Consider the following 226435-nt stretch of genomic DNA (forward strand, 5'->3'; position numbering starts at 1 on the left):
CCGCGGCCCCGAGCAGCAGTCCAAGGGCACCGACACCGTCGGCGCCTGGATCAATCTGTGCCTGGCCACCGGCCGGGCCGGCCGGCCGCTGTCCGGCTACGGCTGCCTGACCGGGCAGGGCAACGGCCAGGGCGGCCGCGAGCACGGCCAGAAGGCCGACCAGCTCCCCGGCTACCGCAAGCTCGACGACCCCGCCGCCCGCGCCCATGTCGCCCAGGTCTGGGGCGTGCCGCCCGAGTCGCTGCCCGGGCCGGGACGCAGTGCGTACGAACTCCTCGACGCGCTCGGCGGCGACATCAAGGCGCTGCTGCTGATGGGCTCCAACCCGGTCGTCTCCGCGCCGCGCGCCGCGCACGTGGAGGAGCGGCTGCGCGCCCTGGACTTCCTCGCCGTCGCCGACGTCGTCCTCTCCGAGACCGCCGCGCTCGCCGACGTCGTGCTGCCGGTGACGCAGTGGGCGGAAGAGACGGGGACGACGACCAACCTGGAGGGGCGGGTGCTGCTGCGGCGGCGGGCGATCACCCCGCCCGAGGGGGTCCGCAGCGACCTGGAGGTGATGCACGCCCTCGCCGCGCTCCTCGGCTGGGAGAAGGGGTTCCCCACCGACCCGGAGGAGGTCTTCGACGAGCTGCGCCGCGCCTCCGCGGGCGGCCCCGCCGACTACTCCGGCATCAGCTACCGCAGGATCGCCGAGGAGGACGGGGTGTTCTGGCCCTGCCCCGAGCCGGACCACCCCGGCACGCCCCGGCTGTTCCTGGACCGGTTCGCGACGCCCGACGGGCGGGCCCGGTTCGTGCCGGTCGTGCACCGGGACGCCGCCGAGGAGACCGACGAGGCGTATCCGATCGTGCTCACCACCGGCCGGGTCGTCGCGCAGTACCAGTCCGGCGCCCAGACCCGGCGCGTCGAGGCGCTCAACGCCGCCGCGCCCGGCCCGTTCGTGGAGCTGCACCCGCGGCTCGCGGCGCGCCTCGGCGTCACCGACGGGCAGGACGTGACCGTGGTGTCGCGGCGCGGCCGGGCCGTGGCGCCGGCCCGGGTCACCACCGCCATCCGGGCCGACACGGTCTTCATGCCGTTCCATTGGCCGGGCGAGGGCCGCGCCAACACGCTCACCAACCCGGCGCTCGACCCGACGTCGAAGATGCCCGAGTTCAAGGTGTGCGCGGTGCGCCTGGAGGCCGGTGACTCGGCTGTGGACGCGCCGGGGACCCAGGCCGGGTGAGCCAGTCGCCGCCGGTGATCCGGGGGCCGAGGGCCGTCCCAGGCGCCGCGAAGTAGACCCAGGCGCGGACGGTCGCCCCGTCCCGTTCCCGTACGACGTCCCGGGCCTCGCGGTCGTACAGATTGAGCGGATGGCCGGACCCGGCGTACTCCTCCAGGTCGTCCAGTACGGACAGCAGCTGCCCGTACCCGCCGGGCGCGGCCGTCACCAGCGCGCCCCGCACCTCCCCCTCGCCGGGCACGGCGTACGGGAAGCCGGGGCCGTCGTGGAGCACGGCCCCGGGCAGCCGGGCCGGTTCCTCGGCGGCGGTGCGGCCGCGCAGGAACCGGTCGTGGTTGTGCTCGCCGGGCCGCAGCGTGCCGTAGACGAAGAACGGCAGGCTCACCGCGCCGACGTCTCCGCCTGGATCCAGGCCACGTACGCCGCGCTGCCGCGCACGACGGGCGTGGCGATGATCTCGGGGGTGTCGTAGGTGTGGGCGGCGAGGAGGTGGGCCTCCAGGGCGTCGTAACAGGCCTCCGTCGTCTTGAAGACGACCTGCCACTCCTCCGCGGTCTCGATCGCCTTCTGCCAGTGGTAGACCGAGGTGACGGGCCCGGAGATCTGGGCGCAGGCCGCGAGCCGCGCCTCCACCGCGCCGCGCGCCAGCTCCTCGGCCCTGGCGGCGCTGTCGGTGGTGGTGAGGACGGTCAGGGCGAGGGTCACGGGCACGCACTCCTTCACAGGTCTTCGGGTTCACCCTTCACAGGTGTTCGGGTTCACAGGTCACCGCTCACGCGGCCGCCGCGAACTGGGAGGCGTACAGCCTGGCGTACGCGCCGCCCGCCGCGAGGAGGTCCTCGTGGCTGCCCTGTTCGGCGATCGAACCGTTCTCCATCACCAGGATCACATCCGCGTCCCGGATCGTGGAAAGCCGGTGCGCGATCACGAAGGAGGTGCGGCCCTGGCGGAGGGAGGACATGGCCCGTTGGATGAGGACCTCGGTGCGGGTGTCGACGGAGCTCGTCGCCTCGTCGAGGACGAGGATGGAGGGCTCGGTGAGGAACGCCCGGGCGATCGTGATCAGCTGCTTCTCGCCCGCGCTGAGGCCGCCACCCTCCTCGTCGATGACGGTGTCGTAGCCGTCCGGCAGGGTGCGGATGAACCGGTCCGCGTGCGTGGCCATGGCCGCCCGCTCGATCTCCTCGCGCGAAACCTCCCGCGATGTGCCGTACGCGATGTTCTCGGCGATGGTGCCGCCGAAGAGCCAGGTGTCCTGGAGGACCATGCCGATCCCGGCCCGTAGGTCCTCGCGCGACATCCGTGACACGTCGACGCCGTCGAGCGTGATCCGCCCGCCGGTGACCTCGTAGAACCGCATCAGCAGATTGACCAGCGTCGTCTTGCCCGCGCCCGTCGGTCCGACGATCGCGACCGTCTGCCCCGGCTCCACCGCCAGCGACAGATCCTCGATCAGCGGCTTGTCCGGCTCGTAGCGGAACGACACCTTCTCGAAGGAGACGCGGCCGGTGACGTGCTCGGGGCGGTCGGGCTCGGCCGGGTCGGGGGTCTCCTCCTCGGCGTCGAGGAGGTCGAAGACGCGCTCGGCGGAGGCGACGCCGGACTGGAGGAGGTTGGCCATCGCGGCGACCTGCGTGATGGGGCCGTTGAACTCGTACGAGTACTGCACGAAGGCCTGGACGTCGCCGACGGAGAGCGTGCCGGTGGCCACGCGCAGCCCGCCGACCACGGCGATGAGGACGTAGTTGAGGTTGCCGACGAAGCTCAGAGCGGGCTGGATGAAGCCGGACATGACCTGGGCGCGCAGCCCGGCGGCGTACAGCTCCTCGCTGAGCCGGTCGAAGGTCTCGGCGGCCTCGGCGCGGTGGCCGAAGGCGCGGACCTCGGCGTGGCCGGTGAACATCTCCTCGACGTGGCCGTTGAGCTTGCCGGTGACCGCCCACTGCCGGACGAACTGCGGCTGGGCGCGCCGGCCGATCCGGGCGGCGACCAGCACGGACAGGGGCACGGTCGCCAGCGCGACGAGGGCGAGCAGCGGCGAGATCACGAACATCATCGCCAGCACGCCGACGATCATGAACAGGGAGCGGACCATCTGTCCGAAGGCCTGCTGGAGGGTCTGGACGATGTTGTCGATGTCGTTGGTGGTGCGGCTGAGGAGTTCGCCGCGGGGCTGCCGGTCGACGTGGCGCAGCGGCAGCCGGGAGAGCTTGGTCTCGGCGCGTTCGCGCAGCCGGTGTCCCAGGCGCTGGACGACGACCATGGTGAGCCGGGTCTGGATCCAGGTGAACGCGGACGCGGCGGTGGTCACGCCGAGGACGAGGAGCAGGATCCGGGCGACGGCGGTGAAGTCGACGCCGCCGGGGGTGCCGGCGCCCCGGACGATGAGGTCGGTGGCGTGGCCGAGGATGAGCGGGCCGGTGACCGAGAAGGCGACGGCGGCGACGGAGGCGGTGAGGACGGCGAGGAGCAGGGGGCGTTCGGGGGCGGTGAGGCGCAGCAGACGCAGCCCGGAGGTGCGGAAGTCGAGCGAGCGCTCCAGCGGCGGGGTGCCGATGCCGCCCGGACCGCGCTGCTGGACGCCGGGCCCGCGGCGCTCTGGGGTGGCTCCCATGCCGCTGCCCCGGCGCTGAACTCCGGGCCCGCGGCGCTCCGGTGTCGCGCTCATGCCGCTTCCTCCTCGGTGAGCTGGGAGAGGACGATCTCCTGGTAGGTGGTGTTGTCCCGCATGAGCGTGTCGTGGGTGCCGGTCCCGACGACGCGGCCCTGGTCGAGGACGACGATCCGGTCGGCGCCGCGGATGGTGGAGACGCGCTGGGCGACGATGACGACCGTGGCGTCCTGGGTCTCTTCGGCGAGGGCCCGGCGCAGGGCGGCGTCGGTGGCGTTGTCGAGGGCGGAGAAGGAGTCGTCGAAGAGGTAGATGGCGGGGCGGGCGGCGAGGACCCGGGCGATGGCGAGACGCTGGCGCTGTCCGCCGGAGAAGTTGGTGCCGCCCTGGGCGACGGTGGCGTCGAGGCCGCCGTCCAGGGCGCGGACGAAGTCGGCCGCCTGGGCGGTCTCCAGGGCGTGCCAGAGGTCGTCGTCGGTGGCGTCCGGATTGCCGTAGCGCAGGTTGGAGGCGATCGTGCCGGAGAAGAGGTACGGCTTCTGGGGGACGATGCCGACGGTTCTGGCGAGCAGCGCCGGGTCGAGGTCGCGGACGTCCACGCCGCCGACGCGGACCTCTCCGGCGGTCGCGTCGAACAGCCGCGGCACCAGACCCAGCAGGGTGGACTTGCCGCTGCCGGTGGAGCCGACGACGGCGGTGGTGCGGCCGGCCCGGGCGGTGAGGTCGACCCCGCGCAGGACGGGTTCCTCGGCGCCGGGGTAGCTGAAGTCGATGCCGCGCAGCTCCAGCCGGCCGGGGCCGTGCAGCTGGTGGACGGGGGCGGCGGGCGGGGTGAGGCCGGGTTCGGTGGCGAGGACCTCGTGCAGGCGTTCGGCGCTGACCTCGGCGCGGGGCAGCTGCATGGCGAGGAAGAGGGTCATCATCACGGCCATGAGGATCTGCATCAGATAGCCGAGGAAGGCGATGAGTGTGCCGGGCTGGAGGGAGCCGGAGTCGATGCGGTGACCGCCGACCCAGATGATGGCGACGGTGGCGAGCTCCCAGACGATGAAGACGGTGGGCAGCATCAGGGCCTGGAGGCGGCCGGCGCGCAGTCCGGCGGCGAGGAGCTCGTCGTTGGCGTCGGCGAAGCGGCGCTGTTCATGCCGGTCGCGGACGAAGGCGCGGATGACGCGGATGCCGGTGATCTGTTCCCGCAGGACGCGGTTGATCAGGTCGACGCGGCCCTGCATGCCCCGGAAGACCGGGGGCAGGCGGCGCACGATCAGGCCGACGGCGAGGCCCATCAGCGGGGCGAAGACCAGCAGGAGCAGGGCGAGCGGGACGTCCTGGCCGAGCGCCATCACGATCCCGCCGAGCGCCATCAGCGGCGCGGCGACGACGAGGGTGAGGGCGAGCAGGGCGAGGGTCTGCACCTGCTGGACGTCGTTGGTGGTGCGGGTGATCAGGGAGGCGGCGCCGAAGCGGCCCATCTCCCGTACGGAGAAGTCCTGGACGTGGCGGAAGACGGTGGCGCGCAGGTCGCGGCCGATCCCCATGGCGATCTTGGCGCTGAAGAGGACGGCGGCGCCGGCGGCGGCCATCTGGAGGACGGTGACGGCGATCATCAGGCCGCCGGTGGTGAGGACATGGCCGGTGTCGCCGCGCAGGACACCGTGGTCGATGAGGTCGGCGTTGAGGGTGGGGAGCAGGAGGGTGGCCAGGGACTGGATCAGCTGGAGGCCCACGACCAGGGCGAAGGTCCCCCGGTAGGGCCGCAGATGGCGTAGGAGGAGTCTTGTCAGCATGGCGGGCGGCCCTCAACCCGCGTACGGGTGAAGGGACTTGGCGGACCTGAGCGCCTCGCCCCACCAGGCGAGCTGGTCGAGCATCGTCTTGGCGGCGCCCTCGGGGCCGGAGGGGTCCTTGAGCTGTCCGTCCGCGTCGAACAGGCCGTGGACGAAGGCGAAGGAGACGGTGTCGCGGACGGTGACGGCGTGCAGTTCGGCGAAGACCTGGCGCAGGTGCTCGACCGCGCGCAGGCCGCCGGAGATTCCGCCGTAGGAGAGGAAGCCGACGGGCTTGGCCTGCCATTCGACGTAGTGCCAGTCGATGAGGTTCTTGAGGGCGGCGGGGAAGGAGTGGTTGTACTCGGGGGTGAGGACGACGAAGGCGTCGGCGGCGGCGAGCGTGGGGCTGACCTTGGCCAGTTCGGCGGTGGCGGCGGGGCCGGGGTGGTGGGAGAGGGCGGTGGGCAGGTCGATCGTGTCGAGGTCGATGACGGTGACCTCGAAGCCGGGGTGTTCCCCGGCCCGGGCAAGGAACCAGTCGGCGACGACGGGGGCGAAGCGGCCCTCGCGGTTGCTGGCGACGACGACGGCGAGCTTGAGCGGTGTCTGCGTGGTCATGGAGAAGAGCCTCGTACCTCAACTTTGGTTGAGGTCAAGCGGATCTTTCCGGCGGCCTCGAACGGATCTTTTCCGGCGTCCCCACCGGCCCCCGTACGGTGGGCAGATGAGCAACGCACCCGTGTACATCGAGATCGACGGCAGGCCCGCGGCGGACCCCGAGCTGATCGCCACCCTCCAGAGCGCCTACGGGCATTTCACCGCCATGCAGGTGCGCGACGGCGGGGTGCGCGGACTCGGCCTCCATCTGGACCGGCTCGACGGGGCTTCCCGTGAACTCTTCGGCCCCGGCGTGGACAAGGACCAGGTCCGGGCGCTGCTGCGGCAGGCCCTGCGGGCGGCGGGGCGTACGGACGCGGCGGCGCGGGTGTACATGTACGAGGGCACGGCGATGGTGACCGTACGGGAGCCGTTCGCCTTCGCCGGCACCCCGCAGGCGCTCAAGTCCGTCTCCTACCAGCGCCCGGCGGCCCATCTGAAGCATCTGGGCGGCTTCGGCCAGACGTACCACCGCGAGGCCGTCCAGCGCGAGGGTTTCGACGAGGCGCTGCTGACGGCCCCGGACGGCAGGGTCAGCGAGGGCGCCGTCACCAACATCGCCTTCTGGGACGGCACCTCGGTCATCTGGCCGGACGCGCCCGCCCTCCACGGCGTCACGATGGCCCTGCTCGAACCGCTCCTCGGGTCCGTACGGCGGCCGGTGACCCTGGCGGACGTGCCGTCCTTCCGGGCCGCGTTCGTGACGAACTCCCGCGGGATCGCGCCGGTGAGCCGGATCGACGAGGTCGCGCTCCCCGGCGACGAGCGGCTGATGGCACGGGTACGGGAGGCGTACGCGTCGGTGGAGTGGGAGACGATCTGAGGCCGGAGCCCGCTCCTGAGGGCCCCGGTCGCGGTGGAAGCGCCTTGTCCGGTCACCCGTTCGGAGCGGGCTCTCCGACGGGGCCGGACAACCGGCTCTGACCTGCGGTGACGGCCTCGGTCCAGGGCCGTGGCCCGTACCGAACGGCCCAATTCTGACCCCCCATCAGCAGGCGGGGGCGGGCGGCAGCCCCTTACCTCGGAGACAGGACAACTGCCCCGAAAGCGCGCTCCGGAGGATCCCATGCGCACCACTGCCCGCCTGCTCACCGGTACCGCGCTGACGGTCCTGACGCTCGGCGCGCTCGCCGCACCGGCGGCGCTCGCCGACGAACACGAGCGGGCCGACCCCCACGAGCGGGCCGACACGAAAGAGTGGGGCGACACGAAAGAGCGGGGCGACACCAAAGAGCGGGGAGACGGCAAGGAGCGGCTGGAGATCTTCCCGACGACCGCCGCGCCGGGTGAGCGGATCACCGTCAACACCACCGCCTGCGGGCCCGACGGACACGGCGTGGGCGACGCCAAGACCCTGGGCGCGGGTGACTTCCAGCTGTCGCCGGGCGCCCACAAGGAGGTCGTGGTCGGCCAGTTCATGGTCCCGCACCACGCCCAGCCCGGCACCTACAGCATCGCCGTGGCCTGCGACAACGGCCGCACCGCCAAGGGCGACCTGGAGGTCGGCCACCACCAGGGCCCCAGCGGACATGTGCGCACCGGCATCGGCGGCAGCGTCGGGCCCGACAGCACCCAGATCGCGGCGGGTGTGGCCCTTCTGGCCGCGGCCGCCGTCGGCGGGACCTGGCTCCTGCGCCGCCGGGCGAGCGGCGCGCAGGGCCGGTAGCGGGACTCCTCCCGTCGAACCGCCGCCCCGCCCCCGCCGTGCCCCGAGCCGGCGCGGGCGGGGTCACTCCGTCAAGCCCGGTTACCCGCGGACCGCACCCGAAGGACCCCGACAGTGAGCACCAAGAGCAAGGGCTGGGGCATAGCGGCCGCCGCCTGCCTCGGCATCTGGCTGGTCCAGAACGGCTCCGAACCGGTCACTCCGCCCGTCCCGCCCGCCGCCGAGGCGTTCGCCGCGGGCCCCGAGCAGCACACCGACGCGGCCGCCGATCCGCTGCCGCCGTCCGCCCCGGTCCGGCTGCGCATCCCGAAGATCGGCGTGGACACGCCCGTGATGCGGCTCGGTCTCGCCGCCGACCGCAGCCTCCAGGTGCCGCCGGCCGGCGACAGCAATCTGGCCGGCTGGTACAAGGACGGCACCCCGCCGGGCGCCAAGGGCACGGCGATCGTCGCCGGTCATGTCGACAACGCCAAGGGACCGGCCGTCTTCTACGCGCTCGGCACGCTCAAGAAGGGCCAGCGCATCGAGGTCGACCGCACCGACGGGCGTACGGCCGTGTTCACGATCGACGCGGTCGAGGTGTACGAAAACGACGCCTTCCCGGACCGGAAGGTCTACGGGCAGGCGGACCGGGCCGAGCTACGGGTGATCACCTGCGGCGGCGGGTTCACGAAGAAGTCCGGCTACCAGGGCAACGTGGTCGCCTTCGCCCACCTCATCGGGGTCCGCTGACCCGGCCCGGGCCCGGGTCTGGCGGCCGTGTCAGCTGTCATCGGGCATTGGTCATCTGTCGTCTGTCATCAGGCATCTGTCATCGGGTATCGGTCATCTGTCAGCTGTCATCGGTCAGCTCCACTGGTCGAAGGCGAGCTTCGCGACCAGCGAGAAGACCACGAACAGCAGCACCCCGCGGACGAACTCGCTGCCCTTGCGCAGCGCCATCCGCGCGCCGACCGTCCCGCCGAGCAGGTTGAACGCCGCCATCACCACGGCCAGCTGCCACAGCACGGCCCCCTGGTAGGCGAACATCGCCAGCGCCCCGGCGTTGGTGCAGACATTCACGATCTTGGCGGTGGCGGAGGCGGTCACCAGGTCGAGGTGGAGGACGGCGGTGAGCGCGAGGACCAGGAACGTGCCCGTGCCGGGCCCGAAGAGGCCGTCGTAGAAGCCGATGCCACCGCCGACCAGGACGATCGCGGCGATCACCCGCGCCCGGGTCGCCGGACCCTTGTCCTCGGCACGGGTCCCGAAGGAGGGCCTCAGCAGCACGAACGCGGCCACTCCCAGCAGCACCACCATGATCACGGGGCGCAGGACGTCACTGCTGATCCCGGCGGCGAAGAACGCGCCGGCCATCGACCCGACGAGCGCGGCGAGCCCGATCCGTACGGCCGTGCCCACCTTCACCGGCACCTTGCGTACGTACGTCACGGCGGCGCCGGACGTGCCCACGATCGCGACCGCCTTGTTGGTGCCGAGGATGTGGGCGGCCGGGACGTTCGGCATGCCGAGCAGCAGGGCGGGGATCAGCAGCAGCCCGCCACCGCCCACCACCGCGTCGATCCAGCCCGCCACGAGCGCGGCGACACAGAGCAGGACAAGGGTGGTGAGTGATATGTCAGGCATGATCGCGAGCCTAGGACAGGAGATGGGTGTACTGCCCCGCGATCCCCTGAGTCTTGAGGCACGTCTGAGGTTCCGTACCCCGCGTGGCACCGAGTGCCGTCTCCCTCACACCCGAGGTGGACGGCGGCTGAGGTCAGCGTTCCGTACGGGAAACAGACGGGATGCCGTCGGGTAACACCGACCGCGCACGCTGCGGACATGAGTACACGGATCGTGGTGGTCGGCGGCGGGACGGCGGGCGCCCGGCTCGCCCAGCGGCTGCCGGTCACCCTCCTCGGCGAAGAGCCGCACGCCCCCTACAACAGGGTGCTGCTCGCCGACGTCCTCGCCGGACGGTACGCGCCCGAGGTGATCGCCCTGCCCGCCCCGGGAGAGCCGGTGCGGCGCGGGGTGCGGGCCGAGCGTATCGACCGTGAGGCCCGCCTGGTGCACTGCGCCGACGGCTCCACGGTCGGCTACGACCGGCTGGTCCTGGCCACCGGCTCCAACCCCGTGCTGCCGCCGCTGCGCGGACTGCGCGGCAGCCGGCTGCCCGAGGGCGTCCACCCCTTCCGCACCCTCGACGACTGCCTGACGCTGCGGAGCCTTGTCGGGCCCGGCGTCCGCGTGGTCGTCGTCGGCGGCGGACTGCTCGGGGTGTCGGCGGCGCGGGCGCTCGCGGCGCGCGGCGCGGAGGTCGTGCTGACCCAGCAGGGTGAGCGGCTGATGGAACGGCAGCTGGACGTACGGGCCTCGGCGCTGCTGCGCGCCCATGTCGAATCCCTCGGGGTCGAGGTGCACACCGAGTGCCGGGTGAGCGGTCTGCGGCAGCGTGACGACGCCGTGACCGCGGTCGAGCTCGCCGACGGTTTCGTCCTCGACGCCCAGGTCGTGGTCCTCGCCTGCGGGGTGCGGCCCCGGGTGGGTCTGGCGCGCGACGCCGGGCTCGACGTCCAGCGCGGCATCGTCGTCGACGACGAGCTGCGCACCTCCGACCCGTACATCCACGCCGTGGGCGACTGTGCCGAGCACCGCGGCCGGGTCTACGGTCTGGCCGGCCCCGCCCTGGAGCAGGCCGACGTGCTCGCCGGGATCCTGCTCGGCGGCACCGGCCGCTACGGCGGCACCCGGGCCCTGACCCGGCTCACCCTCGGCGGCCCCGAGGCCCTGGACCTGGCGGCGTTCGGCGAGGCCACGGCCCAGCCCGGCGACGACGTGGTCCAGCTGACGGACGCCACCCGCCGGGCCTACCGCAAGGTCGTCGTCCGCGGCGACCGGCTGGTCGGCGGTGTCCTGCTCGGCGATCTCGCCGCGGTCGGCGCGCTCGCCCGCGCCTGGGAGGGCGACGAGGCCCTGCCCGACGCTCCCCTGCTCCACCTGCTCACCCAAGACGGAGGCTCCTGAGATGTCGACCACGCCCGTGAACACCCCCACCATCGTCCTGGTCGGCCACGGCATGGTCGGCCAGCGGTTCCTGGAGGCCCTCGCGGACCAGGGCGTCACCGCGACCTCCCGGGTCGTGGTCCTCTGCGAGGAGCCGCGCCCCGCCTACGACCGGGTCAAGCTGACCTCGTACTTCGACGGGAAGACCCCGGACGACCTCTCCATGGTCGAGGACGGCTTCATGGAGCGGCACGGCATCGAGCTGTATGTCGACGACCCGGCCGTGAGCGTCGACCGGGCCGGCCGGCAGGTCACCTCCCGTTCGGGACGGACCTTCGGCTACGACACGCTGGTCCTGGCCACCGGCTCGTACCCGTTCGTGCCGCCCGTGCCCGGCAAGGACGCCCGCGGCTGCTTCGTCTACCGCACGATCGAGGACCTGCTCGCCATCGAGGAGTTCGCGAAGACGTCCCGCACCGGCGCGGTGGTCGGCGGCGGTCTGCTCGGCCTGGAGGCGGCCGGCGCCCTCAAGGGCCTGGGCCTGGAGACCCACATCGTGGAGTTCGCGCCGCGCCTGATGCCGGTGCAGGTCGACGACGGCGGCGGCGCGGCGCTGCTGCGCACCATCGAGGAGATGGGGCTCGTCGTCCACACCGGCACGGGCACCCAGGAGGTCGTCACGGCCGACGGGTCGGTCAGCGCGATGCGCCTGTCGGACGGCACCGAGCTGGCCACCGACATGGTGGTCTTCTCGGCGGGTGTCCGCCCCCGCGACCAGCTGGCCCGCGACTGCGGCCTCACGGTCGGCGAGCGCGGCGGCATCGCCGTGGACGAGCTGTGCCGTACGTCCGACCCGGCGGTGTACGCGATCGGCGAATGCGCGCTGGCGGCGGACGGCCGGGTGTACGGCCTGGTGGCGCCCGGCTACGAGATGGCGCAGACGGCGGCCGCCGCCATCGCGGAGCAGGAGGCGAAGGAGTTCACCGGCGCCGACCTGTCGACCAAGCTGAAGCTGCTCGGCGTGGACGTGGCCTCCTTCGGCGACGCGCACGGCGCCGCCGAGGGCAGCCTCGACGTCGTCTATTCGGACTCCCGCTCCGGCATCTACAAGAAGCTCGTCGTCGACGCGGAGGGCGTGCTGCTCGGCGGTGTCCTGGTCGGTGACGCCGATGCGTACGGCATGCTGCGCCCGCTCACCGGCACCGTCCCGCCCGTCTCGCCGGAGCAGCTGGTCCTGCCGGCCGGCGCGGGCGCGCCGGTCGCGCTCGGGCCCTCCGCCCTCCCCGACGACGCGGTGATCTGCTCCTGCCACAACGTCACCAAGCACGCGATCAGCCAGTGCACCTCCCTGCCGGAGGTGAAGAAGTGCACGAAGGCGGGGACGGGCTGCGGCAGCTGTGTGAAGCTCATCGGCCAGCTGCTGCCCGCGCCCGCCGACAGCGGCCTGTGCGCCTGCTTCTCGTACACCCGCAGTGAGCTGTACGAGATCATCCGGACCCTGCGGCTGACGTCGTTCGCCGAGCTGCTGGACTCGCACGGCCGGGAGGGCGCGCGCGGCGGGGATGGCTGCGAGATCTGCAAGCCGACGGTCGCCTCGATCCTGGCCAGCCTCCAGAGCGGCTACATCCTCGACGGCGAGCAGGCCGCCCTGCAGGACACCAACGACCATTTCCTCGCCAACATGCAGCGCAACGGCTCGTATTCGGTGGTGCCGCGGATCCCCGGCGGTGAGGTCACCCCGGAGAAGTTGATCGTGATCGGTGAGGTGGCCCGGGACTTCGGCCTCTACACCAAGATCACGGGCGGTCAGCGGATCGACCTGTTCGGCGCCCGCGTGGACCAGCTTCCGGCGATCTGGACCCGTCTGGTGGACGCCGGCTTCGAGTCGGGGCACGCGTACGGAAAGTCGCTGCGCACGGTCAAGTCCTGTGTGGGGCAGACCTGGTGCCGCTACGGCGTGCAGGACTCGGTGAAGATGGCGATCCATCTGGAGCTGCGCTACCGGGGCCTGCGCTCCCCGCACAAGCTGAAGTCGGCGGTCTCCGGCTGCGCCCGCGAGTGCGCCGAGGCCCAGTCGAAGGACTTCGGCGTGATCGCCACGGCGAGCGGCTGGAACCTGTATGTCGGCGGCAACGGCGGCGCGACCCCGCGCCACGCCGATCTGCTCGCCCAGGACCTCTCGGACGCCGAACTGGTCCGGCTGATCGACCGGTTCCTGATGTTCTACATCCGCACGGCCGACCGGCTGGAGCGCACGTCGGTGTGGCTGGAGCGGCTGGAGGGCGGCCTGGACCATCTGCGGGACGTCGTCGTCCATGACTCGCTCGGGCTCTGCGACGAGCTGGAGGCGATGATGGCCGCGCACGTCGAGGCCTACGAGGACGAGTGGGCGGCGACCCTGGACGACCCGGACCGGCTGCGCCGCTTCGTCTCCTTCGTGAACGCCCCGGACACCCCGGACCCGTCGGTCCGCTTCGTCCCGGAGCGCGACCAGATCAAGCCGGACCTCTCCTCCCTCACCCCCGCTCTCGAAGGGACGCTCGCCCGATGACGCCTCAGACGACACTTCAGTCGACGCTTCAGCTGGCCCACGCCGAGGACGCGTGGCTCACGGTCTGCGAGGAGTCCCGGCTGACGCCGGGGCGCGGTATGGCGGCGCTGCTGCCGGACGGCCGGCAGGCGGCGCTCTTCCTCGACCGCAAGGGACGCGCGTACGCGATCGACAACCGCGATCCGTTCACCGGCGCGCAGGTGCTGGCCCGGGGGCTGCTCGGTACGGCCGACGGCCGTCCGTTCGTGGCCTCGCCCCTGCTCAAGCAGCGCTTCGACCTGGAGACGGGCCGCTGCCTGGACGACGAGGAGGTCGCGGTGGCGGTGTACCCGGTGCGTACGGTCCAGGACGCCTGACGGTCGTGGCGGCATACGCTGTGCGGAGCTCTTCCTACTCTGCGGTAAGAACGAGGAGGTCCGCATGGCCACGACCGGCTGGAACGCGCACCACATCCCCGACCAGAGCGGACGGACCGCCGTCGTCACCGGAGCCAACAGCGGCATCGGGCTGGTCACGGCACGCGAACTGGCCCGGCGCGGCGCCACGGTGGTCCTCGCCTGCCGCAGCGAGGCGCGGGGCAGCGAGGCAGCCGGCCTGATCCGGCGCCAGATACCGGGGGCGAAGGTGCGGCTCGCCGCCCTGGACCTCGCCGACCTGGGCTCCGTACGCCGCTTCGCCGAGACGTTCCCGTACGAGCGGCTGGATCTGCTCATCAACAACGCGGGGGTGATGGCGCTGCCGTACGGCCGGACCGCCGACGGCTTCGAGACGCAGTTCGGCGTGAACCACCTGGGCCACTTCGCCCTCACCGGGCTGCTGGCACCCCGGCTCCTGGCGACCCCCGGGGCCCGGGTGATCACCGTCTCCAGCGGGCTGCACGCCCTCGCCAACCTCGACATGGGCGACCTCAACAGCGAGCGCCGCTACCGGCGCTGGATCGCCTACGGCCGGTCCAAAACGGCCAATCTGCTCTTCACCCACGAGCTGGCCCGCCGCCTTGGGGCCGCCGGCTCGGACGTCGTCGCCGCGGCCGCGCACCCGGGCTACGCGGCGACGAACCTGCAGTCCGCGGGCGTACGGATGGAAGGACGCCGCGGCGCCGAGCGGATCGTGGCCCTCGGCAACCGGATCATCGCCCAGCCCGCGGAGGCGGGCGCGCTGCCGACGCTGTACGCGGCAACCGCGCGCGGGGTCCGCCCGGACTCCTTCACGGGCCCGAAGTACCTGCTGTGGCGGGGCGCCCCGGCGCCGTCGTGGCGGGCGAAATGGACCCTGGACGACGTCGCCGGCGAACGGCTCTGGATCGCCTCCGAGCAGCTCACCGGCGTCACGTACGAGGGTCTCAAGGACCGCTGACCGGCCGGGTTCCGCCTGATCAGCCTTCGATGGCGGCCGGGTCCATCCAGACGAGCTCCCAGTGGTGGCCGTCGGGGTCGGTGAAGGAGCGGCCGTACATCGTGCCGTAGTCCAGCGGCTCCTTCGCCGGCGTGCCCCCGGCGTTCAGGGCGGCGTCGGCGAGCTCGTCGACCTTCGCCCGGCTCTCCGCGCTCAGCGCCACCATGACCTCGGTGGTCCGCGTCGCGTCGGCGATCTCCTTGCCGGGCTTGGTGAACTCCTTGAACTTGGCCTCGGTCAGCAGCATCGCGAAGATCGTGTCGCTGATGACCAGGCAGGCGGCGGTGTCGTCGCTGAACTGCGGGTTGAAGGAGTAGCCGAGCTTGCCCCAGAAGGCCTTCGAGGCCTCGAGGTCCTTCACCGGCAGGTTCACGAAGATCATCTGGGACATGGTGGCGGTCTCTTCCCTGTGTCGGTCTCGCACTGTGGCGGTCGGTGTTTCGTGCTTACGGGAAGGTAGACAGCGGCGCCGAGCGAAACTCATCGCTGCGGCGAAGATCCGCGAAGTTTTTCTGGAGTGCCGTCTCCGCCGGCGTCGGCTCCGCTGTTGCAGCGCCCCCGCTCCCGGCCTACCGTCGGCGCCATGAGCGCCTCCGGGAAGAAGATCGTCGAGAAGCTGTCGGACGACGCGCTGACCGCGGCCACCGGCCGGGGCTGGGCGGACTGGTTCGCCGAGCTGGACGCCTGGGGTGCCACGGACCGGGGCCACAGGGAGATCGCCCAGCATCTCGTGAACGCCCACGGTGTCAGCGGCTGGCACGCCCAGTCGATCACCGTCGGATACGAGCAGGAACGCGGGATGCGTGAGGTCGGCCAGTCCAGCCAGGGCGACTGGCAGGTCAGCGCGAGCAAGACGGTGAACGCGCCGCCGAACCGGGTCATCGACGCCTTCGTCCGCGAGGACCTGCGCCGCCGCTGGCTCCCCGACGGCGACCTGGGCGTACGCACCCACCGACCCGGCAAGTCGCTGACCGCCGACTGGGACGGCGGCACGAGCCGGATCTCGGTCTATCTGACCCCGATGGGCCACACGAAGACGCAGCTCGGCCTCGGTCACACCAAGCTCCCGGACGCGGACGCGGTCGCCGCGTACAAGACCTTCTGGCGCGAGCGCCTCACGGACCTGAAGACGCTGCTGGAATCCTCCGGCTGAGCTTCCCGGCCGAGCCGCCGGTCCGGCGCCCCGGGCACCCGACCCGCTCCAGACGCTTCCCCTTCACCGCTCGTTGCTGCACCGTCAACTCGGTACTCCTAGGTTCCGGAAGCGCGCGACCCCGCCGCGGCCGTGCGGCGGGGCGGTCATCACCACCCTTTCAGGAGTGAGACGTGGAGCGACGCAGTTTCCTGCGCGGAGCGGTCATCGGCACCTCTGCCGCCGCCTTCGGCGGCACGCTGATGCGGGGCGCGGCCTACGCCGCCCCGGCCCAGCCCGGCCCCGGCCCCTACGGGCCCCTCGGCGCGGCGAACGCCAACGGCATCCAGCTGCCGAGCGGGTTCACCAGCCGGATCATCGCCCGGTCCGGCCAGACGGTCAGCGGCACCTCGTACACCTGGCACAACGCGCCCGACGGCGGTGCCTGCTTCGCCGACGGCACCGGCTGGATCTATGTGTCGAACTCGGAGATCTCCAGCACCGGCGGCGCGAGCGCCATCAAGTTCAATTCCTCGGGCACCGTCACCTCGGCGTACCGCATCCTGTCCAACACCAACCGCAACTGCGCCGGTGGCGCGACCCCGTGGAACACCTGGCTCTCCTGCGAGGAGGTCGACACCGGGTACGTGTACGAGACCGACCCGTGGGGTGTGAACCCGGCGGTCCGCCGCGCCGCGATGGGCCGGTTCAACCACGAGGCCGCCGCCGCCGACCCGGTCCGCAGGGTGATCTACCTGACCGAGGACAAGTCCGACGGCTGCTTCTACCGCTTCGTCCCGTCCACCTGGGGCAACCTCTCCTCCGGCACCCTCCAGGTGCTGGTGGCCGGCACCGCCACCTCCGGCTCCTTCACCTGGCAGAACGTGCCCGACCCGGACGGCTCCCCCACCACGACCCGCACCCAGGTCTCCGGCGCCAAGAAGTTCAACGGCGGCGAGGGCTGCCACTACGCCGACGACAAGGTCTGGTTCACCACCAAGGGCGACAACCGCCTGTGGCAGCTGAACCTCACGAACAGCACCTATGAACTCGCCTACGACGACTCGCTCGTGGTCGGCACCGCCCCGCTCACCGGCGTGGACAACGTCACCGGCTCGTCCTCCGGCGACCTGTTCGTCGCCGAGGACGGCGGCAACATGGAGATCTGTGTCATCACGCCGGACGACGTGGTCGCGCCGTTCCTGCGGATCAACGGCCAGTCGAGCTCCGAGATCTGCGGCCCGGCCTTCTCGCCCGACGGCAGGCGGCTGTACTTCTCCAGCCAGCGCGGCACCACCGGCAGCTCCTCGGGCGGTATCACCTACGAGGTGACCGGACCGTTCCGGGCGTAACACAGGACCTGCTGGGCGCCCGCCCCGAGGAGGGCGGCGCCCAGCGGCGTCAGGGTGTGCAGCACCGAATTGCCGTGCCGCAGGGTCACCACCAGGCCGGCGTCGCGGAGCACGCCCGCGTGCTGGCTCGCCGAGGCCAGGGAGACCCCCGCCCGGCGGGCCAGTTCGCTTGTCGTGCTGCCGTCGCCGATGGCGTGCAGCACCGCCGAGCGGGTGTGGCCGACCAGCTTGCCCAGCGACGTACCGCCCGGCTCGCTGCACACCGGCGCGTCCGTGTGCGTGATCGGATAGACCAGGACCGGCTGGAGGTCCTGGTTGCGGTACATCACCGGCGTACCGCGGCAGAAGTACGACGGCTGGAGCAGCAGGCCCCGCCCGTCGAGCCGCACCTCGCGGTCGACGGGGTAGTCGGCCTCCAGGACGGGCGCCCGCCAGCGCAGCATCGGCGGGAGGGTGGCGAGGAGTTCGTCGGCGCCGCCGTCGAGGACGGCCCGGCCGCGCACGGCCCGGTCGGCCTCCACCCGCGCCTGGATGTAGGGCCACTGCGGTTCGATGGCGGCCCGGTGGTAGCTGCGCAGGGTGCCCACGAGGCGGCTGAGCTGCTCCTCGCAGCCCTCGGCGAGGGCGGCGAGCGGGGCGGGCAACACCCGGCCGCCGGAGCGGTCGCAGGCGAGCAGGGCCAGCTCGGTGTGGAGCCGGGCCGGCGGCGTCGCGCGGATCGCCTCAAGGCCCTCGTCGAGACCGAGGATGCCCTGCGGCGGGGTCAGAAAGTCCGGGAAATAGCCCCGGCTCGGCACGAGCGCACCGAGGAGTCGTGTTTCACCGTTCAACCTGGCACGTGTTTCGGAGCGCCATTCCCCGAAGACCATCGGACCGCGTCGGTCTCTCAATCGGTGAAAGCTGAGAATCGTTTCCCACAACACATCCGGCCGGGCGGCCATCCGCACCCCGGCAAGGTCGTCACCGGTGAAATGAATCCGCAGCATGAAACCCCCACTGTTGCACCCGCAATCACCCCCGTCGAAGAGTATGCACAGCATCACAGGACGTTACCAGGGTGTTTCAGCCACAGTTGAAACGCATCGCGGAGACCCGGGGCAAACCGAAAAGCTGTGCGTGTCGGGCAGGAAACCTTCAGGACCGAGGTGACGTTGCGAAGACCGTGGGGGGCTTTGCGCGTCCGGCGGCGGTCGGCGAAGGTTGCGGCTCACTTGCCCGACAGCGGTAATGGGCGCGGCCGCCGGGTGGGGATCCGGCGGCCGCGCCCCCACCATTATTTGCCAACCGAATGGCGGAAATTCGCCGCCGGGCTCCGGGTCAAGCCGGAGTCAATAGTCTGTCAAATTGTCCGGTGTTCAACAGGCCAGAATTCAACCGGCCGGGATTGAACAACCCGCACAGGACGACTGCACAAGAACTCACATTTCCTTACCGGGACGAATGCCAACGGGGCGGGACACCTCCGCACAAGGTGCCCCGCCCCGTCTCTTTCTCACCCCGCGTCCGCCGCCCGTCGGTGAGGGTCGCGATGACCGACGGCGGCCGCGGTGGCCTGTGGCCCTGAGGTCAGCGGCTGTCCGAACCGGTTGCCGTGGCGGCCGCCCGGCCCGCCTCCAGACGCGCCACCGGGATCCGGAACGGCGAGCAGGAGACGTAGTCCAGCCCCACCTCGTGGAAGAAGTGGACCGACTCCGGGTCGCCGCCGTGCTCACCGCAGACGCCCAGCTTCAGGTCGGGCCGGGTGGCCCGGCCGGCCTCCACCGCGCTGCGTACGAGCGAGCCGACGCCGTCCTTGTCGATGGTCTCGAACGGCGAGACACCGAAGATGCCCTTCTCCAGGTACGCGGTGAAGAACGAGGCCTCCACGTCGTCCCGGGAGAAGCCCCACACCGTCTGGGTGAGGTCGTTGGTGCCGAAGGAGAAGAACTGCGCGGCCTCGGCGATCTGACCGGCCGTGAGCGCGGCCCGCGGCAGCTCGATCATCGTGCCGATGGTCAGCTTGAGGTCGAATCCGGTGGCGGCCTCGACCTCGGCGATGACCTGGTCGGCCTCGTCGCGGACGATCTCCAGCTCCTGGACGGTGCCCACGAGCGGGATCATGATCTCGGCGCGCGGGTCGCCCTTGGCGTTCATGCGCTCGGCCGCAGCCTCGGCGATCGCCCGGACCTGCATGGCGAACAGGCCGGGGATGACCAGACCGAGCCGCACACCGCGCAGACCCAGCATCGGGTTCTGCTCGTGCAGCCGGTGCACGGCCTGGAGCAACCGCAGGTCGTTCTCGTTGTGGTCCTTGCGGGACTCGGCGAGCGCGACGCGCACCGACAGCTCGGTGATGTCGGGCAGGAACTCGTGCAGCGGCGGGTCGAGCAGCCGGACCGTGACGGGCAGCCCGTCCATCGCCTCGAAGAGCTCGACGAAGTCCTTCTTCTGCAGCGGCAGCAGCTGCTCCAGGGCGGCCGAGCGCTCCTCGTCGGTGTCGGCGAGGATCAGCCGCTCGACCATCTCGCGGCGCTCACCGAGGAACATGTGCTCGGTGCGGCACAGGCCGATGCCCTGGGCACCGAAGCGGCGGGCGCGCAGCGCGTCCTCGGCGTTGTCGGCGTTGGCCCGTACGCGCAGCCGGCGTACCCGGTCCGCGTAGGCCATGATCCGGTGGACGGCCTGGACCAGCTCGTCGGCGTCGTCGGCGCCGGCGTGCATCCGGCCCTCGAAGTACTCGACGACCGGCGACGGCACGACGGGCACCTCACCGAGGTACACCTTGCCGGTGGAGCCGTCGATGGAGACGACGTCGCCCTCCTCGATGACCGTGCCGTTGACGGTCATCCGGCGGCGCTTGGTGTCGACCTCGAGCTCCTCGGCCCCGCAGACACAGGTCTTGCCCATGCCGCGGGCGACGACGGCGGCGTGCGAGGTCTTGCCGCCGCGCGAGGTCAGGATGCCCTCGGCGGCGATCATGCCGTCGAGGTCGTCGGGGTTGGTCTCGCGGCGGATCAGGATGACCTTCTCGCCCGAACGCGACCACTTGACGGCGGTGTACGAGTCGAAGACGGCCTTGCCGACGGCGGCACCCGGCGAGGCGGCGATGCCCCGGCCGAGCAGCTCGGTCTTCGCGTTCTCGTCGAAGCGCGGGAACATCAGCTGCGCGAGCTGGGCGCCGTTGACCCGCTGGAGGGCCTCGGCCTCGTCGATCAGGCCCTGGTCCACGAGCTGGGTGGCGATCCGGAAGGCGGCACCGGCGGTGCGCTTGCCGACCCGGGTCTGGAGCATCCAGAGCTGGCCGCGCTCGATGGTGAACTCGATGTCGCAGAGATCCTTGTAGTGGGTCTCCAGCGTCTCCATGATCGTCATGAGCTGGTCGTACGACTTCTTGTCGATCGACTCGAGGTCGGCCAGCGGCACGGTGTTGCGGATACCGGCGACGACGTCCTCGCCCTGCGCGTTCTGCAGGTAGTCGCCGTAGACGCCCTGGTGGCCGGAGGCGGGGTCGCGGGTGAAGGCGACACCGGTGCCGGAGTCGGGGCCGAGGTTGCCGAAGACCATGGAGCACACGTTGACCGCGGTGCCGAGGTCGCCGGGGATGCGCTCCTGGCGGCGGTAGAGCTTGGCGCGGTCGGTGTTCCAGGAGTCGAACACGGCCTTGATGGCGAGGTCCATCTGCTCACGCGGGTCCTGCGGGAAGTCCCGGCCGGCCTCGCGGGCGACGATCTTCTTGAAGTGCTTGACGATCTTCTTGAGGTCGCCGGCCTCCAGGTCGGTGTCGACCGTGACGCCCTTGGCCTGCTTGGCCTCCTCCAGGGCGTCCTCGAAGAGCTCGCCGTCGACGCCGAGGACCGTCTTGCCGAACATCTGGATGAGGCGACGGTACGAGTCCCACGCGAAACGCTCGTCGCCGGCCTGGGTGGCGAGTCCGGTGACCGACTCGTCGGAGAGGCCGATGTTGAGGACGGTGTCCATCATGCCCGGCATGGAGAACTTGGCACCGGAGCGGACCGAGACGAGGAGCGGGTTGTCGGCCTGGCCGAGCTTCTTGCCCATCTGCTGCTCGAGGGCGTCCAGATGGGCGCTGACCTCGTCGCGCAGTGCGGCGGGCTCGGAGCCGCTCTCCAGGTAGACCTTGCAGGCCTCGGTGGTGATGGTGAAGCCGGGGGGAACCGGCAGACCGAGGTTGGTCATCTCGGCGAGGTTCGCGCCCTTGCCACCGAGCAGGTCCTTCAGGTCCTTGTTGCCCTCGGTGAAGTCGTACACGAACTTCTGATCTTTGTTTTCCGACACGGGTCTCGACTCCTCGAGGACTCGGTGGCTGCCCTGACGGCGAGGAACATACCCAGATCGAAGGCGCCTGGGTATGTACGCCTACCCGTCATACGGCCTTAACCACCCGTCCGCCAGCAGATCGAAAGTGACTAGGGGGTAGGGAACGGGTGGTCAACTCCTTCATCCCTCGAAGTCCGCTTGACTCAAACCAGAGACTGGGCGCTCGGATGAGCGGATGATCGAGCACTTGCGTTCAAGTCTTGAACGCAGAAAGGGTGGCACTCCGTGCCACCCTTTGAGAAATGCAACCGCGTCCAGAACGCTCATCTGAGCGCCTCCCCTATCAGGGGTGGCGAGAATCACGCTCTTCCGAAGCCGAAAATCCAGCATCCGGACCCCGCCGAGGACCGGTCCTGAGCCCCTGGACTGGCCTTCGGACTCGCCCGGATCAGCCGCCAGAGGTGTCCAGTTCCGCGTCCGCGCTCACCTGAGCACAGTCGTACGGGTCCTTCAGCCAGCCATCCGGCAGGACAACCCGGTTGTTCCCGGACGTACGCCCCCGCGGACCGTCGGCGCCCACCGGCCACGGCTGGTCCAGATCCAGCTCGTCCAGCAGGCCGCGCAGCTCGTCCAGCGACGAGGTGACCGCGAGCCGCTTACGCATCTCCGAACCGACCGAGAAGCCCTTCAGGTACCAGGCCACGTGCTTACGGAAGTCGATGACGCCCCGCGCCTCGTCGCCGATCCACTCACCGAGCAGCTGGGCGTGGCGGACCATCACCTCCGCGACCTCCCGCAGCCCCGGCTGCGCGTACTCCCCCGTGCCCTCGAACCCCGCCACCAGGTCCCCGAACAGCCACGGCCGCCCCAGGCACCCGCGCCCCACGACCACACCGTCGCAGCCGGTCTCCCGCATCATCCGCAGCGCGTCGTCCGCGGACCAGATGTCGCCGTTGCCGAGGACGGGGATCTCCGGCACATGCTCCCTGAGCCGCGCGATCGCGTCCCAGTCCGCCGTACCGCCGTAGTGCTGCGCCGCAGTCCGGCCGTGCAGGGCGATGGCGGTGACGCCCTCCTCGACGGCGATCCGTCCGGCGTCGAGGTAGGTGATGTGGTCGTCGTCGATGCCCTTGCGCATCTTCATGGTGACCGGCAGATCCCCGGCCCCGGTGACCGCCTCCCGCAGGATCGCCCGCAGCAGATGCCGCTTGTACGGCAGCGCGGACCCGCCGCCCTTGCGGGTCACCTTCGGCACGGGGCAGCCGAAGTTCAGGTCGATGTGATCGGCGAGATCCTCCTCGACGATCATCCGCACGGCCTTGCCGACGGTGACCGGGTCGACGCCGTACAGCTGGATCGACCGAGGCTTCTCCGTCTCGTCGAAGTGGATCAGCTGCATGGTCTTCTCGTTGCGCTCGACCAACGCCCGCGTCGTGATCATCTCGCTGACGAACAGCCCCTTGCCGCCGCTGAACTCACGGCAGAGGGTGCGGAAGGGAGCGTTGGTGATACCGGCCATCGGCGCGAGCACGACCGGCGGCTGCACGACGTGCGGCCCGATGGCGAGAGGAGAGAACGCGGTCATCCACTCATTGTCGCGCACAACAGAGATCGTTAGTTCCGCGCACTATCGAGCGGGGGCGGTTGTCAGTGGGGGTCGCTACGCTGCGTGCGCGCGTGATGACGCGTGGCCTTCTGGCCCGTGAACCGAGGAGGGAGCGGCATGACGCCGACGCCTGGGCGACCGCAGAGAGTAGATGTTCCGGCCGGCTCGGCGCGCTTCGAGGCACTGTGCCGGACTCTGTTGACCATGGAGGTGCCCGACGGCTACCGGGCGGAAATCGTCGGGGGGAACATCGTCATGTCGCCGTGGCCGAGTGGCTTCTACCGGCCCGTCATGCGTTCCGTGGTCAGCCAGCTGGAGCGCCATCGGCCGGCAGATCACACCATGTCCGTCGCCCCGTTCCTCTTCACGTTCCCGCAGGAGGAACGGGCGTACGGCCCGGACGTCTACGCCGCGGCAGCATCCGCCTTCCGCACCGAAGCCCACTACATCGACGGGGAGGCGCTCTCCTTCGTCTGTGAGCTGACCTCGACGTCCACCCGGGACGCGGACTGGGGCGACAAGGCGCCCGTCTACGGCCGGGCGGGAGTGCCCGTGTACCTCCTGATCGACATGCAGAGGGAGGACACGACCGTCTTCTGGGACCCGTCCGAGATGGGCTACGCATCGCGACTCACGCCGCCCTTCGGCGCCAAGCTGCACATTCCGGCGCCGTTCGACTGCAAGCTCGACACGGCCGCGTTCGAGCCGCCTCCCGCGCAGGACGACTGAGCAGACGAAACAGATGTGGCCCCGGGGGCATATCCCCGGGGCCACATCGTCGTCTCAGGTGTCAGTCCTCGGCGCCCTGGGCGTCGGCCGTCGGCTGCGGCTCGGACTGGGCGCGTTCGCGCATCTTGCGGAGGAGTTCCTGCTTCTGGTCGGCGGCCGCCTTGCGGTCGGCGTTGCGCGACGGGTCATTGGCCTGCTGGTCCGCGCGGGACAGCTTGCGGCGCTGGCCGCCTACGCCCAGCAGGTTGTTACGGCTCTTGGCCATGGGGTTCTCCCATTCGGGGTGAGATGTGATCCGGGAATCGTCGGTGGGGGGCGGGACGCTCGGCCCGCCGCACTCTCACTCGTAGATCTGGAAGAACGCATACATGCCGGTGACGCTACACCGGAAAACGTGCCCGAGGCACCCGGTTTTTACGGGCGCGGTGGAACCGGGTCACGGTAGCCGCGGCGCCGGGCCGCGGCGGGGCGGCAGCGCAGCAGCCGGGCCAGGATCAGGCCGCCGCCTCGGAGCGCGCCGTGCCGGTGGAGCGCCTTCACGGCGTAGGTGGAGCAGGTCGGGGTGTACGGGCAGCATGCGGGGCGGGTCGGGCTGATCGCGACGCGGTAGCGGCGTACGGACCGGTACATCGCGGAGGCCAGCCGGCCGGAGGGGCGCGGCGCGGCGGGATCGTCTCCCGCGACGAGCGGGGCCGACGACCGGAGCAGGGGGAGCAGCAGGGCCGACTGCGCCCATACACCGCCGCAGCAGCAGGGGTGCATCGTCAGGTCGCACGCGTTCTCGCAGAAACCTTCCTTCTGCTCGGGTGGCCCGTCCGGGCGGCTCTTGTGCCTGTTGTGCCTGTTGTTCCCGCCGCTGTTCCCGCCGCTCTTCGCCACCGTGCACTCCCCCTTCGGATCGAGTGGATCATACGGCGTGACAGATGACAGCTGACAGATATTGAAATCTGTCAGCTGTCATGCCACTCTCGAAGACATGAACACTCACGCCATCCGCCCCCGCCCCCTCGGCGCCACCGGCCCCGCCGTCTTCCCCCTCGGCCTCGGCTGCATGGGCATGTCCGCTCTCTACGGGGCCAGCGATCGCACCGAGTCGATCGCCACCCTCCACGCGGCTCTCGACGCGGGCGTCACGCTCCTCGACACCGGCGACTTCTACGGCATGGGCCACAACGAGCTGCTGATCAACGAAGCTCTGCGCACCGCCCCCGCCGCGCTCCGCGCCCAGGCGCTGACCAGCGTGAAGTTCGGCGCGTTGCGCACGGTCGAGGGCGGGTTCACCGGCTACGACGGCCGGCCGGAAGCGGTCAAGAACTTCGCCGCGTACTCCCTCCAGCGCCTCGGCACCGACCACATCGACGTCTACCGGATCGCCCGCGTGGACCCGGATGTACCGATCGAGGAGACGGTCGGGGCCATCGCCGAGCTGGTCGAGGCCGGGCACGTCCGGCACATCGGTCTTTCGGAGGTGGGCGCGGCGACCCTGCGCCGGGCGGCCGCGGTGGCGCCGATCGCGGATCTTCAGATCGAGTACTCGCTGATCTCCCGCGGCATCGAGGACGAGATCCTGCCGGCCGCCCGTGAGCTCGGCATCGGCGTCACGGCGTACGGGGTCCTGTCCCGGGGTCTCATCAGCGGCCACTTCACCCGCGACCGGGAGCTGGCACCGGGTGACTTCCGGGGCATGAGCCCGCGGTTCCAGGGCGACAACCTCCACCACAATCTGAATCTGGTCGAGCAGCTGCGCGAGATCGCCGAGGCGAAGGGCGCCTCGGTGGCGCAGATCGCGATCGCCTGGGTGCTGTCCCGGGGCGAGGACATCGTGCCGCTGGTGGGCGCACGGCGGCGGGACCGGCTGGCGGAGGCGCTCGGTGCGCTGGACGTCTCGCTCGACGCGGCTGACCTGGTCGCCATCGAGGCCGCGGTGCCGGTGGGTGCGGCCGCCGGGGAACGTTATCCACAGGCTCAGATGGCTCACCTCGACAGTGAGCGGTGAGCCGGTACGGTCTATCGCATGTCGCCGTCGCCAGAGATCTTGACCCCCGAGCGCATCCTCGAAGCCACTGAGGACGTGTTGCGCCGCTATGGCCCGTCCAAGGCGACCGTCGTCGATGTGGCGCGGGCGCTGGGCGTCAGCCATGGCAGCGTGTACCGGCACTTCCGTACGAAGGCGGCGCTGCGCGAGGCGGTCACGGCGCGTTGGCTGGGCAGGACCGAGGAGTTGCTCGGGGAGCTCAGTGAGGAGCCGGCCAAGTCCGCCGAGGAGAAGCTGCGGCAGTGGCTGGCGGTGCTCTTCGAGGCGAAGCGGCACAAGGCGGGGGACGATCCCGAGCTGTTCGCGACGTACGGGGTGCTGATCCAGGAGGCGAGCGGGGTGGTGGACGAGCATCTGCTCGTCCTGATCGGCCAGCTCGCCGCGATCGTCGGGGAGGGTGTGCGGTCGGGTCAGTTCGCGCCGCAGGATCCGTTGGTGGCTGCGCGGGCGGTGTTCGACGCGACGGCCCGTTTCCATGATCCGGTGTATGCGCCGCAGTGGGAGCGGCCGGAGATCGACGACGAGTTCCGGGCGGTGTGTGAGCTGTTGCTGCGCGGTCTGCGCGCCCGCTGAGAAAAGGCCGAGGCCCCTGGTTCCCGCTGTGCGGGGGCCAGGGGCCTCGGTCGTGTCCGTCGCCCGGGGCGCTCGGGGTCAGCAGCCGAGGAGGCGGCCGCCGAGGTAGGACTGGATCTGGTCGAGGGAGACGCGCTCCTGCTTCATCGTGTCGCGCTCGCGCACGGTCACGGCGTCGTCGTCGAGGGTGTCGAAGTCGACGGTGACGCAGAAGGGGGTGCCGATCTCGTCCTGGCGGCGGTAGCGGCGGCCGATGGCGCCGGCGTCGTCGAACTCGATGTTCCAGTGCTTGCGCAGGTCCGCGGCGAGGCCCTTGGCCTTCGGGGAGAGCTGCGGGTTGCGGGACAGCGGCAGGACGGCGACCTTGACGGGGGCGAGGCGGGGGTCGAGGCGCATGACGGTGCGCTTCTCCATGACGCCCTTGGCGTTGGGGGCCTCGTCCTCGGTGTACGCGTCGAGCATGAAGGCGAGCATGGCGCGGTTGACGCCGGCCGCGGGCTCGATGACGTACGGGGTGTAGCGCTCGCCGGCCTCCTGGTCGTAGTACGCCAGGTCCTGGCCGGAGGCCTCGGAGTGGGCCTTGAGGTCGAAGTCGGTGCGGTTGGCCACGCCCTCGAGCTCGGAGAACTCATTGCCGCCGAAGTTGAAGCGGTACTCGATGTCGGCGGTGCGCTTGGAGTAGTGGGAGAGCTTCTCCTTGGGGTGCTCGTACCAGCGGATGTTCTCCTCGCGGATGCCGAGGTCGCGGTACCAGCTCCAGCGCTGCTCCATCCAGTACTCGTGCCACTGCTCGTCCTCGCCGGGCTTGACGAAGAACTCCATCTCCATCTGCTCGAACTCGCGGGTGCGGAAGATGAAGTTGCCGGGCGTGATCTCGTTACGGAAGGACTTGCCCATCTGGGCGATGCCGAAGGGCGGCTTCTTCCGGGAGGTCTGCTGGACCTGGGCGAAGTTGGTGAAGATGCCCTGGGCGGTCTCGGGGCGCAGGAAGGCCTTGGAGCCGGTGTCCTGGGTGGGGCCGAGGTGGGTCTCGAGCATGCCGGAGAACTGCTTGGGCTCGGTGAACTGGCCCTTGACGCCGCAGTTGGGGCAGTTGATGTCGGCGAGGCCGTTCGCCGGGAGGCGGCTGTGCTTGGCCTCGTACGCCTCTTCGAGGTGGTCGGCGCGGTGGCGCTTGTGGCAGGCGGTGCACTCGGTCAGCGGGTCGGAGAAGGTGGCGACGTGGCCGGAGGCGACCCAGACCTCGGGAGCGAGGATCACGGAGGAGTCGATACCGACGACGTCCTCGCGCGAGGTGACCATCGCGCGCCACCACTGGCGCTTGATGTTCTCCTTGAGTTCGACACCCAGCGGTCCGTAGTCCCAGGCGGCGCGCTGGCCACCGTAGATCTCGCTGCACGGGTAGACGAAGCCACGGCGCTTGCTCAGGCTGACGATGGTGTCGATCTTGTCGGCGGCCACGGTGCTCTCTTCATTACGACGACGAAGTGCGAATGCTTCAGATTACCGGCGGCCGCACCCCCCGGATCAAATCGATGGGTGACGGAGGGCACTAAGACGCTTTGTTGACAATCGTTTCCAGGTTTGTTGAAAATGACTGTCATGAACGTACGCCGTCTGATACCCACCACCGCCGTCGCCGGGGCCGTCGCGCTCGGGCTGTTCTCCCTGTCCGCCTGCTCCGGTTCGTCGGGGTCCGCCGACAAGAAGAGCGACGGCAAGCTGGACGTCGTGGCGTCGTTCTATCCCATGCAGTACCTCGCCGAGCAGATCGGTGGCGAGCACGTCTCCGTCCGTACGCTCACCGAGCCGGGCGTCGAGCCGCACGACCTGGATCTGAAGCCGAAGGAGCGGGGCAGCCTCGAAGAGGCGGACTTCATCCTCTACCTCAAGGGTGTCCAGCCCGCCGTCGACGAGGCGGTCAAGGACGCCGGGGTGAAGAACACCGTGGACGCGGCGACCCTCACCAAGCTGGAGAACCACGGCGCCGAGGACGGCCACGACCACGGGGCGCACGCCGAAGAGGGCCACGCGGAAGAAGGCCACAAGGAAGAGGCCGGCGGCGACCCGCACATCTGGCTGGACCCGGTGAAGTACGCCGAGGTCGCCAAGGGCGTGGGCGCGGCGCTGGAGAAGGCGGACCCGGACCACGCGGCCGCGTACCGGAAGAACACCACCGCGCTCGTCAAGAAGCTCAGCACGCTCAACGTCTCCTTCGACCAGGAGCTGAAGAAGACGGAGACCCGGACCTTCATCACCACCCACGCCGCCTTCGGCTACCTCGCCGAGCGCTACGGCCTGGACCAGGAGGGCATCGCCGGTCTGGACCCGGAGTCCGAGCCGAGCCCCAAGCGGATCCAGGAGCTCCAGGCGGTGGCGAAGAAGGAGAAGGTCACGACCGTCTTCTTCGAGACGCTCGCCAGTGACAAGACCGCGAAGACCCTCGCGAAGGACACCGGTCTGAAGACGGACGTCCTGGACCCGCTGGAGGGAATCACGGACAGGTCCAAGGGCGATGACTACATCGAGGTCATGCAGTCCAACCTCGCCGCGCTGCAGAAGGCTCTCGGCGCGAAGTGACACAGAAGTGACGCAGGCAGGCAGGAACGCAGTGGAGGCGCCCACCATGGACCCCGTCATATCCGTCCGCGGTGCCACCGCGGCGCTCGGCTCGCGCCCCGTCCTGCGCGGGATCGACCTCACCGTGAACCACGGTGAGGTCGTCGCGTTGCTCGGCGCCAACGGCTCGGGCAAGTCGACCGCCGTACGGTCGGTGATCGGGCAGGTCCCGCTCACCGGCGGCAGCGTCTCCCTCTTCGGCACCGAGTTGCGGCGTTTCCGGGACTGGGCGCGGGTGGGGTACGTACCCCAGCGGACGACGGCCGCCAGCGGGGTTCCGGCGACCGTACGTGAGGTGGTGACCTCCGGGCGGCTGTCGCGCAAGCGGATCGGGTGGTTGTCGCGGGCGGACCGGGCGGCTGTCGAGCGCTCGATCGAGCTGGTCGGTCTGGCCGACCGGGCCAAGGACTCGGTGGCCGCGCTCTCGGGCGGGCAGCATCAGCGGGTGCTGATCGCGCGTGCGCTGGCGGCCGACCCCGAGCTGCTGATCATGGACGAGCCGATGGCCGGGGTGGACCTGGCCAGCCAGGAGATCCTCGCCTCGACGCTGCGGGAGCAGGTCGCGGGTGGGGTGTCGGTGCTGCTGGTGCTGCATGAGCTGGGGCCGCTGGAGCCGCTGATCGACCGGGCGGTCGTGCTGCGGGACGGGTGTGTGGTGCATGACGGGCCGCCTCCGAAGGCCGTCGGCCAGCACGCGCTGCCCGGGCACGACCACGTACATCCGCACGCGGCCGATGAGCCGCTTCGCACGGGACTGCTGACCTGATCATGGATTTCCTGGAACCTGCCTTCATGCAGCGGGCGCTGATCGCGGCCGTGCTCGTCGGGATCACGGCGCCCGCCGTCGGCATTTTTCTCGTGCAGCGCCGGCAGGCGCTGATGGGCGACGGCATCGGCCATGTCGCGATGACCGGTGTCGGGCTCGGCTTCCTGATGTCGACGAACCCGGTATGGATGGCGACGCTCGTCTCGGTCGTGGGCGCGGTCGCCATGGAGCTGATCCGGGCGTACGGGCGTACGCGCGGTGACATCGCGCTCGCGCTGCTCTTCTACGGCGGTATGGCGGGCGGTGTGCTGCTGATGAACATGGCGGGCGGCTCGAACGCCAATCTTCTGTCGTATCTCTTCGGGTCGCTGTCGACGGTCTCCGAGGAGGATGTGACGGCGATCGTGCTGCTGGCGGCGTTCGTGGTGGCCGTGACGGTGGGGCTGCGGCGTCAGCTGTTCGCAGTGAGTCAGGACGAGGAGTTCGCGCGGGTCACGGGGCTTCCGGTGCGGGCGCTGAATCTGCTGATCGCGGTGACGGCGGCGGTGACGGTGACGGTGGCGATGCGGGTGGTCGGTCTGCTGCTGGTGAGTGCGCTGATGGTGGTGCCGGTGGCGGCGGCGCAGCAGCTGACCCGGTCGTTCCGGGTGACGTTCGTGCTGGCGGTGGTGATCGGTACGGGTGTGACATTGTCCGGGACGATCATCACGTACTACCAGGATGTGCCGCCGGGCGCGACGATCGTGCTGCTCGCGATCGGTGTGTTCGTGGTGCTGACGGCGCTTGCGGCGCCGCTGGCCAGGCGCCGCGCCCGGGTGGCGGCGGTGGCCGGTGGGGGTTCCGGGGGGCCTGGTGAGGGCGGGGACGGCTGTGATGTGGCGGTTCCCGGCACGCGCCGTTCGGGCGACGACGTGACGCTCTGATCAGGCCGGGGTCGCGGCCTGGCAGAATGGCGGCCAAAGGCATCCATCTGGTGAGGAGGCACCTGTGGCGACGGCAGGACCCCCCGTACGCGGCCGGTCTACCCGGCAGCGGGCCGCCGTGTCGGCGGCGCTGAACGAGGTGGACGAGTTCCGCAGCGCGCAGGAGCTGCACGACATGCTCAAGCACCGCGGTGACTCGGTCGGCCTGACCACGGTCTATCGCACGCTGCAGTCGCTCGCGGACGCGGGCGAGGTCGATGTGCTGCGCACCAGCGACGGCGAGGCGGTCTACCGCCGCTGTTCGACGGGCGACCACCACCACCATCTGGTGTGCCGTATGTGCGGCAAGGCGGTCGAGGTCGAGGGCCCGGCGGTGGAGCAGTGGGCGGAGACGATCGCGGCTCAGCACGGTTTCGTGAATGTGGCGCACACGGTGGAGATCTTCGGCACGTGCGCGGAGTGCGCGGCGAAGTGATCCGTCCGTGATGACATGACGAAGGGCCCGTACCGGTCGAACGGTACGGGCCCTTCGCGTCACTCGGCGCCGGAGCGGCCGGTGGTCACTTGGCGAGGTCGCTTTCCATCTTCAGGAGTTCCTCGTTGGGGACCGCGCCGCCGAAGCGGCGGTCGCGCTGGGCGTATTCGAGGCAGGCGCGCCACAGGTCGCGGCGGTCGAAGTCGGGCCACAGGACGTCCTGGAAGACCATCTCGGCGTAGGCGCTCTGCCAGATCAGGTAGTTGGACGTGCGCTGCTCACCGCTGGGCCGCAGGAACATGTCGACGTCCGGCATGTCCGGGTAGTACAGATACTTCTGGATCGTCTTCTCGCCGACCTTCGACGGGTCGAGCTTGCCCGCCTTCACGTCCTCGGCGATGGCCTGCATCGCGTCCGCGAGCTCCGCGCGGCCGCCGTAGTTCATGCAGAAGTAGAGGGTGAGCCGGTCGTTGTCCTTGGTCTGCTCCTGGGCGATCTGGAGCTCCTTGGCCACCGACTTCCACAGCTTGGGCATCCGCCCCGCCCAGCGCACACGGATGCCGAGCTCGTCGAGCTGGTCGCGGGTCTTGCGGATGAAGTCGCGGTTGAAGTTCATGAGGAAGCGCACCTCGTCCGGCGAGCGCTTCCAGTTCTCGGTGGAGAAGGCGTACAGGGAGATGCTGCCGACGCCCATCTCGACCGCGCCCTGGAGGACGTCGAGCACGCGCTCGGCGCCGACCTTGTGCCCCTCGGTGCGCGGCAGGCCGCGGTCCTTGGCCCAGCGGCCGTTGCCGTCCATGACGATCGCCACGTGTTTCGGCACGAGCTCGCCCGGGATCTTCGGGGGGAGCGCGCCCGAGGGGTGCGGCTCGGGGACCTTGTACTCACGGCGGGACCGCCCGAGGATTCCACGTCGTGCCATGGGGTCACACTCTCCTAGCTCTTCTCTACGTACCGCAGCGAGCGCAGGCCGCGCTCCAGGTGCCAGTGCAGATAGGCGGACACCAGTCCGCTCCCCTCCCTGACGTGACGTGGCTCGCACGCGTCCGCCGTGTCCCAGTCGCCGCTGAGCAGCGCGCTGAGCAGGCCGATGGCCTCCGCAGAGGGTACGACGCTGCCGGGGACGCGGCAGTCGGCGCATACGACCCCGCCCTGTCCGACCGAGAAGAACCGGTTGGGTCCGTGGATGCCGCAGCGGGCGCAGTCCTCGAAGCTGGGCGCGTAGCCGTTGACGGCGAGGGAGCGCAGGAGGAAGGCGTCGAGGACGAGGTTCGGGGCGTGTTCGCCGCGGGCGAGGGTGCGCAGGGCGCCGACGAGCAGGAGGTACTGCTGGACGGAGGGCTCGCCTTCGTTCTCGGTGAAGCGTTCCGCGGTCTCCAGCATGGCGGTGCCGGCGGTGTAGCGGGCGTAGTCGGTGACGATTGCGCCGCCGTACGCCGCGATGGTCTCGCTCTGGGTGCACAGGGGCAGGCCGCGTCCGACGAGGTCGCTGCCGCGGGCGAAGAACTGCACGTCGACGTGGGAGAAGGGTTCGAGTCGTGCGCCGAACTTCGACTTCGTGCGGCGGACCCCGCGCGCCACGGCCCGTACGCGGCCGTGACCGCGGGTGAGGAGCGTGATGATGCGGTCCGCCTCGCCCAGCTTCTGGGTGCGCAGCACGATGCCGTCGTCGCGGAACAGACTCATGGGGTCATTGTCCCGTACGGCCGGGGGGCGGCGGTCCCCCGGGCGGGGTTTGCCCGGCCCGGGGGGCCGCCGACCGGTACGGTACGAGAATCCGTCCCATCCGCACCGGAGGCCTCTGCGAGTGCGCAGCCGGACGGCCCGTACGGGCCGCTGATCCCGATGCCCGAGCTCACCCCGGATGCCTTGCGGGCGGCGGTGGTCAGGATCGCGCCGAGCCGTGTCCCGGCGCTCACCCAGCATCTGTTCGAGGCGACGACCAACGCGCAGCAGACGCAGAGCCTGGCACCGCTGCGGGCCTTCGTGCATTCGTGGGCGGTGTTCGTGGCGATCGAGCGGCATCCACAGCGGGCGGCGCGTCTGCGGGAGCTGGAGCGGCTCGTGGACGAAGGCAGGGACGACCCGGCGGAGGCGATCGCCGAGATCCTGCGTATCCGGAAGGCCGCGGAATCCGAGGCCGGCCTGTGACCGAGTGGTCCTGGGACTACAACCCGACGGAGGAGTACATCACGGCGGGCCTGCCTCCCGGCGTCGTGGCCGAGGTGGAACGGCTTGCCACCGAGCTCGCCGCTCTGGGCACCGAGACGGCACGCGTGCGTCCACGTATGCAACGTCACCTGGTACGGCTGACCGCCCGGCGGTCAGCCCACGGCCAGTGCGTGCGGTCGCCGCGTGCGGTCCGTGGGGCGTGCCGTCCGTGCTCTTCGGACGGCACGCACACATCCTTCGACCTCAAGGGGACTTGAGGTCAACCCCCTTTTCGATCAAGGAACCTCGCCCCGGCTCCGTGCGTTCGCATACGCCGTCGCCGCGCTCAGCCGCTCGGCCGCCGTCGCCATCCGTACGCCCTCGGGCTCGCAGTCCCATTCCCGACCGCCTCCGAACGGTCTCAGCTGTACGTACGGCCCCACATGTCCCATCACACGCCCCACGCGTCCGGTGCGGATCTCGACGACGTACGACCCGACGGGCAGTACGGCCATCACGGTCACTCCTCCCCCGGTAGTGCAGCGGCCAGCCGGCGGGCGGTCTCGACCGTGCAGCGTCCCAATTCGACGAGCGGCCGGGGTGTTTCGTACGCAGAGGAGACGGGATCGAGCCCCAGGGAGGGAAGCGTGACACCGGCCTTCTCGAGGGCCGAACGCAATTCCGCCACCGCCTCTCGCGCGTCCTCGACGCTCCCGGCCGGAGCGTCCTTCGATGCTTTCTTCATCGCCATGGCTGCCCTTTCCCAATCAATTTCCCGCTTACCCACACCACTGTGACCCCGGCTGCTTAGAATCGTCCGTTGCACACGCGCTACAACTGCGGAGCAGCACAGGGGAGTTAACCCATGGCCAACAGGTCCAAGCAGTCTGCCTGGGAGTTCTTCGGGGAGGAGCTCAAGCGGATCAGGGAGGCGGCGCCTTTGACGCAGGACCAGCTGGGGCGGCGGGTGTTCGTTTCCGGCGGTTACATCGGCCAATTCGAACAGGCGATTAGGAAGCCGCAGCTGGACGTGGCGATGCGGATCGACGAGGTTTTACAAACCGGAGGTATTTTCGAGCGGATGTGGCGGAAGCTCATCGCGGACGCGCCGTATGCCTCGTATTTCGCGCCGGTCGCGGAGCTCGAACGGCTGGCCACGAAGATCTGCGAGTTCGCGCCGTCGGTCGTGCCGGGGCTGCTCCAGACCGCCGCGTACGCCCGGGCGATCACGATCGCGGCGAATCCGTTCGCGGCGGACGCGTACGTGGAGGAGACGGTCGACGGCCGACTGGAGCGGTCGGAGATCCTCACCCGCACTACAACCCCCGAGTATTGGGTCACATTGCACGAGAACGTGCTACGGATCCCTGTGGGCGGCCCGGCCGTGATGGCGGAGGCGCTGGAGCACATCGCCATGATGATGCGGCGGCGGACGGCTCTGGTGACGGTCCTCCCGTACGCGGCAGGGGCGCATGCGTCCATGACCGGGACGCTGAAGCTCATGGAGTTCGCGGAGGAACCGCCAACCGCCTATACAGAGACCGCCTTTTCGGGGACTTTGCTGGACGATCCGGCGGTGGTGAAGCGGGTGCAGCGCGCCTACGATCTGCTCAGGGTCGCCGCACTGTCGCCGGAGGCGTCCCTGGCCCTGATCGAGTCGGCGGCTGAGGACTACAGACGATGCGCGATTACGACCTGACGAACGCCCGCTGGTTCAAGAGTTCCTACAGCAACGGCGAGGGCGGCGACTGCGTCGAAGTGGCGTACGACTTCCCGGGCTCCGCCCCCTGGCGCAAGAGCTCCTACAGCAACGGGCAGGGCGGCGACTGCGTCGAGGTCCTTGACGACGTCCCCGGAGTCGTCCCCGTCCGGGACTCCAAGAACCCCGGCGGCCCCGCCCTCGTCGTCGGCGCGGCCGCCTGGGGCGCCTTCGTCAGCTACGTCGGCGGGCGTTGAGGCGGGCGGCCTGGCGGGTCAGGTGGTCGCGTTCGGCGAGGTTGGGGGCCTTCTGGGCCGCCTCGGCGTACAGCCGTGCCGCCGTCGTCAGGTCGCCGTCGCGCTCGTGGAGGTACGCAGCCACCGCCGTGTAGCGAGGCAGTGAACCGTCCAGCGTCGCGAGCGCCGCGAGGCCCGCGCGTGGTCCGTCGGCCTCGCCGACGGCCACCGCGCGGTTGAGGCGGACGACCGGGCTGTCGGTCAGGCGGGCGAGTTCGTCGTACCACTCGACGATCTGCACCCAGTCGGTCTCGTCGGCGGTGGGCGCGTCGGCGTGGAGGGCCGCGATGGCGGCCTGGGCCTGGAACTCGCCGAGCCGGTCGCGGGCGAGGGCCGCCTGAAGGATCTCGACGCCCTCGGCGATCAACGTGGTGTCCCACCGGCCGCGGTCCTGCTCGGCGAGCGGTACGAGGCTGCCGTCGGGCGCGGTCCGGGCGGCGCGGCGGGCGTGGTGGAGCAGCATGAGGGCGAGGAGCCCCGCCACCTCGGGGTGGTCGACCTGGGCCGCGAGCCGGCGGGTCAGCCGGATGGCCTCGGCGGCGAGGTCGATGTCGCCGGAGTAGCCCTCGTTGAAGACCAGGTACAGGACGCGCAGCACGGTGTCGACGTCGCCGGGCTGGTCGAACCGTATGCCGGAGACGGTGCGCTTGGCCCGGCTGATGCGCTGGGCCATGGTCGCCTCGGGGACCAGGTAGGCCTGGGCGATCTGGCGGGTGGTCAGTCCGCCGACGGCGCGCAGTGTGAGCGCGATCGCGGACGACGGTGTGAGCGACGGGTGGGCGCACAGGAAGTAGAGCTGGAGCGTGTCGTCCACGGCGGGCGTGGGCCCGGGTGGCGGCTCCTCGTCGACGAGGTCCTCGCGGCGGCGGCGGGCGGTGTCCGCGCGGGTCGCGTCGAGGAACTTGCGCCAGGCGACGGTGACCAGCCAGCCCTTGGGGTCGCGGGGCTGGTCGGCAGGCCAGACGCGGAGTGCCTCGACGAGGGCGTCCTGTACGGCGTCCTCGGCCGCCGCGAAGTCGGCTCCGCGGCGGACGAGGATGGCGAGGACGCTGGGGGTGAGGCTCCGGAGCAGGGCCTCGTCCATCTGAGACACCGGGGGCGTCACTCCGTGATGGTGGGCGGCGCGGCGAGGAACGGGCGTACCTCCAGCCACTCATGGATGGGCTTCCCGCCCGCGCCGGGGGCGGCCGACAGTTCTCCGGCGAGCTCGACGGCACGGTCGTAGCTGTCGACGTCGATCACCATCCAGCCGGCGATGAGGTCCTTGGTCTCGGCGAACGGGCCGTCGGTGACCGGCGGGCGGCCTTCGCCGTCGTACCGGACCCATGCCCCCTCGGGGGCGAGCGCCTGACCGTCGACGAACTCGCCGGTGCCCTCCAGGCGGGTGGCGAAGTCGCGCATGTACTGGATGTGGGCCGAGATCTCCTCCGGCGTCCACTGGTCCATGGGGACGTCGTTGACCGGGGTCGGGGCGCCGCGGTAGTGCTTGAGCAGCAGGTACTTGGCCATGATTGCTTCTCCTCGGTGCTGTGCGACCCATTGTGGTCGCGTTCACCCCTGGGACGGAGCCGGCCACGGGTTCTCGACATCCTCGTCGGACTTTTTCCGGGACTTTTTTCCGCGTGGGATGACGCCCCTCCTCACCCCCAAGGCCAGCCTATAGACCTCATAAGTCCGCCTTATGAGGTCATAGGTGGGGGGTGGGTACCACGCCCTGAACTGCGTTTGAAAGGGTGACCTAAGTTGCGGCGGCTTCCCGCCGCCACGTCGCTTGCGAAGGGAACCCTGACATGCCCCGCCCTCTCCGGGTCGCGATCGTCGGCGCCGGCCCTGCCGGGATCTACGCCGCTGACGCGCTGCTGAAGTCCGAGGCCGCCACCGAGCCGGGCGTGTCCATCGACCTCTTCGAGCGGATGCCCGCCCCCTTCGGGCTCATCCGCTACGGCGTGGCGCCCGACCACCCCCGGATCAAGGGCATCATCACCGCCCTGCACCAGGTGCTCGACAAGCCGCAGATACGTCTCTTCGGCAATGTCGACTACGGCACCGACCTCAGCCTCGACGATCTGCGCGCGTTCTACGACGCCGTGATCTTCTCGACCGGCGCGATGGCCGACCGCGAGCTCCGGATCCCCGGGATCGACCTGGACGGTTCCTACGGCGCGGCCGACTTCGTGTCCTGGTACGACGGTCACCCGGACGTGCCGCGTACGTGGCCGCTGGAGGCGGAGAAGGTCGCCGTCCTCGGTGTCGGCAACGTGGCGCTCGACGTGGCGCGGATCCTCGCGAAGACCGCCGACGAGCTGCTGCCGACCGAGATCCCGCCGAACGTCTACGACGGTCTGAAGGCCAACAAGGCGCTGGAGATCCATGTCTTCGGCCGCCGCGGCCCGGCGCAGGCGAAGTTCAGCCCGATGGAGCTGCGGGAGCTGGACCACTCCCCCACCATCGAGGTGATCGTCAACCCCGAGGACATCGATTACGACGACGGCTCCATCGCCGACCGCCGCTCCAACAAGCAGGTGGACATGGTGGCGAAGACGCTGGAGAACTGGGCGATCCGGGACGTCGGCGAGCGGCCGCACAAGCTGTTCCTGCACTTCTTCGAGTCGCCGACCGAGATCCTCGGCGAGGACGGCAAGGTCGTCGGTCTGCGCACCGAGCGCACCGAGCTCGACGGCACGGGCAACGTCAAGGGCACGGGCACGACGACGGACTGGGACGTGCAGGCCGTGTACCGCGCGGTCGGCTACCTCTCCGACGAGCTGCCGAAGCTTCCGTTCGACGTCGCGTCCGGCACGGTGCCGGACGAGGGCGGCCGGGTCATCGAGAACGGCGAGCACCTGACGTCGACGTACGTCACCGGATGGATCCGGCGTGGGCCGGTCGGTCTGATCGGGCACACCAAGGGTGACGCCAACGAGACGGTGAAGAACCTCCTGGAGGACCACGCGGCGGGGCGTCTGCAGACGCCGGAGTCGCCCACCGAGGAGGCGGTCGTGGACTTCCTGGAGGGCAAGGGTGTCGCGTACACGACGTGGGAGGGCTGGTACGCCCTGGACGCGGCGGAGAGGAAGCTCGGTGAGGCCGAGGGCCGTGAGCGTGTGAAGATCGTCGAGCGGGACGAGATGCTGCGGGCGAGCGGTGTGACGCCCGCCTGAACTGAGTGAGCCCGGTCGGGACGGTACGTACCGTCCCGACCGGGCTCACTTGTCTCTAGCCCTCGGCCTCGTCGTCGCCGGGTTCCCAGCGGAGCAGGTCTCCGGGCTGGCAGTCGAGTACGAGGCAGAGCGCGGCGAGGGTCGTGAAGCGCACCGCCTTGGCGCGGCCGTTCTTGAGCACGGCCAGGTTGGCGGGGGTGATGCCGACGCGGTCGGCGAGTTCGCCGACGGACATCTTGCGTTTGGCGAGCATCACGTCGATGTCGACGACGATCGGCATCAGATGACCTCGTCCAGTTCGGCCTGCATCCGGGTCGCTTCGACGTCGCGGGCGACGGCCTGGGCGAGCAGCATCCGCATGACGAGCACGATGAGCGCGACCCCGAGCAGGGCCAGGCCGGCGCCGCCCACCAGGAGGACGACGCCGGGGGCCACGGCTTCGCCGGGCGCCAGGACGACGCCGAGGGCGAAGACCAGGAGGGCGGCGGCGACGATCGCGCCGATGACGATGTGGACGTAACCAAAGGCGCCGTGGGAGAAGACGGTTCCGCGCCGCACCATGGTCACCAGCCGCCAGACGCAGACCAGGATGGTCTGAAAGGTCAGGGTGCCCAGGACCACGATCACGAGGACCGGGGTCCGCAGGTGGGCGAGGTCGGGGTCGAGCCCGTTCAGGTCGGTGGCGAGCAGCGGCACCATGACCGCCTGGACGAACAGCGTGCCGGCGAGCAGCACGACGAGTACGGCGCGCAGTGCGATCACGGTCAGCTGTCCCATCGCGTCCCCATACCTCTACTCCATTTACCTCTACGCCATCGATTCACGATGGGAATCTATCGAAATTCGATAGGGATCGGCAAGGGGCGCCTACTCTTGGGGGAGGGAAGGGAGCGGCCATGGCCGTCCAGGAGGCCCCCTCGGTGGAGCGGGCGCGTGATGCGGTGGCCCGGGATTCCTGGGTCGAGGCGTATGTAGCGCTGCACGCCCTGGACGGGGGTGCGCCGCGGCGGCTGGAGCCGGAGGACCTCGATCTGCTGGCGGACGCGGCGTGGTGGTCCGGTCATGTGGACGAGTCGGTGGCGGCGCGGCTGCGCGCCCATGCGGGGTTCTCGGCCGCGGGCGACCACCGGCGGGCCGGCGGCGCGGCGTGGTGGCTGGCGTTCGAGTACCGCAGTCTGGGGCGCCCGGCGGCCGCGGCGGGCTGGCTGCACCGGGCGCGGCACCATCTGGAGCAGGTGCCGGAGTGTCCGGAGCAGTGCTTCGTGGCCTGGTCGGACCTGGAGGAGGCGCGGGCGGGCCATGACCCGGAGGCGGCGCTCGCGGCGGCCCGCCGGATGGAGCGGATCGCCCGGCACTGCGACAGCCCCGATCTGGTCGCACTGAGCCGGTCGGCGCATGCGTCGCTGCTGCTGGCCGAGGGCCGTACGACCGAGGGGCTCGCGCTGCTGGACGATGCGATGTGCGCGGTGACGGCGGGCGAACTGAGCGGCATGTTCACGGGGATGCTCTTCTGCCTGGCTCTGACGGAGTGCATGGGGGCGGCGGACTTCGGGCGGGCGGTGGAGTGGACGGACGCGGCGATGGCGTGGTGTTCGGTGCCGTGGTCGTGGCATGCGCGGGGTGCGGGCGGCGGGGACGGGTCGCTGCCGCCGGGGGTGGTGACGGACAACCCGTTCCGTGGGCTGTGCCGGATCCACCATGTCGAGGTGCTCGATCTGCTCGGCGCCTGGCCTGTGGCCGCCCGGGAGGCGGAACGGGTGTGCCAGGAGGTGATGCCGGACTGCCTGGAGGCCGCGGCGGGCGCTCACTACGTGGCCGGGGAGATCCGGCGGCGGCGCGGTCATCTGGAGGCGGCGGCGGTCTCGTACGCGCACGCGCATGAGCTGGGGCGGATCCCGCAGCCGGGTCTTGCGCTGCTGCGGCTGGCGCAGGGGAAGACGGCGGCGGCGGTGGCGGGGCTGCGGCTGGCGCTGGCCTGCCAGAGCGAGCCGGGCCATGACCGGCTGGGCCGGGCGCGGCTGTTGGCGGCGAAGGTGGAGGTGGACCTGGCCGTCGGGGACGAGGCAGGGGCGGCGGATGCGGTGGCGGAGCTGGAGACGCTGGCGTCGGGCGGCCCGCTGCTTGGGGCGCTGACCGACACGGCGCGCGGCGCGCTGGCGCTGGCCCGCCACGAAGAGGCGTTGGTGCCGCTGCGGCGGGCGCTGGCGGCCTGGCTGGAGCTGCGGATCCCGTACGAGGCGGCGCAGGTACGGATGTTGCTGGCGGCGGAGGACCGGGCGGCCGGGGACGACGAGGCGGCGCTGCTGGAGCTGCGGGCGGCCCGGGCGGCCTTCATGGAGCTGGGCGCGGTGCCGGACGCGCGGCGGGCGGCGGCGCTGCTGGGCGAGGGCCGCAGGGCCCTGCCGGGCGGGCTGACGGAGCGGGAGGTGGAGGTGCTGCGGCTGGTCGCGGCGGGCGGGACGAACCGGGAGATCGCCCAGCAGTTGGTGATCAGCGAGCACACCGTGGCCCGGCATCTGAACCACATCTTCGCGAAGCTGGAGGTGACGTCGCGGGCGGCGGCGACGGCGTTCGCGTACTCGCACGGCCTGGCGTCATGACCCGGCGCGTCGTGACCGGCCCATGGGCTGTTTCGCCCATGCCTCGGTGAGGTGGGGACTTGGGTGGTTCGGGCGATGCCGGGCGGTGGCGGGCGCGCGTAGACCGGAGGCATGAACACGACGCTCAGCACACTCATCCGCGGTGACGTCATCGAGCCCGGGCACCCGGCCTACGAGGAAGCCCGGCGGGTCTACAACGCGATGCAAGAAGGTCCGGGCGCGGCTGGGCGATCTGGGGCCGGTGCTGGGCCAGGCCGTCGACCGCATCCCGTATCCGGTGATCAACACGCTGTTCGACGAGGATCTGCCGCCGGGGCTGTACCACTACTGGAAGGGGCACTTCAGCCGCGGGCTGTCCGACGGGGCGATCGAGGCGCACATGGCGTTCGGGGCGACGATGCCGTCGATGGAGACCGACACGGCGATCTTCCCGATCGACGGGGCGGTGCAGGAGGTGGGGGCCGAGGAGACGGCGTTCGCGTACCGGGAGGCGTCGTTCTCGCATGCGATCGGGGCGAGTTACGCGGATCCGGCCGACACGGAGCGGAACGTGGCCTGGACGCGGGAGTACGACGCGGCGCTACGGCCACACACCCAGGAGGCCGGGTACGTGAACTTCATGGACAGCGACGACCAGGAGCGGGTCCGGGCGAACTACGGCCGGAACTACGACCGTCTGCGCACGGTCAAGCGCCGCTACGACCCCGGCAACCTCTTCCGGATCAACCACAACATCGCGCCGTGATCTCTAGAAGAGGGGCGCGCGGGCGGCGGCCAGCAGGCGGGCCGTGTCGTCGGCGCCGAGTTGGAGGGCGTTGCCGACCGTCGTGAGGACGTCTCGTTCGGCGGGGGTGTACGCCCCGTCGGCGAGGGCGATCCTCGCGCCTTGGACGAGGATCGATTCGCGGCCGGAGGCGGCGAGGTGGGGGGCGAGGGGTTCGAGGGCCTCGTGGAGTTCGATGGCGAGGGCGGCGCCGCACGGGCCCGCGTCGGGGATGAAGCGGCCGGTGTCGGCGGCGAGGGCCTCGACGAGGGAGACGAGCTGTTCGCCCGTACATTCCTCGAATCCGGCGGCGCGGACGCCGGCGACCGCGGTCCGTACGGCGGTCGCGGAGGCGGTGCCGCCGGCGGCGAGGACGGCGAGGGCGACGGTGTGCACACCGTCGCGGAGCATCGCGGAGAAGCGGCTGGTGGTGGGGTGGTCGAGGACGTCGGTGCCGTAGTGGGTGTGGCAGGCGGCGCATTCGACGACGGGTCCGGCGAAGCCGCGGGGCAGCACGGGCACGCCGAGGACGGCGATGCGGCGGCGGCCGGTGCGGCGGCGGTAGTTGCGGTCGCCTCCGCAGCCGGGGCAGAAGAACTCGCCGTCTCCGATGGTGTTCCAGGAGGTTCGAATGGAGCAGACACCCATTTTCCGACCGTTGGATCCCCGGGCTGACCGCACGACGCACCTCCGTCACCACCCCCGTGGCCTTCCGGCACGGGAGGTCCCCCGCGGCCACTTCGCCGCGTTGGCGTGATGTTAGCCACATCGATGATGCCGCGTCAGCACCTCGTCGCCAGATCGCCGACACATGGCCGAAGCCCGCCTGCCGTAAGGGGCGGGCGGGCTCCGGGGAATCCGTCGATTCGGGCGCGGCCGGGGCCGTGGACCCGTACGGCTGACTAGCGGGCGGCGCGGTTGACCGCGGAGATGACCGCCTTCAGGGACGCGCGGGTCGTGTTGGCGTCGATGCCGATGCCCCACAGGACCTTTCCGTCGATGGCGCATTCGATGTACGAGGCTGCCTGCGCGGATGCGCCCTCGCTCATCGTGTGCTCCTGGTAGTCCAGCAGTCGGGCGTCCACGCCGATGGCGTTGAGCGCGGCGAAGAAGGCGGAGATGGGTCCGTTGCCGGAGCCGGTCAGGACGGTGTCGGTGCCGTCGACGACGGCTTCGACGGTCAGCGTGTCGGTGCCGTCCTTGTCCGTGGTGGTCTGGCCGGATCGCAGCTGGATGCGGCCCCACGGGTTGGCCGGGTTGGGCAGGTACTCGTCCTGGAAGACGGACCAGATCTGGGCTGGGGTGACCTCGCCGCCCTCGGCGTCGGTCTTGGCCTGGATGAGCCGGGAGAACTCGATCTGCATCCGGCGCGGCAGGTCCAGCTTGTGGTCGTTCTTCAGGACGTAGGCGATGCCGCCCTTGCCGGACTGGGAGTTGACGCGGATGACGGCTTCGTAGGACCGGCCGACGTCCTTGGGGTCGATGGGCAGGTACGGCACGGCCCACTCGATCTCGTCGACGGTCTTGCCCTGCTCCTTGGCGGACGCCTCCATGGCGTCGAAGCCCTTCTTGATGGCGTCCTGGTGGGAGCCGGAGAAGGCGGTGTAGACGAGGTCGCCCGCGTAGGGGTGGCGGGGGTGGACCTCCATCTGGTTGCAGTACTCGGAGGTGCGGCGGATCTCGTCGATCTGCGAGAAGTCGATCTGCGGGTCGACGCCCTGGGAGAACAGGTTCATGCCCAGCGTCACCAGGTCGACGTTGCCGGTGCGCTCGCCCTGGCCGAACAGACACCCCTCGATCCGGTCCGCACCGGCCATGATGGCCAGCTCGGCGGCGGCGACGGCGGTGCCTCGGTCGTTGTGCGGGTGCACGGACAGGCAGATGTGCTCGCGGCGGGTCAGGTGGCGGGACATCCACTCGAAGCGGTCCGCGTGGGTGGAGGGGGTGGAACGCTCCACGGTGGCGGGCAGGTTGAGGATGATCTCGCGGCCGGCCTCGGGCTGCCAGACGTCGCAGACGGCCTCGCAGACCTCCAGGGCGAAGTCCAGCTCGGTGTCGGTGAAGATCTCGGGGCTGTACTGGTAGCCGAAGACGGTCTCGTCGCCCAGGATCTTCTCGGCGTACTCCATGACCAGGCGGGTGCCGTCGACGGCGATCTGCTTGATCTGCTCCTTGGAGCCGCGGAAGACGACCCGGCGGAAGGTCGGCGCGGTGGCGTTGTACAGGTGGACGGTGGCGCGCTTGGCGCCGCGCAGGGATTCGACGGTCCGCTCGATCAGGTCCTCGCGGGCCTGGGTCAGGACGGAGATGGTGACGTCGTCCGGGATCGCGCCCTCTTCGATGATGGAGCGGACGAAGTTGAAGTCGGTCTCGCCGGAGGACGGGAAGCCGACCTCGATCTCCTTGTAGCCCATGCGCACCAGCAGGTCGAACATCTCGCGCTTGCGGGCGGGGCTCATCGGGTCGATCAGGGCCTGGTTGCCGTCGCGCAGGTCGGTGGAGAGCCAGCGGGGGGCCTTGGTGATGCGCCGGTCGGGCCAGGTGCGGTCCGCGATGTCCACCTGCTCGTACACGCCGTACTTGTGGATCGGCATGCCGGAGGGCTGCTGGGTGTGCGTGGCGTTGGTGATCGGGGTGGGACGTCCGATCCACTGCGACTGAGTCATGGCGTAGGGCTCCTCGGGGTCCTGCGGTGGGGACGGCCGACTGTCGAACGCAACGCCAAGATCCCGCGGGGAGGGGGTCGGCCTACGACTACAGGCCCTCGCCGCGGCAGCTAAGGAGAAGCAGCCCGAAACGCATGATGTGCCGCAGCCTAGCCGAGCCGGGCGGAGAGCGCCGTGCCCGTATCAGTATGCGGGACGGGTGAGACGTCAAGAAGAAAGAGTGACCTATCACTCCATTTCGGCAATCATGGTCGCACCTAGTGACATCGTCGTGACCCGGTGCCACAGTCCGGTCATGGATGCCTACGCCCGCCGGGTCGCCCCGGTCTTCTGCACGATCGTCCCTCCGCACGTCCTCGACCGGATCGCCCGGGGCGAGGACCCCGTCCGCGCCGAGGCTGCGGCCCGCACCCTCGAACACGACGCCCTGCAGCGCACCCGGCGCCGGATCACGACGGTGCGGGCGCTGGCCGCCCCTGCCGGGGAGCCGTCGGACAAGCCGAACCGGACCATCTACGACGCCGAGCGCAAGGAGGTCCTGCCGGGCCGCAAGGTCCACGCGGAGGGCGACGAGCCGTCCCAGGACGCGACCGTCAACCGCGCCCACGCGGGTCTCGGCGCGACGTTCGAGCTGTTCCTGAAGGAGTTCGGCCGCCACTCCATCGACGACGCCGGGCTGGCGCTGGACGCGACCGTGCACTACGGCGAGAACTACGGCAACGCCTTCTGGGACGGCCGTCAGATGGTGTTCGGGGACGGTGACAACGACATCTTCCTCGACTTCACCCTGCCGGTGGACGTGATCGGTCACGAGCTGACGCACGGTGTCACGCAGTACACCGCGAACCTGGAGTACTTCGGCCAGTCCGGGGCGCTCAACGAGTCCGTCTCGGATGTCTTCGGCTCACTGATCAAGCAGTACGTGCTGGGGCAGACCGCCGACCAGGCGGACTGGCTGATCGGCGAGGGGCTGCTGCACCCGAACGTGCAGGGGGTCGCGCTGCGCTCGATGAAGGCCCCGGGCACGGCGTACGACGACGACGTCCTGGGCAAGGACCCGCAGCCGGCGAAGATGGAGGACTACGTCCGTACGGGGCGGGACAACGGCGGAGTGCACATCAACTCCGGCATCCCCAACCACGCCTTCTATCTGCTGGCGACGGCGCTTGGCGGCCACGCCTGGGAGCGGGCGGGCAAGATCTGGTACGCCACGCTGACCTCAGGCGACCTCGCCACGGACGCGCAGTTCACCGACTTCGCGAAGGTGACGCTGGCGCAGACGAAGGCGCTGTTCGGCGAGGGCGACGAACTGGAGGCCGTGGTGAAGGCATGGTCGCAGGTGGGAGTGGGGACGAAGTAGCCGATGCGTATCCAGGTCCGGCGCACGGGCGGTTTCGCGGGCATCGAGCGGTCGGCCGAGGTGGACACCTCGGGGCGGCTCGATGCCGCGCGGTGGCACGCGCTGGCCGCGTCGGCCCTGGCGGCGGGCCAGGGCGCGCCGCCGGCCGGGGTGCCGGACGGCTTCTGCTACGAGATCACGGTCGACGGGCGGACGGTGTTCTGCGTCGATCCGCGGCTGACCGAGGAGCAGCGGGAGCTGGTCTCCTGGGTGCTGAAGGAGGGCGCGTGAGGCCGGCGGCCGTCGAGGCCGTCCGGGCCGTCGGGGGCTAGAAGCCGAGGCGGCGCAGCTGCTTGGGGTCCCGCTGCCAGTCCTTGGCGACCTTGACGTGGAGGTCGAGGAAGACCGGCGTCCCGAGCAGAGCCTCGATGTGCTTGCGGGACTTGGTGCCGACCTCCTTCAGGCGCTTGCCCTTGGGGCCGATGATGATGCCCTTCTGGCTGGGGCGCTCGATGTAGACGTTGGCGTGGATGTCCAGGAGCGGCTTGTCCGCGGGGCGGTCCTCGCGGGGCAGCATCTCCTCGACGACGACCGCGATGGAGTGCGGCAGCTCGTCCCGTACGCCCTCCAGCGCCGCCTCGCGGATCAGCTCGGCGACCATGACCTGCTCGGGCTCGTCGGTGAGGTCGCCCTCGGGGTAGAGCGGCGGGGACTCGGGGAGCATCGGGATCAGCAGGTCGGCGACGAGCTGGACCTGCTTGTCGCCGACGGCGGAGACGGGCACGATGTGCGCCCATTCGATGCCGAGCTCCTTGCCGAGCTGGTCGATGGCGATGAGCTGCTCGGCGAGGGTCTTGGAGTCGACCAGGTCGGTCTTGGTGACGATGGCGACCTTGGGCGTCTTCTTGATCCCGGCGAGCTCCTTGGCGATGTAGCGGTCGCCGGGGCCGAGCTTCTGGTCGGCGGGCAGGCAGAAGCCGATGACGTCGACCTCGGCCCAGGTGGTGCGGACGACGTCGTTGAGGCGCTCGCCGAGGAGGGTGCGCGGCTTGTGGAGGCCGGGGGTGTCCACCAGGATCAGCTGGGCGTCGGGGCGGTGCACGATGCCGCGGACGGTGTGCCGGGTGGTCTGGGGGCGGTTGGAGGTGATGGCCACCTTCTGACCGACCAGAGCGTTCGTCAGGGTGGACTTGCCCGCGTTGGGGCGGCCGACGAAGCAGGCGAAGCCGGCCCGGTGCGGGGCGTTGTTCTCATCAGTACGAGCGCTCATGGGGGCCATTGTCCCCGATGCGGGCGCCGGTCACGTACCGCCCACCGCTCGGGGTGCGCGGTGGCGTCGTAGCCGCAGCCCGATCAGTGTGCCGGCGGCCGCGGCGGCGATCACCGCGCCGACGGCCCAAGGCAGCGCGAGGAAGCCGGTGGCGGCGCTCTCGCGGACGTCCTTGGCGGTGGCGGTCAGGGTCACCTCGCCCCAGTCGAACTGGGGTGCGCCGCGCCAGCGCTCGGTGAGCCGGATCTTCTGCCGGGGCAGCAGTTCGGCGGGGAGAGCGGCGAGGTCGCGGGCGAGCAACGTACGGCCGAAGACCCCCTGCGCCTTCAGTGCCACCTTCGGGTTGAGTGTGACATTGCCCCGGTTGTGGAGCGTGTACGAGATGAGGGCGCTGCTCTCGCGGGTGCCGGGGAGCAGGGGCCGGTCCTGGGTGAGGGTGACGTCCTCGACGGCGAGGGCGGGGACGGTGGGGCCGCCGACGCGGAGGTAGACACGGGCGCCGACGGCGCGCTGGATGCCGACGGCGACGGGGCCGCCGGGGGCGCGGTCGATCCGTTCGTCGAGGGCGACGAGGGCGCCGACGTGGTCGCCGGGTTCGGCGCCGGGCGGGACGGTGAGGGTGATCAGGACGCTGGCCTTGCCGCGGGCGGGGACGGTGATCCTTGGGCGGTCCGGCTTCAGCCAGGCGCCGATGGAGAGATGGGGTTCCTTCTCGGTGCGGACGGCGAAGCCGCCGTCGCGTGCGGTGTTGTAGGCGTCGGCGCCGTAGAGCCGGAAGGTGAGCGGGGCGGCGGTCTTGTTGCTGAGGGTGACGGTGTCGGTGAGGGTGTCGCCGGGGTCGGCGGCGAGGTAGAAGTAGGGCCGCGAGCCGAGCTGGGAGGCGGCGGGGTAGACGGCCCATTCGCCGTTCTCGGCGGCGGTGGCGGTGGTGGGCGCGCCGAGGAGCTGGAGCAGGAGCAGCAGGGCGGCCGCGGTGGTGGCGTACAGCGTGCGCACGGTGCTCAACCCCCGGGGGTCGGGGCGGGCCGACCGGGTGCGCGCCCGGCCCGCCGTGCTGGGGTGGGTCTTTCGGTCAGGTGAGGGTGAGGGTCAGGACGCCGGCGTATATGCCGGGGGCGGTGAACGCCGGGACGTCCAGGGAGACCTTGGCGTCGACGGTGAACTCGCCGCCGGTGAGGGTGGCGTTGGGGGTGGAGGCCAGGGTGGCTCCGCCACTGCCGACGGTCCCGGCGGAGCCGGGGACGCAGACGCTGGGGCTGCCCTGTTTGGTGGTGCAGGCGGGGGTCCAGCTGAGTCTGTCGGCGCCGAGGGTGCCGGCGGTGCCGGTGAAGTCGGTGACCTTGCCGGTGAGGGACCAGCCGGCGGGGCCGCCGCGGAAGTCCTTGACGGTGACGGTGCGCAGGTCGCCGGTGGAGGCGCCGCCCTGGCCGAAGTCGACGGCGGACATCTGGACGGTGTCCCCGGCCTGGGACATGGACAGTTCGCCGGCGGTGACGGAGGCGGTGAGTTTCTGGCTGCCCGGCGGCTGCGGGGTGTCGTCGACGACGGTGTACGCGGCCGGTCCGGCGCCCTTGTCGGGGCTCCAGGAGGCGCCTTCGTAGGCCACGATGCCGGTGGTCGCCTTGTCGGCGACCTTGAGGCGGGCGGTGAAGCCGCCGGTGTCGTCGGTGGTGACGGTCATGGTGTCGGCGGTCTGGGCGGCCCCGGCCCGGCCGGCGACGGTCACCTCGGTGAGCGGGGTGAACTTGCTGCCGGTGACGGTGACCCGGGCGCCGGGTGCGCCGGAGGAGGTGGCGAGCTGGAGGGCCCGTTCGTTGGCTCCAGGCTGGTCGGCGGCGACGACCGTCTCGGAGACGGGTGCGGGCGGGTTCTTGACCGTGCAGGGGGTGTCCAGCTCCATGATGTAGCTGGTGTGGATGTTGTAGTCGCCCGGGGAGAGGGTGATCGAGCCGGGTGCGGTGACCGTGAACGTACCGGTCATGGAGAACGGCGGGAAGGCTCCCTTGCCGGGGACGGGCGGGTTCTTCTTGGGGCCGGTGACGGTGAGCCGGCCGGACTGGGCGCCGCCGAGGGTGACCTTTCCGGTGGGAGTCATGATGTCGGCCGGCAGGGAGAGGTCGACGGGGTTGCTGGCGGCGGGTTTGGTGACCGTGTAGGTGACGGTGACCGTGTCGCCGACCTTCGGTGTCGCTTTGTCGACGGTGATCTCGGCGGTGGTGGTGCCCTCGATGGGCGGGATGCCGGCGATCGGCGGTGGTACGCAGCGGGTGGCGAAGTCGACCGGGGTGGATGCGGCGGTCAGTGCCCCGGCGGGGGCGGCGAGTGCACCGGCCGTACCGGCGATGAGGGCGGTCGCGCCGAGGACGGCGGTCCAGCGGTGTCTTCGGCCGCGGCCGCGCGCGGATGTGGGGGTGAGCGGGGATGCCATGAGTGCCCCTCCTGAGAGATGAGAGGGCGCCATTGACGGCCGCGGGGGAAGAGAAGTCAATGGAATCGAAATCCACCGACTGATGACCCATCAGATACTGTCAAGATCCGCGTTTTCGCAGGTCAGACGGACAGGCGGAGCTTCCGGGAGGTGCGCAGGCCGAGGGCCGGTGCCGCCCGCAGCGGCACCGGCCCCTGGGAGGCGGTCAGCTGAAGACGAACGGGCCGGGCGACTGTGACGTCACGGCGTCACAGTTCACCGTCACACCGAAGATCGTCATGGTCAGCGCGGTGCCCGCGAAGTACGAGTCGAGGCTGTCCCCGGAGGCGACGGTCCCACTGAGCGGGCCCATGGTCACGGCCGTGTTGGCCGCCAGCGCCGGGTTCTTCTTGCCGCTGAAGACCCGGGTGCCGCCGCCCGCCTTGGCGAGCGTGAGCTTGGCGCTGATCTGGTCCTTGCCCACCGCGACCGGTGTCTTCACCGCCGAGGTGAGGGTGATCGTGGCGGCCGTGCCGCTCTGGGTCGCGGTGAGCGTGGCCCCGCCGCCGCCCCACGTACCGCAGTCGTACGACGCGGTGGCCGTGCCGGGAGTGACGGCGGCGGCGCTCGGCGCGAAGACGAGACCGGCGGCGGCGAGCGCCCCCGCGAGCACCGCGCCGATGCCTAAGCTGCTGTTCCTGCTGGCTCTCATGTGGTGGTTCCCCTTTTCCCGTGTCGGGTGGAAGGCGCACTCGTACACACGGCGCTACAAGGGGTGCGGGGGCTGCGTGAAGGGTGCGTTCACCGCATTGACGCGCAAGGAGCCAGAGGTCGCAAGAGAAACTCCGGCTGATTCTTCGGCGGGAAGGCCGGCCGGTCCCCCGGGGGCTCAGCCCGCGGTCACCGCGGCGCGCAGGGTGCCGTCGGGGCCCGCGAGGAGGACCGGGGTGTGCGGCCCGCCGAGGTCCCGTACGGCCGCCCGGTCCGCGTCGGACGCGCTCTCGGCGTCCGAGACGACCGCTGCGGCCTCCAGCGACTGGGCGCCGCTGGCCACGGCCATGGCGACGGCGGTCTGGAGCGCGCTCAGCTTGAGCGACTCCAGAGCCACGGTGCCCGCGACATACGTACGGCCGGTCTCGTCACGGACCGCCGCGCCCTCGGGCACGCCGTTACGGGCGCGGGCGCTGCGCGCCAGGGTGATGATCTTGAGGTCCTCGGCACCGAGGTCGCTGCTCTGCGTCATGGACCGAGCATAGGACGGCGCCCTGGGCCGACCCTGGGCGAGGGTGCGCGGGCGGCGCCGGGCCGCCCGGCCGGGGGATGGTCAGCCGGCGACCGGGTACATCGCGCCGCGCCGCCCCTGCGGGGAGACCAGCCACTCCAGCTTCGCCGCCGTGTCGGCCTCCGGCAGCGGGGTGTGCATCACGATGGTCAGATCGGGCCGGGCGGGGACCCGCAGCTGGGTCGACTCGACCACCAGCGTGCCGACCAGCGGGTGTTCCATCTCCTTGCGGATCTGCCCGCCGGGCGCGATGTCCCGGCGCTCCCACAGGGCGGCGAACTCCTCGGAGGCCTCCTTGGCCTCCTCGACCACCGCGCGGAACCCCTCGTCGTCCGGGCACTCCGAGCAGGCGGCCCGGAACTGCGCGACGACGTGCGGCGCGAGCCGCTCCCAGCTCTTGGTCCGGGCGCGGTAGAGGGGGTCGGTGAAGAAGGCGATCAGGCAGTTCTGGGAGATCTCCGGCCGCATGCCGAGCACGATCGCCGCCGAGTCGTTGTACATGACCGTGTTCCAGTACGCGTCCAGGATGTGCGCCGGGAACGGCATCCAGGTGTCGATCAGTCGGCGCAGCCCCTGGCACATGTCCTGGGCGGCCGGATCCACCTCCGGAGCGGGCGGGTTGAGCCCCGCCAGGACGTAGAGGTGGCGGCGCTCGACGGCGCTCAGCCGCAGCACCCGCGCCACCGCGTCGAGGACCTGCGGGGAGACGGTGATGTCGCGGCCCTGCTCCAGCCACTGGTACCAGGAGACGCCGACCCCGGCGAGCACGGCGACCTCCTCGCGGCGCAGTCCGGGCGTACGGCGCCGGGCGCCGCCGTCGGGGAGTCCGGCCTCGGCCGGGGTGACCCTGGCCCGACGGCTCATCAGGAACTCGCGGAGCTCGCCCAGTCGGTGGGCCTTCGCGGATGCGCTCTCCACGACTGCGACCACGTGTTCATCCCCCTGTCGGCTGCCTGGTGGTGCGACCAACAGGATAAGTTCCCGCTCCCCACGGTTGTTCCCGGCGCCGGAGGGTGAGGCCATGGCACTTGACACCTCCACCACCCCCTCGTCCGCGGTCTCCGCCACGGGCACGCCCGCGCCGGGCAAGATCACCGGCCGTGCCCGGCTCATCCTCTTCGTGCTGTGCGCGGCGCAGTTCATGGTCTCGCTGGACTTCTCCGTACTGAACGTGGCGCTGCCCGTCCTCGGGGCCGACCTCGGGCTCAGCCATTCCGCGTTGCAGTGGGCGGTGACCGCGTTCGCGCTGCCGTCCGGCGGTTTCCTGCTGCTGTTCGGCCGGATCGGCGATCTGTTCGGGCGTAAGAAGCTGTTCCTCGTCGGGCTCGTGGTCTTCGGGGCGGCGTCGCTGCTGGCCACGTTCGCCTGGGATCCGGCGTCGTTCCTGGCCGGGCGGGCGTTGCAGGGTGTCGGGGCGGCGGCGATCGTGCCGACCGGGATGTCCCTGCTGACCACCACGTTCCCCGAGGGGCCGCTGCGGGACCGGGCGCTCGGTATCTCCGGCACGCTGCTCTCGCTCGGTTTCACCGTCGGCATGCTGCTGGGCGGGGTCATGACCGACACGCTCGGCTGGCGCTCCACGATGGGGCTGCTCGCGCTGTTCACGCTGGTCGTGCTGCCGCTGGCGCCGGGGCTGCTGCCCGAGTCCCGTACGCCGGAGCGGCCTCGCCTTGACGTGCCCGGCGCGGTGACCGTCACCGGTGGTCTGCTGGCGCTGATCTACGCCCTGTCCACGGCCGCCGAGCGCGGCTTCGGCGGCGCGGACGTGCTGGTGACGCTGGCTGTGGGGCTGGTGCTGCTGGCGGTGTTCGTGGTCGTGGAGTCCCGGCACGCGGCGCCGCTGGTCTCGCTGCCGATGCTGCGGCGGGGCACGGTGGCCTTCGGCAACCTGGGCGGGCTCGTCACCTTCTCGATGATGTCGACGGTCATCTTCGTGCTGACGCTCCACCTCCAGGAGACGCTTGGTCTTTCCCCCTTCGGCACGGGTCTGATCTTCGGTATCCAGGGCGTGCTGTCGGTGGTGGCGGGCACGCTCGCGCCGAGGGTGATCGGCCGGTTCGGCGCGCGGCGGACGCTGGTCGGATCGCTGCTGGGCCAGGGCGTGCTGACGGGTGCGCTGCTGGGGCTCGGCAGCGGGTTCGACGTGGTGCTGGCGACCGTGGCCGTCTCCCTGGCGAGCATGTGCCATCTGGGCGCGATCATCAGCTACGGCCTGACGGTGACCTCGGGCGTCCCGGACGAGGAGCAGGGTCTGGCGACGGGTCTGGTGACCACGACCCAGCAGGTCGGCCTCACCGTCGGCATTCCGCTGCTGGGTGTCCTGGCCACGACCCAGAGCGATCTGTTCACCGGTGTACGGACGGTGCTGGTCCTGGACACGGCGATCGTGCTGGGTGCGGCGCTGCTGGTGGCGCTGGGGCTGCGGCGGGCGCGGGGGTGAGGCCGTCAGGGCCGGTCGAGGCGGAGCCGCTCCGCCTTGGGGAGGCCCGCGACGACGAGGTCGTACGAGTCCTCGATGAGCTCCCGGACCAGCCGGTCCGGGAGCTCTCCCACGGCCACGGTGTTCCAGTGGCGCTTGTTCATGTGGTAGCCGGGGGTGATCGCGGGGTACTCCTCGCGCAGCCGTACGGCGTTGTCCGGCTCGCACTTGAGGTTGGCGGTCAGCGGGCGGGCGTCCAGGGCGGCGAGGGCGAACATCTTTCCGGCGACCTTGAAGACCGAGGTCTCGGGGCCGAACGGAAACTCCTCGGTCGCGCCGTTGAAGTCCAGGCAGAACGCCCGCAGCTGCTGCGCCTTCATGACGGTTCACCCTCCGGTTCGAGGTTTTCCGGTTCCACGAGCACGGTGACGATCTTGTTGCGGCGGCCGGCGGGGGACTCGGCGGTCAGCCGCAGCCGGCGCCCGTCGGGGAGTTCGACGCGGGCGGTGGCGCCCGCGATGGGGACACGGCCCAGTGCCTTGGCGAGGAGGCCGCCGACGGTCTCCACGTCCTCGTCGTCGTACTCGTCAAAGCCGAAGAGCTCGCCGAGGTCGCCGATGTCGAGGCGGGCGGTGACCCGGAAGCGGTCGTCGCCGAGCTCCTGGATCGGCGGGAGTTCCCGGTCGTACTCGTCGGTGATCTCGCCGACGATCTCCTCAAGGATGTCCTCGATGGTGACGATGCCGGCGGTGCCGCCGTACTCGTCGATGACGACGGCCACGTGATTGCGCTGCTGCTGCATCTCGCGCAGCAGGTCACCGGCGTTCTTGGTGTCCGGGACGAAGGCGGCCGGGCGCATCGCCGTGGAGACGAGGTCGGACTCGGCCTCGCGGTTGACGTGGGTCCTGCGGGCCAGGTCCTTGAGGTAGACGACGCCGACGATGTCGTCCTCGTTCTCGCCGGTGACGGGGATCCGGGAGAAGCCGGAGCGCAGGGCGAGGGTGAGGGCCTGGCGGATGGTCTTGTACCGCTCGATGCAGACGAGGTCCGTGCGCGGGACCATCACCTCGCGTACGAGGGTGTCGCCGAGCTCGAAGACGGAGTGGACCATGCGCCGCTCGTCGTCCTCGATCAGCGATTCCTGCTCGGCCAGGTCGACCATGGCGCGCAGCTCGGCCTCGGAGGCGAAGGGGCCCTTGCGGAAGCCCTTGCCGGGGGTGAGGGCGTTGCCGATGAGGATCAGCAGCTGCGGGACGGGGCCCATGACGCGGGCGAGCGGCAGCAGGACGTACGCGGCGGCGGTGGCGGTGTTCAGCGGGTGCTGGCGGCCGATGGTGCGCGGTGAGACGCCGACGGCGACGTAGCTGACGAGGACCATCACGGCGATGGCGACGGTCAGGGCGTGCCAGGTGCGGGAGAACTCCTGGAGGCAGGCGTAGGTGACGAGGACCCCGGCGGCCATCTCGCAGGCGACCCGCACGAGCAGGGCGACGTTGAGGTAGCGGGTGGGGTCGGCGGCGATCTGGGAGAGCTTGTCGGCGCCGCGCCGGCCGTGCCGTACGGCCTCGGCGGCGCGGAAGCTGGAGACGCGGGCGAGCCCGGCCTCGGCGCAGGCGGCCAGCCAGGCCACGACGACGAGGGCGACGGCTCCGGCGATCAGCTGGACGCTCATGCCGGGCTCAGGAGACGGTCGGCGCCGGGGAGGGGCCCGTGAGGCCCTTCTCCGCCCGCCAGCCGTCCACGATGGCCGCCTGGAGGCCGAACATCTCGGCCTTCTCGTCGGGCTCCTCGTGGTCGTAGCCGAGCAGGTGCAGCACTCCGTGGACGGTGAGGAGCTGGAGCTCCTCGTCCATGGAGTGCTGCGTCGGCGCGTCCTCGCCCTGCTTCTTGGCGACCTCGGGGCAGAGCACGATGTCGCCGAGGAGGCCCTGCGGGGGCTCCTCGTCGTCCTTCGACGGCGGGCGCAGCTCGTCCATCGGGAAGGACATGACGTCGGTGGGGCCCGGCAGGTCCATCCACTGGATGTGCAGCTGCTCCATGGCGTCGGCGTCCACGACGATCACCGAGAGCTCGGAGAGCGGGTGGATGCGCATCCGGGTGAGCGCGTAGCGGGCGATGTCGAGGATCGCCTGCTCGTCGACCTCGGTTCCGGACTCGTTGTTGACGTCGATCGACATGGTGCTGTTGGACTACTTCCCGTTGGAGCCGTTGCGGCTGTCGTACTGCTCGTACGCGTCGACGATACGGCCGACGAGCTTGTGCCGGACGACATCCTGCGACGTGAGCATCGAGAAGTGGACGTCGGGGACCCCGTCGAGGATGTCCCGGACCTGGCGCAGACCGCTCTTCGTGCCGCCGGGCAGGTCGACCTGGGTGACGTCACCGGTGATGACGATCTTCGAGTCGAAGCCGAGGCGGGTGAGGAACATCTTCATCTGCTCGGGGTTCGTGTTCTGCGCCTCGTCGAGGATGATGAACGCGTCGTTGAGCGTGTTGTGTGTCAGCAGGAAGTCCTGCGTGACGTACAGCGAGTCCTCGGCCGCGACCTGGATGCAGACGGTCTCCTCGCGCCCTGCGGGCTCGATGGAGTCGATGAAGCGCATGGGGCGTCCCCCGCCGCCGGTCGCGTGGTACTTCTCGCGCTTGCGGGCGAGGCGGAAGGGCTCGATGCCTTCGGGGAGGCGGATGTCGACCACGTGGGCGTCGTAGCGGTGATCGACGGCACGGCCCTTCGCGTTGCCAGGGCGCCTGCCGCCTGCCTGCCGCCTACGGGTGTACGCGACACCACCCAGCGACTGGACGAGGGCGATCACGTCGTCACGGAGCACGATCGAGGTGGTCGTGTACTGGATCCGGCAGGTGCGGTCGGTCTGGGTGACCGGACCGCCGTCGGAGTCGAGAAGACCCTGAAGGACGGCGAGCCGGACGTCTGCCGAGTTGTACAGGTAGTCGTCCGGGACGAACTTGGAGTGCGACCGGGTGCCGAGGAGATCGAGCTGCCGGAGCATGCCCGTGACCGGGTTCTCCAGCGTGATGACGTCTCCGGGGGCCGCCACGCGGTTCAGGACGTGGTCCGGTCCGCTCTTCGCGCGGACCGACACTCCCGGCAGCGCCGCTTCCAGCGCCTCCGCGAGCTCGGGGTCCTCACTGGAGAAGGAAGGAGTCGTGGAGCCCGTCAGACAGCCGTCCCCGAGCAGCAGGCCCAGCGCGTACGGGTCCATGGGGACCTCCCGCTCGGGGAAGCACACGGGCGCGGTGAGCAGCGGCAGCTCGTAGCGGCGGGCATGGGCCGCACGCAGGTTGCCGATCATCTCCTGCGTCTCCAGGACCCGCCACGGCTTGTCTCGGCGTGCGTCATCACGCGTCCTGACCGTCCACAGATGCTCGCCGCAGCACAGGGTCCAGGAGCCATCCTGGGCGGAGACCCGGTAGACGTCCTTCTCGCCCTGCGGATAGACGCCGAGGACCGGTGTGGGCTCGCCGTTGGAACCGATGACGAGGTCACCGACTTGGAGGTCGCCGATCGGACGCCAGCCGTCCGGCGTCAGGACGTTCGTGAAGACAGGTTGCGCCCTGCCCCTCATGTAGGCCAGGGGCGCGACCTCGATCGTCCCGCTCGCCATCAGTTTGGGGATGGAGTCGGGGTCGAGCATGTCGTGCAGCGCGTCGTACAGCGGCCGCAGGTAGGGGTCGATCTTCTCGTAGAGCGTGCCGGGCAGGAAGCCGAGCCGCTCGCCCGCCTCGACGGCGGGCCGGGTCAGGATGATCCGGGTGACCTGCTTGGACTGCAGGGCCTGGACCGCCTTGGCCATGGCGAGATAGGTCTTGCCGGTGCCCGCGGGGCCGATGCCGAAGACGATCGTGTGCTTGTCGATCGCGTCGACGTACCGCTTCTGGTTGAGGGTCTTGGGGCGGATCGTGCGGCCACGGCTGGAGAGGATGTTCTGCGTGAGCACCTCGGCCGGGGTCTCCGGGCCGTCCCCGATTCCGGTCTCGCTCGCCCTGAGCATGGCGATCGAGCGTTCCACTGCGTCCTCCGTCATCGGCTGTCCGGTGCGGAGCACCAGCATCATCTCGTCGAACAGGCGTTGGATGAGCGCGACTTCGCCCGGATCGCCGACCGCGCTGACCTGATTGCCGCGGACATGGATGTCGGCGCCTGGGAACGCCTTCTCGATCACGCGCAGCAGGGCGTCGCCGGAGCCGAGCACCGTCACCATGGGGTGCTTGGCGGGGACGGTGAAGTGGGCTCGCGCCTCTCCCGGCGCCGGGGTCTGGGCTGTGGGTGTCTGAGTCATGGGCCGGCACTGTGGCCTGCACATACCTCCTGTTGCAGGGTTCTCGCCGCTCGACAACCTCTGGAATACCAGCGTACGACGTGGCACTGACAAGGCCGAGGGCTTTTACGGGGCCGGAAGTCGGGCGGGGTTTCACAGGGTCCGGGCGGCGGTCAGGCCGAGCGGCGGAAGCCGATGGTCGGGACGGCCCTGCGCAGCGGCACCGGCCCGGCCAGGGGCGGCAGCAGGCCCTCCAGGAAGGCGTAGCGGCTCAGGGCCGCGGCGTCCTGGCGGGGCTCGGCGTGGACCTGGTGCCACCAGGCGGCGACCTCGTTCCAGCCGGGCGCGGAGAGTGACCCGCCGAATTCCTGTACGGACAGGGCGGCGATCAGCCCGCCGAAGGCGAGCCGGTCGGCGAGCGGCCACTTCGCGAGGGTGCCGGTGACGAATCCGGCGACGAAGACGTCGCCCGCGCCGGTCGGGTCGAGCGCCGCCACCTCGATGGCGGGGACCTCGGCGGTCTCGCCGGTGGCGCCGTCGACGGCGTAGGCGCCTTCGGCGCCGAGGGTGACGACCGCGTAGCGCACCTTGTCGGCGAGGGCCCGGGCGGCGGCCCTGGGGCAGTCGGTGCGGGTGTAGCGCATCGCCTCCTGGGCGTTGGGCAGGAACGCCTCGCAGTGCTCCAGGTCGGACAGGCCCCTCAGGTCCCAGCGGCCGGTCTCGTCCCAGCCGACGTCGGCGAAGATCCGGGCCCCGGCGCGGGCGGCCTCGGCGACCCACTCCTCGCTGCGGCCGGGCACGAGGGAGGCGACGGCGGCACGCGCGCGTGGCGGGTATTCGGGCAGGGCGCCGTCCAGGGGCGGGGCGTCCTGCGGCGGGGCGTCGTGACCGTGGGAGACCATCGTGCGCTCGCCCTCGTACGCCATGGAGACGGTGACCGGGGAGTGCCAGCCGGGCACGGTGCGCGACAGGGACAGGTCGATGCCCTCGCCCTGCTCCAGTGCGTCCCAGCAGTACTCGCCGTAGTGGTCGTCGCCGAAGGCGGCGGCGAGGGAGGTGCGCAGCCCCATCCGGGCGAGCGCGGTGGCCATGTTGGCGACGCCGCCGGGGCTGGATCCCATGCCGCGGGCCCAGGATTCGGTGCCGCGCACGGGCGCGCTGTCGAGGCCGGTGAAGATGATGTCGAGGAAGACCGTGCCGGTGAGGAAGACGTCGCAGGCGGGGTCGGCCGGGGTGCGCAAGGCGTGCAACGGGTCGACTCCGGTGGCGCGTTGTGGTTTCTCTCCTCTGACTGTGGTCACGGCAGGCTCCCCGGTCGTGGTTCGGATCTTGCCAGTGTGCCCGATGGGAGCCGGGGTCAACGGGGCATCGCCACGCGACGAATGGCGGCGTTTACCCGGCAGCACGGGTGACAAAACCGATTGTGACTCAGATCACATTGATCCGCCTTCTCCGGCGCCTCGGAGACTTGATACAAATTGGCCGCGATCCCGTGCGACACCGGGCGCTCCCCCTCCCGTTCCGCCCCAAGGGCGTGGCGGCACCGCTCATTTCAGCTCCGTCATTTCAGCTTCTGCCGCACTGGAACGCCCATGCCGTCGCGCCGTCGCGCCCCGTGGCCCCTCGTCGCCCTCTTCACCGCCGGCTACCTCGCCGCGTATCTCCTGCCCACCGTCGTCGGCCGGCTCTCCGCCGGCCTCGGGCTGGCCCCCGCGCAGGCCGGTCTGGTGGGCTCGGCCCTGCTGCTCGCCTCCTCCGCCGCCGGATTCACGCTCGCCGCGCGCGTGGAGCGGTACGGGCCGCGCCGGCTGGCACGGCTCGGCCTCGGGCTGGCCGTCGGCGGCTACGGCTGCGCCGCGCTGGTCTCGTACGTACCGCTCGTCGTCGCCGGCGCGACCGTGGGCGGGTTCGGCTCCGGTACGGCCACGGCGGTCGCCGCGGCCGGGATCGCCGCCCAGCGCGATCCGCACCGGGCCTCGGCGCTCGGGCTGCTGTCGCTGTCGGCGACGGCGGGCGCGCTCTATCTGACCATTCCGCGCCTGGGCGGCGGCCACGCGCTGCCGTTCGCCTCGATCGCGCTGGTCGCCGCGGTGGTGTGGACGGTGACCGGCCGGCTGCCCGGTCCGTCCCGGACCGTGGCCGCGACGGCCCCCACGGGCCGCGTGCCGCACCTGCGGTCCGGAACCGTGCTCGCCGCCGCGATCCTGGTGTGGTCCCTGGCGCAGAACGCCCTGTGGGGGGTCAGCGGCCGGATCGGGCTGACCCAGGCCGGTCTTTCGGAGGTGACGGTCGGCGCGGTCTTCGCGGTGGCGCTGGGCGCCGGGCTGGCCGGGGCGACGGCGGCCGGGGCGCTGGGCGCGCGCCTTGGCCGGGCCGTGCCGATCGGGGCGGGCACGGTCGTCATCGCCGCCTGTGTGGCGTTGAGTTCCCGCGCCGGGAACCTGCCCGCCTTCGCCACCGGAGAGATCCTCTGGAACACCTTCTACCCGGTGGTCCTGTCGTATCTGATCGGCCTCGCGGCCTCCCTGGATCCGCGCGGCCGCTGGGCGGTCTGGGTGGGCTCGGCGTCCTCGCTGGGGGTGGCGTGCGGCCCGGTCACCGGCAGTGTCCTGTCGGAGGCGGCCGGCTACCCCGGCATGGGTACGGTCCTGGCCGCGCTGCTGCTGCTCGTCGCGGCCCCGATGACGGTGGTCGCCCTGCACACCTCGGGCCGCCCGCTGGTGCCCGGCTCGGTCCGCCGCCGCGGTGGCGCCCCGGCGGCGGTGCTGGCCGGGACGGCCGGCACGGCGGCCGCGGCGGGCGGACTCCTCCCGCAGATGGGCGCCCCCGAGCAGGAGGTCGCCGAGATCGACGTACCGGTCCCGGCCCGCCGCGCCTTCCGTCTCTCGTCGGGGGCGCGCCGGACGGGCTCCCGTCAGTCGAAGGCGTACGCCTCCACCTCGGCGAGGTAGCGCGCCCTGCGCTCCACGTCGTCGTCGAGGAAGGACGCCTCGAAGGAGTTGCGGGCGAGCTCCCGCAGCCGCTCCGGGCCGAGGCCCAGCACGTCCCGTACGGCGTCGAAGGTGTCCCCGACGTAGCCGCCGAAGTAGGCGGGGTCGTCGGAGTTGACGGTGACCAGCAGGCCGGCCGCCATCATGGCCGGCAGGGGGTGGTCGGCCAGGGTGTCCACGGCCCGCAGCCGTACGTTCGACAGCGGGCACACCGTCAGCGGCACCCGCTCCCGTGCCAGCCGGGCCACCAGCTCCGGGTCCTCCATGGCCCGCAGGCCGTGGTCGATGCGCTCGACCCCGAGGACGTCGAGGGCCTCGCGGATGTAGGCCGGCGGGCCCTCCTCCCCCGCGTGGGCGACCTTGCGCAGCCCGAGCGCCTCGGCCGCCGCGTACACCTCGCGGAAGTCCGACGGCGGGTGCCCGGCCTCGGCCGAGTCGAGGCCGACGGCGGAGATCCGGTGCAGATACGGCTTCGCGTCCTCAAGGGTGGCCAGCGCGGAGGCGGCGGGCAGGTCGCGCAGGAAGCACATGATGAGCCGGGTGGAGATGCCGTGCCGCTCCTCGCTGTGGTCCAGCGCGCGGGCCAGGCCCTCGACGACCGTGCCGAGGGAGACACCGCGGGCGGTGTGCGCCTGCGGGTCGAAGAAGATCTCGGCGTGGCGTACGCCCTGCTCGGCGGCGCGGGCCAGATAGGCCTCGGCGAGCTCGGCGAAGTCGTCGACCGTGTGCAGGGCGTTCATCAGTGCGTAGTACAGGTCCAGAAAGGACTGCAGATCGCTGAAGTCGTACGCCCGGCGCAGCTCGTCGGTGTCGGCGTACGGCAGCCGGACGCCGTTGCGGGAGGCGAGGGCGAAGGCGAGCTCGGGTTCGAGGGTGCCTTCGATGTGGACGTGCAGTTCGGCCTTGGGCAGGGGCATGGTGACTTTCTCACGCTCGGGGTTCTTCGGCCTGGGGTTCTACCGCTCTTGGTCTACCGCTTGGGTAGAGGGACTCGGATCAGGTCCTGGGCGATGGTGAGTTCGCCGTCGAACCCGGCGTCGCGGGCCTGCCGCTCGAACAGGTCGGGGTCGCTGTAGCGCTGCGAGAAGTGGGTCAGCACGAGGTGGCGTACCCCCGCGTCACGGGCGGCGGCCGCGGCCTGGCCGGCGGTCAGATGGCCGTGGTCGGTGGCGAGCCGGACGTCCTCGTCGAGGAAGGTCGACTCGATGACCAGCATGTCGGCGCCGTCGGCGAGGGTGTGCACGCCGTCGCAGAGCCGGGTGTCCATGACGAACGCGAAGCGCTGTCCGCGGCGGACCTCGCTGACCTGGTCGAGGCCGACTCCGTCGAGCGTCCCCTCGCGCTGGATCCGGCCGACGTCCGGGCCGGTGATGCCGTACTCGGCGAGCTTCTCCGGCAGCATGCGGCGCCGGTCGGGCTCGGTCAGCCGGTAGCCGTACGACTCGACGGGGTGCGACAGCTTGTGGGCGTCGAGGGTGTACGCCTCGGTGACCGCGAGGGGGCCGTCGGCGGCGACCGGGGCCTGGATCAGGTCGACGGTCTCGCGGTAGGCGGTGGCGTACCGCAGCCGATCGAAGAACCGCTGCCCGCTGGCCGGGTAGTGGGCGGTGACGGGGTGCGGGACCTGGTCGAGGTTGATGCGCTGGACGACCCCGGCGAGACCGAGGGAGTGGTCGCCGTGGAAGTGCGTGACGCAGATCCGGTCGATGTCGTGGGCGGCGACCCCGGCACGCAGCATCTGCCGCTGCGTGCCCTCCCCGGGGTCGAAGAGGATGCCCTGACCGTCCCAGCGCAGCAGATAGCCGTTGTGGTTGCGGTGGCGGGTGGGGACCTGGCTGGCGGTGCCGAGGACGACGAGTTCGCGTACGGACATTATCCGGGCGGCCAGTTGAGACCACGGCCGCCGAGGACGTGGGCGTGCGCGTGGAAGACGGTCTGCCCGGCGCCGGTGCCGGTGTTGAAGACGACGCGGTAGCCGGTGCCGTCGGTCTTCTCCTGCGCGGCGACCTCCCCGGCCTCCCGCAGTATGTCCGCGGCGATCTGCGGCTCGGCGGCGGCGAGCGAGGCCCCGTCCGGGTAGTGGACCCGGGGGATGACGAGGACGTGGCTGGGCGCCTGCGGGTTGATGTCGCGGAAGGCGACGGTGGTCGCGGTCTCCCGGACGACGGTCGCGGGTACGTCCCCCGCCACGATCTTGCAGAACAGGCAGTCGCTCTGCGGCTCTCCGGCCATGGCCTGGCCCTCCTCGTCTCCGAGTCTCCGACGATCAGTCAGTTACGGGTGCATGCTAGCCGCCCGGGGCGGTGGCGGCCGGTGGGGGCGGGGGTGGCGGCGGGCGGGCGCCGCGCGGGCCGGCCACGGAGGTCGCGGCGGGCGCGGGCCTCTCAGGGCTTCCGGGCCCGGCGGTTCAGGGCCGCGCGGCTGGCCCAGTACGTGATCACGACCGCCCAGAACAGCAGCGCGCCCAGGGGGCCGATCACGCTCGCGCTCAGCGTCGGCAGCGCGACGGCCAGGAGCGAGTGCAGGCCCAGCAGGGCGACCGCCACGGCCATGGCGAGGGCCGGGCGGCAGCGGCGCGCCACCAGCAGCATCGGGCGGCGCAGCCGGGGCGGCACCCGGCGCAGCATCCACAGCGCCCAGGCCGCCCACAGGCCGGCCAGGACCACCGCGCCCACCGCCTCGGTGATCAGCGCCGCCGACCCGTCGGAGCCCCTCCGCAGCGGTGCCGAGCCCACGATCGCCGTGACGAAGCCGGCCAGAGCCACCCAGCGGGCGCCCGCCGCCGTCCCCCAGGCCATGGTCTCCAGGTTGTAGCGGGCCTTGCGGTCCTCCAGGTCGAGCGCCGCGGACTCGACGAACCCCTCGGCGGCCCGGGTCCACGACCCGGGCCGCCAGCGCCGCCGCATGTGGATCAGGGAGAGGTTGTTGTGGGCCTCGCTGCTGTCCGGGTTGAGCCGCAGCGCGGTCTCGTAGGCGCGCTGCGCGGTCTTGAGGTCACCCATCCGCTGGGCGGTGATCCCGACGAGGAAGTGCGCCGCGTCCTCCTCCGGCGCCAGGGTGACCGCCGTGCGGGCCGCCTCGTACGCCTGCGGGCGCCGCGCCCGTACCCCGCCGCGGTCGATGGCGGTGCCGAGCGCGAGATGGCTGCCCCAGTGGTGCGGGGCGAGCTGGACGGCACGGTACGCGGTCTGCTCGGCCTGCCCGTGGGCGCGCAGGGCGAGCAGGACGTCCGTACGGACCAGCCAGGCCGACACCCGCTCGGGGTCGGCGTGCAGGGCCTGGTCGACGGTGGTCAGCGCGCCGGGCGCGTCCTTCAGCCGGAGGCGGCAGCGGGCGAGGAGGACCAGCGCGGCCGCGTCGTCCGGTTCGGTGGCCAGATGGTCGGCGAGCAGCGCGGCGGCCTGTTCGGGGCGGCCGACGTCGTAGAGGGCGTCGGCGCGTTCCAGGGCCGCGCTCACAGCACCTTGTCGCGGTCGTGGGTGATGCTGAGCAGGTTTGGTGCGAGTCCCAGCCAGAAGAGCCACTGCGGCACGCCGCGTTCGGTCCACGGCACGAGGATGATCAGCAGCGCGCACAGGGCGGCCCAGGCCGCCTGGCCGAGGACGACCCGCGCCCAGAACTTCCGTCGGACCAGGGAGCGCACGGTCAGCCGGGCGCCGGCGCGCATCTTGCGGTAGCGGCGCCAGGCCCCGAAGCCCCAGACGGCGGCCATCAGGCACATCGCCCACAGCCGGGTCCCCCAGGGCACGGGGAGCTCCTTCGCCTCGTCGCCGGTCGGGAAGACGTCGACGGTGACGGCGGCCATGAGGAGGCAGAGCAGGGCCAGCCAGCGGGTGCCACGCAGCATCCGGTAGACGGCCCCGTCGAGGTGCGAGCGCAGGCCGGGCTGGTCGGGCGCGACGGAGAGCGCATCGGCGTAGGTCGTGGCGGCCTGGGCGGCGCTGGTGCCGGGCTGGGCGACCACCTTCTCCGCGGTGAGGAGGACGCCGAACCCATCCGTCGGGTCGATGCGGAGCATCTGGCGGCGCGCCTCGTCACACAGGTCCCGCCGCTGGTTGAAGGCGGCGACCTTCCACAGCGCGTGCCAGGCCTTGGTCTCGTCGGGCGCGATCCGGACGGCTTCCAGGCCCTCCTGGAGGGCCTCCTCGATCCGCCCGACGGTGGCCAGCATCTCGCCGCGGTCGGCGTGGGCCGCCCAGTGGTCCGGGTTGAGACGCAGGGTGTCGCGCATCCCCGCTTCCGCGGCGGGATAGTTTCCGGAGCTGCGCAGCGCGCAGGCGCGTATGTAGTGCGCGTGGGACCGTTCGGGGGTCAGGCTGATGACCGCCTCGGCGGTGCGCAGGGCCTCCTCGTGCCGCTTGCTGAACTGCTGGCACTGGGCGAGCAGAAGCAGCGCCTCGGCGTCGTCGGGGTCGCTCGCGACCTGCCGGGCGAGCAGTTCCATCGCCTGCTCGTACCGCTCGGCGTAGTAGAGCACGCGGGCCTGTTCGGTCAGAGGGGATGCGGTGCTCACAGTTTGCGCTTCTTCTTCAGGTAGGCGAGGAGGTCGTCGTACATGCCGCCGTCGTTGGCGAACATGGCGACGTTGCGGGCGGAGGCGAACCACGGCTCGGTGGAAGGCCGGATCTGCTTGGCCGCGCCGAGCAGGTCCTTCATGCCGATCATCCGTACGGTGCCGGTGCGGGCGGAGTCGAGGAGCGCGGACTCGGCGGCGCTCTCGCAGAGATGGGCGAGGTCGGCGCCGGAGAAGTCCTCGGTGGCCTTGACGAGTTTGCCCAGGTCGACGGCTTCGATGGGGCGTTCGCGCAGGTGGTAGCGGAGGATCGCCTCGCGGGCGGCGGCGTCCGGGGGCAGCACGAGCAGAGTGCGATCGAGCCGGCCGGGGCGGCGCAGCGCGATGTCCACGTCCCAGGGGACGTTGGTGGCGGCGAGGACGAACACGCCTTCGTTGGCGGTGCTGTTGATGCCGTCGAGCTCGGTGAGGAGCTGGTTGACGACATTGCGCAGCCCGCTGTGGTGGGTGCGGCTGCGCTTGGCGCCGAGGGCGTCGAGCTCGTCGAGGAAGACGACGCATGGGGCTTGGCGGCGGGCGGTCTCGAAGATGTCGTGGATGTTCTTCTCGGAGTTGCCGATCCACATGTCGAGGATGTCGGAGAGCGAGATCGACATGAAGTTCGCGCCGAGTTCGCCGGCGACGGCACGCGCGATGAAGGTCTTGCCGCAGCCGGGCGGGCCGTAGAGGAGGAGGCCGCCGCGCAGTGACTTGCCGTACAGCTTGCGCAGTTCGGGGTTGCGCATGGGCGCGAGGAAGGCGGCCTCCAGGCGTTCCTTGACCTCGTACATGCCGCCGACGTCGGCGAGGCGTACGGCGCCGGGGGCGTCGACGTCCCAGGCGTTCGCGTCGCCCGGGTCGCCGCTTCCGTCGGCGGCCAGCGGCGGTTCGACGAACCGCGGTCCGACGACGTCGCCGACCTCCTGCTCGGCGGCGTTCCAGTCGAAGCCGGGTGCCGTGGCGGGGGGTTCGGCGGCTGCGGTGGCCGGCGCGTCGGCGGGGCGCTCGGGCGCAGGGGGCTCAAGCGCGGGGCGCTCAAGCGCGGGGCGCTCAAGCGCGGGGGGCTCGGGCGCGGGGGCGGGGGGCGGCTGGGGAGCCGGAGGGGCCGGGGGCTGCGGCAGGCCCATCGCCCGTGCCATCAGCGCCCGCGCCGCCTCGTCGCCCGGCGCGTGCTGGAGCGTGACGGCCGCCTCGGTGACGGCCTCGTCGTTCCTGCCCTCGGCGAGCAGGAGTTCGGCGAAGTGCAGCCGCAGGGGTACGTCGTCGGGCGCGGCGGCCACCGCCGCGCGCAGGCTCCGGATCAGGGGGGACTCGTCGGACATGCGGACACCCTATGGAGGGCCGCCGAAAATCATGTCATCGGGTCGCGAACGGGCGCCTAGGGTGGGGCCGATGAGACGTGAACGCGTACCGCGCAGGCTGGTCGTGGGCGAGACGGTCTGGCTGTGGTCGGTCGGCCATATGCACACGGTCCCCGACACCCCGGGCCGCCCCCGCTACCCCGACTGCCGCGAAGTGCTGACCCTGCGCCGCGCTGACGCGCGCCACGCCCAGCTGCGGCTGGTGTTCCGGGGCGGTGCCGGCCGGCTCGTACCCGACGGCATCGGCCCGAGTGGCGTGATCCAGGATGCCACCGGCCACGAGCTGAACCTCCACGAACCGGGCGTGGTCCGCCGCCTCGTGGACGCGGCGACGGACCATGGCGTGCTGCCCACCGCCCACGGCGTGACCGAGACGGACGGCTGGGCGCTCCTGGCCACGGACGCGACCGCGGCCGCGACTGCGGCCCCGACCGTGTCCTAGACCTGGTCGTCAGCTCCAGCGGCCCGTGCGGCCGAGGAGGAGCGCCGTCGCCGCCGTGCCGGCCGTGGAGGTACGCAGGACGCTGGGGCCCAAGCGGTACGGCCGCGCGCCCGCCTCGCCGAAGGCGGCCAGCTCCTCCGGGGACACGCCCCCCTCCGGGCCGACGACGAGCACGATGTCGCCCTCGGTGGGGAGTTCGGCGGTGGCCAGCGCGTCGCTCTTGTGGTTCCGGTCCTCGTGCAGCACCGCCGCGAAGTCCGCCGTGGCGAGGAGCGCGGCGACCTGCTTGGTCGTCATCGCGTCCGCGACCTCGGGGAAGCGGGTCCGGCGCGACTGCTTGCCCGCCTCGCGCGCGGTGGCCCGCCATTTCGCGAGGGACTTGGCGCCCCGGTCGCCCTTCCACTGCGTGATGCAGCGGGCGGCGGCCCACGGCACAATCGCGTCGACGCCGGTCTCCGTCATGATCTCGACGGCCAGTTCGCCGCGGTCGCCCTTGGGCAGGGCCTGGACGACGGTGATACGGGGCGTGGGCTCCGGGTCCTCGTACGCCGCCGTGACCTCGACGGTCAGCTGGTCCTTCCCCTCGGCGGAGAGGACCGCGCACGGCGCCCAGTGCCCCCGCCCGTCGGTCAGGACGAGCTCCTCGCCCGCGCGCAGGCGCTTCACGGAGACGGCGTGGCGGCCCTCGGGACCGTCCAGGAGGAACGTGCCTCCCGGCGCGGGGACGGTGTCGACGACGAAGACGGGGGCGGTCATGACGCGTTCCTCGGGGTCAGCGCGGCGCGGGCGGCGTGGAGTTCGGCCACCAGGACGTCGACGAGCTGGGCGGCGGGCAGTTCGCGGGCCATCCGGTGGCCCTGGCCGGCCCACAGGGCCATGCCCTGGGGATCGCCCGCGGTCGCGGCGGCCTTGCGCAGGGGGGAGGTGAGGTGGTGCACCTCGGGGTAGGCGGCGGGGGCGTACGGTCCGTGCTCGCGCATGAACCGGTTGACCAGGCCGCGCGCCGGGCGCCCGGAGAACGCGCGGGTCAGCTCCGTGCGGGTGAACAGCGGGTTGGTCATGGCCTGCTTGTGCAGGGCGTGCGCGCCGGACTCGGGGCACACCAGGAACGCGGTGCCGAGCTGGGCAGCGTCCGCCCCTGCGGCGAGGATCCCGGCGATCTGCCCGCCGCGCATGAGGCCGCCGGCCGCGATGACCGGCATGGAGACGGTCTCGCGGACCTGCGCGACCAGAGACAGCAGGCCGACGCCCGCGCGGTCGCTGGCGGGGTCGTCGCGGTGGGTGCCCTGGTGGCCGCCGGCCTCCACGCCCTGCACGCAGACGGCGTCCGCCCCGGCCCAGTGGGCCGCCTGGGCCTCCTCGGGGCTGGTGACGGTGACGACGGTGTACGTGCCCACGCGAGCGAGGGCGTCGAGGGTCTCCCGGGTCGGGCAGCCGAAGGTGAACGACACGACGGGGACAGGGTCCTCGACGAGGATGGCCAGCTTGGCGTCGTACCCGTCGTCGCGGCCGGAGTCGGGGTCGCCGAGCGGCGTCTCGTACCAGGAGGCCTCGCCCGCGAGCTGATGCCGGTACACGTCGACGGCGGAGGCGTCGGCCTGGCCGGCCTGCGGCATGAAGAGGTTGACCCCGAACGGCTGACCGGTCAGCCCGCGGACCTGCTTGATCTCCTGGTACATGCCGTCGGCGGTCTTGTACCCGGCGGCGAGAAAACCGAGCCCGCCGGCCTCGGAGACGGCGGCCGCGAGCTGCGGACCGGAAGCGCCACCCGCCATGGGGGCCTGCACGATCGGATGACGACAGAGATCGTTCAGTGCGGAGGACATGCAGGCATGGTGTCACGCCGGACCGACAGCCCCCGCATCACCCGGCACGACGAACCCCGCCGCCCGGGCGGACCGGACGGCGGGGCCGTAGGAGGAGCGGGTAGGGCTACCGCCCGTTGAACGCATCCTTCAAGCGCGAGAACAGGCCCTGCCGCCCCGGCTGACCGTGCTGACCCGGGGGACGACCCCCGGACCCCCGGCCGGGCGCGCTACCGCCCGTTGAACGCATCCTTCAAGCGCGAGAACAGGCCCTGCTGGCCCGGCTGGAACTGGCCCATCGGCCGTTCCTCGCCGCGCAGCTTCGCCAGCTCCCGCAGCAGCCGCTCCTGCTCGGGGTCGAGCTTCGACGGCGTCATGACCTCGACGTGGACGATGAGGTCGCCGCGCCCGTTGCCGCGTAGGTGCGTGACGCCGCGGCCGTGCAGCGGGATCGACTGGCCCGACTGCGTACCGGGCCGGATGTCGACCTCCTCGACGCCGTCCAGGGTCTCCAGCGGCACCTTCGTGCCGAGCGCGCCCGCCGTCATCGGGATCGTGACCGTGCAGTGGAGATCGTCGCCGCGCCGCTGGAAGACCGAGTGCGGCAGCTCGTGGATCTCGACGTACAGGTCGCCGGCGGGGCCGCCGCCCGGGCCGACCTCGCCCTCGCCTGCGAGCTGGATACGGGTGCCGTTGTCGACACCGGCCGGGATCTTGACCGTGAGGGTCCGGCGGGAGCGCACGCGCCCGTCGCCCGCGCACTCGGGGCACGGGGTCGGCACGACCGTGCCGAAGCCCTGGCACTGGGGGCAGGGGCGGGAGGTCATGACCTGGCCCAGGAAGGACCGGGTGACCTGGGACACCTCGCCGCGGCCGCGGCACATGTCACACGTCTGCGCCGACGTACCGGGCGCCGCGCCCTCGCCGGAGCAGGTCGTACAGACGACGGCCGTGTCGACCTGGATGTCCTTCGTCGTGCCGAAGGCCGCCTCGTTGAGCTCGATCTCCAGGCGGATCATGGCGTCCTGGCCGCGGCGCGTACGCGAGCGCGGCCCGCGCTGCGACGCCGTGCCGAAGAAGGCGTCCATGATGTCGGAGAAGTTGCCGAAGCCACCGGCCCCGAAGCCGCCCGCGGCGCCACCGGCACCGCCGGACGCGGAGAGCGGGTCCCCGCCGAGGTCGTAGACCTGCTTCTTCTGCGGGTCCGAGAGGACCTCGTACGCGGCGTTGATCTCCTTGAACCGCTCCTGCGTCTTCGGGTCCGGATTCACGTCCGGGTGAAGCTCGCGGGCGAGGCGCCGGAACGCCTTCTTGATCTCGTCCTGCGATGCGTCGCGGCGTACGCCGAGTACGGCGTAGTAGTCCGTGGCCACTTACGACTCCGCCAGGATCTGTCCGACGTAACGTGCCACTGCGCGTACCGCTCCCATCGTTCCGGGGTAGTCCATGCGGGTCGGTCCGACCACGCCGAGTTTGGCGACTGCCTCGTCGCCCGAACCGTAGCCGACCGCGACGACGGACGTGGACGTGAGGCCCTCATGGGCGTTCTCGTGCCCGATCCGTACGGTCATGCCCGAGTCCTTGGCCTCGCCGAGCAGCTTCAGCAGGACGACCTGCTCCTCCAACGCCTCCAGCACGGGCCGGATCGTCAGCGGGAAGTCGTGTCCGAAGCGGGTGAGATTGGCGGTGCCGCCGATCATCAGCCGCTCCTCGTGCTCCTCGACGAGGGTTTCCAGCAGGGTGGCCAGCACGGCCGAGACCGTACCGCGGTCCTCCGTCTCGAAGGACTCGGGCAGGTCCTGCACCAGCTGCGGCACGTCCGCGAAGCGGCGGCCGACGACCCTGCTGTTGAGCCGGGCCCGCAGATCGGCGAGAGAGGTCTCGCCGAACGGGGCCGGGCAGTCGATCATGCGCTGCTCGACCCGTCCCGTGTCGGTGATCAGGACGAGCATCAGCCGGGCGGGGGCGAGCGAGAGGAGTTCCACGTGCCGCACGGTCGAGCGGGTCAGCGAGGGGTACTGCACCACCGCGACCTGCCGGGTCAGCTGCGCGAGCAGCCGGACCGTGCGTCCGACGACGTCGTCGAGGTCGACGGCGCCGTCGAGGAAGTTGTGGATCGCCCGGCGCTCGGGCGTCGACAGCGGCTTGACGCCCGCGAGCCTGTCGACGAAGAGGCGGTAGCCCTTGTCGGTGGGGATCCGCCCGGCGCTGGTGTGCGGCTGGGCGATGTATCCCTCGTCCTCCAGGACGGCCATGTCGTTGCGGACCGTGGCCGGGGAGACGCCCAGGGCGTGGCGCTCGGTGAGCGCCTTGGAGCCGACGGGCTCCTCGGTACCGACATAGTCCTGGACGATGGCGCGGAGCACTTCGAGTCTGCGTTCGCTGAGCATCGCGCTCACCTCCAGCTGCGGTTTCCGGTCGTTCCAGTCGTTCGCCTGGCACTCACCCTGTCCGAGTGCCAGCATCCCCCGGTCAGTGTACGGCGGGGGGCGGCGCTCCTGGCAAGGAGACCGGCGGCACGTCCGACCGGTCAGGGTGGCGCGCGGAAATCACGCGACGGTGCTGGTCGTTGCCGATAGCGTCTCGGTATGGACGTCAGTTGGGAAGAGTTCGGGTGGGAGCGGATCGCCCACGGGGTGGGCCGCAGGCGCCTCCCGGTCTGGGACGCGACGGTCGGACTGGTCGTCGGCGACGCCGCGGTGCTGCTGTACGACACGGGCTCGTCCCTCAGGGAGGGCGCCGAGCTGCGCGCGCAGGTGCAGGCGATGACCGGCCGGAAAGTGACGCACATCGCACTGGGGCACCCCCACTTCGATCATGTCCTGGGGACGGCCGCGTTCTCGGGGGTGGAGGTGTACGGCGCGGTCGGCATGGACACGCTGCTGCGGGGCCGGGAGCGGGACGCGCTGCGCCTGGACGCGGTACGCCAGGGTCTCGACGCCGCAGAGGCGGCGGAGGCGACGGGCGTCCTGGTGGCGCCGCACCACGTGGTGTCGGGCGAGTGGACGCTGGACCTGGGCGGCCGCCAGGTCCTGCTGGCGAACGTCGGCCCCGGACACACGGGCCACGATCTGGCGCTGCTGGTCCCCGGCTCCCCTGAGGTCGTCTTCTGCGGTGACCTGGTGGAGGAGTCGGGCGAGCCCCAGGCGGGCCCGGACGCGATCCCGTCGCGCTGGCCGGCCGCCCTGGACCGCCTGCTCTCCCTGGGCGGCGAGGAGGCGGTGTACGTCCCCGGGCACGGCGCGGTCGTCGACGCGGCGTTCGTACGGGCGCAGCGCGATGAGCTGGCGAGGCGCTTCGCGGTGTCGTAGCGTCGGCGAAATGCGCAGCTACAGCCCTGATCTGACGCCCCCTTGGAAGAGGCCGTCGGCCGTTCCCGAAGTGTCCGCCGAGGTCGATCTGGTGGTGGAGGAGGTGGGGACGGGCTTCTGCGGCGCGGTCATCCGTACGGAGAAGACGGCGCAGGGTCCGACGGTGACCCTGGAGGACCGGTTCGGCAAGCAGCGGGTGTTCCCGATGGAACCGCGCGGATTCCTGCTGGAGGGCAAGGTCGTCACGCTGGTCCGCCCGACGGGGGCGGCGGCGCCGGCGCGCCCGGCCCGTACGGCCTCCGGTTCGATCGCGGTCCCGGGGGCACGCGCGCGTGTCGCCCGTGCGGGCCGCATCTATGTGGAGGGCCGGCACGACGCGGAGCTGGTGGAGAAGGTCTGGGGCGACGACCTGCGGATCGAGGGCGTGGTCGTCGAGTACCTGGAGGGCATCGACGACCTCCCGTCGATCGTCGCCGACTTCGCCCCCGGCCCGGACGCGCGCCTGGGGGTCCTGGTGGACCACCTGGTGCCGGGCTCGAAGGAGTCCCGCATCGCGGCCCAGGTCTCCGGCGACGACGTCCTGATCGTCGGCCATCCGTACATCGACGTCTGGGAGGCCGTGAAGCCCTCGTCCCTGGGCATCCCGTCCTGGCCCCGGGTGCCGCACGGCCAGGACTGGAAGACGGGCGTGTGCGAGGCCCTGGGGTGGCCGGGGAACACGGGGGCGGCGTGGCGGGGGATTCTCTCGCGGGTGCGGAGCTACAAGGACCTGGAGCCGGAGCTGTTGGGGCGGGTGGAGGAGCTGATCGACTTCGTCACGGCGCCGGGGGGCTGAGGGCGGGGTTTCTCCCCCACCCCGCCCCTTCCCGAAACCCTGCCGGGGGCTGGTGGGGGGGGTGACTGTCCGGGGGCGAGGCCCCCGGACCCCTGCGAGGCGGCAGCTTCGCGCCGCAGGCCCAGACGCCGGGCCGTCGGCCTCGTTGTGGCGCCGGGCGCCACAGGCCCCGTTGTGGCGGGGGGCGGTGCCACAGGCCCGGGCCCGGATCGGCGGCCCCGTTGTGGGCATACGTTCCGCAGGGCTGGGGGTCCCCCCGGACGAAGTCTGGGGGAGGGTGGGCACAACGCCCACGACGGGCGGCGCCCCTCGCTCTGGCGGTGCACACGACCGGCCGGTGCGCCAGGACCAGGCGGCGCCCAACGCTCGGGCGGTGCGCCACGACGGGCGGCGACCCTCGCTCTCGCGGTGCACACGACCGGCCGGTGCGCCAGGACCAGCCGGCGCCCTCCGGTTGGCGGCGGCGCGCGGCGGCTCGGTCAGTCCACCAGGTCCCGGACCACCGCGTCCGCCAGCAGCCGCCCCCGCAGGGTGAGGACGGCCCGCCCCGCCTCGTACGGCTCCGGAGCGAGGAGACCGTCCGCGAGGGCCTTGCGGGATGCGGCCAGGCCCGCCGGGCGCAGGAGGGCGAGCTCCACGCCCTCGCGGAGCCGGAGCTCCAGCAGGACCCGCTCCACCCGGCGGTCCTCGGCCGTCAGGAGCTCGCGGCCCGCGCCGGGCGACTTCCCCGCCGCCAGCGCCGCCGCGTACGCGCCGGGGTGCTTGACGTTCCACCAGCGCACGCCGCCGACGTGGCTGTGCGCCCCGGGGCCCGCGCCCCACCAGTCCGCGCCGCGCCAGTAGAGCTCGTTGTGCAGGCAGCGGCCGGCCTCCGAGGTGGCCCAGTTCGAGACCTCGTACCACGCGTAGCCCGCCTCGGCGAGGACCGAGTCGGCGATCAGGTACCGGTCCGCGTGTACGTCGTCGTCGGTCATCGGCACCTCCCCGCGCCGGATCCGCCGCGCGAGCTGCGTGCCTTCCTCGACGATCAGGGCGTACGCGCTGACGTGGTCCGGGCCCGCGCCGATCGCCGCGTCCAGGGACGCCCGCCAGTCGTCGTCGGACTCCCCCGGCGTGCCGTAGATGAGGTCCAGGTTGACGTGGTCGAAGCCGGCCGCGCGCGCCTCGGCGACGCAGGCCTCTGGCCGACCGGGGGTGTGCGTCCGGTCGAGGATCTTCAGGACGTGCTGCTTCGCGCTCTGCATCCCGAAGGAGATCCGGTTGAAGCCGCCCGCCCGCAGCTCCGCCAGATACGCGGGGTTCACGGACTCCGGGTTCGCCTCCGTGGTCACCTCGGCGTCGTCGGCGAGCCCGAACTCGTCGCGGACGGCGTCCAGCATCCGTACGAGATCGCCGGCGGCGAGCAGCGTCGGCGTGCCCCCGCCGACGAAGACGGTCCGCACGGGCCGGGGGTCGTCGCCGAGGGTCTTGCGGGCGAGCCGGATCTCCTCGACGACCTGGCCCGCGTAGTTGTCGCGGGAGGCGAGCACCCCTCCGCTGCCGCGCAGCTCGCTCGCGGTGTAGGTGTTGAAGTCGCAGTAGCCGCAGCGCGTCGCGCAGTACGGCACGTGCAGATAGAACCCGAGGGGACGCGACGCCGCACCCTCCAGGGCGGACGCGGGCAGCGCCCCGTCCTCGGGCATGGGCTCACCATCGGGCAGTACGGAAGGCATACCGCCCATTGTCCGTCACCGGCGACGCTCTCCGGTTCAGGCCGCCCAGGAGGCGCCCGTCGCCGGACCCTTACCCGTCGCCCGGTCGCCGCGCCTGGAGCACCAGCAGCGCCAGGTCGTCGCCGACGGGCGCGTCCCCGAAGGCGTGCACGGCCTGCCGGATCCGGTCCGCGGTCCGCTCCGCCGTCAGTCCGGCGCAGTCGGCGAGCGCCCGCTCCAGGCCGTCGCCGTCGTCGAACATCCGGCCGCCGGAGCGCCGCTCGGTCACCCCGTCGGTGACGCAGAGCAGGGTGTCGCCCGGCTCCAGGTCGAAGGTGTGGCTCTCGTAGGCGACGTCCCCGACGACGCCGAGGAGGATCTGCGGCTCGGCGACCTGCCGCACGGTCCCGTCGGGCCGGAGCAGCAGGGGCAGCGGGTGCCCGGCGCAGGCGACGGTGCAGTGTGCGCCGCCGTACGCGCCCAGCGGGGTGATCTCGCCGTACAGCAGGGACAGGAAGCGGGGCTGGGGCCGGTCGGGGACGTCCTGGCCGCCGGCCGCGGCGGCCATCAGGGCGGCGGCCTCGGCGGCCTCCGTGGCGTCGTCGAGGAGGAGGCCGTTGAGGCGGTCGAGCACCTCGCCGACCTGGTGTTCCTCGCGGGCGAGGAGCCGCAGCCAGGGGCGGGCGAGGCCGGTGACGACGGCGGCTTCGGGGCCGCTGCCCTGGACGTCGCCGAGCATGAAGCCCCAGCGGTCGCCGGTGCCGCCCGCGGGAAAGATGTCGTAGAAGTCGCCGCCGGCCACGGAGTCGTCGCTCGGTTCGTAGACGACGTGGCTGTCCACGCCGGGGATCCTGGCGACCTGGCTGGGCAGCAGGCCGCGCTGGAGGACCCGGCTGATGGTGGCCTGCCGGGCGTAGCGGCGGGCGGCGCCGATGGCGAGGGCGACGCGGCGGGCGAAGTCCTCGACGAGGGTGGTGACGCCGGCGGGGACGGGGTGCGGTCCGCGCCGTCCGATCAGGAGGGTGCCGAGTCCGCGGCCGCCCGCGACGAGCGGGTAGGCGAGGGCGCTGCCGGTCTCGGTGTCGGCGTCGTACGGCCAGGGGACGGGGACGGCCCCGGTCCTGGTGGGGTCGGGGACCCGGGGCGCTTCCTTGCTGAGGGCCGTACGCAGCCGTTCGGTGGCGGCCTCGTCGATGTGCCAGACGCCGCCGGGGCGGGGGCCCGTACCGGCGCCCGGTCCGGTGCCTTCGGGGTCCAGCCATAACGCGGACCAGTGGGCGACGCGTGGGACGAGGAGCTGCCCGGCGAGCGCGGCGACCATGTCCTCGTCGAGCTGGCCGGCGAGCAGTTCGGACGACTCGGCGAGGAAGGACAGGGCGCTGCGGCCGTCCCAGTCGCGGTCGGTGTCGTCCTCGTCGTACGGGCGGTCGGCGGCGGGGTCCGGGGCGAAGGGGACGACAGGCCGCCGGGCGGGCTGGCCGGGCTGGTGGTGGGGGCCCGGTCCGCGGCCGTCCAGGGGGACCCGGGCCCAGACCGTCTTCAGGCCGGGGCGGTAGGTGACGCCCCAGCATTCGCAGACCGCGGCGACGAGGTGCAGGCCGCCGCCGTGGGCGGTGCCGGCCGGGTCGCGTCCGGCGACGGTACGGGTCGGGTGGTGGTCGGAGACCTCGACGACCACGGCCGCGGGCACGTCCTCGGCGGCCTCGGCGAGCCGTACGACGAGCTCGACGGCGGTGCCGGCGTGGACGACGGCGTTGGTGACGAGTTCGCTGACGACCAGCACGGCGTCGTCGGTGACGGTCGCGTCGAGGGGCACGGCGTCGGCCCACTCGTCGAGCGCGGCCCGGGCGAAGCGCCGGGCGGCGGCCGGGGTGAACGGATCGCCGGGCAGCCCGGTACGGACCACCGAGGACACGGCGGGGCGAGCGGTCTCCCGGTGCATCAGCCGCGACGGTTGCGCGGACTGCGAGGGAATGGACCTCACTGTGCTGCTCCTGGTCGGCTGTGGCGTTGCGCCGCGTGGACACCGACAGAGTGACAGACAGAGCCCGCCCATAAGCGCCGAGTCATCGAACTCGGCGAAGACAGGTCACGGGGACGGGCGCGCCCGCCCGTCCCCGTTCCCGGTGCCGCTACGACTCGCGCGACCCGGCGTACATCTCGTCGATCAGGTCCTTGTACGTGCGCTCGACCACCGGGCGCTTCAGCTTGAGGCTGGGCGTCAGCTCGCCGTGCTCGATGTCGAGGTCGCGCGGCAGGAGCCGGAACTTCTTGATGGTCTGCCAGCGCTGCAGGCCTTCGTTGAGCCGGTCGACGTACCCCTGGATGAGCCGCTGGGTCTGCGGGGAGGCGACCACTTCGGCGTAGGACTTGCCGCCGAGGCCGTGGTCGGTGGCCCAGCCGAGGATGGCGGGCTCGTCGAGGGCGATCAGGGCGGTGCAGAAGTTCCGGTCGGCGCCGTGGACCAGGATGTTGGAGACGAACGGGCAGACGGCCTTGAACTGGCCCTCGACCTCGGCGGGGGCGATGTACTTGCCGCCGGACGTCTTGATCAGGTCCTTCTTGCGGTCGGTGATCCGCAGGTAGCCGTCGGGCGAGAGCTCGCCGATGTCGCCGGTGTGGAACCAGCCGTCGGCCTCCAGGACCTCGGTCGTCTTCTCGGGCAGGCCGTGGTAGCCCTCCATGATGCCGGGGCCGCGCAGCAGGATCTCGCCGTCGTCGGCGATGCGGACCTCGGTGCCGGGCAGCGGCTTGCCGACGGTGCCGGTGCGGTAGGCCTCGCCGGGGTTGACGAAGGAGGCGGCGCTGGACTCGGTGAGGCCGTAGCCCTCCAGGATGTGGATGCCGGCGCCGGAGAAGAAGTAGCCGATCTCGGGGGCGAGCGCGGCGGAGCCGGAGACGGCGGCGCGCAGGTGGCCGCCGAAGGCCTCGCGGAGCTTCTTGTAGACGAGCGCGTCGGCGACCTTGTGCTTGGCGCTGAGGCCGAAGGGGGCGGAGGCGGTGCCCGTGCGGCGGAAGTTGTCCTGGGTGACCTTGGCGTACTCGCGGGCGACGCCCGCGGCCCACTGGAAGATCTTGTACTTGGCGGCGCCGCCGGCCCGGGCCTTGGCGGCGACTCCGTTGTAGACCTTCTCGAAGATGCGGGGCACGGCCGCCATGTAGGTGGGCTGGACGACCGGCAGGTTCTCGATGATCTTGTCGACGCGGCCGTCGACGGCGGTGACGTGCCCGACCTCGATCTGTCCGGAGGTCAGGACCTTGCCGAAGACGTGGGCGAGGGGCAGCCAGAGGTACTGGACGTCGTCGCCGGTGACCAGCCCGGTGGCGGCGATCGCCTTGGCCATGTACGACCAGTTGTCGTGCGGGAGCCGTACGCCCTTGGGGCGGCCCGTGGTGCCGGAGGTGTAGATGAGGGTGGCGAGCTGGGTGGGCGTGATGGCCCCGACGCGCTCCTTGACCACCTCGGGGTTCTTCTCCAGGTACGCCTTTCCGCGCGCCTCCAGCTCGGCGAGGCTGAGCACCCAGCCCTCGGGGTCGTCCTCGGCGCCCTGCTCGATGCCGCTCGGGTCGATGACGACGACATGGGCGAGGTGGCCCAGGTCGGCGCGGCGCTCGCGGGCCTTGGCGAGCTGGGCGGCGTCCTCGGCGATCAGGACCCGGCTCTCGGAGTCGGCGAGGATGTAGGCGGACTCCTCGGCGTTGGTCTGCGGGTAGACCGTGGTGGTGGCGCCGCCGGCGCACATGACGCCGAGGTCTGCGAGGATCCACTCGACGCGGGTGGCGGAGGCGAGCGCGACGCGCTCCTCGGGACGCACCCCGAGGTCGATCAGGCCGGCCGCGATGGCGTAGACCCGCTCGGCGGCCTGTTCCCAGCTGAGCGATTTCCAGTCGTCGGGCCCCTGGCCGGTGGCCGAGGGGACCGGGTAGCGATAGGCCTCCGCGTCGGGGGTCTTCGCCACGCGCTCCAGGAAGAGGGTCGCCACGGAGGGCGGTCGGTTCTCGATCAGGTTCAGTGTGTCGCTCACGACGTCCTCCGGGGCTTGCGGCAGGGCTGCACGACGGGATGATTGTTTAACTGGCGAGTAACCCTCGGGCGGGATCAGGTTAGAGCGCGGTGGTCCGCCGCGTAAGGGGCTGCGGCCCTGCGGTTCATACCCGCTTCATAACGACTGTGCGTTACCTGTGCGTGTTCGCGGCACACAAAAGCGCCCGTCCGTGAACCGAACGGGCGCTTCGCGTACGTACTGGCCGAGGAGCTACTTCTTCGTCTTGCCGCCGGCCGAGTCGTCGCTGGAGAGGACGGCGATGAAGGCCTCCTGCGGGACCTCCACGGAGCCGACCATCTTCATGCGCTTCTTGCCTTCCTTCTGCTTCTCCAGCAGCTTCCGCTTACGGGAGATGTCACCGCCGTAGCACTTGGCGAGGACGTCCTTGCGGATGGCGCGGATGGTCTCGCGGGCGATGACCCGGGAGCCGATGGCCGCCTGGATGGGCACCTCGAACGCCTGCCGCGGGATGAGCTCGCGCAGCTTGGCGACGAGCCGTACGCCATACGCGTAGGCCGCGTCCTTGTGGGTGATGGCGGAGAAGGCGTCGACCTTGTCGCCGTGCAGCAGGATGTCGACCTTGACCAGGGAGCTGCTCTGCTCGCCGGTGGGCTCGTAGTCGAGGGAGGCATAGCCGCGGGTCTTGGACTTCAGCTGGTCGAAGAAGTCGAAGACGATCTCGGCGAGCGGGAGGGTGTAGCGGATCTCGACCCGGTCCTCGGAGAGGTAGTCCATGCCGAGCAGGGTGCCGCGGCGGGTCTGGCAGAGCTCCATGATCGCGCCGATGAACTCGCTCGGGGCGAGGATCGTGGCGCGGACCACGGGCTCGTACACGTCCGCGATCTTGCCCTCGGGGAACTCGCTCGGGTTGGTGACGGTGTGTTCCCGCCCGTCCTCCATGAGCACGCGGTAGACCACGTTGGGGGCGGTGGCGATCAGGTCGAGCCCGAACTCGCGCTCCAGCCGCTCGCGGATGACGTCGAGGTGCAGCAGGCCGAGGAAGCCGACGCGGAAGCCGAAGCCCAGCGCGGCGGAGGTCTCCGGCTCGTAGACCAGCGCGGCGTCGTTGAGCTGGAGCTTGTCGAGGGCGTCACGCAGCTCGGGGTAGTCCGAGCCGTCCAGCGGGTAGAGGCCGGAGAACACCATCGGCTTGGGGTCCTTGTAGCCGCCCAGGGCCTCGGTGGCGCCCTTGCTCAGGGTGGTGATGGTGTCACCGACCTTGGACTGGCGGACGTCCTTCACACCGGTGATGAGGTAGCCCACCTCGCCGACGCCGAGACCGTCGGCCGGCAGCATCTCCGGGGAGTTGGTGCCGATCTCCAGCAGCTCGTGGGTGGCGCCGGTGGACATCATCCGGATGCGCTCGCGCTTGTTGAGCTGGCCGTCCACGACACGGACGTAGGTGACGACACCGCGGTAGGAGTCGTAGACCGAGTCGAAGATCATCGCGCGGGCCGGGGCGTCCTTGACGCCGACCGGAGCCGGCACGTCCTTGACCACCCGGTTGAGCAGCACGTCGACGCCGACGCCGGTCTTCGCGGAGACCTTGAGCACGTCCTCGGGCTGGCAGCCGATGAGATTGGCGAGCTCCTCGGAGAACTTCTCCGGCTGCGCGGCGGGCAGGTCGATCTTGTTGAGCACCGGGACGATGGTGAGGTCGTTCTCCATCGCCAGGTAGAGGTTGGCGAGCGTCTGCGCCTCGATGCCCTGGGCGGCGTCGACGAGCAGGATCGTGCCCTCGCAGGCCGCCAGGGACCGGGAGACCTCGTAGGTGAAGTCGACGTGGCCGGGGGTGTCGATCATGTTCAGGATGTGGGTGGTGCCCACGTCCGGGCCCGCGGTGGGCGCCCACGGAAGACGCACGGCCTGGGACTTGATCGTGATGCCACGCTCGCGCTCGATGTCCATCCGGTCGAGATACTGGGCGCGCATCTGCCGTTGGTCGACCACCCCGGTCAGCTGGAGCATCCGGTCGGCAAGGGTGGACTTGCCGTGGTCGATGTGCGCGATGATGCAGAAATTGCGGATCAGCGCCGGGTCGGTACGGCTCGGCTCAGGCACGTTGGTAGGAGTCGCGGGCACGCAAGGTCTCGTCTCGGGGCGATGGTCGGATCGATACGTAGGTTCCATGGTCCCACGGACCGGGACCAGGGCCCGGTTTGGGCGGCCCGTACGGGGGCTGGTAACGTGGGCAGCTGTGTCTCGTGCCCTCTCAGTGCGGGACGCACTTCAAGATCAAAGATCATCGAACCTGCAAAGGCTCTTTCGTGGCGAACATCAAGTCCCAGATCAAGCGGAACAAGACCAACGAGAAGGCGCGCCTGCGTAACAAGGCCGTCAAGTCGTCGCTCAAGACCGCGATCCGCAAGGCCCGTGAGGCTGTCGCCGCCGGCGACCTCGAGAAGGCCACTGTGGCCACTCGCGCCGCCTCTCGTCAGCTCGACAAGGCTGTCTCGAAGGGTGTCATCCACAAGAACGCCGCCGCCAACAAGAAGTCGGCGCTGGCGACGAAGGTTGCCTCCCTCCAGGGCTGAGCACTTTCAGCCGTACTCCGGTCGGCCGCGTGAGTGGCTGACGACCGGATGACTTGATCGCCGGCAGGGACCCAGCGGGCCCTCTCTTCCGCTCCCGTCCGGCACCCCGGACCGCACACGATCTGCGTTCGCCACGCGGGTGCGGCCCACCAGCTTCGCGCAGGCCCCGGTTCCTTGTCCTTCCCCAGGACGAGGGCCGGGGCTTTCGCGTGCGTGGGGGTGGGGTGCCCTGCCGTACGCGTACGGGGGCGGGGTCCGTGATCGGGGGCGGGGGTACGGGCCGGGTCTTCGGCCCGTAGCTGTCCCCCCTTACCGCGGGGCGGACCTCAGCGGCGGAGGCGCGCCGCGCGGGCGACCGTCACGACCGCGCGCTCCAGGGCGTACTCGGGGTCGTCGCCGCCGCCCTTCACCCCCGCGTCCGCCTCCGCGATCGCGCGGAGCGCCATGGCGACCCCGTCCGGGGTCCAGCCCCGCATCTGCTGGCGTACGCGGTCGATCTTCCAGGGCGGCATCCCCAGCTCACGCGCGAGATCCGCCGGACGGCCCCCGCGCGCGGAGGACAGCTTGCCGATCGCGCGGACGCCCTGGGCCAGGGCGCTGGTGATCAGGACGGGGGCGACGCCCGTGGAGAGGGACCAGCGCAGGGCCTCCAGGGCCTCCGCGGCCCGGCCCTCCACGGCGCGGTCGGCGACGTTGAAGCTGGAGGCCTCCGCCCGGCCCGTGTAGTACCGGCCCACGACGGCCTCGTCGATCGTGCCCTCGACATCCGCGGTCAGCTGGGACACCGCGCTCGCCAGCTCCCGCAGATCGCTGCCGATCGCGTCCACGAGCGCCTGGCATGCCTCGGGCGTCGCCGACCTGCCCAGGGCCCGGAACTCGCCCCGGACGAACGTCAGCCGCTCCGCCGGCTTCGTCGTCTTCGGGCAGGCCACCTCCCGCGCGCCCGCCTTGCGGGCCGCGTCGAGGAGCCCCTTGCCCTTCGCGCCGCCCGCGTGCAGCAGGACGAGCGAGATCTCCTCGACCGGCGCGTCGAAGTACGCCTTGACGTCCTTGATCGTGTCGGCGGAGAGGTCCTGCGCGTTCCGCACGACCAGCACCTTCCGCTCGGCGAAGAGCGAGGGGCTGGTCAGCTCCGCGAGGGTCCCCGGCTGGAGCTGCTCGGAGCTGAGGTCGCGGACGTCCGTGTCGGCGTCGGCGGCCCGGGCGGCCGCCACCACCTGCTGGACGGCACGGTCGAGGAGCAGGTCCTCCTGGCCCACGGCGAGCGTGACGGGGGCGAGAAGATCGTCGGTCGAATTCTGCTTGCTTTGTCTGCGGATCATCGCGTTCCAGCATCCCACGGGCCACTGACACTCCCGCCCGTGCCCGACAATGAACGGGTGAGCGAACGACACGTACTGGTACTGCCCGACCGTGATTCCGCCGAGGAGGTCGCCGAAGAGCTCGGCGAGCGGTTCGGGACCGGCGAGACGCCCCAGCTCGTACGGGACGCCCTGGCCGGCGAGGACGACGCCGAGGACGCCCAGTGGCTCGTGGTCCTGGAGGACCCGGAGGCCCGGCTGGACCCGGCGGCGCTGGACGCGTTCGCCGCGGAGTACGAGGGCTGGCTGGAGGCCCCGTGACGGGAGCCCCTCCTAGGCCCTCGGTCCCGGTCCCGCCCGGTCCTCGGTCCTAGGTCGGCCGCCCGACGACACCGCCGGGTCCGCCCGGCTAGCGTGCCGCCCATGACGATGTACGCACCCGCACGCAGCCGGGAACAGCGCATCCAGGACGTACTGGCCCGGCTGGAGAAGGACGAGGACGTGTGGGTCGCCACCGCCTCGGCGGACGGCGAGCCGTATCTGACGCCTCTCTCGTTCGTCTGGGACCGGGGCACTCTGCTCATGGCCACCAAGCGGGTGAACGCCACCGTCCAGAACGTCGCCGCCTCGGGCGAGATCCGGCTCAGCCTCGGCCACACCCGTGACGTCGTCCTCATCGAGGCAACGGCCCGCCTGGAGGAGGGCGCCGAGCTGGCGCCCTCCTCGGCCGACGCGTTCGCCGCGAAGCTCGACTGGGACCCGCGTGACCGGGAGCCCTGGGTGTACGTCCGGGCCACGCCGCGCACGGTACGGGCCTGGCGCGAGGAGAACGAACTGGCCGGCCGGCTGCTGATGCGCGACGGCCAGTGGCTGCCGGTCTCTCAGCCGGCGCTCTGAGCCGCCTTCTAAGGCGGCTTGTTCAGGGACACCCCGGCCGGTACGGCTCTGAGCCGCGCCCCGGGGCCGGTCACCGCCACCGCCCCGTCCCGGTCCGTACGGAGCACCACCGCTCCCCCGTCCCGTAGCGCGGCGAGCGTCCGGGGCGAGGGGTGCCCGTACGGGTTGTCGGAGCCCGCCGACACCAGCGCAAGCCGTGGTCCGGCCCGGCGCAGCAGCTCCGGGTCCTGGTGGGCGGAGCCATGATGGGCGACCTTGAGGACGTCCACCTCGGGGAGCCATGGATGGGCGCGCAACAGCCCTTGCTGGGCGGGCGGTTCGAGGTCCCCGAGCAGCAGCAGGACGAGGCCTCCGGCGGTGCGGACGAGCAGGGTGACGCTGGCGTCGTTGGGTCCGGCCGGGACGCCGGCCGGCGGCGCCCGCTCCGTCGGTGCGGACGGCCACAGCACCTGCCAGTCCAACGGCCCGATACGCCGCCGCTCCCCCGCCCGCGCCCTGACGACCGGCACGCCCGCCTCGGCGGCGATGCGGTGGACGAACGCCGCCTGCTCCGGCGGCTCCTGAAGCCCCGTCGTCTGGATCGCCCCCACCCTCCGGCCGCGCAGCACACCCGGCAGACCGGCGACATGGTCCGCGTGGAAATGGGTGAGGAGCAGCAGCGCTACGCGGCGGACGCCCAGGTCGCGCAGGCAGTCGTCGACGAGCCCCGGATCGGGCCCGGTATCGATCACGACGGCGGTGTCGCCGCCCGCCGCGAGGACGGTCGCGTCGCCCTGGCCGACCTCGCACATCGTCAGCACCCAGCCGGGCGGCGGCCAGCCGGTGACGATCCGGGTGAGGGGCGCGGGCCGCGCGATCGCCAGCAGCAGGACCACGGCGCATCCGGCCGCCACCCAGGGGCGGTGGGGAACTGTCCGGGCCGCGAGGAGCACCAGCGCCGTGGCGGCGGCCAGCAGCAGCCCGCCGCTCCAGCCGCCCGGCCAGTCCGCCTTCGCCCCGGGCAGGGCGGCCCCGGCCCTGGCCACCGCCGCGATCCATCCGGCCGGCCATCCCGCGAGCGTGGCGAGGAGTTGGGCCACCGGCATGGCCAGAGGGGCCGCGGCCAGGGCGGCGAAACCGAGGACGGTGGCCGGGGCGACGGCCAGTTCGGCGAGCAGATTGCACGGGACCGCGACGAGGCTGACCCGGGCCGCGAACATCACGACCACGGGCGCGCAGACGGCCTGCGCGGCGGCGGACGCCGCCAGCACCTCCGCGACGCGGGGTGGCACGCGTCGGCGCTGAAGCGCGGCGCTCCACTGGGGCGCGATGGTGAGCAGGGCGCCCGTGGCCAGGACGGAGAGCAGGAAGCCGTAGCTCCGGGTCAGCCAGGGATCGAGGAGTACGAGCAGCAGGACGGCGGCGGCCAGCGCCGGGATCAGCGATCTGCGGCGGCCGGTGCCGATGGCGAGCAGCGTGATCAGTCCGCAAGCCGCCGCCCGCAGCACGCTCGGGTCCGGGCGGCAGACGATCACGAAGGCGAGCGTGAGGCCGCCGCCGAGGAGGGCCGTCGTGCGCAGCGAGATGCCGAGGAGAGGCGCGAGGCCGCCACGTTCGGCGCGCTGGGCCGTGCCCGTCGGACCGATCAGCAGGAGGAGGACGATGGTGAGGTTGCTGCCAGACACGGCGAGAAGGTGGGAGAGGTCGGTCGCCTCGAAGGCGTCCCGCAGGTCGGGCGGGATCCGGGAGGTGTCCCCGACGACCAGGCCGGGCAGCAGGGCGCGGGCGTCCGGCGGGAGCCCGTCGGTGGCGCGGTGCAGTCCGGCGCGGAGCTCACCGGCCGTCCGCTGCAGGGCGTTCGGCCGGCCGACGATCGTCGGCTCCTCCGTTGTGTGGACCCGCAGCACCGCCGCGTAAGGGTCGCCCTCACGCTGTGGAGGCGCCAGGCGGGCGGCGAGCCGCAGCCGCGTCGAGGGCAGCAGCGCCAGCCACTCCTTCCCGGCTCCGGGTGGTGCGAACACCAGGACCGGCGTACGGGTCCGGGTGACGGCCCCGTCGGGTGCCGTGACCCGGGTCGCCTCCGCGTCCAGGACGACCGAGCCCGCGGTCGTACGGACCCCGTGGACGCGGGGCCGGGTGCGGCGCGGGTCGGAGGTGACGGTCACCTCGGCGGTGACGTGCGCGTACTCCCGCGCGAGTCCGGGCAGCGGCCCCCGTCGCAGATCGGCCGCGTGCAGCCCGGCCGCCGCCGCCCCGGCCGCCGCGCACAACAGCACGGCCGCGCAGGCGCCCACCCGAAGCCCTCGCCTCGGGCGCCGACCGGGCCCGCGCCCCTCCCCGGCCGGTGCCCCGGGACGCGCCCGCCTTCCGCCCCGGCTCCGGGACCGCGCCGCGTCGGCCGCTCGTACGAGCCGAGCCGCTCTGGCGGCCTGTACCGCCGTCGGACCGAGCAGTGCCAGTCCGGCCGCCGCACAGATCAGGACCGCTGTCAGCGTCGCCCAGCCCGACGCGCCCAGCGCGAGCGCGCCCGCTCCCCAGGCCGCCAGGGCGGGCGGTACCAGGCGCAGGTCCGCCGGGGCTTCATGGGGAAGGCCCTCGTGCGCATGGCCATCGCGCGGAAGGCCCGCGTGTCGAGAGTCGTCCCGCCTGGGGTCGTCATAGCGATGGCGCGCCCCCGGCGTCCGCCCACGCGAGGAGGAACCCCCGGCCCCGGTCGTCATGGCCGCACCAAGGGCTTGAGGTCGGCGAAGCGCCGGTCGCCGATTCCCGTGACCTCACGGAGCTGGTCCACGGACCGGAAGCCTCCGCGCTCGGCCCTGAAGTCCACGATGTGCTGGGCGAGGACAGGCCCGACCCCGGGCAGGGTGTCCAGCTGCTCGACCGTCGCCGTGTTGAGGCTCAACGGCCCGGCCGACGGCCCCGGCCCGGTGGTGCCGGGTAACCCCGGCCCGCCCGCGGCCGCGGGCACTCCCACGACGACCTGCTCGCCGTCCATGAGCACCCGGGCCCGGTTGAGGCCGGTGAGATCCGTCCCCGGCCGCACACCGCCCGCGGCGCGCAGGGCGTCGGCGACCCGGGAGCCCGCCGGCAGCGTGAGCACACCCGGCCGCCGTACCTTTCCGCTCACGTCGACCACGAGAGGCGAGGGCGACGGGCCGGGCGCGTGGTCCGGCCCTGTCGACGGTGTCGGCCCGTCGGGCGGTGGCTCGACCCGGACCACGGCGGGCGGGCTGACGGATTCGGGGCGGCCGGTCCAGAAGTGACGGGCGGCCAGCCCGGCGGCGACCACGAGGACGACCGCCAGCGCGCCCAGGGACTTGGGTTCGAGCCCGCATCGGAGCCTGATCCACAGCGGCAGCCGCTCCCGCAGCGCCAGCCGTACCCGCTCCCGGCGCTGTGCTCCCGCCTGCTCGCCCGGCGCACCGACCGGAGCTTCGGGCCCGCCGGACACCACCGGGACCGCAGGAACGGCAGGGGCGGCAGGGGCGGCGGGCACAGCAGGTGCGGCAGGTACGGCAGGCGCACGGACCTGGCTCGCGAACAACGCCTCCGCCCGCCTGCGCGACACCTCCGCGGCGCCCCCGGACCGGCGGCCGGGGGCGCGACGGGGCCCACGGCCGATACCACGGGCGGGACCGCGCCCACGGTCGCGTGCGGCACCTCGGCCGGGTCCGGGGCCTCTGCCCGGGCCGTGCGCGCCGGTGCGCCTACGGGTGTCGGAGCCCGGTGCGCGACCGGGGCCACTGGTTGCGGAAGGTGTGCGAAGCGCCATGCCTCAGCACGGTAGGCACATCCGCCCGAACTCGCCGAGCCGCCTCAATTTCCGTGGATAACCGGCCGGTTGTGGATAACTCCACCACCCGTACGAGTGAGTGAGGGGGCTGCCCGACTCGCTAGCGCGGCGAGACGACGACGGCCAGCAGACCCGGTCCGGTGTGCGCACCGATCACTGCACCCACCTCGCTGACGTGCAGTTCCTCGATCCCCGGCACCTGCGCGCGGAGCCGCTCGGCCAGCGCGGCGGCCTTCTCCGGCGCGGCGAGATGGTGCACGGCGATGTCGACGCGGCTCGCACCGGCGCACTCGGCCGCGAGCTCCTCCAGGCGGGCGATCGCCTTCGAGGCCGTGCGCACCTTCTCCCGCAACTCGATCCGGCCGCCGTCGAGTTCCAGCAGCGGCTTCACGGCGAGCGCGGACCCGAGCAGGGCCTGGGCGGCGCCGATGCGTCCGCCCCGGCGGAGGTAGTCGAGCGTGTCGACGTAGAAGTACGCGGACGTCCCCGCGGCCTTTTTCTCGGCGGCCGCGACCGCCTCGTCGAGGGTGCCGCCGGCGTCGACGGCCTCGGCCGCCGCGAGCGCGCAGAAGCCGAGCGCCATCGCGACCATGCCGGTGTCCACGACCCGTACGGGCACGGGGGCGTCCTTGGCCGCGAGCACCGCCGCGTCGTAGGTCCCGGAGAATTCGGCGGAGAGATGGAGGGAGACGATCCCGGTGGCCCCGGCCTCGGCCGCCGCCCGGTAGGTCTCGGCGAAGACCTCGGGGCCCGGTCGTGAGGTGGTCACCGACCGGCGCTTCTGCAGCGCCTGCGCCAGTGAGCGGGCCGAGATCTCGGTGCCTTCCTCCAGCGCCTGGTCGCCGATGACGACGGTCAGCGGCACCGCGGTGATGCCGTGCCTTGTCATCGTCTGCGGCGGCAGGTAGGCCGTGGAATCGGTGACGATCGCGACATGGCGGGACATGAGCGGGAGGTTACCCGTCATGGCGGCACTACGGCAGCCCGGCCCCACCGCGAGCCCACCCGCAGGTCAGTTCGCGCCCCCACGTCGGCCTCACCCCCGGCGTCAGTTCGTCGTCTCCGGACGGGCCGACTTCTGCCAGGGATACGCCGTCTGGTGTCGGGGGTCGCGCGCCGTGATCGCCTGGGGCTGGGCCTCCCCGGGGTGCGTCCCCGCGCCCGGCGCGCGCTCCGGCTCCTCGGGCCACACCTGGCCCTGGCCGACGCCCGGTGTCGCACCGGCCTGCGGCCACGACGGGCTCGCGGCACCCGGCTCCTCACGCCCGTCCCCGTCCCAGTGACGCAGCGCGCCCGCCTCCAGGTCGATCTGCGCGCTCAGCGAGGCGAGATCGTCCTCGGCGAACTTCCGCGCCCGGTCCCTGGCGGCCCACCGCAGCGAGTCGGCCGAGTGCGTGATCCGTTCCGTGCGCTCGCGCAGGTCGGGAAGGTGGGCGGCCACCCTCGACCGGTCCGGCTCCCGCTCCAGGCGCTTGAGCTCCTCGTCCAGTTCGAGACCGTGCGCGCTCAGCCTCTGGAAGAGACCGAGGGTCTCCTTCAGGGATGCGTCCTCCGCCGCGCCGGCGTGCAGCGCGTCCTGGGTCGCCCGCATCGACGTGCGCAGCGAGAGCCTCAGCTGCGCCAGCTCGCCCGCGACACCGGTCTGTCCGAAGCTCTTCGCCCGCAGGGTGGTGTCCTCGACCGTGCGGCGGGCCTGGGTGATCGTCCGGTCGACGCCGCGCTTGGTGGCCTGGACGGCCTTGACCGTCGCGTACACCCCCAGCGCCACCAAGGCGACGAAGAGCAACGCCATGATCGTGATCGCGGCAGTCATGTACGCCCCTCCAGCGGTGTGTGTTCCTCCACCGTAAACGGAACGGGCAGGCCGTGGGTTCCATCGGAACCCCCAACCTGCCCGTAGGGGAAACCCCTGGTGAGCCGTGGGACCGTCAGCCGGCGACGATGTTGACCAGCTTCGGGGCGCGGACGATCACCTTGCGGATCGGTGCTCCGCCCAGCGCCGCCACGACGGCCGCGTCGGCCAGGGCCAGCGCCTCCAGCTCCTCGTCGGTGATCGACGGGGAGACCTCCAGGCGGGCCTTGACCTTGCCCTTGATCTGCACGACGCAGGTCACGGTCTCGTCGACGACGTACGCCGGGTCGGCGACCGGGAAGTCCTGGTGGACGACCGAGTCGGTGTGGCCCAGCTTGCGCCACAGCTCCTCGGCGATGTGCGGGGCCAGCGGAGCGACCAGCAGCACCAGACGCTCGGCGACGGACCGGGAGACCGGGCCGCCCGCCTTGGTCAGGTGGTTGTTCAGCTCGGTGATCTTGGCGATGGCGGTGTTGAAGCGCATGGCCGCCATGTCCTGGGAGACCCCGTCGACGGCCTTGTGCAGGGCACGCAGGGTGTCCTCGTCCGGCTCGGCGTCGGTGACCGTGACCTCACCGGTCGACTCGTCGACGATGTTGCGCCACAGGCGCTGCAGCAGGCGGTACTGCCCGACCACCGCGCGCGTGTCCCAGGGCCGCGAGACGTCCAGGGGGCCCATCGCCATCTCGTACAGGCGCAGAGTGTCGGCGCCGTACTCGGCGCAGATCTCGTCCGGAGTCACCGCGTTCTTCAGGGACTTGCCCATCTTGCCCAGGACGCGGCTGACCTTCTCGCCCTGGTAGTAGAAGGCGCCGTCCCGCTCCTCGACCTCGGCGGCCGGCACGGCGATACCGCGCGCGTCCCGGTAGACGTAGGCCTGGATCATGCCCTGGTTGAACAGCTTGTGGAACGGCTCGGCCGAGGAGACGTGGCCCAGGTCGAACAGCACCTTCGACCAGAAGCGCGCGTACAGCAGGTGCAGTACGGCGTGCTCGGCGCCGCCCACGTACAGGTCGACACCGCCGTGCGGCTGCCCCTCGCGCGGGCCCATCCAGTACTGCTCGATGGCGGGGTCGACCAGCCTGTCGGAGTTGTGCGGGTCCAGGTAGCGCAGCTCGTACCAGCAGGAACCGGCCCAGTTGGGCATGGTGTTGGTCTCGCGCCGGTACTGCTTGGGGCCGTCTCCCAGGTCCAGGGTGACGTTGACCCACTCCTCGTTCCGGGACAGCGGCGTCTCGGGCTGGGTGTCGGCGTCGTCCGGGTCGAAGGTGCGCGGCGAGTAGTCCTCGACCTCCGGCAGCTCCAGGGGCAGCATCGACTCGGGCAGCGGGTGCGCGACGCCGTCCTCGTCGTAGACGATCGGGAAGGGCTCGCCCCAGTACCGCTGGCGGCTGAACAGCCAGTCCCGCAGCCGGAAGTTGACCGTGCCCTCGCCGATGCCACGGGCCGCCAGCCACTCGGTGATCTTCGCCTTGGCCTCGGCGACGCCCAGGCCGTCCAGCGAGATCTCCTCGCTCGCGGAGTTGACCAGCTTGGCGTCGTACGAGGCGAAGGCGTCGTCCCAGGTGGAGGGGTCGGTGCCGCGGCCGTCCGAGGGCTCGACGACACAGCGCATCGGCAGCTCGAAGGCGCGTGCGAAGGCGAAGTCGCGGCTGTCGTGCGCCGGGACAGCCATGATCGCGCCGGTGCCGTAGCCCATCAGGACGTAGTCCGCGATGAAGACGGGGACCTTCTCGCCGCTGACGGGGTTGACGGCGTACTCGCCGGTGAAGACACCGGTCTTGTCCTTGGCCTCGGCCTGGCGCTCGACGTCGGACTTGGAGGCGGCCTGCTTCCGGTAGGCGGCGACGGCCTCGGCCGGGGTCGCGTAGCCCCCGGTCCACACGTTGTGGGTGCCCTCGGGCCAGGCCTCCGGGATGAACTTCTCGACCAGGGGGTGCTCGGGCGCCAGCACCATGTAGGTGGCGCCGAACAGGGTGTCCTGGCGGGTGGTGAAGACGGTGATCGCCTCGTCGCCCAGCGGGAAGTCGACGCGGGCGCCCTCGGAGCGGCCGATCCAGTTGCGCTGCTGCAGCTTGATGGCGTCCGGCCAGTCCAGCGCATCCAGGTCGTTCAGCAGGCGGTCCGCGTAGGCGGTGATGCGCATGTTCCACTGGCGCAGCTTCGCCTTGAAGACAGGGAAGTTGCCGCGCTCGGAGCGTCCGTCGGCGGTGACCTCCTCGTTGGCCAGCACGGTGCCCAGCCCGGGGCACCAGTTGACCGGGGCGTCGGAGGCGTACGCCAGGCGGTACTCGCCCAGGACGTCGGCGCGGTCGGCGGCGCTCAGCGCGGCCCAGTCACGGCCTCCGGGCACCTCGCGCGCGCCGCTCTCGAACTGCGCGACCAGCTCGTCGATCGGGCGGGCCTTGCCGGCCTCGTCGTCGTACCAGGAGTTGAAGATCTGCAGGAAGATCCATTGGGTCCACTTGTAGTACTCCGGGTCGATCGTGGCGAACGACCGGCGCTTGTCGTGGCCCAGGCCCAGCCGGCGCAGCTGGACCTTCATGTTGTCCATGTTGGCCTCGGTGGACACGCGCGGGTGCGTGCCCGTCTGCACGGCGTACTGCTCGGCCGGCAGGCCGAAGGCGTCGAAGCCCAGGGTGTGCAGCACGTTGTGGCCGGTCATGCGCTGGTGGCGGGCGAAGACGTCGGTGGCGATGTAGCCGAGTGGGTGGCCGACGTGCAGGCCCGCACCCGAGGGGTACGGGAACATGTCCATGATGAACTTCTTGGGCCGCGCGACCACGGCCGGGTCACCGGCCAGATCGCCGGCCGGGTTCGGCGCCTCGTACGTACCCTCGGCGTCCCAGAAGTCCTGCCAGCGTGCCTCGATGTCGGCGGCCATGGTCGCCGTGTAACGATGCGGGGCTGCTGCCTCAGCAGCCGAATTCATCTCGCTCATGATCCTTAAAGCTCCATCGATCGTCTCTGCCAGCGGCCCGCTGATTCACGTGATTCACGAAATGAAAAATCCCCTCGCACAGGAGGGGACGCCGCGCCGATTCCGACCGGAATCTTTCATCCGCCGGGACTGATCAGCGCGGCTCGCTAAGCAGAAGGCGTACGGCACGCATGGCGTCAGGGTACCGCAGGCCCCGTACAGCCCGCATCGACCATCCACAGAGCGGGCGCACGCGCGCGTTGACCCCCCGTACTCACCCGGTGACTACTGGATGGGGCGGGGTTACCCCGCGTACCGACCCTATCCGGGGCAACCCCAGAGTCAGTTGGCAGTCGTCACGTCCTTAAACGAGCAAACCCCGTACCAGCCGGTATGGAGCGACTTAGCATGCGGCAACGGGACCGCTTATCCGCACATTCGGAGTCGCCCCCATGAACCCTCGTCGCAAGAACCGTTCCGCCCCCGCTCTGGACACCGGCTTGAGCAAGCCGGTCAGGGCCGGGCTTTCCGCGGCAGTACTGATCCTCATTCCGCTGCTCGCCGTCGTCGGAAGCGACAGCTTCCGCGCCGCGCTCGACTTCACCACCGGCGTCCTGTCGCTGGTGTCGCTGACGGCGTCGGTCGCCTGGGGGCTCATAGCCACCGACCGGCTGCTGCTGTCTCCCCGCCACCGGCTGCTCGCGCAGGGCATCCACCGGGCCACCGCCGTCGCCGCACTGGGCTTCCTGCTGCTGCACGGCACCGTGAAGGTCTCCCTGGGGCATGTGGCGCTGCTGGGCGCCCTGATCCCCTTCGGGCTCGGCGTCACCGGCACCTCCGGGCTGATCGGCTTCGGATCGCTCGCCGGACTCCTCATGGTGGTCGCCGCCTCGACCGGGGCGCTGCGCTCCACCCTGGCCGGCCGCGGCAGCATCGCGGGCCGCTGGCGGACGCTGCACATGCTGGCCTATCCGGCCTGGTGCGCGGCGCTCGTACACGGCCTGTACGCGGGCCGGCCGGCGGCCACCTGGGTCGTGGTCATGTACTCCCTGGCCCTCACCGGCGTGGCCGGCGCAGTCTCCCTCAGGCTGCTGCCGGGGCCCGTACGGAACCGGCTCGCCGCCCGGCTGGTGCTCCTGATCGGCCCCGGCGCGGCCCCCCGCCCCGCCGGCGTCGAAACGGACCGGCGCGACGCGTCGACGACGCCCCTGCCCGGAGCCGGCATCCCGCCGCGCCCCCGGTACGAGCCGTCCTCCCGGCCGTCCGCACCGGCCGAGCCCCTGGAGCGCCCGCGCGCCGAACCCCGGCCGCTCACCCCGCCGTCCCAGCAGCTGTACGAGGCCCCGAGCGCCGGGATCTCCGCCGGGTACCGCACGGTCTCGTCGCTGGGCACCATCGGCGGCAACCCCACGATCCGGATCTCCCGGGCGGACCAGGCGGACACCGCCGCCGAGACCGGCGAGATCCCGCTCGCCGAACGGGTCCCGATGACCGAGGAGCTGCCCGTCGTCCCCGACCCGGCGCCCCGCCCGGGCTACTGGCCCGCCCCGTCCCCGCCGACGCCCACCCCGTCGTACGGCCCCTCCCCGTCCTACGACCCCTCGGCGTCGTACGGCTCCTCCCCCGCGTACGAGAGGGCGTCCTCCTCGTACGTGTACGACCCGGCCCCGGCCGGGGCCACCACCGATCCCGCTCCCGGCCTGCTCAGCAGTCCCCCGGCCGGAGAACCATGGTCCGCACCCGCAGGAGACCGCTCTTGAACGCCCCGCTCCCCGATGTCCCCGAAGTCCGCGTCGTCGGCCTCCCCCAGCTCACCCAGGGCTTCGACCTGGTCGAGCGGCTGGATCTCGCCATGCACCTCAAGGTGCACGGCCCGCTGGAGCCGGTGGGCGGCGAGCAGCTCGCCCAGCTGGCCGACGACATATCCCTGCGGGGCCGCGGCGGCGCCGGCTTCCCCTTCGGCCGTAAGCTCCGGGCGGTCGCGCAGGGCGCGATCCGGCGCGGGATACGGCCGGTGGTGGTGATCAACGGCAGCGAGGGGGAGCCCGCCTGCCGCAAGGACACCGTGCTGCTCGCCCGTGCCCCGCATCTCATACTGGACGGCGCTCTGCTGGCCGCCGAGGCCCTGGGTGCGCGCACGCTGATCGTGGCGGTGACCCGCAACTCCACGGAGGTCTCGATCCGGGCGGCGCTCGCCGAGCGGGGCCTGAGCGACCGGCGCGGACAGCAGCTCCGCGCGCGCGTGATCCGTACGCCCGAGCGCATGGTCTCCGGGGAGGCCTCGTCGGTGATCCGCGCGGCGGGCGGCGGTCCCGCCCTGCCCGCCGGCCGGCGCGAGCGCGCCTCGGACTCCGGCGTGGGCGGCGCTCCGACGCTGCTGTCCAACGCCGAGACCTTCGCCCAGCTCGCCGTGGCGGCCCGGATCGGGCCCCGCCGCTACGCCAACACCGGACTGGACACCGAGCCGGGCACGGTCATGCTGACCCTCTCCGGGGCCGTGGCGCGCCCGATGGTCCTGGAGGTGCCCACAGGGGTGCCGCTGCGGTACGTGCTCCAGCTGGCCGGCGCCCCGCCGCTCCCCCAGGGGGTGCTGACGGGCGGCTACCACGGCAACTGGATCGACGCGACGGCCGTGCACAACGCCGTCGTCTCGCGCGAGTCGCTGGCCGCCGTCGGCGGGTCCCTGGGCGCCGGCGCGATCCTGCCCATCGGCCCCGAGACCTGCCCGCTCGGTGAGGCCCTGCGGGTCGCGAACTGGCTGGCGGCCGAGACGGCCGGCCAGTGCGGGCCCTGTCGGCTCGGTCTGCCCGCGGCGGCCGGTGGCCTGTCCGACGTGCTGAACGGCGGCGGGCCGGCCGCCCTGGAGGCGCTGAGAGCGGTCACGCAGGCCGTGAAGGGCCGGGGTGCCTGCAAGCACCCGGACGGTTCGGCCCGGTTCTTCGCGTCGACGCTGTCCGCGTTCACCGACGATCTCGCCGCCCACGTCCTGGACGGCGGCTGCGGCCGGGAGACTACCGGTGTGCTCCCGCTGCCCGCGCCCGGCTACCAGGACGCGGAGGAGTCGATTCCGAGCGGCGAGAAGCTGGCGGTCGACTGGACCCTGTGCCAGGGGCACGGTCTGTGCGCGGACATCGTGCCGGAGCTGATCCGTCTGGGCCCCGACGGCTACCCGGCGCTCGCCGACGCCTCCGTCCCCGTGCATCTGCGGGGCCGGGCCCAGCGGGCCGTGCGCCGCTGCCCGGCGCTGGCACTGCGTATCGAGCAGGCGCCGCAGGAGCGCCCCGCGCTGCCCGCCCCGTCCCGTAAGGCGCTCGGCAGCGGCCGGAGTTGAGAAAGCCGAGAGGGCGGGTCATCCGATCCGGATGACCCGCCCTCTTCGATCTGTGGAGCTAAGGAGAATTGAACTCCTGACCTCCTGCATGCCATGCAGGCGCTCTACCAACTGAGCTATAGCCCCTTGCGTTCCGCCGCCCCGTTTCGGGTTTCCCCCGCGGCGACAGAAAGAACATTACACGGTCACCCCCGTGCATCACCAAATCGGTTCTCGTCGGCCCCCGGGGCACTGTCGGAGCGGGCCGGTAGGGTCCGTCAGCGTGACCGTGTCCGTGATCGCCAAGTTCCGTGTCCGCCGGTGGCCCCTCGCCGCCGCGGCGGCCGCCTGTCTGCTGTCGTTCGCCGGGTTCTGGCTGGCGCAGCGCGCGGCTCATGTCTCGATGCTCGACCTGATGGTCTACCGCGCCGAGGGCGAGACCGTGCGGGCCGGCGGCGACCTCTATGCGATGCGCGCCACATCGGCGAACCTCGCGATGACCTACCCGCCCTTCGCCGGGCTGCTGTTCACCCCGCTCACCCTGCTCGGCGTGCCGGAGATGCGGACGCTGGCCACGGCGGGGAACCTGCTGCTGGTGGTGGCACTGGTCCATCTCTCGCTGCGGCTGGTGGGCCGGGACCGGCTCGAGACGACGCTCTGGGCGGCCGCGGTACTGGTCTGGTGCGAGCCGGTGTGGACGACGCTGCGGTACGGCCAGATCAATCTGCTGATCGCCGTCGCCGTGCTGTGGGACCTGACCCGCCGTGACACGAACCGGTGGGCGGGCGTCGGCATCGGGCTCGCCACCGCGGTGAAACTCACACCGGGACTGTTCGCGTTCTACCTGCTCGTCGTGGGCCTGATCCGGCTGCGCCGGGGAGAGGGCTGGAACAGCCGGCTGCGGCAGTTCGCCGTGGCTTCGGCGACCTTCCTCGGGGCGACGGCGGCGAGCGCGCTGATCCTGCCGTACGACTCCCGCCGCTTCTGGACCGAGACGCTCTTCGAGACCGGCCGGGTCGGCTTCGCCGAGGAGACCGCGAACCAGTCGCTGCGCGGGGTGCTGGCCCGGCTGATGCACACGGACGATCCGGGCATGTGGTGGGCGGTGGCCGCGGCGCTGTTCGCGGTCGCCGGGCTGGTGCTGGCGGTACGGGCGGCGCTGCGCGGCGACCGGGCGGTGTCCGTGGTCGCGGTCGCCGTGACAGCGGTGATGATCAGCCCGATCTCCTGGTCGCACCACTGGGTGTGGTGTGTGCCGGTCCTGGTGCTGCTCGTGGACCGCGGCGCCGGGTGGGCGTGGACGGCGCCCGTGGCGTTCGCGTTCTACTCGTTCGCGCTGTGGTGGGTGCCGCACGACCCGGGCCGTCCCGAACTGGACCAGAACGCCGGGCAGATGGTGTTGTCGGCGGTTTATCCGCTGGCGGCGGGGGCCGTGATGTGGCTGCTCGCGTTCCGGCTGCCGCGCCCCACCGGCCCCGGGACCGGGGCCAGGACAGAGGAGAGGGCCGGGACGGAGGAGAAGGCCAGGGCCGGGGCTCAGGCGGTCGCGAAGGAGTAGAAGCGTTTGAGGGTGCAGTGCTCGTCGAGGAGCCGTCCATAGATCGGCTCGCCCTCCAGCTCCCGGTAGGTCTCGATGGGGTCGCCCTTTATGATCAGCGCCCGGGCGCACTCCTCGCACCAGTACTGGAACTCGGGGTTGATCGGGTCCATGTCGCGAACGATCGGCGTACCGCTGCCGCACCAGTCGCATTTCCGCCTGTGTGCACCCATCACTCAGCTCCAGCTGTGGCCGCAGGCCGTGCACACATAGGACACTCCCCCGTTGTCGCCGAGCACTTGGGCGACATGGGTGGAACCGCACGTGGGGCAGGCGAGGCGGGCAAGGACCTCCGCCCCGGCAGGGTGAGCACCGGCCCCCTCGAAACTGCCAGCGGCCATCGCACATTCCCTCCCGTCCGGACCGTCGTCCCCCTCCGGCGGTCCGATTCTGCCATGGCCTCGCAAGGGGGTCAGCGGGATCGGCGCACCATACCGGCCACCGCGCCCAAGATCGACGCCGCGGACAGTGCCCCTGCACATACCCACCACGCCTCCGCTGAAGCATGTGCCACGGGCGAGGTCAGCCGGCTGAGGAAGAGTGTGCCGAATGTCGCGACTCCGATGAGCTGTCCGAGCTGGGTCACGGTCGCAAGGAGGCCGCTGGCGTCTGCCGCGTCCTCCTGTCGTACGGAGGCCAGGGCGCCGGTCAGGACGGGGCTGAAGCCGAGCGCCAGGCCGCATCCGACGCCCGCGAAGGCGACGTAGATCCCCGGGCCGCCCCACGTGCCGTCCCGCAGGAGAGCGCCGACCGCGAGCGTGGACACGGCGGCGAGGGCCAGGCCGCCGGGGACCAGTGCGGGCTGCAGCCGGGCGGGCCAGCGCCGCCAGGTAAGCCCGACGATCCCGAAGACGACGGCGGTCGGCGCGAAGGTGAGCCCGGCACGCAGGGCGCTGAAGCCCAGTCCGCCCTGGATGTGCAGGGTCAGGGTGAAGAGGAACCCGGCGTTGACGGCCATGACGACGGCGATCCGCAGGACGGCCAGGCCCATGCCCGGCAGGCGCAGCACGCGTGGGGCGATCAGCGGTGCGCCACCGCGCGCGGCGAGCCGTGCCTCGTAGCGGCGGAACATCGCGAAGAACACCAGGGAGGCGGCGAGCGACAACCAGGCCCACACCGGCCAGCCCTGTTCCTGTCCGAGCACCAGTGGCACGGTCAGGAGCGACACGGCGGCGGCGAGCAGGACGAGGCCGGGCAGGTCGAGGGAGCGCGCCTGGCCGGTGCCGTCGCGGCGGTCGCGGGGCAGCACGCGCGCGCCGAGGGCCAGAAGGGCCAGCCCGATGGGCACGTTGACCAGGAAGACCGGACGCCAGCCGGTGCCGAAGAGGTCGGCGCTGACCAGGACGCCGCCCGCGACCTGTCCGGCGGCGGCGCCCGTGGCGAGGACGGCGGAGTACGCGCCGAGCGCCCGGACCCGGCCCTCGCCGGTGAAGGTGCGCTGGATGAGGCTGAGGACCTGCGGGATCATGAGGGCAGCACCGGCCCCCTGGACGAGCCGGAAGGCGATCAACTGGCCGGTGTCCGCCGCCAGTCCGCAGGCGAGCGAGGCGGCGGTGAAGACGGCGAGCCCACCCAGGTACATCCGGCGGTGTCCGATCAGGTCCCCGAGCCGGGCGCCGGTGATCAGGAGGACGGCGTACGCGACGGTGTAGCCGGCGATGACCAACTGGAGCCCCGCGCCGGAGGCGTTGAGGTCGGTACGGATCGTGGGGGCGGCGACGTTGACGATGAAGACGTCGAGCAGGGCCATGAACTGGGCGGCGAGGACGGTCGCGAGGAGCAGCCGCGGCCGGTTGTCAGTGCCCTCGTCTTTACTGAGTACGGGACGTGTGGTGGTCGTCGTCATGGCAGTGAGCCTGACGGCGGCCGGATACGGGTAACGAGAGCCCGCTGATGCTGGTACTGGCAGCACCTGGCAACGGCGGGACGGGGCCACGACCATGGGGGTGTGACGACCATGACAGCACCGACACAGCCGCGACGGCGGCCGGAACTGGCCGCCTTTCTGCGCAACCGCCGGGCGCGGGTGACGCCCGCCGACGTCGGCATGCCACCGGGGCTGCGGCGGCGGACCCCGGGGCTGCGCCGTGAGGAGGTCGCCCAGCTCTCCGGTGTCGGCGTCACCTGGTACACCTGGCTGGAGCAGGGCCGCCCGATCAACGCCTCGGCGCAGGTGCTGGACGCGGTGGCGCGCACCCTGCGGCTCGACCGGCCGGAGCGGGAGCATCTCTACCACCTGGCGGAGGTCCCGTACGCCCCGGACCGCGCGGACGACGTGGCGGAGATAAGTCCCGAGATCCAGGGGATCCTCGACGCCATGGACCCGCTGCCGGCGGTGGTCTACAACGCGCGCTACGACATCCTGGCGACCAATCTGCCCTATCGCATCCTCTTCGACTACGACGGCTTCACGCGCTCGGGGGTGCGCAATGTGCTGTGGACGCTGTTCATGCTGCCCGATCCGCAGTGCCCGGTGGTGCACAAGGAGCTCGAACTGCCGCTTATGGTCGCGCAGCTGCGCGGGGCGTACGGGCGGCATGTGGGCGAGCCCGCCTGGGAGTCGTTCGTCCGGCGTCTGTCCGAGGCCAGTGCGCTGTTCGCGCGTCTGTGGCAGAGCGGGGACGTCGCGCCGCCCGGGGCGCGGGTGAAGACGTTCCGGCATCGGGCGGTGGGCGAGGTGCGGATGACGTCCGTGTCGCTGTCGATCAACGGGATGCCGGAGTGCCGGCTCGTGGCGTACACCCCGAACGACGAGGAGAGCCGGGAGGCGATCGAGATCCTGCGGCAGCTTCCGCGCGACGGGCAGCCGTCCGGGAAAAGCACGAATCCCGCCCCCTGATGGGGACGGGATCCGGATTGTGGAGCTAAGGAGAATTGAACTCCTGACCTCCTGCATGCCATGCAGGCGCTCTACCAACTGAGCTATAGCCCCTCGTGTTCTTCGCGCTCCGCGCTGCGAACAAGAAGAACTTTAGCCTGTGACCTGCCAGAAAGTGAAATCCGGGTCGGCGGGGTCTCAGTCGTCGTCGCCGAGCACCGGCTCGGGCAGCGTCCCGGCGTTGTGCTCCAGGAGCCGCCAGCCGCGGGCGCCCTCGCCGAGGACCGACCAGCAGCAGTTGGAGAGGCCGCCCAGGCTCTCCCAGTTGTGCGCCTCCAGGCCGAGCAGACGGCCGATGGTGGTGCGGATCGTGCCGCCGTGGCTGACGACGACGAGGGTGCCGTCCTCGGGGAGTTTGTCGACATGCCGCAGCACGAAGGGGGCCGCCCGGTCGGCGACCTCGGTCTCCAGCTCGCCGCCCCCGCGGCGCACGGGCTCCCCGCGCTTCCAGGCGGCGTACTGCTCGCCGTGGCGCTCGACGATCTCCTGGTGGGTCAGGCCCTGCCACGCGCCGGCGTAGGTCTCCCGCAGGGCGGGGTCGTGCGTGACCTGATGGCCGGTGATCGCCGCCAGCTCCTTGGCGGTGGCCGCCGCCCGCTTCAGGTCGGAGGCGACGATCGCGTCCGGCTTCAGCGAGGCGAGCAGCCGGGCGGACCGGCGCGCCTGGGCGACACCGGTGTCGGTGAGCTCGATGTCCGTGGAGCCCTGGAAACGGCGCTCCAGGTTCCACGAGGTCTGGCCGTGCCGCCACAGGACGATCCGGCGGCCGCTGCCGCCCTTGGTGCCGTTCAGCTCAGATCACCGTCCGCGGCGCCCGTCAGCCGGGCGTGCTCCTCGGCCTTGCCCCGGGTCTTCTTGGCGTCCTCGGGCAGGGGCAGCTCGGGGCAGTCCTTCCACAGCCGCTCCAGGGCGTAGAAGACCCGCTCTTCGCTGTGCTGGACGTGGACGACGATGTCGACGTAGTCCAGCAGGATCCAGCGGGCGTCGCGGTCGCCCTCACGGCGGACCGGCTTGGCGCCGAGGTCCTTGTTGAGCCGCTCCTCGATCTCGTCGACGATCGACTTGACCTGGCGGTCGTTGGGGGCGGAGGCGAGCAGGAAGGCATCGGTGATCGACAGTACGTCGCTGACGTCGTACGCGATGATGTCGTGCGCGAGCCGGTCGGCGGCCGCCTGAGCGGCGGCGTTGACGAGCTCGATGGAGCGATCCGTGGCGGTCACAAGCAGGCTTTCGTCGGCGGTCAGAGACTTCAAGGGTCTCACGGACCGCCGACCGCCCCGCAAACGATTAGTCGCCTGCCTGGTCGCCCTGGCCGCCGGAGCGCCGGATCTTGTAGTCCTTGCCGAGGACGACCGTGACGTCGGCGTTCGTGGCGGCCTTGCCCTGCTGGACGGCGCCGGCCGGCAGCCCGAGGGTCTTGGCGACCTCGTCGGCCTTCGGCTTCTGGGCCGCGTCACCATAGATGACCTGCGACTTCGCCTCCGTACCCGCCTTGCCGCTGTCGATGAAGGCATAGCCGCCGTTGACCAGCACGATCCGCGCGGCCTCGGTGGCATCCCCGTTCCCGGTGGCATTGCGGACGCCCACGCGCACGGCCGCGCCCTGCTCGGGAGCGCTGATCTTGCCGCCGAGGATGTCCTTCACCACACTGCCCGTCGCCTCCTCGCCGAGCGTGCCGTCGGGCTCCACGGGAAGGACCGCCGTCTTGTAGTCGCCGCCCTTGGCGTGCTCGGCGAGCTTGGCGAGGGAGGCGCCGAGGTCCTTCTCGGGCAGGGACGGGTCGAGGATCTGGACCAGGGTCGCCACGGTCTCCGTGGCGCCCTTCGGGTCGCTCGAGATCTTCCGCAGCACGCCGTACATGACCGCGCCGAAGCGCTGGAGCTGCTTGGCCTCGGGCTCGCCGGGGCCGCGGTGGGTGGCGTACGCGACGGCGGCGGGGCCGTTGAGGGTCTGGTTCTCGCCCTTCTTGACCAGCGGGTCCTCGCCGGGCTTGGCGGCGGGCACATCGGTGTCGGTGGTGATGTCGATGTTGCCGACGATCTCGACAAGGTTCTCCAGGAACGGGGTGTCGAGCCGCCAGGTGCCGGTGATCTTGGTGCCGAGGAGGGTGCCGATCGCCTCGCGGGTCCCGCTGGCGCCGTCGTCCTCGACCGACTTGCCGAGCGTGGTGGTGGTGCCGTCGTCGTTGGCGACGGCGAGCGCGTTGGGGAGCAGGACGGTGGTGCCCTGGCCGGTGGTGGTGTTGTCGACCAGGAGCGCGGTGGAGGTGCCGCCCTGCTTGGTGTTGTGCAGATGGACGACGATCACGTCCCGCTTCTGCGGGCCGGTGGCGGTGTTCTTCTGCTGCTCGGGGTCCGACGTGCCCGGGAGCATGCCGGCGGACCAGAGGTAGCCGACGCCGCCGACGACCGCGAGCGCCAGCACGACGATCAGCGCGACGACCCGGTTACGGCCGCGCCGCCGGGCCTCCTCGCGCCGCTCGGAGCGGCTCTCGGTGAACTTGAGCCAGTCGATGACGTCCTCGGAGTCCTCGTCGGGCTCCTCGATGAACGAGAACTGCTCGGTGCGGTAGGTGGGCTCTTCGTCGGGGGCAGGGCGCCGGGGGCCGGGCACGGCTGAGCCCTGCGGCTGGGCGGGCGGCTCGGGGGCCTGGACCGGGGCCTGGGCGGGGGGCCGCGCCTGCTGCTCGTACTGCTGCTGCGGGGGAACGTTCCACTGCTGGGTGGTGTCCACGGCCGCCTGCTGCCCGGTCTGCTCGTAGGCGGGCGGGTAGCCGTAGCCCTGCTGCTGACCGTAGGGGTCGTAGCCGTACGCCTGCTGGGGCTGGCCGCCCGCCGCGTACGGGTCGTAGCCGTAGCCGTAGCCCTGCTCGGCCGCGGGCTGCTGCGGCTGCTGCGGCTGCTGCTGGGCGTACGGGTCGTAGGTGTGCCCGGGCTGCTGGGCCTGCTGCTGGTACACCGGCTGCCCGTACGCGTCGTAGCCGATGATCTGCGGCTGCGGCTGGTACGGGTCGTACGGGTGCTGCTGGTCGTTCACCGGTGCCCCTCTCCGTGGCTCACTCGCCGCGGTACAACTGGCGCTTGTCGATGTAGCGCACCACGCCGTCCGGCACCAGATACCAGACGGGGTCCCCCTGCGCGACCCGTGCCCGGCAGTCCGTGGAGGAGATCGCCAGCGCGGGCACCTCGACCAGGGACACACCGCCCTCGGGCAGGCCGTCGTCCGTCAGGTCGTGGCCGGGGCGGGTGACTCCGATGAAGTGGGCGAGGCTGAAGAGCTCCTCGGCGTCGCGCCAGGTGAGGATCTGCGAGAGCGCGTCGGCCCCGGTGATGAAGAAGAGGTCCGCGTCGCTGTTGAGGGAGCGCAGGTCCCTCAGCGTGTCGATGGTGTACGTCGGTCCGCCGCGGTCGATGTCGATGCGGCTGACCGAGAACTGAGGGTTGGACGCCGTGGCGATGACCGTCATCAGATAGCGGTCCTCGGCCGGTGTCACGGCCTTGTGGCTCTTCTGCCACGGCTGCCCGGTCGGTACGAACACCACCTCGTCGAGGTGGAACAGGGCGGCCACCTCACTGGCGGCCACCAGGTGTCCGTGGTGGATCGGGTCGAACGTCCCGCCCATCACGCCGAGTCGGCGCTTGCCGGGGCCAGTAGGCACTTCCTGCTCTCCCATGCGTGCAGAGCCTACTGGCACGGCGGAGCACCCGGTCCCGGCGGTCGCCGGCTCAGCGGTCGCGGTTGAAGAGCGTGGTGATCCACAGCAGCAGGAGCAGCGCGAGCAGGGCACCGCCACCGGTGATGTACGGGTTCAGGCTGGCGTGGTTGCCACCGTGTTCGGCGCCCTCGGCGAGCGTGACCAGGTTGGCGGCGGCGCTGGGGAGACTCATCTTCGGCAGGACCTATCGATCGGGGGTGGGAGCGGAGACTTCGCGCACATCGTATGCGGGCGGTCCGGGCACGCTCACGCCGACTCAGTCGTTGGAGTCCTGGTTGCCGTATCCACGCAGCAGGAACCACGCCAGCAGGGCGCAGCCGACGATCGAGACGATCAGGACGATGCGCAGCGTGTTGCCGGGTCCGTGCTGGCCGGAGGCGGCGACGAGCAGTGCGGTGGTGTCCGGCATGGCAGGTGTACTCCTCAGTTGTCCACAGAGCCCGAGTTGTCCACAGGCTCCGGCACACCGTAGCCCCAGCGCCTAGGCTGGGGTCCGTCAGGGGGACGAGCCGAGACTCGTAGAACAGGGGGCATCCATGACCGACAGCAGCCATGAGAACGTGCCGAGCAGGCAGCGCAAGCGCTTCCCCGGTATTTCCTCGCGTGCGTACGAACATCCGGCGGACCGCTCGGCGCTGGTCGCCCTGCGCAAGCTCAGCGGCTTCGACACCGTCTTCAAGGCGCTGAGCGGGCTGCTGCCCGAGCGGAGTCTGCGCCTGCTCTTCCTCTCGGACTCGGTGCGGGTGAGCGACGCCCAGTTCGCCCATCTCAACGCCATGCTGAGGGACGCGTGTTACATCCTGGACCTGGAGAAGGTCCCGCCGATGTACGTGACCCAGGACCCGAAGCCCAATGCCATGTGCATCGGCCTGGACGAGCCGATCATCGTGGTCACCACGGGTCTGGTGGAGCTGCTCGACGAGGAGGAGATGCGGGCCGTCGTCGGCCACGAGGTGGGGCACGCGCTGTCCGGCCACGCGGTCTACCGCACGGTGCTGCTCTTCCTCACCAGCCTGGCGCTGAAGATCGCCTGGATCCCGCTCGGCAATGTCGCGATCATGGCGATCGTGACGGCGCTGCGGGAGTGGTTCCGCAAGTCGGAGCTGTCGGCGGACCGCGCGGGGCTGCTGGTCGGACAGGATCTGCAGGCGTCGATGCGCGGTCTGATGAAGATCGCCGGTGGCAACCACCTCCACGAGATGAACGTCGACGCGTTCCTGGCGCAGGCCGAGGAGTACGAGGAGGGCGGGGATCTGCGCGACTCGGTGCTGAAGATCCTGAACGTGCTGCCCCGCTCCCACCCGTTCACCACCGTGCGCGCGGCCGAGCTGAAGAAGTGGGCCGAGACCCGCGACTACCAGCGGATCATGGACGGTCACTACCCGAAGCGCGACGAGGACAAGGACACCTCGGTGAGCGACTCCTTCAGGGAGTCGGCCTCGCACTACGCGGAGTCGGTGCGCACCAGCAAGGATCCGCTGATGAAGCTGGTCGGCGACATAGCGGGCGGCGCGGGCGACCTCGGCGGGAAGCTGCGCGACCGGTTCACCGGCGGCGGCCCGTCCGGGTCGGGCGGCCGGGGCACGGGACCGGATCAGGGCGAGGGCTGAGCGTTCGGCGCCAGGGCCCCGCACACGGCGGCGGTGCCCTGGCCGTGGGCGTACGGGTCGGTGCCCGCGGGTCCGGGGCCGGTGGCCCGCTGGCCGGCCAGGAGCGGCCGCAGGGCGCCGGTGGTCTCGGAGGCCGCGCAGTCCTGGGGGCCGGCCTGGACGGTGCTGGTCACCAGCTCGGCCCGGTGCATCCGCAGGTCCTCGCGGTCGAAGCGGAAGTGCAGCTCGCGCCGGACGGTGAAGAGCGACGCCTGCCCCGGGGGACCTGAGCCGGCCGGGCGCAGCGCGTAGGCGAAGGTGTGGTCCGAGGTGACGTCCAGGACGTCGGTGTCCGTCTCGCTGAACCGGAACGTGCCCTGGACCCGCACGTCGTGGTCGGCGAGGACCACCTTGGCCGGGTCGAAGCGCACCAGCCAGCCCGCCGCGGCGTGGCGTCCGTCGTCCTTGGGGGCCTCCATGCTCCGGTCGAACTGCGCCAGCTGGTCCGGGTCGAGCAGCAGCCGCACCGGACGGTCGGTGGCACCGGCCAGGACGTCCGGGTCGAGCGAGGACTTGACCAGGTAGTCCTTGGCGATGGTCATCGCAGTGACGACCTGGCCCTCGGAGAAGTGGGCGGTGCGTTTGGCGACGGGGAGGTTGATGCCCGCGGCAGCGGGCCGGTACTGGGCGGCGGGGCTGTGCGCGTACAGCTCGGCGGAGGTGCCGCCGGGGACGGTGCCCGGGGGTTCCAGCGGGATCACGGCGCTGCGCAGGGGCTCGGCGCGCTGGTCGGGGGGTGGCAGATAGGGGTTGCGTACGCCGAGGTAGATGGCGGTTCCGAAGGCGAGGAGGATCAGCAGGACCAGCAGGAGCGCCTGGCGGGATCCGGATCTGGGCTGCCAGCCGGGGCGGCTGCGGACGGCCTGGGCGTGTTCGCCCATCCGCTCCTGGGCGGAGAACTCCTGGAGGCGGGCAGCGCGGACGAACGACTCGTCGAAGACGACGGATCGGTACTCGTCCTCACCACCGCCGGGGCCCCCTTCCGGTGGCCCCTCAGGCGGGTCGCCACGCCCTGCCATACCTTCAGGGTAGGTCTGCGCGGGCCTCGGTAAACGCCCAGGTACACGACAACTTCGGACGACTTCGGCAGCGGCGCCGCCGCCGGTCAGGGGGTGCGGGGTACGGCCGGGACGGGCCGGGGCGAGTATTCGGCGGAGGCCGAGGGTCTGGTGGCCGAGGGGACCGTGGCGCCGGGGGTGTCGATGCCGGTGGTCGCGGGGGCGGGGATCCGGTCCTGGCGGTTGCCCGAGGCGCCTCGGTAGGCGGCGGAGAAGGCGAGGGCGACCATGCCCACGCCCATCAGGACGGCGAGGACCCAGGCGACCGGGCGGTGCCAGCGGGCCGCGCCGCGGTAGGGGCGCAGGGCGCCGCCGTGGGGGCCGTACGGCCCGCTCTCGTCGTAGTCGTCGAAGTCGTCCAGGACGCCTTCGTCGTAGCCGCGCTCGCGGACGCGGTCGTCGGCGTCGTAGAGGTCGTCGTAGAGCTCGTCCTCCGAGCCCGTACCGCCGGATCTGGCCCGGGCGGCCTCGGCCTCGGCGCGCGCCTGGGCGGCGGCGAGGAGGCGTTCGACGGCGGTCGGTTCATGGATCTCGGCGGCCCGTACGAAGTCCTCGTCGAACACCACGGAGGCGAAGTCCTCGTCGGCGCCTCCGCGGTCGTCGTCTGGCTCCCAGCCGTCCGGGAACGGCCTGCCCCCCACGTCGTCCGGCACGGGTTCAGCGTAGCCGCGGGAGGGCGTTTTGGGCAGGGAAGTGTCCGACATTCCGGTGGCCCGGACGGGCCACCGGAAGTCTCGCGGCCGTCGGACGCCTATCGGATGTGGCCGTCTCCGGTGACGATGTACTTCGTCGAGGTGAGCTCAGGAAGGCCCATGGGGCCGCGGGCGTGCAGCTTCTGGGTGGAGATGCCGATCTCGGCGCCGAAGCCGAACTGGCCGCCGTCGGTGAAGCGGGTGGACGCGTTCACGGCGACCGTCGTCGAGTCGACCAACTGGGTGAAGCGGCGGGCGGCGGCCTGCGAGGTGGTGACGATCGCCTCGGTGTGGCCGGAGGACCAGAGCCGGATGTGGCCGACGGCCTCGTCCAGCGAGTCGACGACGGCGGCGGCGATGTCGTAGGAGAGGTACTCGGCCTCCCAGTCCTCGGGCGTGGCCGCCACGACGGTGGCCTTGGAGCCCTCGGCGTGGGCGAGGACCCGCTCGTCGCCGTGGACGGTCACTCCGGCCTCGGCGAGGGCCTCCAGGGCGCGCGGCAGGAACGCCTCGGCGATGTCCTGGTGGACCAGGAGCGTCTCGGCGGCGTTGCAGACGCTGACCCGCTGGGCCTTGGAGTTGATCAGGATGTCGACCGCCATGTCGAGGTCGGCCTGGGCGTCGACGTAGACGTGGCAGTTGCCGGTGCCGGTCTCGATGACCGGGACGATGGACTCCTCGACGACGGTGCGGATGAGGGAGGCGCCGCCGCGCGGGATGAGGACGTCGACCAGGCCGCGGGCGCGCATCAGCTCCCGTACCGAGTCGCGGGACTCGCCGGGGACCAGCTGGATCGCGTCGGCGGGCAGGCCGGCCCCGCCCACGGCGTCGCGCAGGACCTTCACCAGGGCGGTGTTGGAGGAGTACGCGGAGGAGGAGCCGCGCAGCAGGACGGCGTTGCCGGACTTGAGGCAGAGGGCGGCGGCGTCGACGGTGACGTTCGGGCGGGCCTCGTAGATGATGCCGACGACGCCGAGGGGCACCCGGACCTGGCGCAGGTCGATGCCGTTGGGGAGGGTCGAGCCGCGGACCACCTCGCCGACCGGGTCGGGCAGCGCGGCCACGTCACGGACGTCGGCGGCGATGGCGCGGACCCGCTCCGGGGTGAGCGTGAGCCGGTCGATGATCGCCTCGCTGGTGCCGGCCTCCCGGGCGCGGGCGATGTCCTCGGCGTTGGCCTCGACGATTTCGCCCGTACGGACCTCAAGGGCGTCCGCGATCGCCAGCAGCGCGTCGTCCTTGACCGCGCGCGGGAGTGGCGCGATGTCGGCGGCGGCGGCACGGGCGCGGTAGGCGGCCTGGGTGACCGGGGTCATGTTGTCGTAGGGCGAAAGCGAGGTCGAGGTCATGTCCGCAGGGTACTGCGGTTCGCGGCTCGGCCCGGAAGGCGCTGCTCCGTCGTCCCGCACTCCGAGACGGCGGCCCGCGTCCCGGCCGCCGCCCGGGCCCGGGCGCCCCGCCGTCCCCGGAACGCGGCTCAGAACGGGTGCACGCCCACCGGGGCGGCCGGCGGCGGGCCGTAGCCCTCGGCGATCCGCTGGTGGTAGGTCTCGCGGTCGATGACCTCGAGCCCGACGATCTCCCAGGGCGGCAGCTTGGCGGTCTGCCGGTGTTCGCCCCACAGCCGCAGGGCGACGGCCGCCGCGTCGTGCAGGTCGCGGGCCTCTTCCCAGTAGCGGATCTCGGCGTGATCGTTGGCGTACCGGCTGGTCAGTAGGAAGGGATGGTCGTGGGCGAGCTGCTCGAGGCCGCGTCTGACGTCCTTCAGCGGGGCCTCGGGGCCCGACGCGCTGAGGGTGATGTGCCAGAGCTTCGACAGCTGCCGCTCCTCGCCACGGCCGTCCGCGGCGCGGTGGGTGTCCGCGGACGTCTCCCGCCGCGCCTCCCGGTCCTCGTCGGCTTCGTCGAAGTCGGCCCCTGCCTCGACACTGGTCAGGGCGCGTTCGGCCGTCCCTCGGGGCAGAGCCCCCGGGCGCGCTCGTCTCACCGGCGGCCTCCTGTGTGATGCGTTGTGGTGCTGGCTGAACCCCGCCTTACCCCCGAGACAAAGTTGACCAGCCCGGCGCCGGGGATGGGGCGGTTTTCCAGAAGGTGTCTGCCGGATGGCCGGAGTTTCAGCCGTTTCAGGAACGCGTTCAGGACTGCACGACGACGAGGTCGTCCCTGTGTACGACCTCCCTCTCATATGCCGGACCGAGTTCCTTGGCGAGCTCACGGGTGGAGCGGCCGAGGAGCTTGGGGATCTCCTTGGCGTCGAAGTTGACCAGGCCTCGGGCGACGGCCCGGCCCTCGGTGTCCTTGAGCTCGACCGGATCGCCCGCGACGAAGTCGCCCTCGACCGCCGCGATACCGGCCGGGAGCAGCGACTTCTTCCCCTCCACCACGGCCCGTACGGCGCCGTCGTCCAAGGTCAGCGCGCCCTGCGGGGTGGAGGCGTGGGCGAGCCACAGGAGCCGGTCGGCGGAGCGGCGGCCGGTGCGGCGGAAGTACGTGCCGGTGTCGCGGCCGGCCAGCGCGTCGGCGGCGCGGCTGGCGGAGGTCAGCACCACGGGGACGCCGGCGGCGGCGGCGATCCGGGCGGCCTCGACCTTGGTGACCATGCCGCCGGTGCCGACGCCCGCCTTGCCGGCCGAGCCGATCTCGACATGGGCGATGTCCTGGGGGCCGGTGACCTCGGCGATCCGGGAGGTGCCGGGCTTGGACGGGTCGCCGTCGTAGAGGCCGTCGACGTCGGAGAGGAGGACCAGCAGGTCGGCGCGGACGAGGTGGGCGACGAGGGCGGCGAGCCGGTCGTTGTCGCCGAAGCGGATCTCGTCGGTGGCGACGGTGTCGTTCTCGTTGACCACGGGCACGGCGCCCATGGCGAGGAGCTGGTCCAGGGTGCGGTACGCGTTGCGGTAGTGGGCGCGGCGGCTGGTGTCGTCGGTGGTGAGCAGAACCTGGCCGACACGGACGCCGTAGCGGGCGAAGGAGGCGGTGTAGCGGGCGACGAGGAGGCCCTGTCCGACGCTGGCGGCGGCCTGCTGGCGGGCCAGGTCCTTGGGGCGGCGGGCGAGCCCGAGCGGTGCGAGGCCGGCGGCGATGGCGCCCGAGGAGACGAGGACGATCTCCTTCTCGCCGCCGCTGCGGACCTTCGCGAGTACGTCGACGAGGGCGTCGACGCGATCGGCGTCGAGCCCTCCGGACGCTGTGGTCAGGGAGGACGACCCGACCTTGACGACGATCCTGCGCGCTTCCGTCACGAACTGCCTTGCCACTGTCACATCGACGAATCTATGTCAGGCGCGGCGGGCGCCGCTCCTTCATTTCAGCCGCTGGACAGCGGCTGAGCAGCTGCTGGACAGCCGCCGGACGAAGGATGCGTAAACCTGACCCGACGCCGCGGGTCGATTCAGGTGAACTTCTCCTCTTCACCGGTGAGTCGGCCATGATGGCTCGTTTGGCACCTTGTCCGGTCCCGCCCGTCCCGTGGAGCTCCCGTGCCAAGAGTCCGACCCGCTGTCCGGCATATTCTCCGACGACTCGGCGCCACCGCGCGGCGGCTTGGGCCCCTGGCGGCGCTGGGGGCCGCCTTCGCGGGGCAGGTCGCCGGTGCCGTACGCCCGGACGCGCTGCTGCTCGCCGTGTTCACCGCGGCCGGTCTGGCCCTGGAGCTGCTGCTGTACCGGCGTCACCGGGGTCTGAGCCGGGTCCTGTCCAAGGCGCGGTTCGACGTGCCGGTGCGGCATCTGCTGCGGGATCTGCTGCTGGTGGCCGGGCTGATGAATCTGGAGCGGTACGGTCCGGGGCTGCTGTATCTCCCGCTGTGCTACGGCCTGTTGCTCTGCTACGCGCTGCACTTCGCCTGCCAGGGCGCGGCGGCCAAGGTGCGCAGGACGCGCACCCTGCCGGTGCTGACCAGGAACATCGACGCCTCGGAGCTGCGGCTTTCGAAGGCCCCGCCCGCGCTGCTGACCCGCCATCCGGGCATCCGGCTGCTGACCTGCGGGCTGCCCGCGACGGGCGGTCTGGTGGCGGCCGGGCTGACCGGGGACGGGGTGTGGGCGGGGGCCGGTGTGGTGCTGTCGGTGCTGCTGGCCGGGGGCTGTTTCGCGGTGCTGCTGGTCTGGCTGCTGCCCGGGCGCCGGCCGGCGGGCGAGGCGGAGGTGCTCGCGTGGTTCGACCGGTGGCTGGCGGAGTACCGGCCGACGGTCGGAATGTACTTCTCGGGCGGGACCAGCTCGGCGTACCAGGCGAACATGTGGCTGGAACCGCTCGCCGGACTCGGGGGGCGTCCGGTGATCGTGTTGCGGGAGCGCTTCATGCTGCAGAGGATCGGTGCCACGGACGTGCCGATCATCTGTGTGCCGAAGGTGGCCCATCTGATGCGGCTTGAGCACTCCACGCTCAACGTGCTCATCCACCCCGCGAACTCCGGGAAGACCTCGCAGGTGCTGCGGATCCCCAGCATCAAGCACGCCTTCGTGAACCACGGCGAGAGCGACAAGCTGTCCAGCTGCAATCCGTACGCCAAGGCGTACGACGAGGTGTGGGTGGCGGGGCCCGCGGCGCGTGAGCGGTACGCGCTGGCGGAGGTCGGGGTCGACAACCGGGACGTGGTGGAGATCGGTCGGCCGCAGCTTGCTCCCGTACGGCCGTACGCGGGCCCGCCGACCGGTCCGTTCCTGACCGTGCTGTACGCGCCGACCTGGGAGGGCTGGACGGAGGATCCAGGGAACACGTCGGTGATCCTGGCCGGGGAGAACCTCGTGCGGGCGCTGCTCGCCGATCCGGGAGTCCGGCTGCTGTACAAGCCGCATCCGATGACGGGATCGGTGGATCCGCGCGCGGCGGCCGCGAACGCCCGGATCAAGCAGCTGGTGCGGGAGGCGGCCGAGGCGCGGGTCGGGGGCGGAGCGGGTCCCGAGCCGTGCGGGCGGGAGCTGGCGCTGACGGCCGACTCGGCGTTCCCGGCGCGGGCGGACGGCGTGGAGCGGATGCTGCGGCAGGGCGCTCCGGCGCCGGGCCGGGCGGCGGAGGTGGCGCGGGCGACGGCGCGCTGGGAGGAGGCGTACTGGGCGTCGCTGGCGCCGGGTGAGCATCGAGTGGTGACGGGTACGCAGCCGAGTCTGTACTCATGCTTCAACCAGGCCGATCTGCTGATCAGCGATGTGTCGTCGGTGGTGAGCGACTTCCTGGCGAGCGGGAAGCCGTACGCGGTGGCCAACACGGGCGGGCTGTCGGAGGAGGAGTTCCGGGCGGTGTTCCCGACCGTGCGGGCGGCGACGGTGCTGGCGCCGGACGGGCGCGGGGTGCCGGCACTGCTGGAGTCGGTGCGTGATCCGTCGAAGGACGCGCTGCGCGGGGTGCGGGCGGCGTTGAAGGAGCAGCTGCTCGGGCCGGCGGACCCGCCGTCGCCGGTGCGGTTCGCCGCGGCGGTGTCCGCGCTGGCGGCCCGTGCGGCGCACCGCCGCTCCCCGGTCCCGGCGCCCCGCCCCGCGCAGGCGGCACCGGCGCAGGAGACGCGTCCGCTGGGCTGACGGCATGCGGAAGGGCCCGTACGCACCTGGCGTACGGGCCCTTTTCCGTGTCTGGGGTCGTCAGCCGCGCAAGGTCCGCTTCAGCTTGCGGGCGACGCGGCGGGCGAACGACGGCTTGGGGCGGGCGGCCGTCGGCAGGGTGGGGGTGAGCCGCTGGTCGCCGACCTGTTCGGTGATGCGCATGGCGTACATCTCGTCGGGGAAGCCGGCCAGGCCCGCCCCGAAGTGCGGGTAGGCGAGATGGCGGCGGCCGTCCCGTACGGTCACCTCGGGCGGGATGCCGGCCTTCTGGAAGGTCAGCACGTCCATGATCACGTCGAGTCGGCCGAGGGCGGCCGCGGTGAGCCGCAGCCGTTCGTCGACCTTGAGGCGGCGGCCGATGCCTTCGGTCCAGTACGCGGCCAGCATGGGGGCGGCGAGGTCGAGGGTGCGCTGCCGCTCCTCGGGCGACTGGCCGAGCATGATCGGGCCGAGCAGGGGCAGCAGGGTGCTCGCGAAGGGGCGGATCATCAGCAGGTCGCGCCGGTCGCCGGCGGGGACGTGCGCGGCGATCAGGTCGGCCAGGATGTGGCCGGACTCGATCCGGGCGGGGATGGTGGTGCCCTTGCGGACGTGGTTCCCGTCCTCCCGGCCGACCAGGTAGTAGCAGGTGTAGTCGGCGAGTACGGAGACGCCGTCGGCCCGTAAGTAGGCCTCCATGGTGAACGGCGCGTCCTCGCCGAAGCGCATGGAGGTGTCGAAGCGCAGGCCGTGGCGGACGAGCAGCTCGCGGCGGAAGAGCTTCTGGGCGCTGAGGGTGAACTTGATGTTGGACGAGAAGACGTCGGTGCGTTCCAGCGATGTGCGGTAGACCGATCCGCCGCCACCGCGGTTGACGCCCTCGACGCGGCCGAGCGCCACATCGGTGCCGTTGCGGTCGGCCATCGCGACGAGGCGCTCCAGCGCCTCGTCGCCGAGGAAGTCGTCGGCGTCGAGGAAGAAGACGAACCGGCCGCGGGCCAGGCCGATGCCGGTGTTGCGGGGGCCGCCGGGCGCACCGGAGTTGGCCTGGTGGACGACGCGGGTGGGGATCTTGGTCCGGGCGGCGAACGCTTCGAGGTGGTCGCCGGTGCCGTCGGTGGAGCCGTCGTCGACGGCGACGATCTCGAGCCGGTCGGCGCCGATGGTCTGGGCCTCGACGGACTCCAGGCAGCGGATCAGATACGGCATCGCGTTGTACGCGCCGATGACGACGGTCACATCGGGCGTCTGCCCGTCGGCTCTGCTGTCGCCCATCAGGTGGTCTCCGGCTCCTCGTCGAGTTCGCCGATGCTCTGCCCTGCCAGGCGCTGTTCTACGCCGGCGTTGCGGGCCTCGGCCTGGGCGGCGAGGGCCTGGACGGCCGCGTTGAACCGCTCCTGGGAGGACGGCTCGTCGGGGCCGAGGAGGTACTCCTTGAGCGCGCGCCGGTCCTCGGCCAGCTTGTCCGCGGCCGGGTCGGCGACGGCCTCCAGCAACTGGCCGATGTCCTCGGCGGTGTTGGTGAGGACGACCGCTGCCCGTACGGCCGTGTTCTGCCGCTTGAACTCCTCGGCGCCGATCTCGGCGGAGTCGGTGACGGCGTACGGCTTGCCGCTCGCGATGAAGTCGGAGACCACGCTGGAGATGTCCGAGACCATGGCGTCGGCCTCGTTGAAGCAGTCGTACAGGCGGGGCTGGACGCCGGTCACGGAGGTGTGTTCCCACCAGCCGAAGGAGCGCCAGTAGGCGTCGTTCCACTCGGCGCGCAGCCGCTTGGTCTCGGCGAGCCGCTCGGGGTCGGCGAGGGAGACGCGGGACTCCTCGGCCTCGTCGCCGTCCTTGCGGACCTGGCTGGTCTCCAGCTGGGCGAGCCGGGCCTCGATCCGGGCCAGTTCGGCGCGGGCGGCGGCCTGGCCGGCCTGTGCGGCGGCGGCCTCCTTGATCCAGCGCGGCTCGGTGGCGCGCTGGGCGGCGGCCGTCTCGATCATCTTGCGGATGCGGGCGTCGACCGCCTTGGCCTTGCGGTTGACCAGTCCGGTGAAGGGGTGCGGCTTGTAGACGAGCCGGACGGGCTGCTCGGCGTCGAGGAGGCGGCGCACGATGTTCTCGCCGGCCAGCAGGAGGGAGGTGTTGCCGGGGTTGTCGTCCCAGCCTTCCCAGGTGGGGGCGTAGAGGATGGTGGGGATGGGGTTCTTGGGTGTGCCGGTCCAGCGCTTGATCGGGGCCAGCTGGGGGCGGCCGACCTCGACGATGTCCTCGTCGCGGACGCCGACGTCGGCGAGGGCGTAGCGGTCGCGGCCGGCCCGGCCGGCGGTCCACACCTCGTCGTACACCTTGGAGAAGGGGTTGACGCTGGCGAGCTTGTCGCTGTCGCCGTGGCCGATGAAGGCGTGCTTCATGGTGGGCACGCGCAGGATATGGATGTTCTTGCCGACGTTGGCGGCGTAGAGCGCGACGCGGACCGTGGAGAGGTCGAGCTGCATCAGGTGGGTGCCGCCGGGCACGCAGATGATCGGGACGCGGGTGGCGGCGAGCTTGGGGACGAGGGTCCGCTCGCGCATGACGATCAGCGGGCGCCCGTCGATCTGCTCCATCGTCTCCAGCCACATGTTGACCTGGTACGCGGACTCGTCGGAGCCGGAGAAGTACAGGACGACGGTGGGCCGGTACTCCCGCAGCCACTTGTGGACGGTCTTCATCACGGCGGGCGTCGACGGCACGGCGCTGCGGCGCAGGTACGGGATGAGCAGGAGGGTGTAGAGGAGGCCGAGGCCGACGGTGACGCCGACGCCCACGTAGGCGACCAGGTCCTTGCCGGTACCCGCCGCGTAGATCACTCCGGCCATGGCCGGGATGTCGAGGTGGAGCATCTTCTCGGCGGACCGGTTCAGCAGCGCCTTCGGCGGGGCGTCCGGGATGCGTACGCCGTGCAGGTCGACGTTGCGGGTGACGACCGGCAGGGTGCGGCGCATCCGGATGAGGGTGGCGAGGGCGCCCTGCGGGGCCTGGAGGGCGTAGAAGCCGAGGAATCCGGCCACCGCCGCGTAGAACAGGGGCTGTTCGGCGAGGTTCTCCCGCGCGAGGAGCAGGATCAGCAGCAACTGCCGTACGAGGAACCGGATCGGGAGGCCGGCGCGGACCTTGCCGAGCCGGTTGATCAGGTAACTGTCCTTCTGGTGCAGGTACCAGTCGGCGACGTACGTCACGGCACCGGCCACCGCGAAGAACCAGAGGTTCGGGATGAGCGCGGCGAGCATGACGCATGGGTAGCCCAGTCCCATCAGGACTGCTGCGGCCAGCTCGGACCCGCTGCCCACGCGTGCCAGGCGGATGGCGGTCGAAATCACGAAGAACCTGCTCCAGAGGGGGGTGCCGGTTTATTCACATTGCGGTACGGGACGTGAAGAGCGAGCTTCACGAACTCGGGCCTCTGCATTCGCGTATTGGCGATGCAGAGGCCCGATAAAGCACATCTAGCGAGTATTACACATCTTCCTGACGATCCAGGACGGAGGCCAGAGCCTGCTCAAATCCGGACGCCTCGGACGCCTCGCGGGTCGGGTCCTGCTGCCGTACGTCGATGACGTGTCCGGTCATTTCGGAGAGCAGCACGTCCAGCGAGGTCCGGGCCACGGCCTCGGAGGACAGCAGCGAGCCCGAGGGCTCCTGACCGAATGCCTTCGTACGCATCGGGGTCGCGGTGCGTTCCGGGTTGACGCAATTCACACGGATTCCGTCACTTGCCCATTCGTCGGCGAGGGCCTGGGTGAGATTCACCATCGCCGCCTTGGTGGACGAGTAAAGGCTGTACTCCGCGCGGCCGCGAGTGTAGCTGGAGGAGGTGTACAGCAGGAGCTGGCCCTTGGTTTCGGCCAGGTATTTGTACGAGGCGCGGGCGATCTGCACGGGCGCCAGGTAATTGACGTTCAGCGCTTCCTGGATGGTCGCGTTGTCGGTCTCGGCGAGCTTGCCGATGCGCAGCACGCCGGCGGTGTTGATGACGTAGTCGATCCGGCCGCTCTCGGCGTACGCCTTGGAGAGGGCGTCGTCGACGTGCTCCGGGTTCTCCACGTGGGTGCCGGTGGTGGAGCGGCCCAGGGCGTAGACCTTGGCGCCGTACGTCTCGGCGAGCTCGGCGATGTCGGAGCCGATGCCGTACGACCCGCCGAAGACGACCAGGGTCTTGCCGGAGAGCAGTTCGCGGTAGCCGGCCTCGTCGGCCTGGCGCGGGGCGGCGGTGGAGGCGAGCTGGAAGAGCTTGTCGGCGATGAAGACGTCGACCGGCTGGGTCACCTTCATGTTGTACTCGTCGCCCGCGACGACGTGGATCGGCACGTCGGGCAAGTACTTGAGCACGACGCTGCAGTCGTCGGTGGCCTGGAAGTTGGGGTCGCCGGCCGCGATCTCGTACGCCCTGCGGATCGTGGAGAGCTTGAAGGCCTGCGGGGTCTGGCCGCGGCGCAGCCGGGAGCGGTCCGGGACGTCGGTGATGAACTCGCCGTCCTCGCCGTGGGTGCGGGTGACGATGATGGTGTCCGCGGAGGGGATGGCGACGTCGACGGCCTGGTAGCGGTCGAGGGCGTCGACACAGTCCTTGATCACGCGCTGTGACAGGAGCGGACGCACCGCGTCATGGAAGAGGACGTTGCGGTCCTCACCCTCCGCGAGGCCTTCACCGAGGGCCGCGATGGCGCGCTCGGTGGTTTCGTTGCGGGTGGCGCCGCCCTCGATGATGCGGGTGACCTTGGTGAGCCCCGCCTTGGCGACGATCTTCTCGACGTCGGACACGTACCCCGGCGCCATCAGCACGATCACGTCGTCGACGGAGTCGGCCTGCTGGAAGATCGAGAGGGTGTGCTCGATGACGGCCTTGCCCGCGATCTTCAGCAGCTGCTTGGGGATCGCGAGCCCCACGCGCTGGCCGGTACCCCCGGCGAGCACGACTGCGGTGGTGCGGGACTTGCCTTCATACGGCACAGACACGGAACGACCTACCTTGGTATGGCTGGGGAACGATGTGATGTTCGCACTCTCCGTGACCGTCTCGCAAGGCGGGCATCGGCTGCTCCACACCGTCCCGACACGGACAGTTCACCCTGTGGCCAGGGAGGTTTGCGGGGCCGCGGCGGGGCGCCGGAGTGACCGACTCCACAGCCGCGGGCCAGGGGCCGGCCCCGGTGCGACTGCCCCGCTCCGCCGGCCGGCCCATCGGACGCCTACTTGTCGAGGACATGGAGGACGAGTCCGTTGTCCGGGTCGTAGGCGAGCTTGACCCGGACCAGGAGCTGCGGCCTGCGCAGCAGCTTGCGCAGGACCCGGCGGACCAGCAGCAGCGGGCGCGGCTGCTGGAGCAGCGGCTCGGGGTAGACGAAGACTCCGCCCTTGAGGACGACGTCGTCGAGGAGGCGGCCGACGCGGACCGGGTCCTGGCCGGGCGCGGGGCGCAGCCAGAGGTCCCAGGCGTCCTTCTCGGTGCGCCGCTCGGCGACCACGGCGGCGGCGGGAATGGTGGCCTCGAAGCCGCGCTCGCCCCGGCGGGCGCCGGGCAGGACCAGCTCCTGGGCGTCGCGCTCGCCGCGGCGGCGCAGCAGCAGCTCGGGGCGCTCCCCCAGGGTGGCCGGGCCGATGAGCCGGCCGTGCACGGTCAGCTGGCGCTCACGGAGGCTGACGTCGACGTTCCCCGCCTCGGCGTGGACGTCGCGGACCCAGGAGCGCAGGACGAGGTGGTGCTTGGGGGCGCGGCGGAAGGGTACGAGGTGGCGGAAGCCCGCCGCCGGGTCGATCCGGTCGGCGACGCGGAGCGAGCCGCGCTGGTCGACCGCGCGGGCCAGGATGCCGACGCGGCGGCCGGAGGCGGGGTGGTCGGCGTGGCACATCCAGTTGCCTTCGGCGAAGTCCTCGCCGGCCGGGACCGTGGCCGTACCGTCCGCGCGGAAGGGGTACACCCGTTCCTGGGCGTCTCCCTCGAACGGGGTGCAGACCAGGCGCAGGCCCTCGTACTTCGCCACCGCCGCCTCGGGGGCGACCATCGTGACGGTGAGGGAGCCGTCCTGGTGCGCGACACAGTCGGCCATCGGCATGAAGGGGGCCGTCGCCGGGTCGAAGGGGGCTTCGGCGACCGGGGCGGCGGGGGTGGCCCGCTGGGTGGCGCCCGCGCCGAGCTCGGCGAACAGGTCGGCGTACTGCTTGGTGACCGAACTGGGGTCGTAGCGGCGGGAGTTGGCGATCGCCGCGGCGCCCATGCGGTGGCGCAGGTCCTTGTCGTCGATCAGCCTGAGGAGCGCTTCGGCGACGGCGTCGGCGTCCCCGACGGGGACGAGCAGGCCGTCCTCGCCGTCCTTGATGATCTCCCGGGGCCCGTAGTCGCAGTCGGTGCTGACCACCGGCAGACCGCAGCGCATCGCCTCGACCAGGGTCATGCCGAAGGACTCGTGGCGGGAGGTGGAGGCGGCGATGGCACCCTTGACCCACTCCGGCTCGATCGGGGAGCGCGGGCCCATGAGGTGGACGCTGTTGTTGAGGCCGTGCTTCTGGATGGTGGCGGCCAGCCGTTCCTTGTCCGGGCCCCAGCCGCAGATCCGCAGGGTCCACTCGGGACGGGCGGCGACGACCTTCTTGAAGGCCCGGATCAGTACGTCGTACTGCTTGCCGCGGTCGAGGCGGCCGGCCGCGACGATGGTGGTGCCCGACAGGTCGGAGGGGGTGACCGTGGGCTCGGGAACGCTGTTGGGGATCGACAGGATCCGGGTACCGGGCAGGTCCATGTGCTCCCGCCACACTGCCGCGTCACCTTCGGAGACGGTCACGAAGGCGTCGAGGGCGGCGAGGTGGGGCCGCATCTCCTCGCGCAGCACCGGCTTGTGGTGGTTGTGCGTCATGTGCTCCTGGCCGATGAGCACGGCGCCCTTGGGCGAGAACTGGGCGACGTAGGCGACAAGACCGGGCCGGGTGCCGATGACCACATCGGCGTCGGAGGAGGCGTAGTGGGCGCGTACCCGCTCGTCGGTGAGCTTGCTGTACTCCTTGAAGCGGGCCTCGTTGCGGGGGAAGAACTCCGCCGGCGTCAGATGGTCCGGGTGCTCCTTCTCGCAGGTCGGGGCGAGGGGGCGGGTGTCGAGCAGCGGTACGACGGTGATGCGCGGGTCGATCGTGAAGAGCGGGATGTCGCGGTGCTGGAAGACCGAGACGATCTCCACCTCGTGGTGGTCGGCGAGCTCCTCCGCGAGATTCAGCGTCGTGCGGATCGTGCCGCCGATGCCGTAAATCGTGTGGATGAGGAAGGAGATCTTCATCAACGCTCCGTTCATGGGATGGGCGCTGCGCCTCACCCCCGGTAACAAGACGGGCGTCCGGGGCGGGAGGTTGCACAGCTCCCCAGGGCATTTTCCCCCGCTGTACGCATCGGCGCCCACCTGGCGCCACCTCTCCGCCACCGGCCGTTCGGGGAAACGGGTCGGAAAAGGTCGGAAACCGGCGCGGCGCCGGACCGGGACGAACCGGTCCGGCGCCGCGCTCGGGGTGCCGCCGGCGGGCTCCTGCGAGCAGGGCCCCGCCGGCAGCGGTAGGGCTTAGAACGGGTCGAAGTCGTCGAAGGCGCGCTGCGCCTCGTCGCGCTCGGCGTCCCGGTCCCTGCGGCGCTGCGCCGCGGGCCGCGGGGCCTCCAGGCGGTGGTCTTCGCCACGGCGGCCCAGCATCTCGGCACCGGCCATCATGGTCGGCTCCCAGTCGAAGACGACCGCGTCCTCCTCGGGGCCGATGGCGACGCCGTCGCCCGCGCGGGCACCGGCCTTCATCAGCTGCTCCTCGACACCGAGGCGGTTGAGGCGGTCGGCGAGGTAGCCCACGGCCTCGTCGTTGTTGAAGTCGGTCTGGCGCACCCAGCGCTCCGGCTTCTCGCCGCGCACACGGTAGAGGCCGTCCTCCTCCAGGGTGACGGTGAAGCCCGCGTCGTCGACCGCCTTGGGGCGGATGACGATCCGGGTGGCCTCTTCCTTCGGCTTGGCCGCGCGGGCCTGGGAGACGATCTCGGCCAGGGCGAAGGAGAGCTCCTTGAGGCCCGTACGGGCCACGGCGGAGACCTCGAAGACCTGGTAGCCGCGCTCTTCGAGCTCCGGGCGGATCATCTCGGCGAGGTCGAGACCGTCCGGGATGTCGATCTTGTTGAGGACGACGATCCGGGGCCGGTCGTCCAGGCCTCCGTACTGCTTCAGCTCCTCCTCGATGACATCGAGGTCGGAGACCGGGTCGCGGTCGGACTCCAGGGTGGCCGTGTCCAGGACGTGCACCAGGACCGAGCAGCGCTCGACGTGGCGCAGGAACTCCAGACCGAGGCCACGGCCCTGGCTGGCGCCCGGGATGAGTCCGGGGACGTCCGCGATGGTGTAGACGGTGGAGCCGGCGGTGACCACGCCCAGGTTCGGGACGAGCGTGGTGAAGGGGTAGTCCGCGATCTTCGGCTTGGCGGCCGACAGGACGGAGATCAGCGAGGACTTTCCGGCGCTGGGGTAGCCGACCAGGGCCACGTCGGCGACGGTCTTGAGCTCCAGGACGATGTCGCCGGTACGGCCGGGCTCGCCGAGCAGCGCGAAGCCGGGGGCCTTGCGGCGGGCGGAGGCCAGCGCGGCGTTGCCGAGGCCGCCGCGGCCGCCCTCGGCGGCGACGTAGCGGGTGCCCTCGCCGACCAGGTCCGCGAGGACCTCGCCGTTCTTGTCGAGGACGACGGTGCCGTCCGGTACGGGCAGGACCAGGTCCTGGCCGTCCTTGCCGGAGCGGTTGCCACCCTCGCCGGGCTTGCCGTTGGTCGCCTTGCGGTGCGGGGAGTGGTGGTACTCGAGAAGCGTGGTCACGGACTGGTCGACGACCAGGATGACGTCGCCGCCACGGCCGCCGTTGCCGCCGTCGGGGCCGCCCAGCGGCTTGAACTTCTCCCGGTGAACGGAGGCGCAGCCGTGGCCTCCGTTACCCGCGGCGACATGCAGCTCGACGCGGTCCACGAAGGTGGTCATGGGTGTGCCTCCATTTACTTAAGTACTGAATGTCTATCTAGTAACACGCGAAAGGCGGACCCGCTTCCCGTTACGGGAAGTGAGGTCCGCCTCCGCAAAAGAACCGATCAGGCGACCGGAACGATGTTCACGACCTTGCGGCCGCGGAAGGTGCCGAACTGCACGGCACCGGCGTTCAGCGCGAACAGCGTGTCGTCGCCGCCACGGCCGACGCCCGCACCGGGGTGGAAGTGGGTGCCACGCTGGCGGACCAGGATCTCACCGGCGTTGACGACCTGACCGCCGAAGCGCTTCACGCCGAGCCGCTGAGCGTTGGAGTCGCGACCGTTCCGAGTGGACGATGCGCCCTTCTTGTGTGCCATCTCTCCTCAGTCCCTTACTTCGCAGCCGTGGGGATGCCGGTGACCTTGATCGCCGTGTACTGCTGACGGTGACCCTGGCGACGGCGGTAGCCGGTCTTGTTCTTGTAGCGCAGGATGTCGATCTTGGCGCCCTTGTGGTGGTCCACGACCTCGGCCTGGACCTTGATGCCCGCCAGGACCCACGGGTCGCTGGTCACGGAGTCGCCGTCGACAACGAGCAGGGTCGAGAGCTCGACCGTGTCGCCAACCTTGGCAGTGGAAATCTTGTCAACCTCAACGATGTCGCCGACAGCAACCTTGTGCTGGCGACCACCGCTGCGCACGATGGCGTACACGCGGATCTCTCTCTCGCTCGAACGGGAGCTCCTGATGCCAGCCGCTCGCACGGGCCAGGGGCCCGCGGCTCTCCGGATGGGGCGAGCGGCCTCTCCAGGCCGAAGCCGGAGGGAGGTGCTCAGGAGCTGGCGCGTATGGAAACACGCCGACGGTCAAGGTTACGGGGCCGCCTGCGGGGGGTCAAACCGGGCCCCGCGAGCCCTCCCCGCGCACCCTGCGATGTCGGCGCAAGATAAAGGCCACGTCCCCGCGCCAGGGCGGTCGACGGTAGTGTCGGGAAGGGGTTCCACTCGGGTCCGATTAACCGTACGGTCCGTGTTCCTTGCCTCGATCGTGGAGCTGCAACCTTGCCGACACCTGAGTTTTCCGATGAACGTCTGACGAATATCGCACGCTGGGCCATATCCCGTATGTCCCGGTCGGAGCGCCCACTCGTCGCGGAGCGGACACTCGGATACGCGGCTCAGAACATCCAGGATCCCCGACTGCGCACCGAGCTGCTGGTCGAGGCCGCCGAGGCACGGCTCGCCAAGGGGCACGTACCCCGTCATCTCTTCAAGGCGTACGCCGCGCAGCTGGAGCTCGCGGACGAGGAGCACGAGGCGGGGCGCTGGGCGACCGCGTCGAGCGCCGCCGCCAAGGCGCTGCTGCTCGCCTTCCACCGCGCCCTGCACGTCGACGGGCTCAGCTCCCCGCTGGCCGACAACCCGGCCCGCTACACCGCCCCGCTGCGCGAGAGCCGTACGGCCATCGCCCTGCGCAGCCCGCGCGGCCGTAAACGGGCCGCCGCCGCGCCGCCCGACGACCGGCCGCTGCGGCTGCTGGTGGCGCACCACGGCAACGACAACTTCCTGCGTCCCGTCCTCGCCCACTACGCCGAGCACGCGGACGTCGAGCTGAGGGTCCTCGACACCGCCGCCGACCCGACGCTCGCCCCGCTGGCCAAGGGCGTGGGCCGGATGATCCAGCGGGCCCTGGGCAGCCAGGCCGCGTACGGGCGGCGCATCGAGGAGGCGCTGCGCCCGCACCTGGACTGGGCCGACGTCGTCTTCATCGACTGGTGCGCGGTGGCCGCCGCGTTCTTCACCCTCGTCGACCCCGGTCCGGCCCGTATCGTCGTGCGACTGCACAGTTACGAGGCGTTCAGCCACTGGCCGCACATCATCGACTTCTCCCGCGTCGACGACCTGGTCTTCGTCAGTGAGCACCTGCGCGACTTCTGCGTCTCGGCGATCCCCCGCCTGAAGGAGCGGAAGGCGCCCCGGCTGCATGTGATCGACAACGCCGTCCAGCTGGACCGCTTCGCGCTGCCGAAGCAGCCGGGGGCCCGCTTCACCCTCGGCATGGTGGGGGTGAGCCAGGTCGCCAAGGACCCGGGCTGGGCGCTGGAGGTCCTGAACCTGCTGCGGGAGAAGGACGAGCGCTACACCCTCCATCTCATAGGGAGTCCGCTGCGTCCGGACGCCGGTCCGGCCGCCGCCCGCTACCACCGCACCTACCAGCGCGAGCTGCTGCGCCTGGAGGCGGCCGGGGCCGTACGCCAGGTGGGACAGACGGACGACGTGCCCGGCGCGCTCACCGAGGTGGGGGTGATCCTCAGCAGCTCGGTGCGCGAAAGCTGGCATCTGGGCCTGGTGGAGGGCGCGGCGAGCGGGGCCGTGCCGGTCGTGCGCGACTGGCCGTTCTTCGCGAAGCGTCCGCACGGGGCGCGGGCGCTGTTCCCGGCGCCCTGGGTGGTGGACAGCCCGGCCGAGGCGGCCGAGCGGGTGCTGCGGGCCACGGCCACCGAGGAGGGCTGGGAGAAGTACGGGCACGAGGCGTCCGAGCACGCGATGCTCGCCTGGGACTGGGCCCATGTGAAGGGCCATTTCGACCGGCTGCTGCTGGAGTCCGGCCGGTGAATCCGGGGCTTGGCCGCGACGTATGCTCGTGCGGCGAACACGCCCGACGTGCCAACGACGCCCTCGGAAAGGCAGCACAGTGAATTACAGGGTCCAGCCCACCGCCCAGGTCGCGGAGAGTGCCGAGATCGGCGCGGGCAGCAGCGTCTGGGAGCTCGCCCAGATCCGTGAGGACGCCCGCCTCGGCGAGGGCTGTGTCATCGGCCGCGGCGCCTACGTCGGTACGGGTGTCCGGATGGGCGACAACTGCAAGCTGCAGAACTACGCGCTGGTCTACGAGCCGGCCGAGCTCGGCAACGGTGTCTTCATCGGCCCGGCGGTCGTCCTCACCAACGACCACAACCCGCGCTCGGTCGACCCGGAGTTCAAGCAGAAGCGCGGCGGCGACTGGGAGGCCGTGGGCGTCAAGATCGCCGACGGCGCCTCGATCGGCGCCCGCTCGGTGTGCGTGGCCCCGATCACCATCGGCCGCTGGGCGATGGTCGCGGCCGGCGCGGTCGTCACCAAGGACGTCCCGGACTTCGCCCTGGTCGTCGGCGTCCCGGCTCGCCAGATCGGCTGGGTCGGCCACGAGGGCGTCCGCCTGGTGGAGCGCGGCGGCGAGTCGGGCACGTGGGAGTGCCCGAAGTCGGGTCGGCTGTACGAGGAGAAGGACGGCGTGCTGACAGAGGCGTGACGCCTCGTCAATTCACCTGCCCCGACGGGGGGTCGGCGCCTGGCGCCGGCCCCCCGTCGTCATGTCCGCCCCTCTACCGCAGCGGAATCTCCGCGTCCACTCCTTGGCGCGAACCCGGCGTGAGAATGTCCTGAAGAAAGTTCATCTCGCGAGTAAACCCACGGTCGCCACTTCCCCTCATATCTCCCGGGAATCTTCACGGGAGGTAGGACATGTCGAAGCGGTCACGGCGCGCTGTGCTCGGGCTGCTCGGTGCGGGAACGGCCGGTGTCGCCGGCTACGCCTTCAAGGACGAGCTGCTGCCGGGGGGCGACAAGCTGCCGGAGGCCATCGCGAAGCCGGTGCCGGTCGAGCCGGTGGCCGTCACTCCCAGCCTGATCCCGGACGAGAACAAGCTGGCCGGCTCCGACGCGTGGCGCATCGGCGGTGAGGGCCACCCCAAGGCGGCCGGCGACCGCGCCTGCCAGATCCAGGGGTACGCCTCGGCCACCTCGGTCGGCCATGGCGAGACGATCGACTTCCATGTCTCGGTCGGCTCCGCGCAGCGCTACCGCATATCCGTCTTCCGGGTCGGCGACTACGGCGGCAAGGGCGCCCGGCTGCGTACCACCAGCCGCCCGCTCCAGGGCAAGAAGCGGCCGCTGCCCAGGCCCGACCCGACCACCGGCGCCCTGGTCTGCGACTGGCCCGTCTCCTGGTCCCTGCGGATCCCCTCCGACTGGATCTCCGGGCTCTACCAGGCCGTCTTCACCACCGCCGACGGGGCCTTCCGCAGCTGCACCCCCTTCGTCGTACGCGAGCCGGACCGGGCCTCCGACCTCCTGGTCGTCCTGCCCTTCACCACGTACCAGGCCTACAACATGTGGCCGAAGGACAAGCGCAACGGCAAGAACCTCTACCGCGGCTACACCAAGAAGGGCGAGATCGGCGGCCCCGAGCTGCGTGCCTTCAAGGTCTCCTTCGACCGCCCCTACGCGGGCTCGGGCGTCCCCAACTGGCTCCAGCTCGACACCGGCTTCATACGCTGGGCCGAGCGCGCCGGGCGCGATGTGACGTACGCCAGCAGCCTGGACCTGCACGAGGGCACCGTCGACACCTCCAAGTACAAGGCCATCTACTTCCCCGGCCACGACGAGTACTGGTCCAAGGGCATGATGGACTCCGCCAAGAAGGCCGTCTCCGCCGGCCGCCACCTGGCCTTCCTCGCCTCGAACAACGTCTACTTCCACGTCCGGATGGAGAAGTCCGCGGACGGCCGGGCGAACCGGCTCATGGCCTGCTACAAGTCCTCGCCCGACCCGAACCCGGACAAGGCCGGCCGTACCTCCCGCTGGCGTGAGATCAACGCCGACGACCAGCGCCATGCCGAGCAGGCCCTGCTCGGCATCCAGTTCAACGGCATCGTGCAGACCCCGACGCCGATGATCGTCCGGGAGACCAAGCACTGGCTGTGGGCCGGCACCGGCCTGCGCGACGGCGACAAGCTGCCGAAGATGGTCGGCGTCGAGGCGGACAGCGTCGACCCGGAGGCCCCGAACCCGCCGGGCGCCCGCCGCACCCTGCTCGCCGAGTCGCCGTACCACGACTCGCGCCCGCTGAAGAAGCGGACGGTCCAGCACACGGCGGTGACGGAGTACCCGAACGGGGCGATGGTCTTCGTTGCAGGAACGTTTCACTGGGCACTGGCTTTGAACGACGTCGAGGACCTGGAGGACCCGGAGCTGCACAACGAGCACATCCGGAAGGCGACCGAGAACCTGGTCGACCGGATGGTGCGGTAGCGTCGCGCAGATGAGCGGCCACCCGCCGTGGGGTGGCCGCACCCGCCCATTAATATGGGCGGACTTTCCCCTAGCCCCGGCCCTCGAAACGACGTGACATGTCTCAGAGCGACGTCCAGACGCCCAGCAAAGACCTGGGGATCCCGGCCCCGGCGGAGGAGGCCCCGGCGCAGCTGAAGGAGGCCCGCGCCACGGCGGAGAAGGCACCTGTCGCGAAGAAGCCCCCGGTCCGGCTCTACGCCCTGGACGGCCTGCGGGTCGTCGCCGCGCTCGCGGTCCTGCTCTTCCACTTCGCGGGCATCGACAAGGCCACCGATGTGAACTGGGGCGAGAACCCCCGGTACCTCTTCCCCGAGATCTTCCACTTCGCGAAGTACGGCTCGTACGGCGTCCAGCTCTTCTTCATCATCAGCGGCTTCGTGATCTGCCTGTCGGCGTGGGACCGCACCCCCGGCCAGTTCATCAAGGCCCGCTTCCTGCGCCTGTTCCCCGCGTACTGGTTCTCGGTGATCGTCGGCGTACTGGTGTGGCGGATGATCCCGGACGGCGACCGCAAGATCCCCAGCGTCTCAGACTCGCTGACGAACCTGACCATGTTCCAGGTCCCGATGGACGCCGTGCACGTGGTCGGCGCCTACTGGACCCTCTGGGTCGAACTCTGCTTCTACCTGGTCTTCCTCTTCGTCCTGATCAAGCCGATCAGCTACAACCGCGTCTACATCTTCTCCTGGGCCTGGTTGCTCGTCTCGGTCGTCGCCCAGCAGAAGGCCGGCACCGGCTTCCCCCTGCTGGAGAAGACCTTCGCCCAGCCGATGAGCACCGCGCTCTTCGTCTCCGGCATCGCGATGTACCTGATCTACCGCTTCGGCCCCGACCTGAAGCTGTGGCTGCTGCTCGGCGGCAGCTGGCTGTTCATGCAGAGCGACCTGCTCGAACACGCCGTCAACGCCCGCGACAAGCTCGGCTTCGACCGCAGCCCGTTCGTCGTGCTGGCCCTGGTCACGTCCTTCTACGTGCTGATCCTCGCCATCGCCCTGCGTAAGTTCGACTGGCTCAACTGGCGCTGGCTCTCCACCGCCGGAGCCCTCGTCTACCCCCTCTACCTCCTCCACGAGGAGCTGGGCTGGGCCCTCATCCGTACCTTCTACGGGCACCTCGGCGCCTGGGCCACGCTCGCCGCGACCACCGGCATCCTGCTGGTGCTGTCCTGGCTGGTCCACCGCTTCGTGGAGCGGCCCTCGGTGAGCTGGCTGAAGAAGCGGCTCTGAGCGACTCAGGCCCCGGACACACAGAAGCGCCCCGCACCTTCCGGTGCGGGGCGCTTCCACGTTCCAGGCGTCAGACCTTCTCGGACACGGCCTTCTTCGGGCGGTCCGGCAGCAGACGGCTGTAGATGCCGTCGATGATCTCGGCCTGCGCCTCCCAGGTCCAGCCCTCCAGGAGGCCCGGCTTGTCGTACGCGGCGCGGTAGCGCGCCGGGTCCGCGAGGACGGTCTTCGTGGCGCGTACGAAGTCCTCGGTGTCCTGGGCGCGGAAGACCTCGCCCTGGCCGGTCGAGTTCACCATGTCGGCCATGGTCTTGATGTCGCTGACGATCAGCGGCAGCCGGGCCTGCGAGTACTCGAAGAACTTGTTCGACAGGGCCAGCTCGTGGTTGGTCAGGTGGTGCAGCGGGCTGACCGCCGCGTCCGCCGCCTTCAGGTACTCCGGCACCTGCCAGTGCGGGACGAACGGCAGGAAGTGCACCCTGTCCCCCACGCCCAGCTTCTTCACGAGCTGCTGGGTGCTGGCGACCGCCTTCATCTTGCCCGGGGTGACCGAGACCAGGGCCACGTGCACGCCCGGCAGGGACGGCAGGCCCTCGATGATGGTCTCCACGCCACGGACCGGGCTGATGCCGCCGACGTACGCGAGGAGCGGGGTGTCCGCGTCGATGCCGCACATGGCGCGCAGGTCCGGGACCGGGGCGGCGCCCTCGACCTCGTCGTCGGCCGGGTGCATCACCGGGGCGTTCAGCACGACCGCGGGCAGCTCCTTGAGGCCGTGGCCGTCCTTGAGCATCTGGGCCAGCGACGGCGAGACGGTGATCGCCGCGTCGGCGAAGACCGCGTGCTCCTTCTCCCAGGCGACATGGCCCGGCAGCCAGCGGCCGTGGTAGGCGGGCAGACCGGGCACGAACTCGTGCGCGTCCCAGACCAGCTTCACCGGGCGGCCGGCCGCCCGGGCGCGGACCGCGGCGCGGGCGCCGACACCCAGCATCTTGAAGTCGTGGGCGTGGATGAGGTCGGGCTTGAAGTCGTCGATGTGCTTGGCGAAGGCCAGCTCGAAGTCCCACAGGTTCGGCATCAGCCGGCGCCAGGCGCGCTCGCCCATCAGCTTCGACCACAGGGCGGTCGTGGTGCGGTCCAGCGGCGCGGTCAGCGGGTTGCGGGCCTTCTGCAGGTTCCGGGTCTCCCGGGCGCGCAGCGCGACCCACTTGCTGAACACCTTGGCTCCGGCGCGCGGCACGATCAGCCGGGCCTTGGAGCCGCCGGCGCTGGGCTTGCCGGGGTGGCCGGCCTGCGCGGCCTTCGCAGCGGCCTGGCGGAAGGCCAGGTCCGAGCGCCAGGCCTTGGCGGCCTGGACGCGGTACGAGGCCACCTGCGGCGAGCGGTAGGCCAGCGGGCGGCGCGGGAACGGCCGGCGCAGGTCGTGGCGGCGCGGCTCCAGGTGGGCCGGCTTGGGGATCAGCCGGACCTCCGCCTTGCCGAGCTTCCAGGACTGGATCTTCGGGGTCGGCGATACGCCGAACAGGACGACCTCCCAGCCCGCGTCCGCGGCGGAACGGGCCGCCTTCTGGACCCGGGAGTCACCCTTGACGCCGTTGTCGACGAGCATGACGACCCGCCCCCGGGTCTCCCGCGACGGGGTCGTGCTGTCGGGCTCCATGTACGCGCCTTTCCTGATGGGCTTGGGTTCGCGGCAGATACCTTCCGCAGCGTGCGAGCATACCGTGCGCTTCCCGGGTCACCCATTCCCGTGCTTGACAGGGCTGCACGTACTATCGGCAGCGCATCGCATCCGCGCGCACCGCCTGTCGCACGCACCTCGCACCCCCACAAGGAGAAGAGCAACGTGAAGGTCCTCAGTGTCGTCGGGGCCCGCCCCCAGCTGGTGAAACTCGCCCCGATCGCGGCGGCCTTCGCGGGCACCGACCACCAGCACGTGATCGTGCACACCGGCCAGCACTACGACGCCGACCTGTCCGACGTCTTCTTCTCCGGCCTCGGCATCCCGGACCCGGACGTGCACCTGGGCGTCGGCTCCGGCAGCCACGGTGTGCAGACCGGTGCGGTCCTCGCCGCGATGGACAAGGTCCTCGAGGACGAGCGCCCGGACTGGGTCCTCGTGTACGGCGACACCAACTCCACCGTGGCCGGCGCGCTCTCCGCCGTGAAGCTGCACTACAAGGTCGCGCACCTGGAGGCCGGTCTGCGGTCCTTCAACCGCCGTATGCCCGAGGAGCACAACCGCGTCCTCACCGACCACTGCGCCGACCTGCTGCTCGCCCCCACCGAGGAGGCCGTGCGCCACCTCGGCAACGAAGGCCTGGCCGAGCGGACCCGGCTGGCCGGTGACGTGATGGTCGACATCTGCCTGCGGATCCGCGACGCCGTGCTCGCCGGCGAGCACCCGGCGCCCGCGCTGCCCGAGGGCATCGACCCGGAGCAGCCGTTCCTGCTCGCCACGCTGCACCGCCCGGACAACACCGACGACCCGGCGCGGCTCGCCGCGATCGTGGAGTCCCTCGCCGCGCTGCCGGTGCCGGTGGCGCTGCTCGCCCACCCGCGTCTGGTGGCCCGCGCCGAGGAGCACGGCATCAAGCTGGAGCAGGGCGCGGTGCGCGTGGGCCGTCCGCTGCCGTACGCCGGGCTGGTCGCCGCGGTCATGGCCTCGGCCGGTGTCGTCACCGACTCGGGCGGTCTGCAGAAGGAGACCTTCCTGCTGGGCCGGGCGTGCACCACGATCCGCCCCGAGACCGAGTGGGTGGAGACCCTGGAGGGCGGCTGGAACGTCCTCGTGCCCGACCCGCACGAGATGGACGTCGAGGAGTGGGCGAAGCTCGCCACCCGGCCCGCGCCCACCACCGAGCAGGGCACTCCGTACGGTGACGGCACCGCCGCCCAGCGTGTCGTGAAGCTGATGGAGGAGGCGCTGGCCGCCCAGGCCTGACGCCCCGGACATACGGAAGAGGCCCCCTGCCCGCTCGGGCAGGGGGCCTCTTCGTCTGCGGTCTACTTGGTGAGGAAGCTGTCCAGCGCCACGGCCGTGGCCGTGCCGTCGTGGTACTTCCGCGCGAACGCGGCCGACTCGCGGCCGATCCGGGCGGTGGCCTCGCGGTCGTCGAGGAGGCGCTCCATGGCCTCGCCGAGGGTCTGCGGGGTCGCGTTGACGATCGGCGGGGTGACTCCGCACGCCTCGATCGAGTCCTCGTCGATGTACGCCACGACCGGCTTGCCGGCCGCCATGCCCTCGACGGCGAACGTGCCGTACGCGCCGACCGCGAACTGGTCGATCACGATGTCCGCGTCCAGGACCAGCTCGCGCACCTCGGACCAGGAGACGCCCTCGGCGAGCTGGAACTCGATGACGCCGCGGTCGTTGAGGTCCTCCAGGAGCGGCAGGATCCGGTCGGTGCCCTTGGTCCAGCGGGCGGAGGGGGCGTGCAGCACCTTGGGGCGCTTGCGCTCCATCACCGGCCGGTCGCAGGCCCACTGCTCCACGTCCACGACGAGCGGCGTCCAGGTCGCCATCGGCAGGTCGAGGAGGAGGTCCGGCGTGGTCACGAAGACCGGCAGGTCGGCCTCCTCGGCGATGCGCCGGTTGCGGTCGGAGAGGGTCTGGAGGGTCTCCTCGTAGCCGTCCGGGGCGTCCAGGAACAGCGAGTACGGGTTGCGCTCGCGGTGCTTGGCGGGGTTGCGGACCTCGCTGCCGTGGGCGAGCAGCGCCACCTTGATCCGGTGGTGCTGGAGCGCGGCGAGGTCGCCCTCGATGCTGCCGCCGTTGAGCCCGCCGAAGACGGGCCGGAAGGCGTCGGCGATCAGGTGGGTGTAGCGGCGCACGGTCCGCTGCACCAGCTCCAGCTGCACGTCGAGGTTCTTCAGCGCGGCGCCGTCGATGTAGACGTCCGCCGGGTAGTCGTGCTTCTGGGTGGCGATGCGGTGCTTGACCACCTCGGCCGAGACGTCGTCACGGCGGCGGGTGACGGCGGTGGCGTACGCGGCGAGCTGCCCGGCGTAGTTGGCCGGACCGAGCCCCAGCTTGACCGGCGTGGGGCCGAGCGTCCGCCAGCCCTTGTCGAGCTGCTCGACCTGCTTGGCGTCTGCCTTGGCGACCTTGCGCTCCTCGGCCTCCCAGGAGAAGTCCGCGGGCGGCTCGCCCGGCTTCAGCCCGGAGATCTTGGTGTAGACCTCCATCAGGACCTCGGACTGGTGCTCCCAGGACAGGTCCGTCAGCAGCGCCTCGGTGATGTTCTTCTGCAGGGCCTCGCGGTCGACGGTGGCGCGCTTGACGGCCTCGACGAAGGACGCGGTGTCCTCGGCGGTGAAGACCTCACCGACGCCGTGCGTGCGCACGTACGCGGCGAGCGTCTTCACGTCGCTGGTGATGATCGGCAGCTTGGCGTGGAGGTACTCGGCGGCCTTGGTGGGCAGCGAGTTCTCGACGTTGGGGATGCGGTGGAACGGCGTGAGCCCCAGGTCGGCGCTGGACAGGTAGTCCGCGACCTCGTGCTGGGGGACGTACGGCACGACGTGGACGCGGTCGCGGACACCGAGCTCGGCGGCCTGCTCCTGCAGGGCGGTGAGTCCGGCGTTGCGGCGGCCGGCGACCAGCGCGAGGTGGTGCTCGGGCAGGTCGACCAGCGCCTCGACGGCGGTGGCCAGTCCGCGGTCCGGGGCGATCCAGCCCGCGTAGACGAGCAGCGGGACGCCCTCGTCGACGCCGGCGGCGGTACGGACGGAGACCCGGCCGGTGGCGGCGCCGACGACCTCGCGGATCGGGGCGTTGCGGACCACGGCGGGGGTCTGCGGCAGCTTGTGGTCGGCCTGGAGCATCTTGGCGAGCTCGTCGGAGACGGTGACCACGGCGTCGGCCTTGCCGATGAACTCCCGCTCCACGGCCGGGAAGGCGGTCCGCATCTGCGGCTTGGCCCACTCGATGCCGGCGACGTACTCGTGCGAGTCGTACAGCCAGGCGCACTTGTGGCCGCGGGCGCGCAGCCGGGAGGCCGCCCGCGCCGCGGTGTGGATCATGGTGATGTCGTTGGCGTGGATGACATCGGGGGCCAGCTCCTCGATGAACGGGCCGAAGGCCAGGTCCAGATCGAGCAGCGCGGGCCAGTCCTGACGCCAGTCGCCGGTGGTCTTCACGGACTTGCGCCGCTGCTCCCAGCGGTAGGCGCGGACCCGGAAGTTGTGGGCGCTGCGGCGGGCGCGGACCCACGCCTTGAGGCTCGCCGCGTGGACGCCGCCGATCGGGGACGCATCCATCCAGCCGATCCGGGCGGTCTGCTCACGCACCCAGGCGCGGTGCGCGTCGCGCAGCTGGTCCAGGGTGGCCCGGTCGCGGATGCCGAGCTGGGTGAGGCGGGCGCGGGCGCCGCCCCGGTCGCTCTTCGCGGTGACGCGGCGCTCCATGCGGTCGGTAACGGGCAGGCGTACCACCTTGACCGGACCGAACCACGAATGCTCCGCCTTCTTCGACGGGCTGCGGCCGATCAGGGTGACGTCCCAGCCCGCCTTCGCCGCCGCGAGAGCGGTCTTCTGTACCCGGGAGTCCCCCGTGATGCCGTTCGCGACGATGACGGCAAGCTTCGGCCGGGTGACAGACGTAGACATACTCAAATCCTTACACATCGAGTTGGCCAGAGGGCCCGGCCACGAGGTGGCCGGGCCAGGCCAGTGCGTCGGAAGCGTCAGCCACCGATGACGACGCGTCGGACACCGGTCCAGCGCTCCGGGTCCGTGGTGCGGCGGCCGTCGACGAGGACGGTGACGTCCGGCAGGTCGGAGGCGGCCAGTTCGCGGTACTCGGCGTGGTCGGCCTGGAGGATGGCGGCGGTGACCTTCTCGCCCTGGTGCGGGGTGAGGCCGTGCGCGGCCAGCTCCTCCGAGGTGTACATCGGGTCGGAGACGTACGGGACCGCGCCGCGGGCCTTGAGCGCCTCGACGGTGCCGAAGACGCCGGAGAAGGCGGTCTCCTTGACGCCACCGCGGTAGGCGGCGCCCAGCACCAGCACGTTCACGTCCTTGAGGTCGCCGTAGGCGGCGGCCAGCAGGTCGACGGCGTACTCGGGCATGGCGGCGTTGGCCTCGCGGGCCGAGCGCACGACGGTGGCCTCCGGGTCGTTCCACAGGTACATCCGCGGGTAGATCGGGATGCAGTGGCCGCCGACGGCGATGCCGGGCTGGTGGATGTGGCTGTAGGGCTGCGAGTTGCAGGCCTCGATGACCTTCTTGACGTCGATGCCGTTCTTGTCGGCGAACCGGGCGAACTGGTTCGCCAGACCGATGTTGACGTCGCGGTAGGTGGTCTCGGCGAGCTTGGCGAGCTCGGAGGCCTCGGCGGTGCCGAGGTCCCAGACGCCGTTCGGCTGCGGGAGGTCCTCGCGCGCGTCGAAGTCGAGGACCTGCTCGTAGAACTCCACACCGCGCTTGGTCGAGGCCTCGTCGATACCGCCGACGAGCTTGGGGTAGCGGCGCAGGTCGGCGAAGACGCGGCCGGTGAGCACGCGCTCCGGGGAGAAGACGAGGTGGAAGTCCTCGCCGGCCTTCAGGCCGGAGCCCTCCTCCAGCATCGGCGCCCAGCGGGTGCGGGTGGTGCCCACGGGCAGGGTGGTCTCGTACGAGACGAGGGTGCCGGGCTTGAGGCCCTTGGCGATCGCCTTGGTCGCGGCGTCCATCCAGCCGAAGTCCGGGGTGCCCTCGGCGTCGACGAAGAGCGGCACGACGACGACGACGGCGTCGGACTCGGCGACGGCGGCGGCGGTGTCGGTGGTGGCGGAGAGCAGCCCGGCGCCGACGGTCTCCTTCAGGAGACGGTCGAGGTCGAACTCACCGGGGAAGGGCTCGGTGCCGGCGTTGACCAGCTCGACGACCTTTTCGTTGACGTCGGCGCCGATCACCCGGTGGCCCTTGGCGGCGAACTGGACGGCGAGCGGCAGTCCGATCTTTCCGAGAGCGACTACGCAGATGTTCATGGGGTGATTACTTCCTCTTGGAGCCGGTCAGCAGGGATCGCAGGCGCGAGCCCCAATTCTTGTTGGGCGGATACAGCGGGCCGGTGGCGACGACGACGCGGCCCTTGGCGTTGACCTGCGCCGCCACCCGGTAGGGGTCGTCGACCCGCCAGCGGCGGGCCAGCGGCAGCGGGTGCTCCTCGCCGCGTACGGGGATCTCGTACGTCCAGCCGCCCGCGTCGAGCGAGACCCGCAGGCCGAGGGTGGCCTTGCGGCGCTTGAGCGGGATCCGGGCCCGGACCACGGTGGCGTCGCCGTCGGGGGTTGTCTCACGGGTGAACTCGCCGACCGGGGCCGGAAGTTCCTCGTGCTTGCCGAGCCGCCGGGCGCCCGCCTTGTCGGTGGAGTTCGGCATCGCGCGGTCGGCGAGCCGGACGACGGCGGACGAGGTGTCGCCGACGACCGGGACCCGGACGGAGACGTCCAGCGCGAACGCGTCGCCGTCCTGGTGCCAGGCCATGGAGCCGAGTTCGGTGCCGGGGCCGAACCGCCCGACGAGGGTGCCGAGCAGTTCGAAGCTGGAGTCGGGGATGTCGTAGCGCGAGTCCCGGAAGCCCGGGTACAGGGCGTAGGCGTGGTCCCCGTCGAGGAGCGTGGGCGGCAGGTCGCCGGCCGTGTCCCGCTCGACCAGTTCGGTCAGCGACTGCGTGCGGCCGGCGAACACCCAGCGGAACCGGAGCCGTTCGGGGACGGTCAGCCGGTGCTCGAAGCGGTCGAAGGAGGAGCCGTAGTACTCCTCCATGAACTCCGCGGTGGCGCGGACGCACTCCTCGCGGCGCTCGGGGGTCTCGGCGAGGAAGTTCTCGCCGAAGATCCACGCCAGGTCGACCTTGAGGAGCCGGATCGCGAAGGCGTCGTACAGATCGCCGGGGCCGGACAGCTCGTGCAGCCGGTCCAGGGCGCGCTTGCACACCTTGAGCCGGTTCTCGAACCGGGCCCGATAGGTGATGTTGCTGTCGTCGTCGCGCCGGACCGCGTAGTAGCAGTCGTAGTCGGCGACGACGGAGACGGTCTTGGCGTGGACGTACGCCTCAAGGGTGAACGGCATGTCGCAGCTGACCGGGAGGTCCTCCGCGTAGCGCATGCCGTGCTTCTCGATCAGCGCGCGCCGGTACATCTTGGTATTGGAGATCGCGTAGAGGGCGCCGGAGCCGATCAGCGGGATGCTGTTCTCGGTCGTACGGAACACCGCACGCGGAATCGAACGGTTGCCGACGGCCACCATCTTGCCGAGAACGACGTCGGAGTCGTTCTTGTCGGCCATACGGACCATCCGCTCGAGCGCTTCGCGGCCCAGATAGTCGTCCGAGCCGACGAAGAACACATATCGGCCGGTCGCCTGGGAAAGCGCGACATTGTTCGGACGGGCCGGTCCCCCGGAATTCTCCTGGTGGATCACCTTGAAGCTGCCGGGGTACCGGGCCGCGAAGCGGTCGAGCTCCTTCCCGCTGTCGTCGGTGGAACCGTCGTTCACAGCGATGATCTCGAGACGGTCGAGCCCGATGCTCTGCCCGACGAGTGATTCGAGGCACTCGGTCAGGGCGGGCATCGTGTTGTAGACGGCCACGACCACCGTGACAGCGGGTTCGGTCAAAGGGTCACACCCTCGGCATCCGTGTCGGGCTTCAGGCTCACGGACAGACCGGTGGAGGCGGACTCCAGCACCGCCGCGGCGACCTCCACCGTACGCAGGCCCTGGCGCAGGGTGCAGATGTCGTGCGACTTGCCGAGCACCGCGTCCCGGAAGAGCTCGTGCTCGACGAGGAGCGGCTCACGCTTCGGGATGGCGTAACGGATCATGTCGCCCTCGGAGACGCCACGGAACGCCTGGAGCGCCTCCCACTCGGTGGCCTGGGCGGCGTTCGAGTAGAAGGTGAGGTCGGCGGTGAGGGTGTCGGCGATGAAGCAGCCGCGCTCGCCGGTGACGGAGGTGAATCGCTCCTTCAGCGGGCTCAGCCAGTTCACCAGGTGGTTCACCATCGTGCCGTCGCTGAGGCGGCCGACGGCGGAGACCATGTCCTCGTGCGGACGGCCGCTCTTGTGCACGGTGTGGGCGGCGATGGAGGTGTACTCCTGGCCGGTCACCCAGGCGGTGAGGTCGATGTCGTGGGTGGCGAGGTCCTTGACCACGCCGACATCGGCGATGCGGTGCGGGAAGGGACCCTGGCGGCGGGTGACGACCTGGTAGACGTCGCCGAGCTCGCCGGCCTCCAGGCGGGTGCGCAGCGAGCGCAGCGCCGGGTTGCACCGCTCGATGTGGCCGACACCGGCCACCAGCGAGCGCGACTCGAAGGCCTCGACGAGCCGGCGGGCACCCTCGACGGTGTCCGCGACCGGCTTCTCGATGAGGGCGCCGATACCGGCCTCGGCCAGCTTCAGGCCGACTTCCTCGTGCAGCGCGGTCGGGCAGGCCACCACGGCGTAGTCGATGCCGAGCGCGATGAGCTCCTCGACCGTCGACAGCACGGGGGCGCCCTGGGCCCAGCCGTTCGTGTCGCCCATCGGGTCGACGACACCGACGAGCGTCACGCCCTCCAGGCTCGCGAGCACACGGGCGTGGTGGCGTCCCATGGAGCCGAGGCCGATGAGGCCGGCTCGCAGTCCAGCGGCAGTCACAGGTTCTCTCCCAGCGCGTTCACGGCGGTGACGATGCGCTCAAGGTCGTTCTGGGTCAGCGAGGGGTGCACCGGCAGGGAGACGACCTCGGCGGCCGCCTTCTCGGTCTCCGGCAGGTCCCAGTTGCGACCGGCCTTCTGGTCCGGCTCCCAGTAGGGCTTCAGACGGTGGATCGGCGTCGGGTAGTACACGGCGTTGCCGATACCGGCCTCGGTGAGCTTGGCCATCGCGGCGTCACGGTCGCCCAGCACACGGATCGTGTACTGGTGGTAGATGTGACGCGCGCCCTCGGCGACGATCGGCGTGACGACGTTCTCGGCGGTGATGTGCTCCGAGAGGTACGCGGCGTTGGCGATGCGCTGCTCGGTCCAGCCGCCGAGCTTGCCGAGCTGCACGCGGCCGATGGCGGCGTTGACGTCGGTCATCCGCATGTTGGCGCCGACGATCTCGTTGGCGTAGCGCTGCTCCATGCCCTGGTTGCGCAGCAGGCGCAGGGTGCGGGCGACCTCGGCGTCGGCCGTGGAGATCATGCCGCCCTCGAGGGAGTGCATGTTCTTCGTCGGGTAGAAGCTGAAGGTGCCGCCGGAGCCGAAGGCGCCGACGGGGGTGCCGTGCAGAGCGGCGGCGTGCGCCTGGCAGGCGTCCTCGACCACGGCGAGCTTGTGCTTGTCGGCGATCGCCATGATCTTGTCCATGGCGGCCGGGTTGCCGTAGATGTGCACCGGCATGATCGCGGCGGTGCGCGGCGTGATCGCGGCCTCGACGGCGGCCGGGTCGATGTTGAAGCTGTCGGCCTCGATGTCGACGAAGACGGCGTCGGCGCCGACGAGCCGGACGGCGTTGGCCGAGGCGGCGAACGAGAACGACGGGACGATCACCTCGTCACCCGGGCCGATGTTCAGCGCCATCAGAAGGAGGTGCAGCGCGGAGGTACCGGAGTTGACGGCGACGCAGTGACGGCCGTCGACCAGCTCCGAGAATCCCTCCTCGAACGCGGCCACCTCGGGGCCCTGTACGACGCGGCCCGTGCGCAGTACGCGTACGGCCGCTTCGATCTCTTCTTCACCGATGACCGGGCGGGCAGCGGGGATGGGCTGCTCGTTGATGCTCGGCATTGGACGTCCTCCTTGAACACCGCAAGAGCTCTATATGGCAGAGGTCAGGGGTGCGGCGGACGTCATAACGAGGCCGCGCGTACCCCTCCGGCGCGATGCCGACGCCCTACCGAGGAATGCTGGGACCGGCGTGTCCCGGATCCGGGTCGGTCACCGACCGTAGTCTCCGGGCGGGGCCCGCCCACGGCAGCGACCGGCGTCACATTATCAGCAATTTCCTAGGCAATTTCGGGGCAGTTAACGGCCCCAGGCATCAATTCCGAAACGAAACCCGTGTTCCACCCCGACTACCCGGGGTGGAACACGGATCGTTCAGCCGATCCTCACCGGCTGTTCAGCTTTCCGTGACCGCCGTCACGGACGGCGACGACTGCTGCTCTGCCGCGGAAGTCTTGGCGGATGCCGAGGCCTTCTTGGCGGTCGTCTTCTTCGCCGCGGTCTTCTTGGCCGCCGTCTTCTTGGTGGCGGCCTTCTTCGCCGTGGCCTTCTTGGCGGTCTTGCGGGCCGTCTTCTTGGCCGGCGCGGCCTCCTCGGCCGGCTCGGCCGCGGGCTCCGCGACCGGCTCCGCGGCCGTGGCGGACACCACGACGACGGCCGCCTCCTCGGCACCGGCCGGCGAACCGGCGGGCGCGGTGGCCTTGCGAACCACCCGGCGACGGGCGCGCGGCGGGGCGGCCACGGGGGCCTCCTCCGTCACGGCCGGCTCCGGCGCGGCGACCGGCTCGGCGGCCTGCGGCTCCACGGCGGGGACCACGGTCTCCGCCTCGGCCTCGGCCTCGGCCTCGGCCGCCGGCTTCGGCGAACCGGCCGGGGCCGTCGCCTTACGGGTGGCGCGGCGACGGGTCCGGGCCGGGGCCGCGGGCTCCTCCGCCACGGCCGCCAGCTGCTCGGGCTCGGCGACGACCGACTCGGCCTCGGCCTCCACGGCCACCGGCTCGGGCTCCGCGACGACGGGCTCCGGCGCCACGGTCCGCTTCGGCGCACCCGCCGGGGCGGTCGCCTTGCGGGACGCCCGACGACGGCCACGGCCACGGGTGGCCGCGGCCTCCGCCTCGGCCGCGGAGCTGTAGAGCTCCTCGTCCGGTACAAACTCGGGCTCGGCGAGGGCGATCGGCTCGGCGATCTCGGCCGCCACCTCCGCCTCGGTCTCGACGGCCTCGACCTCGGGCTCAAGGGCCTCGGGGTGCTCGTGGACGTGCTCGCCGCCACGGGCCCGCTTCTTGGCCCGCTTGCCGTTGCCGCCGCCACCGGGGGCGGTCGGCTGCTCCATGTGCACGATCACGCCACGGCCGTTGCAGTGGACGCAGGTCTCGGAGAAGGACTCCAGCAGGCCCTGGCCGACCCGCTTACGGGTCATCTGGACCAGGCCCAGCGAGGTGACCTCGGCCACCTGGTGCTTCGTACGGTCACGGCCCAGGCACTCGAGCAGTCGCCGCAGCACGAGGTCGCGGTTGGACTCCAGGACCATGTCGATGAAGTCGATGACGACGATGCCACCGAGGTCACGCAGCCGCAGCTGACGGACGATCTCCTCGGCCGCCTCCAGGTTGTTCCTGGTGACGGTCTCCTCGAGGTTGCCGCCCTGGCCGGTGAACTTTCCGGTGTTGACGTCGACGACGATCATCGCCTCGGTCTTGTCGATCACCAGCGAACCGCCGGACGGCAGCCAGACCTTGCGGTCCAGCGCCTTCATCAGCTGCTCGTCGATGCGGTACGTCGCGAAGACGTCGACCTCGCTCGTCCACCGGGACAGGCGGTCGGCCAGGTCCGGCGCGACGTGCGCCACATAGCCGTGGATGGTCTCCCAGGCCTCGTCACCGCTGACGATGACCTTCGAGAAGTCCTCGTTGAAGATGTCGCGGACGACCCGGACGGTCATGTCCGGCTCACCGTAGAGAAGGGTCGGGGCGTTGCCGCTCTTCGCCTTCTTCTGGATCTCCTCCCACTGCGCCTGGAGCCGCTCGACGTCACGGCGCAGCTCGTCCTCGCTCGCGCCCTCGGCGGCGGTGCGCACGATGACGCCCGCGTCCTCGGGGACGATCTTCTTGAGGATGGTCTTCAGACGCGCCCGCTCGGTGTCCGGAAGCTTGCGGCTGATGCCGGTCATCGAGCCCTCGGGGACGTACACGAGGTAGCGGCCCGGCAGGGAGACCTGGCTGGTCAGACGCGCGCCCTTGTGGCCGATCGGGTCCTTGGTGACCTGCACCAGGACCGACTGGCCGGACTTGAGGGCGGTCTCGATCCGGCGCGGGCCGTTGGCCAGGCCCAGCGCCTCGAAGTTGACCTCACCGGCGTACAGGACGGCGTTGCGGCCCTTGCCGATGTCGACGAAGGCGGCCTCCATCGACGGCAGGACGTTCTGCACCTTGCCCAGGTAGACGTTGCCGACGTACGAGGTCGACTGCTCCTTGTTGACGTAGTGCTCGACGAGGACGTTGTCCTCGAGGACGCCGATCTGGGTGCGCTCGCCGCTCTGGCGGACGACCATCACCCGCTCGACGGCCTCACGGCGGGCCAGGAACTCGGCCTCGGTGATGATCGGGACGCGGCGGCGGCCCTGCTCGCGGCCTTCGCGGCGGCGCTGCTTCTTCGCCTCCAGACGGGTCGAGCCCTTGATGGACTGGACCTCGTCGGACGGCTCGGCCTTCTCGCGGGCCGGGCGGGGCTCGCGGACCTTGACGACCGTCCGGACGCCGTCCTCCTCGCCCGCCTCGGCCTCGACCACACCGTCACCGGAGCGACGACGACGGCGGCGGCGACGGCGGGAGCTGCTGGTGCCGGCGGCCGAGGGGGTCTCGCCCTCGTGGTCCTCGGGCTCCTCCTCTTCCTCTTCCTCGTCCTCGGCGCCCTCGACGGCCTCGGCGCCCATCTCGTCGGTCTCGTCGGTCTCGTCGGCCTCGACGGGCTCGCCGCGACGGCGACGGCGGCCGCCCCGGCGACGGCGGCGCGAGGGACGGTCCTCGTACTCGTCGCCCTCCTCGCCCTCGGCGGCCTCGGCCTCCTCGGGCTCCTCCTCGGCCTCGACGGGCTCGGCGACGCGCTCGGCGGGCTCGGCGGGCTCGCCACGGCGGCGGCGACGGCGACGCGGACGCTCGGCCGGCGCCTCGACCACGGCCTCGGCCTCAACCTCGACGGTCTCTTCTTCCTCCTCGACCTCGGCCTCAACCTCGGCGGCCCGGGCGGCGGCGGCCGCGGCGGCGGTCTCCGGCGTCTGGAACATCGGCTCGGTGAAGACCGGTGCCTGGAAGACGGCCACAGCGGGCCGGGCGGCACGGCGGCCACGGGACGGCTCGGCGGCCTTGGCGGGCTCGGCGGTGAACTCGGGCGCGCTGGCCCGGCGGCGGGAGCGGCCACGGGTGGCGGCCTTCTCCGCGGCGGCGACCTCGGCCTCGTCGGAGGTGATCTGCTCGACGGTGCCGGCGGGCAGGGCGCCCGCCTCGGCGACCGGCTCGGCGGCCTCTTCGGCCTGCGGCGCCGGAGCGGCGGTCTTGCGGGTGGCCCGGCGACGCGTACGGGCGGCCGGAGCGGCCTCCTCGGCGGCGGGCTCCTCGACCGTCTCCTCCGCCTGGGGCGCGGGGGCGGTGGCCTTACGGGTCGCACGGCGACGCGTACGGGGAGCCGGAGCGGCCTCCTCGGCGGCGGGCTCCTCGACCGGGGCCTCGGCGACCGGCTCGGCGACGGCCGGGACGACGATCTCCTCGGCGGCGGCCTCGGCCTTCGGGGACCCGGCGGCGGCGGTGGCCCGGCGGCGGGCACGGGGGGCGGGGGCGGCGGCCTCGACGGCGGCCTCCTCCGCGGAGGTCACGGCGACCGGCGCGGCGGCGGCCTCCTCGGCCTGCGCGGCGGCGGTGGCCTTACGGGTCGCGCGGCGACGCGGGCGCGCCGGGGCGGCCGGGGCCTCCTCGACGATCTCCACGGCGGGCGCGGCCTCGGCCGTCTCCTCCGCCTGGGCCGCCGCGGCGGTGGCCTTACGGGTCGCGCGGCGGCGCGTACGGGGAGCCGGAGCGGCCTCGGCGGCGGGCTCCTCGGCAGGCACCTCGGCGGCCGGGGCGGGGGTCTCGGTGATGGTTTCGGCGACGGCCGTGTCGGCGGTCACCGGCGGGCCCGCGGGGCGGGACGCCGCGCGGCGCCGGCGGCGCGGCGGCAGCGTGTCGCTGGGGCTGTTGTTGTCGTTGTCCTCGGCAGTGATGCCGGGTTCGGTCGGTCCGAGCATGCGGGCGGTTCTCCCGTCACGCTCCCGGGCGCCGCGCCGGATTCCGGTCCGGCGGCACGATCGCGTCGGTGACGCGGTGCCGCCGTCCGGGGCGCGGGCGCCGCACGGGAGCTCAATGTCTGGCTCGCCGGTTCCGTACGCGATGTACGCACGGCCTGGCGAAAGTCTTCTGGTCTGTGCGCGGCCCGACCCAGGTGGCTCCCGAGTACCAGGGCTGCGCTACGACGACCGCTCCCTACACGGAACCGACGTCCGGCGCCGTCGCTGAGGCGGTCGCGGCGGCCGTGGGTGAAGCGGCCGTGACTGCCTCGCGGTCGGGCGCGAGCGGGTCGGTCACCGTGCCGGACTCCTCGTCGAAGAGCCCCTGCGCCAGCCTGGTCACCGCTGCGGGGACCGGCGGCGCCAGGTCGGCCACAGCTCGGAGACCGGACAGGACGTCGTCGGGTCGTACGGCAGGTGTCACGTGCCGAACAACCAGCCGCAGTATCGCACAGGGCTCCTGCCCTGGCCTATCAGCCGGGGAATCGGCCCGCAGGTCGGCAACGGCACCGCGGGCGTCGAAGGTCCGCATGCCGTTCTTGGTCTTGCGCTGGACCTCGACCGCCTCGGCGGCGAGGAAGGCGCCGACGGCGCGCTCGGCGTCGGCGGGATCGACCCCGTCGAGCCGCAGCTCCCACACGGAGGCGGTGAGCCGGTCGGCGAGGCCTGACGTACGGGCCTCGACCGCGTCGGTGATGTCGAGCCCGTCCGGCAGGGACTCGTCGAGCAGCTCACGGAGCTTGTCCGGGTCACGCGCCTCGGTGAGGGCGATCTCCAGGTACTCGGCCTCGGAGCCGGTGCCGGTGGGTGCGGCGTTCGCGTACGACACCTTGGGGTGCGGGGTGAAGCCCGCCGAGTACGCCATGGGCACCTCGGCGCGGCGCAGCGCGCGCTCGAAGGCGCGCTGGAAGTCGCGGTGGCTGGTGAACCGGAGGCGGCCGCGCTTGGTGTAGCGCAGTCGGATGCGCTGCACCGCCGGTGCGGGCGGCGGGCCTTCGGGCTGTCGCTTGCCCAGTGGTTCTTCTCCTCGGTGCGGGGCGGGCGCGGGGGGCGCGCCGCCCTCGGGACTGCGGTGGCCCCGGCCCGCGCCGCCCGGCTCATCCCCGCTTGTGCAGGGAGATCACGGGCGTCGGCGCCGGTCCTGGGGCGTTGCTTGTACTACCCAGAGTACGCGCAGGGGCCACCGCCGGTTCCACAGGCTCGGTGGGCCGTCCTCCACCGACGAGCGCGCGCCACGCGTCACGCCGGGCCTGCCGGACGGTCTCCCGTACGGACCCGAGGGCGTTCCGGGCAGCCCGTCCGGCCTCGACGGCGGCCTTGCGGGCGGGGGCCCAGAGGGTGTCGCGGACGAAGTGGCCGACGGGTGTGAGGAGGGTGCGGTAGCACCAGCTGACCGGTCGCCCGACGAGGGTCCAGGCGAGCCATTTGAGGAACCGCCCGACCGCCCGGGAGACGTACCCGGCGACACGCCAGCAGACCTGAACGGCGTCGACGATCTCCCGCCCGAGGAACCGGAGGGCGTGTCCGAGGGGGGTGAGGATGTGGCGGTAGAGCCACACGGCGGGGAGCGCGATCCCGTACCGGGCGAGCGGGACGAGGACGTACCGCCAGAGTCCGACCCATGGCCACACGAACACGGCCCGGGCTAGCCACAGCAGGCCGCGGCCGAGGGGGGTGAGAACCCAGCGGTACAGCCAGACCGCGGGGACCGCGATCCCGTACCGGGCCAGCGGGACGAGGACGTACCGCCACAGCGCGCGCAGCGGCCAGACGATCAGGGTGGCGATCAGGAAGCCGGCGGCGACGCCGAGGGCCGTGGCGAGCGGGGTGAAGACGTGGCGGTACAGCCAGACCACCGGGATCACGAGGCCGTACCGGACAATCGGCACGACCACGTGACGCCAGAGCCATACCCACGGCCACACGAACACCGCCCGGGCGAGCCACAGCAGGCCGTGGCCAAGCGGGGTGAGCACCCAGCGGTAGAGCCAGGCCGCCGGGATCGCGAGGAGGTAGCGGTACAGGGCGCTCAGGGCGGTGGCGAGGGCGCGGCCCGCAGGGCGGAGGAGGATCCGGTCGAGGGTCTTCGCCGTGACGACGAGGACGTCCCAGACCATCCGGACCGGGACGACGAACACCAGCACCACGATCCGGACCGGAATCCTTACGGCGGCCGTCAGGCAGCCTTCCGGGTGGGGCGGCGGCGCGGGCTTGTCGATCTCCATGCTGGAGATGACGCAACGGCCCGGCCTGGGGTTCTCCCCCGGCCGGGCCGTTGCACGGACGTTATGCGGCTACTTCTTGACCGTGAGCGGCAGCAGCTTCTTGCCGGTCGGGCCGATCTGGATGTCGAGGCCGAGCTGCGGGCAGACGCCACAGTCGAAGCACGGCGTCCAGCGGCAGTCCTCGACCTCGGTCTCGTCCAGCGCGTCCTGCCAGTCCTCCCAGAGCCAGTCCTTGTCGAGACCGGAGTCCAGGTGGTCCCAGGGCAGGACCTCCTCGTAGGTGCGCTCGCGCGTCGTGTACCAGTCGACGTCGACGCCCATGGACGGCAGCGTCTTCTCGGCGCACGCCATCCAGCGGTCGTACGAGAAGTGCTCACGCCAGCCGTCGAAGCGGCCGCCGTCCTCGTACACCGCGCGGATGACCGCGCCGATACGGCGGTCGCCACGCGAGAGCAGGCCCTCGACGATGCCGGGCTTGCCGTCGTGGTAGCGGAAGCCGATCGAGCGGCCGTACTTCTTGTCGCCGCGGATCTTGTCCCGGAGCTTCTCCAGGCGCGCGTCCGTCTCCTCGGCCGACAGCTGCGGCGCCCACTGGAAGGGCGTGTGCGGCTTGGGCACGAAGCCGCCGATCGACACCGTGCAGCGGATGTCGTTGGAGCCGGAGACCTCGCGGCCCTTCTGGATGACGTTCATCGCCATGTCGGCGATCTGGAGGACGTCGTCGTCGGTCTCGGTGGGCAGACCGCACATGAAGTACAGCTTCACCTGGCGCCAGCCGTTGCCGTACGCGGTGGCGACCGTGCGGATCAGGTCCTCCTCCGAGACCATCTTGTTGATGACCTTGCGCATGCGCTCGGAGCCGCCCTCGGGGGCGAAGGTGAGACCGGACCGACGGCCGTTGCGGGTCAGCTCGTTGGCCAGGTCGACGTTGAAGGCGTCGACGCGGGTGGACGGGAGGGACAGACCGATCTTGTCCTCCTCGTACCGGTCGGCCAGACCCTTCGCGATGTCACCGATCTCGGAGTGGTCGGCCGAGGACAGCGACAGCAGGCCGACCTCCTCGAAGCCGGTCGCCTTGAGACCACGGTCGACCATCTCGCCGATGCCGGTGATGCTTCGCTCCCGCACGGGGCGCGTGATCATGCCGGCCTGGCAGAAACGGCAGCCGCGGGTGCAGCCGCGGAAGATCTCGACGGACATCCGCTCGTGGACGGTCTCGGCGAGCGGGACCAGCGGCTGCTTGGGGTAGGGCCACTCGTCGAGGTCCATGACGGTGTGCTTGGACACGCGCCACGGCACGCCGGAGCGGTTCGGCACGACACGGGCGATACGACCGTCGGGCAGGTACTCGACGTCGTAGAAGCCCGGGACGTAGATGTTGCCGGTCTTCGCGAGGCGGAAGAGGACCTCCTCGCGGCCGCCCGGCCGGCCCTCCGCCTTCCAGGCGCGGATGATCTCGGTCATGTCGAGGACGGCCTGTTCGCCGTCGCCGATGACCGCCGCGTCGATGAACTCCGCGATCGGCTCGGGGTTGAAGGCCGCGTGGCCGCCCGCGAGGACGATCGGGTCGTCGAGGGTGCGGTTCTTCGCCTCCAGCGGGATGCCGGCGAGGTCGAGCGCGGTGAGCATGTTGGTGTAGCCGAGCTCGGTGGAGAAGCTGAGCCCGAAGACGTCGAACGCCTTCACGGGGCGGTGGCTGTCGACCGTGAACTGCGGCACCTTGTGCTCACGCATCAGCTCTTCGAGGTCCGGCCAGACGCTGTACGTACGCTCGGCGAGCACGCCCTCGCGCTCGTTCAGTACCTCGTAGAGGATCATGACGCCCTGGTTGGGCAGACCGACCTCGTACGCGTCCGGGTACATCAGTGCCCAGCGGACGTCGCACTCGTTCCATGGCTTGACCGTGGAGTTCAGCTCGCCGCCGACGTACTGGATCGGCTTCTGCACGTGCGGGAGCAGAGCTTCGAGCTGCGGGAAGACAGACTCGGCAGCAGACATCTCGAACCTTCGTGAGCTGGCAGGGGGCGACTCTCAAGCGTACCCCGACGCTCAGTGGCCCAGAGCCGCCCGAAGTCCGGGGGCGCTTGCCCGTGCCCAGACCTCCGGCAGCTCGCGCTCCTGCGCCGCGCCCGCCGCCTCCTCGCGTCCGTACAGCAGCCCCCAGGTGAACGTGGACTCGCCGGCCGCGTGGGCCTGGATGGCGAGGGTGCGCAGGGTGTCGCGGGCCACCACGCTGTCCTGGTGGTCGCCGAGGAGGCTCTGGACGGCCTTCACGCGTTTCGCGAAGCGTTTGGCGGGCTTGCCGAGGGCCGGCCGGGCGGCCTCCCCCGCGTATCGGGCCCGCTTCGCGGCCTTGCGGGCCTCGTGCAGGGCGAGGTCCCGCTCGTGGCCCGGGGGCAGGGCGAAGGCGTGGTCGACGCGGCGGGCCAGCCGGTCGTAGTCCTTGAGGACGGCCTTGGTCAGGACGGTGTCCGGGTCGCCCGCGGCGCCCTTCAGCAGGGGCGGGTCGGTCAGCAGCCGGTCGAGGGTGGCAAGGAGGGCCAGGTGGCGCTCGGAGTCGAGCGCGGTCAGCGCCCGGCGCCGGGCTCCGCTCTCCTGCGCGGCGCTCCAGATCCGCAGGCGGGCGCGGACGGGGCCGAGGGTGAGGGTGCGGGGCAGCTCGTCGAGGCGGCCGCGCAGCCGTTCGGCGAGGACTTCCTGGTCACGGGCGACGCCGAGTTCTCCGGCGAGCCATTTCAGCTCGTCGCCGATGGGGTCGGTGTGCTGCCGGTCGAGGACCTTGCGGAAGGTCTTGAAGGCGCTGCGCAGGCGGCGGGTGGCGACGCGCATTTGGTGGACGGAGTCGGGCAGGTCGCGGCGGACGGCGGGGTCGAGGCGGATGATCGCCTCGATCTGTTCGCGTATGTAGGCGAGGACGACGGCGCCGGCGGTGCCGTCGTGGACGGGCGGTGCGGGCTCGGTGGCGCCCTGGGCGTCCGCTCCGGTCTCCTTCAGGGCCCGGGCCAGTTTGGAGGGCGCGGCCGAGGACCGTATGCCGGCCTTCTTGAGGCGTTTCTCGATCGCGTCGAGGACCGAGGGGTCCGCCTGGTCGGCCAGTTCGACCTCAATCTCGGTCCAGGCGGCCTCGGGCGTCTTGCCTGCGCCGTCGGTGAGGCGCTCGGCGTGGACGGTGTCGACGGAGACCTCGGCGAGCAGGGCGCCGTGGTCGTCGAGGAGGTGGCGGACGTCCCGGGAGGAGCGCAGGCGTACGACGGGGACGAGTGCGTCGTCGCGGATACGGGAGCGGAGCAGGGCCGCCAGGGAGGGCGGCAGGGTCGGGCCGAGGGGGGCCTGGATCTCGTCGCGGACGCCGGTGTCGACGGGGAGTTTGAGGTGCCAGCCGGCGTCCGCGCCGCCGGTTCTGCGGCGCAGCGTGACGGAGTCGGCGGCCAGTCGCAGTCCGGGCGTGTCGTAGTAGACCGCGTCGAGTTCGGCGACGCCCTTGGTCTCCACAGTCGCGACCGCCCCGACCCGGGTGAGGTCCGGCACCCGGGTCTCCGGGGTGGCTTCGTACTTCCGCTCGATCTCGCGTTTCGTATCCGCCATGAATCGAATCTAGACGGGAATTGAACGCCGCGGCAGGGGGCCTAGGCCGTTATCGGTCGCTGCACCCTGATCGACTGGAGCAGTCCGATCGCCACCCAGACGGCGAACATGGAGGAGCCGCCGTACGAGACGAACGGCAGCGGCAGTCCGGCGACCGGCATGATGCCGAGGGTCATGCCGATGTTCTCGAAGGACTGGAAGGCGAACCAGGCGATGATGCCGGCGGCGACGATCGTGCCGTACAGCTCGGTGGTCTCGCGGGCGATCCGGCCGGCCCGCCACAGGACGATGCCGAGCAGCGCGAGGATCAGTCCGGCGCCGAGGAAGCCGAGCTCCTCGCCGGCGACGGTGAAGATGAAGTCGGTCTGCTGTTCGGGGACGAACTGGCCGGTGGTCTGGTGGCCGTTGAACAGTCCGGCGCCGTAGAGGCCGCCGGAGCCGATGGCGATGCGTGCCTGGTTGGTGTTGTAGCCGACGCCGGCCGGGTCGAGTTCGGGGTTGGCGAAGGCGGCGAAGCGGTTGATCTGGTATTCGTCGAGAACGCCGAGTGCGGCGACGAGGGCGGCCCCGGTGATGCCGGCGCCGATCAGGCCGAGCACCCAGCGGTTGGAGGCGCCGGAGGCGAGCAGGACGCCGAGCACGATGACGGCCATGACCATGACCGAGCCGAGGTCGGGCATCAGCATGACGATCGCCATGGGCAGGGCGGCGAAGAAGAGGGACTTGGCGACCGTGCGGTGGTCGGGGTGGATCAGATCGCCCGCGTCGACCCGGGCGGCCAGCAGCATCGCCATCACCAGAATGATCGTGATCTTCACGAATTCGGACGGCTGGAGCGAGAATCCGCCGCCGATGACGATCCAGGCGTGGGCGCCGTTGATGGTGGCGCCGAGCGGGGTGAGGACGGCGAGGATCAGCAGCACGGAGATGCCGTAGAGGACCGGTACGGCCCCGCGCAGGGTGCGGTGGCCGAGCCAGATGGTGCCGATCATCAGGACGAGTCCGATGCCGGTGTTGAGGATGTGGCGGTAGAGGAAGTACTGCGGGTCGCCCTGGTTCAGCTCGGTGCGTCCGCGGGTCGCGGACCAGACGAGCAGCGCCCCGATGAAGGAGAGGGCGAGCGAGGACAGGAGCAGGGGCCAGTCGAGCCTGCGCAGCACGGAGTCGCGCGCGGTGAGCTTGGCCAGCGTGCCGCGTTCGGGGGCGTAGCGCGAGACGGAGAAGCCGTGGGGTCCGGTCATGGTTCAGTCCCTCCAGACGGGAGGCGGGCCCGCGAGCTGCTGCTGTCCGTCGCTCTTCCCGGGGTCGACGAGCTGTTCCCTGGGGTCGTACGGCTTGACCGTCGGCGCGTCGATGGAGCCGTCGGGCTGGATCTTCGGCAGGTCCTTCTGCGGCTGCGGCAGCAGGGCGCGCTTGAGGTCCTGGTTGCCTTCGTCGTCGAGGCCGTAGAGGGCGTCGTAGATGTTGCGCACCGCGGGGCCGGAGGCGCCGGAGCCCGTACCACCCTGGGAGATCGTCATGACGATCGTGTAGTCGTCGGTGTAGGTGGCGAACCAGGAGGTGGTCTGCTTGCCGTAGACCTGGGCGGTGCCGGTCTTGGCCCGCATCGGGATCTTGTCCTGCGGCCAGCCGCCGAACCGCCAGGCGGCGGTGCCGCCGGGCTCGACGACGGAGCGCAGGCCCTTGTCGATGTCGCTGATGGTCTGGGCGTCGATCGGCAGCCTGCCGTGGGCCTTGGGCTTGATCTCCTGGATCCTCTTGCCGTCGGGGCTGATCACGGCCTTGCCGATGGTGGGGTTGTAGAGGGTGCCGCCGTTGCTGATGGCGGCGTAGGCGGTGGCCAGCTGGATGGGGGTGATGAGCACGTCACCCTGGCCGATGGCGAAGTTGATGCTGTCGAAGGCCTTCAGCTGGTTGCCTTCGAGGCAGCTCTCGTAGGCGATCTGCTCGACGTAGGTGCCGCCCTTCTTGCCCTGCTTGCACCAGGCGTCCTTGTTCGCCTCCCAGAAGCTCTTCTTCCACTGGCGGTCCGGGATGCGGCCGCTGACCTCGTTCGGCAGGTCGATCTTGGTCTCGGCGCCGAAGCCGAAGTCGTGGGCGGTGCGGTAGAACCAGTCGTGGGCGTCCTTCTTCGGCTTTATTCCGCCGTCACGCTGCCACTCCTGGTGGCCCAGGCGGTAGAAGACGGTGTTGCAGGAGAACTTGAGCGCGTCGCCGAGGGTGATGGGGCCGTGTCCCCGTGACTCGAAGTTCGCGAAGCTGCGGTTGCCCATGCTGTAGGAGCTGCTGCAGTTGTAGCGGTCGTTGAAGTCGTAGCCCGCGCGCACGGCCGCGCTCGCCGACACCACCTTGAAGACGGAGCCGGCCGGCGCCTGGCCCTGGATGGCCCGGTTGAGCAGCGGGTAGTTGGACTTCTTGTCGGTGAGCTGGGCGTACTCCTTGCCGGAGATACCGCCGATCCAGGCGTTGGGGTCGTAGTCGGGCTGGGAGGCCATCGCGACGACACGGCCGGTCTTGGACTCCAGGACCACGACGGCGCCCGCGTCGGCCTCGTACTTACGGCCGGTGATCTTGTCCGTCTCGTCCCGGACGGTCTTCATCGCCTGGTTCAGCTCGTACTCGGCGACGCCCTGGACCCGGGCGTCGATGCTGGTGACGAGGTCGGAGCCGGGGATGCCCGGGTCCGACTCGGTCTGGCCCATGACGCGGCCGAGCTTGTCGACCTCGTAGCGGGTGACGCCCGCCTTGCCGCGCAACGCCTTGTCGTACGTACGTTCAAGACCGGAGCGGCCGACCTGGTCGGAGCGGAGGAACGGCGAGTCGGTGTCCTTGGCCTTCTCGATCTCCTCGTCGGTGACGGGCGAGAGGTAGCCGAGGACCTGCGAGGTCTTGGCGCTGCCGGGGGCGGCGTAGCGGCGTACGGCGGTGGGTTCGGCGGTGATGCCGGGGAAGTTCTCGGAACTCTCCCGGATCGTCAGCGCCTGCTGGGTGGTGGCCTCGTCGGTGACCGGGATGGGCTGGTAGGGCGAGCCGTTCCAGCAGGGCTGCGGCGTCTGGGAGTCGCAGAGCCGGACCTTGTCCATGACGTCCTTGGGCTTCATGCCGAGGACGCCGGCGAGCCGGGTGAGGACGGCCTTGCCGTCGTCCTTCATCTTCATCAGCTCGGTGCGGGAGGCGGAGACGACGAGCCGGGTCTCGTTGTCGGCGAGGGGGACGCCTCGCGCATCGAGGATGGAGCCGCGCACGGCGGGCTGGACGACCTGCTGGACGTGGTTGCTCCTGGCCTCCGCCGTGTACTCGTCGCCGTTGCGGACCTGGAGGTACCAGAGCCGTCCGCCGAGGGTGAGCAGCAGGGAGAAGACCAGGACCTGGATGATGATGAGCCGGATCTGGACCCGGGGGGTCCGCCCGGTCTCCGGGATGTTGCTCATGCTGCGGTTGCCCCCTCGGTCACAGTCGCTTGATTCCCTTGATCCGTCCGGCGCGGGACGCTCTGGAGCGGGCCGCCTTCACCCGCAGTCCGCCGCGCTGGCGGCCGATGCGCAGTCCGGTGCCGGAGGAGAGCCAGCCCGAGGAGACGTCGGTGGCGGTCGGGGTGGCCTCGGCGAGCGGGTCGCTCTCGGCGCGCCGGGCGAGGGCCATGATGAACGGCACCGTGAACGGCGCGAGGAGCAGGTCGTAGACGACGGCGGTGAACAGCAGCGAGCCGAGGCCGACATGGCGGGCGGCGGTGTCGCCGACCAGGGCGCCGACGCCCGCGTACAGCAGCGTGGAGCCGATCGCGGCGACGACGACGCCGACCATGGGGCCGGTGGCGGACCTGATCTGCCCGTTCTCGGGGCGCACGAGGCCGGCGAGGTAGCCGATGACGCAGAGGACCAGGGCGTAGCGGCCGAGCGCGTGGTCGGCGGGCGGGGCGAGGTCGGCGAGGAGGCCGGCGCCGAAGCCGATCAGGGCGCCGCTGACGTGTCCGTAGACGAAGGCGAGGCCGAGGACGGTGAGCAGGACCAGGTCGGGGACGGCGCCCGGGAGCTGGAGGCGGGCCAGCACGGAGACCTGGACGACGAGGGCGACGACGATGAGGGTGCTGGAGAGCAGGATCCGGTTGAATCGCATGGCGCGTACTACTCCCCGTCGTTCTGGCCGTTGCCCGGCTCTTGCTGTCCCTGGCCTTCGGTGCTGGCGGTCGGGCTCGGCGTCACGGTGACCGTGACGGTCGGCGCGGGCTTGGGCCGTTCGGGCAGCACCATGTCGCGGGGGTCCTCGCGGGGCGGCTGGACGACGACGCCGACGATGTCGAGCTTGGAGAAGCCGACGTACGGGCGTACGTAGAGGTTTCGGGTGAGGCCGCCGCCCGCGGGGTCGACGCGGACGACCTCGCCGACCGGGACGCCGGGCACGAACGGCTTGTCGCCGTGGGAGCCGAAGGTGACGAGCCGGTCGCCGGGCTTCACCTTGGCCTTGCCGTTGAGGAGCTGGACGAGCAGGGGCCGGTCGCCCTGGCCGGTGGCGAAGCCGAGTTCGTCGCTCTTCTCCAGGCGGGTGCCGACGGTGAAGTCGGGGTCGCTGGCGAGGAGTACGGTCGCGGTGGACGGGCCGACGGTGGTGACCCGGCCGACGAGTCCGGCGCCGTTGAGGACAGTCATGTCGCGCTTGATGCCGTCGTTGGCGCCGGCGTCGATGGTGACGGTCCAGGAGAAGCCCTGCGCGGATCCTATGGCGATGACTTCGGCGGCCTTGATGCCGTACTGGCCCGCGCCGGCCTTCTTGAGCATGCCGTCGAGCTCGCGCAGGCGGCTGCGGTTGCGGTCGTCGCTGCCGAGCTTGACCTTGAGGGCGGCGTTCTCACGCTCCAGCGCGGCGATCCGGGTGTGGCGCTCGCCGGAGTCGCGTACGGCTCCTATGGCGTTGCCGATCGGGTCGACGGCTGCCGCGACGCCGTTCTCGACCGGTCCGAAGACCGTGGCGGCGGCCTGCCGGGCGCCGTCGACCGGTGACTCCTCGCCGCCGCGGATGTCCACCGTGATCAGTGCGAACGCGATGGCGATCAGCAGCACCAGGAGCAGCCGGCTCTCTCGTGTGTCCCTCACGTGCGGCGGCCGTGCCTTCCTCGTTGGAATGTGCGGTTTGTAGCGTTTATTTGTTTTTGGGCGTGATACCAACGATCCCCAGTACGGGCGGGGGTGCCACCCGTACTGGGGTCGCCGGAAGGATCGTTGAGGATCCGTTATCGGCGGGGCTGGGCGTCCAGCACCTGCTGGAGCGCCTCGAACTCCTCCACGCACTTGCCGGAGCCGAGCGCCACCGAGTCCAGGGGGTCCTCGGCGATGTGGATCGGCATGCCCGTCTCGCGGCGGAGCCGCTCGTCGAGGCCGCGCAGCAGAGCGCCGCCACCCGTGAGAACGATGCCGCGGTCCATCACGTCACCCGAGAGCTCCGGCGGGCACTTGTCGAGGGTCGTCTTGACCGCGTCGACGATGGCGTTGACCGGCTCCTCGATGGCCTTGCGGACCTCGGCGGCGGAGATGACCACGGTCTTGGGCAGACCGGAGACCAGGTCACGACCGCGGATCTCGGTGTGCTCGTCCTGTTCGAGGTCGTACGCCGAACCGATGGTGATCTTGATCTGTTCGGCGGTCCGCTCACCGAGGAGGAGCGAGTACTCCTTCTTGATGTGCTGGATGATCGCGTTGTCGAGCTCGTCGCCGGCCACCCGGATGGACTGTGCCGTGACGATTCCGCCGAGGGAGATGACGGCGACCTCGGTGGTGCCGCCACCGATGTCGACGACCATGTTGCCGGTGGCCTCGTGGACGGGGAGGCCCGAGCCGATGGCCGCGGCCATGGGCTCCTCGATGATGTGCACCTGACGGGCGCCGGCCTGGGTCGACGCCTCGATGACGGCGCGGCGCTCGACGCCGGTGATGCCGGAGGGCACGCAGACGACGACCCGCGGACGGGCCAGATAGCGGCGCTTGTGGATCTTGAGGATGAAGTAGCGGAGCATCCGCTCGGTGATCTCGAAGTCGGCGATCACGCCGTCCTTCAGCGGCCGGACGGCAACGATGTTGCCCGGCGTCCGGCCGATCATCTTCTTCGCCTCGGCGCCGACCGCCAGGATGCCGCCGGTGTTGGTGTTGATCGCGACGACGGACGGCTCGTTCAGGACGATGCCCCGCCCCCTGACGTACACCAGCGTGTTGGCGGTCCCGAGGTCGACAGCCATGTCACGGCCGATGAACGACATTGAGTTCCCCTTGTTTCCCATGAGGATGCGTCGGGCCTTCCCAAATCGAGCGTTGACGGCTTCTCAGGTCGGCGAGGTGGGTTCGAGGTGACTGCTGTGGCGTGGAGGCTTCCATCGTAGTGCCGCCTCCACGGATACGGCGCGGTGGTCCACCTCTGTATAGGTGACGTGGTGTTGCGGCGATGCGTTCCCGGTCCACGCGTTCCTACACCGAGGGGCGACCGAAATTCCTTCGGTCGCCCCAGGTCGCGGGCTCTGTTCGGCTGACGCCAGGTCAGGAAAGGCCGGGGAAGAAAATCTTCAGTTCCCGAATGGCGGACTCCTCGGAGTCCGAGGCGTGGATGAGGTTCTCGCGGACGATGGTGCCGAAGTCGCCGCGGATGGAGCCGGGCGCGGCGGCGATCGGGTCGGTGGGGCCGGCGAGCTGGCGCACGCCCTCGATGACCCGCTCACCCTCGACGACGAGCGCGACGACCGGGCCCGACTGCATGAACTCCATCAGCGGCTCGTAGAACGGCCGGCCGACGTGCTCGGCGTAGTGCGTCTCCAGCGTCTCGCGGTCGAGCCGGCGGAGCTCCAGGGCGGTGATCTGCCAGCCGGCCTTGCGCTCGATACGGCCGACGATCTCGCCGACCAGGCCGCGGCGTACGGCGTCGGGCTTGAGCAGGACGAGCGTGCGCTGGCTCACGGGGGAACTCCTTCATATACGGATGCGGGACCTGCGCGGGCAGGGACTCAGAGGCTACAGGGCATACGCCGGCGCTGATTACGCAGCGTCAGGCCCTGGGGTGCTCTGACCGGATCCGTGCGCCGCGGCCCAGTCGGCCTTCACCTGGTCGACCCGTCGGCCGTAGTGGACCGACGCCCACCACAGGACCGCGAAGACCGCGCCGAGGAAGAACATCACCGGGATCACAAACCCGCTGGCGATCAGCCCGAGCTGCAGGGCCCAGCCCAGCTGCACCCCACCCGGACGGGTGATCATGCCGCAGAGCAGCACCGACAGCAACATGCCGATGCCGCAGACCGTCCACACCGTGGACATGGCCAGCGTGTCGTCCTTCATGGCGACCAGACCGGCGAAGCCGATCACGAAGAACTCGCCGATCAGGGTGGATGCACAGAGCGTACGCATCGGGGTCAGCGCCTTCCCAGCAGCAGCCGGGCCTCGCCGACCGTGATCACGGAACCGGTCACGAGCACACCCGCGCCCGCGTACTCGTTCTCCTCCTCGGCGAGCGTGATCGCCGCCTCCAGAGCGTCGTCGAGCCGCGGCTCGACGACCACGCGCTCGTCGCCGAAGACCTCGACCGCCACGGCGGCCAGCTCGTCGACATCCATCGCCCGTTGGCTGGAGTTCGCCGTGACGACGACCTCCGCGAAGATCGGCTCGAACGCCTCCAGCAGGCCCCGGACGTCCTTGTCGCCGCTCGTGCCGACCACACCAATAAGCCGGGAGAACCCGAAGGACTCGGTGACCCCGTCGGCCGTCGCCCGCGCGCCGGCGGGGTTGTGCGCGGCGTCAAGAACGACCGTGGGGCTGCGCCGCACGACCTCCAGACGCCCCGGCGAGACGACCGAGGCGAACGCCTTGCGGACCGTGTCCATGTCGAGCGTGCGGGCCGCCTGCGCGCCGACCCCGAAGAACGCCTCCACCGCGGCGAGCGCCACCGCGGCGTTGTGCGCCTGGTGGGCCCCGTACAGCGGCAGGAAGATCTCCTCGTACTCACCGCCGAGCCCGCGCAGCGTCACCAGCTGGCCGCCGACGGCGACCTCGCGGGCGACGACACCGAACTCCATGCCCTCACGGGCGACCGTGGCGTCGACCTCGACGGCCTTCTTCAGCATCACCTGCGCGGCGTCGACCGGCTGCTGGGCCAGGATGACCGTCGCGCCCTGCTTGATGATCCCGGCCTTCTCGGTCGCGATCTCGGCGTGCGTGCCACCGAGCCGGTCCGTGTGGTCCAGATCGATCGGGGTGACCACGGCGACCGAGCCGTCGATCACGTTCGTCGCGTCCCAGCTGCCGCCCATGCCGACCTCGACGACGGCGACGTCGACCGGCGCGTCCGCGAACGCGGCGTACGCCATGCCGGTGAGGACCTCGAAGAAGGAGAGCCGGAACTCCTGGGCGGCGTCGACCATCTCGACGTACGCCTTGATGTCCTGATACGTCTCGATGAACCGCTCGGCGCTGATCGGGGCGCCGTCCAGGCTGATCCGCTCGGTGATCGACTGCACGTGCGGCGAGGTGTACCGCCCGGTCCGCAGGTCGAAGGCGGAGAGCAGGGCCTCGATCATCCGGGCCGTGGACGTCTTGCCGTTCGTCCCCGTGATGTGGATCGAGGGATACGCCCGCTGCGGCTCGCCGAGGACGTCCATCAGGGCCTCGATCCGGGAGACCGACGGCTCCAGCTTGGTCTCGCCCCAGCGGGTCGCGAGCTCGGTCTCGACCTCGCGCAGCGCCTTGTCCACCTCCGGATCGGCGGGCCGGGCGGGCACGGGGTCACTCTGGGGCGCGCCGGCCTGGGCACGCAGGGTGCGGCTGCCGGCCTCGATCACCGCCAGGTCGGGGTCGCGGGTCGTCTCCGCTTCCACGATGTCGTCGAAGTCGTCGTCGAAGCTGTCACTGGCCGAGGGCTGCTCACTCACAGGCCCCAGTCTACGGAGCACCACCGACAGAGCCGGGAGAGGCCTCGCCCGGACCTTTCGGCCCGCCCGGTTCGGGACCTTCGGCCCGCCTGGTGCGGGCGCGTCGGGCCGGGGTCGCCGCTTGGGCATGGTCTCCATCGTCCAAGGTCTTGGGGCCCGAAAGGGGAAGGGCCCCGGAACCGGTCGGTCGGTTCCAGGGCCCTTCCCTCACTACGGTCGCACAGGCGACCGCGCTATGCCTGCGGCAGCCGCTCCAGCTGCGCCTGGATGCGGGCGATGTCTTCCTCGGCCTTGCCGAGCCGCGTCCGGATCTTGTCGACGACCTGGTCCGGCGCCTTGGCGAGGAACGCCTCGTTGCCGAGCTTGCCCTCGGCCTGGGCCTTCTCCTTCTCGGCGGCGGCGAGGTCCTTGGCGAGGCGCTTGCGCTCGGCGGCGACGTCGATGGTGCCGGACAGGTCGAGCGCGACCTCCGCGCCGGCGACGGGCAGCGAGGCGGTGGCGTTGAAGCCCTCGCCCTCCGGCTGGAGCCGCAGCAGCTGCCGGATGGCGGCCTCGTGCGGCGCCAGGGCGGTGCCGTCGAGCGTGAGCCGGGCAGGCACCTTCTGGCCGGGCTGGAGCCCCTGGTCGGAACGGAACCGGCGGACCTCGGTGACGACCTGCTGGACGAGCTCGATCTCGCGCTCGGCGGCGTCGTCGCGGAAGCCGGAGTCGGTCGGCCAGTCCGCGATGACGACGGACTCCTTGCCGGTGAGGGTGGTCCAGAGCGTCTCGGTGACGAACGGGACGATCGGGTGAAGCAGGCGCAGCATGACGTCCAGGACCTCGCCGAGGACCCGGCCGGAGACCTTGGCCTGCTCGCCGCCCGCGAAGAACGTGGTCTTCGACAGCTCGACGTACCAGTCGAAGACCTCGTCCCACGCGAAGTGGTAGAGGGCGTCGGCGAGCTTCGCGAACTGGTAGTCGTCGTAGTACCCGTCGACCTCGGCGACCGTCTTGTTGAGACGGGAGAGGATCCAGCGGTCCGTCGCGGACATCTGCGAAGGGTCGGGCAGCGGGCCCTCGACCGTCGCGCCGTTCATCAGCGCGAAACGGGTCGCGTTCCAGATCTTGTTGGCGAAGTTACGGGACGCCTTGACCCAGTCCTCGCCGATCGGGACGTCGACGCCCGGGTTGGCACCGTTGGCCAGGGTGAAGCGGACGGCGTCGGATCCGTACTCGTCCATCCAGTCCAGCGGGTTGACCGCGTTGCCGAAGGACTTCGACATCTTCTTGCCGAACTGGTCGCGGACCATGCCGTGCAGGGCGATGGTGTGGAACGGCGGGGTGCCGTCCATCGCGTACAGGCCGAACATCATCATCCGGGCGACCCAGAAGAAGAGGATGTCGTAGCCGGTGACCAGGACGGAGTTCGGGTAGAACTTCGCGAGGCTCTCGGTCTGCTCGGGCCAGCCGAGGGTGGAGAAGGGCCACAGGCCGGACGAGAACCAGGTGTCCAGGACATCGGTGTCCTGATGCCAGCCCTCGCCGCTCGGCGCCTCCTCGTCCGGTCCGACGCAGACGATCTCGCCGTTCGGGCCGTACCAGACCGGAATGCGGTGACCCCACCACAGCTGGCGCGAGATGCACCAGTCGTGCAGGTTGTCCACCCACTCGAAGTACCGCTTCTCCATCTCCTGCGGATGGATCTTGACCTTGCCGTCGCGGACCGCGTCACCGGCGGCCTTGGCGAGCGGGCCGACCTTGACCCACCACTGCATCGACAGACGCGGCTCGATGGTGGTCTTGCAGCGCGAGCAGTGCCCGACGGAGTGGGTGTACGGGCGCTTCTCGGCGACGATACGGCCGTCGGCGCGCAGCGCGGCGACGATGGCGGAGCGGGCCTCAAGGCGGTCCAGGCCCTGGAAGGGGCCGTGTGCCGTGATGATGGCGTGCTCGTCCATGACCGCGATGTTCGGCAGGTTGTGACGCTGGCCGATCTCGAAGTCGTTCGGGTCGTGGGCGGGGGTGACCTTGACGGCACCCGTGCCGAACTCGGGGTCGACGTGCTCGTCGGCGACGACCGGGATGCGGCGGCCGGTGAGCGGCAACTCGATCTCGGTGCCGACGAGGTGCTTGTAGCGCTCGTCGTCCGGGTGGACGGCGACGCCGGTGTCACCGAGCATCGTCTCGGCGCGGGTCGTGGCGACGACGATCTCCGCGTCCCCGGAGCCGTACCGGATGGAGACGAGCTCACCCTCGTCGTCCTGGTACTCGACCTCGATGTCCGAGATGGCGGTGAGGCAGCGCGGGCACCAGTTGATGATGCGCTCGGCGCGGTAGATCAGCTCGTCGTCGTAGAGCCGCTTGAAGATCGTCTGGACGGCCTGGGAGAGGCCCTCGTCCATGGTGAAGCGCTCACGCGACCAGGCGACACCGTCGCCCAGGCGCTTCATCTGGCCGGAGATCTGCCCACCGGACTCCGACTTCCACTGCCAGACGCGCTCGACGAACGCCTCCCGGCCGAGGTCGTGGCGGGACTTGCCCTCCTTGGCCAGCTCACGCTCGACGACGTTCTGCGTGGCGATACCGGCGTGGTCCATGCCCGGCTGCCACAGCGTCTCGTAGCCCTGCATCCGCTTACGCCGGGTGAGGGCGTCGATCAGCGTGTGCTCGAAGGCGTGCCCCAGGTGGAGCGAGCCCGTGACGTTCGGCGGCGGGATGACGATGGTGTACGCGGGCTTCTCGCTCTTCGCGTCCGCCTCGAAGTAACCGCGCTCTACCCAGCGCTCGTACAGCTTCCCCTCTACTTCGGCCGGCGCGTACTGGGTCGGCAGTTCGGGGTTGGCTGCTGGCTGCTGCTGAGTGTTCTCGGTCACGGGCTCAGTTTAGGGGTGTCACGGGGTCGTACTGAAACGGGAATGTTCCGTAACGGTGTGACCCCCACCGCGCTGCCCGGACACCTGTTCCGCCAGGATGTTGGGAACACATAAGTATCTGGAGGGGAACTCCTCGATGAGCTACAACCAGCCGGGCCCGTACGGCGGTCAGCCCCAGCAGCCCGGACCGTACGGTCAGCCGGGCCCTTACGGCCAGCAGCCGCAGGCGCCCCAGCCCGGCTACGGCTACCCGCAGCAGGCCCCGGCCGGAGTGCCGCCGCAGCAGCCCTACGGCTACCCGCAGCAGCAGCCCCCGCAGCCCCAGTACGGCCAGCAGCCGCCATACGGCGCCCCGGGCGCGTACCCGCCGCCTCCGCCGGCTGGGGGCGGTAACGGTAAGAAGGTGGGCATCATCATCGGCGCGGTCGCGGTCGTGGCGGCGCTCGGTGTCGGCGCGTACCTGGTGTTCGGCGGTGGCGGCAACAGCGCGGTCGCGGACGACACCAAGGGCTACAAGGTGACCCCGGCCGCGTCGGTCGGCGAGTACAAGATCGGGAAGCGTGGCCCCCAGCCGGTCACCATGAACGACAAGCAGAAGGAGAACGCGGCCGCCATGGGGGTCACGAACCCTCAGATGGTCGAGGCCTCCTACAACGCCGGGGACCCCTCCGACCCGATGAAGGCCAAGAGCATGAACCTCAACGGCACATGGGGTGAGATCGCCGACCCGGAGAAGGCCATCGACGCCGGCTTCGCGAACTACTCGAAGAAGGGGAACAAGGCGATCGACGAGGACGGCATGAAGTTCGAGCCCGTCGGGTCCCCCGAGGAGAAGACCCCCGCCGGCTTCGACGGGGCGCTGATGAAGTGCCAGTACCTCAAGTTCTCGAACCCGGCCGGTGACGGCTCCGTCGAGAAGGGGCCGAAGGAGTTCCAGATCCCCTCGTGCATCTGGGCCGACTACAGCACCTTCGGCGTGGTCACCGTCATGGACACCGCCGGCGCCATGATTGGCCGCGGCCCGACGCTCGACCAGGTCGCCGAGCTGACCGCCCAGCAGTACAAGGCGTCGCGCTCCAAGGTCTGATCCCCGGACGCAACGACGAGGGGCGCCCGGCCAGTTGGAGGAACTGGCCGGGCGCCCCTGTCTGTGTCGTGCTGCTACGCCGACTTCTCGTGGCGGCCGTCGTTCTTCACGATCCGCGGCACCAGCGTCGGGTTCACGTTGTTGTGGACCACGTCCGCCGTGATCACCACGCGGGCCACGTCCTTGCGGGACGGCACCTCGTACATCACCGACATCAGGACCTCTTCCATGATGGCCCGCAGGCCACGCGCGCCCGTGCCGCGCAGGATCGCCTGGTCGGCGATGGCCTCCAGGGCCGGGCGGTCGAAGTCCAGTTCCACGCCGTCGAGTTCGAAGAGGCGCTGGTACTGCTTCACCAGCGCGTTGCGGGGCTCCACCAGGATCTGGAGCAGCGCCTCGCGGTCCAGGTTGTGGACCGAGGTCAGCACCGGGAGGCGGCCGATGAACTCGGGGATCATCCCGAACTTCACCAGGTCCTCCGGCATGACCTCCTGGAACTGGTCGCTCGCCTCGATCTCGCGCTTGGAGCGGATCGTGGCGCCGAAGCCGATGCCCTTCGCTCCCGCGCGCGCCTCGATGATCTTCTCCAGGCCGGCGAAGGCGCCGCCCACGATGAAGAGCACGTTGGTCGTGTCGATCTGGATGAATTCCTGGTGGGGGTGCTTGCGGCCGCCCTGCGGCGGCACGGAGGCGGTGGTGCCCTCCAGGATCTTCAGCAGAGCCTGCTGCACGCCCTCGCCGCTGACATCGCGGGTGATCGAAGGATTTTCGCTCTTACGGGCGACCTTGTCGATCTCGTCGATGTAGATGATCCCCGTCTCGGCCTTCTTGACGTCGTAGTCGGCCGCCTGGATCAGCTTGAGCAGGATGTTCTCGACGTCCTCGCCGACATAGCCGGCCTCCGTCAGCGCGGTCGCGTCCGCGATGGCGAACGGGACGTTGAGCATCCGGGCCAGGGTCTGCGCGAGGAGCGTCTTGCCGGAGCCGGTGGGGCCCAGCAGCAGGATGTTGGACTTGGCGAGTTCGATCGCGTCGTCCCGGCCCTGCGCGCCGCCGTTCTCGCCGGCCTGGACGCGCTTGTAGTGGTTGTACACCGCGACCGAGAGGGCCTTCTTCGCGGGCTCCTGCCCGACGACGTAGCCCTCAAGGAACTCGTAGATCTCGCGCGGCTTGGGAAGTTCTTCCCACCGCACCTCGGAGGTCTCGGCGAGCTCCTCCTCGATGATCTCGTTGCAGAGGTCGATGCACTCGTCGCAGATGTACACACCGGGGCCTGCGATGAGCTTCTTCACCTGCTTCTGGCTCTTTCCGCAGAACGAGCACTTGAGCAGGTCGCCGCCATCACCGATGCGTGCCACGAGGTGCTTCCCCTTCGCCTGGGAGCGGCTTGGTTCAGCCGACTCCTGGTGCCTCATATCCGACGGTACCTTGCCGGGCCCCCCGTTCGGGCCCCCCTTGGCGCGGTTCACTGCGACGTGGACCGCGCCAAGGGCGCCGGGAGCGTGCCCGGAACCCGGTCAGACGGACGCCGACACGTTCTTCCGGGTGGAGACGATCTGGTCGATCAGGCCGTAGGCCAGCGCGTCCTCGGCCGTGAGGATCTTGTCGCGCTCGATGTCGTCGCGGATCTTCTCGATCGGGGTGGACGAGTGCTTGGCCAGCATCTCCTCCAGCTGCGTACGCATCCGGAGGATCTCGTTGGCCGCGATCTCCAGGTCGGAGAGCTGCTCACGGCCGGTGCCACCGGACGGCTGGTGGATCAGCACGCGCGCGTTGGGCAGGGCCATCCGCTTGCCGGGCGTACCGGCGGCGAGCAGCACGGCCGCGGCGGAGGCCGCCTGGCCCATGCAGACCGTCTGGATGTCCGGCTTCACGAACTGCATGGTGTCGTAGATCGCCGTCAGCGCGGTGAAGGAGCCACCGGGGCTGTTGATGTAGATCGAGATGTCGCGGTCCGGGTCCATCGACTCCAGGCACAGCAGCTGCGCCATGACGTCGTTGGCGGAGGCGTCGTCGATCTGCACGCCGAGGAAGATCACGCGCTCTTCGAAGAGCTTCGCGTACGGGTCGTACTCACGCACGCCCTGGGACGTGCGCTCGACGAAGCGCGGAACGACGTACCGGTTGTCCAGCTGCGGGCCGGTGTAGAGGCCGCTCGCGGAGAAGTTGCTCATTGGGTGTTCACCATCCAGGTGCGGTCGGCGGGGCTTGGGCTCGGTGCGGTACGGCTCAGGCGCCGGTGCCGCCGCCGCCCGGGACGTTCGATGCGGCGGAGATGATCTCGTCGATGAGGCCGTAGTCCTTGGCCTCGTCCGCGGTGAACCAGCGGTCGCGGTCGCCGTCGCGGATGATCGCCTCGACGGTCTGGCCGGAGTGGAGCGCGGTGATCTCCGCCATGCGCTTCTTCGTACGGAGAAGGTACTCGGCCTGGATCTTGATGTCGGAGGCCGTACCGCCGATGCCGGCGGAGCCCTGGTGCATCAGGATGTCGGTGTTCGGCAGCGCGAAGCGCTTGCCGGCGGTGCCGCCGGTCAGCAGGAACTGGCCCATCGAGGCCGCCATGCCCATGCCGATGGTGACGACGTCGTTCGGGATGTACTGCATGGTGTCGTAGATGGCCATGCCGGCCGTCACGGAACCACCGGGGCTGTTGATGTAGAGGTAGATGTCCTTGTCCGGGTCTGCGGCCAGGAGGAGCATCTGCGCCGTGATCTTGTTGGCGATCTCGTCGTCGACCTGCTGGCCGAGGAAGATGATGCGCTCGCCGAGCAGCCGGTTGTAGACATGGTCGCCGAGGCCACCACCGATGGACGGCTCACCCGCGGCGTAAGGCATCAGATTCGTCACGTATCCACCTGCTCGTCTCTGACGGCTCCGGCCGTCTCAGCGTCACTCGTACTGGGGGCGGGGACTCCCCTGCCCTCGTATTCATGGACCCTAACGCGCAGGTAGGACAACGCCATCCCGGTTCCCGAACTGTTCGCTGGGAGCGCAAGGTAGTTGGGGGCGCCCGGGGTCCCGGGTGGGGTTCCGCCGCGGCGCCGCCGGGCCGCACGGGGGGTCCGTACGGGCCCGTGCGGGCCTCCGGGGGACGGGCGCGGGCCCGGGCGCACCTGCGTGCGTCCGGGCCCGTGGAAGGGTCGTACGAGGCTACGAGGCTCAGGCCTCGGGCTTGTCCTCGGCCGGGGCGTCACCCTCGACGGCGGCCTCGACCGCGTCGGCGGCGGTCTCGGTCTCGTCCTCGTCGTCCAGCTCGACCGGCTCACCGTTGGTGTCGACGACCTTGGCGGCCTCGACGACGACCGCGAGGGCCTTGCCGCGGGCGACCTCGCCGACCAGCATCGGGACCTGGTTGCCCTCGACGACGGCCTGGGCGAACTGGTCGGGGCTCATGCCGGAGGAGGCCGCACGCCGCATGAGGTGCTCGGTGAGCTCCTCCTGGTTGACGTTGAGCTTCTCCTTGTTGACCAGCTCGTCGAGGATGAACTGGGTCTTGATGCCCTTGACCGCCTGCTCCTTGGTCTCGGCCTCGAACTCCTCGAGCGTCTTGCCCTGGATCTCCAGGTACTTCTCGAGGGTCAGACCCATCTGACCGAGCTGGTGGTGCTCCAGGTTGTGCTTGCGGGTGTTGACCTCGTCCTCGAGGAGCTTCTCGGGGATCGGCACCTCGGCCAGCTTCAGCAGCTCGTCGAGGACGCGCTCCTGGGCCTGGGTGGCCTGGTCGAACTGCTTCATGTTCTCGAGGCGCTTGCGGCTGTCGGCCTTGAGCTCGTCGAGGGTGTCGAACTCCGACGCCATCTGGGCGAACTCGTCGTCGAGCTCGGGGAGCTCACGGGCGGCGACGGCGGTGACCTTGACGGTGACCTCGGCGTCCTTGCCCTCGGCGGAGCCGCCCTTCAGCTGCGAGGTGAAGGTGGCCTCGCCGCCGGCCTCCAGGCCGGTGACGGCCTCGTCGATGCCGTCGAGGAGCTCGCCGGAGCCGATGGTGTACTGCACGCCGGTGGCGACACCGTCGGGGAGGACCTCGCCGTCGACCTTGGCCTCGAGGTCGATCGTCACGACGTCGCCCTCGGCGGCGGCGCGCTCGACCGGGTTGGTGGAGGCGAAGCGCTCACGGAGCTGCTCGACGGACTTCTCGACGTCCTCGTCGGTGACCTCTACGGCGTCGACGGTGACCTCGATGCCGGAGTAGTCCGGGATCTCGATGGTGGGGCGGATGTCGACCTCGGCGGTGAAGGCCAGCAGCTCGCCGTCCTTCAGCTCGGTGATGTCGACCTCGGGCTGACCCAGCGGGTTGACCTCGGCCTCGTTGACGGCCTCGGTGTAGAGCTTCGGAAGCGCGTCGTTGACGGCCTCCTCCAGCACCGCACCACGGCCGAACCGCTGGTCGATCACGCGCGCGGGGATCTTGCCCTTGCGGAAGCCCTTGACCGTGACCTGCTGGTTGATCTTCTTGTACGCCGCGTCGAGGCTGTCCTTGAGCTCCTCGAAGGGCACCTCGACAGTGAGCCGAACCCGAGTCGGGTTCAGGGTCTCCACGGCGCTCTTCACGGTTCGGTCTCCTTGGTGGCTGATTCTTGGATTCTGCCGGGGCCCGTAGGTGCGGGCGGTCCGGCCGATCGGCCCGGTCAGAGAGACACACGGGCACGCAGCTTGCATAGTAGCCGCAAGCGGGATGAGCCCCACAATGTGATCTTGGTTGCGCTCGATGATCTTGCTGGTCGGGGTGGCGGGATTTGAACCCACGGCCTTCCGCTCCCAAAGCGGACGCGCTACCAAGCTGCGCCACACCCCGTCGGTGCGACACGTAGGGTACATGCCCGCGGACAGTGCGACGCCCCTTCGTAAAGGGTGTGCGGCGAACGCCCTGGACCCGCTACGATGCTGTCCGTGCCGCAGCCCTCGTGACCTGCGGCGCGGCGTATGCGGGCGTAGCTCAATGGTAGAGCCCTAGTCTTCCAAACTAGCTACGCGGGTTCGATTCCCGTCGCCCGCTCCATGTGTCTCAGGCCCGGTCCGCTTCGGCGGACCGGGCCTGAGGCGTTTCTCGCGCCGCTCCCGCAGGAATGCGCTCCCGCTAGAACTTGATGGAATTGATCGTCTGGGCTATCGAGTTCAGGAAGCGCTGGATGTCGTCGGCCATGCCCGTGGAGGCCAGGAAGAAGCCGAAGAGGGCGGCGACGACGGCGGGTCCTGCCTTCAGCGAGCCACCGCGGATCAACACCACGAGGACGATCGCCAAAAGAAGCACCACAGACAGTGAAAGGACCACAGCTGATCACACCCTCGGTCGGTCCGCCTTGCCGGCCTGGGAGCGCACGCCACAGCACACCCCCGCTGTCACCATCGTGCCATCAACCCCCCTGTGGGCGCTGCCGGCTGACGCATCGTTCATGTATGAATCCGGCCACGCGAGACGTGCAGGACTCAGTCGCCGGTGAGGCCGAGCAGGGCTCTCGTCCGCGCATATTTGGCCTTCAGGCGCTCGCGGGTCTCCTCGTCGAGGAGGGCGAGGCGGGCCGGGTCCGCGTTGTGGGCGAGGTCGGCCTCCTTCACCAGGAGGGCGCCGGGGACGGCCAGGACGCGGGCCGTGTACGACTCCAGGTTCTCCCCCGGGCGCTTGCTCAGCGCCAGGACCATGTCCTTGACCGACTGGGGCAGCTCCGCCTCGGCCAGCCACTCCCGGGAGAGGGCGTCGTCCTCGATCGCGTCGTGCAGCCAGGCCGCCGCGATCTGGTCCTCGCTGCCGCCCCGGTCCCGTACCCCCTGGGCGACCGCCTGGATGTGCTCGGTGTACGGGCGGCCCGATTTGTCGGTCTGGCCGGCGTGGGCCTCGCGGGCGACGGCCTCCACCTGGGCAAGTGTGAGCTGGGGCATGCCGGTCAGCGTAGCGCCGGGCGGGCGCGGCGGCCGGTCAGGCCTCGCGGGAGATCAGCAGGAGCGCCCGGTCGTCGTTGACGTCCTTGGCGCAGGCCTCGATCAGGTGCCAGGCCGCGCCCTCGAAGCCCGAGGTGACGTAGCGGTCGGCCTCGCCGGTCAGCCGGTCGATGCCTTCCGCGATGTCGCGGTCGGCGGCTTCGACCAGGCCGTCGGTGAAGAGCATGAGGACGTCGCCGGAGCGCAGGGTGCCCTTGACGGGGTGGAACTCCGCGCCGTCGTAGACGCCGAGGAGAGGGCCGTCGGCGGCCTTCTCCTCCCAGCGGCCGGTGCCCGCGTGCAGCTGGAGGGCGGGGAGGTGGCCCGCCGAGAGGAGTTCGTAGTCCCCGGAGTCCAGGTCCAGGACGAGGTGGATGGAGGTGGCGAAGCCCTCGTCCCAGTCCTGGCGGAGCAGGTAGCCGTTGGCGGCGGGCAGGAAGCCGTGGGGCGGGAGCGAGCCGAGGAGGCCGCCGAAGGCGCCGGACAGGAGCAGGGCGCGGGAGCCCGCGTCCATGCCCTTGCCGGAGACGTCGGTGAGGATGACCTCCAGCGTGCGGCCGCCGTTCGTCCGCGCCGCGACGACGAAGTCGCCGGAGAAGGACTGGCCGCCGGCCGGGCGCAGCGCCATCTCGCGGTGCCAGCCCTTGGGCAGGCGGGGCAGCGCGGACTGGACCCGGATCCGTTCGCGCAGGTCGAAGAGCATGGTGCCGCCGCGCCGCCAGGGCACGCCGACGCGGGCCCGGAACTGCGCGATGAGCAGGCCGAAGAGTCCGCAGGCGGCGACCACGAGGACCGTGCCGGGGGTGACGGTGGCGGGGCCCTGGGTGTACGGGCCGAGGACGAGCGATTCGACGATGAGGGCGGCGGCCGCGGCGGCGTACAGGCCGAGCAGGCTCGCGGGGCGCAGCAGCAGTCCGCCGGCGACGATCGGCAGGACGAGCGCGGCGGGCGAGCACCACACGGGGTTGGTGATCGTGCCGACGGCGATGGCGGGAACGGTGATCAGGAGGCCCACGAGGGCGAGCCAGTCGGAGCCGTCGCCGCGGAAGTAGTCGACGGCGGATTTGCGCAGCGCGATACGGGCCCGGTGCGTCGTCTTCCGCAACCGGGCCGTGTACGAGTCCACTCCTGCGCGACGGGCCATTGGCCTGGACCCTATCCACCCGTCCGGCCCCCGCGCAGGGGGACCCCCGTGACATTGCGTTCGAAATCGGGTCGCGAGGGGCTGTCGGTGCCTGGTACGGATGGCATATGACGACAGAACTCCGGGTGCTGCGCCCCGCTGAATGGGCTCAATGGTTCGAGCAGCTTGAACTGGCCTTCGGTGGGCTCCCGGAGAACCCGCAGCGGCGCGAGGTGTGGGAGGCGATCACCGAGCACGAGCGGTCGATCGGCCTGTGGGACGGGGAGCGGTGCGTCGGTACGGCCGGTGCCTTCTCGTTCCGGCTGTGTGTGCCGGGCGGTGCGCTGGTGCCGGCGGCCGGGGTGACGATGGTGAGCGTGGCGGCGACGCACCGCCGCCGTTCCCTGCTCACCTCGATGATGCGGCGTCAGCTGGACGACGTACGTAACTGGGGCGAGTCGATCGCCGTGTTGACGGCGTCCGAGCCGGAGATCTACGGCCGGTACGGCTACGGCCTCGCCACCCAGCAGCTGCGGGCCGAGATCGACACGACGCGGGTGCGGCTGGCGGTCCCGCCGGGCACGGACAGTGTCGTGGTGCGGCAGGTCGCGCCGCAGGAGGCGCTGGCGACGATCGAGGGGCTCTACGCGCGGCTGGTGCCGACGCGGCCCGGGATGCTGGAGCGGCGGCCCGAGTGGGAGCGGCTGACCGTCATCGATCCGCCGGAGGAGCGGGAGGGCGGCTCGCCGCTCCAGTGCGTCCTGGCCGAACGGGACGGCGAGGCGGTCGGTTACGCGCTCTACACGATCAAGCCGGCTTGGGACGACGCCGGGCCCAAGGGCACGGTGGCGGTGCGCGATCTTGGCGCGCTGGACCCGGCGGCGGACGGGGCGCTGTGGCGGTTCCTGTGCGGGATCGACCTGACGACGACGGTCCAGGTCGGCAACCGGCCGGTGGACGACGCCTGGCAGCACATGGTCTCCGACATCCGCCGCTGCAGGCCCAAACTCAGGGACGGCCTCTATGTGCGGCTGGTGAATGTGGGCGCGGCGCTGGAGGCGCGTACGTACCAGGCGCCGGTGGATGTGGTCCTGGAGGTCGAGGACGCCTTCTGTCCGTGGAACGCGGGGCGCTGGCGGCTGACGGGGGACGCCAAGGGCGCGGTGTGCGTACGGACGGACGAGGCGGCGGATCTGGCGCTGACCGTGCGGGAGCTGGGCGCGGCGTATCTGGGCGGGGTGTCGCTTGCCGCGCTGGCGGCGGCGGGGCAGGTGCGGGAGCTGCGGGCGGGGGCGCTCGGCGGGGCGGCGGTGGCGTTCGGGTCGCCGGTCGCGCCGTGGCTGCCGCACGGCTTCTAGGGCCGCGGGTGCCCGGGCTTCAGCGGCGCTGACAGCCCGGGCACCAGAAGAGGTTGCGGGCGGCGAGATCGGCGGTGCGGATCTCGCCGCCACAGATGTGGCAGGGCATGTGGGCCCTGCGGTAGACGTAGACCTCGCCGCCGTGGTCGTCGACGCGCGGCGGGCGGCCCATCGCCTCCGGGGTGTGTTCGGGGCGGACGGTGTCGATGCGGTTGTTGACGACGCCTTCCCGCATGAGCGCGACCAGGTCGTGCCAGATCGCCGTCCACTCGCGCGCGGTGAGGTCCTTGCCGGAGCGGTACGGGTCGATGCCGTGCCGGAAGAGCACCTCGGCGCGGTAGACGTTGCCGACGCCCGCGATGATCTTCTGGTCCATCAGCAGCGCGGCGATGGTGGTGCGGCTGCGGGAGACGCGGCGCCACGCCTTGTCCGGGTCGTCGCCGTCGCGCAGCGGATCGGGCCCGAGGCGCTCGTGTATCGCCTGCTTCTCGGGCTCGCTGATGAGGGCACACGTGGTGGGGCCGCGCAGGTCGACGTAGGCCTCGGGGTCGGCCAGGCGCAGCCGGACGGTGTCCGTGGGCGGCGGCGCCGGGGCGTCGCCGAAGTTCACCTTGCCGAAGAGCCCGAGGTGGATGTGGACCCACTCCTCCTCGCCGAAGCCGAGGAAGAGGTGCTTGCCGTGGGCGTCGGTGCGCTCCAGGGCGGTGCCGTCCAGCAGGGCCGCGCCGTCGGCGAACTTGCCCTGCGGGCTGGTGACCCGCACGGGCCGGCCGCCGAACCGGTCACGGTAGTCGGCGGCCAGCCGGTGGATGGTGTGCCCTTCGGGCATCAGGCGTCGTGCTGGGGGTGGTGCGCCGGGATCGGGGGGAGCTCGCCGGTGGTCTCGTACGCCGAGAGCATCTCGATGCGGCGGGTGTGACGCTCCTCACCCGAGTAGGGGGTGCTCAGGAAGATCTCCACGAACTTGGTGGACTCCTCCAGGGAGTGCATCCGGCCGCCGATGGCGACGACGTTGGCGTTGTTGTGCTCGCGGCCGAGGGCGGCGGTCTGCTCGCTCCAGGCCAGGGCGGCACGGACGCCCTTCACCTTGTTCGCTGCGATCTGCTCGCCGTTGCCGGAGCCGCCGATCACGATGCCGAGGCTGTCCGGGTCCGCGGCCGTCTTCTCGGCGGCGCGCAGGCAGAACGGCGGGTAGTCGTCCTGGGCGTCGTAGATGTGGGGACCACAGTCGACGGGCTCGTGGCCATGAGCCTTCAGCCACTCGACGAGGTGGTTCTTCAGTTCGTAGCCGGCATGGTCGGAGCCGAGGTACACGCGCATGGGTCCGAGTGTGGCACGGCGGCGCCGGGGTAGCGGTCACCGGGTCGGGCGCCCAGCGCTCCCCCCGGCGATCTACAACGATCCGGATTCGGGACTTCCGACATGTCCGGGTCTCGTGCTTGCATGCACGGGCTCGTCACCCGAGCGGTTTCCACACGTAAGGATTCGTCCATGACCATGCAGTCGACCCTGCAGAAGGAAGGCGGAAAGCCCGGCGAACCCGGTACTCCGCAGTCCTCCGACGGTCTCAAGGCCGGGCTCAAGAACCGCCACCTGTCCATGATCGCCATCGGTGGCGTGATCGGCGCCGGACTCTTCGTCGGCTCCTCCGGCGGTATCGCCAAGGCCGGTCCGGCCATCCTGGTGTCGTACCTGCTCGTCGGCGCGATGGTCGTCTTCGTGATGCGCATGCTCGGCGAGATGGCCGCCGCGAGCCCGAACTCGGGCTCCTTCTCGGCCTACGCCGACCGTGCGCTCGGCCGCTGGGCCGGTTTCTCCATCGGCTGGCTGTACTGGTTCTTCTGGGTCGTCGTCCTCGCGGTCGAGGCGACCGCAGGCGCGGTGATCCTGGAGAGCTGGGTCCCGGCCGTCCCGCAGTGGGCCTGGGCGCTGATCGTGATGGTCGTGCTCACCGTGACCAACCTCGCCTCGGTGTCGTCGTACGGCGAGTTCGAGTTCTGGTTCGCCGGTATCAAGGTCGTCGCCATCGGCGGCTTCGTGATCATCGGTCTGCTGGCCGTCTTCGGGATCCTGCCCGGCTCCGACAACCCGGGCGCAGGCTTCGCCCACCTCACCGACACCGGCGGCTTCCTGCCGAACGGCGCGGGGGCCATCCTCACGGGTGTGCTGATGGTGGTCTTCTCCTTCATGGGCAGCGAGATCGTCACGCTGGCCGCCGGTGAGTCCGAGGACCCGCGGCGCGCGGTCACCAAGGCGACCAACAGCGTGATCTGGCGGATCGGCGTCTTCTACCTGGGCTCGATCTTCGTCGTCCTGACGCTGCTGCCGTGGAACGACAAGTCGATCGTGGAGAAGGGCTCGTACGTCGCGGCGCTGGACTCCATCGGCATCGCGCACGCCGGCCAGATCATGAACGTGATCGTGCTGACGGCCGTGCTCTCCTGCCTGAACTCCGGCCTCTACACGGCCTCGCGCATGGCGTTCTCGCTCGGTGAGCGCGGCGACGCGCCGAAGGCGTTCGCCAAGGTCAACGCCAAGGGCGTGCCGACGGCCGCGATCTGGGGCTCGGTGGCCTTCGGCTTCGTCGCCGTGTACTTCAACTACGCGTTCAAGGACACGGTCTTCAACTTCCTCCTCAACTCCTCCGGCGCGATCGCGCTCTTCGTGTGGCTGGTGATCTGCTTCACCCAGCTGCGGATGCGCGGGATCCTGCTCCGCGAGGCGCCGGAGAAGCTGACGGTGAAGATGTGGCTCTTCCCGTATCTGACCTGGGCCACCGCCGCCATGATCATCTTCGTGATCGGCTACATGTTCTTCGACGACGCCAACCGTCAGGTCGTACTGCTGTCGACGCTGGTCGCGGCGATCGTCGTAGGCATCGGCTTCGCGCTGGGCAACCGCCGCGAGGCAGCGGCCGAAAGCGCCGTCGAGGTCACAGCCGACGCGTCCGTCGACGCCTGATCCCACCCCGGGCAGGCCCGGGAAATACTTGACGGCGGATGTCAGGTATCCGCGAAAGGCTCTCCGTACACCGACTTCCGAGTGGACGGAGAGCCTTTCCATGTCTGTCGCGCCCCTTGCCGCTCCGCACGTCCTGCTGCCGGGCGACCCCGGTCACGACGAGGAGCTGGCCGGTTTCCAGACGGGCTTCGCGCTGCGCCCCCGGCTGATCGTCGCGGCCACCTCGGCCGACGACGTCCGGGCCGCCGTCACCTATGCGGCGGAGGCCGGGCTGCCGGTCGGCGCCCAGGCCACCGGGCACGGGCTGCCCGGCGCCTCAGAAGGCGGGGTGCTGATCAGTACGCGCCGGATGGACGGCGTACGGATCGACCCGGAGCGGCGGACCGTACGGGTCGAGGCGGGCGTGCGCTGGGGGCAGGTCGTGGCGGCGGCCGCGCCGTACGGCCTGGCGCCGCTCAACGGCTCGGCGCCGAGCGTGGGCGCCGTCTCGTACACCCTGGGCGGCGGGCTCGGCATCCTGGGACGGGAGTTCGGCTGGACCGCCGACCATGTGCGGATGATCGAGGTCGTCACGGGCGACGGTGAGCTGCGCCGGGTGACGCGGGAGAGCGACCCGGAGCTGTACTGGGCGCTGCTCGGCGGCGGCCATGGGCTGGGAGTGGTCACGGCCCTGGAGATGGATCTGGTGCCGGTCGCGCGGATCTACGGCGGGGCGCTCTCCTTCGACGGCCGTCAGGTGGACCCGGCGGCGGTCGTACGGGCGTGGCGGGAGTGGACGCGGACCGTGCCGTCCACGGTGACGTCGACGTTCACCGCGCTGGTCTACCCGGACATCCCGGCGCTGCCCGAGCAGATGAGGGGCCGTTATGTGGTCTCGGTGAAGCTGGCCTTCACCGGGGACGCGGCCGAGGGCGAGCGGCTGGTGGCGCCGCTGCGGGCGGTCGGGCCCGCGCTGTCGGACTCGCTGCGGGAGATGCCGTACACCGAGAGCCACACCGTCCACAGCGACCCGGACTTCCCACACGCCTACTGGGGCGACGGCATCACGGTGAGCGAGCTGAACGTGGACGCGGCCGGCGAACTGCTGGAGCTCACGGGCCCGGGGGCCGGCCGGATGGTCGTGCTGCAGATCAGCCACCTCGGCGGGGCGCTCGCGAAGGAGGCGCCGAACGCCGTGCCGCACCGCGACGCGCGCTTCCTGGTGCGCGCCCTGTACCCGCTCGGTGAGGACGGTCTCGCGCCGGTCAAGGAGCTGCACGCGCGCGTGGCAGCGGCCGTCGGGCCGTGGGCGACGGGCCGGGCGCTGAACTTCGTCTTCGGTGACGGGGAGCGTACGGAGGGGCTGTTCGGCGCCGAAACGCGCGAGAGGCTCGCCCGGGTCAAGGAGACCTATGACCCGGCGAACCTCTTCCGGCGCCTCTTCTGAGCCCCGAGGCCTGTGCTCCTGAGGGACCCTGGTGTCAGCCCTTGCGGCCGACGAGCTTCCAGGCGGTGGGCAGTGCGCCCATCGCCAGGGCTGCCTTGAGCGCGTCACCGATCAGGAAGGGCGTCAGGCCGACGGCGACCGCCTGGGAGAGCGACATGCCGGTGGCGAGCGCGAGGTACGGGACGCCGACGGCGTAGATGATCAGGGAGCCGAGCGCCATCGTGCCGGCCGTGCGCAGGACCGAGCGGTCGGCGCCGCGGCGGGCGAGGGCACCGACGACGGTGGCGGCGAGCAGCATGCCGAGGATGTAGCCGAAGGAGGGCATGCCGTAGCCGGAGGTGGCCTGGGCGAACCACGGCACGCCGGCCATGCCGGCCAGCGCGTACAGCGCGAGGGAGAGGAAGCCGCGGCGGGCACCGAGGGCGGTGCCGACCAGCAGGGCGGCGAAGGTCTGGCCGGAGACCGGGACCGGGGAGCCGGGGACCGGCAGGGCGATCTGGGCGGCGATACCGGTGAGCGCGGCGCCGCCGACGACCAGCGCGATGTCACGGGTCCGGCTGGCCGGCAGCAGATCGGCCAGAACCGCTCCGGTACGGACGGGGGCGGCGGAAACGCTCATCGGGGACTCCGAGGGTGAGGGCAGATGGGGACCCCGTGACCGTAATCCAGGAGTGAACGCCCGATCACCGTCAGCCGCCCACAAAGCCGGGGTCGAGCGCTTCATGGAGATCCAACAAAGGGCACGCGGTAAGCACCGTGGGGCGTGATACTCATCACTGGCCGCGACACGGCAAGAGGTCCATTTTGCGCCAGAGGACGGTCACCGGAGAGACTGTGGGGTCTCCATAAATCCCCGTGAGAGTACGAGTTGATGCACGACGCGCCGCCCAGCCCCCTGGCCACCGAGCCGGAGCCGCTCTCGCACGGTCTGAAGCAACGGCATCTGACCATGCTCGGCCTGGGCGGGGTGATCGGCGCCGGACTGTTCGTCGGCTCGGGCGCCGGGATCGCGGTCGCCGGCCCCGGCATCGTCCTGTCCTATCTGATCGCGGGCACCCTCGCCATGCTGATCATGCGGATGTTGGGCGAGATGTCGGCGGCGATGCCGGCCTCGGGGGCCTTCTCCGTGCACGCGGAGCGGGCGCTGGGCCGCTGGGCCGGGTTCTCGGTGGGGTGGCTGTACTGGTTCCTGCTGGTGGTCGTCCTCGCGGTGGAGGCGACCGGCGCGGCGCGGATCGCGCACGGCTGGGTGCCGGGGATCCCGCAGTGGACGTGGGTGCTGGTCTTCATGGTGGTGTTCACCGCCACGAACCTCGCGGCCGTGAAGAACTTCGGCGAGTTCGAGTTCTGGTTCGCCGCGCTCAAGGTCGGCGCGATCGTGCTCTTCCTCGCCCTCGGTCTGCTGGCGATCGTCGGCCTGCTCCCGGACACCGACCCGGTGGGCCTGGCGAACCTGACCGGTCAGGGCGGCTTCCTGCCCAACGGCTGGTCGGGCGTGATCTCGGGCGTTCTCGCGGTCGTCTTCGCCTTCGGCGGCCTGGAGGTCGTCACCATCGCCGCCGCCGAGTCCGACGACCCGGCCCGCAATGTGGCCCGCGCGGTGCGCAGCGCGGTGTGGCGCATCCTCTTCTTCTATGTCGGCTCGATGCTCGTCATCGTGACCCTGCTGCCGTGGACGTCGATGCAGCCGGGGCAGAGCCCGTACGTGGCCGTGCTTGACGCGATCGGGGTGCCGTCGGCCGGACAGATCATGAACATCGTGGTGTTCGTGGCGCTGCTGTCCGCGCTCAACGCCAATCTCTACGGCTCGTCGCGGATGATCTTCTCGCTGGCCGAGCGGGGCGAGGCGCCCGCCGGTCTGCTGAAGGTCTCGGCGGGCGGGGTGCCGCGGCGTGCGGTGCTGGCGTCGGTGGCCTTCGGCTTCGTCTCCGTGCTGCTCAATCTGAAGTGGCCGGATTCGGTCTTCCTCTACATGCTCAACGCGGTCGGCGCGGTGCTGCTGTTCGTGTGGGGTCTGATCGCGCTGTCGCAGCTGAGGCTGCGCCGGCGGATCGAGCGCGAGGCGCCCGAGACGCTGACCTTGAAGATGTGGGGCTTTCCCTGGCTGAGCTGGGCGGCGCTGGCGGCGATGGCGGCCGTGCTGGTGCTGATGCTGTACGACGACGCCTCGCGGCCGCAGGTGCTGTGGTCCGGGGCGGCGACCGCGGCGGTGCTGGCGGTGGCCGTGGGGCGCGAGCTGCGCACCAAGCGGAAGTGAATCTTCACCTTGTGTGAAGATCGTGACCGTATAGCGGACATCTGTTCCCTGTAAGCGGTGCACCCGCCCAGACTGTGGCCTCGTTGTCCCGCGTTCCCTCGCGCGTTTCCCCCTATCGGCCACTGAACCACAGGGCAGGCTCATGTCCCGGACCACCGCGCCCGCGCCCGTCGACCGCAAGGACGACGGGGCGACGCTCTCCCACGGACTCAAGCAGCGCCATCTGTCGATGATCGCCCTCGGCGGTGTCATCGGCGCCGGACTCTTCGTCGGTTCCGGCGCCGGCATCGCCGCCGCGGGGCCCTCGATCGTCCTCGCGTACGCGATCTCCGGACTGCTCGTCATGCTGGTGATGCGCATGCTCGGCGAGATGTCGGCGGCCAATCCGGCCTCCGGCTCCTTCTCCGTCCACGCCGAGCGGGCCATCGGCCCCTGGGCGGGCTTCACGGCGGGGTGGGCCTTCTGGTTCCTGCTCTGTGTCGCCGTGGGTCTGGAGGGCATCGGCGCCGCCAAGATCATGACGGGCTGGTTCCCCGACAGCCCGGAGTGGGCCTGGGTGGCGCTGTTCATGCTGGTCTTCTGCGTCACCAACCTGGCGGCGGTGAAGAACTTCGGCGAGTTCGAGTTCTGGTTCGCCGCGCTCAAGGTCGGCGCGATCGTGCTCTTCCTGGGCATCGGCGTCCTCGCCATCGTCGGCGTACTGCCCGGCTCGGACGCCCCCGGCACCACCAACCTCACCGGCGACGGCGGCTTCCTGCCGAACGGCTCCGAGGGCCTGATCGTCGGACTGCTCGCCTCGGTCTTCGCGTACGGCGGCCTGGAGACGGTCACCATCGCCGCCGCCGAGTCCGAGCACCCGGTCCAGGGCGTCGCCAAGGCCGTCCGTACGGCCATGTGGCGGATCGCGCTCTTCTACATCGGCTCGATGGCGGTCATCGTCACGCTCGTCCCGTGGAGCGACAAGGCCGTGGTGGAGAAGGGCCCGTACGTCGCCACCCTCGACCATCTGGGCATCCCGGCGGCCGGCCAGATCATGAACGTGGTCGTGCTGGTCGCCCTGCTGTCGGCCATGAACGCCAACATCTACGGCGCCTCCCGGATGGCCACCTCGCTGGTCGCCCGCGGCCAGGGCCCGAAGGCGCTCGGCCGGACCTACGGCGGTGTGCCGCGCGTGGCCGTGCTGGTCTCCTCGGTCTTCGGCTTCGTCTGTGTGCTGCTGAGCTACTGGCGGCCCAACGACATCTTCATCTGGCTGCTGAACACGATCGGCGCGATCATCCTCGTCGTCTGGTTCTTCATCGCCGTCTCGCAGCTGCTGCTGCGCCGGCGGACCGAGCGCGAGGCGCCCGAGAAGCTGGTCGTGAAGATGTGGGCGTTCCCCGTGCTGACCTGGGTGGCACTGGCCGGCATGGCGGCGATCTTCTTCCTGATGGCCCGTGAGGAGGGCACCCGGGTCCAGCTCTACTGGACCGGCGGTCTGACCCTGCTGCTCGCCGCGATCGGCTTCGTACGCCAGAAGGCGGCGGCGCGCCCGGCCGACTGACCCGCCCCGACCGCCGTACGGCCCGACCCCCGAACCCCCGCCGGTTCGGGGGTTTCGCCGTTCCGGGGCCCCGGACCTAGGACGAAGGGCTGATCAACTTCAACAGTAGGTGCTGTTAACCTGCAACTGCGAACAGGTTGCAATAAGCGGTCGAAGGGCTCGGCAATGGCGATCTACACACTTCCGGAACTGCCGTACGACTACGCGGCTCTGGAGCCGGTGATCAACCCGCAGATCATCGAGCTGCACCACGACAAGCACCACGCTGCGTACGTCAAGGGCGCCAACGACACCCTCGAGCAGCTCGAGGAGGCCCGCGACAAGGAGGCCTGGGGGACGATCAACGGTCTGGAGAAGAACCTCGCGTTCCACCTCTCCGGCCACATCCTGCACAGCATCTACTGGAACAACATGGCCAGCCCCAAGGGCGAGGGCGGCGGCGGCGAGCCGCTGGCCGCCGATGGTGTGGGCGAGCTCGCGGACGCGATCACCGAGTCCTTCGGCTCCTTCGCCAAGTTCAAGTCGCAGCTGACCAAGGCGTCGGCCACCACCCAGGGCTCCGGCTGGGGCGTCCTCGCGTACGAGCCGATCAGCGGCCGGCTGATCGTCGAGCAGGTCTACGACCACCAGGGCAACGTCGGCCAGGGCTCGGTCCCGATCCTGGTCTTCGACGCCTGGGAGCACGCCTTCTACCTCCAGTACAAGAACCAGAAGGTCGACTTCATCGAGGCCATGTGGCAGGTCGTCAACTGGCAGGACGTGAACAAGCGCTACCAGGCGGCCAAGGCGTCCGTCCCGCTGATCTCCTTCTGACCGGAGCCCTCAGTCGTCCTGCTCGTGATCGTCTTCTCAACCTTCACCGGCAGGCGGAAAAAGGAACGACCCCCGTGAGGACGTAACTCACGGGGGTCGTTCGGTTCAACGACTACTCGAAGCTGGGGCCCGCCGTGCGGGTGCGCTTGATCTCGTAGAAACCGGGCGTCGACGCCACGAGCAGCGTGCCGTCCCACAGCCGGGCGGCCGCCTCGCCCTTGGGCGCCGGGGTGACGACCGGGCCGAAGAAGGCGATCTGCTCGCCGTCCGGGCCCGGCACCGCGATGACCGGCGTGCCGACGTCCTGGCCGACCTTGTCGATGCCCTCCTGGTGCGAGGCGCGCAGCTCGGCGTCGTACGCGTCCTTGTCGGCGTACGCGAGCAGATCGGCCGGCAGGCCCACCTCCTCCAGCGCCGCGGCGATCACCTCGGGCGTGACGCCCAGGCCTTCGTTGTGGATCCGGGTGCCCAGCGCGGTGTAGAGCGGGCCGAGGACGTCGTCGCCGTGCAGCTGCTGGGCGGCGATCGCCACCCGCACCGGGCCCCAGGCCGTGGTCGCCAGCATCTCGCGGTACTCCTCGGGCACCTGGTCGAGCTTGTCCTCGTTGAGGACGGCCAGGCTCATCACCCGCCAGCGCACGTCCACCGGGCGGACCTTCTCCACCTCCAGCATCCAGCGCGAGGTCATCCAGGCCCACGGGCACAGCGGGTCGAACCAGAAGTCGGCGGTGGTCCTGCTCTCGGACATGTCTCTCCTCGTGGGCGTGTGCGATGTGCCTCGGAGGCAACGCCACCGGCCACCGGGCGCATTCCCCGGGTGCCGCGCGTCAGGGCCGCGTGGGAGGATCGCTGCTGTCCAACGAGCCACGAAGGAGTGCCCGTGCCCGGTGAGAATCTGTCCCGCGACGAGGCCCGCGCGCGGGCCGAGCTGCTGTCCGTCGACGGGTACGAGGTCGCCCTCGACCTGCGATCGGCGGTCGGTGACACCGAGGAGGGGACGGGCCCGCGCACGTTCCGCTCGGTGACCACCCTCCGCTTCCGCCGGACCGGGGCCGGGGAGCGCACTTTCGTCGATCTCGTCGCCCCCTCGGTGACCGCGGTGACCCTCAACGGGCGGGAGCTGGACCCGGCCGTCGTCTTCGACGGCGCGCGGATCGCGCTGGAGGGCCTCGCCGACGAGAACGTGCTGGTCGTGGACGCGCAGTGCGCCTACAGCCGCACCGGCGAGGGTCTGCACCGGTTCGTCGACCCGGAGGACGGCGAGGTCTACCTCTACACGCAGTACGAGCCGGCCGACGCGCGCCGGGTCTTCGCCACCTTCGAACAGCCCGACCTGAAGGCGCCGTTCCGCTTCGAGGTGTCCGCGCCCGAGGGCTGGACGGTCTGGTCGAACGGCGTGGGCGAGCGGGACGCGGACGGAGTGTGGCGGTTCGCGGAGACCGCGCCGATCTCCACGTACATCACCTGTGTGGTGGCCGGGCCGTACCACTACGTCACCGACACCTACAAGCGCGGCGAGCTGGAGATCCCGCTCGGCGCGATGTGCCGCAAGGGGCTCGCCAAGCACTTCGACGCGGACGACATCTTCCTGATCACCAAGCAGGGCTTCGACTTCTTCCACGACCACTTCGACTTCCCCTACCCCTTCGGGAAGTACGACCAGGCGTTCGTCCCCGAGTACAACCTCGGCGCGATGGAGAACCCCGGCATGGTGACCTTCCGCGAGGAGTTCATCTTCCGCGGGAAGGTGACGCAGGCGTCGTACGAGGGCCGGGCCAACGTCATCCTGCACGAGATGGCGCACATGTGGTTCGGCGACCTGGTCACCATGGTGTGGTGGGACGACCTGTGGCTGAAGGAGTCCTTCGCCGACTTCATGGGGTCCTTCTCGCTCGCCGAGGCGACCCGGTTCACCGACAGCTGGGTGACCTTCGCCAACAACCGCAAGGCCTGGGCGTACCGCGCCGACCAGCTGCCGTCCACGCACCCGATCACGGCCGACATCCGTGACCTGGAGGACGCCAAGCTCAACTTCGACGGCATCACGTACGCCAAGGGCGCGTCGGTGCTCAAGCAGCTGGTGGCGTACGCCGGGCGCGACGCGTTCCTGGAGGGCGCGCGGCGCTACTTCACGCGGCACGCGTACGGCAACACGCGCCTGGGCGATCTGCTGTCGATCCTGGAGGAGACGTCCGGGCGGGACATGAAGGCCTGGTCGCGGCTGTGGCTGGAGACGTCCGGGGTCAACACGCTGACGCCGGTGGTGACGTACGACGCCGCCGACCGCATCACCGAGCTGGCCGTGCTCCAGGACGGGGACGTACTGCGGCCGCACCGGGCGGCGGTGGGTCTTTACCGGCTGAACGCGGGCGGGGAGCTCGTCCGTTACGCCCGCGCCGAGGTGGACGTGGTCGGGCAGCGGACCGTCGTGGCCGAGCTGGTGGGTGCCTCGAAGCCGGATCTCGTCCTCGTCAACGACGACGACCTGACCTACTGCAAGATCCGCTTCGACGAGGGCTCGCTCGCCACGCTCCGGGCGCATCTCGGGGACATCACCGACCCGCTCGCGCGGGCGCTGTGTTGGTCCGCGCTGTGGAACCTGACCCGTGACGCGCTGATGCCCGCGCGGGACTTCATCCGCCTCGTGCTGGACTTCGCCGGCCGCGAGTCGGAGATCGGTGTGCTGCAGATGCTGCACGCCTGGACCCGGTCCGCGCACACGTACTACGCGGCGCCCGAGTGGCGCGCGGAGGGGGCGCGGCTGCTCGCCGAGGGCGCCCTGAAGGAGCTGCGGCTGGCCGCGCCGGGCAGCGAACACCAGCTGATCTGGGCGCGCTTCTTCGCCGGGGCGGCGACCACGGACTCCGACTTCCAGCTGCTCGAAGGGCTGCTCGACGGCAGCGGGAAGATCGACGGGCTCGATGTCGACCAGGAGCTGCGGTGGGCGTTCCTGCTGCCGCTCGCCGCGCACGGCCGGGCGGACGAGGCCCGTATCGCGGCGGAGCTCGCCCGCGACGACACGGCGTCGGGCAAGCGGCACGAGGTGCGGTGTCTGGCCGCGCGGCCGTCCGAGGCGGTGAAGGCGCAGGCGTGGGCGGCGGTCGTGGAGTCGGACGCGCTGTCCAACGCGTTGGTGGAGGCGACGATTTCGGGCTTCACGCAGCCGTCGCAGCGGGCGCTGATCGCGCCGTACGCGCCGAAGTACTTCGAGGCGATCGAGCGGGTCTGGCAGGAGCGTTCGATCCAGATCGGGATGGACGTGGTCCGGGGGCTGTTCCCGATGCTCCAGGACGACGAGGGCACCCTGATCGCCACGGACACCTGGCTGGAGTCCCACGCCTCGGCGGCTCCGGCCCTGCGCCGCCTGGTCCTGGAGGCCCGCGACGACCTGGCCCGCGCGCTGCGCGGCCAGGCGTGCGACGCGGGCACGCCGGTGGTCTGATCCGCGCTTGCCACGGCCCCTCGGGTTCTGCCCGGGGGGCCGGGCCGACCCCGACTGCCCGGCGAGTGAGCCGAAGGGCGCGCGGCTACCGAAAGGGATGGGGGTCCCCCACCGAAGGCAGGGGGAGCGCGGAGGTCCCCAAGGAACGAGGGGACCGAGCACGATCGACCGTCGGGAGACGCTCAAAGCGCCCGGTGGGGGTCCCCCCGGCGAAGCCAGGGGGAGAACCGAGCCTAAAAAAAGAGGGGTGAACACCCGCACGGAGTAACCCCCTTCGGCACTCGAACGCCCGTACTTTAGGACGGTGTTGTCCCTAAATGTCGACGGGTGTGTAACAGAGGTTAGGGGGGCCTTCCCTGGCGGAACACCCTCCGCATGAACAACACCCCTCTCTCCCCCCGCCCCCTCCCGCTCCCCCACCTCACCGACGGCCGCCAACGCGTCCTGACCTCCGCACAGTTGAGGGCGCACGGCGTGACCGGCGCCGAGATCGGCGCGCAGTGCCGGGCCGGTGGGCCGTGGCAGCAGGTGCTGCCCGGTGTGTATGTGCTGCACCCGGGGCCACCGACCAGTGAGGAGCGGCTCCAGGCCGCGCTGCTGTACTGCGGAGCCGGGTCACCGGCGATGATCACCGGCCTGGCGGCGCTCGCGCTGCACCAGTTCTCCTCCGTGCCCCCGCTGTTGTCGCTCGACCGGATCGACGTGCTGGTCGGCCGGACCCGGCGGCTGCGCTCCACCGGCTGGGTGCAGATCGTCCGGGCGCAGGAGATGCCCGAGGCCGAGGAGGTCACCGGGCTGCCGGTCGCCCCGGTCGCCCGGGCCCTCGCGGACGCGCTCACGCAGGTGACCGACCCCACCGCCGTACGCCGGCTGCTGACCGAGGCCGTCCGCAGCGGACACTGCGAACCGGGGTCGGTGGTACGGGAGTTGAACCGCGCGCGGCTGCTGTCCCGGCCTCATGTGGTGGATGCCGTGGACTCGCTGCTCGCGGAGGGCCGGGCCATGGCGGAGGACCGGCTGTACGAGATGGTGCGGGCCTACGCGCTGCCGGATCCGCTGTGGAACGTGGATCTGCGGCTGCCCGGCGGCCCGCACCTCGGTGGTGTCGACGCCTACTGGCCCGACCAGGCCGTCGCCGTCGAGCTGGACACCCGCGCCCCGCGCCAGGACGAGGACGCGCTGTGGTCGGAGTACACCCGCAAGCGGGAGCACCTGGAGCGGCTCGGCATCACCGTCGTGCACCTCACACCGCGCAAGCTCCGGGACTCCCTGGAGCAGCAGGCGAGCGTGGTCCGTACGGCGCTGATGGCGTCGACGGACCGGGCCCCCTCCGCGTATGTCGTCGTCCTGCCCCGTTGAGAGGCTACGGGCCTACTTGCCGCAGAACTCCGCCTCGACGACCGGCCGGCTGTCACCGGTCCAGTCGCCGTTGAAGTTCATCGCGAGGGAGTGGCGGGCGTCGCGGGTGACCAGCGCCTCCGAGGACGAGCCGTGGATGCCGCCGCCGTGGCCCCAGACCTCCGTGCCGCAGCTCAGCTTCTGCTTCATCAGCCCCAGTCCGTAACCGAAGTCGGCGTCGCCCATCTTGACGGAGACGGTGTCGGTCATCGCCTTCAGCTGGGCCGGCGGCAGCAGTTCGCCGCCGAGCAGCGCGCGGTAGAAGCGCTGCAGATCACCGGAGTTGGAGATCATCTCGCCCGCCGCGTGGGCGAGGGTCGGGCTCAGCTCGGTGACGTCGTGGGTCGGGTCGCCGGGCTTGGGGTCCTGGGTGAGCTTGGAGTACGCCCGGCCGCTGGGCTTCGGCATGGTCACGTCCTTGCCCGGGACGGTGGTGGAGCGCAGCTTCAGCGGCTTGATGATCCGGCGCTCGACCTCCTTTCCGTACGGCCGGCCGGTCGCCTTCTCGATCACCATGCCGGCCAGGACGTAGTTGGTGTTGGAGTAGTTCCAGGACGTGCCGGGCGCGAAGTCCGGCTTGTGGGTCATGGCGATGGCCACCAGCTCGCGCGGGGTCCAGGTGTCGTAGCGGTGCTCCAGGAAGCCGGGGCCGAAGATCTTGGCCTGAAACTCCGCGTCGCTGGTGACGCTGTAGACACCGCTGGTGTGGTTGAGGAGCTGGCGCAGGGTGATGCGCCGGCCGTCGTGGCCGTTGCCCTTGACGACTCCGGGGAGCCAGCGGTCCACGGTGTCGTCCAGGTCGAGGCGGCCCTCGGCCTCCAGTTGGAGCAGGACGGTGGCGACGAAGGTCTTGGTGATGGAGCCGACCCGGTAGACGTCCTGGCCGTGGCGTTCGCGGCCGGTCCTGAGGTCGGCGACCCCGGCCGAACCGGTCCAGGTGTGCCGCCCGTCCCGGGCCTGGGCGAGCGCGCCGGGGACGCCGTCGGCGACAGCGGCCTCCAGGGCCCGCTGGGTGGCCCGGTGTCCGCCGCCGGACGTCTCCGGCGCGGGGCCGGAGGCGTTCGCCACCGTGGGCACGGTGAGGGCGACGGCGGCGGCCACCGCCACCGCCGCGAGCGCCGTGCGGACCGGTCGAACCGTACGTACTGACATGCGAGCTCCCCTGCTCGTCGACTGTGGTCGTGGGGCAGGACTCCGCGGTGGTGTGGAGCGTTGAGCGCTGCCCGGGGGTTGAGCGGCTTTCAGCCGTTGTGCGCGACTCGGCCGAGGGCCGGTCGCTCACGCCACAGCGCGAGGCCCGTATCGACCAGTTCGACCCGGTCGAGTCCGGCCACGTCGGCCAGGGGGTACCAGGCGGCGCGGTCGGTGGAGCCGCCGGTCTCGTGGCGCAGCTCGCCGCCGGTGACCTGGCAGGCGTAGACGATGCGCAGGCCCTGCCAGTCGGCGTGGGTGCCCAGGCGGCGGGAGTAGCGGCGGCGTATGGAGTCGACGCCGAGCAGCGCGGTCGCCTCCACTCGGTAGCCGGTCTCCTCCTCGACCTCGCGCACGACCGTGTCGAGCGGGTCCTCGCCGTGGTCCATGCCGCCGCCGGGCAGCGTCCACTGGCGGGTGCCGTCTCGGGCCACCCAGCGGGCGAGCAGGATCTCGTCGTCCCTGACGCATACGGCGTAGGCCGCCACCCTCAGCTCCTCGACCATGGGAGGAGACTAAGGGCGGCCACTGACACAGCGGGTGGGCGGGGCGGCTACCACCAGTAGGAGGGGTAGGCCCGGCCGGTCGCCCGGGAGCCGGCGACACCGACGGCCACCAGCAGGGCGCAGGCGAGCGCGAGGAGGCCGAGGAAGCTCCACAGCGGTGGGTCCTGCAGGGCGACGATCACGGCGGTGGCCGCGGCCGGCGAGTGGGGCGTACGGGCCAGCATCATCACGCCGAGCGCGAGTCCGCCGGCGACCGCCGCGCCCCAGGGGCCGGGCCCCGCGGCGGCGAGGACGGCGAAGCCGGTGAGGGCGGAGAGCAGTTGGCCGCCGACGACCGAACGGGGTTGGGAGAGCGGCAGGTCGGGCGCTCCGGCGACCAGGGCCATGCTGGCGGCGAGCGGTGGGATCAGCAGCGGCTGGTGGACCAGCGCCCCGGCAGCGACGACGGTGAGGAGCGCGGCGACGCTGACGGCCGAGGCGGTGAGCAGCGTACGGGTGCGGGGTCTGGCCGGGGCCGCGGAGGCGGTCACCGGGGCCGCGCCGGGTTCTGGGCGGCGTCGGTGGTGATGGCCGCGACGCGTTCCGCGGTCATGTCAGGCTCCTTCGGGCAAGGGCGGGTTGGCCGGTGAGTACGTGGGTGCGGACCAGCGCAGGGGGCTGGCCCCTGGCGTCTCCACGGTCCGCCGGATCTCGAAGCGGGTGGTCCGGCCCTCCGGGGTGAAGGCGGTGCGGGCCGTTCCGGTGAGCTGGAGGGTGGTGCCGGTGGACCAGTCGAGGAAGAGCAGCCCGGCGCGGCCGTCGGTCTCCAGGTTTCCCAGAGTCAGGAACATGGCGTTGCCGGGGTAGTCGGGCCAGCTGAGCGTGGTGGGCGAGTCGACCCGGACGAAGCCGGGGTTGCCGCCGCGGTGGCCGGCGTCGACGCCGTCGGGGGCGACGGTGGCGATGAAGAAGGTGTCGGCGGCGCGGACGAACCGTTCCTGGTCGGGGGTGAGCGGTCCACCGCGCCGCGCGGCACCCGGCCGGGTGTGCCGGTCGGGCTCGTACAGCTCGCGTTTCTGGAGGTACTTCGGGCAGTTGGAGAAAACCTGCTCGGCGGTGACGACGACCCCGCGTGCGCTGGGGCGGGCAGTGCCGTTGAGCCGCATGCGGCGGCGGGTGCGGGGGTCGAGGGCGAGGGTGCCGACGAGAGCCTCGCCCTCGAACGTGCCGGCCAGCGGGTCGCCGGCGGGGAGGGGACCCGCGACCGAGATCGTGCCGGGTCCCGTGGCCCGTACGAAACCGGGGTCGCCGGTGGCCAGGGAGCTCCACACCCGGCCCTCGGGGTCGGCCGCGCCGAGCACCAGCATGGGCTGGAGCTCCAGGAAGGCGGCGGCGACGGGGCGGATGCCGGAGCCGATGGAGCGGCCGACGTGTTCGGCGAGCTCACGGACCCCGACGCGGGTCTGGACGGCGAGGGAGCCGGGGTTGTACGGGTCCATGGGGGCCTCCGGAGGGCTGCGGGCGGGGCGGGCGGCTAGAAGAAGCCGCAGGTCGGGGTCGAGGCCGAGGGGGCCTCCGCGGTCTCCGCGCCGGTCGGGGCGTAGATCTCCAGGCGGGTGCCGTCCGGGTCGTGGAAGAAGATGCCGCCCGACGCCGCACCTTCGCGGTGGGCGACGACGCCCTCGTGGGCGAAGGTGGCACCGCGCTCCTTGAGCCGGGTCTCCGCCGCCCTGACCTGCTCGATCGAGTCGGCCTCGAAGGCGAGGTGGTGCAGCCCGGCGAGGCCGGGGGCGTACGGGCCGGAGGCCTGCTGCCAGAGGGTGAGGACCAGCCGGCCGTCCTGGCCGAGGAAGGCGTACCGCTGCCCTTCTTCCTTGCCCTCGGTGAGGACGTCGAGGCCGAAGACGTCGCTGTAGAAGGCGAGCGACCGCTCGATGTCCGTGACATTGAGGCCGATGTGGCCGGTGCGCAGGGTGGTGCTCGTGGTCATGACGATTCCCCTCGGTGATTACCTAACCGTTGTAAATGACTTTAGAGGTTAGCCGCAGTGAGCGCAACCGGTCACGTACCCTTGAGGGGTTAGTAGCGGGGGGCGAGAGAGAAGAGGTGCCGGCGATGCCCGGATCCGACCCGCGGCCGCTCATCGGGGAGCCGGTCTCCCTCGATCTGCTCAACACCCGCTGGAACCATGAGGGCGTCCGCCAGGACCTGCTCACGGACACCGACGGCCTCGCCGTCTGGCTGGCGTCGAACGGCCTCGACGGCCGCTTCACCGCCGACGCGACGACCCTGCGCCACCTGCTCACCGCGCGCGACGCCCTGGGCGCCGTCGTCGACAGCCCCGGCGACCCACGGGCCACCGCCCTGGTCGACGCGGTGCTCGGACACGGCCGGATCCGGGCCACGCTGACCGCGCAGGGGCCGGGCGAGGAGGCGGAGTTCGCCTCGGACACCTGGGGTCCGGCCTGGACGGCCGCCCGCAACTACCTCGACCTGCTGGGCACCGCGCCCGACCGGATCCGGGCATGTGCCCACGAGGCGTGCATTCTGCACTTCTTCGACACCTCACGGAACGGCACCCGGCGCTGGTGCTCGATGGCCGCGTGCGGCAACCGCGCGAAGGCCTCACGGCACTACGCCCGTACAAAGGACAACTAACCCGGGGTAAGTCCCGTTCGCTCTGTACGCGTTACGGGTGGTTTGGCCTTCATGGCGCATGTCCAGCGGTGGCGGATGTGCGCCAAAGCCGTATCCCGCCCCTCGACAACTCTCCACAAAACCCCGTCCCTTGCGAAAGAGTCAGCGGTCATCCGGCACCGAAATCCGGACCCTCTCTTTCACATACAGGGATGTAAATGACCACCCCCGAATCCCAGAGCTCCATATCCGGGCGCTCGACGCCCGGGCACAGACGCGCGGCCCGCATCGCCGCCGCGGCCGGTCTGGTCACCGCGCTGGTCGCGGCCGGCGCCGCGCCGGTCTTCGCCGCCGAGGACCCGGCCGGCTCGACCCCGCCCGTGAAGGCCACCGACGCCGCCGACAAGCTCGGCGCGACCGACGCCCAGCGGCTCGCCGAGGCCGAGGCCAAGGGCCAGCAGACCGTCACCGTCCTGATCGCCACCGCGCCCGGCGCGACCGAGCAGGTCGCCGGCCAGCTCGACGCCCTCAAGGGCGCGGCGGTCGGCAAGACCGACGACAAGCTCGGCTACGTGCGGGCCACGCTCCCCACCGCCAAGGCCGACGCGGCCATCAAGGCGGCCACCAAGCTCTCCTCCGTCCAGGCCGTCGACCTCCAGGCGGAGATCAAGCTGGACGACCCGCGCCCCGACGCGGGCACCGCCGGTGCCGCGGGCGGCGCCACCGCGGGCACCTACCCGGCCCCGGGCAAGGACACCCCCGCGAAGAACCCGTACAACCCGGCCTTCGAGACCGGTGCGGTCGACTTCGTCAAGAAGAACCCCAAGGCCGACGGCCGCGGTGTGACCATCGGCATCCTCGACTCGGGTGTGGACCTCGGCCACCCGGCGCTGCAGAAGACCACCACCGGCGAGCGCAAGATCGTCGACTGGGTCACCGCCACCGACCCGCTGACCGAGGGCGACGCCACCTGGCGCGCGCAGATCACCACGGTCGACGGCCCGGTGTTCACCTCGGCCGAGCAGAGCTGGAAGGCGCCCGCCGGCTCCTTCAAGTTCAGCCGCTTCACCGAGAAGATCACCCAGGGCGGCGACCCGGCCGGTGACATCAACCGGGACGGCGACACCACCGACGTCTTCGGCATGCTCTACGACGCCGCCGCCGGCACCGTCCGCGTGGACACCGACCAGGACAACGACTTCACGGACAACGAGCCGATGAAGCCGTACAAGGACGGCTTCCAGATCGGCTGGTTCGGCACGGACGACCCGGCCACCCCGGTCGCCGAGAAGACCCCCTTCGTCATCGAGATCCGCAAGGACGTCCCGATGGACGCCGCGGGCCCCGACTGGGAGGGCAAGAAGGCCGACTTCGTCAACGTCGGTCTCGTCGAGTCCTCGCACGGCACCCACGTCGCCGGCATCACCGCCGCCCACAGCCTCTTCGGCGGCAAGATGAACGGCGCGGCGCCCGGCGCGAAGATCGTCTCCTCGCGCGCGTGCACCTGGACCGGCGGCTGCACCAACACCGCCCTCATGGAGGGCATGACCGACCTCGTCGTCAACCGCGGCGTCGACATCGTCAACATGTCGATCGGCGGCCTGCCCGCGCAGAACGACGGCGACAACGTCCGCGCCCGCCTCTACACCCGGCTGATCGACGAGCACGGCGTCCAGCTGGTCATCTCGGCCGGCAACGAAGGCCCCGGCATCAACACGATCGGCGACCCGGCCCTGGCCGACAAGGTCATCTCGGTCGGCGCGGCCATCTCCAAGGAGACCTGGGCCTCCAACTACGGCTCGGCCGTCGAGAAGAAGTACGCCATGTTCCCCTTCTCCTCGCGCGGTCCGCGTGAGGACGGCGGCTTCACCCCGACGATCACCGCGCCCGGCTCGGCCGTGAACACCACCCCGACCTGGCAGGCGGGCTCCGGAGTCGCCGAGGCCGGCTACACGCTGCCCGCCGGTTACGGCATGCTCAACGGCACCTCGATGTCCTCGCCGCAGGCCGCCGGCGCCTCCGCGCTGCTGCTGTCCGCCGCGAAGCAGAAGAAGGTCGAGCTCTCCCCGCTCACCCTGCGCACCGCGCTCACCAGCACCGCCAAGAAGATCTCCGGTGTCGCCGCGCACGAGCAGGGCTCGGGTCTGATCGACATCAACAAGGCCTGGGCGTCCATCCAGGCCGGCGCCACCGCGCACGCCTACAAGGTCGAGGCCCCGGTCGACACCGCGATCTTCCCGGCGCCGCACACCGGCACCGGCGTCTACGACCGCGAGGGCGGTCTGAAGACGGGCCAGAAGAAGACGTACAACGTCACCGTCACCCGCACCTCCGGCCCGAGCCACGGCGTCCGCCACAACCTCAGCTGGAAGTACAACGACGGCACCTTCAAGGCCGCCACCGCGTACGACTACATCACCCTGCCGCTGAACAAGCCGGTGACCGTCAAGGTCGAGGCGAAGGCGAAGACGGCCGGCGTGCACAGCGCGATCCTCCAGCTGGACGACGAGGGCACCGAGGGCGTCGACAAGCAAATCCTGTCGACCGTGGTGGTCGCCCAGCCGCTGGCCAAGCCCGCGTACGGCTTCTCCGCGGCCTCCTCGGTCCAGCGCAACAGCCACACGTCGTACTTCGTGACCGTGCCCCAGGGCGCCAAGTCGCTGGAGATCGGCCTGGGCGGGCTGAAGGGCCTGAGCCAGACCCGGTTCATCGCCAACCACCCGTACGGCGTGGCGATCGAGGACACCGCGACCAACCGCTGCTACCCGAACTACCTCGGTGGCAACGGCTGCCGTCCGGACCTGCGGTCGTACACCGACCCGACCCCGGGCGTCTGGGAGATCGTGGTCGAGTCCCGGCGCACCTCGCCCGAGCTGGACAACCCGTTCAAGCTGGACGTGACGGTGCTCGGCGCCTCCTTCGACCCGGCCACGCAGACCGTGCCCGAGGCGAAGGTCGGCACCCCGGCCGCCGTCGAGTGGAAGGTCACCAACGGCTTCGCCGCCATCGACGGCAAGCTGAAGGGCGGCTCGCTGGGCTCCGCCAAGGTCGAGACCCCGACCATCAAGCACCACGAGCAGCAGACCCGTACGGTCACCATCGGTGAGGGTGTCGAGCGGCTCGACGTCGCCATCGGCAACACCTCCGACAAGGCCGCCGACCTGGACCTCACGGTCTACCGCGGCGCGACCCGGGTGGGCCAGTCCGCGGACGGCGACTCGGAGGAGTCGGTCTCCCTGGTCAACCCCGCCGCCGGTACGTACACGATCGTCGTCGACGGCTACGCGGTCCAGGCGGCCGAGGGCACCACGTTCGACTACAAGGACGTGTACTACTCCGCCGCGCTCGGCACCGTGAAGGTCGACGAGTCGAAGGCGGTGACCCTGGCGAACGGCGCGAGCGGCCAGGTCGGCGCCGAGGTGCTGGTCGCCGGTGCCGCGCCCGAGGGCCGGCAGTTCTTCGGCGAGGTCCAGCTGCTGAACGCCCGCGGCACCGTCGCGGGCACCGGCAGCGTCGTGATCGGCAAGGTCACGCCGTAGCATCGCGGAACACCCTGGGGGGCGGGCGCCGGAACCGGCGTCCGCCCCTTCCGCGTCCCGGCCTGTGTCCGGTCCTCGGACAATGGATTGGACAAGCCGGGCGTGGACATACGCATCATGGAGCAGCAGCACACTGCACGTACGTACGGAGGAGCACCCGTGAAGGTCGGAATCGTCGGAGCCACCGGTCAGGTCGGCACAGTCATGCGCAGGATCCTGGCCGAGCGGAACTTTCCGGTCACCGAGCTGCGGCTGTTCGCCTCCGCCCGCTCCGCCGGCACGGTGCTGGACGGTGTGACGGTCGAGGACGCCGCCACCGCCGACTACACCGGCCTGGACATCGTGCTCTTCTCCGCCGGTGGCGCCACCTCCAAGACGCTGGCCGAGAAGGTCGCCTCCCAGGGCGCCGTGGTGATCGACAACTCCTCCGCCTGGCGCCGTGACCCCGAGGTCCCGCTGGTCGTCTCCGAGGTGAACCCGCACGCGGTCAAGGACCGCCCCAAGGGGATCATCGCCAACCCGAACTGCACCACCATGGCCGCCATGCCGGTCCTCAAGCCGCTCCACCAGGAGGCGGGCCTGACCGCCCTGGTCGCCACCACCTACCAGGCCGTCTCCGGCTCGGGCGTGGCCGGTGTCGCCGAGCTCGACGGGCAGATCAAGGCCGTCGCCGAGCGGGCCACCGAGCTCACCCACGACGGCGAGGCCGTCACCTACCCCGAGCCGGGCGTCTACAAGCGCCCCATCGCCTTCAACGTGCTCCCGCTCGCCGGCTCGATCGTCGACGACGGCTCCTTCGAGACCGACGAGGAGCAGAAGCTCCGCAACGAGTCCCGCAAGATCCTGGAGATCCCGGACCTCAAGGTCTCCGGCACCTGCGTCCGCGTCCCGGTCTTCTCCGGCCACTCCCTCCAGGTCAACGCCCGCTTCGACCGTCCGATCAGCGTCGAGCGCGCCTACGAGCTGCTGAAGGACGCCGAGGGCGTCGAGCTCTCCGAGATCCCCACGCCGCTCCAGGCGGCCGGCAAGGACGCCTCGTACGTGGGCCGTATCCGGGTCGACGAGACCGTCGAGAACGGTCTGGCGCTGTTCCTGTCCAACGACAACCTCCGCAAGGGAGCGGCGCTGAACGCCGTGCAGATCGCGGAGCTGGTGGCCCAGGAGCTCACGGGCGCCTGACCTCGAACAGGAAGCAGCCGTGCTCGACGGCCCTGACATGGACCAGGGCCACCTCCGGGTCGGCGAAGGCTTCCGCAAAGGCCTGATCGAACCCCTCGTCGGCCGCCTCCGGGATCTCCAGGAGGCGGCCGCCGGCGATTCTGCCCTCGCTGTCGTAGCGACGGACGGTCCGCAGTGCGCCGGGGCGTGAGAAGGGGTACGCCGTCGCCTCCCGCGGGCCCCCGCACTCCTCGGCGTGGATGAAGACGGGGCCCTGCTCGTCGTAGGCGCCCGGCCTGGCCCAGCGCTCGGCCGCCCAGCGGCGCAGCGGGGCGTAGGAGACGAGGGCGATGCGCTCCCCGCCCCGGGAGAGCCGCAGACAGCAGCGCAGGGGCGCCCCGCCCTCGCTGTCCTCGTACGGCCCGCAGGGCAGGCCCGCGTCGTCGGTGACGCGCAGCTGGGCGAGGGCGGCCGGGGAGATGGGCCGGGCTGTGTACGTGGTCGTGAGCTTTGTCATGGGCGTCCGCGTGTGCAATGTCATGGCTCCAGCGTTCCGCGCGGGCGCGGGGAGGCGCTGGCGGAATTCGGACAACGCGTTCGAAGCCGGGGCGTGGGGTGACAGGATCCGACCCATGACCCAGATACCGAAGGGCGCCAACGTTCCGGTGCCCCCGCAGGCCCTTCAGGTCGCGGTGGCCTGGTCGGCCGGGCCCGGCGTGCCCGATGTGGATGTGTCCGCGCTGCTGCTGGACGGCGGCGGGCGGGTCCGCGGCGACGCCGACCTGGTCTTCTACAACCACCGGGAGCACCCGTCGGGTGCCGTACGGCATCTGGGCAAGTCGGCGCCGGGCGCGCCCGGCACGCCGACGGCGGACTGGCTGGGCGTCGATCTGCCCCGGATCGAGCCGGACGTGGACCGGGTCGTGGTGGCCGCCTCCGCGGACGGCGGGACGTTCGGACAGGTGCCGGCGCTGGACGTGCGGGTCACCGATCCGGCGGGGATGCCGGTGGCGTACTTCGCGATCGGGGACGCGACGACGGAGACGGCGTTCGTCTTCGGGGAGTTCTACCGCCGGGGCGGTGGCTGGAAGTTCCGTGCGGTGGGGCAGGGCTACGCGTCGGGCCTCGCGGGCCTGGCGACGGACTTCGGCATCATGGTGGACGCCCCGCCGGCACCTGCCCCTGCCCAGGCCCCGGTCCCGGTCCCGGTCGCGCCTCCCCCGGCACCGGCACCGGCCCCTTCCCAGGCGCCGCCCGTGGACCCGTTCTCCTCCTCCTTCCGGCCCTTCGTGCGCCAGGGCCGCGGCAAGGAGACCGTGCACTGTGATCCGGCGATCCCGCCCGGCTGGGCGATGCTGGAGATCGAGTCGTACGGGTCGATCTCCACGAGCATCGAGTCCTGCGACGCCTACGGCCGCGGCGACGACTATCTGCTGACCGCCTACGAGGACGACGTACGGGCCCGGACGGTCGGGCTCGTCCCGCGGGACCGTCCGCTCGTGCTGCGGGTGGAGGCCGACGGCCCCTGGACGCTGCGGGTCCTGCCGCTGACCCATGCCCGCCGCTTCGACAGCCGTATCGAGGGCATGGCCCACGATCTGGTCGTCTACGAGGGTCCGGCCGGGGTGCTCGACTTCGCCCACAGCGGGGAGAGCAATTTCACCGTGTACCTGCACACTCCGCCCGAGTACCCGGAGTACGACCAGGAGGACCAGGACCTGCTCGTCAACGAGATCGGGGAGCTGCGGGTGAGCGCCCCGGTGCCCGGTCCCGGGCTGCTGCGGATCAGTGGCGACGGGCCCTGGAATTGTGCCGTGCGTCGCCAATGACCGGCGTGGAAGGATGGCGCCAAACGTCACGAACCGAGGAGATGACCGGGTGCCTGGCACAAACCTGACCCGTGAAGAGGCGCAGCAGCGGGCGCGGCTGCTGACGGTGGACGCGTACGAGATCGACCTGGATCTGACCGGCGCGCAGGAGGGCGGCACCTACCGGTCCGTCACCACCGTCCGCTTCGATTCCGCCCAGGGCAAGGCGGAGACCTTCATCGACCTGGTGGCCCCCGCGGTGCACGAGGTCGTGCTGAACGGGCACGCGCTCGACGTGGCCGCCGTCTTCCGGGACTCCCGGATCGCCCTGCCCCATCTGCGCGAGGGCCGCAACGAGCTCACGGTCGTCGCCGACTGCGCGTACACGAACACCGGTGAGGGTCTGCACCGCTTCGTCGACCCGGTCGACGACCAGGCCTATCTGTACACGCAGTTCGAGGTGCCGGACGCGCGCCGGGTCTTCGCCTGCTTCGAGCAGCCGGACCTGAAGGCGACGTTCCAGTTCACCGTGAAGGCGCCCAGCGGCTGGACGGTGATCTCGAACTCGCCGACGCCCCAGCCCAAGGACGACCTGTGGGTCTTCGAGCCGACCCCGCGGATCTCCACGTACATCACGGCGCTGATCGTGGGCCCGTACCACGCGGTGCACAGCTCGTACGAGAAGGACGGGCAGAGCGTTCCGCTGGGCATCTACTGCCGTCCGTCGCTGGCCGAGTTCCTGGACGCGGACCACATCTTCGAGGTCACCCGGCAGGGCTTCGACTGGTTCCAGGAGAAGTTCGCCTACGACTACCCCTTCGCCAAGTACGACCAGCTGTTCGTGCCGGAGTTCAACGCGGGCGCGATGGAGAACGCGGGCGCGGTGACCATCCGTGACCAGTACGTCTTCCGGTCGAAGGTGACGGACGCGGCGTACGAGCGGCGGGCCGAGACGATCCTGCACGAGCTCGCCCACATGTGGTTCGGCGACCTGGTCACCATGGAGTGGTGGAACGACCTGTGGCTGAACGAGTCGTTCGCCACCTTCACCTCGGTCGCCTGCCAGGCCTCGGCGCCGGGCTCGCGCTGGCCGAACGCCTGGACCACCTTCGCCAACGCGGAGAAGACCTGGGCCTACCGCCAGGACCAGCTGCCGTCCACGCATCCGATCATGGCCGAGATCAACGACCTGGAGGACGTGCAGGTCAACTTCGACGGCATCACGTACGCCAAGGGTGCCAGCGTGCTCAAGCAGCTGGTCGCGTACGTCGGCGAGGACGAGTTCTTCCAGGGTGTGCAGGCGTACTTCAAGCGGCACGCGTTCGGCAACACGCGGCTGCCCGACCTGCTCGGCGCGCTGGAGGAGACCTCCGGCCGTGATCTGAAGAGCTGGTCGAAGGCGTGGCTGGAAACCGCCGGTATCAACATCCTGCGCCCGGAGATCGAGACGGACGCCGAGGGCGTCATCACCGCCTTCGCGGTGCGCCAGGAGGCCCCGGCGCTGCCGGCCGGTGCCAAGGGCGAGGCGACGCTGCGTCCGCACCGGATCGCGATCGGCCTGTACGAGCTCCAGGCGGGCAAGCTGGTCCGTACGGAGCGGATCGAGCTGGACGTGGCGGCGGCCGAGCTGACCGACGTACCGCAGCTGGTCGGCACGGCCCGGCCGGCGGTCGTGCTGCTCAACGACGACGACCTGTCGTACGCCAAGGTGCGGCTCGACGAGGAGTCGCTGCGCAATGTCACCGCACACCTCGGGGACTTCACCGAGTCGCTGCCGCGCGCGCTGTGCTGGGCCTCGGCCTGGGACATGACCCGCGACGGCGAGCTGGCCACCCGGGACTACGTGGAGCTGGTGCTCTCCGGCATCACCAAGGAGTCCGACATCGGTGTGGTGCAGTCGCTGCACCGCCAGGTCAAGCTCGCCATCGACCTGTACGCGGACCCGGCGTGGCGGGCCACCGGCCTCGCGCGCTGGACGCAGGCGACGCTGGAGCAGCTGCGGGCGGCCGAGCCGGGCAGCGACCACCAGCTGGCGTGGGCGCGGGCGTTCGCGGCGACGGCCCGTACGGACGCCGAGCTCGATCTGCTGGAGGGGCTGCTCGACGGCTCGCAGACCATCGAGGGGCTGGCCGTCGACACCGAGCTGCGCTGGGCGTTCGTGGAGCGGCTCGCGGCGACGGGCCGGTTCGAGGAGGACCGGATCGCGGCCGAGCTGGAGCGTGACCGGACCGCGGCGGGTGAGCGGCATGCCGCCACCGCGCGTGCCGCCCGCCCGACCGAGGCGGCGAAGGCCGAGGCGTGGGCGTCGGTCGTGGACTCCGACAAGCTGGCCAACGCCGTGCAGGAGGCGGTGATCGCGGGCTTCGTCCAGACCGACCAGCGTGAGCTGCTCGCGCCGTACACGGCGAAGTACTTCGCGTCGATCAAGGACGTCGCGGCGACCCGCAGCCACGAGATCGTGCAGCAGATCGTGGTGGGCCTCTACCCCGCACTCCAGGTGTCGCAGGAGACGCTGGACGCGACGGACGCGTGGATCGCCGAGCACGACCCGGTTCCGGCGCTGCGCCGGATGGTGACCGAGTCGCGCGCGGGTATCGAGCGTGCGCTGAAGGCGCAGGCGGCGGACGCCCGCGCGTAGTACGGGAGTCGAACGCGCGAAGGCGCCCCGGACCAGCTGGTCCGGGGCGCCTTCGTGTAGGTCACCGTCCGAGGGTCGAGATTGCGTCAAAGCGCAACTCCCCCTCCACTTCCGCATCATGACCCGCTGTCAAGATGTGTGCGCAGAACCGATAAGCTTCCCCGCCGTTGTCCTTTGATCTTTCGCTTTCGATCGTTTGAGGGTTCTGATGGTTCGAGAGGGATCGTCGCCCGGCAGTTCAGGGCCGACCTCACCCGTCATATGGGCGGTGCCCGCCGCCGTGACGGCGGCGGGCACCGTTCTCGCCGTGGCCCTGGTCTCCGCACCGGCCCGCACCCCGGTCGCCTGGCTCGGTGCCGTGGCCTTCGCCGCGGTCGCCCTGTCCTGCGCCGTGGCCCACCGGCGCGGCAGGCAGCTGGCCGAGCTCCGGGCCACGGTCGCCGACCAGCGGACGGCGCTGGAGCGGCAGCAGGCCGAGACGGTACGGCTCGCCTCCGAGCTGCTGCCCGATGTCGTCGGGCGGCTGCGCAAGGGCGAGTTCCCCGAGGACGTCCTCACCTCCCTGGAGGCCTCGGACGTCTACGAGCCCGGTCTCACCCCGGAGTTCAGGGCCGCGCACCTGGCGGTGCTCCGCTCCGTCCTCGACGCCGTCGTCGCCGAGGAGGACCTGCGCGACTCGGCCCAGCGGGCATTCGTGAACATCGCCCGCCGCGTCCAGGCGATCGTCCACCAGCAGGCCCAGGAGCTGCGCGGGATGGAGGACCGGCACGGCAAGACGCCGGAGGTCTTCGGCGACCTGCTGCGGCTGGACCACGGCACCGCGCTCATCGGCCGCCTCGCCGACTCCATCGCCGTCCTCGGCGGCGCCCGGCCGGGCCGCCAGTGGAGCAAGGCCGTACCGCTGTACAGCGTGCTGCGCGGTGCCATGTCACGGATCATCGACTACCAGCGGGTGGAGCTCCACTCCGTCTCCGAGGTGGCCGTCGTCGGCCCCGCCGTCGAACCCCTCATCCACGCGCTCGCCGAGCTCCTGGACAACGCCACCCGCTACTCGCCGCCGCACACCAAGGTGCATCTGACCGCCGTCGACGTGAACTCGGGCATCGCGGTCGAGATCGAGGACGGCGGCGTCAGCATGAGCGAGGAGGCCCGCAAGCGGGCCGAGCGGATGCTCCAGCAGGCCCAGCGCGGCATCGACGTCAACGACCTGGGCGAGACGCCCCGGCTGGGCCTCGCCGTCGTCGGCCGCCTCTCGCAGGCGTACGACTTCCAGGTCTCGCTGCGCTCCTCGGCGTACGGCGGTGTACGGGCCGTCGTCGTCGTCCCGCAGCACCTGATCACCACCACCTCCGCGGCGACCGGTGTCGCCCACGGCATCGGCACCTCCTCCGGCCCCCGCGGGGCCCTGGAGCCCGCCTCGCGGCCCGCCGGCTCCGCCGCCCCGGCCTCGGCGCCCTCCGCGCCCGCGCCGGAGGTGCCGGCGGGCCCCACCCCGTCCGCCGTGACCGAAGTGACCGCGAACGGCCTCCCGCAGCGCCGTCGCAAGGCCCGGGCCACCGCGCCCGAGGCCGCCACCCCCGGGGCCGCGGCCCCGGAGACCACCACCGACCAGCCCGAGACCACGCCCTCGACCGAACCAGGGCTGTGGCTGGCCGCCTTCCAGAGCGGCCTGTCGGGAGAGAACCAGAACGACAACGTCTCGTCGGCCTCGGCGAGCAAGGGGGAACAGCCGTGAGTCAGCAGCGGGCCGATATGGACTGGATGCTCAAGGACCTGGCCGAGGGTGTCCCGCAGACCCGTCATGTCATCGTGCTCTCCGCGGACGGCCTGCGGATGGCGCAGCACGGCACGGAGACCGACACCGCCGACCGGCTGGCCGCCGCCTGTGCCGGACTGCAGAGCCTCGCGGGCGCGGTCGCGTCCGAACTCCCGCACTCCCAGGGCCGGATGCGGCTCGTGGTGATCGAGATGGACGGCGGCTTCTTCTATCTGATGGCGGCCGGCGCCGGGGCATACCTGGCGGTCCTCGCCGACGAGGGCGTCGACGCCGGTCTGATGGGTCAGCGGATGCGGGACCTGGTGGCGCGGATCGGAGAGCATCTCAGCAGCCCGCCGCGCAGCGAGGGCCGGACCGCGTGAGCGATCCGGGGGGCGACTGGGAGGACGCGAGCCCCGAGCGGCTTTATGTGATCACCGGCGGCCGCAGCGGCGCCTTAGGGACGGCCACGCTCGACCTGGTCACGCTGATCGTGGCCAGGTCGGGGCCCAAGCCCGGCATGCAGCCGGAGCACGCGGCGATCATCAGGCTGTGCCAGGCACCCCTGTCGGTGGCCGAGATCTCCGCCTATCTCGGCCTCCCGGTGAGCGTGGTCACCGTCCTGCTCGACGATCTGCTCGCCGCCGACCTCGTCCTCTCGCGTGCCCCCGTCGCCCGCGCCCAACTCCCCGACCTGGCATTGATTGAGGCAGTGATCGATGGACTTCAGAAACTCTGAGCCTCCCTCCGGGCCGCGGCGCGAGGACGTGCTGCCGCAGACGGCGTCGGCCGCCGTGAAGGTGGTCGTCGTCGGAGGGTTCGGGGTCGGCAAGACGACCCTGGTCGGCTCGGTCAGCGAGATCCGGCCGCTGACCACCGAGGAGACGATGACCCAGGCCGGGGTCGGCGTCGACGACACCGCGGGGGTGGAGCGCAAGTCCTCCACGACCGTGGCCATGGACTTCGGCCGGATCAGCATCAACGACGAACTCGTCCTCTACCTCTTCGGCACGCCGGGCCAGCAGCGCTTCTGGTTCCTGTGGAACGGCCTGTTCGAGGGGGCGCTGGGCGCCGTCGTGCTGGTCGACACCCGCAGGCTGGAGGTCAGCTTCGAGGTGATCGACCGGCTGGAGGAGCGCGGTGTGCCGTTCGTGGTCGCCGTCAACTCCTTCCCGGACGCGCCCCCGTACCCGCTGGAGGAGCTGCGCGGCGCCCTCGACCTGCCCGAGACCGTCCCGCTCGTGCAATGTGACGCCCGGCTCCGCGAATCCAGCCGGGACGTCCTGATGACGCTGATGCGCCATCTGTACTCCCTCGCCGTGACCCCGGAGGCATCGTGACCACTCCCCCGCCCCCGCCGGGCCCCACCCCACCGCCGGGATGCCCGGCCCACCGGCTCTACGGCCCCGAGGCCGAGGCGGACCCGGGAGCCCTGTACGAGAAGCTGCGCGCCGAGCACGGCGCGGTGGCGCCCGTCCTGGTCCAGGGGGACCTGCCGGCCTGGCTGGTGCTCGGTCACCGCGAGAACCTCGATGTGGCGCGGACGCCGTCCCGCTTCTCGCGGGACTCCCGTCGCTGGCGCGACATGCAGGAGGGGAAGGTTCCGCCGGACCATCCGCTCACGCCGATCGCCGCGTGGCAGCCCGTGTGCAACTTCCAGGACGGTGCCGAGCACGAGCGGCTGCGTGGCGCGGTCACCGAGTCGCTCGAACGGCTCGACCGGCGCGGGATCCGGCGCTATGTGACACGGTTCGCCAACCAGCTGATCGACGCCTTCGCCGACAGCGCGCGGGCCGATCTGGTCCGGGACTTCGCCGAACCGCTGCCGATGCTGGTGATGACCCAGCTGGTCGGGGCCCCGGAATCGTACGGTCCACGGCTGGTCGAGGCCGCCCGCGACATGATCAAGGGCACCGAGACGGCGGTGGCCAGCAACGCCTATGTGACCGAGGCGCTGGAGCAGCTGGTCGCGCGCAAGCGGACCGTGCCCGGCCGGGACTTCACCTCCTGGCTCCTGGAGCACTCCACCTCGCTCAGCGAAGCGGAGATCATCGAGCATCTGCGGCTGGTGCTCATCGCGGCCTTCTCCACGACGGCCAACCTGATCGCCAACACCCTGCGGCTCGTCCTCACCGATCGCCGGTTCCGCGCGAGCCTCTCCGGCGGTCACATGACCCTGCCGGACGCGCTGGAACAGGTGCTGTGGGACGAGCCGCCGCTGTCGACCATCCTGGGCCGCTGGGCGACCGGGGACACGGTGCTCGGCGGCCGGCAGATCAAGGCCGGTGACATGGTGCTGCTGGGGCTCGCGGCGGCCAACGTGGATCCGGAGATCCGGCCGGACCTGACGGTCCCGGTCCATGGCAACCGCTCCCACCTGGCGTTCAGCGGCGGTCCGCACGAGTGCCCGGGCCAGGACATCGGCCGGGCCATCGCGGACACCGGCATCGACGTCCTGCTGGCGCGCCTGCCCGACCTGGAGCTGGCCGTCCCGGAAGGCGAACTGCGCTGGGACGCCTCGCTGATGTCACGCCAGCTGGTGGCGCTGCCGGTGTCGTTCACCCCTCGAGGAGCCACCGTCACCTCGGCCACGCCCCTTCCCGGGGCAAGCGGCGCCCAGCCGCTGCCCGAGGCGGCGGCCGCGCCCGCCCCCGGCCCGCAGGACCGCTCGCCGGTCCGAGGCTCGTGGTGGGGCCGGCTGGTGGGCCGCCGCTGAGGGATCGTTCCGTCAGCCGTCGAGCTGCCGCCACCACCAGGCGATCGCCGGGACCGGCGGCGGCTCGGGGCTCGGGTCACTCGGCGTGTCCCGCCAGGTGATGTCGTACGAGGCCCCCTCGACCGGCAGTGTGTTGCGGTTGCGCGGACTGGCGTAACGCGGGGCGAGGTTCTGCCATTCGATGCAGCCGGACACGTAGTGGGCGAGCGAGTCGAGATAGCGGCCGAGCTGTTCGTCGGCGCCCCGGGCGAGCTGCTCGCGCAGCCGGACGAAGAGCGTCATCGCACGGTCCCGCAGCGCCACGGCAGGCACCAGCGCCTCCTTCGGCGTACAGCCGTGGTGCCGGGCGACGACGTTGAGCAGGTTCTGCTCCCACGGGTCCTGGTGGTCCTCCTTGTTGTACGAGTAGAGGTCGTTGTCGCAGGAGACGATGAACCCGGCGGCGTCGGTCAGCGCCTGGACGGGCGCCGAGTAGAGCACGTCGGCCGGTACGTGGATGCCGTTGGCCGCGTCGCACCAGGTGAGGGTGAAGCGGGTGCCGTTGACCGACATGCGCATCGCGGCGAAGTCGTTGAGGGAGGGCATGACGCCGCGCTCGGCGTTGGACGTCTGCCATCCCGCGCCGAACAGCCAGTCGCGGGTGCCCTCGCTGAACCTGCGCAGCTGGAACGGGGTCAGCATGGCGCGGGTACGGGTCACGAGGTCGTCCAGGGCCACCGTGAGGGGTCCCGGGGGCAGCAGCCCGGAGCCGGGGGCCTCGATGGAGCGGACGAGCCGGGCGCTGTGGTCCGCGATGTCCGCGGTGCGGGTGGCCGTGGACCCCGAGTCCTGCCAGTCGTCGACGGCGTTGGCCCAGTAGTTCCACTCGATGAAGAGCAGGACCGGCTCGATGTCGCCGTACGGGATGATGCGGCTGGTGAAGTCGGCGCTGTGGGTGGCGAGGCCCCAGGCCCGCTCGGTGGCGTCCGGGTAGATGCCGAACGCGTCGATCCAGGCGACGGCGCGCTCTTCGAGCTCCGCGGCCTTGGCGTGGATCAGGCTTTCGTTGAACGGGCAGTAGAACGGCGGCAGTTCCCAGCCGATCCGGGAGGCCGGCGCGTCCTTGGCGTACACAGGCGGCATGGTCAGGCGCCCCCGCCGAGCCGGAAGAGGAGCAGCCGGGTCTCCAGCGCGTGGTCGCGCCAGATCCGGAAGAGCTTGCCGTGGGTGATGGTGGACTCCTGGAGCCGCTCGCGGGTCCAGGCGGAGGCGGCGCCGGTGGCCTCGATGCGGTCCAGTTCGGCGGTGTTCCAGGCCATGGACTGGACCCAGAACTCGGCGACCCGGTCGGTGACGTCCTCGTCCTGCTCCAGTTCGAAGCCGGCCGCCTCGGCGGCGGTGATGTATTCGGTGAGGGTGCCGAGCCGGGTCTTGTAGTAGCCGTCGATGAACTCGGTCCACTCGGGGCGGCAGATGAAATGCTCCTGGATGCCGAACCAGCCGCCCGGCTTCAGCGCGGCCGCGACGACCTCGAAGAGCCGCTCGCGGTCCATGTAGCCGGAGCTCTCGTTGGCGTAGGCGGCGTCGTACTTGCGCTTGGTACGGAAGTCGTGGATGTCACCGAGGACGGGGGTGACACGGCCGCTGACCCCCGCCTGGCGGGCGAACTCCTCGATGACCGGGAGGTGTTCGCCGGTGACCGTGATGCCGGTGACCTTGGCGCCGTGTTCCTGCGCCCAGTAGAGCGAGCCGCCGCCGACGCCGCAGCCGATGTCGAGCAGGCGCTTGGGGGGTGTCGCGTACGCGCCCCAGGTGCGGGCGGCGTGGTCGACGATCGCCTCCTGTGACTCGACTATGCGGCGCTTGAGGACGCCTTGGGTGACGGTGGTGTTGGGGGTGGCACCGGGAGCGAAGAGGCCCATGTGGAAGTGGACCCGTGGTCCTGGCCCGTACTTGTGGAGGATGTCGGCCGTCTTCCGGCTGTAGTAGAGCGGCACGAGGTCGTTGTCCATCGGTTCTCCGGTCCTGCTGTGATGTGTGGGGGTGGTGTTCGGCCGCCCCACCATGCCCATAAGTGACTGAAAAAACTCCTCAATCACTTTGATCTTGAGCATAGTGAGACCCAAAATGGCCACATTCACCGCGAGTTGACGTCGGGTTCTTGCCTGACGGACGTCATGTGCCGCGGCTCCCCGGGTACGGCGAAGGGGCACCCTCCCCCACGGAGGTGCCCCTTCGCGCTCAGGTCCGCCCGGCGGGCGGGCGTCGGCGCGCTACCGCCGGCCGGGCGGAAACCGGTGGGCCGCTCAGCCGTTCAGCTCGTCGAAGCGGCGGCGCAGCGCGGCCGCGCCCTCCTCCGTGAGCGTGCCGTGCAGCCGCATCCGGGCCACACCGCCGTCCGGGAAGGCGTCGAGGCGTACGTGGGTCACGACGGCGCGCGCGGGCAGCTTGAAGCGGTGCAGGGTGTCGGGCTGGAGCCGGGTGCGCGGGATGATCTCGAACCACTCGCCGTTGTCTCCATTGCGCCCCTGGAGGGCGATCCAGCCGGCCGAATTGCCCTTGAGGTAGGCGGTGTCGATCTCGACGGCCCGTACGGCGCCCTGGGCGGCGAGCCGGAAGCGTACCCAGTCGTTGGTGCCCCGGACCCGGCGGCGGCGGTTCTCCCAGCCGTCGTCCATCTTGCGGGAGGTGCCGGGCAGGATGATCTGGGTCGGCGAGGAGTAGAACTTGTCCGACGCGTCCTCGTACACCCCGCCGTTGAGCACGGAGACGAGGTCGAGGGTGCCGAGCAGCTCCAGCCACTCGGGATCGGGCACGACCTCGCCGTGGACCCGCAGCCGCGCGATGCCGCCGTCGGGGTGCTGGCACAGGCGCACATGCGTGAAGCGGCGCTCGGCGTCGATCTCGAAGCCGTTGGCGGCGTGGCCACGGACGGGGGTCGGCGGGACGATCTCCTCCCACTTCACGTCGCCGGCGAGCAGCTGCTCCGGGCTGGGCGCGCCCTCGACGGCGGTGGCCTGGATCGACACCCGCTGCGGGTAGTTGCCGCGGAAGTGGGCGGTGTCGACGACGATGCCGCGGATGACGCCGGGGGCGCCGAGGCGGACGATCGCCCAGTCGTGCTCCTCGGGGGCGGGGAAGACGTTCTCGGCGTCGGCGCCCCTGCGGCGGCGCGTCTCCCAGCCGTCCATGATCTTGCCCTTGTGACCGAAGTGCTCCGGGTCGAAGACGGCACGCTCGCGGACGAGGAGGTTCTCGCGCTCGGCGAAGAACTCGTCGTTGGCCGCGACGACCCCGGCGCCGAGCCGACGGTCGGCCAGGTCGACGAGCTCGGTGAAGGGGAAGTCACCGTGGCGGTAGTCGGCGTAGGGGTCGCCGCCTCCGTAGGGCGCGGCGTCGTTGGCGTGCGGGTCCTGGTCCAGGTTCGGGTCGAAGGTCATGCCCCTGACTCTCGCGTCCCGGCACCCCGAAGGTCCATCGAATGTTTTCGATGATTAAGTTCAGCCTGGCTGAACAATCCCCGTCCAGAGGCTCAGACGGTCTCGCGAGCCGCCGCCGCCTGCCGCAGCGCCGCGAGGACGCGGGCGACCGCCGGCCCCTCCTCGGCGCCGCGCCGTACGGCCGCGACGACATGGCGGCGCGGCTGGTCGGCGGAGAGCACCCGCATCACGACGCCCGCGCGCCGCTCGGCGGAGGCCATGCGGGGGACGAGCGCGATGCCCATCCCGGCCTCGACCATGGCGAGGATCGCGGTCCAGCCCGCGGCGCTGTGGGCCTGTTCCGGTACGAATCCGGCGGCTTCGCAGGCGGCGGTGGTGATCTCCGACCAGGGCCCGGAGCCGCCGAAGATCCATGGCTCGGCGGAGAGGTCGTGCAGCCGCAGGCCGGGGGCGTCGGCGAGGGGGTGCCCGGCGGGCAGGGCGACGTCGAGCGGGTCGGCGAGCAGCGGCACGCGCGCGTACTTCGGATCGCGGGCGGAGGGGGCGTGCGCGGCGAGCGAGAGCGCCAGGTCGACTTCGCCGGCGGTGAGGAGTTCGTACGCCTCCGCCGCCTCGGCCTCGCGGACGCGGACGGCGAGCGAGGGGTGGGCGGCGCGCAGGTGCTGGACGGCGGGGACGACGAGCGCGGGCACCGCGGTCGAGAACGCGGCGAGGCGCACCTCGCCCGCCTCACCCCGCAGATATCCGGCCAGCTCGGCGTCGGCGCGCTCCAGCTGGGCGAAGACGGCCTCGGCGTGCCGCAGGACGAGATGCGCGGCGTCGGTGAGCCGGACCCGTCTGCCCTGCGCCTCCAGGAGCTTTACGCCCAGCTGCTTGGCGAGGTTGGTGAGTTGCTGGGAGACGGCCGAGGGGGTCATGAGCAGCACCTCGGCGGTCGCGGTGACGGTGCCGCGGTCGCGCAGGGTGCGCAGGATCTGGAGCTTCTTGATGTCCCACTCGGTCATGGGGCGCAACCTACCTCCGGCGGGCCGAGGCGAGCGCCACACCGCCGAGGATGAGCGCCATGCAGAGCACGCCCAGGGCGCCGAGGTCCTCGCCGAGGACGGCGTAGGAGAGCAGCGCCACACAGACGGGCTGGAGGTAGTAGACAACTCCGGCGCGGGCGGCGCCGATCAGGACGATCGCCTTGTTCCAGGCGAAGAAGGCGACCGCGGAGGAGAAGACGCCGACGTAGACGAGGGGCGCGACGGTGCCCGGGGTGGGCTCGAAGCCGCCCTGGAGGGCGAGGCTGGCCGCGTACACCGGCAGCAGCATCAGCGCGCCGAGCGCGAAGGTGGCGAAGAGGAAGACCAGCCCGCCCAGTTCGGCGGGGCGGCGCTTGAGCAGGGCGCTGTACGAGGCGAAGCAGACCGCGGCCGCCATGACCCACAGATCGCCGGGGGCGAGGTCGAGCGCGAGCGAGCCCTTGCCGACCAGCAGGAGCACCCCGGCGCAGGCGATCAGCATGCCGGTGACGCGGCGGGCGCCGAGCCGGGCGCCGCCGAGGCTTTCGTACACCGCCATGAGCACCGGCGAGGCGGCCATGATCATGCCCATGTTGCCGGCGGAGGTGGAGAGCCCGGCCTGGTTGACGAGGGTGTTGTAGACGGTGACGCCGAGCAGCGCGGCCAGGGCGACGAAGCGGAAGTGACGGCGGATCACCTGGCGTCGGCGCCAGGTCTCGCGGAGCGCGAAGGGGGCGACGGCGAGGAGGGCGACGATCCAGCGCCAGAAGGCGGCCTGGACCGGTGGGACGGAGTCGTGCAGGGCGCGGGCGGTGACGAAGCTGCCGGACCAGACGACCGTGGCGAGCGCCGCCAGCAGCAGACCGAGGCCGGCGCCCCGGCGCACGCGGCGCGCGGTGGTGGGCTCTGCGGTGCGGACGTGGTCCAGGAGTGCCACGGGGTTCCTCTCTGCGGGTGGGGTGGGTCGTGGGACTACCGTCGCACCGCCACATTCTTCAGGTCCATCGAAACTTCCCGATCGAGCTTTTCAGTTGAACTGAACGGTCGTGCGGGGCGCTGACCGACCAGGGTGGCGCCGAAGGCGATCGCCATGCCGAGCAGCTGTACAGGCGTGAGCGCCTCGCCCAGCGCGGCCCAGCCGATGACGGCGGCGGTGATCGGCGAGAGCGGGCCGAGGAGGGTCACGGAGGTGGCGCTCAGCTGTCCGATCCCGCGGAACCAGAGCCAGTAGGAGACCGCGGTGTTGCCGAAGGCGAGGTAGGTGTAGCCGAGCAGGTTGGTGGTGTCGAGGGCGGGCGGCGCCCCTTCGAGCAGGAAGGCGACCGGAGCGATGATCAGCCCGCCGGCGGTGAGCTGCCAGCCGGTCATCGCCAGCGCACCCACCCCTTCCGGGCGCCCCCAGCGCTTGGTGAAGACGGTCCCGGCGGCCATGGAGGCGGCGGAGATGAGCGCGGCCCCCACCCCGACCACGTCGAGCGCTCCGGTCGCCTTCAGCACGACCAGGCTGACGCCGAGCGCCGACGCGACGGCGGCGAGCAGGCCCCGGACGGTCGGCTTCTCCCCGAGGAACAGGGCGGCGAGCCCGATGACGAAGAGCGGTCCGACGGAGCCGAAGACCGCCGCGAGGCCGCCGGGGAGTCGGTAGGCGGCGAGGAAGAGCAGCGGGAAGAAGGCGCCGATGTTGAGCGCCCCGAGCGCCGCCGCCTTCCCCCACCAGGCGCCCCGCGGCAGCTTGCGGGTGAGGGCGAGCAGCAGCAGCCCGGCGGGCAGGGCCCGCATCAGCCCGGTGAAGAGGGGACGGTCGGGCGGCAGGAACTCGGTGGTGACGAAGTAGGTGGAGCCCCAGGAGATCGGGGCGAGTGCGGTGAGTGCGACGACGGCGGCCTTGCGGGACATGACGGGGTCCCCCCTGTGAGGTGGCTTTGCAGTAAGTAGCTTAGCGCTAAGCTACTTATACGCAAGAGGCTTCCTCGCAAGTTGCTCGCTCCTGAGTTACTTTCTCGGCAGCGACTTCTCGCGCCCAGCCGAATCACCCGTAAGGAGACCGCCGACATGGAGAACAGGGAGAGCCCGGAGGACCCGGGGACGACCAGCCCCGCCGCCCGCGACGCCGTCGACGCCATCACCGCCCAGTGGGCTGTCGTACGGCCCGACCTCGACACGCTCCCGATGGCGGTCTTCGGGCGGATCTACCGCCTGGCCCAGGCCATGCGCGGCCGCGTCGACAAGGCGTACGCGCCGTACGGCGGGATGTCCCTCGGGGAGTTCGACGTACTGGCGACGCTGCGCCGCTCGGGCGAGCCGTACACGCTCTCGCCGCGCGAGCTGACGGCGACGCTGATGATCACCACGGGCGGGATGACGGGCCGCCTCGACAAGCTGGAGAAGGCGGGCCTGCTCAGCCGCAGCCCTGACCCGAACGACCGGCGCGGCCTGCGGGTGACGCTCAGCGAGCGGGGCCGCGAGCTGGTGGACGAGGCCGTGGCGGCCGGGCTGGCGCAGCAGCGGGCGGCCTTGGAGGCGGCGCTGGACCCGGAGGAGCGGGAGCAGTTGGCGGCGCTGCTGCGGAAGCTGCTGGCGACGACCGTGGTGTGAATCGAAAAGAAGGCGCCGCGTATGCGGCGCCTTCGGGGAAGGGTGCGGGGACCCCCTGGGGGTCCACCGGCTTCAGCTCTTGGTGACGCGGTCCTTGGACTTGTCGAGCACCATCACCAGACCGGCGATCACCAGGAACAGCACGATCGGCGCGGCGACGTACCAGCCGAGCGTCGCGGCCACGCTCAGGCCTTGACCCGGGTCGTCACCGTCGTCGCGGGTGAGCGCGAGCGCGGGGGACGACATGAGCAGCATCATCAGCGTCGTACCGGCCGCGACAGCACCGGCGCGCAGGGTGTTCTTCTTGTCCACGGTGCAAACGTAGCGAACGCCTAGACCGGCCGCGCGTCCGGGGGTGCCGTACGGGCCCGGAGGGCGTGCAGCAGGGCACGCGCGCGTGGGGAGGCGGCGAGCTCTTCGAGGATGACCGGGCGGCCTTCGGCGTCGGCGATCGGCAGTCGCCAGTTCGGGTACTGGTCCCAGGTGCCGGGCAGGTTCTGGGGGCGCCGGTCTCCGACGGCATCGGGCAGCCAGAGGCCGGTGAGAAGCGCGGGGGTGCGCAGCAGGAAGCGGTAGACGGCCTGGATCGCGGCCTCCTCGTCCCCGAGGAGCGGGTCCACGCCAAGGCGGGCCAGCCATTCGGCGGTGTCGGCGGCGTCCTCGGCCCGCTCGCGCTCCAGGGGGCGGGTGAGCAGGCCGAGGCGGTGGCGCAGGGTGACGTGGTCGCCGGTGAGGCGGGCGGCGGTGGACGGCAGGTCGTGGGTGGTGGCGGTGGCGACGCAGCCTTCGCGCCAGCGCTCCGGCGGCAGCGGGAGGCCGTCGCCGGCCCAGTCGCGTTCGAACCAGAGCACGGAGGTGCCGAGGATCCCGCGCCGCCGCAGCGCCTCGCGGACCCCCGGTTCGACGGTGCCGAGGTCCTCGCCGATGACGACGGCGCCCGCGCGGTGGGCCTCCAGGACGAGGACGGCCAGCATGGCGTCGGCGTCGTGGCGGACGTACGAGCCGTCGGCGGGCTCATGGCCCGCGGGCACCCACCAGAGCCGGAAGAGCCCCATGACGTGGTCGATGCGCAGGGCGCCCGCGTGCCGCAGCAGGCCTTGGAGCAGGTCGCGGTACGGGGCGTAGCCGGAGGAGGCCAGCGCGTCGGGGCGCCAGGGCGGCAGGCCCCAGTCCTGGCCGCGGGCGTTGAAGGCGTCGGGCGGGGCGCCGACGGACATCCCGGCGGCGTAGGCGTCGGGCCGGGCCCACGCGTCGGCGCCGTCCGGGTGCACCCCGACGGCGAGGTCGTGGACGATCCCGACCCGCATCCCCGCGTCGCGGGCGGCCCGGGCGGCCGCCGCGAGCTGCTGGTCCGTCAGCCAGGCCAGCCAGCTGTGGAAGGCGATGCGGTCGGCGAGCTCCACGCGCGCGTGGGCGATGGCGGCGGAGCGGGGATCGCACAGCGCCTCGGGCCAGGTGTGGGGCGCGGAGCCGTACTGCTCGGCGAGTGCGCACCAGGTGGCGTGGTCGGCCAGGGGCTGTCCTTGCCGGGCGAGGAAGTCCTCGTAGGCGGCGCGTCGTCCGGGGCCGAGCGGGACGGTCCGTACGAGTTCAAGGGCGCGCCGCTTCAGGGCCCATACGGCGTCCCGGTCGATCAACGCGCCCTTGCGCAGCACCCCTTCGCGGAGCTCGGCGGCGTCGGCGAGGACCGTGTCGAGCTCGGCCCGGTGGTGCGGGGCGACGTACGCGTATTCGTCGATGTCCTCGATCCGCAGGTGGACGGGGTCGGGGAAGCGGCGGGAGGAGGGGCGGTAGGGGGACGGGTCGGTGGGGGTGCCGGGGACGGCCGCGTGGAGGGGGTTGACCTGGACGAAGTCGGCGCCGTGGGCCCGGCCCGCCCAGTCGGCGAGCTCCCTGAGGTCCCCGAGATCACCCATGCCCCAGGAGCGCGCGGACAGCAGCGAGTACAGCTGCACGAGCAGCCCGTAGCCCCGCCCCGCGGGCCGCGGGGCGGCCGGCGGCGCCACGATCAGCGTGGCCGTGGCCTCCCGACCGTCGGAGGTCCGTACGTCCAGCCGGTGCACGCCGAGACCGGGCCGGGCGCCGGGCCTGGCGCCGGGCGGGTCCTCGGGCAGGCGCCAGAGCACGGGCTCCGTGCCGTCCTCCGGGGTGACCCACACGCGCGTGCCGGGTGGCAGCGCGGCGAGGGCGTCCGGCGGGGCCGGGTCGTCCGTCCAGAGCACCACCGTCGCGGGCAGCAGCCGCCGGGCCCGCGCGGCCTCCGCGGCCGCCAGGGAGGCCGCGACGGCCCGTTCGTCGGACGCGTCCACGTCCAGCGCGGCGAGGACCGCGACGACCGTGGCGTCCGGCACCTGGACCGTGACGCCTTCGGACGGGGAGTACGCGGTGGCGACCGAGTGCATCGCGGCGAGCCGGGCCAGGGGCGTGGGGGCCATGCGGGCTCCTAGGGGATGAGTCACATGCCGGGCGACTCCATGCCGCCGGCGGTACCGGGGGAGGTCGGTTCGCTGGTCAGGGGGGCCGCTTCGGCGAGCGGCGGTTCGCTGGTGAGCGGGGCGGCGTCGGCGAGCGGGGGCTCGCTCGTGAGGGGTATCGCGTGGTCGGCGCGGGGTCCGGGGACCTGTTTCGAGAGGGCGGACAGCAGCAGCTGCGCGGATGCGGCCACGGGGGCCTCCTGTTCGGGTCGGGGATCTCCGGGACGGGTCTCGGTGATCGTCCGGGCGAGGGGGACACCTCAGCCCTACCCAGTCGGCGGCCAGGCAGACCTACAGCCCATCCCACCAGGCAAAACGGACACAACGGCCACGCACATTGACACCTTCACCGGGTCGGTGGTGGGCTCACAACCCATCGGCTCGAAACCCAACGGTGGGACAAGGAAGGTCGAGGAGACAGACGTGCAGCTCGGGCGCAGCAAGCGGACCGCGACGGCCGTGGCGATCGCCGTGATCGGCGGGCTCTTCGGCACCGCCCCCGGCGCGGTCGCCGCCCCGGCCGCACCACACTCCCCCATCGACCCGGCCACCACCGCGCCCGACACTCCCGAGCGCGCCGACTCCGCCGGGCAACCCGCCATATGGCCGCGTCCGCAGTCGCTGCGGACCACAGGGCCGTCCGTCGTCCTCAAGGACGAGGTGACCCTGCTGCTGTCCCCCGGCGTCGATCCGTACGCCGTCGCCGCGCTGCGCGGTCTGCTCGCGGAGGCTGGGGTACGGACCGTCCACCCGGCACTGCCGGGGCGTGGCGCGGTCGTGCGCCTCGGCGGCCCCGGCGCGCAGGAGGCGCTGCGCGCCCTGCGCGTGCCCGAACGCGCCGATCTGCCGGACGGCGGCTACCGCCTGGCGACCGGCCGCTTCCAGGGCCGGCCGACGGTTGCGGTCGACGGCGTCGGCACCGACGGGCTGTTCCACGCCGTGCAGACGCTGCGCCAACTCCTCGACAGGAGAACCGGTTCGCTGCGCGGCGTGGAGGTCAGGGACTGGCCCGGCACAAAGGTCCGGGGCCTGTCCGAGGGGTTCTACGGACGCCCGTGGAGCCACCAGGAGCGGCTGACGCAGCTCGACTTCATGGGCCGCACCAAGCAGAACCGATACCTCTACGCGCCCGGTGACGACCCGTACCGCCAGACCCAGTGGCGCGATCCGTACCCGGCCGAACAGCGCGCCGCCTTCCGGGAGCTGGCCGAGCGCGCCCGGGCCAACCACGTGACCGTCGCCTGGGCCGTGTCGCCCGCCCAGTCGATGTGCCTGGCCTCCGACGACGACGTCAAGGCGCTCACCCGCAAGGTGGACGCCATGTGGGCGCTGGGCGTGCGCGCCTTCCAGCTGCAGTTCCAGGACGTCAGCTACAGCGAGTGGCACTGCGACCGGGACGCGGACACCTTCGGCCGGGGTCCCGAGGCGGCGGCCGCCGCCCACGCGCGCGTGGCCGGTGCGCTGGACCGGCACCTGGCCGAGCGGTACCCGGACGCGGAGCCGCTGACGGTGATGCCGACGGAGTACTACCAGGACGGCGCGACCGCCTACCGCACGGCGCTCGCCGCCAAGCTGGACGGCCGGGTGCGGGTGGCGTGGACGGGCGTCGGTGTGGTGCCGCGCACGATCACCGGCCGTGAACTGGCCGGTGCCCGCGACGCGTTCCGGCATCCGCTCGTCACCATGGACAACTACCCGGTCAACGACTGGGCGCAGGACCGGCTCTTCCTCGGCCCCTCGCGGGGCCGTGAGCCGGCCGTGGCGTCCGGCTCGGCCGCCTTCCTCGCCCAGGCGATGGCGCAGCCGTCCGCGTCCCGGATCCCGCTCTTCACGGCCGCTGACTTCGCCTGGAACCCGAAGGGTTACGTGGCGCAGGAGTCCTGGGACGCCGCCGTGAACGATCTCGCGGGTGGCGACCCGAAGACCCGGGAGGCGCTGCGTGCGCTCGCCGGCAACGACTCCTCGTCGATCCTCTCCCCGTCCGAGTCCGCCTACCTCAGGCCGCTGCTGGACGCCTTCTGGCGTACGCGTACGGGAGCGGGCGCACCGGCCCGGGACAAGGCCGCCCGCGAGCTGCGCGCGGCCTTCACCGTGATGCGGGAGGCCCCGCAGCGCCTGAAGGGGCTGGCGGACGGCCGTCTGGACGACGAAGTGGGTCCGTGGCTCGAGCAGTTGGCGCGGTACGGCCGGGCGGGTGAGTACGCGGTCGACATGCTCCAGGCCCAGGCCCGCGGCGACGGCACGGCGGCCTGGCAGGCCTCCTTGGCCCTGGAGCCGCTGCGCCGGGCCGTCCGGGCGAGCCGGGTCACCGTCGGCAAGGGGGTCCTGGACCCGTTCCTGGACCGGGCGGTCAAGGAGGGCGCGGCCTGGACGGGCGCCGACCGCAAGGCCGGTACGGTCTCCCGCGCCTCCGAGGCGTACACCGTGACATTGGACCGTACGCGGCCGGTGGAGACACTCACCGTGATGACCGAGCCCGGCACGGGTGACGGCGCGCGCGTGGAGGCGTACGTCCCCGGCGAGGGCTGGCGCCTGCTCGGCCCGCTGTCGACGAGCGGCTGGACCCAGACGGACGCCAAGGGGCTGCGGGCGGACGCGGTACGGATCGTGTGGGACGGCACCGGCGCGGCACCGGCCGTACGCAAGCTCGTCCCGTGGTTCGGCGACGCTCCGCGGGCCGCCCTCGCGCTGTCGCGCAACCAGGCGGACGCGGAGATCGGCGGCCCGGCCCAGCGGGTGGACGTCGTCCTGTCGGCGCAGCGCCCCGACGAGGTCCGGGGCACGCTCACCGCCAAGGCCCCGGCGGGCATCGTGGTGAGGCTGCCCAAGGAGACGACGGTTCCCCGCGGCACGCGCGCGACGGTCCCGATGGACGTCTCGGTGGCGCCGGGCACCCCGGCGGGCGAGTACCGCGTCCCGGTCTCCTTCGCCGGGGAGGAGCGGGTCCTCACGGTCCGGGCCTTCCCGCGGACGGACGCGGTGGACCTGGCCCGTACGGGCACGGCCTCGTCGTCCGGCGACGAGACCCCCGACTTCCCGGCCGCCGCGGCCCTCGACGGGGATCCGGACACCCGCTGGTCCTCGCCGGCCGAGGACGGCGCGTGGTGGCAGCTGGAGCTGCCCCGGCCGGTCCGGCTCGGCCGGGTCGTGCTGCGCTGGCAGGACGCGCACGCCTCGAAGTACCGCGTCCAGGTGTCGTCCGACGGGGTCGTCTGGCGCACGGCGGCGACGGTCCCGGACAGCCGGGGCGGTGAGGAATCGATCCGCATGGACGCCCCGGACGCCCGCTTCGTTCGGATCCAGGGGGACGGCCGGGCGACCCGGTACGGCTACTCGCTGTGGAGCGTGGAGGCGTACGAGGTCGCCGGGAGTGCGCCGGGCGCGCCCGTAGCACCGGAGGCGCCGGGCGCGTCGGGGGCGCCGGAAGCATCCGTGACGCCCGGAGCGCCCCAGGAGTGAGAGGGACCCCGGCCGGGGCTTCCCGTGCCGGGGTACAAAAAAACCCGCTCTCAGGCAGAGATGCCGTCGATCCGGGCCATCGCGTCGTCCGCGCCGTACGGCTGCAGGTAGGGCAGCCAGCGCGGGTCCCTATGCCCCGTGCCGATGATGCGCCAGGCCAGTCCCGTGGGCGGCGCGGGCTGGTGGCGCAGGCGCCAGCCGAGCTCCAGGAGGTGGCGGTCGGCCTTGACGTGGTTGCAGCGGCGGCAGGCGGCGACCACGTTCTCCCAGGCATGCTGCCCGCCGCGGCTGCGCGGAATGACGTGGTCGACGCTGGTTGCGACGCCACCGCAGTACATACAGCGTCCGCCGTCCCGGGCGAAGAGCGCTCTGCGGGTCAGAGGAACGGGCCCCCGGTAGGGGACCCGCACGAAGCGCTTCAGCCGGACCACGCTGGGTGCGGGGATGACACGGGTCTCGCTGTGCATGAAGGCGCCGGACTCCTCGAGGCAGAGTGCCTTGTTCTCGAGGACGAGGACGAGCGCGCGGCGGAGCGGTACGACGCCGAGGGGCTCGTACGACGCGTTGAGGACCAGGACATGCGGCACGGATGCCTCCTATGGCGCCGGCGGCGCGTGGCTCGCGCCGGGACGAACTGCTCTCAGTCTCTCCTCATGCCTGGTCGAAGCGCCACCACGTCCTCGTAACGGGTCGGGAGGATTTTGTGGCGTCGACCACATGACGGGGGTATTGATTGCCTCTTGGGAGCTTCCCCGGGTGAGGCTCGTCTCTCCCTCGAACAAGGCTGGGGGAGCACACCCGATGCCCCGTTAGTGTGGTTGGTCCGCCCTACGCATTGCCTGGAGGTACCCACCGTGCCCTGGTCCGCCCCGTCGCTGGCCGCCGACCCGCTGAACGGTCCCGTCACTCTCGACGAGGCCGCGCAGAAGGCGACCAACGCCGCGGGCTGGGTGGAGGAGAACTGGTCCACCTGGCTCAACACCGGTCTGCGCATCCTGCTGATCATCGTGGTGGCACTGCTGCTGCGGATGGCCATACGGCGTGCGCTGACGAAGCTGATCGAGCGGATGAACCGCTCCGCCCAGGCCGTCGAGGGCACCGCGCTGGGCGGCCTGCTCGTCAACGCCGAGCGGCGCCGCCAGCGCTCCGAGGCGATCGGTTCGGTCCTGCGTTCGGTCGCGTCGTTCCTGATCCTGGGCACGGCCGGGCTGATGATCCTCGGCGCCTTCAAGATCGACCTGGCGCCGCTGCTCGCGTCCGCCGGTGTGGCGGGTGTGGCGATCGGTTTCGGCGCCCGCAATCTCGTCACCGACTTCCTCTCCGGCGTCTTCATGATCCTGGAGGACCAGTACGGGGTCGGTGACTCGGTCGACGCGGGTGTCGCTTCCGGTGAGGTGATCGAGGTCGGCCTGCGGGTGACGAAGCTGCGCGGCGACAACGGCGAGATCTGGTACGTCCGCAACGGCGAGATCAAGCGGATCGGCAATCTCAGCCAGGGCTGGGCGACGGCCGGGGTCGACGTCACCGTCCGCCCGACCGAGGACCTGGACCACGTCCGCGCGGTGATCACCGAGGCCGGGGAAGCGCTGGCCAAGGAAGAGCCGTGGAACGAGCGGCTGTGGGGCCCGGTGGAGATCCTCGGCCTGAACGAGGTCCTGCTCGACTCCATGACCGTCCGGGTCTCCGCGAAGACCATGCCGGGCAAGGCGCTGGGCGTCGAGCGCGAGCTGCGCTGGCGCATCAAGCGCGCCTTCGACGAGGCCGGCATCCGGATCGTCGGCGGCCTTCCGGCTCCGGCTGAGGAGTCCACCCCGGACCCGACGGCGGGTATGGCGGCGCCCTCGGCCTTCGCCTCGCCGACCTCCCCGCAGGGCGTGGCGGCGACCCCGCTGCCGCCGGCGCAGCCGACGAACCTGACGAAGTAACGCGTGTGCCCCGAAGGGCGCCCCGGCCGTGGTGGCCGGGGCGCCCTTCGGCGTTGTGTCTGCTGTGTGTGTCAGCCGTTGGTGGTCGCGAGCTTGGCGGCGAACCCGAGGAACAGCGCCCCGGCGCCGCTGGTCAGCCCGGCGGACAGCCGCCTGCGGCGGCGGAACTGCGCGGAGAGGTAGGTGCCGGCCAGGATGAGTACGGTCACATAGCTCACGCTGATCACCTGGTAGATCCCGGCGAGGAGGGTGAAGGACAGCGCGGGGTGCGGATAGGCCGGGTCCACGAACTGCACGAAGAAGGAGATGAAGAAGAGGATCGCCTTCGGATTGAGCAGGGTGATCACCAGCGAGCGCCGGAAGGGCCGCTCGTCCCCGCCGCCGGCCGTGTCCGCCGCCGCGGTCTCCGCGGGAAGGTGGCGGTCGCGCCAGAGCCCCCAGGCCGCGCGGATCATCCCGACGGCGATCCAGGCGAGGTAGCCGGCCCCGGCGTACTTGATCACCGAGAAGACCAGCGCGTTGGTCCGCAGCAGCGAGGCGAGCCCGGCCGCGGTGCCGACCATCAGCAGGGCCTCCCCGATGAAGACACCGGCCGCGGCGCGGTATCCGGTCCGTACGCCGCGGCGGGCGGCGACGGACAGCGTGTACAGCGAACTGGGGCCCGGGAGAAGAATGATGAGGAGGGTCCCCAGGGCGTAGGTGGAAAGGTTGGTGACTCCCAGCATCGATCTCTCCCTTCGTGGCTGCCGGACGTGTGTGCCGGACGCGCGGGTGGCTATCCGACGTTGTTGCCGGTACGTACGTTGTGCGCGGTGACGAGCTCGTCGACGTCGGCGATCCGGCTCAGCGCGTACTCCTCGGTGATGTGGGTGAAGTTCTCGGCCCAGGCGGCGGCGAGTTCCTCGATGTCGAGGAGGTCCTCCTCGCCGAAGCGGTCGTACAGCTCGGCGCGCTTCTCGGGCGTGATCGTGATGTCCAGACCGGCCAGGTAGGCGTCGATGTCGGCGCTGTTCTTGAAGAAGGAGGGCCGCTCGTAGTCGACGAGGAGGTCCCAGGCGGGGCTGTTGGGCAGCGGTATGAACCGCGAGAACTCCACGGACGACAGCTCCACCTCGCCGAGCATCTGCCGGATGCCGTCGATGGTCCGGTCCAGGGTGCGGGCCCGCTCGCCGGGCGCGCCGGCGATGTACGAGGCGTGCACGGAGATCCCGGCCTTGTTGAGCATCCGGATCGCCTCCAGGTTGGTGGCGTCGGTGGTCTTGTTCTTCCGCTGGGCCTCCAGCATCTCCGGGTCGGCGGCGTCGAGCCCGATGTTGACGCGGGTCACCCCGAGGCGGCGGCACTTGTCGACGTTGTTGCGTTTGGTGAGGCCGAGCGCCCGGGCGTAGACCATGACTTCGAGCTCGCCGTTGTCGATGCGCCGGCGCAGATGCGGAGGGGTGACGTCGATGAGGGCGTCGACGTAGCGGGGGCTGGCGGTGAAGCTGTCGTACACCTCGAAGAAGAGGTTGATGCCGAATTCCCGGTTGTAGACGTCGATGGCCTTCCAGAAGCCGCGCGGGTCACCGGTGTTGACCCTGAGGTCGGCGATGCTGCAGTACGTGCAGCGCTTGTAGCCGTTCTCGCAGCCGCGAGCGTTGTTGACGGTGATGGGGATGACCTTGTGGCTGTGGAGGTGCCCGAACTGCTCGCGGTAGTTCTCCGCGTAGATGTCGAGCTCGTCGCGTATGAAGCCGAGGTCGGGGATGGTGTTGCGGTCGGTGAGGGCGTACTGCGGCGCGGGGTTGGCCACGACGGCGCCGTCGCGGCGGTGGACGAGCGAGGAGACACCGTCGACGGAACCGCCGCGTAACAGGGCGCCTATGAGCTCGACGAACGGCGTCTCGCCGACGTCGTTGGCGACGATGTAGTCGATCTCGGGCCGGTTTCCCAGGATCAGCTCGGGAAAGAACCCGGCGTGATCGTCCCCCAGCACGACCCGGGCCCCGCCCTGCTTGGCGGTGGCGGCGATCTTGACGGCCTCGCCGTAGGTCGGCGTCAGCGCGCTGATCCCGACGACGTCCGGCGCGAAGTCCCTTACGGCCTGCTGGACCTGCGCGGTATTGCTGATGCCCCCGTCGACCACGCGTAGCTCCACCTGCCCGCCGTAGGTGTCGCGCACGGCGGTGGCCAGCTGGACGACGCCGATGTGGGGGTAGCAGGCGTAGTTGGAGGCGTTTCCGTTGGCGGTGGGGTTGGGGGCGTTGGCGAGCAGCACCTTTAGTGACATCGATGTCCTTTCGTGGGGCAGAGATCGACGCGCCTTGATCGTGACCCCGGAAGTCGATCTCTGTCAGCCCCCACCCGCCCCTTCCGGCCGCCCCGCTGGGGGACGTACCCGCAGGCCACAGTGACCCCGCGTGACATTCGCCTGTACGTTACAGCCATCCGACAGAAACAAAACGGAAGGCACGAATCCAAGAATCCTCGGCCCCGCGCCTGGGACGGATCGGGGCATTTCCTCTGGGGGCGTGCGTACGGTGAGTGACGCCGGGGGGTGAGATCCGACCCAAGTCCCCCGCCCTACTCTCGGCCGAAAACCGCCGAGATGGGGTCCCGCCGGTAACGCTGCTGGATTGAACGCTAAGGAATGATCATGGGTCGGGGGGTCTCGGTTCGATCACTACCGGGACGACTGTGACGCCTGTTGCCTAGCGTCACGAGTCGTGACTGTTGAGTATCTTTCAGAAGATCAGACAGCCCGGTATGGACGTTTCGCCGGGGAGCCGTCAGCGCAGGAGCTGGAGGAGTTCTTCCGGCTGGACACGGTGGCGCTGGAGCAGGCGTCGGCCAAGCGTCGGCCTCACAATCGGCTGGGCTGGGCGGTTCAGTGGGGCACCGTACGGATGCTGGGCACTTTCTTGTCGGCGTCGGCCGAAGTGCCGCCTGGGGTGGCCGAGTTCGTCGCGGAACAGTTGGGGATCGATGATCCGTCGTGTCTGAAGCTGTACCCGGAGCGGCTGCCGACCCAGCACGAGCACGCCCGCGAGATCCGGAGGCTGCTGAAGATCCGCGACTTCGAGGACGGCGACCTGGCCCTGCGGGAGTACATCGCCGGGCGGGTGTGGGTGTCGAACGAGGGACCGCGGGCGCTGTTCGACCGGGCGGTGACGTGGCTGCTGCGTAACCGGGTGCTGATGCCGGGGCTCACTCAGCTGGCGCGACTGGTCGGTGAGGTCCGTACCGGCGAGCAGTCGCTGATCTACTCGGTGGTGGACGCCCCGGTGGAGCCGGAGTTCCGCCGGGGGCTGCTGGAGCTCCTCGACGTCCCCGAGGGTGCCGCACGGTCTGTGCTGGAGGGGTGGCGCAAGGGTCCGCGGGATGTGTCGGGGCGGGGGCAGAAGGCCGCGTTGGAGCGGACGCGGGACATCCACGGGGTGAAGTCCGGTGAGCTGGACTTGTGGCGGGTGCCGCCGGTGAAGCTGGCGGAGCTGGCCCGGTACGGGATGAGCGCGCATGCGCCGACGCTGCGCAGGCTGGCGGAGCCGCGGCGTACGGCGACGGTGCTGGCCACGATGCGGCACTTGGAGGGGGCCTCGGTCGATGACGCGCTGACGCTGTTCGATGTGTTGATGGCTACGAAGCTGCTGGCCCGTGCGGAGCGTGAGGAGGACAAGGCGAAGCTGAAGGGGCTGCCGCGGCTGCGGAAGGCGGCGGCGAAGGTGGCCAGTGCGCTCTCCGTGCTCCTCGACGTGCCCATCGAGAGCGACGGCGGTGAGGGTGGCGGGGAGCCGGTGCCGCTGAGTGTGGCTCAGGCGTGGGAGCGGATCGAGCAGCTTGTCACCCGGGAAGAGTTGGCCAAGGCGATCGTGGAGCTCGGCGAGCTGCTGCCCGAGGGTGCGGATGAGGACGCGGATACCGCCTGGCGCAAGCAGTTGCTGGAGCGGTACGCGACGGTGCGGCCGTTCACCTCGCTGCTGGCGGAGGTGATTCCGTGGGGTGCGACGCAGGCCGGTACGCCGCTGGTGGAGGCGCTGCGGGAGCTGCCGAAGGTTCAGGCTCGGCGCAAGCCCGGTCCCGAGCACATCGACGCGTCGCTGCTGGACGGCACGTGGCGGCGCCTGGTGCTGGGTAATCCGCTGCTGGCGGTGAACGGGTACATCGACAAGCATGCGTGGACGTTCTGTGTGCTGGAGGGGCTGCACACGGCGCTTAAGCGCCGGGATGTGTTCGCCAGGGGTGCGGACAACTGGGGTGATCCGCGGGCGAGGCTGTTGTCCGGGCCGGACTGGCAGGTCAACAGGCCGAGGGTGCTGACCGCGCTGGAACTCTCGGGCAGTGCGGACGAGCACCTGGGCGAGCTGGAGGTGCTGCTGGATGAGATGTACGCGCATGTCGCGGAGGCCTGCCCCAGAACGCGGCGGTGGACATCCTGGAGGGGAAGATCCGCCTGGACCGGCTGGAGGCGGAGCCCGAGCCCGCGGGGTTCAAGCCGGTGCACGACGCGGTGCAGGCGATGCTGCCGAGGATCGACTATCCGGAGTTGCTGCTGGAAGTCCATGCCCGTACCGGCATGTTCGACCCCTTTGAGCACATCGGCGGGAAGGTCGCCCGGCCGCAGGATCTTGACCTCACGCTCACCGCGCTTTTGGTCAGCAAGTCCACGAACATCGGGTTGGAGCCGGTCATCAAGCCGGGGGAGAAGGCGCTGACCCGCTCGCGGTTGTCGGCGGCGGACTGGGGTTACTGGAACCTGCCCGGTGTGAGCGCCGCTTCCGGTCTGTTGGTCGGCCGGCAGGGTGATATCGACCTCGCCTCGGACTGGGGTGGCGGGCACGTTGCCTCCGCCGATGGGATGCGCTTCACTGTCCCCCTCAGGTCTATACATACCAGGCCGAACCGGAAGTATTTTTCGACGGGTCGCGGGGCGACCTGGCTCAACGTCGTCTCGGACCGGGTGATGGGTCTGGGCGGCATCGTGATGCCCGGCACGCTGCGTGATTCGCTCGGCATCCTGGACGCGATGTTCAATCTCGACGGCCCGGTCCGCCCGGAGATCGTGATCACCGATACCGGTTCGTACAGCGACCTTGTCTTCGGGCTCTTCGCGATCTGCGGCTACCAGTTCTCCCCCAGGATCGCCGACATCTCCGACGCGCGGTTGTGGCGCCTGGACATGTCCAAGGACTACGGGCCGCTCCAGCCGGTCTCACGCCAGCGCGTGCAGGTCGAGCGGATCCGGCAGAACTGGGAGGACATGCTCCGCGTCGCCGGGTCGTTGCAGACCGGCAAGGTGCGGGCGTACGACCTGCTGCGGATGATGACCAGCGGCGACCGCATGACGGGCCTGGGCGACTCGTTCGCGCACTACGGCCGGATCTTCAAGACCCTCCACCTGCTCCAGTTCATCGACTCCGAGGCATACCGGCGCATGATCGGTGTCCAGCTCAACATCGGCGAAGGCCGCCACGCGCTGGCCCGGAGCATCTTCTTCGGACGGCTCGGCGAACTCAGGCACGCCTACCGGGAGGGGATGGAGGATCAGTTGGGGGCGCTGGGCATGGCGCTGAACGCGGTGGTCTGGTGGAATACCCTCTACATGGACGCCGCCGTCAAGGAGCTTCAGGCTGGCGGGCTGACCATCTCACCGGAGATCCGTTCCCGGCTCTCTCCGCTGGTCCACGAACACATTAATTTCCATGGCCGGTACCCGATCGTCCGCTCCCACGGCGACGGTTCGCTGCGCCCGCTGCGCGACCCGGCCGCCTCCGAGGAATAACCCCGGTCAGCCGACGGGGATGACGTAAGCGCGGGCGAAGTGGTGCCGATGTGGCCTCGTGGAGGTGTCCGGCGATGACGTCGTCGGTGCCGGACGCCTTCGCGGCAGGGAGCAACGGCTTGGCCGTCGCCGTCGCCCTGGCCCAGGGTGATGGCTGGCTGGACTGCCTGAGGCGCGCTCGGTGTCGTGTCCGTGTCCGGTTCACTGCGGGTGGCGTGGGTGGGGGCGGACGGTCGTCACGGGGGAGGTCTGGGCGTTGGCTGGGTGGAGCATCTGTCCGGCGGCCAGTTCGCGGTAGATGGGGCTGCTGATGAGTAGTTCCTCGTGACGTCCGCGGGCGGCGGTGCGGCCGCTGTCCAGTACGACGATCTGGTCGGCGTGCTGGACCGTGGAGAGCCGGTGTGCGATGACCAGCAGGGCGCATTCCCGGGCGACGTCCTTCATCACTGTGGTGAGCGCGGTCTCATTGATGGTGTCGAGGTGGGAGGTGGGCTCGTCGAGCAGGAGGATCGAGGGGCGGGCGAGCAGGGCGCGGGCCAGGGCCACGCGCTGGCGCTCTCCCGCCGACAGGGTGCCGCCGCGTTCGCCGAGCATTCCCGACAAGCCGCCTGGCAGCCGCCGCACGACGCCTTCCAGCTGGGCGAGCTCGACGACGTGTTGCACTTCTGCCTGGGTGGCGTCGGGCGTGGCGTAGGTGATGTTGTCCCACAGGGTGCCGTGGACGACGTGGGTGTTCTGGTCGACGACGGCGATGCGTCCGCGGCATGCGGTGCGGCTCAGTGCGGCGGCGGGCAGGCCGTCGAACAGCAGGGTCCCGGAGTCCGGTTCGTAGAATCTGGCGACGAGTGCGAAGATCGTGCTCTTTCCGGCACCCGACAGGCCGACCAGGGCCGTCTGCTGCCGGTGGGGGACGGTGAACGAGACGCCGCGCAGCACCGGCCGGTCCGGGTCGTAGCCGAAGCTGAGATTGCGCAGGGCGAGAGCGGGCTCCTGGTATGAGAGGGTCTGCCCGGCCGCCTCGCGCGTGCATGCCCGGACGGCCGGCGTCTGCTGGGAGGGCTCCGCCGGCAGGGAAAGCGTCTGCTCGATGCGCTGGTAAGCCCCCATACCACGCTGGATCAGGCCAACCGCCCGGAAGACCGAGGACAGCGGAAGGACCAGGTAGGAGGCGTACAGCAGGAAGGCGACCAGTTCGCCGAGGGAGTTGGCGTGGCCGTTGACCCGCAGGCCGCCGATGACCAGGACGATCAGGAAGGAGCCCTGTACCGCGAGTTCGACCGCGGGGCTCATCACGGAGGCGAGTTTCGCGGTCCGTACGCCGGCGCTGTACGCCGCCTCGACGCATTTTCCGATGCGGGCCGCTTCACGGTCCTCGGCTCGGTGAACCCGGACCATCGGCAGGGCGCCGAGGGCGCGTTCGAGGTCGGCGGCGATCGCGCCGACGGAGGTCTGCATGCGTTCGGAGGCAGCCCGGATGCCCTTGAGAAGCGAGGCGACGATCACGGCGGCGGTAGCTACGGTGAGGGCGACCAGGAGGAGCAGCAGCGGGTCGATCCACACCATGAGGACGATCGCCCCCGCGGCGACGAGGGCACCCGTCACCAGATCGACCAGTGCCTGGGAGACGACTTCTCTGAGCAGGGTGGTGTCGGCGGTGACCCGGGAGATCAGGTCGCCGCTGCGGTGCCGGTCGTACTCCCGCATCTCCAGCCGGAGCAGCCGCCCAACCAGGCTGTGGCGCAGCCCTCGTACGATGCTTTCGCCCATGCGCTCCAGAACGAAGCGGCCTACTGCGCCGGTCGCCGCTTCGGTGACGAACAGGCCAGCGAGGAGCAGCAACAGTGGCCACAACATCTGTCCGCGCCCGCTCGCGTCCACGACGTGCTTGGCAGCGAGCGGCTGGGCAAGCCCGAGCGCCGAGCCGACGAGGGTGAGTACGGTGGCGACGAGGACCGAAGCCCGGTGGCCGGTGGTGAGCCGGTACATGGTGGCGACCGCGGCCCGGGTGGAGCGCTCAACCTCGGCCGCCGGCTGCGCCTGATCCACGACGGTGTCGGTCATCGGCCCGATCGGCTCGCGACGGCGACCGTGATGAGCCGGGTGAAGTAGTCGTCGGGTACGCCCTCGTCCACGGGGCGGCCGTCCGCCTCGATCCAGGCGTGCGCCGTGAACGGCGGCACCACGCGCACCCCGGTGCACCAGGTCGGCCAGTTCCCTCCCAGGCGGCACAGCAGCGCGGCTCCCAGAGACCGGGGCAGGCAGCCTTTCGGGCCTGCGCAGCGCAGGCTCACCGCGCACATCGCGTCCCGTGAGTTCTTTGCCTGTGCGGCGGTGGCCGGCGTGGCTCCGCGACATGCGAGGTGGAGCACGGCGCGGATCCGGCGGGGCGGCAGAAGCGAGAGCGCGAGGGCGGGGATGAGGACGAGACGGGCGGCCAGGCGCCGGGCGAAGGGCACGCCGGTGGGCCGCTCCAGGGCGCTGGGCGTCGTCATTCGGCCAGCCCCGAGGTCCGCAGTTGCTGTACGAGGGCGTCGACGTCCTGCTTCGCCTGGACGAGGTCGATGTCGAACTCGTCGACGAGCGCGGCGACCGCGGCGGCTTCGTCACCGCCCGCCATCAGCGTGTTGACCACCAGGGTGCCGGTCGGATTCAGCTCCCAGTAGTCCCCGGCTCGTTCGTCCAGGAGGACCGTGCCGTAGTCCGTCTCGGCAGTGGAGACATTGGCGCCGAACTTCAATGCCATGCGTGTGCCTTTCCGCTGGGGAACGGTGGTCATGAGGAGGCGGGAGCCTTGGGCCCGGTGGTTCGGTGGAGGCCGCGCAGCCACACCTCAGCGGCGATGGTCGAGTAGAGGATCGCGTCGCGCAGTTCGGGTGTGGCCGGCCGTTGGGCGAGCCGGCGCAGGGCTGCGCCGTCGACCAGTCCGAGCTGCTCCAGCCGGGAGTCCTCCCAAAGCGCCAGCAGATCGGCGCGGTGTTCGCGCAGTCCGTTAGATGCGTCCATGGAAGCGGCGGCCTTGTTGGTGCGCCGCAGGCACGCATCGGGCACGATCCCGCTCATGGCAGTGGTCAGGAGGGGTTTGTACTGCCAGGGCGTGACGCGCTCGCTCGGGCGCACGGCGAGGCATGCCTCGATGACGCGGTCATCGAGAAACGGCGAGGCCATCGGCACGCCGGCCCGGGCCGCCATCCCGTCCCACTGGCGGATGATGCGGGTGCAGGAAAGGATCTGTTCGAGGTCGGTGTGCAGGCCGCGGTCCGGGTGCAGCGGTACGGCGGTCAAGGCGGCCTCGCGCAGCGCCCGTTGGGCCATCCGTTCGGCGTCGGGGGTGACCCAGTCGAAGAGGCGAGGGGGCATGCCCCAGCCGAGGCTGGTGCTGACGGTGGCGGTTAGTGGGTCTCGCAGGCGGCCGCTGGAGTCGGCCAGCCACTTCCCGTACGGCCGCGAGTCGGCCAGCGCGCGTGCCGTGCCGCCCAGCGGCCACTGCCACAGGGCCCTGAAGCCGCGCAGCCGGCGCAGCGCGAACAGCGGGCGGGTGCGCAGCAGTCGGTGGTAGTACGCCTCGGAGCACCAGGCCACGTGGTCGCCGCCGATGCCGGTCAGGTGCAACCGGCTGCCCCGCTCCGCCAGGCCGGGCAGGTGGTGCAGGACCCTTGAGCGGTCCATGACGCCGATGGTCGGTTCGTCCAGCAGGTCATCGATGCCGAGCAGGCCCGTGTAGACCAGCGGCGAGGTATCGGCGTCCCAGACCACATGGTCAATGTCCGGCATCGACCGGGCGGCCTGTTCTGCCCAGTACAGATCGGTGTCGGCGGGGTCGCGACCAGGCCAGGTGCTGGCCACTACCCGGGCCGGTGAGCGGTTGGCCAGGAAACAGATGGAGGTGGAATCCAGGCCGCCTGACAGGTCGCAGCTGACTACGCCACCCTGCCGGGTACGGGCGTCGACCGCCGCTGCCAGGGCTTCGCGGACGAGGGGGGCGCCGTCGGCGAGCGTGCGTACCGGTTCCGGCGGTGTCCACCAGCGCGAGTGGCGTACGGTCCGGCCGTCCGGCGAGACGATCAGCGCGTCATGGGGGGACACGGCGGTGATGCCGCGCCACATGGGTGCCTCGGCGAGTGGATGGGGAATGGGCCACAGCAGCCGGACGGCCAGTTGCTTCTCGTCCGGGTCGGCGCCGAGCGCCGCGGCGAGTACGTCGGCGCGGGTGGCAGCCACCTGTGTTCCGTCAACGGGGGCATGGAAGACCAGCCGGAGCCCGGAGGCGGTGCCCTGCA

General features: G+C 71.2%; 195 protein-coding genes and 4 tRNA genes (2 of these 199 cut by a window edge). 69 read left to right on the forward strand and 130 right to left on the reverse strand.

Annotated elements, in window-relative coordinates:
* Positions 1-1225, forward strand: the 3' portion of a protein-coding gene (locus tag ACZ7LT_RS03420) for a molybdopterin oxidoreductase family protein (protein ID WP_471233559.1). Its footprint begins 896 nt before the window's first position; 1225 of the gene's 2121 nt are visible here — the last part of the coding sequence; the start codon falls outside the window, past its left edge; it ends in the stop codon at positions 1223-1225.
* Here the strand turns inward: ACZ7LT_RS03420 and ACZ7LT_RS03425 are convergent.
* From ACZ7LT_RS03425 to ACZ7LT_RS03445, 5 genes are all read right to left on the reverse strand, one after another.
* Positions 1155-1610: a gamma-glutamylcyclotransferase family protein gene (locus ACZ7LT_RS03425; RefSeq protein ID WP_471233564.1), complete on the reverse strand. Its 456-nt coding sequence runs from the start codon at positions 1608-1610 to the stop codon at positions 1155-1157. The genes ACZ7LT_RS03420 and ACZ7LT_RS03425 overlap by 71 nt on opposite strands.
* The gene (gene cutA, locus ACZ7LT_RS03430; protein ID WP_471233568.1) at positions 1607-1930 is read right to left on the reverse strand and encodes a divalent-cation tolerance protein CutA; all 324 of its coding nucleotides are present in this window, start codon (positions 1928-1930) and stop codon (positions 1607-1609) included. Before cutA ends, ACZ7LT_RS03425 begins: the two co-directional genes overlap by 4 nt.
* A 67-nt stretch (positions 1931-1997) precedes the next feature.
* Positions 1998-3893 carry an ABC transporter ATP-binding protein gene (locus ACZ7LT_RS03435; protein ID WP_471233571.1) on the reverse strand — a complete coding sequence of 632 codons (1896 nt, stop codon included), beginning with the start codon at positions 3891-3893 and terminating at the stop codon, positions 1998-2000.
* Entirely contained in the window at positions 3890-5623 is a 1734-nt protein-coding gene (locus ACZ7LT_RS03440) for an ABC transporter ATP-binding protein (protein ID WP_471233574.1), read from the reverse strand. The genes ACZ7LT_RS03435 and ACZ7LT_RS03440 overlap by 4 nt, the downstream gene beginning before the upstream one ends.
* Before the next feature lie 12 nt (positions 5624-5635).
* Entirely contained in the window at positions 5636-6223 is a 588-nt protein-coding gene (locus ACZ7LT_RS03445) for an NADPH-dependent FMN reductase (RefSeq protein ID WP_471233576.1), read from the reverse strand.
* A gap of 106 nt (positions 6224-6329) precedes the next feature.
* Here ACZ7LT_RS03445 and ACZ7LT_RS03450 point away from each other — a divergent pair, with 106 nt between their 5' ends.
* From ACZ7LT_RS03450 to ACZ7LT_RS03460, 3 genes are all read left to right on the forward strand, one after another.
* Positions 6330-7085 carry an aminotransferase class IV gene (locus tag ACZ7LT_RS03450; RefSeq protein WP_471233578.1) on the forward strand — a complete coding sequence of 252 codons (756 nt, stop codon included), beginning with the start codon at positions 6330-6332 and terminating at the stop codon, positions 7083-7085.
* A gap of 243 nt (positions 7086-7328) precedes the next feature.
* Positions 7329-7928, forward strand: coding sequence for a hypothetical protein (locus ACZ7LT_RS03455; protein ID WP_471233581.1), 600 nt, complete (start codon positions 7329-7331; stop codon positions 7926-7928).
* Between the two features lie 114 nt (positions 7929-8042).
* A complete protein-coding gene (locus tag ACZ7LT_RS03460) occupies positions 8043-8660 on the forward strand; it encodes a class F sortase (RefSeq protein ID WP_471233584.1) in 618 nt (205 codons plus the stop codon).
* A gap of 114 nt (positions 8661-8774) precedes the next feature.
* Here ACZ7LT_RS03460 and ACZ7LT_RS03465 read toward each other — a convergent pair whose 3' ends face one another.
* Positions 8775-9554 (reverse strand): TSUP family transporter, encoded by a 780-nt coding sequence (locus ACZ7LT_RS03465; protein WP_471233586.1) that lies wholly within the window; start codon positions 9552-9554, stop codon positions 8775-8777.
* Positions 9555-9752: 198 nt separating this feature from the next.
* Between ACZ7LT_RS03465 and ACZ7LT_RS03470 the strand changes: the two genes are divergently transcribed.
* The 4 genes from ACZ7LT_RS03470 to ACZ7LT_RS03485 all read left to right on the forward strand — a co-directional run bounded on the left by ACZ7LT_RS03470 (position 9753) and on the right by ACZ7LT_RS03485 (position 14823).
* A complete protein-coding gene (locus ACZ7LT_RS03470; protein ID WP_471233589.1) occupies positions 9753-10937 on the forward strand; it encodes an NAD(P)/FAD-dependent oxidoreductase in 1185 nt (394 codons plus the stop codon).
* Between the two features lies 1 nt (position 10938).
* Positions 10939-13467: a nitrite reductase large subunit NirB gene (nirB, locus tag ACZ7LT_RS03475; RefSeq protein ID WP_471233592.1), complete on the forward strand. Its 2529-nt coding sequence runs from the start codon at positions 10939-10941 to the stop codon at positions 13465-13467.
* On the forward strand, positions 13464-13823 hold the full coding sequence (gene nirD / locus ACZ7LT_RS03480) for a nitrite reductase small subunit NirD (protein WP_471233595.1): 360 nt from the start codon (positions 13464-13466) through the stop codon (positions 13821-13823). Before nirB ends, nirD begins: the two co-directional genes overlap by 4 nt.
* Positions 13824-13887: 64 nt before the next feature.
* On the forward strand, positions 13888-14823 hold the full coding sequence (locus ACZ7LT_RS03485) for an oxidoreductase (RefSeq protein ID WP_471233598.1): 936 nt from the start codon (positions 13888-13890) through the stop codon (positions 14821-14823).
* Between the two features lie 19 nt (positions 14824-14842).
* Here the strand turns inward: ACZ7LT_RS03485 and ACZ7LT_RS03490 are convergent, their stop codons facing one another.
* Positions 14843-15253 (reverse strand): VOC family protein, encoded by a 411-nt coding sequence (locus ACZ7LT_RS03490; RefSeq protein WP_471233601.1) that lies wholly within the window; start codon positions 15251-15253, stop codon positions 14843-14845.
* A gap of 192 nt (positions 15254-15445) precedes the next feature.
* On the opposite strand from ACZ7LT_RS03490, the gene ACZ7LT_RS03495 reads away from it, so the two are divergent.
* On the forward strand, positions 15446-16015 hold the full coding sequence (locus ACZ7LT_RS03495) for a hypothetical protein (protein ID WP_471233603.1): 570 nt from the start codon (positions 15446-15448) through the stop codon (positions 16013-16015).
* Between the two features lie 173 nt (positions 16016-16188).
* Entirely contained in the window at positions 16189-17346 is a 1158-nt protein-coding gene (locus tag ACZ7LT_RS03500) for an alkaline phosphatase PhoX (RefSeq protein ID WP_471233606.1), read from the forward strand.
* On the opposite strand, the gene ACZ7LT_RS03505 is transcribed toward ACZ7LT_RS03500, so the two are convergent.
* The 3 genes from ACZ7LT_RS03505 to dusB all read right to left on the reverse strand — a co-directional run bounded on the left by ACZ7LT_RS03505 (position 17316) and on the right by dusB (position 23188).
* Positions 17316-18332 (reverse strand): ArsR/SmtB family transcription factor, encoded by a 1017-nt coding sequence (locus ACZ7LT_RS03505; protein ID WP_471233610.1) that lies wholly within the window; start codon positions 18330-18332, stop codon positions 17316-17318. The genes ACZ7LT_RS03500 and ACZ7LT_RS03505 overlap by 31 nt on opposite strands.
* Positions 18333-18912: 580 nt before the next feature.
* Positions 18913-21621, reverse strand: a complete 2709-nt coding sequence (ppdK, locus tag ACZ7LT_RS03510; protein WP_471233613.1) for a pyruvate, phosphate dikinase — start codon at positions 21619-21621, stop codon at positions 18913-18915.
* 430 nt (positions 21622-22051) lie between these two features.
* The gene (dusB, locus tag ACZ7LT_RS03515) at positions 22052-23188 is read right to left on the reverse strand and encodes a tRNA dihydrouridine synthase DusB (protein WP_471233615.1); all 1137 of its coding nucleotides are present in this window, start codon (positions 23186-23188) and stop codon (positions 22052-22054) included.
* A gap of 225 nt (positions 23189-23413) precedes the next feature.
* On the opposite strand from dusB, the gene ACZ7LT_RS03520 reads away from it, so the two are divergent.
* Entirely contained in the window at positions 23414-23938 is a 525-nt protein-coding gene (locus tag ACZ7LT_RS03520; RefSeq protein ID WP_471233619.1) for a Uma2 family endonuclease, read from the forward strand.
* 61 nt (positions 23939-23999) lie between these two features.
* Here the strand turns inward: ACZ7LT_RS03520 and ACZ7LT_RS03525 are convergent, their stop codons facing one another.
* On the reverse strand, positions 24000-24203 hold the full coding sequence (locus tag ACZ7LT_RS03525) for a DUF6243 family protein (RefSeq protein WP_471233622.1): 204 nt from the start codon (positions 24201-24203) through the stop codon (positions 24000-24002).
* A 149-nt stretch (positions 24204-24352) separates the two neighbouring features.
* Positions 24353-24817, reverse strand: coding sequence for a membrane protein insertion efficiency factor YidD (gene yidD, locus ACZ7LT_RS03530; protein ID WP_471233625.1), 465 nt, complete (start codon positions 24815-24817; stop codon positions 24353-24355).
* Between the two features lie 97 nt (positions 24818-24914).
* On the opposite strand from yidD, the gene ACZ7LT_RS03535 reads away from it, so the two are divergent.
* Both ACZ7LT_RS03535 and ACZ7LT_RS03540 read left to right on the forward strand, forming a co-directional pair.
* Positions 24915-25934, forward strand: coding sequence for an aldo/keto reductase (locus tag ACZ7LT_RS03535; RefSeq protein WP_471233628.1), 1020 nt, complete (start codon positions 24915-24917; stop codon positions 25932-25934).
* An 18-nt stretch (positions 25935-25952) separates the two neighbouring features.
* Complete coding sequence (locus tag ACZ7LT_RS03540; protein WP_471233631.1) at positions 25953-26546, forward strand: TetR/AcrR family transcriptional regulator; 594 nt, start codon at positions 25953-25955, stop codon at positions 26544-26546.
* Between the two features lie 78 nt (positions 26547-26624).
* Here the strand turns inward: ACZ7LT_RS03540 and ACZ7LT_RS03545 are convergent, their stop codons facing one another.
* A complete protein-coding gene (locus ACZ7LT_RS03545; RefSeq protein WP_471233635.1) occupies positions 26625-28007 on the reverse strand; it encodes a glycine--tRNA ligase in 1383 nt (460 codons plus the stop codon).
* 141 nt (positions 28008-28148) lie between these two features.
* Here ACZ7LT_RS03545 and ACZ7LT_RS03550 point away from each other — a divergent pair, with 141 nt between their 5' ends.
* The 4 genes from ACZ7LT_RS03550 (at position 28149) to ACZ7LT_RS03565 (ending at position 31329) form a co-directional block, all read left to right on the forward strand.
* The gene (locus tag ACZ7LT_RS03550; protein WP_471233637.1) at positions 28149-29126 is read left to right on the forward strand and encodes a metal ABC transporter substrate-binding protein; all 978 of its coding nucleotides are present in this window, start codon (positions 28149-28151) and stop codon (positions 29124-29126) included.
* A gap of 46 nt (positions 29127-29172) precedes the next feature.
* On the forward strand, positions 29173-29931 hold the full coding sequence (locus tag ACZ7LT_RS03555; RefSeq protein ID WP_471233641.1) for a metal ABC transporter ATP-binding protein: 759 nt from the start codon (positions 29173-29175) through the stop codon (positions 29929-29931).
* A 2-nt stretch (positions 29932-29933) separates the two neighbouring features.
* Entirely contained in the window at positions 29934-30854 is a 921-nt protein-coding gene (locus ACZ7LT_RS03560) for a metal ABC transporter permease (protein WP_471233645.1), read from the forward strand.
* Between the two features lie 64 nt (positions 30855-30918).
* Positions 30919-31329, forward strand: coding sequence for a Fur family transcriptional regulator (locus ACZ7LT_RS03565; protein WP_471233646.1), 411 nt, complete (start codon positions 30919-30921; stop codon positions 31327-31329).
* 85 nt (positions 31330-31414) lie between these two features.
* On the opposite strand, the gene ACZ7LT_RS03570 is transcribed toward ACZ7LT_RS03565, so the two are convergent.
* Both ACZ7LT_RS03570 and recO read right to left on the reverse strand, forming a co-directional pair.
* Positions 31415-32251, reverse strand: a complete 837-nt coding sequence (locus ACZ7LT_RS03570; RefSeq protein WP_471233648.1) for an isoprenyl transferase — start codon at positions 32249-32251, stop codon at positions 31415-31417.
* Positions 32252-32265: 14 nt separating this feature from the next.
* Entirely contained in the window at positions 32266-33015 is a 750-nt protein-coding gene (gene recO / locus ACZ7LT_RS03575) for a DNA repair protein RecO (RefSeq protein WP_471233651.1), read from the reverse strand.
* Between the two features lie 159 nt (positions 33016-33174).
* Between recO and ACZ7LT_RS03580 the strand changes: the two genes are divergently transcribed.
* Positions 33175-33480, forward strand: a complete 306-nt coding sequence (locus tag ACZ7LT_RS03580) for a DUF6247 family protein (protein WP_471233652.1) — start codon at positions 33175-33177, stop codon at positions 33478-33480.
* A gap of 296 nt (positions 33481-33776) precedes the next feature.
* On the opposite strand, the gene ACZ7LT_RS03585 is transcribed toward ACZ7LT_RS03580, so the two are convergent.
* On the reverse strand, positions 33777-33995 hold the full coding sequence (locus ACZ7LT_RS03585; protein ID WP_471233653.1) for a hypothetical protein: 219 nt from the start codon (positions 33993-33995) through the stop codon (positions 33777-33779).
* 5 nt (positions 33996-34000) lie between these two features.
* Positions 34001-34225, reverse strand: a complete 225-nt coding sequence (locus tag ACZ7LT_RS03590; RefSeq protein WP_471234777.1) for a hypothetical protein — start codon at positions 34223-34225, stop codon at positions 34001-34003.
* Between the two features lie 120 nt (positions 34226-34345).
* Here ACZ7LT_RS03590 and ACZ7LT_RS03595 point away from each other — a divergent pair, with 120 nt between their 5' ends.
* On the forward strand, positions 34346-35179 hold the full coding sequence (locus tag ACZ7LT_RS03595; RefSeq protein ID WP_471233655.1) for a helix-turn-helix domain-containing protein: 834 nt from the start codon (positions 34346-34348) through the stop codon (positions 35177-35179).
* Positions 35161-35436, forward strand: a complete 276-nt coding sequence (locus tag ACZ7LT_RS03600) for a DUF397 domain-containing protein (RefSeq protein WP_471233659.1) — start codon at positions 35161-35163, stop codon at positions 35434-35436. The genes ACZ7LT_RS03595 and ACZ7LT_RS03600 overlap by 19 nt, the downstream gene beginning before the upstream one ends.
* Here ACZ7LT_RS03600 and ACZ7LT_RS03605 read toward each other — a convergent pair.
* Positions 35414-36559 (reverse strand): RNA polymerase sigma factor, encoded by a 1146-nt coding sequence (locus ACZ7LT_RS03605; RefSeq protein ID WP_471234778.1) that lies wholly within the window; start codon positions 36557-36559, stop codon positions 35414-35416. The genes ACZ7LT_RS03600 and ACZ7LT_RS03605 overlap by 23 nt on opposite strands.
* Before the next feature lie 17 nt (positions 36560-36576).
* On the reverse strand, positions 36577-36984 hold the full coding sequence (locus tag ACZ7LT_RS03610; protein WP_471233661.1) for a YciI family protein: 408 nt from the start codon (positions 36982-36984) through the stop codon (positions 36577-36579).
* Between the two features lie 281 nt (positions 36985-37265).
* On the opposite strand from ACZ7LT_RS03610, the gene ACZ7LT_RS03615 reads away from it, so the two are divergent.
* Positions 37266-38636: an FAD-dependent oxidoreductase gene (locus ACZ7LT_RS03615; protein ID WP_471233663.1), complete on the forward strand. Its 1371-nt coding sequence runs from the start codon at positions 37266-37268 to the stop codon at positions 38634-38636.
* A gap of 55 nt (positions 38637-38691) precedes the next feature.
* Here the strand turns inward: ACZ7LT_RS03615 and ACZ7LT_RS03620 are convergent, their stop codons facing one another.
* Positions 38692-38916, reverse strand: a complete 225-nt coding sequence (locus ACZ7LT_RS03620) for a helix-turn-helix domain-containing protein (RefSeq protein WP_471233665.1) — start codon at positions 38914-38916, stop codon at positions 38692-38694.
* A complete protein-coding gene (locus tag ACZ7LT_RS03625; protein WP_471233668.1) occupies positions 38916-39413 on the reverse strand; it encodes a DUF2975 domain-containing protein in 498 nt (165 codons plus the stop codon). Before ACZ7LT_RS03625 ends, ACZ7LT_RS03620 begins: the two co-directional genes overlap by 1 nt.
* A 119-nt stretch (positions 39414-39532) precedes the next feature.
* Here ACZ7LT_RS03625 and ACZ7LT_RS03630 point away from each other — a divergent pair, with 119 nt between their 5' ends.
* Complete coding sequence (locus tag ACZ7LT_RS03630) at positions 39533-41236, forward strand: LuxR C-terminal-related transcriptional regulator (protein ID WP_471233670.1); 1704 nt, start codon at positions 39533-39535, stop codon at positions 41234-41236.
* A 142-nt stretch (positions 41237-41378) separates the two neighbouring features.
* Positions 41379-41981, forward strand: a complete 603-nt coding sequence (locus tag ACZ7LT_RS03635) for a BBE domain-containing protein (protein ID WP_471233671.1) — start codon at positions 41379-41381, stop codon at positions 41979-41981.
* A gap of 3 nt (positions 41982-41984) precedes the next feature.
* Here ACZ7LT_RS03635 and ACZ7LT_RS03640 read toward each other — a convergent pair whose 3' ends face one another.
* Together ACZ7LT_RS03640 and leuA are read right to left on the reverse strand one after the other, a co-directional pair.
* Positions 41985-42647, reverse strand: a complete 663-nt coding sequence (locus ACZ7LT_RS03640) for a TerB family tellurite resistance protein (protein ID WP_471233673.1) — start codon at positions 42645-42647, stop codon at positions 41985-41987.
* A 254-nt stretch (positions 42648-42901) separates the two neighbouring features.
* Entirely contained in the window at positions 42902-44665 is a 1764-nt protein-coding gene (gene leuA, locus ACZ7LT_RS03645; protein WP_471233675.1) for a 2-isopropylmalate synthase, read from the reverse strand.
* 295 nt (positions 44666-44960) lie between these two features.
* On the opposite strand from leuA, the gene ACZ7LT_RS03650 reads away from it, so the two are divergent.
* Entirely contained in the window at positions 44961-46025 is a 1065-nt protein-coding gene (locus ACZ7LT_RS03650) for a M4 family metallopeptidase (protein WP_471233677.1), read from the forward strand.
* 3 nt (positions 46026-46028) lie between these two features.
* A complete protein-coding gene (locus tag ACZ7LT_RS03655; RefSeq protein WP_471233679.1) occupies positions 46029-46295 on the forward strand; it encodes a protealysin inhibitor emfourin in 267 nt (88 codons plus the stop codon).
* A gap of 37 nt (positions 46296-46332) precedes the next feature.
* Here ACZ7LT_RS03655 and era read toward each other — a convergent pair whose 3' ends face one another.
* From era to ACZ7LT_RS03685, 6 genes are all read right to left on the reverse strand, one after another.
* A complete protein-coding gene (era, locus tag ACZ7LT_RS03660; RefSeq protein ID WP_471233680.1) occupies positions 46333-47283 on the reverse strand; it encodes a GTPase Era in 951 nt (316 codons plus the stop codon).
* 21 nt (positions 47284-47304) lie between these two features.
* Complete coding sequence (locus ACZ7LT_RS03665) at positions 47305-48270, reverse strand: DUF916 domain-containing protein (protein ID WP_471234779.1); 966 nt, start codon at positions 48268-48270, stop codon at positions 47305-47307.
* 76 nt (positions 48271-48346) lie between these two features.
* Positions 48347-49702: a beta-xylosidase gene (locus ACZ7LT_RS03670; protein WP_471233682.1), complete on the reverse strand. Its 1356-nt coding sequence runs from the start codon at positions 49700-49702 to the stop codon at positions 48347-48349.
* 205 nt (positions 49703-49907) lie between these two features.
* Complete coding sequence (locus ACZ7LT_RS03675) at positions 49908-50393, reverse strand: hypothetical protein (RefSeq protein ID WP_471233686.1); 486 nt, start codon at positions 50391-50393, stop codon at positions 49908-49910.
* Positions 50394-50570: 177 nt separating this feature from the next.
* Complete coding sequence (locus ACZ7LT_RS03680; RefSeq protein WP_471233688.1) at positions 50571-50924, reverse strand: cytidine deaminase; 354 nt, start codon at positions 50922-50924, stop codon at positions 50571-50573.
* Between the two features lie 81 nt (positions 50925-51005).
* Positions 51006-51893, reverse strand: coding sequence for a helix-turn-helix transcriptional regulator (locus ACZ7LT_RS03685; RefSeq protein ID WP_471233692.1), 888 nt, complete (start codon positions 51891-51893; stop codon positions 51006-51008).
* A 91-nt stretch (positions 51894-51984) separates the two neighbouring features.
* On the opposite strand from ACZ7LT_RS03685, the gene ACZ7LT_RS03690 reads away from it, so the two are divergent.
* On the forward strand, positions 51985-53403 hold the full coding sequence (locus ACZ7LT_RS03690) for an MFS transporter (RefSeq protein WP_471233695.1): 1419 nt from the start codon (positions 51985-51987) through the stop codon (positions 53401-53403).
* 5 nt (positions 53404-53408) lie between these two features.
* Here ACZ7LT_RS03690 and ACZ7LT_RS03695 read toward each other — a convergent pair whose 3' ends face one another.
* From ACZ7LT_RS03695 to ACZ7LT_RS03715, 5 genes are all read right to left on the reverse strand, one after another.
* Positions 53409-53762: an MmcQ/YjbR family DNA-binding protein gene (locus tag ACZ7LT_RS03695; protein ID WP_471233698.1), complete on the reverse strand. Its 354-nt coding sequence runs from the start codon at positions 53760-53762 to the stop codon at positions 53409-53411.
* Complete coding sequence (locus ACZ7LT_RS03700) at positions 53759-55054, reverse strand: hemolysin family protein (RefSeq protein WP_471233701.1); 1296 nt, start codon at positions 55052-55054, stop codon at positions 53759-53761. Before ACZ7LT_RS03700 ends, ACZ7LT_RS03695 begins: the two co-directional genes overlap by 4 nt.
* A 7-nt stretch (positions 55055-55061) precedes the next feature.
* A complete protein-coding gene (gene ybeY, locus ACZ7LT_RS03705) occupies positions 55062-55559 on the reverse strand; it encodes an rRNA maturation RNase YbeY (RefSeq protein ID WP_471233704.1) in 498 nt (165 codons plus the stop codon).
* A 12-nt stretch (positions 55560-55571) separates the two neighbouring features.
* Positions 55572-57680: a PhoH family protein gene (locus tag ACZ7LT_RS03710; protein ID WP_471233707.1), complete on the reverse strand. Its 2109-nt coding sequence runs from the start codon at positions 57678-57680 to the stop codon at positions 55572-55574.
* A 152-nt stretch (positions 57681-57832) separates the two neighbouring features.
* Positions 57833-58960, reverse strand: coding sequence for a carbohydrate kinase family protein (locus tag ACZ7LT_RS03715; RefSeq protein ID WP_471233710.1), 1128 nt, complete (start codon positions 58958-58960; stop codon positions 57833-57835).
* A gap of 291 nt (positions 58961-59251) precedes the next feature.
* On the opposite strand from ACZ7LT_RS03715, the gene ACZ7LT_RS03720 reads away from it, so the two are divergent.
* Positions 59252-60610: an MFS transporter gene (locus ACZ7LT_RS03720; RefSeq protein ID WP_471233712.1), complete on the forward strand. Its 1359-nt coding sequence runs from the start codon at positions 59252-59254 to the stop codon at positions 60608-60610.
* Here ACZ7LT_RS03720 and ACZ7LT_RS03725 read toward each other — a convergent pair.
* The 6 genes from ACZ7LT_RS03725 to ACZ7LT_RS03750 form a co-directional block, all read right to left on the reverse strand.
* Complete coding sequence (locus tag ACZ7LT_RS03725) at positions 60574-61566, reverse strand: adenosine deaminase (protein WP_471233713.1); 993 nt, start codon at positions 61564-61566, stop codon at positions 60574-60576. The genes ACZ7LT_RS03720 and ACZ7LT_RS03725 overlap by 37 nt on opposite strands.
* Positions 61567-61619: 53 nt before the next feature.
* Positions 61620-62522 carry a ribonuclease Z gene (locus tag ACZ7LT_RS03730; RefSeq protein WP_471233716.1) on the reverse strand — a complete coding sequence of 301 codons (903 nt, stop codon included), beginning with the start codon at positions 62520-62522 and terminating at the stop codon, positions 61620-61622.
* Complete coding sequence (locus ACZ7LT_RS03735) at positions 62522-62881, reverse strand: histidine triad nucleotide-binding protein (RefSeq protein ID WP_471233720.1); 360 nt, start codon at positions 62879-62881, stop codon at positions 62522-62524. The genes ACZ7LT_RS03730 and ACZ7LT_RS03735 overlap by 1 nt, the downstream gene beginning before the upstream one ends.
* Before the next feature lie 152 nt (positions 62882-63033).
* The gene (locus ACZ7LT_RS03740; protein WP_471233722.1) at positions 63034-64107 is read right to left on the reverse strand and encodes a tetratricopeptide repeat protein; all 1074 of its coding nucleotides are present in this window, start codon (positions 64105-64107) and stop codon (positions 63034-63036) included.
* Positions 64104-65162, reverse strand: coding sequence for a tetratricopeptide repeat protein (locus ACZ7LT_RS03745; protein WP_471233725.1), 1059 nt, complete (start codon positions 65160-65162; stop codon positions 64104-64106). Before ACZ7LT_RS03745 ends, ACZ7LT_RS03740 begins: the two co-directional genes overlap by 4 nt.
* Positions 65159-66523, reverse strand: a complete 1365-nt coding sequence (locus ACZ7LT_RS03750) for an ATP-binding protein (protein ID WP_471233729.1) — start codon at positions 66521-66523, stop codon at positions 65159-65161. Before ACZ7LT_RS03750 ends, ACZ7LT_RS03745 begins: the two co-directional genes overlap by 4 nt.
* Before the next feature lie 70 nt (positions 66524-66593).
* Between ACZ7LT_RS03750 and ACZ7LT_RS03755 the strand changes: the two genes are divergently transcribed.
* Positions 66594-67004 carry a hypothetical protein gene (locus tag ACZ7LT_RS03755; RefSeq protein WP_471233732.1) on the forward strand — a complete coding sequence of 137 codons (411 nt, stop codon included), beginning with the start codon at positions 66594-66596 and terminating at the stop codon, positions 67002-67004.
* 9 nt (positions 67005-67013) lie between these two features.
* Here ACZ7LT_RS03755 and ACZ7LT_RS03760 read toward each other — a convergent pair whose 3' ends face one another.
* The 4 genes from ACZ7LT_RS03760 to hrcA form a co-directional block, all read right to left on the reverse strand.
* Positions 67014-67760, reverse strand: a complete 747-nt coding sequence (locus ACZ7LT_RS03760; protein ID WP_471233734.1) for a 16S rRNA (uracil(1498)-N(3))-methyltransferase — start codon at positions 67758-67760, stop codon at positions 67014-67016.
* Positions 67757-68830: a nitronate monooxygenase gene (locus tag ACZ7LT_RS03765; RefSeq protein WP_471233736.1), complete on the reverse strand. Its 1074-nt coding sequence runs from the start codon at positions 68828-68830 to the stop codon at positions 67757-67759. The genes ACZ7LT_RS03760 and ACZ7LT_RS03765 overlap by 4 nt, the downstream gene beginning before the upstream one ends.
* A 209-nt stretch (positions 68831-69039) precedes the next feature.
* Positions 69040-70182, reverse strand: a complete 1143-nt coding sequence (dnaJ, locus tag ACZ7LT_RS03770) for a molecular chaperone DnaJ (RefSeq protein ID WP_471233740.1) — start codon at positions 70180-70182, stop codon at positions 69040-69042.
* On the reverse strand, positions 70183-71199 hold the full coding sequence (gene hrcA / locus ACZ7LT_RS03775) for a heat-inducible transcriptional repressor HrcA (RefSeq protein ID WP_028797511.1): 1017 nt from the start codon (positions 71197-71199) through the stop codon (positions 70183-70185).
* Between the two features lie 198 nt (positions 71200-71397).
* On the opposite strand from hrcA, the gene ACZ7LT_RS03780 reads away from it, so the two are divergent.
* Complete coding sequence (locus ACZ7LT_RS03780) at positions 71398-72120, forward strand: MBL fold metallo-hydrolase (protein WP_471233743.1); 723 nt, start codon at positions 71398-71400, stop codon at positions 72118-72120.
* A gap of 10 nt (positions 72121-72130) precedes the next feature.
* Entirely contained in the window at positions 72131-72955 is an 825-nt protein-coding gene (locus ACZ7LT_RS03785; RefSeq protein WP_471233746.1) for a DUF3097 domain-containing protein, read from the forward strand.
* 479 nt (positions 72956-73434) lie between these two features.
* Here ACZ7LT_RS03785 and hemW read toward each other — a convergent pair whose 3' ends face one another.
* From hemW to lepA, 4 genes are all read right to left on the reverse strand, one after another.
* Positions 73435-74676 (reverse strand): radical SAM family heme chaperone HemW, encoded by a 1242-nt coding sequence (hemW, locus tag ACZ7LT_RS03790; RefSeq protein ID WP_471233748.1) that lies wholly within the window; start codon positions 74674-74676, stop codon positions 73435-73437.
* Positions 74677-74737: 61 nt separating this feature from the next.
* Positions 74738-76588 carry a SpoIIE family protein phosphatase gene (locus ACZ7LT_RS03795; protein WP_471234780.1) on the reverse strand — a complete coding sequence of 617 codons (1851 nt, stop codon included), beginning with the start codon at positions 76586-76588 and terminating at the stop codon, positions 74738-74740.
* A 190-nt stretch (positions 76589-76778) separates the two neighbouring features.
* Positions 76779-78671: an AMP-dependent synthetase/ligase gene (locus ACZ7LT_RS03800; RefSeq protein WP_471233750.1), complete on the reverse strand. Its 1893-nt coding sequence runs from the start codon at positions 78669-78671 to the stop codon at positions 76779-76781.
* A gap of 231 nt (positions 78672-78902) precedes the next feature.
* Complete coding sequence (gene lepA, locus ACZ7LT_RS03805) at positions 78903-80774, reverse strand: translation elongation factor 4 (protein ID WP_471233753.1); 1872 nt, start codon at positions 80772-80774, stop codon at positions 78903-78905.
* Positions 80775-80959: 185 nt separating this feature from the next.
* Between lepA and rpsT the strand changes: the two genes are divergently transcribed.
* A complete protein-coding gene (gene rpsT / locus ACZ7LT_RS03810) occupies positions 80960-81226 on the forward strand; it encodes a 30S ribosomal protein S20 (RefSeq protein WP_188270270.1) in 267 nt (88 codons plus the stop codon).
* 326 nt (positions 81227-81552) lie between these two features.
* On the opposite strand, the gene holA is transcribed toward rpsT, so the two are convergent.
* On the reverse strand, positions 81553-82548 hold the full coding sequence (holA, locus tag ACZ7LT_RS03815) for a DNA polymerase III subunit delta (protein WP_471233755.1): 996 nt from the start codon (positions 82546-82548) through the stop codon (positions 81553-81555).
* A 57-nt stretch (positions 82549-82605) separates the two neighbouring features.
* Here holA and ACZ7LT_RS03820 point away from each other — a divergent pair, with 57 nt between their 5' ends.
* Both ACZ7LT_RS03820 and ACZ7LT_RS03825 read left to right on the forward strand, forming a co-directional pair.
* Positions 82606-82848, forward strand: a complete 243-nt coding sequence (locus ACZ7LT_RS03820) for a hypothetical protein (RefSeq protein ID WP_471233759.1) — start codon at positions 82606-82608, stop codon at positions 82846-82848.
* A 102-nt stretch (positions 82849-82950) separates the two neighbouring features.
* Positions 82951-83424 carry a pyridoxamine 5'-phosphate oxidase family protein gene (locus ACZ7LT_RS03825; protein ID WP_471233761.1) on the forward strand — a complete coding sequence of 158 codons (474 nt, stop codon included), beginning with the start codon at positions 82951-82953 and terminating at the stop codon, positions 83422-83424.
* An 8-nt stretch (positions 83425-83432) separates the two neighbouring features.
* Here the strand turns inward: ACZ7LT_RS03825 and ACZ7LT_RS03830 are convergent, their stop codons facing one another.
* The 5 genes from ACZ7LT_RS03830 to leuS all read right to left on the reverse strand — a co-directional run bounded on the left by ACZ7LT_RS03830 (position 83433) and on the right by leuS (position 91989).
* The gene (locus tag ACZ7LT_RS03830) at positions 83433-86123 is read right to left on the reverse strand and encodes a ComEC/Rec2 family competence protein (protein ID WP_471233763.1); all 2691 of its coding nucleotides are present in this window, start codon (positions 86121-86123) and stop codon (positions 83433-83435) included.
* Positions 86120-86854, reverse strand: coding sequence for a ComEA family DNA-binding protein (locus ACZ7LT_RS03835; protein ID WP_471233766.1), 735 nt, complete (start codon positions 86852-86854; stop codon positions 86120-86122). The genes ACZ7LT_RS03830 and ACZ7LT_RS03835 overlap by 4 nt, the downstream gene beginning before the upstream one ends.
* A gap of 442 nt (positions 86855-87296) precedes the next feature.
* A complete protein-coding gene (locus tag ACZ7LT_RS03840; RefSeq protein ID WP_471233770.1) occupies positions 87297-88142 on the reverse strand; it encodes a DegV family protein in 846 nt (281 codons plus the stop codon).
* A gap of 102 nt (positions 88143-88244) precedes the next feature.
* Positions 88245-89009, reverse strand: coding sequence for a hypothetical protein (locus ACZ7LT_RS03845; RefSeq protein ID WP_471233774.1), 765 nt, complete (start codon positions 89007-89009; stop codon positions 88245-88247).
* A gap of 115 nt (positions 89010-89124) precedes the next feature.
* A complete protein-coding gene (gene leuS / locus ACZ7LT_RS03850; protein ID WP_471233775.1) occupies positions 89125-91989 on the reverse strand; it encodes a leucine--tRNA ligase in 2865 nt (954 codons plus the stop codon).
* A gap of 431 nt (positions 91990-92420) precedes the next feature.
* Between leuS and ACZ7LT_RS03855 the strand changes: the two genes are divergently transcribed.
* Both ACZ7LT_RS03855 and ACZ7LT_RS03860 read left to right on the forward strand, forming a co-directional pair.
* The gene (locus ACZ7LT_RS03855; protein ID WP_471233779.1) at positions 92421-93728 is read left to right on the forward strand and encodes a hypothetical protein; all 1308 of its coding nucleotides are present in this window, start codon (positions 92421-92423) and stop codon (positions 93726-93728) included.
* Positions 93725-95299 (forward strand): NADH-ubiquinone oxidoreductase-F iron-sulfur binding region domain-containing protein, encoded by a 1575-nt coding sequence (locus ACZ7LT_RS03860; protein WP_471233781.1) that lies wholly within the window; start codon positions 93725-93727, stop codon positions 95297-95299. Before ACZ7LT_RS03855 ends, ACZ7LT_RS03860 begins: the two co-directional genes overlap by 4 nt.
* Positions 95300-95352: 53 nt before the next feature.
* Here ACZ7LT_RS03860 and ACZ7LT_RS03865 read toward each other — a convergent pair.
* A tRNA-Ala gene (locus ACZ7LT_RS03865) sits at positions 95353-95425 on the reverse strand.
* Positions 95426-95561: 136 nt separating this feature from the next.
* On the opposite strand from ACZ7LT_RS03865, the gene ACZ7LT_RS03870 reads away from it, so the two are divergent.
* Positions 95562-96836, forward strand: a complete 1275-nt coding sequence (locus ACZ7LT_RS03870) for a glycosyltransferase 87 family protein (protein ID WP_471233782.1) — start codon at positions 95562-95564, stop codon at positions 96834-96836.
* Here ACZ7LT_RS03870 and ACZ7LT_RS03875 read toward each other — a convergent pair.
* Both ACZ7LT_RS03875 and ACZ7LT_RS03880 read right to left on the reverse strand, forming a co-directional pair.
* A complete protein-coding gene (locus ACZ7LT_RS03875; RefSeq protein WP_028797521.1) occupies positions 96815-97048 on the reverse strand; it encodes a hypothetical protein in 234 nt (77 codons plus the stop codon). The two genes, ACZ7LT_RS03870 and ACZ7LT_RS03875, sit on opposite strands and share 22 nt — an antisense overlap.
* Positions 97049-97287: 239 nt before the next feature.
* Positions 97288-98721 (reverse strand): MFS transporter, encoded by a 1434-nt coding sequence (locus ACZ7LT_RS03880; protein WP_471233788.1) that lies wholly within the window; start codon positions 98719-98721, stop codon positions 97288-97290.
* Positions 98722-98832: 111 nt separating this feature from the next.
* Here ACZ7LT_RS03880 and ACZ7LT_RS03885 point away from each other — a divergent pair, with 111 nt between their 5' ends.
* Complete coding sequence (locus ACZ7LT_RS03885) at positions 98833-99714, forward strand: helix-turn-helix transcriptional regulator (RefSeq protein WP_471233792.1); 882 nt, start codon at positions 98833-98835, stop codon at positions 99712-99714.
* Positions 99715-99734: 20 nt separating this feature from the next.
* Here ACZ7LT_RS03885 and ACZ7LT_RS03890 read toward each other — a convergent pair.
* The 7 genes from ACZ7LT_RS03890 to ACZ7LT_RS03920 all read right to left on the reverse strand — a co-directional run bounded on the left by ACZ7LT_RS03890 (position 99735) and on the right by ACZ7LT_RS03920 (position 103877).
* Positions 99735-99807, reverse strand: a tRNA-Ala gene (locus ACZ7LT_RS03890).
* Between the two features lie 84 nt (positions 99808-99891).
* Positions 99892-100545: a histidine phosphatase family protein gene (locus ACZ7LT_RS03895; protein WP_471234781.1), complete on the reverse strand. Its 654-nt coding sequence runs from the start codon at positions 100543-100545 to the stop codon at positions 99892-99894.
* The gene (gene rsfS / locus ACZ7LT_RS03900) at positions 100542-100973 is read right to left on the reverse strand and encodes a ribosome silencing factor (RefSeq protein WP_471234782.1); all 432 of its coding nucleotides are present in this window, start codon (positions 100971-100973) and stop codon (positions 100542-100544) included. The genes ACZ7LT_RS03895 and rsfS overlap by 4 nt, the downstream gene beginning before the upstream one ends.
* 67 nt (positions 100974-101040) lie before the next feature.
* Positions 101041-102789 (reverse strand): LCP family protein, encoded by a 1749-nt coding sequence (locus ACZ7LT_RS03905; RefSeq protein WP_471233794.1) that lies wholly within the window; start codon positions 102787-102789, stop codon positions 101041-101043.
* Between the two features lie 19 nt (positions 102790-102808).
* Positions 102809-103426, reverse strand: coding sequence for a nicotinate-nucleotide adenylyltransferase (nadD, locus tag ACZ7LT_RS03910; protein WP_471233797.1), 618 nt, complete (start codon positions 103424-103426; stop codon positions 102809-102811).
* Positions 103427-103478: 52 nt separating this feature from the next.
* Positions 103479-103640 (reverse strand): hypothetical protein, encoded by a 162-nt coding sequence (locus tag ACZ7LT_RS03915; RefSeq protein WP_019886225.1) that lies wholly within the window; start codon positions 103638-103640, stop codon positions 103479-103481.
* Positions 103641-103724: 84 nt separating this feature from the next.
* A complete protein-coding gene (locus ACZ7LT_RS03920; RefSeq protein WP_019886226.1) occupies positions 103725-103877 on the reverse strand; it encodes a hypothetical protein in 153 nt (50 codons plus the stop codon).
* 127 nt (positions 103878-104004) lie between these two features.
* Between ACZ7LT_RS03920 and ACZ7LT_RS03925 the strand changes: the two genes are divergently transcribed.
* Entirely contained in the window at positions 104005-105078 is a 1074-nt protein-coding gene (locus tag ACZ7LT_RS03925; protein ID WP_471233804.1) for a M48 family metallopeptidase, read from the forward strand.
* Here the strand turns inward: ACZ7LT_RS03925 and ACZ7LT_RS03930 are convergent.
* The 5 genes from ACZ7LT_RS03930 to proB form a co-directional block, all read right to left on the reverse strand.
* Positions 105063-106136 carry an SCO2583 family membrane protein gene (locus ACZ7LT_RS03930; RefSeq protein ID WP_471233807.1) on the reverse strand — a complete coding sequence of 358 codons (1074 nt, stop codon included), beginning with the start codon at positions 106134-106136 and terminating at the stop codon, positions 105063-105065. The two genes, ACZ7LT_RS03925 and ACZ7LT_RS03930, sit on opposite strands and share 16 nt — an antisense overlap.
* A gap of 86 nt (positions 106137-106222) precedes the next feature.
* Positions 106223-106828, reverse strand: coding sequence for an SCO2584 family spore wall biosynthesis protein (locus ACZ7LT_RS03935; RefSeq protein ID WP_471233810.1), 606 nt, complete (start codon positions 106826-106828; stop codon positions 106223-106225).
* A gap of 98 nt (positions 106829-106926) precedes the next feature.
* A complete protein-coding gene (locus ACZ7LT_RS03940; RefSeq protein ID WP_471233813.1) occupies positions 106927-108216 on the reverse strand; it encodes a glutamate-5-semialdehyde dehydrogenase in 1290 nt (429 codons plus the stop codon).
* 128 nt (positions 108217-108344) lie between these two features.
* Positions 108345-108854 carry a hypothetical protein gene (locus ACZ7LT_RS03945; protein ID WP_471233817.1) on the reverse strand — a complete coding sequence of 170 codons (510 nt, stop codon included), beginning with the start codon at positions 108852-108854 and terminating at the stop codon, positions 108345-108347.
* A 148-nt stretch (positions 108855-109002) separates the two neighbouring features.
* Positions 109003-110130: a glutamate 5-kinase gene (proB, locus tag ACZ7LT_RS03950; RefSeq protein WP_471233819.1), complete on the reverse strand. Its 1128-nt coding sequence runs from the start codon at positions 110128-110130 to the stop codon at positions 109003-109005.
* A 246-nt stretch (positions 110131-110376) separates the two neighbouring features.
* On the opposite strand from proB, the gene ACZ7LT_RS03955 reads away from it, so the two are divergent.
* Positions 110377-112386, forward strand: coding sequence for a hypothetical protein (locus ACZ7LT_RS03955; RefSeq protein WP_471234783.1), 2010 nt, complete (start codon positions 110377-110379; stop codon positions 112384-112386).
* Between the two features lie 60 nt (positions 112387-112446).
* Here ACZ7LT_RS03955 and ACZ7LT_RS03960 read toward each other — a convergent pair whose 3' ends face one another.
* The 7 genes from ACZ7LT_RS03960 to rplU form a co-directional block, all read right to left on the reverse strand.
* On the reverse strand, positions 112447-113661 hold the full coding sequence (locus ACZ7LT_RS03960; protein ID WP_471233821.1) for a glycosyltransferase family 2 protein: 1215 nt from the start codon (positions 113659-113661) through the stop codon (positions 112447-112449).
* On the reverse strand, positions 113661-115733 hold the full coding sequence (locus ACZ7LT_RS03965; protein ID WP_471233825.1) for a hypothetical protein: 2073 nt from the start codon (positions 115731-115733) through the stop codon (positions 113661-113663). Before ACZ7LT_RS03965 ends, ACZ7LT_RS03960 begins: the two co-directional genes overlap by 1 nt.
* Positions 115734-115869: 136 nt before the next feature.
* A complete protein-coding gene (locus ACZ7LT_RS03970; RefSeq protein ID WP_471233828.1) occupies positions 115870-117369 on the reverse strand; it encodes a D-ribitol-5-phosphate cytidylyltransferase in 1500 nt (499 codons plus the stop codon).
* Positions 117370-117602: 233 nt separating this feature from the next.
* Positions 117603-119678, reverse strand: a complete 2076-nt coding sequence (locus ACZ7LT_RS03975; protein WP_471233833.1) for a glycosyltransferase family 4 protein — start codon at positions 119676-119678, stop codon at positions 117603-117605.
* A gap of 276 nt (positions 119679-119954) precedes the next feature.
* Positions 119955-121391 carry a GTPase ObgE gene (gene obgE / locus ACZ7LT_RS03980; protein WP_471233836.1) on the reverse strand — a complete coding sequence of 479 codons (1437 nt, stop codon included), beginning with the start codon at positions 121389-121391 and terminating at the stop codon, positions 119955-119957.
* 107 nt (positions 121392-121498) lie between these two features.
* On the reverse strand, positions 121499-121753 hold the full coding sequence (gene rpmA / locus ACZ7LT_RS03985; RefSeq protein WP_019886244.1) for a 50S ribosomal protein L27: 255 nt from the start codon (positions 121751-121753) through the stop codon (positions 121499-121501).
* A gap of 14 nt (positions 121754-121767) precedes the next feature.
* Entirely contained in the window at positions 121768-122088 is a 321-nt protein-coding gene (gene rplU, locus ACZ7LT_RS03990; RefSeq protein WP_019886245.1) for a 50S ribosomal protein L21, read from the reverse strand.
* 411 nt (positions 122089-122499) lie between these two features.
* Here rplU and ACZ7LT_RS03995 point away from each other — a divergent pair, with 411 nt between their 5' ends.
* From ACZ7LT_RS03995 to ACZ7LT_RS04010, 4 genes are all read left to right on the forward strand, one after another.
* Positions 122500-123990 carry a glycosyltransferase family protein gene (locus ACZ7LT_RS03995; protein ID WP_471233846.1) on the forward strand — a complete coding sequence of 497 codons (1491 nt, stop codon included), beginning with the start codon at positions 122500-122502 and terminating at the stop codon, positions 123988-123990.
* 79 nt (positions 123991-124069) lie between these two features.
* Positions 124070-124666: an acyltransferase gene (locus tag ACZ7LT_RS04000; RefSeq protein ID WP_471233849.1), complete on the forward strand. Its 597-nt coding sequence runs from the start codon at positions 124070-124072 to the stop codon at positions 124664-124666.
* A gap of 212 nt (positions 124667-124878) precedes the next feature.
* Positions 124879-126447, forward strand: a complete 1569-nt coding sequence (locus ACZ7LT_RS04005; protein WP_471233853.1) for a N,N-dimethylformamidase beta subunit family domain-containing protein — start codon at positions 124879-124881, stop codon at positions 126445-126447.
* 98 nt (positions 126448-126545) lie between these two features.
* Complete coding sequence (locus ACZ7LT_RS04010; RefSeq protein WP_471233857.1) at positions 126546-127715, forward strand: acyltransferase family protein; 1170 nt, start codon at positions 126546-126548, stop codon at positions 127713-127715.
* 70 nt (positions 127716-127785) lie between these two features.
* Here ACZ7LT_RS04010 and ACZ7LT_RS04015 read toward each other — a convergent pair whose 3' ends face one another.
* Entirely contained in the window at positions 127786-129375 is a 1590-nt protein-coding gene (locus tag ACZ7LT_RS04015; protein ID WP_471233860.1) for a glycosyltransferase family 4 protein, read from the reverse strand.
* 186 nt (positions 129376-129561) lie between these two features.
* Between ACZ7LT_RS04015 and wecB the strand changes: the two genes are divergently transcribed.
* Positions 129562-130659 carry a non-hydrolyzing UDP-N-acetylglucosamine 2-epimerase gene (gene wecB / locus ACZ7LT_RS04020; RefSeq protein ID WP_189204424.1) on the forward strand — a complete coding sequence of 366 codons (1098 nt, stop codon included), beginning with the start codon at positions 129562-129564 and terminating at the stop codon, positions 130657-130659.
* A gap of 62 nt (positions 130660-130721) precedes the next feature.
* Here wecB and ACZ7LT_RS04025 read toward each other — a convergent pair whose 3' ends face one another.
* The 19 genes from ACZ7LT_RS04025 to ACZ7LT_RS04115 form a co-directional block, all read right to left on the reverse strand.
* Complete coding sequence (locus tag ACZ7LT_RS04025) at positions 130722-133325, reverse strand: glycosyltransferase family 4 protein (protein WP_471233862.1); 2604 nt, start codon at positions 133323-133325, stop codon at positions 130722-130724.
* Between the two features lie 77 nt (positions 133326-133402).
* Positions 133403-134686, reverse strand: a complete 1284-nt coding sequence (locus ACZ7LT_RS04030; protein WP_471233866.1) for a nucleotide sugar dehydrogenase — start codon at positions 134684-134686, stop codon at positions 133403-133405.
* A 7-nt stretch (positions 134687-134693) separates the two neighbouring features.
* Positions 134694-136319, reverse strand: a complete 1626-nt coding sequence (locus ACZ7LT_RS04035) for a glycosyltransferase (RefSeq protein WP_471233867.1) — start codon at positions 136317-136319, stop codon at positions 134694-134696.
* Positions 136316-137341 carry a Gfo/Idh/MocA family protein gene (locus ACZ7LT_RS04040; RefSeq protein WP_471233869.1) on the reverse strand — a complete coding sequence of 342 codons (1026 nt, stop codon included), beginning with the start codon at positions 137339-137341 and terminating at the stop codon, positions 136316-136318. The genes ACZ7LT_RS04035 and ACZ7LT_RS04040 overlap by 4 nt, the downstream gene beginning before the upstream one ends.
* Positions 137338-138456: a DegT/DnrJ/EryC1/StrS family aminotransferase gene (locus ACZ7LT_RS04045; RefSeq protein ID WP_471233872.1), complete on the reverse strand. Its 1119-nt coding sequence runs from the start codon at positions 138454-138456 to the stop codon at positions 137338-137340. The genes ACZ7LT_RS04040 and ACZ7LT_RS04045 overlap by 4 nt, the downstream gene beginning before the upstream one ends.
* 334 nt (positions 138457-138790) lie before the next feature.
* Entirely contained in the window at positions 138791-142669 is a 3879-nt protein-coding gene (locus ACZ7LT_RS04050; RefSeq protein WP_471233873.1) for an Rne/Rng family ribonuclease, read from the reverse strand.
* Positions 142670-142904: 235 nt separating this feature from the next.
* Positions 142905-143681 (reverse strand): TIGR03936 family radical SAM-associated protein, encoded by a 777-nt coding sequence (locus tag ACZ7LT_RS04055; protein WP_471233875.1) that lies wholly within the window; start codon positions 143679-143681, stop codon positions 142905-142907.
* A gap of 124 nt (positions 143682-143805) precedes the next feature.
* Positions 143806-144933 (reverse strand): hypothetical protein, encoded by a 1128-nt coding sequence (locus ACZ7LT_RS04060; RefSeq protein WP_471233876.1) that lies wholly within the window; start codon positions 144931-144933, stop codon positions 143806-143808.
* Positions 144934-145002: 69 nt separating this feature from the next.
* Positions 145003-146931, reverse strand: coding sequence for a TIGR03960 family B12-binding radical SAM protein (locus ACZ7LT_RS04065; protein WP_471233878.1), 1929 nt, complete (start codon positions 146929-146931; stop codon positions 145003-145005).
* A gap of 51 nt (positions 146932-146982) precedes the next feature.
* Positions 146983-148518 (reverse strand): CYTH and CHAD domain-containing protein, encoded by a 1536-nt coding sequence (locus ACZ7LT_RS04070; RefSeq protein WP_471233881.1) that lies wholly within the window; start codon positions 148516-148518, stop codon positions 146983-146985.
* A gap of 41 nt (positions 148519-148559) precedes the next feature.
* A complete protein-coding gene (rodA, locus tag ACZ7LT_RS04075; RefSeq protein WP_471233883.1) occupies positions 148560-149759 on the reverse strand; it encodes a rod shape-determining protein RodA in 1200 nt (399 codons plus the stop codon).
* 3 nt (positions 149760-149762) lie between these two features.
* On the reverse strand, positions 149763-151949 hold the full coding sequence (mrdA, locus tag ACZ7LT_RS04080) for a penicillin-binding protein 2 (RefSeq protein WP_471233886.1): 2187 nt from the start codon (positions 151947-151949) through the stop codon (positions 149763-149765).
* 19 nt (positions 151950-151968) lie between these two features.
* Complete coding sequence (gene mreD / locus ACZ7LT_RS04085) at positions 151969-152634, reverse strand: rod shape-determining protein MreD (protein WP_471233889.1); 666 nt, start codon at positions 152632-152634, stop codon at positions 151969-151971.
* A gap of 8 nt (positions 152635-152642) precedes the next feature.
* Complete coding sequence (gene mreC, locus ACZ7LT_RS04090; RefSeq protein WP_471233892.1) at positions 152643-153608, reverse strand: rod shape-determining protein MreC; 966 nt, start codon at positions 153606-153608, stop codon at positions 152643-152645.
* Positions 153609-153745: 137 nt separating this feature from the next.
* Positions 153746-154765: a rod shape-determining protein gene (locus ACZ7LT_RS04095; RefSeq protein WP_019886273.1), complete on the reverse strand. Its 1020-nt coding sequence runs from the start codon at positions 154763-154765 to the stop codon at positions 153746-153748.
* 274 nt (positions 154766-155039) lie between these two features.
* A complete protein-coding gene (ndk, locus tag ACZ7LT_RS04100) occupies positions 155040-155453 on the reverse strand; it encodes a nucleoside-diphosphate kinase (protein WP_189204452.1) in 414 nt (137 codons plus the stop codon).
* A gap of 78 nt (positions 155454-155531) precedes the next feature.
* Positions 155532-155900, reverse strand: a complete 369-nt coding sequence (locus ACZ7LT_RS04105) for a DUF4233 domain-containing protein (RefSeq protein ID WP_471233898.1) — start codon at positions 155898-155900, stop codon at positions 155532-155534.
* Between the two features lie 5 nt (positions 155901-155905).
* The gene (gene folC / locus ACZ7LT_RS04110) at positions 155906-157417 is read right to left on the reverse strand and encodes a bifunctional tetrahydrofolate synthase/dihydrofolate synthase (RefSeq protein ID WP_471233901.1); all 1512 of its coding nucleotides are present in this window, start codon (positions 157415-157417) and stop codon (positions 155906-155908) included.
* A gap of 233 nt (positions 157418-157650) precedes the next feature.
* Entirely contained in the window at positions 157651-160272 is a 2622-nt protein-coding gene (locus ACZ7LT_RS04115; protein WP_471233905.1) for a valine--tRNA ligase, read from the reverse strand.
* Positions 160273-160408: 136 nt separating this feature from the next.
* Here ACZ7LT_RS04115 and ACZ7LT_RS04120 point away from each other — a divergent pair, with 136 nt between their 5' ends.
* A complete protein-coding gene (locus tag ACZ7LT_RS04120; RefSeq protein WP_471233909.1) occupies positions 160409-161359 on the forward strand; it encodes a hypothetical protein in 951 nt (316 codons plus the stop codon).
* A gap of 74 nt (positions 161360-161433) precedes the next feature.
* Here the strand turns inward: ACZ7LT_RS04120 and clpX are convergent, their stop codons facing one another.
* From clpX to ACZ7LT_RS04145, 5 genes are all read right to left on the reverse strand, one after another.
* Positions 161434-162717, reverse strand: coding sequence for an ATP-dependent Clp protease ATP-binding subunit ClpX (gene clpX, locus ACZ7LT_RS04125; protein ID WP_471233914.1), 1284 nt, complete (start codon positions 162715-162717; stop codon positions 161434-161436).
* A 159-nt stretch (positions 162718-162876) separates the two neighbouring features.
* Positions 162877-163533, reverse strand: coding sequence for an ATP-dependent Clp protease proteolytic subunit (locus ACZ7LT_RS04130; protein WP_471233919.1), 657 nt, complete (start codon positions 163531-163533; stop codon positions 162877-162879).
* A gap of 55 nt (positions 163534-163588) precedes the next feature.
* The gene (locus tag ACZ7LT_RS04135) at positions 163589-164194 is read right to left on the reverse strand and encodes an ATP-dependent Clp protease proteolytic subunit (RefSeq protein WP_471234784.1); all 606 of its coding nucleotides are present in this window, start codon (positions 164192-164194) and stop codon (positions 163589-163591) included.
* A 324-nt stretch (positions 164195-164518) separates the two neighbouring features.
* Positions 164519-165910: a trigger factor gene (gene tig / locus ACZ7LT_RS04140; protein ID WP_471233924.1), complete on the reverse strand. Its 1392-nt coding sequence runs from the start codon at positions 165908-165910 to the stop codon at positions 164519-164521.
* A gap of 167 nt (positions 165911-166077) precedes the next feature.
* Positions 166078-166154, reverse strand: a tRNA-Pro gene (locus tag ACZ7LT_RS04145).
* 130 nt (positions 166155-166284) lie between these two features.
* On the opposite strand from ACZ7LT_RS04145, the gene ACZ7LT_RS04150 reads away from it, so the two are divergent.
* Positions 166285-166358 (forward strand) — tRNA-Gly (locus tag ACZ7LT_RS04150).
* A 78-nt stretch (positions 166359-166436) separates the two neighbouring features.
* Here the strand turns inward: ACZ7LT_RS04150 and ACZ7LT_RS04155 are convergent.
* From ACZ7LT_RS04155 to ACZ7LT_RS04165, 3 genes are all read right to left on the reverse strand, one after another.
* A complete protein-coding gene (locus ACZ7LT_RS04155) occupies positions 166437-166631 on the reverse strand; it encodes a hypothetical protein (RefSeq protein ID WP_028797525.1) in 195 nt (64 codons plus the stop codon).
* Positions 166632-166786: 155 nt separating this feature from the next.
* Positions 166787-167236, reverse strand: coding sequence for an HD domain-containing protein (locus ACZ7LT_RS04160; protein ID WP_471233929.1), 450 nt, complete (start codon positions 167234-167236; stop codon positions 166787-166789).
* Positions 167237-167273: 37 nt separating this feature from the next.
* Positions 167274-168419 (reverse strand): PP2C family protein-serine/threonine phosphatase, encoded by a 1146-nt coding sequence (locus ACZ7LT_RS04165; protein ID WP_471233933.1) that lies wholly within the window; start codon positions 168417-168419, stop codon positions 167274-167276.
* 107 nt (positions 168420-168526) lie between these two features.
* Here ACZ7LT_RS04165 and ACZ7LT_RS04170 point away from each other — a divergent pair, with 107 nt between their 5' ends.
* Positions 168527-169756: a GNAT family N-acetyltransferase gene (locus ACZ7LT_RS04170; RefSeq protein ID WP_471233937.1), complete on the forward strand. Its 1230-nt coding sequence runs from the start codon at positions 168527-168529 to the stop codon at positions 169754-169756.
* A gap of 19 nt (positions 169757-169775) precedes the next feature.
* Here ACZ7LT_RS04170 and ACZ7LT_RS04175 read toward each other — a convergent pair whose 3' ends face one another.
* Positions 169776-170585, reverse strand: coding sequence for an Fpg/Nei family DNA glycosylase (locus tag ACZ7LT_RS04175; protein WP_471233941.1), 810 nt, complete (start codon positions 170583-170585; stop codon positions 169776-169778).
* The gene (locus ACZ7LT_RS04180) at positions 170585-171076 is read right to left on the reverse strand and encodes a ribose-5-phosphate isomerase (RefSeq protein WP_019886299.1); all 492 of its coding nucleotides are present in this window, start codon (positions 171074-171076) and stop codon (positions 170585-170587) included. The genes ACZ7LT_RS04175 and ACZ7LT_RS04180 overlap by 1 nt, the downstream gene beginning before the upstream one ends.
* Positions 171077-171247: 171 nt before the next feature.
* Here ACZ7LT_RS04180 and ACZ7LT_RS04185 point away from each other — a divergent pair, with 171 nt between their 5' ends.
* Complete coding sequence (locus ACZ7LT_RS04185; RefSeq protein WP_471233945.1) at positions 171248-172717, forward strand: amino acid permease; 1470 nt, start codon at positions 171248-171250, stop codon at positions 172715-172717.
* A gap of 100 nt (positions 172718-172817) precedes the next feature.
* Positions 172818-174143 (forward strand): FAD-binding oxidoreductase, encoded by a 1326-nt coding sequence (locus ACZ7LT_RS04190; protein WP_471233948.1) that lies wholly within the window; start codon positions 172818-172820, stop codon positions 174141-174143.
* Between the two features lie 34 nt (positions 174144-174177).
* Here ACZ7LT_RS04190 and ACZ7LT_RS04195 read toward each other — a convergent pair whose 3' ends face one another.
* Entirely contained in the window at positions 174178-174762 is a 585-nt protein-coding gene (locus ACZ7LT_RS04195; protein WP_471233952.1) for a biotin transporter BioY, read from the reverse strand.
* A gap of 252 nt (positions 174763-175014) precedes the next feature.
* On the opposite strand from ACZ7LT_RS04195, the gene ACZ7LT_RS04200 reads away from it, so the two are divergent.
* From ACZ7LT_RS04200 to ACZ7LT_RS04210, 3 genes are all read left to right on the forward strand, one after another.
* Entirely contained in the window at positions 175015-176400 is a 1386-nt protein-coding gene (locus ACZ7LT_RS04200) for an amino acid permease (RefSeq protein WP_471233955.1), read from the forward strand.
* 142 nt (positions 176401-176542) lie between these two features.
* Complete coding sequence (locus ACZ7LT_RS04205) at positions 176543-177943, forward strand: amino acid permease (RefSeq protein ID WP_471233958.1); 1401 nt, start codon at positions 176543-176545, stop codon at positions 177941-177943.
* Between the two features lie 165 nt (positions 177944-178108).
* Complete coding sequence (locus tag ACZ7LT_RS04210) at positions 178109-178756, forward strand: superoxide dismutase (protein WP_471233962.1); 648 nt, start codon at positions 178109-178111, stop codon at positions 178754-178756.
* Positions 178757-178868: 112 nt separating this feature from the next.
* On the opposite strand, the gene ACZ7LT_RS04215 is transcribed toward ACZ7LT_RS04210, so the two are convergent.
* Positions 178869-179504 (reverse strand): mycothiol-dependent nitroreductase Rv2466c family protein, encoded by a 636-nt coding sequence (locus tag ACZ7LT_RS04215; RefSeq protein WP_471233965.1) that lies wholly within the window; start codon positions 179502-179504, stop codon positions 178869-178871.
* Positions 179505-179636: 132 nt separating this feature from the next.
* On the opposite strand from ACZ7LT_RS04215, the gene pepN (ACZ7LT_RS04220) reads away from it, so the two are divergent.
* Both pepN (ACZ7LT_RS04220) and ACZ7LT_RS04225 read left to right on the forward strand, forming a co-directional pair.
* Positions 179637-182198, forward strand: a complete 2562-nt coding sequence (gene pepN, locus ACZ7LT_RS04220; protein WP_471233969.1) for an aminopeptidase N — start codon at positions 179637-179639, stop codon at positions 182196-182198.
* Between the two features lie 375 nt (positions 182199-182573).
* Entirely contained in the window at positions 182574-183557 is a 984-nt protein-coding gene (locus ACZ7LT_RS04225; RefSeq protein WP_471233973.1) for a hypothetical protein, read from the forward strand.
* A 12-nt stretch (positions 183558-183569) separates the two neighbouring features.
* On the opposite strand, the gene ACZ7LT_RS04230 is transcribed toward ACZ7LT_RS04225, so the two are convergent.
* The 5 genes from ACZ7LT_RS04230 to ACZ7LT_RS04250 form a co-directional block, all read right to left on the reverse strand.
* Positions 183570-184748, reverse strand: coding sequence for a serine hydrolase domain-containing protein (locus tag ACZ7LT_RS04230; protein ID WP_471233978.1), 1179 nt, complete (start codon positions 184746-184748; stop codon positions 183570-183572).
* Positions 184749-184837: 89 nt separating this feature from the next.
* Positions 184838-185293 carry an NUDIX hydrolase gene (locus tag ACZ7LT_RS04235; protein WP_471233982.1) on the reverse strand — a complete coding sequence of 152 codons (456 nt, stop codon included), beginning with the start codon at positions 185291-185293 and terminating at the stop codon, positions 184838-184840.
* Between the two features lie 47 nt (positions 185294-185340).
* Complete coding sequence (locus ACZ7LT_RS04240) at positions 185341-185823, reverse strand: HPP family protein (RefSeq protein ID WP_471233984.1); 483 nt, start codon at positions 185821-185823, stop codon at positions 185341-185343.
* Positions 185824-185886: 63 nt separating this feature from the next.
* On the reverse strand, positions 185887-186771 hold the full coding sequence (locus ACZ7LT_RS04245; RefSeq protein WP_471233988.1) for a pyridoxamine 5'-phosphate oxidase family protein: 885 nt from the start codon (positions 186769-186771) through the stop codon (positions 185887-185889).
* A 35-nt stretch (positions 186772-186806) separates the two neighbouring features.
* Positions 186807-187262, reverse strand: a complete 456-nt coding sequence (locus ACZ7LT_RS04250) for a VOC family protein (RefSeq protein ID WP_471233990.1) — start codon at positions 187260-187262, stop codon at positions 186807-186809.
* A 125-nt stretch (positions 187263-187387) separates the two neighbouring features.
* Here ACZ7LT_RS04250 and ACZ7LT_RS04255 point away from each other — a divergent pair, with 125 nt between their 5' ends.
* From ACZ7LT_RS04255 to ACZ7LT_RS04265, 3 genes are all read left to right on the forward strand, one after another.
* On the forward strand, positions 187388-187930 hold the full coding sequence (locus tag ACZ7LT_RS04255) for a CGNR zinc finger domain-containing protein (RefSeq protein ID WP_471233991.1): 543 nt from the start codon (positions 187388-187390) through the stop codon (positions 187928-187930).
* Positions 187931-188127: 197 nt separating this feature from the next.
* Positions 188128-191448 (forward strand): S8 family serine peptidase, encoded by a 3321-nt coding sequence (locus ACZ7LT_RS04260; protein WP_471233993.1) that lies wholly within the window; start codon positions 188128-188130, stop codon positions 191446-191448.
* Positions 191449-191607: 159 nt separating this feature from the next.
* Positions 191608-192627 carry an aspartate-semialdehyde dehydrogenase gene (locus ACZ7LT_RS04265; RefSeq protein WP_471233996.1) on the forward strand — a complete coding sequence of 340 codons (1020 nt, stop codon included), beginning with the start codon at positions 191608-191610 and terminating at the stop codon, positions 192625-192627.
* Here ACZ7LT_RS04265 and ACZ7LT_RS04270 read toward each other — a convergent pair.
* Positions 192614-193123 (reverse strand): DUF1203 domain-containing protein, encoded by a 510-nt coding sequence (locus ACZ7LT_RS04270; protein WP_471234000.1) that lies wholly within the window; start codon positions 193121-193123, stop codon positions 192614-192616. The two genes, ACZ7LT_RS04265 and ACZ7LT_RS04270, sit on opposite strands and share 14 nt — an antisense overlap.
* 115 nt (positions 193124-193238) lie before the next feature.
* On the opposite strand from ACZ7LT_RS04270, the gene ACZ7LT_RS04275 reads away from it, so the two are divergent.
* From ACZ7LT_RS04275 to ACZ7LT_RS04305, 7 genes are all read left to right on the forward strand, one after another.
* Positions 193239-194435 (forward strand): TerD family protein, encoded by a 1197-nt coding sequence (locus ACZ7LT_RS04275; protein ID WP_471234003.1) that lies wholly within the window; start codon positions 193239-193241, stop codon positions 194433-194435.
* 49 nt (positions 194436-194484) lie between these two features.
* Complete coding sequence (gene pepN / locus ACZ7LT_RS04280; protein WP_471234007.1) at positions 194485-197052, forward strand: aminopeptidase N; 2568 nt, start codon at positions 194485-194487, stop codon at positions 197050-197052.
* 208 nt (positions 197053-197260) lie between these two features.
* Positions 197261-198787 carry a sensor histidine kinase gene (locus ACZ7LT_RS04285; RefSeq protein WP_471234010.1) on the forward strand — a complete coding sequence of 509 codons (1527 nt, stop codon included), beginning with the start codon at positions 197261-197263 and terminating at the stop codon, positions 198785-198787.
* Between the two features lie 17 nt (positions 198788-198804).
* Positions 198805-199191, forward strand: a complete 387-nt coding sequence (locus ACZ7LT_RS04290; protein ID WP_471234785.1) for a roadblock/LC7 domain-containing protein — start codon at positions 198805-198807, stop codon at positions 199189-199191.
* The gene (locus ACZ7LT_RS04295) at positions 199188-199547 is read left to right on the forward strand and encodes a DUF742 domain-containing protein (RefSeq protein WP_471234013.1); all 360 of its coding nucleotides are present in this window, start codon (positions 199188-199190) and stop codon (positions 199545-199547) included. Before ACZ7LT_RS04290 ends, ACZ7LT_RS04295 begins: the two co-directional genes overlap by 4 nt.
* Positions 199528-200148, forward strand: a complete 621-nt coding sequence (locus ACZ7LT_RS04300; RefSeq protein ID WP_471234017.1) for a GTP-binding protein — start codon at positions 199528-199530, stop codon at positions 200146-200148. Before ACZ7LT_RS04295 ends, ACZ7LT_RS04300 begins: the two co-directional genes overlap by 20 nt.
* Positions 200145-201524: a cytochrome P450 gene (locus tag ACZ7LT_RS04305; protein WP_471234021.1), complete on the forward strand. Its 1380-nt coding sequence runs from the start codon at positions 200145-200147 to the stop codon at positions 201522-201524. Before ACZ7LT_RS04300 ends, ACZ7LT_RS04305 begins: the two co-directional genes overlap by 4 nt.
* Positions 201525-201536: 12 nt before the next feature.
* On the opposite strand, the gene ACZ7LT_RS04310 is transcribed toward ACZ7LT_RS04305, so the two are convergent.
* The 6 genes from ACZ7LT_RS04310 to ACZ7LT_RS04335 all read right to left on the reverse strand — a co-directional run bounded on the left by ACZ7LT_RS04310 (position 201537) and on the right by ACZ7LT_RS04335 (position 207843).
* Entirely contained in the window at positions 201537-202646 is a 1110-nt protein-coding gene (locus ACZ7LT_RS04310; protein WP_471234026.1) for a terpene synthase family protein, read from the reverse strand.
* A 2-nt stretch (positions 202647-202648) separates the two neighbouring features.
* Positions 202649-203515 (reverse strand): SAM-dependent methyltransferase, encoded by an 867-nt coding sequence (locus tag ACZ7LT_RS04315; RefSeq protein WP_471234029.1) that lies wholly within the window; start codon positions 203513-203515, stop codon positions 202649-202651.
* Between the two features lie 294 nt (positions 203516-203809).
* On the reverse strand, positions 203810-204943 hold the full coding sequence (gene alc / locus ACZ7LT_RS04320) for an allantoicase (RefSeq protein WP_471234033.1): 1134 nt from the start codon (positions 204941-204943) through the stop codon (positions 203810-203812).
* Between the two features lie 92 nt (positions 204944-205035).
* Positions 205036-205947: a LysR substrate-binding domain-containing protein gene (locus ACZ7LT_RS04325; RefSeq protein ID WP_471234037.1), complete on the reverse strand. Its 912-nt coding sequence runs from the start codon at positions 205945-205947 to the stop codon at positions 205036-205038.
* Positions 205948-205957: 10 nt separating this feature from the next.
* The gene (locus ACZ7LT_RS04330; RefSeq protein ID WP_471234041.1) at positions 205958-206884 is read right to left on the reverse strand and encodes a DMT family transporter; all 927 of its coding nucleotides are present in this window, start codon (positions 206882-206884) and stop codon (positions 205958-205960) included.
* 35 nt (positions 206885-206919) lie between these two features.
* On the reverse strand, positions 206920-207843 hold the full coding sequence (locus ACZ7LT_RS04335) for an EamA family transporter (RefSeq protein WP_471234044.1): 924 nt from the start codon (positions 207841-207843) through the stop codon (positions 206920-206922).
* Between the two features lie 156 nt (positions 207844-207999).
* Between ACZ7LT_RS04335 and ACZ7LT_RS04340 the strand changes: the two genes are divergently transcribed.
* Positions 208000-208542 carry a MarR family winged helix-turn-helix transcriptional regulator gene (locus ACZ7LT_RS04340; RefSeq protein ID WP_471234047.1) on the forward strand — a complete coding sequence of 181 codons (543 nt, stop codon included), beginning with the start codon at positions 208000-208002 and terminating at the stop codon, positions 208540-208542.
* Between the two features lie 72 nt (positions 208543-208614).
* On the opposite strand, the gene ACZ7LT_RS04345 is transcribed toward ACZ7LT_RS04340, so the two are convergent.
* From ACZ7LT_RS04345 to ACZ7LT_RS04355, 3 genes are read right to left on the reverse strand one after another with little or no spacing between them, the layout of a single operon-like run.
* Positions 208615-208854 (reverse strand): hypothetical protein, encoded by a 240-nt coding sequence (locus tag ACZ7LT_RS04345; RefSeq protein WP_471234051.1) that lies wholly within the window; start codon positions 208852-208854, stop codon positions 208615-208617.
* A gap of 20 nt (positions 208855-208874) precedes the next feature.
* Positions 208875-210977: a 4-alpha-glucanotransferase gene (malQ, locus tag ACZ7LT_RS04350; RefSeq protein WP_471234055.1), complete on the reverse strand. Its 2103-nt coding sequence runs from the start codon at positions 210975-210977 to the stop codon at positions 208875-208877.
* A 20-nt stretch (positions 210978-210997) separates the two neighbouring features.
* Entirely contained in the window at positions 210998-211207 is a 210-nt protein-coding gene (locus ACZ7LT_RS04355; protein WP_019886345.1) for a hypothetical protein, read from the reverse strand.
* A 232-nt stretch (positions 211208-211439) separates the two neighbouring features.
* Between ACZ7LT_RS04355 and ACZ7LT_RS04360 the strand changes: the two genes are divergently transcribed.
* Positions 211440-214475, forward strand: coding sequence for a beta-N-acetylglucosaminidase domain-containing protein (locus ACZ7LT_RS04360; protein WP_471234057.1), 3036 nt, complete (start codon positions 211440-211442; stop codon positions 214473-214475).
* Positions 214476-214525: 50 nt separating this feature from the next.
* On the opposite strand, the gene ACZ7LT_RS04365 is transcribed toward ACZ7LT_RS04360, so the two are convergent.
* Positions 214526-215062 (reverse strand): HNH endonuclease, encoded by a 537-nt coding sequence (locus tag ACZ7LT_RS04365; RefSeq protein ID WP_471234061.1) that lies wholly within the window; start codon positions 215060-215062, stop codon positions 214526-214528.
* A gap of 267 nt (positions 215063-215329) precedes the next feature.
* Here ACZ7LT_RS04365 and ACZ7LT_RS04370 point away from each other — a divergent pair, with 267 nt between their 5' ends.
* Positions 215330-216400: a mechanosensitive ion channel family protein gene (locus ACZ7LT_RS04370; RefSeq protein ID WP_471234065.1), complete on the forward strand. Its 1071-nt coding sequence runs from the start codon at positions 215330-215332 to the stop codon at positions 216398-216400.
* A gap of 71 nt (positions 216401-216471) precedes the next feature.
* Here the strand turns inward: ACZ7LT_RS04370 and leuE are convergent, their stop codons facing one another.
* On the reverse strand, positions 216472-217125 hold the full coding sequence (gene leuE / locus ACZ7LT_RS04375) for a leucine efflux protein LeuE (protein WP_471234067.1): 654 nt from the start codon (positions 217123-217125) through the stop codon (positions 216472-216474).
* A gap of 50 nt (positions 217126-217175) precedes the next feature.
* Positions 217176-218669, reverse strand: coding sequence for a B12-binding domain-containing radical SAM protein (locus ACZ7LT_RS04380; protein WP_471234071.1), 1494 nt, complete (start codon positions 218667-218669; stop codon positions 217176-217178).
* 436 nt (positions 218670-219105) lie between these two features.
* Here ACZ7LT_RS04380 and ACZ7LT_RS04385 point away from each other — a divergent pair, with 436 nt between their 5' ends.
* Both ACZ7LT_RS04385 and ACZ7LT_RS04390 read left to right on the forward strand, forming a co-directional pair.
* Positions 219106-221091 carry a DUF4158 domain-containing protein gene (locus tag ACZ7LT_RS04385; protein WP_471234075.1) on the forward strand — a complete coding sequence of 662 codons (1986 nt, stop codon included), beginning with the start codon at positions 219106-219108 and terminating at the stop codon, positions 221089-221091.
* Positions 220974-222158, forward strand: a complete 1185-nt coding sequence (locus tag ACZ7LT_RS04390) for a transposase (RefSeq protein WP_471234786.1) — start codon at positions 220974-220976, stop codon at positions 222156-222158. The genes ACZ7LT_RS04385 and ACZ7LT_RS04390 overlap by 118 nt, the downstream gene beginning before the upstream one ends.
* A gap of 201 nt (positions 222159-222359) precedes the next feature.
* Here ACZ7LT_RS04390 and ACZ7LT_RS04395 read toward each other — a convergent pair whose 3' ends face one another.
* The 4 genes in view from ACZ7LT_RS04395 to ACZ7LT_RS04410 are tightly spaced (at most 29 nt apart) and all read right to left on the reverse strand, a layout consistent with a single transcriptional unit that may run on beyond the window.
* A complete protein-coding gene (locus ACZ7LT_RS04395; protein WP_471234079.1) occupies positions 222360-224219 on the reverse strand; it encodes an ABC transporter ATP-binding protein in 1860 nt (619 codons plus the stop codon).
* Complete coding sequence (locus tag ACZ7LT_RS04400; RefSeq protein ID WP_471234082.1) at positions 224216-224650, reverse strand: lasso peptide biosynthesis B2 protein; 435 nt, start codon at positions 224648-224650, stop codon at positions 224216-224218. Before ACZ7LT_RS04400 ends, ACZ7LT_RS04395 begins: the two co-directional genes overlap by 4 nt.
* Complete coding sequence (locus tag ACZ7LT_RS04405) at positions 224647-224901, reverse strand: lasso peptide biosynthesis PqqD family chaperone (protein WP_327321893.1); 255 nt, start codon at positions 224899-224901, stop codon at positions 224647-224649. The genes ACZ7LT_RS04400 and ACZ7LT_RS04405 overlap by 4 nt, the downstream gene beginning before the upstream one ends.
* 29 nt (positions 224902-224930) lie before the next feature.
* Positions 224931-226435 carry the 3' portion of a lasso peptide isopeptide bond-forming cyclase gene (locus ACZ7LT_RS04410; protein WP_471234089.1) on the reverse strand. It continues 352 nt past the right edge of the window, so the window shows 1505 of its 1857 coding nt (coding positions 353-1857); the start codon falls outside the window, past its right edge; its stop codon occupies positions 224931-224933.

The sequence above is a fragment of the Streptomyces sp. NPDC039465 genome (genome assembly GCF_055639315.1).

What these genes read in the sequence shown, in the direction of transcription:
- ACZ7LT_RS03700 (WP_471233701.1), bottom strand. Translation starts at nt 55,054, where the DNA reads ATGAGCGTCCAGCTGATCGCCGGAGCCGTCGCCCTCGTCGTCGTGGCC.
- ACZ7LT_RS03445 (WP_471233576.1), bottom strand. Translation starts at nt 6,223, where the DNA reads ATGACCACGCAGACACCGCTCAAGCTCGCCGTCGTCGTCGCCAGCAAC.
- ACZ7LT_RS03495 (WP_471233603.1), top strand. Translation starts at nt 15,446, where the DNA reads ATGAGCGCCTCCGGGAAGAAGATCGTCGAGAAGCTGTCGGACGACGCG.
- ACZ7LT_RS04095 (WP_019886273.1), bottom strand. Translation starts at nt 154,765, where the DNA reads ATGTCGTTCATCGGCCGTGACATGGCTGTCGACCTCGGGACCGCCAAC.
- ACZ7LT_RS03670 (WP_471233682.1), bottom strand. Translation starts at nt 49,702, where the DNA reads ATGGCATCCCCGCTCACCCCCACATCCGCGCGCGGCCGCGGCCGAAGA.
- ACZ7LT_RS03600 (WP_471233659.1), top strand. Translation starts at nt 35,161, where the DNA reads ATGCGCGATTACGACCTGACGAACGCCCGCTGGTTCAAGAGTTCCTAC.
- ACZ7LT_RS04235 (WP_471233982.1), bottom strand. Translation starts at nt 185,293, where the DNA reads ATGGTCGAGGAGCTGAGGGTGGCGGCCTACGCCGTATGCGTCAGGGAC.
- ACZ7LT_RS04200 (WP_471233955.1), top strand. Translation starts at nt 175,015, where the DNA reads ATGCACGACGCGCCGCCCAGCCCCCTGGCCACCGAGCCGGAGCCGCTC.
- ACZ7LT_RS04045 (WP_471233872.1), bottom strand. Translation starts at nt 138,456, where the DNA reads ATGCCGAGCATCAACGAGCAGCCCATCCCCGCTGCCCGCCCGGTCATC.
- ACZ7LT_RS04205 (WP_471233958.1), top strand. Translation starts at nt 176,543, where the DNA reads ATGTCCCGGACCACCGCGCCCGCGCCCGTCGACCGCAAGGACGACGGG.
- ACZ7LT_RS04230 (WP_471233978.1), bottom strand. Translation starts at nt 184,748, where the DNA reads ATGTCAGTACGTACGGTTCGACCGGTCCGCACGGCGCTCGCGGCGGTG.
- ACZ7LT_RS04315 (WP_471234029.1), bottom strand. Translation starts at nt 203,515, where the DNA reads ATGGACAACGACCTCGTGCCGCTCTACTACAGCCGGAAGACGGCCGAC.
- ACZ7LT_RS03465 (WP_471233586.1), bottom strand. Translation starts at nt 9,554, where the DNA reads ATGCCTGACATATCACTCACCACCCTTGTCCTGCTCTGTGTCGCCGCG.
- ACZ7LT_RS04245 (WP_471233988.1), bottom strand. Translation starts at nt 186,771, where the DNA reads ATGGACCCGTACAACCCCGGCTCCCTCGCCGTCCAGACCCGCGTCGGG.
- ACZ7LT_RS04060 (WP_471233876.1), bottom strand. Translation starts at nt 144,933, where the DNA reads ATGGAGATCGACAAGCCCGCGCCGCCGCCCCACCCGGAAGGCTGCCTG.
- ACZ7LT_RS03655 (WP_471233679.1), top strand. Translation starts at nt 46,029, where the DNA reads ATGCGTATCCAGGTCCGGCGCACGGGCGGTTTCGCGGGCATCGAGCGG.
- ACZ7LT_RS03730 (WP_471233716.1), bottom strand. Translation starts at nt 62,522, where the DNA reads ATGTCCGTACGCGAACTCGTCGTCCTCGGCACCGCCAGCCAGGTCCCC.
- ACZ7LT_RS04325 (WP_471234037.1), bottom strand. Translation starts at nt 205,947, where the DNA reads ATGACCGAGTGGGACATCAAGAAGCTCCAGATCCTGCGCACCCTGCGC.
- ACZ7LT_RS03615 (WP_471233663.1), top strand. Translation starts at nt 37,266, where the DNA reads ATGCCCCGCCCTCTCCGGGTCGCGATCGTCGGCGCCGGCCCTGCCGGG.
- malQ (WP_471234055.1), bottom strand. Translation starts at nt 210,977, where the DNA reads ATGGCCCCCACGCCCCTGGCCCGGCTCGCCGCGATGCACTCGGTCGCC.
- ACZ7LT_RS04070 (WP_471233881.1), bottom strand. Translation starts at nt 148,518, where the DNA reads ATGGCGGATACGAAACGCGAGATCGAGCGGAAGTACGAAGCCACCCCG.
- ACZ7LT_RS03435 (WP_471233571.1), bottom strand. Translation starts at nt 3,893, where the DNA reads ATGAGCGCGACACCGGAGCGCCGCGGGCCCGGAGTTCAGCGCCGGGGC.
- ACZ7LT_RS03725 (WP_471233713.1), bottom strand. Translation starts at nt 61,566, where the DNA reads ATGCCCCTGCCCAAGGCCGAACTGCACGTCCACATCGAAGGCACCCTC.
- leuS (WP_471233775.1), bottom strand. Translation starts at nt 91,989, where the DNA reads ATGAGCGAGATGAATTCGGCTGCTGAGGCAGCAGCCCCGCATCGTTAC.
- ACZ7LT_RS03595 (WP_471233655.1), top strand. Translation starts at nt 34,346, where the DNA reads ATGGCCAACAGGTCCAAGCAGTCTGCCTGGGAGTTCTTCGGGGAGGAG.
- ACZ7LT_RS04105 (WP_471233898.1), bottom strand. Translation starts at nt 155,900, where the DNA reads ATGCGTACGCTCTGTGCATCCACCCTGATCGGCGAGTTCTTCGTGATC.
- ACZ7LT_RS03875 (WP_028797521.1), bottom strand. Translation starts at nt 97,048, where the DNA reads ATGGGTGCACACAGGCGGAAATGCGACTGGTGCGGCAGCGGTACGCCG.
- ACZ7LT_RS04185 (WP_471233945.1), top strand. Translation starts at nt 171,248, where the DNA reads ATGACCATGCAGTCGACCCTGCAGAAGGAAGGCGGAAAGCCCGGCGAA.
- ACZ7LT_RS03610 (WP_471233661.1), bottom strand. Translation starts at nt 36,984, where the DNA reads ATGGCCAAGTACCTGCTGCTCAAGCACTACCGCGGCGCCCCGACCCCG.
- ACZ7LT_RS04340 (WP_471234047.1), top strand. Translation starts at nt 208,000, where the DNA reads ATGGAGAACAGGGAGAGCCCGGAGGACCCGGGGACGACCAGCCCCGCC.
- ACZ7LT_RS03710 (WP_471233707.1), bottom strand. Translation starts at nt 57,680, where the DNA reads ATGACTCAGACACCCACAGCCCAGACCCCGGCGCCGGGAGAGGCGCGA.
- ACZ7LT_RS03490 (WP_471233601.1), bottom strand. Translation starts at nt 15,253, where the DNA reads ATGTCCCAGATGATCTTCGTGAACCTGCCGGTGAAGGACCTCGAGGCC.
- ACZ7LT_RS04255 (WP_471233991.1), top strand. Translation starts at nt 187,388, where the DNA reads ATGCCCGGATCCGACCCGCGGCCGCTCATCGGGGAGCCGGTCTCCCTC.
- ACZ7LT_RS04165 (WP_471233933.1), bottom strand. Translation starts at nt 168,419, where the DNA reads ATGGCCCGTCGCGCAGGAGTGGACTCGTACACGGCCCGGTTGCGGAAG.
- mrdA (WP_471233886.1), bottom strand. Translation starts at nt 151,949, where the DNA reads ATGAGCAACATCCCGGAGACCGGGCGGACCCCCCGGGTCCAGATCCGG.
- holA (WP_471233755.1), bottom strand. Translation starts at nt 82,548, where the DNA reads ATGATCCGCAGACAAAGCAAGCAGAATTCGACCGACGATCTTCTCGCC.
- ACZ7LT_RS03640 (WP_471233673.1), bottom strand. Translation starts at nt 42,647, where the DNA reads ATGGGTGTCTGCTCCATTCGAACCTCCTGGAACACCATCGGAGACGGC.
- ACZ7LT_RS03630 (WP_471233670.1), top strand. Translation starts at nt 39,533, where the DNA reads ATGGCCGTCCAGGAGGCCCCCTCGGTGGAGCGGGCGCGTGATGCGGTG.
- alc (WP_471234033.1), bottom strand. Translation starts at nt 204,943, where the DNA reads ATGACCTTCGACCCGAACCTGGACCAGGACCCGCACGCCAACGACGCC.
- ACZ7LT_RS03470 (WP_471233589.1), top strand. Translation starts at nt 9,753, where the DNA reads ATGAGTACACGGATCGTGGTGGTCGGCGGCGGGACGGCGGGCGCCCGG.
- ACZ7LT_RS03590 (WP_471234777.1), bottom strand. Translation starts at nt 34,225, where the DNA reads ATGAAGAAAGCATCGAAGGACGCTCCGGCCGGGAGCGTCGAGGACGCG.
- recO (WP_471233651.1), bottom strand. Translation starts at nt 33,015, where the DNA reads ATGAGTCTGTTCCGCGACGACGGCATCGTGCTGCGCACCCAGAAGCTG.
- ACZ7LT_RS04180 (WP_019886299.1), bottom strand. Translation starts at nt 171,076, where the DNA reads ATGCGCGTGTACCTCGGCTCCGACCATGCCGGCTACGAACTGAAGAAC.
- ACZ7LT_RS03535 (WP_471233628.1), top strand. Translation starts at nt 24,915, where the DNA reads ATGAACACTCACGCCATCCGCCCCCGCCCCCTCGGCGCCACCGGCCCC.
- ACZ7LT_RS03540 (WP_471233631.1), top strand. Translation starts at nt 25,953, where the DNA reads ATGTCGCCGTCGCCAGAGATCTTGACCCCCGAGCGCATCCTCGAAGCC.
- ACZ7LT_RS03855 (WP_471233779.1), top strand. Translation starts at nt 92,421, where the DNA reads ATGAACCCTCGTCGCAAGAACCGTTCCGCCCCCGCTCTGGACACCGGC.
- ACZ7LT_RS03485 (WP_471233598.1), top strand. Translation starts at nt 13,888, where the DNA reads ATGGCCACGACCGGCTGGAACGCGCACCACATCCCCGACCAGAGCGGA.
- ACZ7LT_RS04215 (WP_471233965.1), bottom strand. Translation starts at nt 179,504, where the DNA reads ATGTCCGAGAGCAGGACCACCGCCGACTTCTGGTTCGACCCGCTGTGC.
- ACZ7LT_RS04380 (WP_471234071.1), bottom strand. Translation starts at nt 218,669, where the DNA reads ATGTCACTAAAGGTGCTGCTCGCCAACGCCCCCAACCCCACCGCCAAC.
- ACZ7LT_RS03690 (WP_471233695.1), top strand. Translation starts at nt 51,985, where the DNA reads ATGGCACTTGACACCTCCACCACCCCCTCGTCCGCGGTCTCCGCCACG.
- ACZ7LT_RS03960 (WP_471233821.1), bottom strand. Translation starts at nt 113,661, where the DNA reads ATGGGCGACAGCAGAGCCGACGGGCAGACGCCCGATGTGACCGTCGTC.
- ACZ7LT_RS03680 (WP_471233688.1), bottom strand. Translation starts at nt 50,924, where the DNA reads ATGACGCAGAGCAGCGACCTCGGTGCCGAGGACCTCAAGATCATCACC.
- ACZ7LT_RS03570 (WP_471233648.1), bottom strand. Translation starts at nt 32,251, where the DNA reads ATGGCACGACGTGGAATCCTCGGGCGGTCCCGCCGTGAGTACAAGGTC.
- ACZ7LT_RS03930 (WP_471233807.1), bottom strand. Translation starts at nt 106,136, where the DNA reads ATGGCAGGGCGTGGCGACCCGCCTGAGGGGCCACCGGAAGGGGGCCCC.
- ACZ7LT_RS04260 (WP_471233993.1), top strand. Translation starts at nt 188,128, where the DNA reads ATGACCACCCCCGAATCCCAGAGCTCCATATCCGGGCGCTCGACGCCC.
- ACZ7LT_RS03555 (WP_471233641.1), top strand. Translation starts at nt 29,173, where the DNA reads ATGGACCCCGTCATATCCGTCCGCGGTGCCACCGCGGCGCTCGGCTCG.
- ACZ7LT_RS04210 (WP_471233962.1), top strand. Translation starts at nt 178,109, where the DNA reads ATGGCGATCTACACACTTCCGGAACTGCCGTACGACTACGCGGCTCTG.
- mreD (WP_471233889.1), bottom strand. Translation starts at nt 152,634, where the DNA reads ATGCGATTCAACCGGATCCTGCTCTCCAGCACCCTCATCGTCGTCGCC.
- ACZ7LT_RS03920 (WP_019886226.1), bottom strand. Translation starts at nt 103,877, where the DNA reads ATGCCGGACACCACCGCACTGCTCGTCGCCGCCTCCGGCCAGCACGGA.
- era (WP_471233680.1), bottom strand. Translation starts at nt 47,283, where the DNA reads ATGGCCCCCATGAGCGCTCGTACTGATGAGAACAACGCCCCGCACCGG.
- ACZ7LT_RS04015 (WP_471233860.1), bottom strand. Translation starts at nt 129,375, where the DNA reads ATGGAGCCCGACAGCACGACCCCGTCGCGGGAGACCCGGGGGCGGGTC.
- ACZ7LT_RS04175 (WP_471233941.1), bottom strand. Translation starts at nt 170,585, where the DNA reads ATGCCCGAAGGGCACACCATCCACCGGCTGGCCGCCGACTACCGTGAC.
- ACZ7LT_RS04005 (WP_471233853.1), top strand. Translation starts at nt 124,879, where the DNA reads ATGTCGAAGCGGTCACGGCGCGCTGTGCTCGGGCTGCTCGGTGCGGGA.
- hrcA (WP_028797511.1), bottom strand. Translation starts at nt 71,199, where the DNA reads ATGCTCAGCGAACGCAGACTCGAAGTGCTCCGCGCCATCGTCCAGGAC.
- ACZ7LT_RS04275 (WP_471234003.1), top strand. Translation starts at nt 193,239, where the DNA reads ATGACCCAGATACCGAAGGGCGCCAACGTTCCGGTGCCCCCGCAGGCC.
- ACZ7LT_RS03755 (WP_471233732.1), top strand. Translation starts at nt 66,594, where the DNA reads ATGAGACGTGAACGCGTACCGCGCAGGCTGGTCGTGGGCGAGACGGTC.
- obgE (WP_471233836.1), bottom strand. Translation starts at nt 121,391, where the DNA reads ATGACCACCTTCGTGGACCGCGTCGAGCTGCATGTCGCCGCGGGTAAC.
- rpmA (WP_019886244.1), bottom strand. Translation starts at nt 121,753, where the DNA reads ATGGCACACAAGAAGGGCGCATCGTCCACTCGGAACGGTCGCGACTCC.
- rodA (WP_471233883.1), bottom strand. Translation starts at nt 149,759, where the DNA reads ATGACCGGACCCCACGGCTTCTCCGTCTCGCGCTACGCCCCCGAACGC.
- ACZ7LT_RS03925 (WP_471233804.1), top strand. Translation starts at nt 104,005, where the DNA reads ATGACCGACAGCAGCCATGAGAACGTGCCGAGCAGGCAGCGCAAGCGC.
- ACZ7LT_RS03795 (WP_471234780.1), bottom strand. Translation starts at nt 76,588, where the DNA reads ATGCACCGGGAGACCGCTCGCCCCGCCGTGTCCTCGGTGGTCCGTACC.
- ACZ7LT_RS03440 (WP_471233574.1), bottom strand. Translation starts at nt 5,623, where the DNA reads ATGCTGACAAGACTCCTCCTACGCCATCTGCGGCCCTACCGGGGGACC.
- ACZ7LT_RS04310 (WP_471234026.1), bottom strand. Translation starts at nt 202,646, where the DNA reads ATGCCGCCTGTGTACGCCAAGGACGCGCCGGCCTCCCGGATCGGCTGG.
- ACZ7LT_RS04120 (WP_471233909.1), top strand. Translation starts at nt 160,409, where the DNA reads ATGAGCTACAACCAGCCGGGCCCGTACGGCGGTCAGCCCCAGCAGCCC.
- leuE (WP_471234067.1), bottom strand. Translation starts at nt 217,125, where the DNA reads ATGCTGGGAGTCACCAACCTTTCCACCTACGCCCTGGGGACCCTCCTC.
- ACZ7LT_RS04025 (WP_471233862.1), bottom strand. Translation starts at nt 133,325, where the DNA reads ATGTCTACGTCTGTCACCCGGCCGAAGCTTGCCGTCATCGTCGCGAAC.
- ACZ7LT_RS04170 (WP_471233937.1), top strand. Translation starts at nt 168,527, where the DNA reads ATGACGACAGAACTCCGGGTGCTGCGCCCCGCTGAATGGGCTCAATGG.
- ACZ7LT_RS03765 (WP_471233736.1), bottom strand. Translation starts at nt 68,830, where the DNA reads ATGTCCTCCGCACTGAACGATCTCTGTCGTCATCCGATCGTGCAGGCC.
- ACZ7LT_RS04065 (WP_471233878.1), bottom strand. Translation starts at nt 146,931, where the DNA reads ATGTCTGCTGCCGAGTCTGTCTTCCCGCAGCTCGAAGCTCTGCTCCCG.
- ACZ7LT_RS03830 (WP_471233763.1), bottom strand. Translation starts at nt 86,123, where the DNA reads ATGACGACCGGGGCCGGGGGTTCCTCCTCGCGTGGGCGGACGCCGGGG.
- ACZ7LT_RS04030 (WP_471233866.1), bottom strand. Translation starts at nt 134,686, where the DNA reads ATGAACATCTGCGTAGTCGCTCTCGGAAAGATCGGACTGCCGCTCGCC.
- ACZ7LT_RS03675 (WP_471233686.1), bottom strand. Translation starts at nt 50,393, where the DNA reads ATGAGAGCCAGCAGGAACAGCAGCTTAGGCATCGGCGCGGTGCTCGCG.
- ACZ7LT_RS04300 (WP_471234017.1), top strand. Translation starts at nt 199,528, where the DNA reads ATGGACTTCAGAAACTCTGAGCCTCCCTCCGGGCCGCGGCGCGAGGAC.
- ACZ7LT_RS03625 (WP_471233668.1), bottom strand. Translation starts at nt 39,413, where the DNA reads ATGGGACAGCTGACCGTGATCGCACTGCGCGCCGTACTCGTCGTGCTG.
- ACZ7LT_RS03845 (WP_471233774.1), bottom strand. Translation starts at nt 89,009, where the DNA reads ATGACTGCCGCGATCACGATCATGGCGTTGCTCTTCGTCGCCTTGGTG.
- ACZ7LT_RS04270 (WP_471234000.1), bottom strand. Translation starts at nt 193,123, where the DNA reads ATGACAAAGCTCACGACCACGTACACAGCCCGGCCCATCTCCCCGGCC.
- ACZ7LT_RS03825 (WP_471233761.1), top strand. Translation starts at nt 82,951, where the DNA reads ATGACGATGTACGCACCCGCACGCAGCCGGGAACAGCGCATCCAGGAC.
- ACZ7LT_RS03450 (WP_471233578.1), top strand. Translation starts at nt 6,330, where the DNA reads ATGAGCAACGCACCCGTGTACATCGAGATCGACGGCAGGCCCGCGGCG.
- ACZ7LT_RS04135 (WP_471234784.1), bottom strand. Translation starts at nt 164,194, where the DNA reads ATGCCTTACGCCGCGGGTGAGCCGTCCATCGGTGGTGGCCTCGGCGAC.
- ACZ7LT_RS04400 (WP_471234082.1), bottom strand. Translation starts at nt 224,650, where the DNA reads ATGACGACGCCCAGCGCCCTGGAGCGGCCCACCGGCGTGCCCTTCGCC.
- ybeY (WP_471233704.1), bottom strand. Translation starts at nt 55,559, where the DNA reads ATGTCGATCGACGTCAACAACGAGTCCGGAACCGAGGTCGACGAGCAG.
- ACZ7LT_RS04395 (WP_471234079.1), bottom strand. Translation starts at nt 224,219, where the DNA reads ATGACCGACACCGTCGTGGATCAGGCGCAGCCGGCGGCCGAGGTTGAG.
- ACZ7LT_RS04010 (WP_471233857.1), top strand. Translation starts at nt 126,546, where the DNA reads ATGTCTCAGAGCGACGTCCAGACGCCCAGCAAAGACCTGGGGATCCCG.
- ACZ7LT_RS03455 (WP_471233581.1), top strand. Translation starts at nt 7,329, where the DNA reads ATGCGCACCACTGCCCGCCTGCTCACCGGTACCGCGCTGACGGTCCTG.
- ACZ7LT_RS03885 (WP_471233792.1), top strand. Translation starts at nt 98,833, where the DNA reads ATGACAGCACCGACACAGCCGCGACGGCGGCCGGAACTGGCCGCCTTT.
- nadD (WP_471233797.1), bottom strand. Translation starts at nt 103,426, where the DNA reads ATGGGAGAGCAGGAAGTGCCTACTGGCCCCGGCAAGCGCCGACTCGGC.
- ACZ7LT_RS03995 (WP_471233846.1), top strand. Translation starts at nt 122,500, where the DNA reads ATGTCCCGGTCGGAGCGCCCACTCGTCGCGGAGCGGACACTCGGATAC.
- ACZ7LT_RS03915 (WP_019886225.1), bottom strand. Translation starts at nt 103,640, where the DNA reads ATGAGTCTCCCCAGCGCCGCCGCCAACCTGGTCACGCTCGCCGAGGGC.
- ACZ7LT_RS03940 (WP_471233813.1), bottom strand. Translation starts at nt 108,216, where the DNA reads ATGACCTCGACCTCGCTTTCGCCCTACGACAACATGACCCCGGTCACC.
- ACZ7LT_RS03720 (WP_471233712.1), top strand. Translation starts at nt 59,252, where the DNA reads ATGCCGTCGCGCCGTCGCGCCCCGTGGCCCCTCGTCGCCCTCTTCACC.
- ACZ7LT_RS03585 (WP_471233653.1), bottom strand. Translation starts at nt 33,995, where the DNA reads ATGGCCGTACTGCCCGTCGGGTCGTACGTCGTCGAGATCCGCACCGGA.
- ACZ7LT_RS03520 (WP_471233619.1), top strand. Translation starts at nt 23,414, where the DNA reads ATGGAGGTGCCCGACGGCTACCGGGCGGAAATCGTCGGGGGGAACATC.
- ACZ7LT_RS03780 (WP_471233743.1), top strand. Translation starts at nt 71,398, where the DNA reads ATGGACGTCAGTTGGGAAGAGTTCGGGTGGGAGCGGATCGCCCACGGG.
- ACZ7LT_RS03735 (WP_471233720.1), bottom strand. Translation starts at nt 62,881, where the DNA reads ATGGCCGGAGAGCCGCAGAGCGACTGCCTGTTCTGCAAGATCGTGGCG.
- ACZ7LT_RS04225 (WP_471233973.1), top strand. Translation starts at nt 182,574, where the DNA reads ATGAACAACACCCCTCTCTCCCCCCGCCCCCTCCCGCTCCCCCACCTC.
- ACZ7LT_RS03620 (WP_471233665.1), bottom strand. Translation starts at nt 38,916, where the DNA reads ATGCCGATCGTCGTCGACATCGACGTGATGCTCGCCAAACGCAAGATG.
- nirB (WP_471233592.1), top strand. Translation starts at nt 10,939, where the DNA reads ATGTCGACCACGCCCGTGAACACCCCCACCATCGTCCTGGTCGGCCAC.
- ACZ7LT_RS04250 (WP_471233990.1), bottom strand. Translation starts at nt 187,262, where the DNA reads ATGACCACGAGCACCACCCTGCGCACCGGCCACATCGGCCTCAATGTC.
- ACZ7LT_RS03785 (WP_471233746.1), top strand. Translation starts at nt 72,131, where the DNA reads ATGCGCAGCTACAGCCCTGATCTGACGCCCCCTTGGAAGAGGCCGTCG.
- ACZ7LT_RS04050 (WP_471233873.1), bottom strand. Translation starts at nt 142,669, where the DNA reads ATGCTCGGACCGACCGAACCCGGCATCACTGCCGAGGACAACGACAAC.
- ACZ7LT_RS03580 (WP_471233652.1), top strand. Translation starts at nt 33,175, where the DNA reads ATGCCCGAGCTCACCCCGGATGCCTTGCGGGCGGCGGTGGTCAGGATC.
- ACZ7LT_RS03760 (WP_471233734.1), bottom strand. Translation starts at nt 67,760, where the DNA reads ATGACCGCCCCCGTCTTCGTCGTCGACACCGTCCCCGCGCCGGGAGGC.
- nirD (WP_471233595.1), top strand. Translation starts at nt 13,464, where the DNA reads ATGACGCCTCAGACGACACTTCAGTCGACGCTTCAGCTGGCCCACGCC.
- leuA (WP_471233675.1), bottom strand. Translation starts at nt 44,665, where the DNA reads ATGACTCAGTCGCAGTGGATCGGACGTCCCACCCCGATCACCAACGCC.
- ACZ7LT_RS04160 (WP_471233929.1), bottom strand. Translation starts at nt 167,236, where the DNA reads ATGCCCCAGCTCACACTTGCCCAGGTGGAGGCCGTCGCCCGCGAGGCC.
- ACZ7LT_RS03750 (WP_471233729.1), bottom strand. Translation starts at nt 66,523, where the DNA reads ATGTCCGACGAGTCCCCCCTGATCCGGAGCCTGCGCGCGGCGGTGGCC.
- hemW (WP_471233748.1), bottom strand. Translation starts at nt 74,676, where the DNA reads ATGGGCGGTATGCCTTCCGTACTGCCCGATGGTGAGCCCATGCCCGAG.
- ACZ7LT_RS03650 (WP_471233677.1), top strand. Translation starts at nt 44,961, where the DNA reads ATGGATGCCTACGCCCGCCGGGTCGCCCCGGTCTTCTGCACGATCGTC.
- ACZ7LT_RS03695 (WP_471233698.1), bottom strand. Translation starts at nt 53,762, where the DNA reads ATGAAGGCGCAGCAGCTGCGGGCGTTCTGCCTGGACTTCAACGGCGCG.
- ACZ7LT_RS03975 (WP_471233833.1), bottom strand. Translation starts at nt 119,678, where the DNA reads ATGAAGATCTCCTTCCTCATCCACACGATTTACGGCATCGGCGGCACG.
- ACZ7LT_RS04285 (WP_471234010.1), top strand. Translation starts at nt 197,261, where the DNA reads ATGGTTCGAGAGGGATCGTCGCCCGGCAGTTCAGGGCCGACCTCACCC.
- dusB (WP_471233615.1), bottom strand. Translation starts at nt 23,188, where the DNA reads ATGACCGCGTTCTCTCCTCTCGCCATCGGGCCGCACGTCGTGCAGCCG.
- ACZ7LT_RS03605 (WP_471234778.1), bottom strand. Translation starts at nt 36,559, where the DNA reads ATGGACGAGGCCCTGCTCCGGAGCCTCACCCCCAGCGTCCTCGCCATC.
- ACZ7LT_RS04130 (WP_471233919.1), bottom strand. Translation starts at nt 163,533, where the DNA reads ATGAGCAACTTCTCCGCGAGCGGCCTCTACACCGGCCCGCAGCTGGAC.
- ACZ7LT_RS03880 (WP_471233788.1), bottom strand. Translation starts at nt 98,721, where the DNA reads ATGACGACGACCACCACACGTCCCGTACTCAGTAAAGACGAGGGCACT.
- ACZ7LT_RS04190 (WP_471233948.1), top strand. Translation starts at nt 172,818, where the DNA reads ATGTCTGTCGCGCCCCTTGCCGCTCCGCACGTCCTGCTGCCGGGCGAC.
- ACZ7LT_RS04195 (WP_471233952.1), bottom strand. Translation starts at nt 174,762, where the DNA reads ATGAGCGTTTCCGCCGCCCCCGTCCGTACCGGAGCGGTTCTGGCCGAT.
- ACZ7LT_RS04335 (WP_471234044.1), bottom strand. Translation starts at nt 207,843, where the DNA reads ATGTCCCGCAAGGCCGCCGTCGTCGCACTCACCGCACTCGCCCCGATC.
- ACZ7LT_RS03550 (WP_471233637.1), top strand. Translation starts at nt 28,149, where the DNA reads ATGAACGTACGCCGTCTGATACCCACCACCGCCGTCGCCGGGGCCGTC.
- ACZ7LT_RS04405 (WP_327321893.1), bottom strand. Translation starts at nt 224,901, where the DNA reads ATGGCATTGAAGTTCGGCGCCAATGTCTCCACTGCCGAGACGGACTAC.
- ACZ7LT_RS03505 (WP_471233610.1), bottom strand. Translation starts at nt 18,332, where the DNA reads ATGCTGCGGATTCATTTCACCGGTGACGACCTTGCCGGGGTGCGGATG.
- ACZ7LT_RS03525 (WP_471233622.1), bottom strand. Translation starts at nt 24,203, where the DNA reads ATGGCCAAGAGCCGTAACAACCTGCTGGGCGTAGGCGGCCAGCGCCGC.
- ACZ7LT_RS03560 (WP_471233645.1), top strand. Translation starts at nt 29,934, where the DNA reads ATGGATTTCCTGGAACCTGCCTTCATGCAGCGGGCGCTGATCGCGGCC.
- ACZ7LT_RS03840 (WP_471233770.1), bottom strand. Translation starts at nt 88,142, where the DNA reads ATGTCCCGCCATGTCGCGATCGTCACCGATTCCACGGCCTACCTGCCG.
- ACZ7LT_RS04290 (WP_471234785.1), top strand. Translation starts at nt 198,805, where the DNA reads ATGGACTGGATGCTCAAGGACCTGGCCGAGGGTGTCCCGCAGACCCGT.